This window comes from Christiangramia forsetii KT0803 (assembly GCF_000060345.1).
GTDB classification, from domain to species: domain Bacteria; phylum Bacteroidota; class Bacteroidia; order Flavobacteriales; family Flavobacteriaceae; genus Christiangramia; species Christiangramia forsetii.
Genome location: NC_008571.1, coordinates 1325812 through 1556497, shown reverse-complemented (window position 1 = coordinate 1556497; position 230686 = coordinate 1325812). Strand labels below are relative to the sequence as shown.

Annotated in this window: 226 protein-coding genes, 1 tRNA gene and 2 pseudogenes (2 of these 229 running past the window's edge); 111 read left to right on the top strand and 118 right to left on the bottom strand. The window is 36.6% G+C overall.

Annotated elements, in window-relative coordinates:
* A protein-coding gene (gene gyrA / locus GFO_RS07050; protein WP_011709389.1) for a DNA gyrase subunit A crosses the window boundary here: on the bottom strand, window positions 1–714 show its start. 1818 nt of this gene lie to the left of the window's left edge; only the first 714 of its 2532 coding nucleotides appear in the window; it begins with the start codon at window positions 712–714; its stop codon lies beyond the left edge, outside the window.
* A gap of 246 nt (window positions 715–960) precedes the next feature.
* On the opposite strand from gyrA, the gene GFO_RS07045 reads away from it, so the two are divergent.
* Both GFO_RS07045 and GFO_RS07040 read left to right on the top strand, forming a co-directional pair.
* Window positions 961–3513: an ATP-dependent Clp protease ATP-binding subunit gene (locus tag GFO_RS07045; RefSeq protein WP_011709387.1), complete on the top strand. Its 2553-nt coding sequence runs from the start codon at window positions 961–963 to the stop codon at window positions 3511–3513.
* 161 nt (window positions 3514–3674) lie between these two features.
* Window positions 3675–4049: a hypothetical protein gene (locus tag GFO_RS07040; protein WP_011709386.1), complete on the top strand. Its 375-nt coding sequence runs from the start codon at window positions 3675–3677 to the stop codon at window positions 4047–4049.
* Here GFO_RS07040 and hutH read toward each other — a convergent pair.
* Together hutH and GFO_RS07030 are read right to left on the bottom strand one after the other, a co-directional pair.
* Window positions 4046–5551 (bottom strand): histidine ammonia-lyase, encoded by a 1506-nt coding sequence (gene hutH / locus GFO_RS07035; RefSeq protein ID WP_011709385.1) that lies wholly within the window; start codon window positions 5549–5551, stop codon window positions 4046–4048. The two genes, GFO_RS07040 and hutH, sit on opposite strands and share 4 nt — an antisense overlap.
* Before the next feature lie 95 nt (window positions 5552–5646).
* Window positions 5647–7182 carry a bifunctional ADP-dependent NAD(P)H-hydrate dehydratase/NAD(P)H-hydrate epimerase gene (locus tag GFO_RS07030; RefSeq protein WP_011709384.1) on the bottom strand — a complete coding sequence of 512 codons (1536 nt, stop codon included), beginning with the start codon at window positions 7180–7182 and terminating at the stop codon, window positions 5647–5649.
* Window positions 7183–7312: 130 nt separating this feature from the next.
* Between GFO_RS07030 and gcvT the strand changes: the two genes are divergently transcribed.
* From gcvT to GFO_RS07010, 4 genes are all read left to right on the top strand, one after another.
* Window positions 7313–8395 (top strand): glycine cleavage system aminomethyltransferase GcvT, encoded by a 1083-nt coding sequence (gene gcvT, locus GFO_RS07025; protein WP_011709383.1) that lies wholly within the window; start codon window positions 7313–7315, stop codon window positions 8393–8395.
* A gap of 5 nt (window positions 8396–8400) precedes the next feature.
* Window positions 8401–9216 carry a sugar nucleotide-binding protein gene (locus tag GFO_RS07020; RefSeq protein WP_011709382.1) on the top strand — a complete coding sequence of 272 codons (816 nt, stop codon included), beginning with the start codon at window positions 8401–8403 and terminating at the stop codon, window positions 9214–9216.
* An 87-nt stretch (window positions 9217–9303) separates the two neighbouring features.
* The gene (locus tag GFO_RS07015; protein ID WP_041250046.1) at window positions 9304–9594 is read left to right on the top strand and encodes a 4a-hydroxytetrahydrobiopterin dehydratase; all 291 of its coding nucleotides are present in this window, start codon (window positions 9304–9306) and stop codon (window positions 9592–9594) included.
* A gap of 95 nt (window positions 9595–9689) precedes the next feature.
* A complete protein-coding gene (locus tag GFO_RS07010; protein ID WP_041250286.1) occupies window positions 9690–10418 on the top strand; it encodes a YebC/PmpR family DNA-binding transcriptional regulator in 729 nt (242 codons plus the stop codon).
* On the opposite strand, the gene GFO_RS07005 is transcribed toward GFO_RS07010, so the two are convergent.
* Together GFO_RS07005 and GFO_RS07000 are read right to left on the bottom strand one after the other, a co-directional pair.
* The gene (locus GFO_RS07005) at window positions 10419–10958 is read right to left on the bottom strand and encodes a 1-acyl-sn-glycerol-3-phosphate acyltransferase (protein ID WP_011709379.1); all 540 of its coding nucleotides are present in this window, start codon (window positions 10956–10958) and stop codon (window positions 10419–10421) included.
* 3 nt (window positions 10959–10961) lie between these two features.
* On the bottom strand, window positions 10962–12161 hold the full coding sequence (locus GFO_RS07000; protein ID WP_011709378.1) for a proline dehydrogenase family protein: 1200 nt from the start codon (window positions 12159–12161) through the stop codon (window positions 10962–10964).
* Between the two features lie 88 nt (window positions 12162–12249).
* Between GFO_RS07000 and aroB the strand changes: the two genes are divergently transcribed.
* Window positions 12250–13320, top strand: coding sequence for a 3-dehydroquinate synthase (gene aroB / locus GFO_RS06995; RefSeq protein ID WP_011709377.1), 1071 nt, complete (start codon window positions 12250–12252; stop codon window positions 13318–13320).
* Window positions 13321–13410: 90 nt separating this feature from the next.
* On the top strand, window positions 13411–13713 hold the full coding sequence (locus GFO_RS06990) for a hypothetical protein (RefSeq protein WP_011709376.1): 303 nt from the start codon (window positions 13411–13413) through the stop codon (window positions 13711–13713).
* Window positions 13714–13867: 154 nt separating this feature from the next.
* On the opposite strand, the gene GFO_RS06985 is transcribed toward GFO_RS06990, so the two are convergent.
* The 6 genes from GFO_RS06985 to GFO_RS06960 form a co-directional block, all read right to left on the bottom strand.
* Window positions 13868–14416 carry a type 1 glutamine amidotransferase domain-containing protein gene (locus GFO_RS06985; RefSeq protein WP_011709375.1) on the bottom strand — a complete coding sequence of 183 codons (549 nt, stop codon included), beginning with the start codon at window positions 14414–14416 and terminating at the stop codon, window positions 13868–13870.
* Window positions 14417–14513: 97 nt separating this feature from the next.
* Entirely contained in the window at window positions 14514–15524 is a 1011-nt protein-coding gene (locus tag GFO_RS06980; protein WP_011709374.1) for a YihY/virulence factor BrkB family protein, read from the bottom strand.
* Entirely contained in the window at window positions 15524–16042 is a 519-nt protein-coding gene (locus GFO_RS06975; RefSeq protein ID WP_011709373.1) for a DinB family protein, read from the bottom strand. The genes GFO_RS06980 and GFO_RS06975 overlap by 1 nt, the downstream gene beginning before the upstream one ends.
* Complete coding sequence (locus GFO_RS06970) at window positions 16043–18616, bottom strand: phosphoenolpyruvate carboxylase (RefSeq protein ID WP_011709372.1); 2574 nt, start codon at window positions 18614–18616, stop codon at window positions 16043–16045.
* Window positions 18617–18705: 89 nt separating this feature from the next.
* Entirely contained in the window at window positions 18706–19185 is a 480-nt protein-coding gene (locus tag GFO_RS06965; RefSeq protein WP_011709371.1) for an Lrp/AsnC family transcriptional regulator, read from the bottom strand.
* A gap of 78 nt (window positions 19186–19263) precedes the next feature.
* Complete coding sequence (locus GFO_RS06960; RefSeq protein WP_011709370.1) at window positions 19264–20517, bottom strand: M14 family zinc carboxypeptidase; 1254 nt, start codon at window positions 20515–20517, stop codon at window positions 19264–19266.
* Window positions 20518–20704: 187 nt separating this feature from the next.
* Between GFO_RS06960 and GFO_RS06955 the strand changes: the two genes are divergently transcribed.
* Together GFO_RS06955 and GFO_RS06950 are read left to right on the top strand one after the other, a co-directional pair.
* Window positions 20705–21127 (top strand): helix-turn-helix domain-containing protein, encoded by a 423-nt coding sequence (locus tag GFO_RS06955; protein ID WP_011709369.1) that lies wholly within the window; start codon window positions 20705–20707, stop codon window positions 21125–21127.
* Window positions 21128–21158: 31 nt separating this feature from the next.
* Entirely contained in the window at window positions 21159–21536 is a 378-nt protein-coding gene (locus GFO_RS06950) for a hypothetical protein (protein ID WP_011709368.1), read from the top strand.
* Here the strand turns inward: GFO_RS06950 and mscL are convergent.
* From mscL to ychF, 5 genes are all read right to left on the bottom strand, one after another.
* Window positions 21533–21979: a large conductance mechanosensitive channel protein MscL gene (gene mscL, locus GFO_RS06945; RefSeq protein ID WP_011709367.1), complete on the bottom strand. Its 447-nt coding sequence runs from the start codon at window positions 21977–21979 to the stop codon at window positions 21533–21535. The genes GFO_RS06950 and mscL overlap by 4 nt on opposite strands.
* Window positions 21979–24621 (bottom strand): DNA gyrase/topoisomerase IV subunit A, encoded by a 2643-nt coding sequence (locus tag GFO_RS06940; protein ID WP_011709366.1) that lies wholly within the window; start codon window positions 24619–24621, stop codon window positions 21979–21981. The genes mscL and GFO_RS06940 overlap by 1 nt, the downstream gene beginning before the upstream one ends.
* On the bottom strand, window positions 24621–25112 hold the full coding sequence (locus GFO_RS06935) for a hypothetical protein (RefSeq protein WP_011709365.1): 492 nt from the start codon (window positions 25110–25112) through the stop codon (window positions 24621–24623). Before GFO_RS06935 ends, GFO_RS06940 begins: the two co-directional genes overlap by 1 nt.
* Window positions 25109–26971, bottom strand: a complete 1863-nt coding sequence (locus GFO_RS06930; protein ID WP_011709364.1) for a DNA topoisomerase IV subunit B — start codon at window positions 26969–26971, stop codon at window positions 25109–25111. Before GFO_RS06930 ends, GFO_RS06935 begins: the two co-directional genes overlap by 4 nt.
* Before the next feature lie 201 nt (window positions 26972–27172).
* Complete coding sequence (gene ychF / locus GFO_RS06925; RefSeq protein WP_011709363.1) at window positions 27173–28267, bottom strand: redox-regulated ATPase YchF; 1095 nt, start codon at window positions 28265–28267, stop codon at window positions 27173–27175.
* A 239-nt stretch (window positions 28268–28506) separates the two neighbouring features.
* On the opposite strand from ychF, the gene GFO_RS06920 reads away from it, so the two are divergent.
* Complete coding sequence (locus GFO_RS06920) at window positions 28507–31176, top strand: TonB-dependent receptor (protein WP_011709362.1); 2670 nt, start codon at window positions 28507–28509, stop codon at window positions 31174–31176.
* A 141-nt stretch (window positions 31177–31317) separates the two neighbouring features.
* Here the strand turns inward: GFO_RS06920 and GFO_RS06915 are convergent, their stop codons facing one another.
* From GFO_RS06915 to GFO_RS06905, 3 genes are all read right to left on the bottom strand, one after another.
* Window positions 31318–31857: a GNAT family N-acetyltransferase gene (locus tag GFO_RS06915; RefSeq protein ID WP_011709361.1), complete on the bottom strand. Its 540-nt coding sequence runs from the start codon at window positions 31855–31857 to the stop codon at window positions 31318–31320.
* 113 nt (window positions 31858–31970) lie between these two features.
* Entirely contained in the window at window positions 31971–33167 is a 1197-nt protein-coding gene (locus GFO_RS06910) for a hypothetical protein (protein ID WP_011709360.1), read from the bottom strand.
* 121 nt (window positions 33168–33288) lie between these two features.
* Window positions 33289–34029, bottom strand: coding sequence for a class I SAM-dependent methyltransferase (locus tag GFO_RS06905; protein ID WP_011709359.1), 741 nt, complete (start codon window positions 34027–34029; stop codon window positions 33289–33291).
* A 194-nt stretch (window positions 34030–34223) separates the two neighbouring features.
* Between GFO_RS06905 and GFO_RS06900 the strand changes: the two genes are divergently transcribed.
* On the top strand, window positions 34224–35504 hold the full coding sequence (locus GFO_RS06900) for a carboxypeptidase-like regulatory domain-containing protein (RefSeq protein WP_011709358.1): 1281 nt from the start codon (window positions 34224–34226) through the stop codon (window positions 35502–35504).
* A 69-nt stretch (window positions 35505–35573) separates the two neighbouring features.
* Here the strand turns inward: GFO_RS06900 and GFO_RS06895 are convergent, their stop codons facing one another.
* Window positions 35574–35927 (bottom strand): 4Fe-4S dicluster domain-containing protein, encoded by a 354-nt coding sequence (locus GFO_RS06895; RefSeq protein ID WP_011709357.1) that lies wholly within the window; start codon window positions 35925–35927, stop codon window positions 35574–35576.
* Between the two features lie 141 nt (window positions 35928–36068).
* Between GFO_RS06895 and GFO_RS06890 the strand changes: the two genes are divergently transcribed.
* The 8 genes from GFO_RS06890 to GFO_RS06855 all read left to right on the top strand — a co-directional run bounded on the left by GFO_RS06890 (window position 36069) and on the right by GFO_RS06855 (window position 43361).
* Window positions 36069–37127 carry an acyl-CoA reductase gene (locus GFO_RS06890; protein WP_011709356.1) on the top strand — a complete coding sequence of 353 codons (1059 nt, stop codon included), beginning with the start codon at window positions 36069–36071 and terminating at the stop codon, window positions 37125–37127.
* A 69-nt stretch (window positions 37128–37196) separates the two neighbouring features.
* Window positions 37197–38261, top strand: a complete 1065-nt coding sequence (serC, locus tag GFO_RS06885; protein WP_011709355.1) for a 3-phosphoserine/phosphohydroxythreonine transaminase — start codon at window positions 37197–37199, stop codon at window positions 38259–38261.
* Between the two features lie 24 nt (window positions 38262–38285).
* Window positions 38286–39254 carry a D-2-hydroxyacid dehydrogenase gene (locus GFO_RS06880; protein ID WP_011709354.1) on the top strand — a complete coding sequence of 323 codons (969 nt, stop codon included), beginning with the start codon at window positions 38286–38288 and terminating at the stop codon, window positions 39252–39254.
* A gap of 63 nt (window positions 39255–39317) precedes the next feature.
* A complete protein-coding gene (locus GFO_RS06875; RefSeq protein ID WP_011709353.1) occupies window positions 39318–39941 on the top strand; it encodes a DUF937 domain-containing protein in 624 nt (207 codons plus the stop codon).
* A 38-nt stretch (window positions 39942–39979) separates the two neighbouring features.
* Complete coding sequence (locus tag GFO_RS06870) at window positions 39980–40405, top strand: DUF6146 family protein (protein ID WP_011709352.1); 426 nt, start codon at window positions 39980–39982, stop codon at window positions 40403–40405.
* Between the two features lie 29 nt (window positions 40406–40434).
* The gene (locus GFO_RS06865) at window positions 40435–40740 is read left to right on the top strand and encodes a DUF6787 family protein (protein WP_011709351.1); all 306 of its coding nucleotides are present in this window, start codon (window positions 40435–40437) and stop codon (window positions 40738–40740) included.
* Window positions 40741–41058: a hypothetical protein gene (locus tag GFO_RS06860; protein ID WP_011709350.1), complete on the top strand. Its 318-nt coding sequence runs from the start codon at window positions 40741–40743 to the stop codon at window positions 41056–41058.
* 44 nt (window positions 41059–41102) lie between these two features.
* Entirely contained in the window at window positions 41103–43361 is a 2259-nt protein-coding gene (locus GFO_RS06855; RefSeq protein WP_011709349.1) for a TonB-dependent receptor, read from the top strand.
* A gap of 57 nt (window positions 43362–43418) precedes the next feature.
* Here GFO_RS06855 and GFO_RS06850 read toward each other — a convergent pair whose 3' ends face one another.
* The 3 genes from GFO_RS06850 to msrA are packed head-to-tail and all read right to left on the bottom strand — an operon-like array spanning window position 43419 to window position 44909.
* Entirely contained in the window at window positions 43419–43721 is a 303-nt protein-coding gene (locus GFO_RS06850) for a hypothetical protein (RefSeq protein WP_011709348.1), read from the bottom strand.
* 47 nt (window positions 43722–43768) lie between these two features.
* Window positions 43769–44365 (bottom strand): GTP cyclohydrolase I FolE, encoded by a 597-nt coding sequence (folE, locus tag GFO_RS06845; protein WP_011709347.1) that lies wholly within the window; start codon window positions 44363–44365, stop codon window positions 43769–43771.
* A gap of 1 nt (window position 44366) precedes the next feature.
* Window positions 44367–44909: a peptide-methionine (S)-S-oxide reductase MsrA gene (gene msrA, locus GFO_RS06840; protein ID WP_011709346.1), complete on the bottom strand. Its 543-nt coding sequence runs from the start codon at window positions 44907–44909 to the stop codon at window positions 44367–44369.
* Window positions 44910–45054: 145 nt separating this feature from the next.
* On the opposite strand from msrA, the gene GFO_RS06835 reads away from it, so the two are divergent.
* The 9 genes from GFO_RS06835 (at window position 45055) to GFO_RS06795 (ending at window position 55741) form a co-directional block, all read left to right on the top strand.
* Window positions 45055–47493 carry a DUF5916 domain-containing protein gene (locus tag GFO_RS06835; protein WP_011709345.1) on the top strand — a complete coding sequence of 813 codons (2439 nt, stop codon included), beginning with the start codon at window positions 45055–45057 and terminating at the stop codon, window positions 47491–47493.
* A 51-nt stretch (window positions 47494–47544) separates the two neighbouring features.
* A complete protein-coding gene (locus GFO_RS06830; protein WP_011709344.1) occupies window positions 47545–48204 on the top strand; it encodes an ABC transporter ATP-binding protein in 660 nt (219 codons plus the stop codon).
* Between the two features lie 20 nt (window positions 48205–48224).
* Window positions 48225–48995, top strand: a complete 771-nt coding sequence (locus GFO_RS06825; protein WP_011709343.1) for a TIGR02757 family protein — start codon at window positions 48225–48227, stop codon at window positions 48993–48995.
* 56 nt (window positions 48996–49051) lie between these two features.
* Window positions 49052–50269, top strand: coding sequence for a GAF domain-containing sensor histidine kinase (locus GFO_RS06820; RefSeq protein ID WP_011709342.1), 1218 nt, complete (start codon window positions 49052–49054; stop codon window positions 50267–50269).
* A 62-nt stretch (window positions 50270–50331) separates the two neighbouring features.
* Entirely contained in the window at window positions 50332–51534 is a 1203-nt protein-coding gene (locus tag GFO_RS06815) for a sensor histidine kinase (RefSeq protein ID WP_011709341.1), read from the top strand.
* 49 nt (window positions 51535–51583) lie between these two features.
* Window positions 51584–53503, top strand: a complete 1920-nt coding sequence (locus tag GFO_RS06810; RefSeq protein ID WP_011709340.1) for a BatA domain-containing protein — start codon at window positions 51584–51586, stop codon at window positions 53501–53503.
* Complete coding sequence (locus GFO_RS06805) at window positions 53500–54750, top strand: dihydroorotase (protein WP_041250044.1); 1251 nt, start codon at window positions 53500–53502, stop codon at window positions 54748–54750. The genes GFO_RS06810 and GFO_RS06805 overlap by 4 nt, the downstream gene beginning before the upstream one ends.
* Window positions 54751–54761: 11 nt before the next feature.
* Window positions 54762–55085 (top strand): magnetosome magnetite crystal formation protein family, encoded by a 324-nt coding sequence (locus GFO_RS06800; RefSeq protein WP_011709338.1) that lies wholly within the window; start codon window positions 54762–54764, stop codon window positions 55083–55085.
* Window positions 55085–55741, top strand: coding sequence for an alpha/beta hydrolase (locus GFO_RS06795; protein WP_011709337.1), 657 nt, complete (start codon window positions 55085–55087; stop codon window positions 55739–55741). Before GFO_RS06800 ends, GFO_RS06795 begins: the two co-directional genes overlap by 1 nt.
* Here GFO_RS06795 and GFO_RS06790 read toward each other — a convergent pair.
* Entirely contained in the window at window positions 55738–56235 is a 498-nt protein-coding gene (locus GFO_RS06790) for a hypothetical protein (protein ID WP_011709336.1), read from the bottom strand. The genes GFO_RS06795 and GFO_RS06790 overlap by 4 nt on opposite strands.
* Window position 56236: 1 nt before the next feature.
* A complete protein-coding gene (locus GFO_RS06785) occupies window positions 56237–56998 on the bottom strand; it encodes an MBL fold metallo-hydrolase (protein WP_011709335.1) in 762 nt (253 codons plus the stop codon).
* Between the two features lie 104 nt (window positions 56999–57102).
* Between GFO_RS06785 and GFO_RS06780 the strand changes: the two genes are divergently transcribed.
* Window positions 57103–58566, top strand: a complete 1464-nt coding sequence (locus GFO_RS06780) for a hypothetical protein (RefSeq protein WP_041250285.1) — start codon at window positions 57103–57105, stop codon at window positions 58564–58566.
* 75 nt (window positions 58567–58641) lie between these two features.
* Here the strand turns inward: GFO_RS06780 and murA are convergent, their stop codons facing one another.
* The 3 genes from murA to GFO_RS06765 all read right to left on the bottom strand — a co-directional run bounded on the left by murA (window position 58642) and on the right by GFO_RS06765 (window position 61010).
* Window positions 58642–59955, bottom strand: a complete 1314-nt coding sequence (gene murA, locus GFO_RS06775) for a UDP-N-acetylglucosamine 1-carboxyvinyltransferase (protein ID WP_011709333.1) — start codon at window positions 59953–59955, stop codon at window positions 58642–58644.
* A 15-nt stretch (window positions 59956–59970) separates the two neighbouring features.
* Window positions 59971–60612, bottom strand: coding sequence for a DUF4290 domain-containing protein (locus tag GFO_RS06770; RefSeq protein WP_011709332.1), 642 nt, complete (start codon window positions 60610–60612; stop codon window positions 59971–59973).
* 104 nt (window positions 60613–60716) lie between these two features.
* A complete protein-coding gene (locus tag GFO_RS06765) occupies window positions 60717–61010 on the bottom strand; it encodes a DUF493 family protein (protein ID WP_041250043.1) in 294 nt (97 codons plus the stop codon).
* A gap of 82 nt (window positions 61011–61092) precedes the next feature.
* Between GFO_RS06765 and GFO_RS06760 the strand changes: the two genes are divergently transcribed.
* The 5 genes from GFO_RS06760 (at window position 61093) to GFO_RS06740 (ending at window position 65617) form a co-directional block, all read left to right on the top strand.
* Complete coding sequence (locus GFO_RS06760) at window positions 61093–61626, top strand: AAA family ATPase (RefSeq protein ID WP_011709331.1); 534 nt, start codon at window positions 61093–61095, stop codon at window positions 61624–61626.
* A gap of 6 nt (window positions 61627–61632) precedes the next feature.
* A complete protein-coding gene (locus GFO_RS06755; RefSeq protein WP_011709330.1) occupies window positions 61633–63534 on the top strand; it encodes a RecQ family ATP-dependent DNA helicase in 1902 nt (633 codons plus the stop codon).
* Window positions 63531–64478 carry a methionyl-tRNA formyltransferase gene (gene fmt / locus GFO_RS06750; RefSeq protein ID WP_011709329.1) on the top strand — a complete coding sequence of 316 codons (948 nt, stop codon included), beginning with the start codon at window positions 63531–63533 and terminating at the stop codon, window positions 64476–64478. Before GFO_RS06755 ends, fmt begins: the two co-directional genes overlap by 4 nt.
* A gap of 185 nt (window positions 64479–64663) precedes the next feature.
* A complete protein-coding gene (locus tag GFO_RS06745; protein WP_006990442.1) occupies window positions 64664–64936 on the top strand; it encodes an HU family DNA-binding protein in 273 nt (90 codons plus the stop codon).
* A gap of 120 nt (window positions 64937–65056) precedes the next feature.
* Entirely contained in the window at window positions 65057–65617 is a 561-nt protein-coding gene (locus GFO_RS06740; protein WP_011709328.1) for a YqgE/AlgH family protein, read from the top strand.
* Here GFO_RS06740 and GFO_RS06735 read toward each other — a convergent pair.
* Together GFO_RS06735 and GFO_RS06730 are read right to left on the bottom strand one after the other, a co-directional pair.
* The gene (locus GFO_RS06735) at window positions 65614–66459 is read right to left on the bottom strand and encodes an aminotransferase class IV (protein ID WP_011709327.1); all 846 of its coding nucleotides are present in this window, start codon (window positions 66457–66459) and stop codon (window positions 65614–65616) included. The genes GFO_RS06740 and GFO_RS06735 overlap by 4 nt on opposite strands.
* A 51-nt stretch (window positions 66460–66510) precedes the next feature.
* Window positions 66511–66897: an START-like domain-containing protein gene (locus GFO_RS06730; protein ID WP_011709326.1), complete on the bottom strand. Its 387-nt coding sequence runs from the start codon at window positions 66895–66897 to the stop codon at window positions 66511–66513.
* Between the two features lie 190 nt (window positions 66898–67087).
* On the opposite strand from GFO_RS06730, the gene GFO_RS06725 reads away from it, so the two are divergent.
* Window positions 67088–67161: transfer RNA gene (locus GFO_RS06725), tRNA-Met, on the top strand.
* Window positions 67162–67443: 282 nt separating this feature from the next.
* Here GFO_RS06725 and GFO_RS17795 read toward each other — a convergent pair.
* The 11 genes from GFO_RS17795 to GFO_RS06675 form a co-directional block, all read right to left on the bottom strand.
* Window positions 67444–67581, bottom strand: coding sequence for a hypothetical protein (locus GFO_RS17795; protein WP_173362635.1), 138 nt, complete (start codon window positions 67579–67581; stop codon window positions 67444–67446).
* 10 nt (window positions 67582–67591) lie between these two features.
* Entirely contained in the window at window positions 67592–68314 is a 723-nt protein-coding gene (locus GFO_RS06720; protein WP_011709325.1) for a sulfite exporter TauE/SafE family protein, read from the bottom strand.
* On the bottom strand, window positions 68315–68764 hold the full coding sequence (locus GFO_RS06715; RefSeq protein ID WP_011709324.1) for a FixH family protein: 450 nt from the start codon (window positions 68762–68764) through the stop codon (window positions 68315–68317). It lies immediately after the preceding gene.
* 199 nt (window positions 68765–68963) lie between these two features.
* Window positions 68964–70385 (bottom strand): cytochrome c oxidase accessory protein CcoG, encoded by a 1422-nt coding sequence (gene ccoG / locus GFO_RS06710; protein ID WP_011709323.1) that lies wholly within the window; start codon window positions 70383–70385, stop codon window positions 68964–68966.
* Window positions 70386–70390: 5 nt separating this feature from the next.
* Window positions 70391–71353 (bottom strand): cbb3-type cytochrome c oxidase N-terminal domain-containing protein, encoded by a 963-nt coding sequence (locus GFO_RS06705; RefSeq protein WP_011709322.1) that lies wholly within the window; start codon window positions 71351–71353, stop codon window positions 70391–70393.
* A complete protein-coding gene (locus tag GFO_RS06700; RefSeq protein ID WP_011709321.1) occupies window positions 71350–71562 on the bottom strand; it encodes a hypothetical protein in 213 nt (70 codons plus the stop codon). Before GFO_RS06700 ends, GFO_RS06705 begins: the two co-directional genes overlap by 4 nt.
* Window positions 71563–71573: 11 nt before the next feature.
* Window positions 71574–73769 carry a cytochrome-c oxidase, cbb3-type subunit I gene (ccoN, locus tag GFO_RS06695; RefSeq protein ID WP_011709320.1) on the bottom strand — a complete coding sequence of 732 codons (2196 nt, stop codon included), beginning with the start codon at window positions 73767–73769 and terminating at the stop codon, window positions 71574–71576.
* A 2-nt stretch (window positions 73770–73771) separates the two neighbouring features.
* Window positions 73772–73966: a cbb3-type cytochrome oxidase assembly protein CcoS gene (gene ccoS / locus GFO_RS06690; protein WP_011709319.1), complete on the bottom strand. Its 195-nt coding sequence runs from the start codon at window positions 73964–73966 to the stop codon at window positions 73772–73774.
* A 63-nt stretch (window positions 73967–74029) separates the two neighbouring features.
* The gene (locus tag GFO_RS06685) at window positions 74030–76447 is read right to left on the bottom strand and encodes a heavy metal translocating P-type ATPase (RefSeq protein ID WP_011709318.1); all 2418 of its coding nucleotides are present in this window, start codon (window positions 76445–76447) and stop codon (window positions 74030–74032) included.
* A gap of 284 nt (window positions 76448–76731) precedes the next feature.
* The gene (locus tag GFO_RS06680) at window positions 76732–77340 is read right to left on the bottom strand and encodes a hypothetical protein (RefSeq protein WP_011709317.1); all 609 of its coding nucleotides are present in this window, start codon (window positions 77338–77340) and stop codon (window positions 76732–76734) included.
* A 4-nt stretch (window positions 77341–77344) separates the two neighbouring features.
* Complete coding sequence (locus GFO_RS06675; RefSeq protein WP_011709316.1) at window positions 77345–78199, bottom strand: universal stress protein; 855 nt, start codon at window positions 78197–78199, stop codon at window positions 77345–77347.
* A 351-nt stretch (window positions 78200–78550) separates the two neighbouring features.
* Here GFO_RS06675 and GFO_RS06665 point away from each other — a divergent pair, with 351 nt between their 5' ends.
* The 6 genes from GFO_RS06665 (at window position 78551) to GFO_RS06640 (ending at window position 83329) form a co-directional block, all read left to right on the top strand.
* Window positions 78551–79129, top strand: coding sequence for a YceI family protein (locus tag GFO_RS06665; RefSeq protein WP_011709314.1), 579 nt, complete (start codon window positions 78551–78553; stop codon window positions 79127–79129).
* A 24-nt stretch (window positions 79130–79153) separates the two neighbouring features.
* On the top strand, window positions 79154–80452 hold the full coding sequence (locus GFO_RS06660) for a hypothetical protein (protein ID WP_011709313.1): 1299 nt from the start codon (window positions 79154–79156) through the stop codon (window positions 80450–80452).
* A 94-nt stretch (window positions 80453–80546) separates the two neighbouring features.
* Window positions 80547–81113, top strand: a complete 567-nt coding sequence (locus GFO_RS06655) for a YceI family protein (protein WP_011709312.1) — start codon at window positions 80547–80549, stop codon at window positions 81111–81113.
* Between the two features lie 46 nt (window positions 81114–81159).
* Complete coding sequence (locus GFO_RS06650; RefSeq protein WP_011709311.1) at window positions 81160–82437, top strand: acetyl-CoA hydrolase/transferase family protein; 1278 nt, start codon at window positions 81160–81162, stop codon at window positions 82435–82437.
* Between the two features lie 214 nt (window positions 82438–82651).
* Window positions 82652–82933, top strand: coding sequence for a hypothetical protein (locus GFO_RS06645; protein ID WP_011709310.1), 282 nt, complete (start codon window positions 82652–82654; stop codon window positions 82931–82933).
* A gap of 3 nt (window positions 82934–82936) precedes the next feature.
* The gene (locus tag GFO_RS06640; protein WP_011709309.1) at window positions 82937–83329 is read left to right on the top strand and encodes a group III truncated hemoglobin; all 393 of its coding nucleotides are present in this window, start codon (window positions 82937–82939) and stop codon (window positions 83327–83329) included.
* Between the two features lie 245 nt (window positions 83330–83574).
* On the opposite strand, the gene GFO_RS06635 is transcribed toward GFO_RS06640, so the two are convergent.
* The 4 genes from GFO_RS06635 to GFO_RS06620 form a co-directional block, all read right to left on the bottom strand.
* Window positions 83575–84342, bottom strand: coding sequence for a universal stress protein (locus GFO_RS06635; protein ID WP_011709308.1), 768 nt, complete (start codon window positions 84340–84342; stop codon window positions 83575–83577).
* Between the two features lie 90 nt (window positions 84343–84432).
* Window positions 84433–85476, bottom strand: a complete 1044-nt coding sequence (locus tag GFO_RS06630; protein ID WP_011709307.1) for a response regulator — start codon at window positions 85474–85476, stop codon at window positions 84433–84435.
* Window positions 85477–85491: 15 nt separating this feature from the next.
* Entirely contained in the window at window positions 85492–86754 is a 1263-nt protein-coding gene (locus GFO_RS06625; RefSeq protein ID WP_011709306.1) for a PAS domain-containing sensor histidine kinase, read from the bottom strand.
* A gap of 67 nt (window positions 86755–86821) precedes the next feature.
* Entirely contained in the window at window positions 86822–87046 is a 225-nt protein-coding gene (locus GFO_RS06620) for a hypothetical protein (RefSeq protein WP_011709305.1), read from the bottom strand.
* A gap of 144 nt (window positions 87047–87190) precedes the next feature.
* On the opposite strand from GFO_RS06620, the gene GFO_RS06615 reads away from it, so the two are divergent.
* Window positions 87191–88024, top strand: coding sequence for a universal stress protein (locus GFO_RS06615; RefSeq protein ID WP_011709304.1), 834 nt, complete (start codon window positions 87191–87193; stop codon window positions 88022–88024).
* Between the two features lie 165 nt (window positions 88025–88189).
* Here the strand turns inward: GFO_RS06615 and deoD are convergent, their stop codons facing one another.
* From deoD to hemN, 3 genes are read right to left on the bottom strand one after another with little or no spacing between them, the layout of a single operon-like run.
* Window positions 88190–88888 carry a purine-nucleoside phosphorylase gene (gene deoD / locus GFO_RS06610; RefSeq protein WP_011709303.1) on the bottom strand — a complete coding sequence of 233 codons (699 nt, stop codon included), beginning with the start codon at window positions 88886–88888 and terminating at the stop codon, window positions 88190–88192.
* Window positions 88889–88898: 10 nt separating this feature from the next.
* Window positions 88899–89537, bottom strand: a complete 639-nt coding sequence (deoC, locus tag GFO_RS06605; RefSeq protein WP_011709302.1) for a deoxyribose-phosphate aldolase — start codon at window positions 89535–89537, stop codon at window positions 88899–88901.
* Between the two features lie 44 nt (window positions 89538–89581).
* Window positions 89582–90946: an oxygen-independent coproporphyrinogen III oxidase gene (hemN, locus tag GFO_RS06600; RefSeq protein ID WP_011709301.1), complete on the bottom strand. Its 1365-nt coding sequence runs from the start codon at window positions 90944–90946 to the stop codon at window positions 89582–89584.
* A 198-nt stretch (window positions 90947–91144) separates the two neighbouring features.
* Here hemN and GFO_RS06595 point away from each other — a divergent pair, with 198 nt between their 5' ends.
* The 25 genes from GFO_RS06595 to GFO_RS06475 all read left to right on the top strand — a co-directional run bounded on the left by GFO_RS06595 (window position 91145) and on the right by GFO_RS06475 (window position 113862).
* Window positions 91145–91645: a c-type cytochrome gene (locus GFO_RS06595; protein ID WP_011709300.1), complete on the top strand. Its 501-nt coding sequence runs from the start codon at window positions 91145–91147 to the stop codon at window positions 91643–91645.
* A 31-nt stretch (window positions 91646–91676) separates the two neighbouring features.
* A complete protein-coding gene (locus GFO_RS06590; protein WP_011709299.1) occupies window positions 91677–92264 on the top strand; it encodes a fasciclin domain-containing protein in 588 nt (195 codons plus the stop codon).
* Window positions 92265–92276: 12 nt separating this feature from the next.
* Window positions 92277–94241 (top strand): Sec-dependent nitrous-oxide reductase, encoded by a 1965-nt coding sequence (gene nosZ, locus GFO_RS06585; RefSeq protein WP_011709298.1) that lies wholly within the window; start codon window positions 92277–92279, stop codon window positions 94239–94241.
* A gap of 144 nt (window positions 94242–94385) precedes the next feature.
* Window positions 94386–95009 (top strand): hypothetical protein, encoded by a 624-nt coding sequence (locus tag GFO_RS06580; protein WP_011709297.1) that lies wholly within the window; start codon window positions 94386–94388, stop codon window positions 95007–95009.
* Window positions 95006–95437, top strand: a complete 432-nt coding sequence (locus GFO_RS06575; RefSeq protein WP_011709296.1) for a nitrous oxide reductase accessory protein NosL — start codon at window positions 95006–95008, stop codon at window positions 95435–95437. Before GFO_RS06580 ends, GFO_RS06575 begins: the two co-directional genes overlap by 4 nt.
* 265 nt (window positions 95438–95702) lie before the next feature.
* Entirely contained in the window at window positions 95703–96953 is a 1251-nt protein-coding gene (locus tag GFO_RS06570; protein WP_041250041.1) for a nitrous oxide reductase family maturation protein NosD, read from the top strand.
* A complete protein-coding gene (locus GFO_RS06565; protein WP_011709294.1) occupies window positions 96940–97650 on the top strand; it encodes an ABC transporter ATP-binding protein in 711 nt (236 codons plus the stop codon). The genes GFO_RS06570 and GFO_RS06565 overlap by 14 nt, the downstream gene beginning before the upstream one ends.
* A complete protein-coding gene (locus tag GFO_RS06560) occupies window positions 97643–98425 on the top strand; it encodes an ABC transporter permease (protein ID WP_011709293.1) in 783 nt (260 codons plus the stop codon). The genes GFO_RS06565 and GFO_RS06560 overlap by 8 nt, the downstream gene beginning before the upstream one ends.
* Window positions 98426–98625: 200 nt before the next feature.
* On the top strand, window positions 98626–100440 hold the full coding sequence (locus tag GFO_RS06555; RefSeq protein WP_011709292.1) for a hypothetical protein: 1815 nt from the start codon (window positions 98626–98628) through the stop codon (window positions 100438–100440).
* Between the two features lie 35 nt (window positions 100441–100475).
* The gene (locus tag GFO_RS06550) at window positions 100476–101087 is read left to right on the top strand and encodes a thioredoxin family protein (protein ID WP_011709291.1); all 612 of its coding nucleotides are present in this window, start codon (window positions 100476–100478) and stop codon (window positions 101085–101087) included.
* 79 nt (window positions 101088–101166) lie between these two features.
* Window positions 101167–101595: an RrF2 family transcriptional regulator gene (locus tag GFO_RS06545; protein WP_011709290.1), complete on the top strand. Its 429-nt coding sequence runs from the start codon at window positions 101167–101169 to the stop codon at window positions 101593–101595.
* 9 nt (window positions 101596–101604) lie between these two features.
* A complete protein-coding gene (locus tag GFO_RS06540) occupies window positions 101605–102075 on the top strand; it encodes a hemerythrin domain-containing protein (RefSeq protein ID WP_011709289.1) in 471 nt (156 codons plus the stop codon).
* Between the two features lie 121 nt (window positions 102076–102196).
* Window positions 102197–102928 carry an iron-sulfur cluster repair di-iron protein gene (gene ric / locus GFO_RS06535; RefSeq protein WP_011709288.1) on the top strand — a complete coding sequence of 244 codons (732 nt, stop codon included), beginning with the start codon at window positions 102197–102199 and terminating at the stop codon, window positions 102926–102928.
* A gap of 184 nt (window positions 102929–103112) precedes the next feature.
* The gene (locus GFO_RS06530; protein WP_011709287.1) at window positions 103113–104324 is read left to right on the top strand and encodes a hypothetical protein; all 1212 of its coding nucleotides are present in this window, start codon (window positions 103113–103115) and stop codon (window positions 104322–104324) included.
* Window positions 104325–104450: 126 nt separating this feature from the next.
* Window positions 104451–104885: an RrF2 family transcriptional regulator gene (locus GFO_RS06525; protein WP_011709286.1), complete on the top strand. Its 435-nt coding sequence runs from the start codon at window positions 104451–104453 to the stop codon at window positions 104883–104885.
* Window positions 104886–104929: 44 nt separating this feature from the next.
* On the top strand, window positions 104930–106738 hold the full coding sequence (locus tag GFO_RS06520; RefSeq protein WP_011709285.1) for a cbb3-type cytochrome c oxidase subunit I: 1809 nt from the start codon (window positions 104930–104932) through the stop codon (window positions 106736–106738).
* Window positions 106739–106752: 14 nt separating this feature from the next.
* Window positions 106753–107757 (top strand): cbb3-type cytochrome c oxidase subunit II, encoded by a 1005-nt coding sequence (locus GFO_RS06515; protein WP_011709284.1) that lies wholly within the window; start codon window positions 106753–106755, stop codon window positions 107755–107757.
* A gap of 3 nt (window positions 107758–107760) precedes the next feature.
* A complete protein-coding gene (locus GFO_RS06510) occupies window positions 107761–108030 on the top strand; it encodes a hypothetical protein (protein ID WP_011709283.1) in 270 nt (89 codons plus the stop codon).
* Window positions 108031–108032: 2 nt separating this feature from the next.
* Window positions 108033–108455, top strand: a complete 423-nt coding sequence (locus GFO_RS06505; RefSeq protein WP_011709282.1) for a hypothetical protein — start codon at window positions 108033–108035, stop codon at window positions 108453–108455.
* Window positions 108456–108508: 53 nt separating this feature from the next.
* Entirely contained in the window at window positions 108509–108898 is a 390-nt protein-coding gene (locus GFO_RS06500; RefSeq protein WP_011709281.1) for a group III truncated hemoglobin, read from the top strand.
* Window positions 108899–108963: 65 nt separating this feature from the next.
* Window positions 108964–109872 (top strand): tryptophan 2,3-dioxygenase family protein, encoded by a 909-nt coding sequence (locus tag GFO_RS06495; RefSeq protein ID WP_011709280.1) that lies wholly within the window; start codon window positions 108964–108966, stop codon window positions 109870–109872.
* A gap of 2 nt (window positions 109873–109874) precedes the next feature.
* Complete coding sequence (locus tag GFO_RS06490; RefSeq protein WP_011709279.1) at window positions 109875–110171, top strand: cupin domain-containing protein; 297 nt, start codon at window positions 109875–109877, stop codon at window positions 110169–110171.
* Between the two features lie 71 nt (window positions 110172–110242).
* Window positions 110243–110602 carry a DUF488 domain-containing protein gene (locus GFO_RS06485; protein ID WP_011709278.1) on the top strand — a complete coding sequence of 120 codons (360 nt, stop codon included), beginning with the start codon at window positions 110243–110245 and terminating at the stop codon, window positions 110600–110602.
* A gap of 60 nt (window positions 110603–110662) precedes the next feature.
* Window positions 110663–113452 (top strand): aconitate hydratase AcnA, encoded by a 2790-nt coding sequence (gene acnA / locus GFO_RS06480; RefSeq protein WP_011709277.1) that lies wholly within the window; start codon window positions 110663–110665, stop codon window positions 113450–113452.
* 62 nt (window positions 113453–113514) lie between these two features.
* Entirely contained in the window at window positions 113515–113862 is a 348-nt protein-coding gene (locus tag GFO_RS06475) for a cupin domain-containing protein (RefSeq protein ID WP_011709276.1), read from the top strand.
* A 500-nt stretch (window positions 113863–114362) separates the two neighbouring features.
* On the opposite strand, the gene GFO_RS06470 is transcribed toward GFO_RS06475, so the two are convergent.
* Window positions 114363–115211 carry an IS3 family transposase gene (locus tag GFO_RS06470; RefSeq protein WP_041250040.1) on the bottom strand — a complete coding sequence of 283 codons (849 nt, stop codon included), beginning with the start codon at window positions 115209–115211 and terminating at the stop codon, window positions 114363–114365.
* Window positions 115212–115213: 2 nt separating this feature from the next.
* A complete protein-coding gene (locus GFO_RS06465; protein WP_011709274.1) occupies window positions 115214–115585 on the bottom strand; it encodes a transposase in 372 nt (123 codons plus the stop codon).
* A 275-nt stretch (window positions 115586–115860) separates the two neighbouring features.
* Here GFO_RS06465 and GFO_RS06460 point away from each other — a divergent pair, with 275 nt between their 5' ends.
* The gene (locus tag GFO_RS06460) at window positions 115861–116832 is read left to right on the top strand and encodes a hypothetical protein (protein ID WP_011709273.1); all 972 of its coding nucleotides are present in this window, start codon (window positions 115861–115863) and stop codon (window positions 116830–116832) included.
* Window positions 116833–117258: 426 nt separating this feature from the next.
* On the opposite strand, the gene GFO_RS06455 is transcribed toward GFO_RS06460, so the two are convergent.
* Window positions 117259–117612 carry a helix-turn-helix domain-containing protein gene (locus GFO_RS06455; RefSeq protein ID WP_011709272.1) on the bottom strand — a complete coding sequence of 118 codons (354 nt, stop codon included), beginning with the start codon at window positions 117610–117612 and terminating at the stop codon, window positions 117259–117261.
* Window positions 117613–118718: 1106 nt separating this feature from the next.
* Between GFO_RS06455 and GFO_RS06450 the strand changes: the two genes are divergently transcribed.
* From GFO_RS06450 to GFO_RS06440, 3 genes are read left to right on the top strand one after another with little or no spacing between them, the layout of a single operon-like run.
* Window positions 118719–121703, top strand: a complete 2985-nt coding sequence (locus GFO_RS06450; RefSeq protein ID WP_011709269.1) for a SusC/RagA family TonB-linked outer membrane protein — start codon at window positions 118719–118721, stop codon at window positions 121701–121703.
* A gap of 10 nt (window positions 121704–121713) precedes the next feature.
* A complete protein-coding gene (locus GFO_RS06445; RefSeq protein ID WP_011709268.1) occupies window positions 121714–123117 on the top strand; it encodes a RagB/SusD family nutrient uptake outer membrane protein in 1404 nt (467 codons plus the stop codon).
* A complete protein-coding gene (locus GFO_RS06440) occupies window positions 123104–125926 on the top strand; it encodes a M16 family metallopeptidase (RefSeq protein WP_011709267.1) in 2823 nt (940 codons plus the stop codon). The genes GFO_RS06445 and GFO_RS06440 overlap by 14 nt, the downstream gene beginning before the upstream one ends.
* A 76-nt stretch (window positions 125927–126002) precedes the next feature.
* On the opposite strand, the gene GFO_RS06435 is transcribed toward GFO_RS06440, so the two are convergent.
* The 3 genes from GFO_RS06435 to GFO_RS06425 form a co-directional block, all read right to left on the bottom strand.
* Complete coding sequence (locus GFO_RS06435) at window positions 126003–126293, bottom strand: DUF6520 family protein (RefSeq protein ID WP_011709266.1); 291 nt, start codon at window positions 126291–126293, stop codon at window positions 126003–126005.
* 231 nt (window positions 126294–126524) lie between these two features.
* A complete protein-coding gene (locus tag GFO_RS06430; RefSeq protein ID WP_011709265.1) occupies window positions 126525–127448 on the bottom strand; it encodes a helix-turn-helix domain-containing protein in 924 nt (307 codons plus the stop codon).
* 19 nt (window positions 127449–127467) lie between these two features.
* On the bottom strand, window positions 127468–127890 hold the full coding sequence (locus GFO_RS06425; protein ID WP_011709264.1) for a DUF7793 family protein: 423 nt from the start codon (window positions 127888–127890) through the stop codon (window positions 127468–127470).
* Window positions 127891–128064: 174 nt separating this feature from the next.
* Here GFO_RS06425 and GFO_RS06420 point away from each other — a divergent pair, with 174 nt between their 5' ends.
* From GFO_RS06420 to GFO_RS06385, 8 genes are all read left to right on the top strand, one after another.
* The gene (locus GFO_RS06420; RefSeq protein WP_011709263.1) at window positions 128065–130473 is read left to right on the top strand and encodes an aminotransferase class I/II-fold pyridoxal phosphate-dependent enzyme; all 2409 of its coding nucleotides are present in this window, start codon (window positions 128065–128067) and stop codon (window positions 130471–130473) included.
* A gap of 49 nt (window positions 130474–130522) precedes the next feature.
* Window positions 130523–131404, top strand: a complete 882-nt coding sequence (locus tag GFO_RS06415) for an RteC domain-containing protein (RefSeq protein ID WP_011709262.1) — start codon at window positions 130523–130525, stop codon at window positions 131402–131404.
* Between the two features lie 285 nt (window positions 131405–131689).
* Entirely contained in the window at window positions 131690–131974 is a 285-nt protein-coding gene (locus tag GFO_RS06410; protein WP_011709261.1) for a helix-turn-helix domain-containing protein, read from the top strand.
* 3 nt (window positions 131975–131977) lie between these two features.
* Window positions 131978–132730 (top strand): hypothetical protein, encoded by a 753-nt coding sequence (locus tag GFO_RS06405; RefSeq protein ID WP_011709260.1) that lies wholly within the window; start codon window positions 131978–131980, stop codon window positions 132728–132730.
* A complete protein-coding gene (locus GFO_RS06400) occupies window positions 132714–133370 on the top strand; it encodes a P-loop NTPase family protein (RefSeq protein ID WP_011709259.1) in 657 nt (218 codons plus the stop codon). Before GFO_RS06405 ends, GFO_RS06400 begins: the two co-directional genes overlap by 17 nt.
* 123 nt (window positions 133371–133493) lie before the next feature.
* Window positions 133494–136469, top strand: a complete 2976-nt coding sequence (locus GFO_RS06395) for an HsdM family class I SAM-dependent methyltransferase (RefSeq protein WP_011709258.1) — start codon at window positions 133494–133496, stop codon at window positions 136467–136469.
* Between the two features lie 2 nt (window positions 136470–136471).
* On the top strand, window positions 136472–137152 hold the full coding sequence (locus tag GFO_RS06390; protein ID WP_011709257.1) for a hypothetical protein: 681 nt from the start codon (window positions 136472–136474) through the stop codon (window positions 137150–137152).
* A gap of 11 nt (window positions 137153–137163) precedes the next feature.
* The gene (locus GFO_RS06385) at window positions 137164–138333 is read left to right on the top strand and encodes a HEPN-associated N-terminal domain-containing protein (RefSeq protein ID WP_011709256.1); all 1170 of its coding nucleotides are present in this window, start codon (window positions 137164–137166) and stop codon (window positions 138331–138333) included.
* Window positions 138334–138395: 62 nt separating this feature from the next.
* On the opposite strand, the gene GFO_RS06380 is transcribed toward GFO_RS06385, so the two are convergent.
* Complete coding sequence (locus tag GFO_RS06380) at window positions 138396–139028, bottom strand: N-acetylmuramoyl-L-alanine amidase family protein (protein WP_011709255.1); 633 nt, start codon at window positions 139026–139028, stop codon at window positions 138396–138398.
* Between the two features lie 190 nt (window positions 139029–139218).
* Between GFO_RS06380 and GFO_RS06375 the strand changes: the two genes are divergently transcribed.
* From GFO_RS06375 to GFO_RS06335, 9 genes are read left to right on the top strand one after another with little or no spacing between them, the layout of a single operon-like run.
* Window positions 139219–139506 carry a hypothetical protein gene (locus tag GFO_RS06375; RefSeq protein WP_011709254.1) on the top strand — a complete coding sequence of 96 codons (288 nt, stop codon included), beginning with the start codon at window positions 139219–139221 and terminating at the stop codon, window positions 139504–139506.
* Window positions 139507–139535: 29 nt separating this feature from the next.
* A complete protein-coding gene (locus GFO_RS06370) occupies window positions 139536–139820 on the top strand; it encodes a hypothetical protein (RefSeq protein ID WP_011709253.1) in 285 nt (94 codons plus the stop codon).
* The gene (locus GFO_RS06365; protein WP_011709252.1) at window positions 139807–142221 is read left to right on the top strand and encodes a TraG family conjugative transposon ATPase; all 2415 of its coding nucleotides are present in this window, start codon (window positions 139807–139809) and stop codon (window positions 142219–142221) included. The genes GFO_RS06370 and GFO_RS06365 overlap by 14 nt, the downstream gene beginning before the upstream one ends.
* Entirely contained in the window at window positions 142218–142799 is a 582-nt protein-coding gene (locus GFO_RS06360; protein ID WP_011709251.1) for a TrbJ/VirB5 family protein, read from the top strand. Before GFO_RS06365 ends, GFO_RS06360 begins: the two co-directional genes overlap by 4 nt.
* Window positions 142800–142807: 8 nt before the next feature.
* Complete coding sequence (locus tag GFO_RS06355; RefSeq protein WP_011709250.1) at window positions 142808–143644, top strand: hypothetical protein; 837 nt, start codon at window positions 142808–142810, stop codon at window positions 143642–143644.
* 19 nt (window positions 143645–143663) lie between these two features.
* Window positions 143664–144278, top strand: coding sequence for a conjugal transfer protein TraK (locus GFO_RS06350; RefSeq protein ID WP_011709249.1), 615 nt, complete (start codon window positions 143664–143666; stop codon window positions 144276–144278).
* Window positions 144268–145200 carry a conjugative transposon protein TraM gene (traM, locus tag GFO_RS06345; protein ID WP_011709248.1) on the top strand — a complete coding sequence of 311 codons (933 nt, stop codon included), beginning with the start codon at window positions 144268–144270 and terminating at the stop codon, window positions 145198–145200. Before GFO_RS06350 ends, traM begins: the two co-directional genes overlap by 11 nt.
* Window positions 145201–145211: 11 nt before the next feature.
* Window positions 145212–146072: a DUF4138 domain-containing protein gene (locus tag GFO_RS06340; RefSeq protein WP_011709247.1), complete on the top strand. Its 861-nt coding sequence runs from the start codon at window positions 145212–145214 to the stop codon at window positions 146070–146072.
* Between the two features lie 8 nt (window positions 146073–146080).
* Entirely contained in the window at window positions 146081–146446 is a 366-nt protein-coding gene (locus tag GFO_RS06335) for a hypothetical protein (protein WP_041250039.1), read from the top strand.
* 4 nt (window positions 146447–146450) lie between these two features.
* Here the strand turns inward: GFO_RS06335 and GFO_RS06330 are convergent, their stop codons facing one another.
* The 6 genes and pseudogenes from GFO_RS06330 to GFO_RS17450 all read right to left on the bottom strand — a co-directional run.
* On the bottom strand, window positions 146451–147239 hold the full coding sequence (locus tag GFO_RS06330) for a nucleotidyl transferase AbiEii/AbiGii toxin family protein (RefSeq protein ID WP_011709245.1): 789 nt from the start codon (window positions 147237–147239) through the stop codon (window positions 146451–146453).
* The gene (locus tag GFO_RS06325) at window positions 147236–148027 is read right to left on the bottom strand and encodes a type IV toxin-antitoxin system AbiEi family antitoxin domain-containing protein (protein ID WP_011709244.1); all 792 of its coding nucleotides are present in this window, start codon (window positions 148025–148027) and stop codon (window positions 147236–147238) included. The genes GFO_RS06330 and GFO_RS06325 overlap by 4 nt, the downstream gene beginning before the upstream one ends.
* A gap of 70 nt (window positions 148028–148097) precedes the next feature.
* Window positions 148098–149681 (bottom strand): type IV secretory system conjugative DNA transfer family protein, encoded by a 1584-nt coding sequence (locus tag GFO_RS06320; protein WP_011709243.1) that lies wholly within the window; start codon window positions 149679–149681, stop codon window positions 148098–148100.
* 10 nt (window positions 149682–149691) lie between these two features.
* The gene (mobB, locus tag GFO_RS06315) at window positions 149692–150723 is read right to left on the bottom strand and encodes a MobB family relaxase (protein ID WP_011709242.1); all 1032 of its coding nucleotides are present in this window, start codon (window positions 150721–150723) and stop codon (window positions 149692–149694) included.
* Between the two features lie 10 nt (window positions 150724–150733).
* Window positions 150734–151123, bottom strand: coding sequence for a BfmA/BtgA family mobilization protein (locus GFO_RS06310; RefSeq protein WP_011709241.1), 390 nt, complete (start codon window positions 151121–151123; stop codon window positions 150734–150736).
* Between the two features lie 544 nt (window positions 151124–151667).
* Window positions 151668–151835: pseudogene (locus GFO_RS17450) on the bottom strand (JAB domain-containing protein); the annotation flags it as partial.
* Between the two features lie 184 nt (window positions 151836–152019).
* Here GFO_RS17450 and GFO_RS06305 point away from each other — a divergent pair.
* From GFO_RS06305 to GFO_RS06295, 3 genes are read left to right on the top strand one after another with little or no spacing between them, the layout of a single operon-like run.
* Complete coding sequence (locus GFO_RS06305; RefSeq protein ID WP_011709119.1) at window positions 152020–153297, top strand: tyrosine-type recombinase/integrase; 1278 nt, start codon at window positions 152020–152022, stop codon at window positions 153295–153297.
* Window positions 153266–154258, top strand: a complete 993-nt coding sequence (locus GFO_RS06300; protein WP_011709120.1) for a tyrosine-type recombinase/integrase — start codon at window positions 153266–153268, stop codon at window positions 154256–154258. The genes GFO_RS06305 and GFO_RS06300 overlap by 32 nt, the downstream gene beginning before the upstream one ends.
* Window positions 154206–155258: a site-specific integrase gene (locus tag GFO_RS06295; protein WP_232501936.1), complete on the top strand. Its 1053-nt coding sequence runs from the start codon at window positions 154206–154208 to the stop codon at window positions 155256–155258. Before GFO_RS06300 ends, GFO_RS06295 begins: the two co-directional genes overlap by 53 nt.
* A 74-nt stretch (window positions 155259–155332) precedes the next feature.
* Here GFO_RS06295 and GFO_RS06290 read toward each other — a convergent pair whose 3' ends face one another.
* Entirely contained in the window at window positions 155333–155635 is a 303-nt protein-coding gene (locus GFO_RS06290; RefSeq protein ID WP_041250281.1) for a JAB domain-containing protein, read from the bottom strand.
* A gap of 73 nt (window positions 155636–155708) precedes the next feature.
* Entirely contained in the window at window positions 155709–156068 is a 360-nt protein-coding gene (locus GFO_RS06285; protein ID WP_011709239.1) for a single-stranded DNA-binding protein, read from the bottom strand.
* Window positions 156069–156958: 890 nt separating this feature from the next.
* Here GFO_RS06285 and GFO_RS06280 point away from each other — a divergent pair.
* Window positions 156959–158371 carry an MBL fold metallo-hydrolase gene (locus tag GFO_RS06280; protein WP_041250038.1) on the top strand — a complete coding sequence of 471 codons (1413 nt, stop codon included), beginning with the start codon at window positions 156959–156961 and terminating at the stop codon, window positions 158369–158371.
* A 6-nt stretch (window positions 158372–158377) separates the two neighbouring features.
* Window positions 158378–158824, top strand: coding sequence for a protein tyrosine phosphatase family protein (locus GFO_RS06275; protein WP_011709236.1), 447 nt, complete (start codon window positions 158378–158380; stop codon window positions 158822–158824).
* A gap of 356 nt (window positions 158825–159180) precedes the next feature.
* On the opposite strand, the gene GFO_RS06270 is transcribed toward GFO_RS06275, so the two are convergent.
* From GFO_RS06270 to GFO_RS06190, 17 genes are all read right to left on the bottom strand, one after another.
* Complete coding sequence (locus GFO_RS06270; protein WP_011709235.1) at window positions 159181–160665, bottom strand: PH domain-containing protein; 1485 nt, start codon at window positions 160663–160665, stop codon at window positions 159181–159183.
* The gene (locus tag GFO_RS06265; RefSeq protein WP_011709234.1) at window positions 160658–161188 is read right to left on the bottom strand and encodes a PH domain-containing protein; all 531 of its coding nucleotides are present in this window, start codon (window positions 161186–161188) and stop codon (window positions 160658–160660) included. The genes GFO_RS06270 and GFO_RS06265 overlap by 8 nt, the downstream gene beginning before the upstream one ends.
* A gap of 272 nt (window positions 161189–161460) precedes the next feature.
* Window positions 161461–162015: a DUF3347 domain-containing protein gene (locus GFO_RS06260; RefSeq protein WP_011709233.1), complete on the bottom strand. Its 555-nt coding sequence runs from the start codon at window positions 162013–162015 to the stop codon at window positions 161461–161463.
* Window positions 162016–162246: 231 nt separating this feature from the next.
* On the bottom strand, window positions 162247–164751 hold the full coding sequence (locus GFO_RS06255; protein WP_011709232.1) for a heavy metal translocating P-type ATPase: 2505 nt from the start codon (window positions 164749–164751) through the stop codon (window positions 162247–162249).
* Window positions 164752–164842: 91 nt separating this feature from the next.
* Window positions 164843–165442, bottom strand: coding sequence for an SCO family protein (locus GFO_RS06250; protein ID WP_148264600.1), 600 nt, complete (start codon window positions 165440–165442; stop codon window positions 164843–164845).
* Between the two features lie 530 nt (window positions 165443–165972).
* Window positions 165973–166503: a hypothetical protein gene (locus tag GFO_RS06245; RefSeq protein WP_011709229.1), complete on the bottom strand. Its 531-nt coding sequence runs from the start codon at window positions 166501–166503 to the stop codon at window positions 165973–165975.
* 141 nt (window positions 166504–166644) lie between these two features.
* Entirely contained in the window at window positions 166645–168252 is a 1608-nt protein-coding gene (locus tag GFO_RS06240) for a multicopper oxidase family protein (protein ID WP_011709228.1), read from the bottom strand.
* Window positions 168253–168277: 25 nt separating this feature from the next.
* Window positions 168278–169792, bottom strand: coding sequence for a vitamin K epoxide reductase family protein (locus GFO_RS06235; RefSeq protein WP_011709227.1), 1515 nt, complete (start codon window positions 169790–169792; stop codon window positions 168278–168280).
* Window positions 169793–169820: 28 nt separating this feature from the next.
* Entirely contained in the window at window positions 169821–170897 is a 1077-nt protein-coding gene (locus GFO_RS06230; protein ID WP_011709226.1) for an NAD-dependent epimerase/dehydratase family protein, read from the bottom strand.
* Between the two features lie 11 nt (window positions 170898–170908).
* The gene (locus tag GFO_RS06225) at window positions 170909–171244 is read right to left on the bottom strand and encodes a P-II family nitrogen regulator (protein WP_011709225.1); all 336 of its coding nucleotides are present in this window, start codon (window positions 171242–171244) and stop codon (window positions 170909–170911) included.
* Window positions 171245–171426: 182 nt separating this feature from the next.
* Window positions 171427–171894: a hypothetical protein gene (locus tag GFO_RS06220; RefSeq protein WP_011709223.1), complete on the bottom strand. Its 468-nt coding sequence runs from the start codon at window positions 171892–171894 to the stop codon at window positions 171427–171429.
* A gap of 107 nt (window positions 171895–172001) precedes the next feature.
* The gene (locus GFO_RS06215) at window positions 172002–172553 is read right to left on the bottom strand and encodes a DUF3347 domain-containing protein (protein ID WP_011709222.1); all 552 of its coding nucleotides are present in this window, start codon (window positions 172551–172553) and stop codon (window positions 172002–172004) included.
* A gap of 73 nt (window positions 172554–172626) precedes the next feature.
* Window positions 172627–173202, bottom strand: coding sequence for a helix-turn-helix domain-containing protein (locus GFO_RS06210; RefSeq protein WP_011709221.1), 576 nt, complete (start codon window positions 173200–173202; stop codon window positions 172627–172629).
* A 16-nt stretch (window positions 173203–173218) separates the two neighbouring features.
* Window positions 173219–175069 carry an efflux RND transporter periplasmic adaptor subunit gene (locus GFO_RS06205; protein ID WP_011709220.1) on the bottom strand — a complete coding sequence of 617 codons (1851 nt, stop codon included), beginning with the start codon at window positions 175067–175069 and terminating at the stop codon, window positions 173219–173221.
* A 25-nt stretch (window positions 175070–175094) separates the two neighbouring features.
* Window positions 175095–176312: a TolC family protein gene (locus tag GFO_RS06200; protein WP_011709219.1), complete on the bottom strand. Its 1218-nt coding sequence runs from the start codon at window positions 176310–176312 to the stop codon at window positions 175095–175097.
* Window positions 176309–180049, bottom strand: coding sequence for an efflux RND transporter permease subunit (locus GFO_RS06195; RefSeq protein ID WP_011709218.1), 3741 nt, complete (start codon window positions 180047–180049; stop codon window positions 176309–176311). The genes GFO_RS06200 and GFO_RS06195 overlap by 4 nt, the downstream gene beginning before the upstream one ends.
* Before the next feature lie 103 nt (window positions 180050–180152).
* Window positions 180153–180572 carry an HYC_CC_PP family protein gene (locus GFO_RS06190; RefSeq protein ID WP_041250037.1) on the bottom strand — a complete coding sequence of 140 codons (420 nt, stop codon included), beginning with the start codon at window positions 180570–180572 and terminating at the stop codon, window positions 180153–180155.
* Window positions 180573–180736: 164 nt separating this feature from the next.
* Between GFO_RS06190 and GFO_RS06185 the strand changes: the two genes are divergently transcribed.
* From GFO_RS06185 to GFO_RS06135, 12 genes are all read left to right on the top strand, one after another.
* Window positions 180737–182002: a thiolase family protein gene (locus tag GFO_RS06185; protein ID WP_011709216.1), complete on the top strand. Its 1266-nt coding sequence runs from the start codon at window positions 180737–180739 to the stop codon at window positions 182000–182002.
* Window positions 182003–182481: 479 nt separating this feature from the next.
* Window positions 182482–182853 carry an ArsR/SmtB family transcription factor gene (locus tag GFO_RS06180; protein WP_011709215.1) on the top strand — a complete coding sequence of 124 codons (372 nt, stop codon included), beginning with the start codon at window positions 182482–182484 and terminating at the stop codon, window positions 182851–182853.
* A gap of 1 nt (window position 182854) precedes the next feature.
* Window positions 182855–183478: a mercuric transport protein MerTP gene (merTP, locus tag GFO_RS06175; RefSeq protein WP_011709214.1), complete on the top strand. Its 624-nt coding sequence runs from the start codon at window positions 182855–182857 to the stop codon at window positions 183476–183478.
* Window positions 183479–184825: a dihydrolipoyl dehydrogenase family protein gene (locus tag GFO_RS06170; RefSeq protein WP_011709213.1), complete on the top strand. Its 1347-nt coding sequence runs from the start codon at window positions 183479–183481 to the stop codon at window positions 184823–184825. It begins immediately after the preceding gene.
* A 13-nt stretch (window positions 184826–184838) separates the two neighbouring features.
* Window positions 184839–185045, top strand: coding sequence for a GDCCVxC domain-containing (seleno)protein (locus GFO_RS17445; RefSeq protein WP_011709212.1), 207 nt, complete (start codon window positions 184839–184841; stop codon window positions 185043–185045).
* Window positions 185046–185107: 62 nt separating this feature from the next.
* On the top strand, window positions 185108–185482 hold the full coding sequence (locus tag GFO_RS06165) for a metal-sensitive transcriptional regulator (RefSeq protein WP_011709211.1): 375 nt from the start codon (window positions 185108–185110) through the stop codon (window positions 185480–185482).
* Window positions 185483–185639: 157 nt separating this feature from the next.
* On the top strand, window positions 185640–185912 hold the full coding sequence (locus GFO_RS06160) for a thioredoxin family protein (RefSeq protein WP_011709210.1): 273 nt from the start codon (window positions 185640–185642) through the stop codon (window positions 185910–185912).
* Window positions 185913–186122: 210 nt separating this feature from the next.
* Window positions 186123–186449 (top strand): four-helix bundle copper-binding protein, encoded by a 327-nt coding sequence (locus tag GFO_RS18145; RefSeq protein WP_083830807.1) that lies wholly within the window; start codon window positions 186123–186125, stop codon window positions 186447–186449.
* Window positions 186450–186638: 189 nt separating this feature from the next.
* Window positions 186639–187037: a hypothetical protein gene (locus tag GFO_RS06150; protein WP_011709208.1), complete on the top strand. Its 399-nt coding sequence runs from the start codon at window positions 186639–186641 to the stop codon at window positions 187035–187037.
* A 10-nt stretch (window positions 187038–187047) separates the two neighbouring features.
* Window positions 187048–187887, top strand: coding sequence for a hypothetical protein (locus GFO_RS06145; RefSeq protein WP_011709207.1), 840 nt, complete (start codon window positions 187048–187050; stop codon window positions 187885–187887).
* 41 nt (window positions 187888–187928) lie between these two features.
* Window positions 187929–188402, top strand: coding sequence for a heavy-metal-associated domain-containing protein (locus GFO_RS06140; protein WP_011709206.1), 474 nt, complete (start codon window positions 187929–187931; stop codon window positions 188400–188402).
* A 315-nt stretch (window positions 188403–188717) separates the two neighbouring features.
* The gene (locus GFO_RS06135; protein ID WP_011709205.1) at window positions 188718–189167 is read left to right on the top strand and encodes a hypothetical protein; all 450 of its coding nucleotides are present in this window, start codon (window positions 188718–188720) and stop codon (window positions 189165–189167) included.
* A gap of 76 nt (window positions 189168–189243) precedes the next feature.
* On the opposite strand, the gene GFO_RS06130 is transcribed toward GFO_RS06135, so the two are convergent.
* The 7 genes from GFO_RS06130 to GFO_RS06100 form a co-directional block, all read right to left on the bottom strand.
* Window positions 189244–189519 carry a tyrosine-type recombinase/integrase gene (locus tag GFO_RS06130; protein WP_373284031.1) on the bottom strand — a complete coding sequence of 92 codons (276 nt, stop codon included), beginning with the start codon at window positions 189517–189519 and terminating at the stop codon, window positions 189244–189246.
* Between the two features lie 143 nt (window positions 189520–189662).
* Window positions 189663–190730 (bottom strand): PepSY-associated TM helix domain-containing protein, encoded by a 1068-nt coding sequence (locus tag GFO_RS06125; protein WP_049792096.1) that lies wholly within the window; start codon window positions 190728–190730, stop codon window positions 189663–189665.
* Window positions 190731–190802: 72 nt separating this feature from the next.
* Complete coding sequence (locus GFO_RS06120; protein ID WP_011709201.1) at window positions 190803–193187, bottom strand: TonB-dependent receptor; 2385 nt, start codon at window positions 193185–193187, stop codon at window positions 190803–190805.
* A gap of 331 nt (window positions 193188–193518) precedes the next feature.
* The gene (locus tag GFO_RS06115; protein WP_011709200.1) at window positions 193519–194043 is read right to left on the bottom strand and encodes a sigma-70 family RNA polymerase sigma factor; all 525 of its coding nucleotides are present in this window, start codon (window positions 194041–194043) and stop codon (window positions 193519–193521) included.
* Between the two features lie 486 nt (window positions 194044–194529).
* On the bottom strand, window positions 194530–195732 hold the full coding sequence (locus GFO_RS06110; protein WP_229664779.1) for a hypothetical protein: 1203 nt from the start codon (window positions 195730–195732) through the stop codon (window positions 194530–194532).
* A gap of 22 nt (window positions 195733–195754) precedes the next feature.
* Window positions 195755–196189 carry a QcrA and Rieske domain-containing protein gene (locus tag GFO_RS06105; protein ID WP_229664778.1) on the bottom strand — a complete coding sequence of 145 codons (435 nt, stop codon included), beginning with the start codon at window positions 196187–196189 and terminating at the stop codon, window positions 195755–195757.
* Entirely contained in the window at window positions 196189–197397 is a 1209-nt protein-coding gene (locus GFO_RS06100) for a di-heme oxidoredictase family protein (protein ID WP_011709197.1), read from the bottom strand. Before GFO_RS06100 ends, GFO_RS06105 begins: the two co-directional genes overlap by 1 nt.
* 96 nt (window positions 197398–197493) lie before the next feature.
* Here GFO_RS06100 and GFO_RS18045 point away from each other — a divergent pair.
* A pseudogene (locus GFO_RS18045) lies at window positions 197494–197666 on the top strand (GDCCVxC domain-containing (seleno)protein).
* A gap of 40 nt (window positions 197667–197706) precedes the next feature.
* Here GFO_RS18045 and GFO_RS06095 read toward each other — a convergent pair.
* The 16 genes from GFO_RS06095 to GFO_RS06015 all read right to left on the bottom strand — a co-directional run bounded on the left by GFO_RS06095 (window position 197707) and on the right by GFO_RS06015 (window position 215729).
* Window positions 197707–200805 carry an efflux RND transporter permease subunit gene (locus GFO_RS06095; protein WP_011709196.1) on the bottom strand — a complete coding sequence of 1033 codons (3099 nt, stop codon included), beginning with the start codon at window positions 200803–200805 and terminating at the stop codon, window positions 197707–197709.
* 18 nt (window positions 200806–200823) lie between these two features.
* Entirely contained in the window at window positions 200824–202320 is a 1497-nt protein-coding gene (locus GFO_RS06090) for an efflux RND transporter periplasmic adaptor subunit (RefSeq protein ID WP_011709195.1), read from the bottom strand.
* 15 nt (window positions 202321–202335) lie between these two features.
* Entirely contained in the window at window positions 202336–202617 is a 282-nt protein-coding gene (locus tag GFO_RS06085; RefSeq protein WP_011709194.1) for a hypothetical protein, read from the bottom strand.
* A 9-nt stretch (window positions 202618–202626) separates the two neighbouring features.
* On the bottom strand, window positions 202627–203811 hold the full coding sequence (locus GFO_RS06080; protein WP_011709193.1) for a TolC family protein: 1185 nt from the start codon (window positions 203809–203811) through the stop codon (window positions 202627–202629).
* Window positions 203812–203882: 71 nt separating this feature from the next.
* Window positions 203883–204317 carry a hypothetical protein gene (locus tag GFO_RS06075; RefSeq protein ID WP_011709192.1) on the bottom strand — a complete coding sequence of 145 codons (435 nt, stop codon included), beginning with the start codon at window positions 204315–204317 and terminating at the stop codon, window positions 203883–203885.
* Between the two features lie 527 nt (window positions 204318–204844).
* Complete coding sequence (locus GFO_RS06065) at window positions 204845–205477, bottom strand: hypothetical protein (RefSeq protein WP_011709190.1); 633 nt, start codon at window positions 205475–205477, stop codon at window positions 204845–204847.
* A gap of 11 nt (window positions 205478–205488) precedes the next feature.
* On the bottom strand, window positions 205489–206178 hold the full coding sequence (locus GFO_RS06060; RefSeq protein ID WP_037314357.1) for a HupE/UreJ family protein: 690 nt from the start codon (window positions 206176–206178) through the stop codon (window positions 205489–205491).
* Window positions 206179–206231: 53 nt separating this feature from the next.
* The gene (locus GFO_RS06055) at window positions 206232–206486 is read right to left on the bottom strand and encodes a hypothetical protein (RefSeq protein WP_011709188.1); all 255 of its coding nucleotides are present in this window, start codon (window positions 206484–206486) and stop codon (window positions 206232–206234) included.
* Window positions 206487–206513: 27 nt separating this feature from the next.
* Window positions 206514–206762 carry a (2Fe-2S) ferredoxin domain-containing protein gene (locus tag GFO_RS17960; RefSeq protein WP_148264598.1) on the bottom strand — a complete coding sequence of 83 codons (249 nt, stop codon included), beginning with the start codon at window positions 206760–206762 and terminating at the stop codon, window positions 206514–206516.
* Window positions 206763–206786: 24 nt separating this feature from the next.
* Window positions 206787–208055, bottom strand: coding sequence for an MFS transporter (locus GFO_RS06045; RefSeq protein ID WP_011709186.1), 1269 nt, complete (start codon window positions 208053–208055; stop codon window positions 206787–206789).
* A 36-nt stretch (window positions 208056–208091) separates the two neighbouring features.
* A complete protein-coding gene (locus GFO_RS06040; RefSeq protein WP_011709185.1) occupies window positions 208092–209288 on the bottom strand; it encodes an efflux RND transporter periplasmic adaptor subunit in 1197 nt (398 codons plus the stop codon).
* A 32-nt stretch (window positions 209289–209320) separates the two neighbouring features.
* Window positions 209321–213721 (bottom strand): CusA/CzcA family heavy metal efflux RND transporter, encoded by a 4401-nt coding sequence (locus GFO_RS06035; protein ID WP_011709184.1) that lies wholly within the window; start codon window positions 213719–213721, stop codon window positions 209321–209323.
* A gap of 215 nt (window positions 213722–213936) precedes the next feature.
* Window positions 213937–214338, bottom strand: a complete 402-nt coding sequence (locus GFO_RS06030; protein WP_011709183.1) for a hypothetical protein — start codon at window positions 214336–214338, stop codon at window positions 213937–213939.
* Between the two features lie 169 nt (window positions 214339–214507).
* Window positions 214508–214930, bottom strand: a complete 423-nt coding sequence (locus GFO_RS06025; protein WP_011709182.1) for a sulfur reduction protein DsrE — start codon at window positions 214928–214930, stop codon at window positions 214508–214510.
* 2 nt (window positions 214931–214932) lie between these two features.
* Entirely contained in the window at window positions 214933–215334 is a 402-nt protein-coding gene (locus GFO_RS06020; RefSeq protein WP_041250275.1) for a DoxX family protein, read from the bottom strand.
* Window positions 215335–215399: 65 nt separating this feature from the next.
* Window positions 215400–215729 (bottom strand): hypothetical protein, encoded by a 330-nt coding sequence (locus GFO_RS06015; protein WP_041250034.1) that lies wholly within the window; start codon window positions 215727–215729, stop codon window positions 215400–215402.
* A 175-nt stretch (window positions 215730–215904) separates the two neighbouring features.
* On the opposite strand from GFO_RS06015, the gene GFO_RS06010 reads away from it, so the two are divergent.
* Window positions 215905–216291: a DUF302 domain-containing protein gene (locus tag GFO_RS06010; protein ID WP_041250033.1), complete on the top strand. Its 387-nt coding sequence runs from the start codon at window positions 215905–215907 to the stop codon at window positions 216289–216291.
* Window positions 216292–216309: 18 nt separating this feature from the next.
* Entirely contained in the window at window positions 216310–216777 is a 468-nt protein-coding gene (locus GFO_RS17240) for a DUF302 domain-containing protein (protein WP_011709178.1), read from the top strand.
* A gap of 66 nt (window positions 216778–216843) precedes the next feature.
* On the opposite strand, the gene GFO_RS06000 is transcribed toward GFO_RS17240, so the two are convergent.
* The 5 genes from GFO_RS06000 to GFO_RS17850 form a co-directional block, all read right to left on the bottom strand.
* Entirely contained in the window at window positions 216844–217137 is a 294-nt protein-coding gene (locus tag GFO_RS06000) for a hypothetical protein (protein WP_011709177.1), read from the bottom strand.
* A 2-nt stretch (window positions 217138–217139) separates the two neighbouring features.
* On the bottom strand, window positions 217140–217658 hold the full coding sequence (locus tag GFO_RS05995; protein ID WP_011709176.1) for a hypothetical protein: 519 nt from the start codon (window positions 217656–217658) through the stop codon (window positions 217140–217142).
* Between the two features lie 122 nt (window positions 217659–217780).
* Window positions 217781–218074: a hypothetical protein gene (locus GFO_RS05990; protein ID WP_041250032.1), complete on the bottom strand. Its 294-nt coding sequence runs from the start codon at window positions 218072–218074 to the stop codon at window positions 217781–217783.
* Window positions 218061–218624, bottom strand: a complete 564-nt coding sequence (locus GFO_RS17855) for a c-type cytochrome (protein WP_188619038.1) — start codon at window positions 218622–218624, stop codon at window positions 218061–218063. The genes GFO_RS05990 and GFO_RS17855 overlap by 14 nt, the downstream gene beginning before the upstream one ends.
* Complete coding sequence (locus GFO_RS17850) at window positions 218567–219040, bottom strand: c-type cytochrome (RefSeq protein ID WP_011709174.1); 474 nt, start codon at window positions 219038–219040, stop codon at window positions 218567–218569. Before GFO_RS17850 ends, GFO_RS17855 begins: the two co-directional genes overlap by 58 nt.
* A 343-nt stretch (window positions 219041–219383) precedes the next feature.
* Between GFO_RS17850 and GFO_RS05980 the strand changes: the two genes are divergently transcribed.
* A complete protein-coding gene (locus GFO_RS05980) occupies window positions 219384–220994 on the top strand; it encodes a bifunctional metallophosphatase/5'-nucleotidase (RefSeq protein ID WP_158308617.1) in 1611 nt (536 codons plus the stop codon).
* A 23-nt stretch (window positions 220995–221017) separates the two neighbouring features.
* The gene (locus tag GFO_RS05975; protein WP_011709171.1) at window positions 221018–221545 is read left to right on the top strand and encodes a DsrE family protein; all 528 of its coding nucleotides are present in this window, start codon (window positions 221018–221020) and stop codon (window positions 221543–221545) included.
* Between the two features lie 46 nt (window positions 221546–221591).
* On the opposite strand, the gene GFO_RS05970 is transcribed toward GFO_RS05975, so the two are convergent.
* The 10 genes from GFO_RS05970 to GFO_RS05920 all read right to left on the bottom strand — a co-directional run.
* Window positions 221592–222296 carry a DUF2490 domain-containing protein gene (locus tag GFO_RS05970; RefSeq protein WP_041250272.1) on the bottom strand — a complete coding sequence of 235 codons (705 nt, stop codon included), beginning with the start codon at window positions 222294–222296 and terminating at the stop codon, window positions 221592–221594.
* A 109-nt stretch (window positions 222297–222405) separates the two neighbouring features.
* A complete protein-coding gene (locus GFO_RS05965) occupies window positions 222406–223833 on the bottom strand; it encodes a bifunctional metallophosphatase/5'-nucleotidase (RefSeq protein ID WP_011709169.1) in 1428 nt (475 codons plus the stop codon).
* Between the two features lie 63 nt (window positions 223834–223896).
* Complete coding sequence (locus tag GFO_RS05960; protein WP_158308616.1) at window positions 223897–225945, bottom strand: protein-disulfide reductase DsbD family protein; 2049 nt, start codon at window positions 225943–225945, stop codon at window positions 223897–223899.
* Window positions 225946–225974: 29 nt separating this feature from the next.
* A complete protein-coding gene (locus GFO_RS05955) occupies window positions 225975–226607 on the bottom strand; it encodes a TlpA family protein disulfide reductase (protein ID WP_011709167.1) in 633 nt (210 codons plus the stop codon).
* Window positions 226608–226615: 8 nt separating this feature from the next.
* Window positions 226616–228271, bottom strand: coding sequence for a bifunctional metallophosphatase/5'-nucleotidase (locus tag GFO_RS05950; protein ID WP_011709166.1), 1656 nt, complete (start codon window positions 228269–228271; stop codon window positions 226616–226618).
* A 2-nt stretch (window positions 228272–228273) separates the two neighbouring features.
* Window positions 228274–228690 (bottom strand): DsrE family protein, encoded by a 417-nt coding sequence (locus tag GFO_RS05945; protein ID WP_041250031.1) that lies wholly within the window; start codon window positions 228688–228690, stop codon window positions 228274–228276.
* Window position 228691: 1 nt separating this feature from the next.
* On the bottom strand, window positions 228692–229096 hold the full coding sequence (locus GFO_RS05940; RefSeq protein ID WP_011709164.1) for a DoxX family protein: 405 nt from the start codon (window positions 229094–229096) through the stop codon (window positions 228692–228694).
* A gap of 497 nt (window positions 229097–229593) precedes the next feature.
* Window positions 229594–230226 (bottom strand): Crp/Fnr family transcriptional regulator, encoded by a 633-nt coding sequence (locus tag GFO_RS05930; protein ID WP_011709162.1) that lies wholly within the window; start codon window positions 230224–230226, stop codon window positions 229594–229596.
* A gap of 14 nt (window positions 230227–230240) precedes the next feature.
* The gene (locus GFO_RS05925; RefSeq protein WP_041250270.1) at window positions 230241–230654 is read right to left on the bottom strand and encodes a DUF6691 family protein; all 414 of its coding nucleotides are present in this window, start codon (window positions 230652–230654) and stop codon (window positions 230241–230243) included.
* Between the two features lie 4 nt (window positions 230655–230658).
* Window positions 230659–230686, bottom strand: partial view of a YeeE/YedE family protein gene (locus GFO_RS05920; RefSeq protein WP_011709160.1) — the 3' end only. 530 nt of this gene lie beyond the right edge of the window; only the last 28 of its 558 coding nucleotides appear in the window; its start codon lies beyond the right edge, outside the window — the gene reads right to left on this strand; it ends in the stop codon at window positions 230659–230661.

The following is a 230686-nucleotide window of genomic DNA, read 5'->3' as shown; positions in this document are numbered from 1 at the left end:
GCGACCTCGCCCGGTTTTGAAAGCTTCTCTTACACCATCATATCCATAAATAATACCACCTGTTGGAAAATCTGGAGCTTTGATATATTGAATAAGCTCATCAATATCGATATCATGATTTTCGATATAAGCGATAGTACCATCAATCACCTCTGTTAGATTGTGAGGCGGCATATTGGTTGCCATACCCACAGCAATACCACTTGCTCCATTAACCAAAAGGTTAGGAACTCTTGTAGGCATTACAACAGGTTCGCTTAATGAATCATCAAAGTTTAATTGGGTATCAACGGTTTCTTTATCTAAATCAGCAAGCATATCTTCACTGATTTTACGCATACGTGCTTCTGTATAACGCATGGCAGCGGGACTATCTCCATCTACAGATCCAAAGTTACCCTGACCGTCCACGAGCATATATCTCATGCTCCAGTGTTGTGCCATCCTTACCATGGTATCGTAAACAGATGAATCACCGTGTGGATGAAACTTACCTAATACCTCTCCTACAATTCTTGCAGATTTTTTATAGGCTCTGTTTGAAAGAACTCCAAGCTCGTACATACCGTACAATACTCTTCTGTGCACTGGTTTTAATCCATCCCGCACATCTGGTAGAGCACGTGACACAATGACCGACATCGAATAATCGATGTAGGCCGACTTCATTTCATCTTCAATGTTGATAGGAATAAGCTTTTCTCCTTCAGCCATATTTAAAAATTTAATTTATCTCAAAAAATCTAAGGGGCAATTTACATATTTTATCAATTTTTATGGGCATTGAAGACTAGGATAGACTTCTTTTTATTAACAAATTTTTATCGTGATATAGTTAATAAGTTCATTATTTTTCACTTTGAAAATTGAAAGTAATTTTGTCAATTAGCTACTAACTCCCTATTAGGTACAGTTTTTGACCAAATTCGAGTGAAATAAATTTTGAGAAAGGAAGATAAAATGGATGATAATTTTTCACCAAGAGTAAAAGATGTTATTGCTTACAGTAAAGAGGAAGCACTAAGACTTGGCCACGATTTTATCGGGACAGAGCATCTTATGCTTGGTTTACTGAGAGATGGAGATGGTAAAGCTATAGAAATACTAAGTGCACTTGATATAGACTTAAGTCATTTAAGACGTAAAGTAGAAATTCTAAGCCCTGCTAATCCCAATACCGTTACTATAAATAACGAGAAGAAAAACCTGCATTTAACAAGACAGGCTGAACGTGCTTTAAAAACAACATTTCTGGAAGCTAAACTTTTCCAGAGTTCGTCAATAAATACCGCTCACCTTTTGTTGTGCATTTTAAGAAATGAAAATGACCCGACAACTAAACTCCTGAATAAATTGAAAATAGACTACGACGGTGTAAAAGATCAATTTAAATACATGATCGCAAGTGATGAAGGTGATTTTACTGATAGCCCTTCTGCGGAATCATTTTCAGATGATGATGGTGACGAAACAACTAGAGAAAACCCCTTTAGTGGTGGTGGAACTACTGGTAAACCTTCTAAAAAATCCAAAACTCCTGTTTTAGATAATTTTGGTAGAGATCTTACTGCACTAGCCGAAGCCGATAAACTGGATCCTGTAGTTGGAAGAGAAAAAGAAATTGAACGGGTTTCGCAAATATTAAGTAGAAGAAAAAAGAATAACCCTCTTTTAATTGGAGAGCCGGGAGTTGGTAAATCTGCAATAGCAGAAGGACTTGCGCTTAGAATTGTAAAACGTAAAGTCTCCAGGATCCTATTCGACAAAAGAGTTGTTACTCTTGATTTGGCAAGCCTTGTTGCAGGTACCAAATATCGAGGTCAATTTGAAGAACGTATAAAGGCTGTTATGAATGAGCTTGAAAAGAATGATGATATCATCCTTTTTATAGACGAAATTCATACAATTGTAGGTGCAGGTGGCGCTACAGGAAGTCTTGATGCCAGCAACATGTTTAAACCGGCTTTAGCAAGGGGTGAGATTCAATGTATAGGAGCTACTACTCTGGATGAGTATAGACAATACATAGAAAAAGATGGTGCGTTAGAAAGAAGGTTCCAGAAAGTTATCGTGGAGCCTACCACTGTAGAAGAAACTATTGAGATTCTTAACAATATTAAGGATAAATATGAAGAACATCATAACGTATCTTATACAGATGAAGCGATTCAGGCCTGTGTAAAACTTACTAACAGATACATGACAGATAGATTTCTTCCAGATAAAGCTATTGATGCCTTAGATGAAGCGGGATCTAGAGTTCATATCATAAACATTGATGTTCCAAAACAAATTCTTGAACTAGAAAGGAAACTTGAAGAAGTTCGGGATAGTAAGAATTCAGTGGTCAAGAAGCAGAAATATGAAGAGGCTGCAAAGCTGAGAGATGATGAAAAGAACCTTGAAAAAGAACTTAGCATTGCTCAGGAAAAATGGGAAGAAGAAACAAAGAAGCATAAAGAAACAGTTTCAGAAGAAAGTGTAGCTGATGTGGTTTCCATGATGACAGGAATTCCTGTTAATAGAATCGCCCAAACTGAAAGTAACAAACTGGTGAAGCTTCCTACAAAGATCAAAGGAAAAGTGATTGGTCAGGATGAAGCCGTTGGGAAAGTTGTAAAGGCTATTCAACGTAATCGTGCAGGACTAAAAGATCCAAACAAGCCGATTGGTTCCTTTATTTTCCTCGGTCAAACCGGTGTTGGAAAAACCCAGTTAGCTAAAGTTTTAGCCAGGGAATTATTTGATAATGATGATGCGCTTATTCGTATAGACATGAGTGAGTATATGGAGAAATTTGCAATCTCCAGGTTAATTGGTGCTCCTCCGGGATATGTTGGATACGAAGAAGGTGGTCAACTTACTGAAAAAGTTAGAAGGAAGCCTTATGCCGTTGTTCTTTTAGATGAAGTTGAAAAAGCACACCCTGATGTTTTTAATATGCTACTTCAGGTACTTGATGATGGATATTTAACTGACAGTCTAGGAAGAAAGATTGACTTTAGAAATACTATAATTATCATGACCTCTAATATCGGAGCCAGAAAATTAAAAGATTTTGGACAGGGTGTTGGATTTGGTACAGCTTCTCAAAAATCACAGGTAGATAATAATGCTAGAAGTGTAATTGAAAATGCATTGAAAAAAGCGTTCGCTCCAGAATTTTTAAACCGTATTGACGATGTAGTCATCTTTAATAGCCTGGAAAGGGAAGATATTCATAAGATCATAGATATTGAACTGGAAAAACTGTTTGATAGAATTCATGGTCTTGGTTACGATTTAACTCTTTCAGATAAGGCTAAAGATTTTATTGCTGAAAAAGGTTTCGATAAACAGTATGGTGCACGTCCTTTAAATCGTGCGATACAGAAGTATATTGAAGATGCCTTAGCTGAAGAAATTATCACCTCTAAATTGAAAGAAGGCGATAAGATTCAAATGGATCTGGATGAAGAAAAGAATGAATTAACAATTGATATTCAAAAATCTGTAAAAGAAACCGAATCTTAATTATGTGAAATTAAAATTCTATAGATTTCATATGAATTGAATATCAGAAAGGTACATGAAACACTAATAAAAGCCGCTTTTAACCAAGCGGCTTTTTTATTGAAATGCTTTCAACGCTAATCCAAAAATCCTAAATTAGCACAAAACAGCCCCTACCAATAATGCTAACAAAAGAAATTGAATTAGACTTTGGAAAACTATATGTCCACGAAAATATATTAATTGCTAAACTGGATGAAGGCATCCTTTTAAACGTACAATCAAATAAAAGACTGCTGAAACTTGGTGCAGAAATTTTCAAAAATAAAGACTACGGATATATTTCTCATAGAGTCAATTCTTATGCGGTAGATCCTATGGTGTATATAGATTCTGCAAAAACCTCAAGCTTAAAAGCAATTGCCGTAGTTAGTGAAAATGAAATGACTCGGAAGAATGCTGAGGGAGTTGAAAAAAAATTCTATAAAGACAATAATTGCTTTAGTGTTTTTCGGACACTCGAAGAAGCTGTAGTTTGGATTAAAACAAGAATTTAATCAAGAAATTCTTCCACTTCAAAATCATCTACAAAAACTTTAGATTTTTTAATAAAAGGAGCCATTGTCCTATCTTCAGTGAGTACCGGAACAGATTTTCTAAAACTCTGTATCACCTTGTCTAATTTTTCAGAAGTCTTTGCCGGTTCCCTAAAGTGAATCGCCTGAGAAGCATTGAACAATTCTATTGCCAGTACTGAATTAAGATTCTCGACAACTTTAAGTAATTTGGTAGCACTATTTGCTCCCATACTCACATGATCTTCCTGCCCATTCGAAGAAACAATCGAATCTACTGATGCCGGTGTAGAAAGCTGTTTATTCTGGCTTACAATACTGGCGGCTGTATATTGAGGAATCATAAATCCACTATTTAAACCTGGGTTTTCCACTAGAAAGTTAGGCAACCCTCTTAGTCCGGAAACTAACTGATAGATTCTACGTTCAGAAATATTCGCTAGTTCAGAAAGAGCTATGGCAAGATAATCGAGCCCTAGAGCCAAAGGTTGCCCGTGAAAATTTCCTCCTGAGATGATCTTATCTTCCTCGATAAAAATATTAGGATTATCGGTTACAGAGTTTATCTCCGTTTTTATAGTTTTTCGTACAAAAGACAATGTGTCTTTTGAGGCTCCATGTACCTGCGGTATACACCTAAAAGAGTAAGGATCCTGAACACTGGCTTTTTCAGATTCTGCTATTTCGCTTCCTTTTAAAAATTGTCTAATCCTCTCTGCCGTTTTAACCTGTCCGCGATGTGGTCTTACCATATGAACCAGCTCATCATAAGGGGATAGATTGCAATCAAATGCATCTACGGAAATCGCGCCTATAAGATCTGCCATATATGAAAGTTTGTAAGCTTTCAATAGAGCGTAAACGCCATGAGCACTCATAAATTGAGTTCCGTTGAGTAAAGCCAGACCTTCTTTACTCTGTAGCTTCACCGGATTCCAGTTCATCTTTTCCAACAATTCAGCTCCTGAAATCACTGAATCTTCAAAATGAACTTCCCCATCTCCAATCAAGGGCAATGCTAAATGTGCTAATGGAGCAAGATCTCCGGAAGCTCCTAAAGAACCCTGTTCGTAAATAACAGGAAGAAAGTCATTGTTATAAAGATCTATAAGTCTTTCAACTGTTTCTAAAGCAACACCCGAGTTCCCATAGCTAAGTGACTGAATTTTGAGCAATAACATCAATTTAATAACAGGTTTAGAAACGCTGTCCCCGGTACCACAGGCATGGGATCTAACCAGGTTTTCCTGTAATTCCGTTAATTTTTCAGGAGTGATTTTAACATTGCAGAGAGCTCCAAAACCCGTATTAATACCATAAACCGGAGCATCGCTAGCTTTTATCTTGTTATTTAAATAAGTTCGGGATTTTTCAATATTTACTCTGGATTCATCACTTAGAGCCAGTTTTTTTCGATTCTTAAGAATATCATGAATCACTTCCAGATCTAAAACTGCTGAACTTATATAATGATGATCTTGCATATTTCTCCTTAGTTTTTAATAGCCTGCTAAAATCTTACTTCGTAAATAAGATTCCAAATAATTAGGAAGCAATATCAGTTAATTTTAAACAATTCTTAATTTATGTCACTTTCGGTTGCATCTTTTTCAAAAATTTTGCTCAGGGCCTTACCAATATTTTTAGCAATATCCCCCGCTAATACTCCTTCATAACCAAGCTCTTCAGCCGAAATATCACCAGAAAGTCCATGGAGATAAATACCAAGCACCGTAGCATTCACAGGTTCATATCCTTGCCCGATAAGTGATGTTATAACTCCAGAAAGCACATCTCCACTTCCTGCTGTAGCCATTCCGGGGTTTCCTGTATTATTAACATATACATTATCCCTATCTATAGTTAAAGAATGAGCCCCCTTTATAACCACGATTACCTTATATTTTGAGCTGAATTCTTTTACCAAATCAAGTTTGTGAAAATCGTCTTTCCACGCTCCTACCAGTCTTTTTAATTCTCCGGGATGCGGGGTTAAAACTGAATTTTCAGGAAGTAATTTTAAAAGATCATTATTTTCTGAAAGTATATTAAGCCCATCCGCATCAATAACCACTGGCTTATCCATCAATTCCAATAATTCTTTTAAAGCTTTTACAGTATTAAAACTTGTGCCAGCTCCCATTCCGAAGCAAACAACATCAGCCTTAAAATCTTTGGGATATGTAGTTAATATTTCATGGTCAGGATCTGTTACAACCATAGCTTCCGGTAATCCTGTCTGGATAATATTATAGCCACATTTGGGAATATATAAACTACACAAACCTGTTCCCGACCTTAAGGCGGCGGTAGCAGTTAGAAGCACACTTCCAATCTTTCCGTAACTTCCACCTGCGATCAATACACTTCCGTAATCCCCTTTATGGCTGTTCTTTTTTCTGGGCAGATATAAACTCAATGCCTGCTGCTTTCCAATTAAGAAAGTTTTTGATTTAATCCTGCCTATAAATTCTCTGTCCAGACCAATATCAAGCACCTGCAGATCACCAACATAATCCATAGTTTCTGGGAGAAAAAACACTAGTTTCGGAGATTGAAAACTTAAGGTATAATTCGCTTCTATTATTGCCGAATTTTTCTCCGAAGCCTTATCAGCGAATAATCCACTGGGCATATCAACAGCTAATGTAAAGGCCTTTGAATGGTTGATCTCCTCTACAAGTTTTGCTACCCAGCCCTCAATAGGTCTATTTAGTCCAATTCCAAAAATGGCATCAATTACAAAATCTCCAATGTTTATTTCAGGGAAATCGTCCTCCTTTTTAATAACCTGTGGCCAGTTATTGGTGATCTCTTTCAGTTTTTCATAATTAGCCAGAAAATCCTCAGACCTTTTATCACTATAATTCACTACATATACGGTAACATTGTACCCATGCTGAATTAAATGCCTGGCGACTACAAGGCCATCACCCCCATTATTACCTATCCCGCAGAAAATCTTAATGGGAATGGGAGCTCCTCTTAATCGATTATTAATTTCATTAAAAACCAAAGTTGCAGCGCGCTCCATTAGTTCTTCTGAAGATATATTTTGCTTTTTGATCGTTTCCTTATCAGCTTCTGAAAGTTGTTCAGCAGAAAGTATTTTCATAAAGTTTAATTTCCTTATTAGTTCTTAAATATAAAGTAAAGGAAGTATAATTAATATAAAATCATAAAAAGCCCAAATAAATATTGTATTCCTGCTGAATTCAATAAATTTGCGCAAATTTTTGAAAATAATGAAAGAAATAGCCCTGTCTGAAAAGCATAGAGAATTGAACGCCAAAATGGTCCCTTTTGCCGGTTATAACATGCCTGTATCTTACGAAGGAGTAAATATTGAGCATGAAACTGTTAGAAAAAAATTGGGAGTCTTTGACGTTTCTCATATGGGTGAATTTCTAATTTCTGGAGAAAATGCCCTGAAATTAATTCAGAAAATAAGTTCAAATGATGCTTCAAAACTTGTAGACGGGAAAGCTCAATATTCATGCATGCCCAATCATGAGGGTGGAATTGTGGACGATCTTATTATATATAGAATTGATGCTGAAAAATACTTATTGGTGGTAAATGCTTCCAATATAGAAAAAGACTGGAATTGGATCGCACAGCATAATACCATGGATGCAACGGTACGCGATATGAGTGATGAAATGTCACTACTTGCGATTCAGGGACCAAAAGCAGCAGAAGCGATGCAATCTATCACTGATGTTGACCTCGAGAATATGAAGTTCTACACTTTCCAGGTGGATAAATTTGCTGATGTGGAAAAAGTAATCATTTCGGCAACAGGTTATACCGGAAGTGGTGGCTTTGAAATCTATTTCAGAAATGAAGATGCTGCACAGGTTTGGAATGCTGTAATGGAAGCAGGTAAAGAATATGGAATCAAACCAATTGGTTTGGCGGCGAGAGATACACTTCGACTGGAAATGGGTTACTCCCTTTATGGAAATGATATTAATGATACCACTTCTCCTATCGAAGCTGGTTTAGGCTGGATCACGAAATTTTCAAAAGATTTCATCAATAGCGAAGAACTTAAAGCACAGAAAGAGAATGGTCCGGAACGTAAGCTTGTGGCTTTTGAAATGGATGAAAGAGGCATTCCTCGCCAGGGATATGATATTGTTGACGAAAATGGTAAGAAAATTGGAGAAGTAACTTCGGGCACCATGTCTCCATCCCTAGAAAAAGGTATAGGTTTAGGATATGTACCGGCTGAGCTTGCAGGTATTGGAAATAAAATTTCAATCCAGATTCGCAAAAAAGTTGTTTCTGCAACTCAGGTGAAATTGCCCTTTTATAAAGGTTAATTTATTTGAAACGAATACTCATATTAGGAGCTAGCGGATTTATAGGCAACGCCTTGTATAAAGAGCTATGCTCCTATTTTGATACCCATGGAACCTACCATACTGAAAATGACTTTTTCAGCGAGAATCATCAGTTTCACCATTTTGATATGGAAACTGAGAATATCGACATTCTACTTGAAAACCTTCGTCCAGATGTGATCATTTCCTCCTTAAGAGGTGATTTTGACTCACAAATCTCAGTACATTTTTCAATAATTAATCATATTCTGAAGTATGACAGCAGGTTGATCTTTATAAGTTCTGCCAATGTTTTTGACGCTTTTACGAACTTTCCGTCTTATGAGTATGACAAGACTTTGAGTCAGAGTATATACGGCCGCTTTAAGATAAAGATTGAAAACGCGCTGCTAAGATTGCCTAATCATAATTATAATATCGTAAGACTACCAATGGTTTTTGGTAATGCATCTCCCAGAATAAAACAGATGAAAACCATTTTAGATCTGGGAGAACCCCTGGAAGTTTTTCCTAATGTGGTTATTAATGCAACAGAAATACTAAAAGTAACCCAGCAAATACATTATATCATAAATAGAAACAAGCAGGGTGTTTTCCATTTAGGAAGTACAGATCTTACACATCAAAAAGATTTTATCGAAGAGCTTTGCGAAGCTTTAGGTTATGATAATCCGCTTTTTAAGAATGTGTATGATTCCAATTATGATAGATTTCTGGCAGTTTTGCCAAAAGACAACAAATTACCGGCAAATCTAAAGGTAAATATCCATCATGTCATTGAAGCCTCTACAAAACGATAGCTGTTAATCTTATACTAAACCAATCTATTCCCATTATATTTCTCTGCTTAATTTCTAACTTTAAAAGAAACCAAAAAAGTTAAAGTGATGAATAAATTAAGTGAGGAAGAGATTCAGGATAAACTAAAAAAGTTTGATGGTTGGACGTATGCCAAAAAATCAATTCATACTTCATTTCAATTTGAGAACTTCAAAGAAGCATTTACAGTAATGACACGCATTGCTTTTGAAGCGGAAGCACAACAACATCACCCAAATTGGGGAAATGTCTTTAACGAGCTGGAGATCTCACTTTCCACTCATGATGCCGATGGTGTTACTGAAAAAGATTTTAAATTGGCAAGAGCCATTGAAGATATAGTTGAGTCTACGAATTAAAGGTAAAAGATAGTAGAATTAACAGCTCCTTAATTTTCCAACGAAAATTAGGGGCTTTTTTTATATTTTTGCCCGAATCTAATTTTTATTCTAGCATGGGAAGAGCATTTGAATTCCGAAAAGCACGAAAAATGAAACGTTGGTCTGCAATGTCCAAAGCATTTACCAGGATTGGTAAGGATATAGTGATGGCTGTAAAAGAAGGTGGCCCAGATCCAGATACCAACGCTAAATTACGAGCGGTAATTCAAAATGCGAAGAGTGTTAACATGCCTAAAGACAATGTTGAACGTGCCATAAAACGTGCTTCAGACAAATCTCAGGGCGATTACAAAATTGTTCTTTTTGAAGGCTATGCACCTCACGGGATCGCTGTTTTAGTTGAAACTGCTACAGATAATAATAACCGAACCGTTGCTAATATTCGGTCCCATTTTAATAAGTGTGACGGAAACCTTGGAACCTCAGGTTCTGTAGAATTCATGTTTGATCATACCTGTAATTTCAGGATTCCTTCAGAAGGACTGGATCCGGAAGAAATGGAGCTGGAGTTGATAGACTTTGGCGCTGAAGAAGTTTTTGAAGATGAAGAAGGCATTCATATTTATGCCCCATTTGAATATTTTGGAGCGATACAAAAAGAACTTGAAAATCGTGAGATTGAGATCGTTTCTTCAGGCTTTGAAAGAATTCCCCAGGTAACAAAAAGTTTGAATGAAGAGCAAACCGCAGAGGTTGAAAAATTACTAGAAAAACTGGAAGAAGATGATGACGTTCAAAACGTTTATCATACCATGGAAACTTCAGAAGAAACCGAAGATTAATTAGAAGTTTTCACGAATTTTACCTTCCACTCCATCATAATAACTGAAAATTTCAGTATAATCTTTTTGAAAATCTCCGGTAGGCCAATAAGGCTCGGAGATTTTCACTTTTTTAACTCCATAGTCAAAAGAAACCCGGATTATTGGAACTTCAGCTTTTATCGCTATATAATAAAAACCCGTTTTCCACTGTTCCGTTTTTTCTCTAGTTCCTTCCGGGGACATGGCTAATCTAAATATTTCTTTTTCCTGAAATATTTTTGCAATGGCATCTACTTTTTTCAACTTTCCCGTTCTATCTATCGGTGAACCACCCACCGCTCTAAAATACCAACCGAGTGGAGGCTTGAAAAGTTCCTTCTTTCCAACAAAATTAATTTTAGTTCTCATTATTTTCCTAACCAGAATTCCAATAAGAAAATCGTAGGAACTGGTATGTGGAGCAACGATAACAACACATTTCTTTATTTCAGGATTGAAATTGTTTTCTAATTTCCATCCTAAAATCTTAAAAAAAACAAGCTTTGCCAGCCAGTGCATATATTATTCTCTATGGCTTTTAGTAGATTCGTCTCCCTTACGCCTTTTTCTTTCTTCTCGTAATAAAGAAAGTTCTCTACCCGTTTGTCCTTTTACTGAAGTATTTTCCTGTGCACGACGCAAAAGATATGGCACTACGTCTCTTACAGGTCCAAAAGGAACTAGTTTTACGGCGTTGTACCCTTTCTTAGCAAGATTATAACTAATATGATCACTCATGCCGTATAACTGACTAAACCATATCCTTTTATCATCCAGAGAAAGTCCTTTATCTTCTATGATCTGAAGAGCTAAATAACTGCTTACCTCGTTATGGGTACCGATAAATACTGAAATATCATCTAAGTTCTTTAAACAGTAAGACAGGGTACTATTAAAGTTTACATCTGTTGCCTCTTTGCTTTCACAGATGGGAGAAGCATAACCTAACTTCTTAGCCCTTGCATTCTCTTTTTCCATATAGGCACCACGAACTATTTTAGCTCCTATCTTAAAACCTTCCTTTTCAGCCTTTTCGTGGAGACCTTTTAAATAATCTAATCGATCCCAGCGATAACACTGGAGAGTATTGAAAATAAGAACTTCTTCTTTATTATATTTTCGCATCATCTCCTCCATCAAATCATCTGCGGCTGTTTGCATCCAGGTTTCCTCCCCATCAGCATATAACCTTACTTTTAATTCGTGAGCTTTGCTACAAAGAGTATCAACTCTTTTCTTAACTCTTTTCCATTCTTCTTTTTCATCGTCAGAAAGACTAAGCTTTTCACTTACTTTTTCCCAGATCTCAAACCTACCTATACCTGTAGGTTTAAACATAGCAAACGATATTTCTTTTTTTCCGTTAGCATATTCAATAAGGCTAAGCTTTTTCTCCATCGCCGCGTCAAACTCCTCCTCAGTCTTCTTGCCTTCTACAGAATAATCCAGAATACTATGAAGGTTCTCATCATACATCTCATTGGTAACCGGCTTACAGTCTTCTTCTGTAACTCCGCCACAAAACTGCTCAAAAATGGTTTTTTTAATCAGAGTTTCTACGGGCAAATGTAGTTTCAAGGAAAACTTAGTTAATGCAGAACCTGCTTTAACCAGAGTTGGCCTATTCATCATACTGAACAAAAATATCGCTCTATCAAGTTCTGTATTAGACTTTAATTTAAAAGCCGACTTAGTATTATTGAATATCTTTTTATTTATCATTTTAAGCTATTAATCGGGCAAATATAATTATTGAAGTCGAGTTAATTCATAATTTCTATTTAATTTCGACCGTAGAAATCTTAATAAAATGAATGATTTACAGGCATCTTTGAATTCTGTTTTTTACGCTGAAAACGGATATTACAAATTAAATGATTTTTTAAAAAAATATGACCCATCCAGGGTTTTCATCCTGGTGGATAATAACACACATGAACACTGTCTTTCAAAATTCCTTCAGAAGATCAAAAATGAAATACAAACTGAAGTTATTGAGATTGAAGCTGGAGAAGAATTTAAGCATCTTCAAACTTGTGAAGGTGTCTGGAATGCACTTTCTGAACTGGAAGCCGATAGAAAGAGTCTTGTTATTAATCTTGGCGGCGGCGTAGTTACAGATCTGGGAGGATTTGTTGCCTCTACTTTTAAACGCGGAATAAAATTCATCAATATTCCTACTACCTTACTTTCTATGGTAGATGCTTCTGTTGGCGGAAAAACAGGAGTCGACTTAGGAAACCTTAAGAATCAAATTGGAGTAATTAATCAACCTGAAATGGTGCTCATTGATGCTACTTATCTCACCACACTTTCCTCTCAGGAAATGAGAAGTGGTCTTGCAGAGATTTTAAAGCATGGATTAATTGCTGACGAATCTTACTGGAAGAAAGTTTCTAATCTTAAAGAATTAGATTATTCAGATCTTGATAAGATAATTGAAGAATCGGTTAGTATTAAAGGTGCTATTGTTGATAAGGATCCTTTTGAGCAAAATCTACGTAAAACATTAAATTACGGTCATACCCTGGGGCATGCCATAGAATCGTATTGTCTTACGCATCCAGAAAAGAAAAAACTATTACATGGGGAGGCTATAGCAGCCGGGATGATCCTGGAAACTTATTTATCTGTTCAATTAAAAGATTTTCCGAACGAAAAACTTCAACAAATAACCGAAGTGATAAAAAGTATGTATGGAATTGAAGAATTTTCAAATGATGATATTAAGCAGATTAAAGAGCTTATGAAATTTGATAAAAAAAATGAAAGGGGAAATATTAATTTTGTGCTACTGGAAGATATCGGAAAACCCGTTTATGATGTCCTTGTACCAGATGAACTTATCCAAAAAGCATTTGATTTTTATTTAAATTACTGATTTATATATAATTAAAAATTCAGATAATATCTATATAAGTCTTGTATCCGACTTATTTTTTTATTTATACTTGCATAAACCAATGAAACTATGAAAAGGATAATCGTAGATTATAAAAAACTTACTCCTGAAATTTTAGGACTGCTCGTAGAAAAATATCCTGATGGATACGATGATGATCAGGTCATCTCATTCAAGAACGCAAAAAATGAAACAGTAGACGCTGTCGAAGTGCGAACTGAAGACACTATCTACCTTGTAAAGGTAAGTACTCGTTTAGAAAGTACGATGGCTAATTTTGATGAAGAAGACTACGATGATTCAGAATTCAATGACCCAATTGTTGATATTCCTGAAAAAGAAGAGGATTCAGAAGAAGATGAAGATAAATAACATTTTCCTGAGAAAGTCCACAAGGGATTTTTAGTAAATAGATTTTGAAACTCTGCGCCAAATTCTAACAAGAAAAATTTCGGAATATTCTCATAAAATAAAAAAAAGGAACGTTTGAACGTTCCTTTTTTTTATAGCAATCTTTTTTTAAATTTTAAGCGTGTTGCAGATCATGCTTACCTTCTTTGATCTCTTCAATAACTTTCGCATTGAAAGCAGGAAGATCATCTGGATTTCTACTGGTAACCAATGCTTCATCTACAACAACTTCTTCATCTACCCAAAGAGCACCTGCATTTTCCAGGTCTTTTTTAATAGAATTAAAAGAAGTCATGGTTCTACCTTCCACAACGTCTGCACTAATTAATGTCCAGGCAGCATGACATATAGCTGCTACCGGCTTACTTTGTTTAAAAAAGTCTCTAACAAAAATTAAAGCACTTTCTTCTCTACGAAGTTTGTCTGGATTAATAACTCCTCCCGGTAGTACCAGGGCATTATAATCTTTAGCAGAAACCTCGTCCAATGTTTTATCAACATTATATTCTTTTCCCCAGTTATCTTTATCCCAGGATTTAATTTTTCCTTTTTCAAGGCTTACTATTTCTACTTTAAATCCTTCTTTCTCCATTGCTTCTTTTGGAGATGCCAGCTCGCTTTCTTCAAATCCATGAGTGGCCAAAATTGCAATTCTCTTTTCCATAATAAAGTTTTTTTTAGTTTATACGAAGATAAAAACTAGCTTAAGGAAAGTATATTAAGGCTCTACTAAAAATGAGTTGCTTTAAGTTAAAGCTTTATTAAGTCTCTGAAGAATCGTTTTCTTTAGCTTTTTCATCTTCAATATCCAGATAAGATTTTAAACGATCTACAATATATTTTTCTTCTTTTAACTGAACACGCCTTTGCTCCAGTTTTTTCATTTCCTGATAAATTGCCGGCTCTCCATAGCGATTTGGTTCTACCTTTTCTTTCTTCACCAGGGCATATTGCACAGTAAATTCTGCACCAAAAAAGAGAATTAAACAGGTGTAATACACCCATAACAAAATTAAAACCACAGAAGAAGCTGCTCCATAGACCGAAGCAGGTTCACTTTGTCCAAAGTAAAAACTAATCAGGAACTTACCTATGAGAAATAATATCGCCGTTAGAGCTGCACCGGTATAAGTTGTCTTAAGTTTAATTCTAATATCTGGAAGTAATTTAAATATCAGGGCAAAAAGTGTAGTGATAAATAAAAATGACAGGACAGAATTAGAGATATCTACAGCCGATTCGGTAATGTTAGGAAATAATTCTCCTACTTCATCAGCAATTATTTGCAATAACGTTGAAACCACCAGGGTGATAAGAAGAAGTAGCCCTATAACGAAGATCATCCCTAAGGAGATCATACGGTCTACCACCATCTTAAAAAAGTTTGTTTTCCTCGCAGCAACATTCCAGATATTGTTCATCGCTACTTTCAGCTGAAAAAAAACTCCGGTGGCACCAAAGATCAGCATCGCGAATCCGAACGCAACAGCCAGGATAGAATCCTGGGACAAAGCTGCACTCTCGATCATATTTTCGATTGCAGTAGCAGCATCTAAACCAATAAAATCTACTATTTGCCCTGTAATTCTTCCTTGCACAGCTTCTCTTCCGTAAAAGTAACCTGCAATACTTACTACGATAATTAATAATGAGGGTAGAGAGAACAATGCGTAGTAAGCAATAGTGGCACTACGGGCATAGGGTTCATTCTTATCCCAACTTATATAAGTGTTTTTAAGAAGCTTTAGAAAAATTTTGAGCGAGTTGAACATTAAAGATATTTATTGCTAATAATTTCTTTGTGATGTAATGCATGCCCGGCCATTATAAAACCAATGGCCCGGGGCGTAGCATTCATATCATTCATATTTCCAATAATCTGAAGTCTCTCGTCTGAAAAACTCTTATAAAGAAATAGACAGGATTCTCTAACACACTTAAACTCCTCAATAAGATCTGCGGGTTTACGTTTTTCAGCATCAGAGTTCAACACATAAACATCATGGTCAAAACCAGGTAATGAACCATTCTCATTCCTCGCAAAACATAAGGCCCTGTATTGAAAAATACGCTCTGTATCAATAATGTGCTGGATCATTTCCAGAATACTCCATTTCTCGGGAGAATAACGATAATCCCATTTATCTTTCGGAATAGACTCTAAAAATTCACTGAATTCTTTAGTGTTATCCTTCAAAGTTTCAATAAGGTCGGCATCATCATTAATTCGATTTATGTAACCCCAATAAAAATCCCCAATTTCACCTTGTTTCAATTCTGATTTTATCATTTATGCTGAATTTCTACTTGCATTAATATTCCCATAAAGCGAGCGAGTTACCATCTTTTCAAAAGTTTCCAGCTCTTTTCCTGCGTTTTCAGGATTTTTACTTAATTCCTGCACCTGTCTTAACGCATGCTGCTGAATGGTAAGTAAAGGCAGAACAATTCTCTCACGAGCCTGGATAGATGCCCTTCCCGCAGGTTGGTTTTGCATTAAAACATTATATCCCGTCACCTTCAATAGCATTTTCTTAGTACGTTCAAACTCTTCATGGATCAATTGCCAGAATTCTCCAAATTCTTCATCATTCTTCATATAAGCCGTTAAAGGAAAGAATGATTTGGTAAGGCTCATCATACTATTTTCCAGCAGAGTTCTAAAAAATTCTGAATTGTCGTAAAGCTGTTTCACCTTAGCAAACTCACCATTTTTCTCCAGTTTTTCCATGGCAGTTCCCACACCAAAAAATCCGGGAACATTTTGTTTTAACTGGCTCCAACTACCCACAAATGGTATTGCTCGAAGATCTGAAAGATTTAATTCTGCAGATTGGTTACGCTTTGAAGGCCTACTCCCAATATTAGTTTTGGCATAATACTTCAAAGTACTCATCTTCTCAAGATAAGGTATAAACCTGGGATGTTTCTTAAAGTTTGTATAAGTTTCATAGCTTATTTCGGCAAGTTCTGTCATCGTCTTCCTGTCATCATCTTTCAGAACATTCTTGCCATTGCTGAAAATTTCATTAGAAACACCAGAACTTAATAACTGCTCAAGGTTATAAGTACATGAATCTTTAGTTCCAAAATTTGAACTAATCGTTTGCCCCTGAACTGTTAGGTGAATTTCCTCATTTTCTATGGTTGGACCTAGAGAAGCATAGAACTGATGCGTTTTACCGCCACCTCTTGCCGGTGGTCCTCCTCTACCATCAAAGAAAACTACTTTAATCCCATATTCCCGTGAAATTTTAGTCAGAGATTCTTTCGCTTTATAAATACTCCAGTTTGCCATCAAATAACCACCATCTTTAGTTCCGTCACTAAACCCAAGCATGATCGTTTGTTTGTTACCTCTTCTTTTCAAATGATCTTTATACACGGGATTTGTATAAAGCTTCTCCATCACATTATGCGCATCCTGAAGATCGGGTACGGTTTCAAATAGAGGAACTACGTCTACACTTGGTTTCTCCCATCCAGTCATTTTTAAAAATGCAAATGGCTGAAGCACTCCCTGAACACTTCCACAGTTACTAATAATATAACGATTAGCGCCAAGTTCTCCACTTTTCTCCTGAATCTCCTGCATGGCAAACATTGAAGAAATTGTTGCTTTCATCATTCCTTCTTCCATTTCTTCAGGATCAAGCTTCCCCTTAACATTGCTAAGAATCTTTATTTGCTCATCATCATTTAGATCGTTGTAATTTGAAGGAATAAGTTCAGGATTTAGCTTACTGATTTCAGCTAAAACTTCTTCATGAATACTGGAATCCTGACGGATATCTAAAGTTGCAAAATGATACCCAAACAAATGTACTTTATTAAGCATATCATCTACTTCCTCAATAAATAAAGACTGATGCTTTTCTATAAGTATACTTTTGATCTTAAGAAGTTTAGATTTAAAGTCTTCAAGCGTAAGTTTAATACTTCCAGATTTAGAGATCGCTGAATCATAAAGTCCCTTTTCGATTTCAGTCATTAACTCATGAACCTCTCTAAAAGTGAGTCTCCTTTTTAATTTTCGAATATCACGATAGTAATTAAGCAGAATAGTTCTTCTCAATCTTTTAGCAACTCTCAGGGTTATTTCAGTAGTCACAAAAGGATTCCCGTCACGGTCACCTCCGGGCCAGAACCCTAGATTTACAACTTGATTCCCTATATCTTCTCCGTCAAAAATATTCTGTTGAATATAATTATGAATCTTACTGGCACTTTGATAGAATACGTTTTCAAAATACCAGATAAGGTTAACTGCCTCGTCATAAGGAGTTGGTTTTTCCTTTTTAAAAAATGGCGTTTTACCCAATTGAGCTAGCAGCTGCCTAATTTTGACAAGATCATTCTTTTGAATCGCCTTATCTAAATCTGTAATAATACCTAGTACCGTTCCTGGATAAAATTGTGTTGGATGTGCCGTAAGCGTTGGTCTAACATTAAACCTTTTCAGATAATCTTTCAACTCACCTACTTTCTGTTTCGCTTCAGCCTCTTCTTTAACACTTCGAAGTGTACCACGCCCATCCATATTATTAACTATAGAAAATGAAGCGTCTTCTATCGCATCAAACAATACAACCTGTCTTTCTATATACTGAATAAATCTAAAAAGGAGATCTACTTTCTCTTCTTCTGAAGGATTTTCACCGTACTTTTCGAAAAAGAGATCTACGATTTGTGAAGGATTTTCATTATTATTAAAGCCGGTTTCACAAATTTCCTGAAATAACGGCAAAAGTGCACCCGTCTTTCTAATATCACTATATGGCAGGGTTAAAAATATACTATTATAAACCTGGTATTTTGCGAGCACGTTATCATTAAATCTATCTAATCTTGGTTCTCTGTGCATAATTAATTTTTTGGATGGTAATAAATATTATAAAAAAAACCCCTTAAACAATGCAGTCTAAAGGGTCTTGAAATAAGTTTTTAGACTGCTTACATTTCTTTAAAAATCGAATGCATCAATCTTTTTTTATCGTTAATACTTTCCTCAAGAGAGATCATAGTTTCTGTTCTATAAACGCCCTCAATATCATCTAATAAAAAGATAATTTCTTTCGCATGTTGCGTATTTTTCGCACGAATTTTACAGAAAACATTAAATTTTCCGGTTGTAACGTGAGCTACGGTTACAAACGGAATTTCATTTATTCTCTCCAGCACAAATTTCGTTTGGGAAGTATTTTTAAGAAATACACCAACATAAGCAATAAAAGCATATCCAAGTTTCTTATAATCAAGAGTTAAAGAGGATCCAATGATAATCCCCGCCTCTTCCATTTTCTTTACTCTTACATGAACTGTTCCTGCAGAAATAAGAAGTTTCTTAGCAATATCGGTAAATGGAGTCCGTGTATTCTCGATAAGCATATCAAGAATCTGGTGGTCTGTTTCGTCTAATTTAAACTTAGCCATTTTAAAGTTCTTTTTTTAATGAACTTCAAAATTAATACAAAATCATTGAATTATTGACAAGTAATTGGACAAATACCCTTATTTAACCTCCAATTCTTCATTATTTATGACAATTTTATTAACTATAACGTTTTCGATGATTTCTGAGTTATCTAGAAGTTTTGTTTCATTTTTCTCAGCATCAATCTCTTTATGCCCATAATTTGAAATTTGAGTAGCTACTTTGCTAATAATTGGTAGAAAATTGATCTTATTATTTTTCAGGACTTCTTTAAACTGAATACTTATATCTTTCACTTCGCCATTTATTAAAGCTCGTCTTATAATGATATCGCTAAAAAGCTTTTCGTTCTCCGGAATCTGAAAATATTCTTCATAATCAGAATATTCTAACTTACCCTTGGAAATTTGATGCAAACAGGAAATTATAGCTCTATAAATATGCTTCCTGGTCTCTTCCCTCTCATAATCGTCCGGAAAATGACCAGCTTCAAATAATACTGTAGGAGTTGAAAGATTTTGAAAGGTATCGCCGGCACAATTAATATTAAAGCCATCATCATATCTTCCTATTGCACCTGGCAAATACTCATTAAGATCTGCAGTCATCCCAGCAATCAAGCTCATACTTCGCTTTCTATACTTATCAATAGTTCGTTCCTCATCTTTAGAGGGTGTAAGAAAGGACAAAGTTGCCGGTCTGGAGTTATTCCCTGCACTAAAAATAGTACGCTGATCGTGTAGATTCAAGCAGAAATCAGGTTTAAACTCATTATAGATGTCTTTGAGCAACCTACTCTCCGGCTGACTAAGATCCTGAAGGTCTCTATTTAAATCTATCAGTTTTGCATTTACCCGGGTGTAAGCTTCAGCTCCATCAGGATTAAGAATAGGAATAATACAAAGACTACAGTTCTCAAGTATATTTGAAATTACTTCATCTTCTGAATTCAGTTTAAAAGAATTTAAAAGATCAAATACAGCCTTTGTGGTAGTTGACTCATTCCCGTGCATCTGAGACCAGGCTAAAATTTTGATTTTTCCAGATCCTATTTTAAAGCTATATATCGATTTGCCCTGAACAGATTTTCCCGACTCATGAATTTTGAAATTATTTTTAAATCTTTTTCTAACAATTTCAAGACTTGAATTGGTAACGTACCTGCCCGCAATTTCACTAAACTTAATACTGTAATAAGACTCTTCCTTGAATAGATTTCTTAGCATTTCATTCTTCATGTTTACAAATCTAAACAATGTATATTTTACATATGTAAACACCCTAATTAAACGGTATCGTATACATATGTAAACAAGTGTATATGATTCCATATACAATGCTTTGGAAAATATCCTAGAATTATATATTTTATATCTAAATAATTTATTTTTAGTTATTTAAGCCAATTTATCTAAACTAAATATTCATATTGTATTCAATTGTTTACATATGTAACATTGTAGTTTTGCAAATATTATTTACATTTGTAAATGAACAGTTCACATTATTCCTGTTACAATGGTAAACACTGAAAAATTCTCTTCAAGGCTAAATAAAATCCTGGAATACTATGATATTTCAGCCGCATCTTTCGCTGATAAAATTGAAGTTGGGCGCTCCTCTATTTCGCATATTCTATCAGGCAGAAATAAACCAAGTCTCGATTTTGTGATGAAGGTGGTAAAGAATTTTCCTGAAGTTGAATTGTATTGGTTACTGAATGGAAAAGGAAAATTCCCTTCTACTCCAGAATCTAAATCCAAAACTCAATCAGAAAATAGAGAGCAGGAAAAAACTAGCTCTGTTCCTACCAGGGAAAATCAAATTTCAGAAACCATAAAAGAGGTACCTACTTCTTTTCCTCCCAATAGGTCTGGAAAGCAAATTCAGAAAATCGTGATTTTTTATACAGATGGTAGTTTTGAGGCCTTCGAAAATTGATAATCCCGTTTAATTTGAATTATTTTGCAGTATGAAAAGAATTCTGCCTCTTTTAGCTGTATTACTATTAAGCTCCTGTTATAACGCCCAGAGAAAATGTGAAGATTTTCGTACCGGTACTTTTGAGTTTGAAACCTATATAAATGGGGAATTACAGACTTCTCGCTTTATAAGAAATGATAGTATAGAAATTGAGAAATATCAGGGAAAAACGGATACTTCTTCTGTTAGATGGGTAAATGACTGTGAGTATATACTAAAAAATACAAATCCGCAGGGAATGGCTGAGGAGAAACCAATCCATATTAAAATACTTACTACTACAAAAAATGGCTATAAATTTGAATACGGCCAGGTAGGTGATCCTAAAAAAGCCCGGGGAGAAGTACGCAAAGTTTCAGATAACTAATTTTGTCTTTCACGTAGCAGCTTATTCTGCTCTTCCATTTTATCGTTCAAACTGGAAAGTAATTCTATATCTTTGGGTGTAACAACCTCCGTGTTCTTTGGATCCTGAGCCTTATTCCTAAACCGGTTCATAAATTTAACTACCAGGAACACCACAAAACCAATGACTATAAAATCTATAAGCGTTTCTATAAGCAGTCCATATCCAATAGAAATTTCTTCAATATAGTTTACGTCACCTTCTGCCCCAATACCATCGCGTAAAACGAATTTTCTATTGGCATAACTAATACCATCGGTCAACATGCTTAAGGGCGGCATAATGATCTGTTTTACCAGAACATCTACAACTTTATTGAAGGCTGTACCAATAATGATACCTACCGCCATGTCTATCATGTTGCCTTTTACAGCAAATTCTTTGAACTCTTTAAATATTCCCATTATTCGTCAAATAAGGAAGGTTGATCGTCTGTATTTGATTTTTTATCAGGAGTTTTGATCATTCCGGTTTTAATATCTTCTCCGGAAATCTCTTGGTTTGAATCTTCCTGGCTATCCTTTTCAGCTTCTTTTTCTTCCTGTTCATATGGCATTGGATCCAGAAGATTTATCTGGTTAACTTTTTCAGAAGTTAGCTGGTTTCCCAATGCCTTAATTCCTTTGATAGAAATAAATTCTTCCAGATTTACATCTTCATTCTCCCGGCGTTCTCTTCCTTTAGATTTGGTATAAACAATTTCGGCAATAGGATAATAATCTGTAGAAACAAGTTCTAAAAATGAGTCTTCGTGATCTGAAATAAATTTTTCTTCCTTGTCCGGATGCTCTATAATAAAGCGTTTTACATAGAAGCGTTCTTTTTCGGGCTCCCAGTAAATCGCGGAAACAGGCTTATCTTTTACCCATTTTTCCAATACGATGATCTCTTCATCAAACCTGGTAGTCAATTCTGGCTTGATCGTTTTTACAATTCCGTCCTGAGTAATAATAAGCAACCTATCTTCTCCTCTAAATTCACCCAGCAATTCACCACGCTCATCAACATTCAGTCTTTTTACCGTTTCATCAAACCAGATTCGTCGGGGTTTTAAAGTAGAAACTCCCTCCTCTTTCATTTCAATTCTTTTTACGGAATATTTAGAAACGATATTACCTTTTACTTTCCGACCTTTAATAAGAATATCGGCAAAATCGAGATCAAATTTTACTTTTCTTATACTGCCTACCTGACGTAATAGAACGGTAATTACTTCTGCCTCTCCATTTGGATTTGCAGAAAAATATAGAACTTTGGAATCTTTTTTACCCTGACCAAGACTATATTCGCGATCTCTTGTTACCGAAGTTACTGAAAAACGTTTCACATAGGTGTTCCCGGCTTTCCCATCACGATATACCATATTATAAATGGTTCGCTTGTCTTTTTTCTTAAAGATCGCGACATGAATAATATCCTTCCCTATAAAAGTTTTGGTATCCACCTTTGTTACCATCATTTTACCATCTGCGGTAAAACATATTACATCGTCAATATCTGAACATTCGGTTACATACTCATCCTTTTTTAGAGAAGTACCTACAAAACCTTCTGCCCTGTTCACATAGAGTTTCGTGTTTCTAATTACAACCTTGGTTGCTTCGATATCTTCAAAAAGCCTTAGTTCCGTTTTTCTTTCTTTTCCGGTACCATAGTCCTTTTTAAGTTTCTTAAAATAGTCTATCGCAAAATCAATAAGATTATCCAGGTGATGCTTTACCTGGGCAATATCAGCTTCTAAAGCGTCGATTTTTTGCTGCGCTTTATCTATATCGAATTTTGAAATTCTTTTAATTCGAATTTCCGTTAACCGAACAATATCTTCTTCGGTTACCGCTCTTTTTAGATGTTTTGTATGTGGTTTTAATCCCTTATCTATCGCCTGAATAACGCCTTGCCAGGTTTCTTCCTCTTCAATATCACGATAAATACGATTTTCGATAAAAATCCTTTCCAAAGATGCAAAATGCCATTGCTCTTCAAGTTCATCCAGCTTAATCTCTAATTCACGTTTAAGCAAATGTAACGTGTGATCTGTAGATCTTCTTAAAACCTCTGAGACTCCCAGGAATATTGGTTTGTGGTCTATAATTACACAACCTAAAGGCGCCAATGAATTCTCACACTGGGTAAAGGCATATAAAGCATCTATAGTCCTATCTGGAGACATATTATTTGGAAGATGAATAAGAATTTCAACTTCAGCTGCGGTATTATCTTCGATCTTCTTGATCTTGATCTTACCCTTATCGTTCGCCTTTAAAATAGAATCGATAAGGCTTGAAGTATTGGTTCCATAAGGAATCTCATTAATCACCAGCGTATTTTTATCTAACTGGTTGATCTTAGCCCTTATCCTTACTCTACCTCCACGCTTACCATCACTATAATTAGAAACATCTGCGATTCCTCCTGTTGGAAAATCGGGAAATATTTTAAAAGTTTTTCCTTTTAAATGTAGAATGGAAGCATCTATAAGTTCATTGAAATTATGCGGTAAAAACCTTGTGCTTAAACCAACTGCAATACCTTCAGCTCCCTGCGCCAATAGCATTGGAAACTTTACCGGAAGGTTTACCGGTTCCTGCTTTCTCCCATCATAAGAAAGTTGCCATTCGGTTAATTTTGGACTGTAAAGAACTTCAAGAGCGAATTTAGAAAGCCTGGCCTCAATATAACGCGGAGCCGCTGCACGGTCACCGGTTAAAATATTTCCCCAGTTTCCCTGAGTATCTATAAGGATATCTTTTTGACCAATTTGAACCATGGCATCACCAATACTCGCATCACCATGGGGGTGATACTGCATCGTGTGTCCAACAATATTAGCAACCTTATTGTAACGGCCGTCATCAAGATCTTTCATAGAGTGCATGATACGGCGCTGTACAGGTTTAAATCCGTCTTCTATTGCAGGTACCGCCCGTTCCAGGATCACGTATGAAGCATAATCCAGGAACCAGTCTTTATACATGCCGGTAACCTTTATAAGTTCTTCTTTACTCTCAAACTGCTCGTCCTGAGCTCCTTCTTGGTTTTCTTCCATTAGGCAGTAACTTTAGGAGTGGTTTCTAATACCTTGTTTAAGGAATCTACCATTCCCCTTTTCTTTTTTCGGGTTAAAAATGTAGTATTAAATGTATATTTTCTATATCCTTTCTTTCTTCTAGACCTTATATAAATAGTCAAAGCAGAATAGATTCCGAAGTCTACAAACTTAAATTTTCCAAGTTTTCGTTTCGGGAATTCAGCCTTCTTTACGCGATATTCCATGAATTTTGAAAGAAAGACTCCGTTATTCTTAAAATTTAGTGTTTCTCCGTCACTATCAAAATCAAAGGCCTGACCAATTCTATGAACATATAAACCAAGCAATAAAGTAACGATATTAGGAATAAAATGACTGAAGCTTATCTCCTGCTCTGTATCTGAAGCCATTATTTCAATATTCACAAATATATTAGTCACGAATACCGCAACCAGCACGATATAGATGGACGGTATTATCTTAACCTCATTTTTATTGGTAAACCTCATAATTTTAGATCTTCAACAAGGTCAAGTTCAAATTTGAGATTATCAATAATAAACTCCTGTCGATCTGGGGTGTTTTTGCCCATATAGAAACTCAACATCTCTTCAATAGATTTGTCTTTATCCAGCATCACAGGATCTAGACGAATATTATCTCCTATAAAATGAACAAATTCATCAGGCGAAATCTCCCCTAAACCTTTAAAACGTGTGATCTCAGGTTTCCCGGAAAGTTTTTCCATAGCCTGCCTACGCTCCATTTCACTATAGCAATAGATCGTTTCTTTTTTATTACGCACTCTGAATAGTGGCGTTTGCAGAATATATAAATGATTTTCCTTGATCAATTCTGGAAAGAATTGAAGGAAAAAAGTGATCAATAATAACCGGATATGCATTCCATCCACATCAGCATCTGTCGCAATCACAATATTATGATACCTAAGATCTTCCAGGGATTCCTCTATATTCAAAGCTGCCTGAAGCAAGTTGAATTCTTCATTTTCATAAACGATCTTTTTGGAAAGACCATAACTATTAAGAGGCTTTCCTTTTAAGCTGAAAACAGCCTGGGTTACCACGTCTCTACTTTTGGTGATAGATCCACTTGCAGAATCTCCCTCGGTAATAAACAAAGTGGTTTCAAGGCAACGTTCGTGTTTACTATCTCCAAGATGCACCCTGCAATCTCTTAATTTCTTGTTGTGAAGACTGGCCTTTTTAGCCCTGTCTTTAGCGAGCTTTCTAATTCCGGAAAGATCTTTTCGTTCTCTCTCTGCCTGAAGTATTTTTCGCTGAAGACTTTCAGCAGTTTCAGAATTTTTATGCAGGTAGTTATCTAGATTTCTTTTTACAAAATCGTTAATATGAGTTCTTACCGTTGGCAATTTTCCACCCATATCTGTAGAGCCCAATTTAGTCTTTGTCTGACTTTCAAAAACCGGTTCCATTACCTTAATACTTATGGCCGCCACAATGGATTTTCTTATATCACTGGCTTCATAATTCTTTCCATAATACTCCCGAATGGTTTTTACTACAGATTCTCTGAAGGCAGCCAAGTGTGTCCCACCCTGCGAAGTATTTTGTCCGTTTACAAATGAATGATATTCTTCACTATACTGCGATCTACTATGTGTAATCGCAACTTCAATATCTTCACCTTTCAAATGGAGTATTGGATATAGCATATCATCCTCATGGATACTATCTCCTAAAAGATCTTTTAATCCGTTTTCAGAATAAAATTTTTCTCCGTTGAAAACTATGGTCAATCCCGGGTTGAGATACACATAGTTTTTAAGCATTTTCTCTATATATTCATTTCTGAATTTATATTTTTTGAAAATGACCTCATCTGGAATAAAAGTGATCTTGGTTCCTCTTCTACGCGAAGTTTCATCAAGATGTTCTTCTTCCATAAGATTTCCCTGCTCGAATTCTGCTGCGTGACTTTTAGTGTCCCGGGAAGATTCTACACGAAAATAAGAGGAAAGTGCATTTACTGCTTTTGTACCAACCCCGTTTAAACCTACAGATTTTTTAAAGGCGCGTGTATCGTACTTACCACCGGTATTCATCTTTGAAACTACATCAACAACCTTCCCCAAAGGAATCCCTCTACCAAAATCACGAACGATTACCCGTTGATTCTGCACAGAAATCTCAATGGTTTTTCCTGCGCCCATCACGAACTCATCAATACTATTATCTATAACTTCTTTTAATAGTATATATATCCCATCATCCTGACTGGATCCATCTCCCAGTTTCCCGATATACATCCCGGGACGCATGCGAATATGTTCTTTCCAGTCTAACGACCGAATATTATCTTCGGTATATTTAGTATTCTCGCTCATAGGTAGTAATGGAGTTACGGCCTAAATATAAGGCAATAGCTAAAAAACTGAAATAGTTCCGCGCTAAAGTAATTAACAAAGATTTAGAAGAAATGTTAATTAGATTTGAGATGTTAGATTTTAGAAGTGAGAGTACTTAGGAAAGAATTTCATCATTTTACAGATTTTTTCTAAAATCTCATATCTCATTTCTGAATTCTCTTACACGTTGAAGCGGAAATGCATCACATCGCCATCTTTAACGATATACTCTTTTCCTTCAACTCTCATTTTACCGGCTTCCTTTACTTTTGCCTCGCTACCAAAACTCACATAGTCATCATAGCCAATTACCTCAGCTCTAATAAAACCTTTTTCAAAATCGGTATGAATTACGCCGGCTGCCTGAGGAGCAGAAGAACCAACTGGGATAGTCCAGGCTCTAACCTCTTTTACGCCTGCAGTAAAATATGTTTGAAGATCCAGAAGTTCATAGGCTCCACGAATTAGTTTTGCAGACCCCGGTTCCTCTAAACCAATATCCTGAAGAAATAGTTGTCTTTCTTCAAAATCATCTAATTCGGTAATATCAGCTTCAGTTCCAACCGCAAGTACTAAAACTTCTGCATTTTCATCTTTCACAGCTTCCCTTACTTTATCAACATGAGCATTGCCATTTACCGCGGCTCCTTCATCTACATTGCAAACGTACATTACCGGTTTATCGGTAATAAATTGTAATGGTGCTATAAATTCCTTTCTTTCATCATCTGCAAGATCGATAGCACGAACAGATTTTCCGGCTTCCAGGCCTTGTTTTACTTTTAACAAAGCAGCTTCTTCTTTCTGCGCTTCCTTATTACCTGTTTTAGCGGCTCTCTTAACTTTTTCAAGTTTCTTTTCAGCAGTTTCAAGATCTTTTAGCTGAAGCTCCATGTCTATGGTTTCTTTATCTCTTATAGGATCTATAGAACCATCTACATGAACAATATTATCATCTTCAAAACATCTAAGAACATGAAGAATCGCATCTGTTTCTCTAATATTTCCTAGAAACTGATTTCCTAAACCTTCCCCTTTACTGGCTCCTTTTACCAATCCCGCAATATCAACGATCTCTACGGTTGCTGGCATCACCCTTTCCGGATTTACCAGTTCTTCAAGTTTTAGCAATCTTTGATCTGGAACGTTTACCACACCTATATTGGGTTCAATCGTACAGAAAGGAAAATTTGCACTTTGCGCCTTGGCATTACTTAAACAATTAAAGAGTGTCGATTTTCCAACGTTAGGGAGTCCTACAATTCCAGCTTTCATATAAAATAATTTAGATGCTTTGTTTTTGCGGCTGCAAAGATAGGTATTATCTAAGAGTATTACACATATACTTGTCGTCTTTAAATTAAACACTCTTTAGTCAAGTATTTACTGATTCTGCTGTTCTATTGGATTTGTAGAATGTTTAAAACATCTTAATAAATGAATTTAACAACAACCTCAACTAAAGTCTATTTTAACTAAATTACCGTTAGTTTTTAACTAAAAAATTAAATAATATGAATAAAATTTTACTTTTTATCGCATTGTTGATGGTGCCAATTACTATGATGACTCAGGAAGTCAAAGGAATTGTAACCGATAACGCAGGAACTCCCCTCCCCGGAGTAAATGTTTATGAAAAAGGAACTGAAAAAGGAACTTCAACAGATTTTGATGGCCGCTACACTATTGAAGTTGCCGGAGAAGCGACACTTGTTTTTAGTTTTGTTGGGTTTGAAGAACAGGAAGTAGCCGTGAATGGCCGTTCCCAGGTAGATGTGACCCTTGCAGACGGAGTGTCCTTAGGTGAGGTACAATTAGTAGGATCCAGAAGTCCCAGGCGTACCGCTACAGATACGCCGGTGGCGGTGGATGTAATCGACGTGAGCGAAGTAAATACTCAGACAGGTAAAATTGAAGTAAATGAATTATTGCAATATGCCGCGCCTTCGTTTAATGCCAATAAGCAATCTGGATCAGATGGCGCAGACCATATAGATCCCGCTTCCCTAAGAGGATTAGGCCCGGATCAAACACTGGTACTCGTTAACGGAAAGAGAAGACATCAATCCTCCCTTATCAATGTTTTTGGAACACGCGGAAGAGGAAATACCGGTACAGATCTTAACGCAATCCCCGCTGCTTCCATTAAAAGAATTGAAATTCTTAGAGATGGAGCTTCAGCCCAATATGGGTCTGATGCGATTGCAGGTGTAATCAATATCGTCCTTAAAGATGCTGTAGAAAAGTTTAGCGGAAGTGTAAATTATGGATTTTATAGTACAAATGCTGATGGAGATTTTCCTGATGGCACTCCAAATACCGACGGCAATAGATTAGATACCGATAGGGATGGAAATGCTATTGGGGATGATCAAAATTTTGATGGAGGCTCAGTAAAAGTAGCAGCTAATTATGGGTTTGAAATTGCCGATGAAGGTTATGCTAATTTTACAATGGAGTATTTGAATAAAAATAAAACCTTAAGACCAGGCTTCGATTTTCGAAGAGGCTTTGGTGAAGCTTCCATAGAAGGTGTAAATTTTATGGGGAATTTAGCGATCCCAATTTCTGAAAACTCAGAGTTTTATGCGTTCGGAGGAAGAAATTATCGGGATACTGACGCTTTTGCTTTTACGAGGAACAATCCTACCGCCAGAAATGTCGTGGATATTTACCCGAATGGTTTTACTCCCAGGATTACCTCAATTATTACTGATAATTCTGTTGCGGCAGGTTTCAGAACAAAAACTGAAAGCGGATGGAATATTGATATAAGCAATACCTGGGGAAAAAACCTTTTCCACTATTATATTAAAGGTACACTCAATGCTTCCCTCGGCGAGAACTCTCCTACAGATTTTGATGCCGGTGGCCATAATTTGAGTCAGAATGTAATCAACCTGGATTTTTCCAAATATTACGAAGATATGCTCGAAGGTGTAAATTTTGCATTTGGAGCTGAATACAGAACGGAAAACTTTGAGATTTTTGCCGGAGAAGAAGGATCTTACGCGACCTACGATGAAGATGGTCGTCCTATTATTAATCCGGATATTCAGCAACAACCTATAGATCCAATGACGGGTGATCCAAGACCAGGAGGTTCCCAGGGATTCCCCGGTTATGGTCCGGCCAATGAGGTAGACCGAAGCAGATCTAATGTATCTCTATATGCCGATGCTGAATTTGAATTTACCGAAGCATTTTTACTGGCAGCTGCAGCAAGGTTTGAAAATTACAGTGATTTTGGAAGTACTATTAATGGTAAACTGGCAGCAAGATTAAAAGCTACAGACGATATTAATATTAGAGGTTCTGTAAGTACAGGTTTTAGAGCTCCATCTTTGGCTCAGATCTATTACAACCTAAAGTTTACCAACTTTGTTGGAGGTGATGCTTTAGAATCCCTGTTATCTCCTAATAATAGCCCGGTTACTGCCTCTTTTGGAATTGGAGCGTTACAGGAAGAAACTGCTTTAAACGCCTCACTAGGTTTTACGGCTAATTTTGGAAAATTCACTGCAACGGTAGATGGGTACTATATCAATGTTCAGGATCGTATTGTGCTGACCGGGAATTTTGACGCGCCACAAATAGATAATGTGGAAGCTGCTCAGTTCTTCGCTAATGGGGCTGATACTGAAACTGTAGGTTTGGATATTGTATTATCTAATGAGTTTGAGATTGGCGAAGGAAAGCTTACTACCAGCTTTATAGGTAACTTCAACAATATGGAGATTACCGAGGTGAAAAATGGCAATTTAAATGAACAAACCTTTTTTGGGGAACGGGATAAGTCTTTCTTGCTTGCCTCTGCACCAGATAGCAAATTAACCCTGAACCTCATTTATGATATAGAATGGTTTGATGCTGCCCTGGGACTTACAAGGTTTAGTGATGTGACCTTGCTCGATTTCCAGATGTTAGAACCCGTTGAGGATTATGGTAGTTTAGCTAATCAGGTAGACGCAGCTTCAGATGTATATGATTCTAAAATAGTAACCGATCTTAATCTCGGGTTTAAATTGAATGATGTCTTAAAGCTTAATGTAGGTAGCAATAATTTATTCAATGTATATCCAGATCAGCAGGATGACTGGACAGAAGCTGGAGGATATTGGGATGCTGTTCAAATGGGATTTGGTGGAGCTTACTATTATGCTAAACTGAATATCAGGCTTTAAATCAGTTTTATTTTGATATTTAGGAAGCTGTCCTAAAAGTATATTTTTCGTCAAACTGAAATTATTTACAAATGACGAGTCTTAAACTTTTGAGACAGCTTTTTTTATGCGCTAATTTTACGCTTTGTTTAATCTTGAATTCTAGCCTTGAACCATTGCCGGCCGATCTACCTCAAAAATTATAATTTCTAGGTTATCTTTATCTATCCTGCCCTCTTTAAGTCGGAATTTATTCCTCCTTAAGAGTTTTATGGAGTTATCATTTTTGCTATGTGTAAAAGCTTCGACCTTTTTAAGGCCTAAGTGACTGAAACCAAAGCTCAACACTACTTTCATACTTTCATCCATGATTCCGTTATTCTGAAAATCAGGGTCTAAATCATAACCTATTTCAGCAGTTTTTCTATCTTCAGAAAAATTCCAAAGACAAATAGAACCAATCATTCTTTGCTCATTTTCCAATGAAATACACCAATAAAGTATTTGATTGCTTTTAAATTTTAAATTGATATTTTCAATAAACTGAATTGCTTTCTCTTTCGTATCTGCATTGGGACGCTGTACAAAATGGTTTACGGTTTTATCTGAACGTAAGAATGAGACGCATTCCCAATCAGACTCCTCTAACTTTCTTAAACATAACCTTGATGTTGTTAATTGAGGAAATTCTTTAAAATTCATTTTGTAATTCTTGTTGCATACTTGCAAGACTCTTATTTATCAAGGTTTTTCAATAATATTAAGTCACAATACCGAAGCTTTCAGTATCTAGAAACAAAACAATATTATTAAATTTACTCCACTATATACATCTCATTAGACGCCTTTATATATTCCTGCGGATTAAAAGTAGATTCAAAACTATTTCTTACCAAATCCAATTTAAGTTTCAGATTCCTCATTTCATCCTTTAAAAATGGATCATTTTGATATTTCTGAATTAATTTTTCATACTTATCCAAATTCTCAAGTATTCTAAACGTGAGCATCCCAAACCTGATCTTTAGGTTTTGCACTGAAAGCATCTGGTCATGATACTCCTGCTTCCAGTTTTCAGGATTCTTTTTACGCTCCTCCACGATTTTATTTTCAGCTATTTTTGAAATATCTAAAATATACTGTGTACGCTTTTTAGCATCGGTCTCATTTGTGAAATTTTCAGAAAAACTATTCTTTTTAATTTCAAGAATTTCGACCAAATTGTCCTCCATTGCTTCATTTTGAAGTTCCTTCAACTCATTCAAACTTTTATTGATCGCCTCCCATTCGGTTTCAATAAGGTCTTTATCATGAGTGAATTGTGAAATAGAGGTGGTTAACTTCAACATTTTCATGCTCTGCTCTCTAAGCTCCTTATCCCTTCGATTTAATGAACCAATAAACTGGCTTATTCCATCAATTAAACTACCAGCAAACATCCCGGTAAAGGGAGTCCCTTTTGCCAAATCTCCTGTAACGTTTAACATATGGTTTAATGCTTCTAAACGAGCATTATCCTCTTTTTCCTCGGCCATATAGTTTTTAAATTTCCCAAACCATTCCTGATAGCCTTCATAGTTCATAGGGTTTCCCACGGCGTCCAACGTCGTATAAAATTCACGGGAAGTATTAAATAGATTGAGGGGCTTTATTTCCCGCTCCATCGAAGCAAGATTTAAAACCGCAGAGCTATAATTATATTTATACACGCTAATGGTGTTCTTATCTATCTCCTCCTGTCTCTCTTCTAGATATCTCACTCTTTCCAGAAGTTTCTCCACTTTTTCTGAAGCGGAATTCGTATTCTTAATACTTTCATCCAGATTTGTGATCTTAGAATCTATCTCTTTAATGCGAAATTCCAGATTCTGACTTAAAAGCGAACGTTCGCGATTTAACTCTTTTAGAACCTGCTCGGTTACCGAAGCACTTTGATTATCAGCATATATCTGGGCGTTAGCACCATTAATACTGAATAACACCATCGAAAAAACGAAGATTAACTTCTTCATACAATATTGGTTTTAGTCGTTGTATTTAACGTAAGCCCATTTTGCATATTTCATGCCATTGAATTATTTCTGTAAAATAGGTACTCAGCTAAAAATCAGGATGCCTGGAATTGTGGAATTATTAATCATAAACTTCAATTTTCCCCAATCTAAGCAAGATTGGAAATACAATCTTATTCTTTTTCCCAAAAGTATTACGAAGACGATCTTCAATTAATGAAACCGGATTCCTGTCATTCTTTTTTTCATAATGATTTACCGCAGACCAGGTTCTTAGATATCCCAATAAATGTTCTATATCCCATTCACAAACCCGGAAAAAAGGAGGAGCCTTGATATCTTTGAATGGAAAAGGAATTGTATGATAGTGTTCATCTAGATATTTGCGTTCAGGATCCCAGTATGCACCGATTGTATTATCATAAAAATCAGCGATAAGTTCATTTGTTGCTGGGTTACTAGTAAAAAGTCCATATCCCATTAAAACCACCAATCCGTCGGGTTTCAAACATCTTTTCACTTCAGAGTAGAACTTATCAAACTCAAACCAATGCGCTGCCTGAGCGCTGATAATAAGATCAAATTGTTCATTTTTAAAAGTTGTTTTTTCAGCGGGTTGAATTGAATATTTAATATTAGACTTCTTAACCGCATTCTTAATTTGATTCTCACTAATATCTGTAGCCGCTACATTAGTAAAAAAATCGGCAATTACTCCGGCAACCTGACCATTTCCTGTTCCGCAATCCCATGCATTATCAAAACCATTTATTTTCGATCTTATAAAATCATAAATTTCATCGGGGTAATCTGGCCTAAACTTCTTATAATCTGCTGATTTGGTAGAAAAATTATCTTTCAAAATTTAAAATAAATTAGAAAAAATGATCTTTAAAACTATAGAATCCCCATAATATAATGCTACATTTTCAATATTTAAAGGTTTTATCTGATAATACGCTATTCATTTATATCAAATATTAGTCGTTTCACATCATAACAAGTTTAGAATTCATTATATTGTATAAGTTTATTCTGAATTTAATTCTAATAATTATGAAAAATCCTGATAATATTTCCAGTAGCGGCATACATTCTATAGTTTTCATGCTCTGTACGCTCTTTATATCATTACAAAGTTTTGCTTTTCAGCCTTCAGAAATTGAATATGTTGAGTATAAAGGGGAAGTTGTAAACGCAAATAACGGAAGGGGTATTTCTTCTGCTTACCTCTCCCTCAATAATAGTAATATATCGACGATCACTAATGCCGACGGTAAATTCTCCCTTAAAGTACCGGAGGATCTTATAGAAGCAACTGTAACTATCTCTGTTCTTGGATTCCAAAGTAAAACACTGCCATTGGATTATTTTAAACCAGAAGAGACAGTAATTGAATTGGAAGAGACCGTAGAGGAACTTACAGAAGTTAGTCTCTATAAGGCAACCAATGCAAGCTTACTGGTTAAAGAAATGCTCGCAAAGAAAGATGACAATTACCTTTCAGATCAAAGTTTAATGACCTCATTTTACAGAGAGACGATTAAAAAGGGCTGGAATAATGTGAGTCTTTCAGAAGCCGTGGTTAAGATCTTCAAAAGTCCCTATAACTCTAACAAAAAGGATTTAGTATCATTATATAAAGCACGCAAAAGTACCGATTATGATAAATTAGATACACTTGCCCTGAAATTACGCGGAGGGCCATTTAATACATTATATCTGGATATGATGAAGTATACTGAATATGTGTTGAGACCTGAAATGATGAATAGCTATGATTTTAAATTTGATGATGCTACAAAGATCAATGATCGTTATACTTATGTAGTGGATTTTAGAGAAATGGATCAATCTGATCCATGGTATTTTGGAAAATTATTTATCGATGCGGAAACATCCACCCTTGTAAAAGCCGAATATAGCCTGAATGTTGATGACAGGGATGCAGCTGCTGCAATGTTCGTTAAAAAGAAACCCAACGGCTCAAAAGTATATCCAACCGAATTAAACTACCAGGTAGACTATGCTCAAAACAACGGAAAATGGCATTATGCGTATGGTAAAGCACAAATGGACTATGTTGTAAATTGGAAAAGAAAGATCTTTAATTCAAAATATAAGATCAACACTGAAATGGTGGTAACAGATTGGCAGGCCTATGCCGGAAATGACTGGAAAAAATCAGTTGACCTGATCAATCCAAATATTGTGATGGTAGATGATGTCTCCGGCTTCTATGATTCTGAATTCTGGGGAAGTAATAATATTATTGAACCTGAAAAATCCATTCAAAATGCAATTGATAAAATCAAACGCAAAATGAATGATGAATAAAAGGAAGTCATTAATCGAAAATAAAAAATCCCGTCTAAGCGGGATTTTTTATTTTATCTCCTAAACTTATTACTCATCATGATGCATAAAGCGCTGTTTAGCCAGTAACTCCTCTTCGCTCTCCACATGCTCGTCATCCGGTACACAACAATCTACCGGACATACCGCTGCACACTGTGGCTCTTCATGAAAACCCTGACACTCTGTACATTTATCTGGAACTATATAGTATAATTCATCACTAATAGGTTCCTGTGCTTCATTTGCATCGGCCTCTTTACCGCCGGGAAGTACTACATCTCCTTCAAGATCTGTTCCGTCGGCATACCTCCAGTCATCGGCTCCTTCATAAATTGCGGTATTAGGACATTCCGGCTCACAAGCCCCGCAGTTTATACATTCATCGGTTATAACAATTGCCATAGCTCTTCTTTTATTTGTAAATTTAAAAACTGAACGAAAAAAGACCGTTAGCTTTTTATAAATTTTATGGTTTTAAGCTACGGAAACTTTAATTTCGCTCCACAAATTTAACATAGGACACTCTCTTAACCAAATAAGACGATGACAATTGATGACCATAAATCACATCTAATCACTTTAGGTAAATTTCTGAAGCAATTTCAGGTCTCCAATTCAGCTCAGGACAAGGATCTCCCGGGGAATGATAAATTCTTTGCTGAAATGGATCAAAAAATAGATGCTGCAATTCATTACAATGGATGGTTTAATCGAGAAAATATCATCTTTTCCCTTCAGCAATGGGGTGAGGCGCTAACTCCCCGGAATTTAAAATTATGGCTGGGAGAATATGATCTTTCTCAAAGCGGAGAAAAAACCGTGGGTATCGTCATGGCTGGAAATATTCCATTAGTGGGCTTTCATGATTTTCTTTCTGTACTAGTTTCAGGTCATAAAGTTTTAGTGAAATTATCTGGCAATGACAAGCAATTGCTCCCGGTGATCGCTTCATACCTTATGATTTTGGATAGCAGGTATGAAAACCGAATTAAATTTACAGAAGATAAATTAGAGAATTTTGATGCGGTAATCGCCACCGGAAGTAATAATACTGCAAGGTATTTTGAATACTATTTCAAGAACAAACCAAGCATTATTAGGAAAAATAGAAATTCAGTCGCGGTTATTAACGGGAACGAAACAAAAGAGGAACTGGAAAAACTTGGCGAAGATATTTTTAGATATTATGGCCTTGGTTGCAGAAACGTTTCCAAGCTATTTGTACCGAAAGATTATGATTTTGACTCATTCTTTAAAGCTATGTACAAATGGAATCCTTTAATCAATCAGGATAAATATGCTAATAATTACGATTATAATAAAGCGGTTTATTTAATGAGCGAATTTAAATTGCTGGATAATGGATTTTTAATGCTGAAGGAAGACGAGAGTTTTGGTTCTCCTATATCAACGCTATTCTATGAAAAGTATAAAAATGAGGAAGCATTAAATAATATTTTAAAAGAAAACGAAGAGAAAATTCAGTGTGTCGTGAAGAACAATGCCGGTAAAGAAGAAGTTGGATTTGGACAAACTCAAAAACCGCAACTTTGGGATTATGCAGATAATATAGATACAATAGACTTTCTCTCTAAACTTTAATCTTATAGTTTCCATAACAGCTTGTCCATTCAATTTTTGGCATCTTTGCTATAATCAACAATAACACTTATGAAAAAGCATAATTTTAGCGCAGGCCCATGCATCTTACCACAAGAGGTGTTTAAGGAAGCTTCCCAGGCTATTTTAGATTTTAATAATTCAGGATTATCTATTTTAGAAATATCTCATCGTAGTGCAGACTTTGTTGCGGTAATGGAAGAAGCCCAAACTTTGTCGCTTGAGTTATTGGGCTTAAAAGATAAAGGATATAAGGCCCTGTTTCTTCAGGGAGGCGCCAGCACGCAATTTTTAATGGTTGCTTACAATCTTCTGAAAAAAAAAGCCGCTTACCTCAATACAGGTACATGGTCTTCAAAAGCTATCAAAGAAGCCAAGTTATTTGGGGATATTAAAGAAGTGGCTTCATCAAAAGATAAAAATTTCAATTATATTCCTAAGTCTTATTCTATACCTGATGATATTGATTACTTCCACTGTACAAGTAATAATACTATTTTTGGAACACAGATGAAAGAATTTCCTGCTACTTCACAACCGCTGATTTGCGATATGAGTAGTGATATTTTTTCAAGAGAGTTAGATTTCTCTAAATTCGATCTCATCTATGCCGGTGCACAAAAAAATATGGGTCCTGCTGGAACAACCCTGGTGATCATTAAAGAAGACATTCTGGGCAAAGTATCCCGCGAAATCCCTTCAATGATGAATTACGCTACTCATATTGGTAAAGACAGTATGTTTAATACACCCGCGGTTTATGCTGTGTATGTTTCAATGTTAACTTTAAGATGGATTAAATCTAAAGGGGGTATTAAGGCAATGGAAGAACTTAATAACAAAAAGGCAGATTTACTTTATAATGAAATAGACCGAAATCCATTGTTCAAAGGATTTGCGGCAAAAGAAGATCGGTCTCCCATGAATGCTACCTTTAACCTGGTAGATGATTCCCATAAAGAAACATTTGATAAAATGTGGAAAGATGCTGGTATTAATGGATTGAATGGCCACCGAAGTGTGGGCGGTTACAGAGCTTCCATGTATAACGCATTACCCCTGGAAAGTGTACAGGTCGTGATAGATCTAATGAAAGATCTGGAAAAGAAAATATAAAACTAATTATAGATCATTTTAAGAATGAAAGTATTAGCAAACGATGGTATTTCACAAAGTGGAGTAGAAACCCTTAAAAATGCCGGTTTTGAAGTTATTGTAAAAAAAGTAGCACAGGAGCAACTTAAGGATTATTTAAATGAAAATGCCATTAGTGTGCTGCTTGTAAGAAGTGCCACGAAAGTAAGAAAAGACATTATCGACAATTGTATCCACCTAAAAGTTATAGGTCGTGGTGGCGTAGGAATGGATAATATTGATGTTGAATATGCAAGAAGTAAAGGTGTTTCTGTAATCAATACCCCGGCTGCTTCTTCAAGCTCGGTTGCCGAACTGGTCTTTGCACATCTTTTTGGAGGAGTTCGAAAATTATATGATTCTAATCGAAATATGCCTCTTGAAGGAGATTCAAAATTTAAGGATCTTAAAAAGGCTTATGCCGGCGGAGTCGAACTTAGAGGGAAAACCCTTGGTATTGTAGGTTTTGGAAGGATTGGTCGTGAGGTTGCTAAAATTGCTCTTGGAATTGGGATGAAGGTGATAGCAAGTGACAAGAATGTAGGCGAATCTGAGATAACCCTTAAATTCTATGATGATCAAAGTATAAAAATACCTGTAAAAACTGAACCTGTTGAAACGCTCATTACGAAATCAGATTTTATTACCCTGCATGTTCCGGCTCAGGCTAAACCTGTTATTGGAGCCAGAGAGATCGCTAAAATGAAAGATGGCGTTGGAATCATCAATGCTGCCCGTGGTGGCGTTTTAGATGAGGAAGCTTTACTAGCTGCTATAGAATCTGGAAAGGTTTCCTTTGCGGCTTTAGATACTTATGAGAATGAACCTACACCCGCAATCAAGCTCTTAATGAACGAAAGTATTTCGTTGAGTCCGCATATAGGTGCTGCAACAAATGAAGCACAGGAAAGAATTGGAATTGAACTTGCAGAACAGATCATCTCGATATTAAAGAAAGAAAAAAAGAGTATGTAGAATGCTTAAAGGCCTATTCTTTTCGTAAATTCTATAGATTTTCTCATCTAAAAACACACTATCATGGCATCAATTCTTGATATTCTAAACACACCGGCTGGAGAAGCCCTTATTAACAAGGCAAGCAGCAAAACTTCAGAAGAAAAAGATAAAGTAACCTCTGCGCTTGGAATGGCGTTACCACTTCTTTTGGGAGCCATGAAAAACAATACAAAATCAAATGAAGGTGCTGTTAGTTTAGATAAGGCTTTGAGTAGTGATAAACATAATGGTTCTTTACTTGATCAATTAGAAAATCTGAATTCTGATGATCTTCATTCTGAAGGTGGTAAAATTGTAAATCATATTCTGGGTGATAAAGAAGAGAAGATTTCTTCAAGTCTTGGATCTGCATTAAATATGGATAAGAATAGCTTAAACGCTATCATTAAAATGGCTGCCCCTGTACTTCTAAGCCTTTTAGGTAGTCAAAAAAGAAAAGATAATGTAGACCAGGATGGATTAGGAGGCTTGCTGGGATCTGTTTTAGGTAATAGTTCAAAACACGATGCGTCATTTCTGGAAACTCTGCTGGACAGAGATGGTGATGGTAGTGTTATTGACGATATAGGAGGAATGATCCTGGGAGGTGGAAAATCTAATAAATCTGGTGGAAGTATCCTGGGAGGATTTACCGGAGGGAAATAACAGGTATAATTTTTGAACCTATCCTGATAAAATAAATTATGAAGAATTTTATATATATCGGCTTACTTGCGTTGTTTATATACAGTTGCGGCTCTTCAGGCGGGAAAAATTTCCCTTCAGATGTAGCGGGGGCTGAAAATGATACTGTAAGGATTGCCAACGACAGTCTTGAGTACGAGATTATTATTATTGAACCTGGATTTAATCTTTTTATAAATTCTTACGCCAAGCCAAGAGGATATCATTCTCAAAGTTACCTTGAGAATAAAAATCAGTTTCTGGTTTCAGAATATAATCAAAGAGTAGGTCAGCCATTGACATACAATCCAGATCTTTATATAAATCATATCAATTATGATCGTAATATAGATTATGGCTACGAAGTAAATTATTTACTCTATAATTACTTTGTTTTCTTCAGCAGGCATTACAATCAAAGATTTAGTGTCCCTACCAGGATTTGATTCTTTAGTCAATTCAGTATATTTGCAACATGAAAAAATTGAAAGATCGCTGGGGAATAGATTCCAATTGGCAGTTATTTATCATTTTTCTGGTATTCGCAATTACCGGGTCTTCTGCGGCTAAATTAGCCAGCCCTGTTTGTGAACTTGTGGGTATTACTCAGCAGAACAGTCATTGGAGCATCTATTGGACCTTCAGAATCTTACTGATATTTCCAATTTATCAGGTTCTTTTGGTTAGTTTTGGATGGATCTTTGGTCAGTTTGAATTTTTCTGGGCATTTGAAAAGAAAATGCTGAGCAGACTTGGACTGGCGAAAATTTTTAAATTTTAGGTGAAAATATTTAAAGACATATTTCTAATTGTTACAGCGGTACTTATTTTACTACCGTCTACAGTTAGTTTTTCACATATATTTACTTCTCATGATCATACACTTTGCGATAATTATGCTGAAAAGCATTACCATGCAAAGTCTATAGATTGCGATCTTCACAAATTTCATAAAAATCCTGCTTTAACTATAGAATTACCTACTTATACTCTGGTAATTGAAAGCCCAATACAGGAAGGAATATTTGACTACTATCAATTTTTAAATGAATATGAACCCCTACATTTTGATCTTCGGGGTCCTCCACATTTTGCTTAACAACTTCTTATAAAGCAAAATTAAAAATCATTTAAAATTTACCAATGCGAAATACATTGTTAATTACACTGCTATTGGCAGTGAACACTATTATTTATAGTCAAAATCAATTATCAGGCACCATTAAAAACACTGATTCTCAGGAATCAATTATCAGTGCAAACGTCTACCTGCCTCAGTTAGAGAAAGGCACTATAAGTGACTTCAATGGAGCGTTTACACTTAAAAATATTCCTGATGGCACTTATAAGTTAATCGTTTCTTCCGTAGGATTTGCAACATTAAACCTTGAAATAAGCGTTCCTTCAGAAGAGATAAATATTAAATTAAAACCATCTGCCATAGAGATGGAAGAAGTGATTGTTTCTACTCCTTTTCATCAACTTCAAAGCGAGAATGTGATGAAGGTAGAACGAAAAAGCATTTCTGAATTAAATAAGAAAGGTGCTGTAAATCTTTCTGACGGAATTACTCAGATCGCCGGAGTTGAAAGCCTTACTACCGGAGTAGGGATAGGAAAACCAGTTATACGTGGCTTAAGTTCTAACAGAGTTTTAGTTTATACTCAGGGAGTTCGGCTGGAAAATCAGCAGTATGGCGATGAACATGGCCTTGGAATAAGTTCAAAAGGAATTGGAAGTGTTGAAGTCATAAAAGGTCCAGCTTCTTTACTCTATGGAAGCGATGCCATTGGAGGTGTTCTTTATTTAAATCCTGAAAGCTACGCTAATTCCGGAAAGACCAATGCCGCCTTAGAAAGCGATTATTTTAGTAACACACTTGGATATCAAACCAGTTTAATGGCAAAAACCTCTGGAGAAAAATTAAAGTTTCTGGCCAGGGGAAGTTATGCAAGCCATAGTGATTACGAAGATGGAAATGAAACACGTGTTACCAATACAAGGTTCAATGAAAAAGATGTCAAGGCAGGAATAGGATTTCAGGATAAGAACTATAAAGCCGACTTACGATATAATTTCAACAGAAGCGAAATAGGAATACCAGAAGAAATTGGTGTCCAATCTAAAGATAAAGAACCGCTCCTACCCTTTCAAAAAATAGATAATCATGTGCTTAGTCTGGATAATCGCTTTTATTTTCAGAATTCCAGTCTGGATTTTAAATTAGGTTATCAATATAATAATAGAAAGGAATTCGAGGAACATCATCATGAAGAAGAGGAAACCGAAGAAGAACATTCTGAAGAAGAGGAAGAAGCTTCCGGAGAGCCAGCCTTGGAAATGCATTTGGAAACCATCAATTATAATTTAAAGTACAATCTTCCAAAATTTGGGAATTTTGAAACTATTGTTGGCGTTCAGGGAATGTACCAGACTAATACAAATTTTGGAGAAGAGATTTTAATTCCTGATGCTGAAACATTCGACTTCGGAATCTTTGCAACTACTCACTATCACCTTGAGAATTGGGATTTCCAGGGAGGATTAAGGTTTGACAACAGAACTCTTGAAAGTATAGCTTACCAGGCTGAAAATGACGACGTAGTTGAAGGAATAGACAGATCTTTTAATAGCTTCAATGCTGCTCTGGGTGCTAAATACCAGTTTGATCAAAAATTTATAGCAAGGCTTAATCTTGCCAGTGGTTTTCGTGCACCAAATCTTTCAGAGTTAACTTCAAATGGAGATCATAACGGAGCGAACAGGTATGAGATTGGAAATTCCGATCTAGAGAATGAGCAAAATTTTCAAGTAGATCTTGCCCTGGAATGGAGAAATAAGCATTTTGAAGCTTATATAAATGCATTTAACAATCATGTTAGCAATTATATCTTCATCAGTCCAACTGCTGAAATTATTGAAGAAGAGCCTGTTTTTAGATATGAGCAGGCAAATGCAAATCTATACGGTGGTGAAATAGGAATTCATATTCACCCCCACCCCTTAGATTGGTTGCACCTCGAAAGTAGTTTTGAAACAGTAACAGGTAAACTTAGTGAGGGTGGCTACTTACCTCTGATTCCGGCAAATTCTATAACTAACACCTTAAGAATAGAATTTGAAGGAAGTAATACATTCTCAGAAAAGTATAGCTTTATTAGATTGAAGAATGTATTTGATCAAAACAATCCCGGACAATTTGAAACGGAAACAAAAGGCTACGGTTTGTTAGGAGCCGGTTTAGGCGGAACCATTCAATTTAAAGAGTTCAGTTTAGAACTAAGTGCCAGTGGAAATAACTTATTAAATAAAAAGTACTTTTCCCATCTTTCTCGCTTAAAACCGGATGGTATATTCAACATTGGAAGAAATCTTATGCTTTCGGCCAGTTTCAGCATTTAAAATAAAAAGAGGCTGTCAATAATTTGACAGCCTCTTTTTTAACTAATTAAGCAAACACTAGTAACTTTCAACTTCAATAATCTGAACTTTTGAAGGTTCTTTTTTCCATACGTACGTATAAAGGTACATCAAAGTAAAAGTTGGAATAATATCTGTCCCCGGTAGAATCTCCTCAATAAAAACTAATACTGAAGCTAGTTTACCTTTTCTTCCCGGATACATTTCTCTCATCTTTTTTGCGGCATAAGGAGCCCAAATTAGATCTAAAAATGGACCTACCAACGGAATTGCTATGGTAGCCATACCGGCCAAATCGTAAGCAAGTCCTTTTATAAAGGTTTTATCTCTAAATAATTTCATTTTTTTTTGAATTTTCTTAGAATAAATCAAAAAAAGTGCCAAATAAATTATCTAAGGTCTGAGCTAATCAATTTCAAAAATTCGTTTCTAGTTTCAATTTCTTTGAATTGCCCGCGAAAACCTGATGTAGTGGTCGCACTATTTTGCTTTTGAACTCCACGCATCATCATACACATATGCACTGCTTCAATAACCACAGCTACACCTTGCGGTTGCAAGGTTTCATTCAAACATTCCAAAATATCATGGGTTAATCTTTCCTGAACCTGTAACCTACGTGCAAAAACGTCAACCACTCTTGGCAATTTACTTAAACCAATTATTTTCCCATTCGGAATATAGGCGATGTGTGCCTTCCCGAAAAATGGAAGCATATGATGTTCGCAAAGGGAGTACAGTTCTATGTCCTTTACAACCACCATCTCATCGTAACTTTCTTCAAAAACAGCCTTTTTAAGAATCTCTTCGGCATCCATAGAATAACCCTGCGTAAGAAATTGCATAGCTTTCGCAGCTCGTTCGGGAGTTTTTACTATTCCTTCTCTATCTGGATTTTCTCCAACACCTTTGATGATCTCCTGAAAATTGTTCTTCATATTTTCGGTGATCTCTTCATTATACTCTTCAAAGTATTTATAAGACATATTATTTCAGTTTATCAGAAAATAATTTATTCAGCTTCTTTATTTTTGGATCAATTATAAATTGACAATAAGGTTGTTGCCTGTGTTGATTATAGAAATCCTGATGTTCTGCCTCAGCAACATAAAATTCTGAAGCTTCACTAACCTCGGTAACGATAGGATTCTCAAACATACCTTCTTTTTCCAGTAAAGCGATAACCTCTTCGGCTTTTATTTTTTGATCTTCATCATGATAAAAAACAGCACTTCTATATTGGGTTCCAACATCATTTTGCTGTTTATTTAAAGTAGTTGGATCATGTGTAGCAAAGAAAACTAAAAGCAATTCTTCAAAACTAATTTTTTCAGGATTAAATTGAATTTCTATTGCTTCTGCATGACCGGTTCTTCCTGTTATTATTTCACGATATGCGGGATTTTTGATTTCCCCACCGGTAAATCCAGAGCTCACTTCCTCTACTCCTTCCAATCTTTGAAAAACAGCCTCTGTACACCAGAAACATCCTCCAGCCAATGTGGCTTTTTTCAATTTCAACTCTTTCATAAAAGAAATTTCTTTTTTGTTTAGCAAATTTAATTTTTAAATAAACAAAACAAAGTCTGTTTAACTTGATTTTATAGAAATGTTTTGTCCATTATTAATAACAATAATACATTTGGTCGGTTAAAAAATAACAATCCAACAATCAATGCCCTTAAATCGAATATTATTTATAATTCTTTTTCTTACCAGCCTATATTCCTATTCCCAGAATATTGAATCAGACAGAAAAATATATAAAACCCGGAGAATTGATAATCCACCCAAAATTGATGGTTTACCAGACGAAAAAATCTGGCAAAATGTTGCTGAAGCTGATAATTTTGTGATGCTAGAACCCGGTGACGGGGATCCCATACCAGCATCGCATAAAACCATTGTCAAAATTCTATATGATGATGAAGCAATATATGTTGCTGCGATCATGAGAGAAAATGATCCTGAAAAAACAATGCGACAGTTTACTCAAAGGGATAATTTAAATCAATCTGAATTTTTCCTGATGGATATCAACACCTATGATGATGGTGAAAATCAAACGAGGTTTATAGTTACTACGGCGGGAACACAGGCCGATGCAAGGATGACCGGTGACAATGAAGATTTTGCTTATAACGTAGTATGGGAATCTGCCGTTTCAAATGATGAAAACGGATGGTATCTTGAAATGAAAATTCCTTATTCGGCACTTAGGTTTCCCGAGAAACCTGCGCAATTATGGGGAGTTCAGTTCGCGCGAGAGATCACACATCTAAATGCTACGTATGTTTGGAACTATGTAGATAAGTCTGTTGGCCAATTTAGTCAGTATACCGGACTTTTGAACGGCATCACAAATATTGACCCACCGGTGCGTCTTAGCCTGTATCCTTTCACTTCTTTGGCCGTTGATCAATTTGATGGAAATACAGATTTTAATTTTAATGCAGGGATGGATCTAAAATACGGAATCAACGATTCGTTTACCCTAGATATGACCCTGATCCCTGATTTTGGACAAACTGCTTTTGATAAAGTAGAGTTAAACCTTGGACCTTTTGAGCAGGTTTTTGGTGAGAACAGGGCTTTTTTTACTGAAGGCACCGAATTATTCAATAAAGGAGACCTGTTTTATTCCCGAAGAGTTGGCAGCACCCCGATCGGTTTTAATGATGCCCAAACAGAAGCCCTGGAAAATGAAGAAATCCTGGAAAATCCTGATAAAGCAGAACTTATAAATGCCTTAAAAGTTTCCGGAAGAACAGACAGAGGTTTAGGCATTGGGTTTTTCAATGCTATCACTAACAAGCAGGAAGCCATTTTCCGTGATACCATTACCGGGAACACCCGTAGAAAAACAACCGAATCTTTTGCTAATTACAATATCCTGGTATTGGATCAGCGCTTCAACAAAAACTCATCTATCACCCTAATAAATACAAATGTTACCCGAGATGGTCATTTTAGAGATGGAAATGTTACAGGATTTTTGTTTGACATATATAACAAGCAGAACTCATTCAATTTTGAAGGACAGGCGAAAATGAGTAATGTCAACTTACCCGGACAGAACAAGACCGGATTTGCCTCTTTTCTTTCAGTAGAACGAACAAAGGGAAATATTCGTTACAGCCTGGCTAATGAATTCGCTAATGAAACCTACGATATCAATGATCTTGGGATAAATTTCATCAATAATTATAACAACTTTTCCTGGAACGCTTCTTATCAGATTTTTGAACCGAAAGGAAGTTATAATACTTATAGAATTGGTTTATACGGTCAGCACCTTCGAAGATACAAGCCAGACGTTCCTGTTAATACAGGTATGGGAGGGGAGTTTTTTGCCATGACCAGAGACAGGTTCGCTTTTGGAGGGTCTATGGATATAAATTCTGAATTCAGGGACTATTTTGAACCGAGAGCTGATGATACTTATATTCTTTATAAACCTTTTGGATCCATGAGTGCGTTTGTTTCTACAGATTACAGAAAGACTTTTGCTTATGATGTAAGAGTTTATTTTGAAGAATATTATAAATCCTCCCGGAGTGATTTTAGTCTTAGCATAGAACCGAGATATCGTTTTAGCGATAAATTTAATTTGATTTATGAATTTGAATATTCTTATCAAAATGATCGGCCTAGTTATGTAGACCAGGTAAACGATCAGATAATTTTTGGGGTTAGAGATCAAAAAAGTATTGAAAACTCTTTAAATGGAAGTTATAATTTCAATACGAAACAAGGTTTGAATTTGAGTTTCAGGAACTTTTGGTCCACGGCTAGTTTTGCAGAAAACAGTTACTCCCAACTATTGGAACAAGGCTCATTAAATTCTTTAGATTACAACGTAACAGATGCAAATAATCCTGATGCTAATTTTAATATCTGGAACCTTGATCTAAGTTATAGATGGCAGTTTGCTCCGGGCAGTGAAGCTATTCTATTATATAGAAATGCGATCTTCAATGAAGATAAACTTAGTTATCTTGGTTTTAATGATAGTTTAGATAATCTTTTTGCTCAACCAGCACGACATAATATAAGCCTGCGTGTGGTATATTTTATTGACTATAACAAAGTGAAAAACTTATTCCGGGGTTAAACTTGGGGAATCTGCTTAATTTGGCTAATTTCGGTGTCTTATTTTTCGTAGATGATTATTGCTAAAAACATTCATAAATATTACGGGGATCTGCATGTTTTAAAATCAGTAGACCTTCATATTAAAAAAAGTGAAATTGTATCTATTGTAGGAGCTTCCGGAGCAGGAAAAACTACACTTCTTCAAATAATGGGTACGTTAGATAAGCCTTCGAAAAAGAAAAATTCTGAGTTATTGATTAACAGCACTAATATTTATGGGTTAAAATCCAGAGATCTCTCTAAATTCAGAAATAAGCATATTGGATTTATCTTTCAGTTTCATCAGTTATTACCCGAGTTCACGGCTTTAGAAAACATATGTATTCCAGCATTTATACATAAAACCCCTCGAAAGGAGGCTGAAAAAAGAGCGATGGAACTTTTAAGTTTTCTTGGTCTTGAAAATAGAGCATCTCATAAACCTGGAGAACTTAGTGGTGGAGAACAGCAAAGAATAGCAGTTGCCAGAAGCTTGATAAATAATCCTGCGGTGATTTTTGCTGATGAACCTTCGGGAAATCTTGATAGCGAATCTGCTGAAAATCTACATAAATTATTTTTCCAACTTAGAGACGAATTTGAACAGACGTTCGTTATTGTGACGCATAACGAAGAACTCGCAGACATGGCCGACAGGAAACTTACCATGGTGGACGGCGAAATTGTTTAACTCATTAATCCAGGATCTTTTTGAATAAATCTGAACTTAAATCTTTTCTCGATTTTAAAGTCGAACAATATAATACCCCTGAATTTATTGAATCTGATCCTATTAAGATTCCACATTTATTTCACAGAAAAGAAGACATTGAAATCTCAGGTTTTCTGACCGCTACTATTGCATGGGGTAATAGAAAGAGTATTTTAAAAAATTCAGAAAAACTTATGCAGCTCATGGATATGAGTCCTTATGAGTTCATTTTAAATCATGAGGAAAAAGACCTCAATAATCTCGAAGGTTTTGTACATAGAACATTTAATTCTGAAGATTTAAAATATTTTATCAAAGCATTAAATAATATCTATTCAAGACATGGAGGCTTAGAGAAAGTTTTTTATGAGAATGCTTTGGAAAACACTTTGCAGCCCGCCATCCATCAATTTAAAAATATCTTTTTTGAATTACCACACCAGAAAAGAACAGAGAAACACGTAAGCGATCCTTTTAAAAAATCTGCCGCCAAACGTATTAATATGTTCCTAAGATGGATGGTAAGAAATGATGGAAAAGGAGTAGATTTTGGGTTATGGAATAGCTTAGCATCTTCACAACTTTCCTGCCCCCTCGATGTACATTCAGGAAACGTGGCAAGAAAATTGGGACTGCTGAAGCGAAAAATGAACGATTCAAAAGCTTTAACCGAATTAGATGAGAATTTACGACTCATGGATTCCAATGATCCGGTAAAATATGATTTTGCTCTTTTTGGACTGGGCGTTTTTGAGAAAGGCCAATTTTAACACTTGTCATTCTCATTAATTTTAGTTTTATTTAACGTTTGAAAATTTTTTGATAAATGATTAATCCTGCAGTACCAATTAATGAATTAAAGAGACTTGATTCTCTTAAGGAATTGGATATTATTGATAGTCTGCCGGAAGAAGCATATGACAGCATCACAAAACTTGCTAGTTATATTTGTCATACTCCTATTGCCGCAGTGAATATGATAGATTCAGAACGCAACTGGTTTAAATCAAAAGTAGGAACAGAGCTTTCAGGATCCACCAGAGAAGATTCATTTTGTGGACATACAATTTTAGAACCGGGTACACTTTTAGAAATACCAAATGCTTCAAAAGATGAACGCTTTAAAGACAATCCGTTTGTTGTTAGCGAAACAGCCATAAAATATTACGCAGGAGTCTCTCTACTGGATAGTAATGGTTATCCCATGGGAACACTTTGTGTTTATGATTCTAAAGAACACCATTTAGATGAAAATCAGAAGGTGGCCTTAAAGGCTCTTGGAAAACAGGTGGAAATGCTTTTTGAATCCAGGAGAAAAAACAAGATTCTGGAGAATTTAAAGGTTGAATTGGATGAAAATAATAAAATCCTTACGGAGTTTGCAAGCACAGTTTCCCACGACTTAAAAATGCCACTGGCCAATATGATCATAACAGCAGATATGCTGAAGGTTAAGTATGGCGAAATTCTGGATGTTAAGGGCAAGGAATATTTGGATTATTTAAAGCAATCGGGCCTTACCCTTAGCGATTATATTAGCGGACTTCTGGATCATTATTCCAGTAGCAGAAATAGTGTAAAGGCTATGGAAGAATTCTTTCTAAACGATCTTCTTGAAGATATTATAGACTTGCTACAGATTGCCGAAAATTGCGAAATAAACCTGCCAGATAATAACCTTAAGCTTTATGGTAACAGTGCTGCGCTTGGTCAAATCTTTATGAACCTCATAAGTAACAGTTTAAAATACAACAATAAGGATAAGATCATTATTGAAATAGATTGCACTGAAAACCGTGAGTTCTTCAACTTTAGCATTAGTGATAATGGGATTGGCATCCCAGTGGAAAAACAGGAAATGGTATTTAATCTTTTTACAACTGCAGTAGATAAAGACAGAAGCGGTAAAAAAGGACACGGGATTGGTCTTTCAACAGTTAAAAAGTTAATTGAAAGCCTTGGAGGAAATATTAAAATGACTTCAGATGAGAATCAGGGCACACTCTTCGAGTTCAATATAAAACGGCATAACACAGTAGATTAGGATTTTTTTAGGGAAAAGTTATTTATTTTTAGATAACTTTAAAATCTTATTCTGATGGGGCAATGCAACATAAACTAATTCCTTTCAATGAGAAGCTCAGAAGAGCTGCATTGAAAGAGTATAATATTCTTAATTCCGGGCCAGACGAAGATTATGACAATCTTACGTTTCTAGCTGCTGCTATATGCGAGGTGCCAGTTTCGAAAATTAGTATTGTGGATGAGCAAAGAATCTGGAATAAGTCCGTTTATGGTGCTGAAATACAAGAAATAGAGCGTCAAAATTCATTTTGTGACAGGGCCATTCATAGTGACAGTCCTCTCCTTATACTTAACCGATCTGAATCTCCCGAAATATTCGAAATGGCAAAAGGTATCTACGATCGTGAATTTTCCTTTTATGCCGGCGTTCCGTTACATAATCCACAGGGACATACTATCGCTGTTTTCTGCATTTTTGATACTGAAGAGAAAAATTTATCTGAAAAACAAAAGCGTGCTTTAAAGGCTTTAGCACAGCAGACCTTAAAACTTTTTGAATTCAGAAAACAAAAGAACAAACTCTATCAGGTTCAAATAAAGCTTAAAGAGAAATACCGTGAATTAGAAAAATTTGCCAGCCTTGTATCTCATGACCTGAAATCTCCCCTGGCTAATATTATCTCACTAAGTGAACTTTTGAAAGATGAAAACGAGGGTAAATTTAATGAGGACACCGAGCAATATATAGAGTATTTAGTGGAGTCCTCCTACTCTCTTCGTAATTATATAGATGGAATTCTTGGTTTTTACCGTAGCGATCATGTATTGGAAAAAGATTACACAAATGTTGATCTTCGAAAATTACTAAAAGGCATTACAGATCTTTATCAGGTGTCTGATGATATCGAAATTGCTTATCCCGATGATGTAATGCTCCACAACGTAAATAAAGCCGCGTTAACGCAGGTTTTTATGAATCTTATAAGTAATTCCTTAAAATACAATGATAAAGACCTTAGAAAGGTTGATATAGGATTCTCAAAAAATGAAGAATATTATTTTTTCGAAGTAAAAGATAATGGAAAAGGTATTCCAGAAGAAAAATTCAAAGATATTTTCGATTTGTTCACTACCCTGGAAACAGCAGATCGCGAAGGAAATCATGGGAGTGGTATTGGCCTGGCAACGGTTAAGAAACTAATTGAATCTATGGGTGGAACCATTTCTATAGAATCTGAACCCGAGAAAGGAAGTAATTTTAAATTTCAGGTTAAAAGGTTTTAACCCTCAATCCTTTTTCATTTTCTATATTTGAGAAACTTTATTCCTGAATATGCAGTTTCAACATCCGGAATTACTATATGCGCTGTTTCTTCTATTAATTCCGCTGATTGTTCATTTATTCCGTTTAAGAAAATTCCAAAGAGAAGATTTCACCAATGTGAAATTTTTAAAAAAAGTAATTCAGGAAACACGTCAAAGCTCTAGATTAAAAAAATTTTTAATCCTTATTACACGTCTTTTATTAGTAGGATGTTTAGTGCTGGCGTTTGCTCAACCTTTTATTCCTGCAAGCGACAAAGCACTCCAGGATTCACACACTTTAATTTATCTGGACAATTCTTTTAGCATGCAGGCCTCCAAGCGACAATCAAGCTTACTGCAGAGTTCCGTAAACGAATTATTGGAAAATCTAAAAGATGAGAACCAATATGGATTTTTCACAAATGATTCAGATCTCTTCAATCGTTCTACTATTGAACTTAAAAAAGAACTTCAGGAAATTGAATTTATTGACAAACAGCTTGATTTTAGAGAAATTAATTTAAAAGCAGAAAATTATTTCAAAAAGTACTCCGGCACAAATAAAAATCTTGTTATAATTTCCGATTTCCAACATTCTCTAAATATTCCTTCCACGATTGATAATAAAAGTTTCAATTATAATTTCGTAAAAAAAGAGGTTCAGGCACTGGAAAATATAAGTCTGGATAGCGTATTTATAGAAGATTCTAATCCTGAAAGCCTCTCTCTAAACATTCAGTTAAAAACCAATATAGAAATAAAAGAGCCCGTAACGATCTCGATTTTTAATAATGAGAAACTACTTGGCCGCAATACCATTCAAAATTTTGAAGATGGACTGGCAACTATAAATTTCAGGCTTCAAAATGAAAAGATTTCTAATGGTAGAATAGAGATTGAAGATTCAGGACTTTGGTACGATAATGAACTATTTTTTAACATCAATGAAAAACAGCCTATAAAAGTGGTTATTATTTCTGGTTCTGATTTTGATTTTCTAAATAGGATCTACACCATCCCTGAATTTGAAACTTCTAATTTCACTCCAAACCAGATTGATTTTAATCAATTAAATACTGCTAATTTGATCGTATTAAATGAGGTGGATCAAATTTCTTCATCCCTTTTAAATAATCTTAGTAATATTCAGAATAATGGTGCAAGCCTCATTATAATTCCGCCAGAAGAAACTATTAATTACTCTCCAATCTTAAATAAACTTGGACTTCCATCTCTGGGAGAAAAGCTGGAAGATGAAAGATTGATCACCCGTATAGAATATGATCACCCACTATTTCAGAGCGTTTTTGAAAAACGAACAGAAAATTTTGAGTATCCAAAAGTTCTCTCCTATTTTAATGCGGCTTCAACAAACCCAATTTTGAAATATGAGGATGGGCAATCTTTCCTTTTAGAATCAAATTCTGTCTACCTCTTTACAGCTCCAATTAATACAAAGAATTCAAATTTCACCAATTCCCCGCTCATTGTTCCTGTCTTTTATCAGATTGGTCTCAATGCTTTAAAAAGAAACCAGCTTTATTTTGAAACAGGAAAGGAAAATAAGGTCGACATCCCCGTAGAACTAGGAAAGGATCAGGTTCTACATATCAAAAATGGAGATATAGACATCATTCCACAGCAACAGAATTTTAGCAATCGGGTAGAAATTAATACCAGTACGGTTGCTTTAGAAGCCGGAAATTATGAGATTTCTAATACCTCTACCAATATTGGTAATATTAGTTTTAATTATGATAGAAGTGAAAGTAATCTCACCTATACAGATATATCAGCGATAAATAATCTTAAGATCTACGGTACTGTAGAGGAATATTTTTCTGAATTAAATGCAGCTTCACAAATTACTGCACTTTGGAAATGGTTTGTTATTTTTGCGCTGATCTTTTTGCTGATCGAAATGCTACTTATAAAATTCTTCAAATGAAGTTACTATTAAAATCAGTTACTATTCTGGATGAAAAATCTACTCATCACACTAAGAAACTTGATATTTTCATTGATAAGGGAATCATTAAAAAAATAGGAAAAAACTTAAAGGAGAAGGCAGATAAGGTAATAGAGATAAAAAATCTTCACGTTTCTAAAGGTTGGTTTGATAGTAGCGTGAATTTTGGAGAACCGGGGTATGAAGAAAGGGAGACTATCGCTAACGGACTTGATGTCGCAGGAAAATCAGGATTTTCTTCAGTAGCTTTAAACCCTTATACAAATCCAATTTTAGATCATAGTGGCAGTATTGCAGCTGTAAAGGCAAAAGCATTAAATCACCCTGTTTATTTACATCCTATTGGTGCATTAACTAAAAATAGTGAAGGAGTAGATCTCGCGGAATTACTGGATATGAAGGAGGCCGGAGCTATTAGTTTTGGTGATTATAAAGCACCTCTTCGCAATCCAAATCTATTAAAGATCGCTTTGCAGTATGCTCAAAATTTTGATGCTCTTGTTCAAAGTTTTCCGCAGGAAAATAGAATCGCCGGCAATGGTTTAGTAAATGAAAATAAAAACAGTACTTCACTCGGGCTTAAGGGAATTCCCAACCTGGCCGAAGAATTACAAATTACCAGGGATCTTTATTTACTGGAATATACCGGTGGCAAACTGCATATCCCCACAATTTCAACTGAAAAATCTGTTCAATTAATTAAGGAAGCAAAGAAAAAAGGTTTGGATGTTAGTTGTAGCGTGGCTATTCATAATCTCATCCTAGACGATGATGAATTAAAGGAATTTGATGGTAATTCTAAAGTTTTACCCCCATTAAGAACTAAAAAAGATAAAAAAGCTCTTATAAAAGGCATTAAAGACGGAACTATAGATATGGTTACTTCAGATCATAACCCAATTGATATTGAGCATAAAAAAGTAGAATTTGACAATGCACTGAATGGCAGTATTGGCCTGGAATCAGCTTTTGGAGCGCTATGTACATTATTCGATACTGAAAAAGCCATTCAATTACTTACCAATGGAAAAAAACGTTTTAATATCCCAGAATATGGTATCAAAGAAGGTGAAACTGTAGAATTAAGTTTATTTGTCCCTGGCGAAACTTATAATTTCACTCAAAACGATATAATTTCATCTTCAAAAAATAGTATTTTCCTTAATAAAAAATTAAAAGGAAAACCAGTTGGAGTGATTACTCAAAAAGGTTTTATCCTTAAATAAAATTAGAGCATATGGAAATTACAGGTCAGGCAAAAACCACTGCCATAGTAGCCTACATCACGATATTAGGCACGATCATAGCCTATTTTATGAATCTGGACCCTAAAGATAAATTTGCCAGTTTTCATATAAGACAGGCGTTTGGAATTAATATCACCTTTTACCTGATTGGTGCTTTAATGGGTATGTTTAATGAGGGATTGATCATTGGTGCTTTTTATCTATTCTTTATTGTATTATGGGGATACGGTATTTTTATGGCAATAAAAGGAGAAACACGGGAGGTTCCATTACTTGGACCTTTATTTCAAAAATTATTTAGTACAATTTCATAATGACAACAGAATTTTCACTTCAACATATAATTAGAGAACCGAAAACCGAAAACAAAAAAGCTCCGGTTTTAATACTGCTTCACGGCTATGGAAGCGATGAAAATGATCTTTTCTCTTTTGCTGAAGAATTACCAGATGATCTTTTTATTATCTCAGCTAAAGCACCGTACACCATGCAGCCTTATGGAAATGCCTGGTATGCGATTCACTGGGATAATAATGACGGTAAATTTAGTGATGACCTACAGGCAATCACTTCCCGAGATACAATTAGGGATTTTATTGATGAAGTTATCGAGAAGTACCCTATAGATCCTAATAATATTAACCTACTTGGTTTTAGCCAGGGAAGTATTCTTAGCTACGCGGTAGCACTTTCCTATCCAGAAAAAATTAAAAGTGTAATCGCCCTAAGCGGATATGTAAATAAGGGAATTATAACAAAAGACTTCGAAAACAACGATTTTTCAAATTTGAAATTTTATTGTTCACATGGTTCTGCAGATCAGGTGATTCCTGTAGATTGGGCAAGAAAAACCAAACCTTTTTTAGATGAATTAGGAATAGAAAACTCTTATTCTGAATTTCCTGTGGGTCACGGAGTCGCTCCGCAAAATTTCTTTGAACTTAAAGATTGGTTGGTAAAACGGCTTTAGTATTGTGGGTAGATAAATGATTTTTCTGAAAAGAATTCAATCGCTCCATCTTCTGATACTTGATAACTAAGAAAGACCTCGCCCCAATAGGTGCCATCGGTGAAATCTGCAATAATCCACTTGTGGTTTAATACCTTAATTTTATTGATCCTCATATTCCCTTCCATTCCGTCCATAGGAACTAAAGGATTGTCTTCTCCTGCTTTATTATTACTTATAATCTCGTCTTCAATCCTTAAGATTAGCTCTTCTGAATTGATGCCTTTATTTTCGAAATAAGTGATGGCATCCTCATTATTCTTCAGGCTAAAATAATCCTCATTATCATCGGTAAGCTTAGCATTTTCAACTTCAGCCTCCACTTCTGAAAGTTTATTTTCAAGATTTTCTATCCTTTCTTCTTTTGAATCCAATATTCGTTTATCATTCATATAAATAAAAATGGTAAACAAGAGAGAGAAGATAAACAGGTACATTAATATTTTATTCCACATTCTAAACCGTAATTTTTAAATTATCATAAGCGAGATGAACATTCGCAGGAAGGTCTTTTTCAACCTCCTCGTGAAACCCGAGCATGTGGCTAATATGGGTGAGATAAGCCTTTTCCGGCTGCACCTTTTCAATAAACTCCAGGGCCTCTTCCAGATTAAAGTGAGAATGGTGCGGCTCTATTCTAAGCGCGCTAACCACCAACACTTTTAAATCTCTTAGCTTTTCTATTTCCTGCTCCTCTATCGTTTTTAGATCGGTTAAATAGGCAAAGTCTTCCACTCTAAAGCCAAAAACCTGTAATCTATTATGCATAAATTCAACCGGAGTAACCGTTAGCCCATGAAAACTGAAAGGTTTATTTTCTATTATATGTTCTGTAACTCCAGGTGCTCCAGGATACTTATTTTCCGTAGTAAAGATATAATCGAACCTCTTTCTAAGTGCAGTTAACACCCTTTGATGTGCAAAAACCGGGATATCACCCTGTCTAAAGAAAAACGGCCTTATATCGTCAAGTCCTGCTGTATGGTCATTATGCTCATGAGTATAGAAGATAGCATCCAGCTTCTGTACATTATTGGCAAGCATTTGTTGTCTAAAATCCGGACCGCAATCAATAAGAATATTTAGATCGTTCCAGGTAATGAGAATAGAAACACGTAATCTTTTATCTTTTGAATCATTACTAAGACATACGGGATGCTCACTTCCAATTATTGGGATCCCCTGCGATGTTCCTGTTCCTAAAAATGTTACGTCCAAGCCGTGTTATTTTTAGCACAAAAGTAAATATATTTTTTTGTATGGCTACCGCTTTTAGTACTTTTGAAGAACACAAACGAAATTGTTTATTTAAAAGGAAAAATATGCCAATTACTATAATGGGCGACAAGGAATTTGAAAATGTTCCTTCAATAAATAGCAAAGCCCTTCGTATCAATTTAAATGAAAATATCTACGGAACATTTTCTGAAATTGGTGCTGGTCAGGAAACAGTGCGTAACTTTTTCCGGGCAGGAGGTGCATCTGGTACGATTGCGAAAGCAATGAGTGCTTACGATAAAGATTTTAGTGACGCGATTTATGGAGTTGAAAATGACCGCCGATATGTTACTGAAGCAAGACTTAAAAAAATGCTGGCTCATGAGACTGGCCTTATAGAAGAAAGAATATCTCGCGAGAAACACCCTAATAAATTATTCTTCACCTATGCAAATACCGTAGCAACTATAGATTTTGCTAAAAAATACAAGGGTCACGGTTGGGTAGGAATTAGATATCAGGTGGAACCGGGAGAAGATTACAATGAAATCCTTTTACATATTAGATTTCATGAAAATGATGCGAGGCACCAACAAAATACTCTGGGAATTCTCGGGGTGAACCTTATTTACGGTGCCTATTATAAGTATGATAATCCTAAGAAATTACTGAGATATTTATATGATCATATAGATAAAGACCAAATTGAAATTGATACGATCAACTTTTCAGGTCCGAGATTTGAAAATGTAGATAACAGATTAATGAGTCTCCAGCTTGTTAAAAATGGAATGACAGATGCCGTGATGTTTGGTCCTGATGGTAATAATGTTCTTCCAGCGAAGATCCTTTATAAGAAGAATATTCTGGCGCTTAGAGGTAGCTTTAGACCTGTTACCAAAGTGAACATGGATATGTATGAACGTTCTAAAGAAATGTTCTTAAATGAAAGTAAAGTCTCTGAAGAAAATACAGAAATTATTTTCGAGATCACCTTATCAAATCTTAGAGCTGAAGGAGAGATTGATGAAAGAGATTTCATGGATCGTGCAGAGTTGTTATGTTCTCTTGGACAAACAGTTATGATATCGAATTTCCAGGAGTACTTTAAGGTGGTAGAATACTTTTCAAGATATTCAAAACAACGAATGGGACTTACTATGGGAGTGCAAAATCTCATAGATGTATTTGACGAAAAATACTATCGTCACCTAAGCGGCGGAATTCTGGAAGCCTTTGGTAAATTATTCTTTAAAGATCTTAAGGTTTACCTGTATCCTCTTAAAGATCCTGAAACCGGAGAGATTACAAATAGTGATAGCGTAAAAGTGCACCCAAGAATGAAGGAATTATATAAATTCTTTAAATATAATGGCCGGGTAGAAGATATTAAGAATTATAAACCTGAAATTCTTGATGTTTACTCCAGAGAGGTTTTAAAAATGATTTCTGAAGGAGAAGAAGGTTGGGAAGATATGCTACCGGAAAAGACAACAGCAATGATCAAGGAAAAAAATCTTTTTCATTATAAGGAAAATAAGAAAAAAGCCAAGACTGAAGAAGTTTAGTTTTATCTTAAAGAACAAGCATAAAAAAAAGCTGCTCTATTTGAGCAGCTTTTTCTTTTTAATTTAAATATGAAATTATTCTAGTCTTGTAATTTTTGCTCCTATACCTTTTAATCGCTTCACGACATGCTCGTACCCTCTATCTATCTGTTCGATATTATGAATAGTAGATGTTCCTTTAGCGGAAAGCGCAGCAATCAATAGTGAGATACCAGCTCTAATATCAGGAGAAGTCATAGTGGTAGCTTTTAACTGAGATTTAAAATCATGTCCTATAACCGTGGCGCGATGCGGATCACAAAGAATAATCTTTGCTCCCATATCTATCAGCTTATCTACAAAGAACAGCCTACTCTCAAACATTTTTTGATGAATAAGCACACTTCCTCTCGCCTGCGTTGCCACTACAAGAATTATACTCAAAAGATCGGGAGTAAATCCAGGCCACGGCGCATCACTTATATTCATAATAGAACCATCAATAAAGCTTTGCACTTCATAACCATCTTCATGGGCAGGAATGTAAATATCATCACCCCTCTTTTCTACCGTAATCCCTAATTTTCTGAAAGTTGTTGGGATAATACCCAGCATACCCCAATTCACATTTTTTATTGTAATCTCGCTTTTAGTCATAGCTGCCAAACCTATCCAGGACCCAATTTCAACCATATCTGGCAGAATCCTGTGCTCGCAACCTACAAGCTTTTCCACTCCTTCTATGCTAAGTAAGTTCGAACCTACCCCGCTAATTTTAGCGCCCATAGAATTCAACATATTACACAACTGCTGAAGATATGGTTCACAAGCAGCATTATAAATTGTAGTTGTACCTTCAGCCAAAACAGCAGCCATCACAATATTGGCCGTTCCGGTAACAGAGGCTTCCTCCAGAAGCATAAAATCTCCTTTCAAACCGTTAGGTGCTTCTACCCCATAAAATCTCTCTTCTTTATTATATCTAAAATCCGCTCCCAGTTTCATAAAACCTTCGAAATGCGTATCCAGTCTTCTACGTCCAATCTTGTCACCTCCGGGTTTGGGGATAAATCCTTTCCCGAACCTTCCCAGCATAGGCCCAACGATCATAATAGAACCTCTAAGACCTCCTCCATCTATTTTGAACTGTTCACTATTAAGATAGTTCATATCAAGCTCGTCGCTCTTAAAAGTATAACTACCTTTTCCTATATGCTCAATCTTTACTCCAAGATTGCGAAGCAGATTAATAAGCTTATTTACATCAAGAATATCTGGGATATTGTTTATCGTAACTGTTTCTTCAGTTAACAATACCGCACATAAAATTTGCAGTGCTTCGTTTTTGGCTCCCTGGGGTTGAATTTCCCCGCTCAAACGATGACCGCCTTCAATTTGAAAAGTTCCCATTAAAAGTTGTTAGGTTTAGTGGCGTTTACGACTTGGCTTACGGCCGGATTTTTTATGATTTTTAGTGTATTTCTTCTTAGTTCCTCCACTTCTTACAAGATCTGAAGCCTGACTAAGATCTTCATCAATGTTCTTAGGGTTTATTTTACCATTACTAAGCTCATTAAGATGGTTAAAAATAACTTCATCATCAACAGAGTCCCTATTCCAGTTTAGGTAAGACTTTTTCATATGATTAGCTATGGTAAGAACCAGCGCCTCTTTAAAGTCACCCTCTTCATAATCTTTAGCTGCATCAATCATTCGCTTGATATTATTCCCGTAAAACCTGTATTTAGGATTATTCTCGGGATATTCAAGCATTTCTGGCCTTTCGGCAAGCATTTCTCTTGTAGGCTTCGGAAAAGGTGAATCTACATTAAGTTTAAAATCACTGATTATGAATAACTGATCCCAAAGTTTATGCTGAAAATCTGGAACATCGCGTAAATGAGGGTTCATGTTTCCCATCACAGCAATTATCGAGTTTGCAACCTTATTTCTTTCCTGATCATCTTCAATCTCAACGGTATGTTCTACCATTTTCTGAAGATGTCTTCCATATTCGGGAATTATCAGCTTACTCCTTTCAGAGTTATATTCTAATGCGTTTGTCAAAATTGAAGTTTAATTAGGTGATTTTAATTGAAGTTTACTCCTGCGTGCAAAATACTAAATATTACGAAAAGAAGCACAACAAAAATTTGCTTTTATATATAAGTTTAAAGAGATATCACCCCTTCTACTTTATCGGCTACTTCCTTGTATTTATCAATCACCGTATCAGGATTTTTCATCCTCACATTAATTGAAACACTGGTGTAAGTACCTTTTTTAGATTGTTTTGTTTGAATTACTGCTCCCATATCATTAAAAATAGATTCCACTTCGTCTATTTTATCTCCTTTAGTAGGAACGATAAATTTATATAAATATTCTGATGGCCACATCGCCGTATCCTGAAGTTGCTTTTTAAGATTTGCATAAAATTCTTCGGGATTGTTTTCTTTACTCATAGTTTTTATCCTTCGATTCTTTGCAAAGATACAAGGAATGATGCCATTTTTATAATCAAATTCAATTGTCGAAATTTGCGCTGTGAAAAATAGAAAGATTGTTATTACCGGAGGCCCTGGAACGGGAAAATCATCCATCATTCATAAACTGGAGGAAAATGGAGAAAAATGTCTTCATGAAATATCCCGGCAAGTTACACTTGAAGCCCAAAGTTCAGGGATAGATCAGTTATTCCTTACGCAACCCTTACTTTTTAGTGAAAAGCTTTTAGATGGCAGGTTGAAACAATATATCGAAGCTTCTGGATTCAAATCAGATCATATCTTTATAGATCGTGGTTTACCCGATGTGGTGGCATATATGGATTATTTTGAAACAGAATATCCTGAAGTATTCAACAAAACCTGTGAGAATAATCGTTATGATCAAATCTTTATTCTTCCTCCCTGGAAAGATATTTACACAAGTGACAACGAACGTTACGAGAGTTTTGATGAAGCCTTAAAAATTTCGTCTTATCTTTATTCTACCTACAAAAGGTACGGTTACAAACCAATTGAAGTTCCAAAATTGAGTGTAGAAGACCGTACTAATTTCATTTTAGATAAGATATAAGCAAATTTGCAGAAGGAAGCTTTAAAAATATTAGAAAAATACTGGGGTTTTCAGGGGTTTAGATCTCAACAACTGAAAGTTATAGAGTCTATCCTGCAAGAAAGAGACACTCTTACTCTTTTTCCTACAGGGGGTGGGAAGTCTATTTGCTTTCAGGTGCCATCTTTACTCCAGGAGGGGATTTGTGTTGTAGTTTCCCCATTAATCTCTTTAATGGAAGATCAGGTAAATGCACTTCAGCAAAAGAATATCAAAGCTATGGCCATTACCGGAGGGATTTCCTATGCCGATCTTGATAGAAATCTGGATAATTGCATCTTCGGAAATTACAAATTTCTTTATCTCTCCCCGGAAAGATTACAACAGGAACTGGTTCGTGAGCGACTAAAGCAGATGAACATTAATTTAATCGCTGTAGATGAAGCACACTGTATCTCACAATGGGGACATGATTTTAGACCGGCTTACAGGAATATTGCTGACATAAGGGATTTGTTACCCGAAGTTCAAATTGCTGCTTTTACAGCAACTGCTACAGAAGATGTGGTAAAAGATATATGTGAGCAACTTCATCTAAAGGACCCTGTAATCCATCAAAAATCTTTTGAACGCTCCAATCTTCAGTATGAAGTTATTAAAACCGAAGATAAGTTTTTTCGGCTGACTCAAATTCTGAATCAGAAATCTGCGATAATCTATGTTCGAAGCAGAAATGCCACTCAGGAAATAAGCGGGTTTCTAAATAAAAATGGTATTACAGCCGCTGCTTATCATGGCGGACTTAAAAAAGAAGAAAAGTCGGATAAATTTGAAAAATGGCTTACCAATAAAATAAGTGTCATGGTAGCAACTACAGCTTTCGGAATGGGTATAGATAAACCGGATGTAAGAACGGTAATCCATATAGATCTACCCGAAAGTATGGAAAGTTACTTTCAGGAAGCCGGAAGAGCAGGTAGAGATTCACAGCCGGCAAAAGCGATTATTTTAACTAATGCCGGGGATGTTCCTGTTTTAAAAAATCAGTTTTTAAATAACCTGGCATCTGTTGAGGACATCAAACTGGTTTACCGTAAACTGAATGCCTATTTTAGAATTGCTTTTGGAGAAGGTGAGAATACAGAATATGATTTCAATTTTTCAAGTTTTTGCAATCAATATCATTTCAATTCACACAAAACTTTTAATGCCCTGCAGCTACTTGACAGATGCAGTATTTTAAGATTATCGCAGAACTACCAGAAGAAAACAGAAATACGAATCTTAATTTCCGGGAATCATTTAGACAACTATCTGGATGAAAATCCACGATATGCGAATATCATGCGAACGATTCTAAGAAATTACGGCGGTGTGTTCGAAAATTTAATTCCTTTTAATTTAGCTTCCGTAAGTGAAAAATCAAATATTTCAGAAAAAGAATGCATCAAAATATTTGATGAGTTAGATGAAAAAAAGATTATCGAATTTAATTTATCAAAGCATGATGCTAGCATCACCTATCTTCAGCCAAGAGAAGACGATGCAACTATAAATCCTGTTTCGGGTTTTATCAATGAATATAACAGCACTAAGAAAGCTAAAATTGAAGCAGTTCTTGATTTTGTACAAAATGATCAGGTTTGCAGGCAAATTCAATTATTGAAGTATTTTGGTGAAAAATCTCCCAAACCTTGCGGAAAATGTTCTGTATGTAATAAAAAAGATGAGAAATTATCCAGGGATGATATGAATGAAATCTATTTGAGTATTCTTCGGTTTTTAAAGAATGGTCCAAGAAATTCAAGGGAAATAGTAGAGCACTTAAAATACTCTGAAAACGCTATTATAAAAATACTAGGACTGCTTTGCGAGAAAGGCGTTTTAGATCGTACCGTAAATAATAAGTATAAAATATTAAATAAATGAGAGACCTTAGAATAGTCTTTATGGGAACTCCAGAATTTGCAGTAAACAGCCTGGAAGCCATTTTAGATGCAGGATATAATGTAGTTGGTGTAATTACCGCTCCAGATAAACCTGCCGGTAGAGGAAGAAAACTCAGAGAAAGTGCCGTTAAAAGTTACGCTCTTTCAAAAGATCTGAAAGTTTTACAACCAGCAAATTTAAAATCTGAAGAATTTCAGAGTGAACTTATAGAATTAAAACCAAATGTTCAGGTTGTGGTAGCTTTTAGAATGCTTCCAAAATCTGTATGGGATCTTCCAGAATATGGAACATTTAACTTACATGCCTCCCTCCTGCCTCAATATAGAGGAGCCGCTCCTATTAATTGGGCAATCATTAATGGGGAAGAAAAAACCGGAGTTTCCACTTTCTTCCTTGATGAAAAGATTGATACAGGAGCAATGATCTTTCAGGAAGAGATTAGCATTGATGAGACCGAAAATCTAGAATCCCTGCATGATCGCTTAATGAATATGGGCGCTAAACTTATAGTAAGAACCCTTAAGACAATAGCATCTAACACAGTAACCACAGAAGCACAAGAGGATTCTGAAACCTTAAGAGACGCTCCAAAATTATCTAAGGAGAATACCAAAATAGACTGGAATGCCCCAGTAGAAAAAATATACAACCTAATAAGAGGACTTAATCCTTATCCTGCCGCATGGTGCTATCTTGCAAATTCTTCTGAAGAATTAAAAGTGAAAATTTATGATATTGAAAAAGTAAAACAAGAACATCGTTTACCAAATGGCACCATCACTATTAGCGACAACATGATTAAAGTAGCTGCTATCAACGGTTATATTCTTGTTAATGAAATTCAGTTGCCAGGAAAGAGAAAAATGCTTTCTAAAGCACTTTTAAATGGATTTAATTTTGCTCCAGATGCCAAAATGCGCTAAGGCCTTATTAACACTGATTTTGTTGCATTTTAATAAAAAACAATTATCTTTATTAACAAAACAACTAAGTTATCAACAAATACGGGCTTTTCCCTTGTCATTACTTGCGTGAACAAGAAATCCGTATAAATTTGTAAACCAGTTTAACAGAATGTTTAACCAACAATTAATTTAAAATTTAAATTATGAACAAAACAGATTTAATCGATGCAATGGCTGAGAACGCTGGAATTTCTAAAGCAGCAGCAAAAAAAGCATTAGAGTCTTTCCTTGAGAACGTTGAAAAATCACTTAAAAAAGGAGATAGAGTATCATTAGTAGGATTCGGATCTTGGTCTGTATCTAAGAGAGCTGCTCGTGAAGGAAGAAACCCACAAACCGGAAAAACTATTAAGATTGCTGCTAAGAACGTAGTGAAATTTAAAGCCGGAGCAGATTTACAAAAAGCTGTGAACTAATAATTTGTATTAGTAAAATCTTAAAGCCTTCCCTAAGGAAGGCTTTTTTTGTTAAAAATTTTAAGCTATCTATTGCATTTATTATAATAAATAATTAGTTTAGATAAAAAGACTGCTACAATGATCGCGTTAAAACCAACCAAGGGGCATCTATTAGTCGCAGAACCATCTATTATTGGAGATGTCTCTTTTAATCGTTCTGTCGTCCTTCTTGCTGACCATTCTGATAGTGGATCGGTTGGATTTATATTGAATAAGATTCTCGATTTCACATTAAAAGATCTAATTCCTGAAGTAAAAGGTGATTTTAAGGTTTATAATGGTGGCCCGGTAGAACAGGACAATTTATACTTTATACATACAATCCCAGATTTAATTCCAGATAGCATTGAAATTGCGCATGGAATCTATTGGGGCGGTAACTTTGAGGTGGTGATGAATTTGATTGCAAAAGAATCTATTGATGATAAACAGATAAAGTTTTTCCTTGGTTATTCTGGATGGGATGCAAATCAATTAGATGACGAGTTAAATTCTCGTTCCTGGATTATCACAGCAAATGAAAACGACAAAGATTTGCTGGAAAAACCTTACAACTCTTTTTGGAAGGATAAAATGTTAGAATTAGGGGGAGAATATATGCTTTGGTCTAATTCACCAGAAAACCCAACCTACAATTAACCCAGCCTGGCCTTTACATTAAGCTTACTTAAAAGATCTTTAGAAACTTTATGTGCAAATTGCTTTTTACGGTATTTACTTATCGGTTGAATTCCCTGAGCAACATTGGTAATAAAAAGTTCATCAGCTTTCTGTAGTTCAAACGGTGATATAGAGGTTTCCTCTAAAATATAATCTTCTGTTTTCTTCAGAATATTGATAAGCTGTTTTCTAATAATTCCGTTTAATACACCATCACTAATTGGAGGAGTTTTAATAGAAGTGCCTTTTACAAGAAAAATATTTCCATTTAAAGCCTCCACTACACTCTTCTTTTCATTTAGTAAAAGACAATTTTCATATTCATTTTCCCTGGCATAAATGCTACCCAGAACATTGACCGCACGATTATTTGATTTGATTGTAGAGAGCAGTCCGCTATTTACATAATGATCCTTAAAAAGTTCAATCTCATAATCACTGCTATTAAAAAGGTAAAAAGAGCTCTCCATTTCTTCCGCAGTAATTACGTAGCCTATATCCCTGGTTGCGGGAGTGTAATACCCACCCTGAAGTCTGTAAACTGCAAACCTTATTCTGGCAGGCGAAGTAGAAAGATCATTGGCCTCTATAATATTCTTAATTTCCTCCTCTAAAAATTCAGGAGAGAAACTTGAAGGAATTTCCATTCGCATAATTCGCATAGAAGCCATTAACCGAAAATAATGATCTTCCCAGAACATTATTTTCCCGCTAATAACGCGAATAGTTTCAAACACTGAATCTCCGTAAGCAAAACCACGATTTAAAACCGATAGATTCGCATTATCCTTCTTTACAATTTTTCCGTCTAAATTGATCATAAAAAAACCCCGTTTAAAAACGGGGCAAAGTTACTATTTATAATGAGATTTCTAAGCCGATCCCAGAATCTGTTTTAAATCTGAAACCATATTTTCCCAAAGCATTTTACCTTCATCCACTTCATCATCTTCAGCAAAATCAGTAATCATAAGAGAAACATCCTTGGTTATATCATCTACCTGTATACGTAATTCGAAAAAATAAGGAGTATCTTCATCATCAGTCCATTTAAATTTAATTCGTTCATCACTTTTCTTACTCACAAGTTTTGCTTTTTCCTCACTACCTTCCCATATAAAAGTAAAAAACTCCCCACGGGAATTCACATTATCGGCATACCACTCACTTAAACCTGAGGGAGTTGAAATGTATTGGTATAGTAATGAAGGAGAAGCTTGAATAGGAAACTCCATTTCGTATTTTATCTTTTCTTCCATTCTTGATTAATTAGTTTCGGGCAATATAGATATTAATTAGAAAGATAAAAAGAAATCAAAATAAATATTTTAGAAAATAAAGTTTGTGTCAAAACAAATTGTTTTTATATTTGCACCCGCAATAAAGAAATCCTGCGAGGCCTTTTGTCATAAGGCATTTAAAAGAATTTCAGTTTTGCAGAATTACTACGGCGAGGTAGCTCAGTTGGTTAGAGCGTCGGATTCATAACCCGGAGGTCCCGAGTTCAAATCTCGGTCTCGCTACAAGTAAAATCAAGGCTTCACAGAAATGTGAAGCTTTTTGTTTTTATACCTAGTACAGAATAAGTACAGAATAGTGATTTTTTCAAGCCTTTATTATATATAGATTTATTTGATAGCATTTTATTCCAATAAAAATTGAAATAAAAACATTACTGTGACATTTTTATAAAGTCGGTATTTTTTTATAAAAAATCTTTAGAAATAACTTCCCTTTATTTAAATAACGATTTTAATAATTGCCTATACATAAAAGCAACCACTGCGAAAATTGCAGGAATTTTTCTATTTATTTTTCCCTTTACCACTATTTATCATAGTAACGACTAAAATTACCAGTACCACACAAACAATCCCGAAAACGGCGATTATAGCGGTACCTAATCCCCAATTTACCAAAGGAACAATTACTTGTAAATTCATAATTATTATTTTAATTAGCCTTGTCAACAAGACTATGACATTCATATTTTGTTGTTGCCTGCTCTGTAATTTGTTTTGGAGAAACGTACGGAATTCCCAACCCCATTCCTCTAAGTATGAATAAGACAGCCACAATTCCTACAAAAACAGGTATAAATCTGCGTATATATTTTCTGCTTTTTACAGATATTATATTGCTAAGCCAAATCGCACTTGTCATTAATGGAACCGTGCCCAAACCAAAAAGCACCATATAAAGACTGCCTTCTAACGCATTCCCTCCAGCAATTGCGCCCAAAACAGCCATATAGACCAATCCGCACGGAAGAAAACCGTTTAAAAATCCAACGGTAAAAAATGTATCAGGCCGTTTCTTTCTAAGCTCTTGTCCTAGATGATTTTTAAGTTTTTTTACAAATTTAAAACCTGCATTTTGAGGATTCAATTTTCCCAGTTTTCGCTTCGGAATCAATACCAATAACAACATTATTACACCAATGATGATAGACAATTGTTGTTGTAAACCAAAAAGCGAAAGGCTCTTTCCTACCAATCCAAAAGCCAATCCAATAATCGCATAAGAAAATATCCTACCGGAATGATACAAAAAGATCTGCACCAATTTATTAAAGTTATTATTCCTATCCAGAGGTAGCAAAAATGCTATGGGCCCGCACATTCCAATACAGTGGAAACTTCCCAATAATCCGAATATGAGCGCTGAAATTAGCATTTAGTATAAAATTTCTTTTTTGAATAAAAATTCCTTATCATTTTGCAGCCAGCTAATTTTTATATTCCATCGGCCTTTTATCAATTGCGTTTCTGGTACTATAAAACCCAGCTCTTCCATCTTTTTAAAAGGAATACTAAAATCCAGTTCTTTGTTAGATGTTCTGTAGAAATTAACGCTTCCTTCAATTTCACTAATATTCATGTGCTCAGGAAATTTCAGCTTTAGTTCAGATCCATTTCTTTCAAGTTGAATATGTTCTTTTAATGCTAGTGCATTTTCTTCAGCATCAATTTCCTGCTGGTAGTGTAACTCGGCTTTATAGTAATCTTCCACCACCAAATCATGATCAAATTCTGAACTGCTCAGCATGGTTATCACAAAATACATGATGAAGCTAATAAATAGCACCATTCCTATTACGATTCCTGTTCCCCAATTAATCTTCATAATTTATTACTTTACACTTGTTAATCTAACTTGAAGCCTGTCTTAGCAGTGTCTTCCACTGCGCTCAGACTGACATTAAATAATTATTAAACTGCCACTAATGCACGATCTTTCAAAATTTAGTCTGTAAACAATCTGTCCTTAGGCATAAAACCTTCTCACTTCTAAATACTCATATCTTACTTCTAAACAACCACTTCTAATTATAGCTCCTTGGACCCAAAAAGGTGGTTGCTATAGTTTCTATAAGTTGATCGCCGTTATAAACTGCGATTCGAATTTTATCCTTTTCCTGTTCCAGCACCGCCCTGTTTATTTCAATAAATAGTGTGCCTTCAGCTAAACCATTGGCAGGAACAAGAATTGAACTTCCCTTCACGGTATTAATACTTCCGTCATGTGAAATCAGTTTAAACTGAACATTCTCATAATCTTTGGAAGTTTTATTAATGAGCTTATAGGTATACACATTACTAATGATATTATCTTCCTTATGCTCGTAAAGCTGCCCCGGAAGTCTTAGAATATTAGCTTCTACATCACTTCTTAAAAAAAGCACTCCGGTTAAAATCGAAACCAGTATAAATAATACCGCTGCATAACCTTTGATACGCGGAGTGAACTTAAATTTCTTATTTTTTTCAATATTCTCCTCACTGGCGTATCGTATTAAACCTTGCGGAAGATCTACTGCATCCATCATATGGTTACAGGCATCAATACAAGCGGTACAATTCACACATTCTAGCTGTGTTCCATTCCTGATATCTATACCGGTAGGACACACCTGTACACATTGAAAACAGTCTATACAGTCTCCTTTTCCGCTTGCTTCTCTATCTTCAGACTTTTTGAATTTCGCCCTTCCTTTCTCTTTTTCTCCTCTTTTGTGATCGTAGGCAACAACGATAGATTTATTATCTAGCAAAACACCCTGTAAACGACCATACGGGCAGGCGATAATGCATACCTGTTCCCGAAACCAAGCAAAGACAAAATAAAATACACCGGTAAAAATAAGCAGTGAGATTAGGGTACTAATATGGGCCAACGGTCCTTCCAGCACATATAAAAGTAAGCGATCACTTCCTATAAGATAAGCCAGGAATACATTTGCAATTAGAAAAGAGATCACAAAAAATATAAACCATTTTATTCCCTTTTTCCTTATCTTCTCAGCATTCCACTTCTGCTTGTCTAACCGAATCTGTTTTCCCCTGTCCCCTTCTATCCAGTATTCAATTCTTCGGAAAACCATTTCCATAAAAATAGTCTGCGGACAAATCCATCCGCAAAATATTCTTCCAAAGGCTACAGTGAACAATAAAATGAACACTACGCCTATTAGCATCATCAAAACAAAGAGGTAAAAGTCCTGGGGCCAGAAAATTTCTCCAAAAATATTGAACCTACGTTCCAGCACATTGAACATGAGAAACTGGTTCCCGTTGATTTTTATAAAAGGAGCCGCAATAAGTATTACCAGCAAAATATAACTTACCCATTTGCGGTATTTGTATAATCTCCCATCTGGCTTTTTAGGATATACCCAGGATCGTTTCCCCTCAGAGGTCATTGTTCCTAAACTATCCCTAAATCTTTCGTGCTCTTCTTTATCCAAAATCCTTATTCTTCTGTTTCGTCGTAACCCATTTCTATTTCTACGGAAGTTGAATCCTTCATTTCCACTTCAACCTCATCTACCCTGGCATCTGGGTCTATCCAAATTTCTCCTTCAGGATCTTTAGCTTCGGCTGGTGTTGTACCATGCAGACTTAAAACATAACTGGCAACCTGAGCCATTTCTTCGGGTTTAAGATCTGTCTTCCAGGAAACCATACCTTTACCGGCACGACCACCTTCAGAAATTGTATTAAAAACATTCTTGATCCCTCCACCCAGAATCCAGTAAGAATCGGTAAGATTGGGTCCAATTCCACCTCCCCCGTCTATTTTATGACAGGCAGCACAATTCCCACTGAAAATCGCTTTTCCTGAGTTGATATCTTCAGTACCTGTTAGCAATTCTACGGTATTGGCATCTATCAAACCTTTAGCGTTCTTTTTATATTCCTCCACCGCCGCTTTAGCTTCGGCAACCTCCGCTAAATACTCTTCTTTTTGAGTAACTCCGTCGAAAATATGATATCTCGCCATATAGATTCCGGCAAAAATGATACTCGCATAGAATCCATAGAGCCACCATGGTGGAAGGTTGTTATCCAATTCCTGAATGCCATCATAATTATGGTCCAGTATAATTTCCTCTTCATTTTCAACGGGTTTTTTATCCAGTAGCTTATCGTAGGTTTCCTTAAACCAGGCAAAGCGTTTCTGCTTTTTCACCGCTAATGAATGTTCATAAGCTGCTCGATCGTCTGGTTTTAAAGACATAAATAAAGTCCTATCCAAAGCTGCTACAGATACCTCTATCGCAATAGCAATTACCAGGATTACTCCCAGGATTAACCAGAACATTGGATAAATTTCAAATATGGATTGATCTCCCGTTTCTGTAGTTATTTCTGCCAGAATGATCGCCAGGGCAAGCAGACCGATGATTCTTAATACTGAAAATAAAGTTTTCATGATCTGTTTTGTTTTTGATTGATTTCCAATGAGTTTTCATCTTCTAAGTCCAGCGGTATATCGCTGACCTTTTTTATATAATCCTTCTTAGCTGTAAATACCCACCAGAAAAGCGCAGTGAAAAAAATGAAGAATATTAATAGGGAGATAATTGGAAATATGGATACCCCATCGATACTTTCTAATGGTCCTTTTACGAATTTCAACATGATCTTATAGTTTAATTGGTGGATGCTTGTTTTAAATCTTCCGCTTTAATATCTGTTCCCAGCCTTTGCAGATATGCTATAAGAGCTACGATTTCCCGATCACGCATTTCGGTAAATTCCTGCCCGTTTTCCTGAGCATACTTTTTATCTGCCTCATAACTGGTTGCAAAATCTGGATCTGAATAAAGATTCTGTTCAATTTGAGTTCCTTGCTCTGTCATCCATCTCTGTGCTTTTTCGATCTCCTCATCGGTATAAGGAACACCTAGCGTCTGCATTACCCGCATTTTATCTTCAGTATCAGATTTGTCAAGGGCATCCTGAATAAGCCAAGTATAAGATGGCATTATAGATCCCGAAGAAGTACTTTGCGGATCGTACATATGATTTAAATGCCAGTTATCGGAATATTTCTGTCCCACTCTATGCAGATCGGGTCCGGTTCTTTTACTTCCCCATAAGAATGGGAAATCATACCTATATTCACCTGCTTTAGAATATTCTCCGTAACGCTCTACTTCACTTCTAAAAGGTCTTACCATTTGTGAGTGACAGGAAACACAACCTTCCCGTATATAAAGATCCCTGCCCTCCAGTTCTAAAGGTGTATATGGTTTCACACTGGAGATCACTGGCACATAATCATCTACCATTAATGAAGGAACAATTTGTACAATACCTCCAATTAAGATGGCGATGGTAGCGAAAATGGTCAGTTTAACCGGCCTTCTTTCCAACCAACTGTGATACGCTTCACCTGTAGTTCTTTTCTTTGTTACGGGTTGTAATGCAGCGGCTTCAGCTAGCTCATCTTCTACGCCACTACCCTGGCGAACAGTTCTTACAATATTATAGAGCATTACAAAAGCTCCAAGAATATATAAACTACCACCTATAGCTCTCATCCAGTACATCGGAATGATCTGGGTGACAGTTTCCAGGAAGTTTCCGTAAGTAAGCGTTCCGTCTGGATTGAATTGCTTCCACATGGAAGCCTGCACAAATCCCGCAACATACATAGGCAGCGTATAGATAATTATACCTAGTGTACCAATCCAGAAGTGCGTATTAGCCAGTTTTATAGACCATAAATTAGTTTTGAATAATCTCGGCACCATCCAGTAGATCATACCAAAGGTTAAAAATCCGTTCCAGGCCAATGCGCCAACATGCACGTGTGCGATGATCCAGTCACTAAAGTGCGCTATAGCATTTACATTTTTAAGAGAAAGCATTGGGCCTTCAAAAGTTGCCATTCCGTATCCCGTGATAGCCACTACCATGAATTTAAGAACAGGATCTGTTCTTACCTTATCCCATGCTCCACGTAGCGTTAACAGTCCATTGATCATTCCTCCCCATGATGGGAACAATAACATGATAGAGAAAGCAACACCTAGGTTTTGTGCCCAATCTGGTAAGGACGTGTATAGTAAATGGTGAGGTCCCGCCCAGATATAAATAAATATCAAGGACCAGAAGTGGATAATAGAAAGTCGGTAAGAATAAACAGGGCGGTTCGCCGCTTTAGGTACAAAATAATACATCAATCCCAGGAAGGGTGTAGTTAGGAAAAAAGCCACAGCATTATGCCCGTACCACCATTGCACCAATGCATCCTGCACTCCAGAATAAAAAGAATAACTTTTAAAAGCTGATACCGGAATTTCAATATTATTAAAAATATGAAGTACCGCTACGGTTACAAAAGTTGCCAAGTAGAACCAGATAGCTACATACAGGTGACGCTGTCTCCTCTTGATCATGGTGCCAATTAAATTGGCACCAAAAGCAACCCATATAATAGTGATAGCTATATCAAAAGGCCATTCAAGTTCTGCATATTCTTTAGAGGATGTAAAACCCATGGGAAGGGTAATTGCCGCTCCCACAATGATAAGTTGCCAGCCCCAGAAATTGATATTACTAAGCGCATCACTCCACATTCTTGCCTTTAAAAGGCGCTGAGTGGAATAATACACTCCGGCAAAGATCGCATTTCCTACAAATGCGAAGATCACTGCATTGGTATGTAATGGTCTAAGCCTACCAAAGCTAAGCCAGGAAATACCCTCTGTAATATTTGGGAATATAAACATTAAAGCGAGCAATAATCCAACGCTCATACCTATAATGCCCCAAAACATGGTGGCAATAATAAATTTCTTTACGATCTTATTATCGTAATAAAACTGCTGTAGTTCCATAATTAATTTGATTTCACTTTTTTAACGGGTTGATTTTCTTTCGAATCGGGTTTTACCAGTTCATCATCAAACAACATTCTCACAGATGGCGTGTATACATCATCATACTGCCCTTTTTTTACAGAAATTATAAATGCGACAAAAAATATGATGGCTACAACCACACTAATAGCCAGTAACATGTAGATAATGCTCATTATTTTTAAATATGGTGTAAAAGTATTATGAGGGTGTAGCTTAAAAAATGACCATTGTCAGGTTTAGGTTCTTCTCTTAATTTTTAGATCTTTTGTGATTATTTGTGTTACCAATGTAGTGAATACCACAATACTAATAGAACTCAAAGGCATTAGTATCGCTGCAACCACAGGCATAAGATTTCCGGTAACCGCAAAACCAAGTCCTATTAAATTATAAAAGAGAGACAATAAAAAACTTAGCTGTATCACTTTGATAGCCTTGCCAGATAGATCAAAGAAGCTACCCAAATCCTTAAATCGCTTCGCATCTAAAATTCCATCACAAGCGGGTGAAAAAACATTGATATCTTCAGATATTACGATTCCCACATCACTCTGAGCTAATGCACCTGCATCGTTTAATCCATCTCCTACCATCATTACCTTTCGGCCTTGTGACTGAAGGTCTTTTATATACTGGAGTTTATCTCCAGGTTTTTGATTGAAAAACATGTTAGTTCCCTGCGGTACTATTTCCTGTAATCTTGCGCGCTCCCCATCATTATCTCCTGAAAGAATTATAATTTTTCGGTTTACTGAAAGTTCTTTAAATATATCTGAAAGTCCATTCCTGTAAGAATTATGAAAAGTAAAACAGCCTTTGTATTGATTATTAGTGCTGATATAAACTGAAGTTCTCTCAACTTTCTTTTTCTGCTGAAGTTCCGTAAAATGTCTTGCCGCTTGATCCACAAATGCTGGAGATCCAACTTTGAGATGAAGATTCTTATAAGTAGTTTCCAGTCCCTGCCCGGTATGCTCAGTAAAACTCTCTGGTGTTGAAATATTATGCTTATCCAGAATATTATATAATGACCGACTTAAAGGGTGATTAGAAGCTCGAAGACTTCCTCCAAGCAATTGCTTTTCTTCACTGGTTAGCTCTAAGCCTTCATATTCAATACGGCTTCGATCATTCGTAGTAATAGTTCCGGTCTTATCAAAAACCACGGTATCTATTTCAGCGGTTTTTTCAATAATATTGGCATCTTTCAGGTATAAATGATTCTTTCCGAAGATCCTTAACATGTTTCCAAGGGTAAAAGGCGCAGCCAGGGCAATAGCACAGGGACAAGCGATGATGAGCACTGCCGTAAATACATTCCATGCTTTTGACGGGTCATAGAACATCCAAAATGTTGTAGAAAGTATTGCTATGCACAAAACAGCATAGGTAAACCGCTTACTAATCTGGTTGGTTAAATTCTGAAAAACAGAATTTTTGTCTTTACTAAACACCTCATCACTCCAAAGCTCTGTAAGGTAACTTTGCTTTACAGGTCTCAGTGCTTCCAGTTCTATGATCCCTCCCTGCTGTCTCCCGCCAGCGTAAAGTTTATCTCCGCTAATTTTAGAAACCGGCTCTGCTTCACCTGTCACAAAACTATAGTCAATTTTAGCATCGCCTTTTATAAGAATAGCGTCCATTGGGATAAGCTCTTCATTTCGAATAATGATCCTGTCCCCTTTTTCAATCTTATATACCTGGATTTGTTCTTCTAGCTGCTTACCCTCTTTAGAAATAACACGGGTAATGGCGATGGGGAAGTATGATTTATAATCTCTTTCAAAAGAGAGAAAAGAATAGGTTTTTTGCTGAAAAAATTTACCAAGCAAAAGGAAAAATACAAGTCCGCTAAGACTGTCAAAGAATCCTGTTCCCAGGTCCAGAGGTATCTCTACAGTACTTCTAATAAAAAGCACACTTATCCCCAGGGCTATTGGTACATCAATATTTAGAATACCAGATCTTAATCCTTTAAAAGCCGAGATAAAATAATCTCTCCCTGAGTAAAATACTACCGGTAACGAAAAAATAAACATCAACCATCGAAATAGATGTTTGAACTGTTCCAGCCAGAATTCATTGATCTCAAAATATTCAGGAAATGAAAGAAACATAATATTTCCAAAAGCGAAGCCTGCCACTCCAAGTTTATAGATCAAACTTCTATCTACACTTGATTCATTCGCGTCATAATTATCCAGGGAAATATTTGGCTCATAACCTATACGAACCAGTAAAAGCACCAGATTCTTCAGGCTCATTTCTTCCGAAGAAAAGCTTAATCTAATCGTTTTTTTAGGAAAATCTACCTGGGAGCTTTTAATTCCTTTATGCAGTTTATTCAGATTTTCAAGAATCCAGATACAGGAACTACAGTGTATAGAAGGAATGCTAAAGGAAACTATTTGGGTATTATCATGATCAAACTCAAGTAGTCTTTCAATGATCTCAGAGTTTTCCAAATAATCATACTTTCCTTCCCTTATTTTCGGGGAAATACCAGGTGCCTTTTCCAACTCATAATAATAAGAAAGATCGTTGGTATTTAAAATTTCAAAAACAGTCTTACAACCTGAACAACAAAAGGACTTATCATCAAAGGCAATAATTTCCTCCAGACAATCGTCCCCGCAATGAAAGCATGATTCCATATTTTGAAATAGAATTTAAAGCTACAAAACTGATAAAATGGATGCTTTGAAAATATGACCGTGGTCAGAGAATACTTTATTACAATATCTGGATCATATACAATTTTTCTAACGACCATCATTTTTTTTATTATAATGATCTAGAGTATTATGAAATATAATAATTTGAGAAAAAACGGAAAGAATATAACCTATCTATATAAAATACCTAAAAATAAATGTGCATCGTTACCAAGTCTAATTTGATTGAAATCTTTTCCGAAATACATTATTAGGATTTAATGCTATTCAAAGTTTGATAGCTGCTTTTCTATATACTTATTAATCCCCTTAGTTATTTTCTTAGGCTTTCTCATTTCCGCATCCATTTGCCAGATTAATTTATCATCCTTATTGGGACAAATACAGTAAAGGGATGTTCTTATATTATAAATAACTATATCGGGAGGCGAAGTATCTCCTTCAAACAATTTATTATCTGAATTAGGATCATTAATCCCCGCAATATTATCGCTCATTATTTCCATAGATCGCAACCAGGTTAATTTAGTAGAAGATCCAGTAATTTCAGATAATATAACTGCATCAAAGCCATGTGTCTGCATCCATTGCATAAACTCTTTTTCCTTTTTATCTGTGCGCTGCCCCATGACAAACTCTTTATCAAAGAACCTGTAACTGCTAAGCGCTGAAAATCCTTTTTCTTCAAGTGCCTCGCTTAGTTTCTCTTCGAAATATTTTCGTATTTCATTATCGAGGCTGGCCCCTACCACCAAAATTTTTTGTGGTTTAAAACCAGTATTGATTTTTTGCTGGTTAGTCACTTTTACTCCAGAACAGGAAAAAAAGAGAAAACATAATCCTAGTAAGGCTAAGTAAAAGCTAAATCTCATTATTTTATGGTTTTATGTCTATAGACGGGATGATAAGAAAAGGAAAACGCAAATGACGATCTAGTTGCATGATCACTGGTTCCCTGAAAAATTTAAAACTTTCATGCTTATATTTTATCATAACAAGGAGATCCATTTTTTCTTCTTTAACATGCATCGCAATTGCCTTAGAATTTTCCTCTTCAATCTGAAGCCATTTAAAGTTACGATCCTCTTCCTGAAAAAAGGATTTAAGCAGGTTAAAATTTTCCCACTGTTGTTTGGTCATTTCCTCTTCCTTACCAACACATATAAAATGTACCTCAGCACCAAAATTCTTCACACAGGTTTTTAATATTTCAAATTCCGGTTTATGGAACTTTGCCTTATAGTCTGTTGCGAATGCAATTTTCTTTGGTGATTTAAAATCAACTTGTTGCGGCACCATTAAAACTGGAACACTATGCACCTCTTTTAATACATTTAAGCTATTACTTCCAAATAGATATTGCTTTATCCCATCTAAACCATGGTTCCCCAGGACTACAAGATCTACAGACTTTTCAGAAGTTCTATTTAAAATAGCGTTTGTTAGACTTAAATCTGTATTTATAAATTCATAGGTATGTGCCAGGGAATTATTATCCCGTTTAATTGTATGCAAGAGTTCCTCTCCTTTCAAGAGGGAATTTTGTTTTGCATTCAATTTGTCAATGTACCCACCTTCTTGCACTGCAGGATAAGGATATATTTCAAAATCCTCATGATAAGAATGAAGAATAGAAAATTTACAGGATTTATTTTGAAACAAGTTGGTAACATAGTGAAGTGCGCAATAGGCATCTTTCGAAAAATCGGTACAAACAAGAATATTTTTCATAAGAATAAATTTTTAGTAAGATCTACTGGATATTGAATCAATAAAGTCAAAAACATAAATATTTCAAGCTATGATTCTTTATCATCTATAGTATCCAAAATATGCAGTTTTGAAAAAGAGCTGCAACAAATAGTATATCATGCTCAATCTTTAAAACAGCAAAAAATATTAGATACAAATTTTGAAAAATAAATGCCGTAAAAATATGACGAGCGTCAGGGAATGCTTTTTTTCTAAACATAACGTTTTCGGCACTTAACAATATATTCAAATATTCCAAAACCTGATTTTCATCATAATTTACCTCCCATTCCTACTGCATCTTTGTACCGATTTAAAAATGTAATCGATATGAAACCTTACAAAACTCTCGGGATGTTTATAGCAGTTCTACTTCTAAGCTTTGGAGTAAATGCTCAATCCTACAAACTGAACAACGAAGCTTCCAGTCTCCTTATAGATGGTACTTCTAATATTCACGACTGGACAATCGAAGCTAAAAATACCAGTGGTAACCTAACTGCTGAATTTGATGAAGGTAAGTTAGATGAGATAGATAAATTAGAATTTACCGTGATAGTCGAAAGTTTAGTGAGTGGAAAAAGTGGAATGGATAAAAACACTTATAAAGCTTTAAATACAGATAAATATAAAGAGATCACTTATAAACTCAAAAAAGTTGAAAGTATCGAAGAAGTTTCTACAAAGGCTTATAAAGTGACAACTATTGGAAGTCTGGAAATAGCAGGGACAAAGAAGGATATCAAACTCAATTTTAACCTAAAATCAGAATCCAATCATATTATTCTTACAGGCGATTATCAATTCAACATGACAGAATATGGAATAGAAGCCCCTACAGCAATGTTCGGAACTATAAAGACGGGTGAAAAAGTAACCGTAAAATTCGAAACTCAATTTAATAAATAGAAGCAACCATAAAATTTAGAAACCATGAAAAATTCAATCAAATATTTCGTATTGCTGCTCGTAGCCGTTTTTGGCCTCCAGATGCAAGCCCAGGAAGATAGCTTTTTCAAAAGATCCTTATTTGATCGTGACTTTGATAACTTTAGAAATCCTGATCAAACTGGAATTAATGAATTTGAACCTGAAAAAGACAGCCTTACCAATTTTGGTGGTATAAATGTAAGAGTTGGTGGTGCATTCGCGCTGCAGTTTCAGGATATAGACCATGAAAATTCAGGAAATGAATCAACTCCAGTTTTACAGGACATTGGCGGTAATTTTAATCTTGCTACCGCGAATTTAGATTTCCAGGTGATGTTATATGATGGTGTTCAGTTACACCTTAGAACATATTTATCTTCTCAACACCATACCGAAACTTACGTAAAAGGAGGTTATCTTCAAATAGACAAATTAGACTTTATTAGTGAAGGTTTTGCTGAAGATCTTATGAAACATATGAGAATCAAAATAGGCCACATGGAGAATAACTATGGTGATGCCCACTTTAGAAGATCTGATAACGCAATGGCTCTCTATAATCCATTTGTCGGTAACTATTTAATGGACAGTTTTACCACAGAAGTTGGAGCTGAAGTTTATTATTTCAATAAAGGATTCCTGGCTATGGTAGGTGCAACGAATGGTAAATTGAATCAGTCTGTTACCAATCCTAAAAACACCAGCCCTTCCCTACTCGCAAAAGTTGGATACGATGATTATCTAAATGAGGATCTAAGATTCAGATTAACAGGTTCTGTGTATCATACTAACCAGACTGCCAGCGCTTATTTATATAGTGGTGACCGTGCAGGATCCCGTTATTACAATTTATTTACTGATATAGACGGCGGAGGTGATGGTTTTAGATCTGCAAGGGTAAACCCGAATCTTAGAAACGAATTAACTTCTATTATGGTAAACCCTTTCGTGAAATATGGCGGACTTGAATTCTTCGGAATCTACGAAAGAGCTTCTGGGAAAGCAGCAGCAGAAAGTGATACAAGGGATTGGAACCAGTACGCAGGGGAACTTATCTACAGGTTTGGAACAGATGAAAAACTATATGTAGGAGGACGTTATAACTACGTAGATGGAGAGCTGGCCACTGGTGAAGAGGTAAGTGTGGATAGATTTAATATTGGCGCTGGCTGGTTTATGACCAAAAATATCCTGGCAAAGATTGAATATATGAATCAGAGTTATTCTGATTATCCGCTTACCGATGTTCATAACGATGGTGATGCTGATGGAATTGTGTTTGAAGCCGTGATAAGTTTCTAAATTTTGAATGCTGATTTTTGAGTGGAGTTGCTTGATCACCCATTTTAAGTAGCTCTGCTCAAAATTCTTTCTTATAATCTCAAATTTCTTAATCATGAAACGTTTTTTAATTTGTGCAGGATTTTTGCTTTTTTCAGTGCTTCTTACTGCTCAGCAAGATTTTAAAAATGAAATTATCAAAATTCTAAAAAGCAGTGAATTAGTAATCGCTGGTAGCACAAACGTTAACAAATTCAACTGTGAATTTGATATTAACAAAATCAGCGGTGAACGAACTGTTCAAATTTCAGAAAAAGATAACACGTTATATTTCAAAGATTTTGAACTTCATCTGGAAATTGACGCTTTCGACTGCGGAAATAAACGAATGAATTCAGATTTTCAGGATCTGTTAGTTTCAGAAGAATTTCCTGAGATCGTAATTTTCTTGAATAATGCTGAATTAATTTCCGAAGAGTATGCAAAAGCGATGATAAGCCTGGAAATTGCAGGACATAAAAGACATTATGAACTACCTGTCCATCTTGATAAGAACAGGTTCCAGGGAACTTTAAAAATAAATATCACAGACTTTCAATTAGAGCCCCCAAAAAAAGCCTTAGGTCTTATAGAAGTTGATGAAATGATAGAAGTACAATTCAATCTAGTAGTGAAAAATTGATATAAGTGCCGCAAATCTATTAAATTATAAAAAAGCTAAAATCACCATGAAAAGTCTAAATATCGTCAGTGTTCAGGACGCAGTAAAGGAAATAAAATCTAATCAGCGTGTGTTTGTACAGGGAGCCGCTATGACCCCAAATGTATTAGTAGATGCTTTGTGCCAAAGATATAGCGATCTAAAAAATGTAGAGATCATACAAATTCATACTGAAGGGAAAGCGCTCTATACTGAACCTCCTTATCAAGATTCCTTCAAAACGAACAGCTGTTTTGTAGGCGGAAATGTGAGAAAAGCCGTGAATTCAGATTATGGTGCCTATATTCCTATTTTCTTAAGTGATATACATTTACTCTTCCGAAGAAATATTTTACCTCTGGATTTTGCCTTTATTCAGGTCTCTCCGCCAGACAAGCACGGATATTGTTCTTTAGGCGTTTCAGTAGACATTACGCTACCGGCCATACAGAACGCGAAAAAAGTAATTGCGCAAATTAATCCAAACGTTCCCAGAACCCATGGTGATGGAATTATCCATATTAGCCAGATAGACGCCGCAATAGAAATAGATCAGCCAATTCATTCTGCCCATTTATCTGAACCTACCGAAATCGAAAAACAGATAGGAAAACATGTAGCCGAACTTGTTGAAGATGGAGCTACTTTACAAATGGGCATTGGTGGAATCCCGAATGTAGTACTGAATAATCTCACGAATCATAAACGTTTGGGAATTCATACGGAAATGTTTTCAGACGGAATCCTGCCATTGATCGAAAAAGGAGTGATTACCGGAGAGGAAAAACAGGTCAAAACCGGAAAGCTGGTTACCTGCTTTGCCGTAGGTTCTCCAAAGCTTTATGATTTTGTAGATGATAATCCCTTAGTACATTTTAAGGAAGCTGCTTATACCAACGATACAGCCATTATTCGAAGAAATCCCAAGGTAACTGCCATTAACTCGGCTATTGAAATAGATCTTACCGGACAGGTTTGTGCAGATACCATTGGTAAAATTCAATATTCCGGGGTTGGTGGACAAATGGATTTTATAAGAGGTGCGGCACTTTCTGAAGGAGGAAAAGCTATTATCGCCATGCCTTCCGTTACAAAAAATGGAGTTTCTAAAATTGTTCCGTACCTGAAGGAAGGAGCCGGAGTAACTACAACGCGCGCACACGTGCATTATATTGCTACGGAATACGGAGTGGTAGACTTATTCGGTAAAAATCTGAAACAACGTGCCAAAGCACTTATTTCTATTTCACATCCAGATCACAGGGAAGAACTTTCAAAACAGGCATTCGAGAGATTGAACGCATAATTTTAGCTAATTCTTTTAGCAAGTGAAATGAAGCGAGGTGATTTCGTCATAGAAATTGCTTCGCTTCATTGCGTTGTGCTTGCAGTTACATCTATTACTTCATTCCATAAGTTGAATTTCCATATTTTAGGATATTTCCCATTTCCTGACTCCCGTCATATTTTAAAACTACCACCTTGTATAATTTTACAGTAGAAATAAAAAATTAGAAATCATGACTTTTTATCAAAAACAACTTTCAGAATTCACTAGAGATTTTTATGCCGGAGCAACTACAGGTATCATAGTTTCCAGCTGTTTGGGGTCTATCGCAGCCATGCTTGTACTAATGAATGGACATGGATTAGTAGACATGATTCAACTTGGACTTATCGTTGTAGTTTGTATGTGGTTTAATGCATCTGTGCTTGCGCAGCTAAAATCTAAATTTGTATTCAATTCTTTAATTATAAGTCTTTTGGTAAGCACTACTTTTATTCTTATCAATATACTCTAGTCTATGAAAGAAGATTTAAAAGAACGTGCCGATATTAATAAACTGGTTGTAACTTTTTACAGCAAGGTTAGAAAGAATGAAGAAATAGGTTACTTTTTCAACAATACTATTGAAGATTGGGATGAGCATTTGGAAAAGCTTACCGATTTTTGGGAAAGTAACCTGTTCTTTACTGGCAGTTTCCGAGGAAATCCTGCCATGGCACACGTAAAAGTAGACATGGAACATAACAATAGTATCACAGAATATCATTTTGGGATCTGGCTCAACCTTTGGTTTCAAACTATAGACGAGCTATTTGAAGGAGAAATGGCTCAGCGATTGAAGAATAATGCCCGCAAAATGTCTACACATCTTTTCCTAAGAATCTACCAGGGACGCCAGGCTAAATTATAATTACTGCTACCATCCATCTTCGTAACATAGAATAGAGAAAGTTTTTAAAAATTACTACTTAGAAAATACATCATGCTGAAGTTCTTTCAGCATCTATTTTACGTTATATATTACTTAAATTTTATTTACTGCCGAAAAATACTTAGCCTAATAAAAAGACTCTGAAAACGATTCAGGGTGACGTTATTAATTGTAATGCTAAAACTATCAGTTCAGAATAAACTATTTAATATTACGAGAAAAAGTTATCCATGGTACACAAATATGGGAATTTCAATATCCATATTTGCTGTAAATCCATACTCGGTATGCAAGAGCCTGTCGCATATATTTAGATTCTTCCCGAAAATAAAAATGATATCAAATTCTTTCTGAATATTCTTAAACAGGTTCCTGGTAAAAAAAACAGGTGCTTTAAAAGGAATGCTATCTTTAGTATTTTCTGAATATTCCTTATCTACATCTTTTATTTCTAACAAGGTAAATTCTGAAGTATTCAGATAGGCAAGATTATCAAAAATCTTTTGTTGTTCAAGAGTAGACAAAATAGTACGGTCTACCGGAAAAACTGCTTTTCTGGGATTTTCAAAGTTACATCCTGCAGGAACTGCTATAATATTGCACTTGATCTTGCGTACCACATCATAGGCATGATCTCCCAGAATGGGATGGGCATGTTCTTCCTGGCTCACGGCTCCTATAAAAATAAGGTCGATTTTCTTTTCCAGCATTGCCTTTCTAACTGCACTGATAAGATTTTCAGAAGAAAGTATGGTATTAAATTTATGTTGCTTGTTCTTCGTATAATATTCCAGAATTTTCACTCCCAATTCCAGGTTATGTAAAGTACCAACTAACTCTTTATCCAAAAGTTTATGAGCAGATCTATCAAAATTGAAATTATGGATATTCAGTAAATAGAAATTTGCTGCAGTCTTCTGGAGAAAATCTACGGCGTATCTACCCGCATTATCGGAGGTATCTGAAAAATCGGTAAGAATTAAAACATTCATGGATTATCACTTAATACAGCGAAATTAAGTGAAGTCCTCAACCAAAAAAATGATGAAAATCAGTTATTATTCATTAAATAAAAGACCTTCTTATTTGACCATTTTTAAAGCTTCAGAATTAAGCAATTTGATGTTACGTCCTTCGATCTCTATAAGCCCTTCTTTTTTGAATTCTGAAAGCGTTCTAATCAAGCTTTCTGGTGCCATACCGGCTACTCCGGCAAGATCTGCCCTGGATATGCGAATACTTTTTAGTGGATGTTTTTTAATTCTTTCTGCAAACATCATAATGGTTTTGGCTGTTTTCTTTCTAACAGATCCGTAAGCCATATCCATTAATTGCTGCTTCAATTCAGAAAGGTTATTACTTAGTACCTCCACAAGCTGCATGGAAATTTTTGGATTTTCAGAAAGTATTTTATGAAACTCTTCTCTGGAAAGAGCGTACAACTGCGTGTCTTCCATAGCCGTTGCATAGTCTTCATAAGATGATTGAGGATCATCTGCGTGATTCCCAAAAAAATCATCTTCCTTATAAAGTTCAGTGATCAGTTCTTTTCCCTGGTTGTCTATACGATGAACCTTAACTACGCCCCTTTTCAGCAGGTAAAAGAAATTGGCATGCTTATCTTTTTCGTAAACGCTTTCTCCTTTTTTAATAAACTGTAAATCCTGTTGTTGAAAAATTGTTCTTAAATCGTCCAGCGTTTTAAGTTTTTCATCATTTCTTGCAACAGGATTTCCATTTCTATTGGCATTGAGAATTGCCACTTTGGCCAGCCTACTTTCAATAGCACTTACTAACTCTTCTTCTTCAAAAGGTTTGGTCAAGTAATCATCAGCCCCAAGATCCATTCCTTTTCTAATATCTTTATGCTCTGTCTTTGCTGAAAGGAAAATAAATGGAATATTGAGCGTATTAGGATTTTTGCCCAGTGCCTCCAGCACTCCATATCCGTCAATTTCCGGCATCATGATATCACACACGATAATATCGGGAAGGTTTTGTTCCGCTTTTTCGATACCTAGCATCCCGTTACTCGCTGTAATTACATCATAATTAGAGAGTTCGAGAAGTTCTGCCGTATTCTCTCTTACAGTCACATCATCTTCAATTAGCAATAATTTTTTCATATTGTTTCTCTAAACTTAGTTTTCTGTATATGAATTATTCATAGGAATCTTCACCTTAAATGTGGTTCCTTTGTTTTCTACACTCTTAAATTCAATGGTACCTCCCAGATTCTCAAGATGTGTTTTGGCAATATTCAACCCAATACCGGTTCCTTGATCCAGCAACGCATTCTCAGCTCTAAAATACCTTTCAAAAATATGCTTCTGATCTTTCTCCGGAATTCCCCGTCCCTGATCTTCAATTTTAAAAATAATTGACTCTCTTTCAAATTCTACCATAAATTTAATGAGCGTGTTCTCCGGAGAATATTTTATGGCATTGCCCAGCAGGTTAGAAAGGATCAATTCTAATATCTTTTCGTCCATATAGAGCTCTACATCTTCTATGTCTTTGGGATAATTGATTTCCTGCCCGTCTTTTAAGGTAATATTCGCATTATATATCACCTCGTTAATCAGTCGCTTTAAACCGAATTTTGAAAATTTATATTGTCCCCGGCCACTATCCAATCGCTCTATTGATAGAAAATCATTAAGGATATTATTTAGATAATGCACCTTATTTCTAATCGTTAATAAGTGCTTTTCCCTTTTCTCCTGCTGTTCTTCCTTTATATATTTTTCTGCCAGGGTTGCCGAAGTAAGAATTCCGCTTAATGGGGTTTTAAATTCATGAGATACCAGAGAAAGGAATTTTGTTTTTAGATCACTCAGTTCTTTCTCTTTTTGAAGCGCATCCTTGATCTTTTTTTCAGCTTCTTTTCGCCGATTTATTTCCTCTTCGAGATCCAGATTTAAGTCCTTTAAATCATCTACACTTTCGCGTAATTCCAGGGTTCTTATTTTTATCTTTTCTTCAAGTTCACTGTTTAGTTCCTTTATTTGCCTTTGTGTCTCTTTTCTAACGCTAATATCTATCACAAGCGACATTACATAATCTTCGCCGTTCATCTTAAATGGATTTAGACCGGCTTCTACAGGAAATAATGTACCGTCTTTTTTTGCTCCATACAGATCCCTGCCATGCCCCATCTGACGCTTTTCACTATTATCAAGGAATTTATTAAAATGATTATGGTGCCGGTGATGATATTTCTTAGGAATTAGGATGTCCAGATGTTGGTTAATAATCTGCCCCTTTTTGTATCCAAACATTTCTTCTGCCGCGGTATTAGCTACGACGACGATTTGTTTAGAATTGACCACGATAATACCTTCAGAAGCTGCCTCAAAAAGAAGGTTAAATAGGTTTTTATTATCAAGAAAAGTATCCTGCAAATTAAGTTCTTTTTAATGAACCTTAAAGGTAAAATCTTTTTTTAAAAATAACAGAGGTATGATAAGATTAGTCTTTTAAAGTTGGTGAGTAATCCTCGTAAAGATCATCAAAGGTTTTTTTAGTAGAGTATTTATCGGTAAGTACCTTATAGACTGTAAATAAAAGAAAGAGCTGACCAAAACACATAAGATAAAAAAGGACACTAAATGAGAAATCCAGCATAGATAAAATGCTTAGAAGCACCAAAATCAAGGTGGTAATGATCAGAAAAAACATACCAGTAACTCTCATTTTTTTATATATAATTTACTGAATTTCAACCCCATTTACTCCTAATAATTCGCTAAAAATTGAAATAATTTCTTCAAAATGTTGACGTGTGTCATATTTTCCACTAGAAGAATTAATTAGATTTGATTATAAAATTTTCAAACCATGAAAACTATACTCGTACCCGTAGATTTTTCAGAATATTCAGAATATGCTCTGGAAGTTGCTGCCAGTATTGCAAAAAAACAAAATGCTGAAATTATTGTGCTCCATATGATGGGCCTCTCGGAATCTTTTCTTACCAAAGATGAAAAACAAGAGGTATTTAATGCCATCTATTATATGAAACTTACCAGGAAGGGTTTTCAGAAATTGCTGGATAAAGACTATCTAAATGGATTAGATATTCAAGAAGTGGTCACCACCAATAAGGTCTTTGCTGAAGTTAATGAGTTAGCATCAGAATATAAAGCCGATCTAATTGTAATGGGTTCCCAAGGATCAACCGGCATGAAGGAAGTTTTTATTGGTTCTAATACTGAAAAAGTAGTACGTACTTCAGATATTCCAGTACTGGTTATAAAAGAAAGAACTTCTAACTTTAATATTGAAAATGCAGTTTTTGTAACCGATTTTGAACCTGACACTCTAAATTCATTTATAAGGGTAAGAAAATTCTTTAAAGTTTTTAACGTGGAACCCAAAATACTGTTCATTAATATCCCTGAAAAATTTATGAGTTCCAGTGAAATGAATCTAAAAGCCCATAATTTTTTAATCGATGTGGGAGTGGATAATAAGGAGATTAAAGATGAAATTATATTCTATGATGATTACACCGCAGAAAAAGGAATCTTTAATTACTGCAATGAATTGAAAATTGATGCCATCGCTATTCCCACACATGGTCGACAAGGTTTAAGCCATTTCTTTTATGGCAGCGTAGGAGAAGATGTTGCAAATCATGCCAATATTCCGGTAATTACTTTTAAGATTTAAACTGCTAATTTTTTTAGCAGTAAGTAAAATTTATGTAAAAATCCTGATGATTTAATCTCAGGATTTTTATTCGTTTGGTAAGTAATAAACCGAATTTAAAGCTATTGATAATTTGAAATAGAATCAAAGATGACAAATATCTTCAGCGAGAACTTACCACTAAGTTTAGAAAATATTCAGTGCGATTTTTACCATCTGGCTCAGTTTGTTTTCCCTTACTTCAGAAGAAACTTCTTCTCCATTTACCAGTGAATCTGAAATGGTAAGAATAGACAGGGCTTTTACTCCAAATTTTGCGGCCAGCGTATATATTCCTGCCGTTTCCATTTCAGCACAAAGAACTCCGTAGGAAGCCCATTTTTTATAATAATCGGGATCATCGTCATAAAAAATATCTGAAGAAAGCACATTTCCGGCTTTAAAATGTATATGTTCTTTTTCGGCATAATTTACTGCCTGCATCAAAAGATCAAAATTTGCCGTTGGGGCATAGTCGCCGCCATTAAAAGTCTGGCTATTCATAGACGAATTAGTTGAAGCAGACATGGCAATAACAATATCCATTAAATTCAGGTCTCGTTGAAATGCCCCGGCACTGCCTACTCTAATTAAGTTTTTAACGTCATATTCTTTTATGAGTTCGTTACAATAGATCAAGGTAGATGGGATGCCCATCCCCGTTCCCTGTACAGAAACCTTCCTGCCTTGGTAATTACCTGTAAAACCAAGCATTCCGCGAATATTATTATAACAAATGCTATCTTTAAGAAAGGTTTCCGCGATCCATTTAGCACGTAACGGATCTCCGGGAAGCAAAACGGTTTCTGCTATCTCTCCTTTTTTAGCTTCAATATGTATGCTCATTGTTTATTAGTTATGAAACGATCTTTATTCCCGAAGAGGTTCCTATTCTAGCTACTCCCAGCTTAATATATTTTCTGGCGGTTTCAGCATCCCGAATTCCACCGGAGGCTTTGATTTTTACCTGATCTCCAACCATTTCTTTCATGATCTTTACATCCTTAAGGCTGGCACCCCTGCTTCCAAAACCAGTCGAGGTTTTTACAAAATCTGCGCCGGCTCGCATTACCAGGTTGCTGGCAAACCTAATTTCGTCTTCAGAAAGGTAACAGGTCTCTATGATCACTTTCAAAATCTTATCGCCAATGGCCATTTTTATTTTTTCAATTTCAGCTTGTACAAGATCTGATTTTCCATCTTTTAAAAAACCAATATTCATAACCATATCAATTTCATCTGCACCATGAGCAATAGCGGTTTCAGCTTCCTTAGTTTTAGATGCTGTAGAAGATGCGCCCAGAGGAAAACCAATGGTCACCGCAAGTTGAACTTTAGAACCTTCCAGAATTTCTTTTGCATTTTTCACACGACTACTATTAACACAAACTGCATAAAATTTATGTTCTATGGCTTCTCTACAAAGCTTTTTAATTTCTAAAGTAGTTGCGTGGGCTGCTAATAAAGTATGGTCTATATAGTGGTTTAGTTGCATTGTAGTTTTTATTTAAAACCTCAATTTATTTATTTTTATCTAAATTAAATGGTCATGGAAAATAATTGGTTTTCTGGTTTTTGTCTTTGTAGGCGCATATCAAAGGCCATACATACATTGCGAACAAAGGGTCTCCCTTTTTCGGTTACTTTCAGGAAATTGGTGTCAATTTCAAGGAGTCCGTCCTTTTGCATTTCCTTTAAACTGAAAAGTGTTTGTGGTAATGCCTTAAAAAATTGATTGCCGGTATACCACGAAGTTTGCAATTTGCACATCAGGTTAAGAATGTGTTTCCTAATGATAAGATCTTCCTCATTCAAAATATGACCTCGATAAATTGGTAAAATATTATTTTCTACCAGGTTTTGATATTCTTCAACATTTTTCACATTTTGGGCAAAACCATACCAGCTATCACTAATGGCTGAAACTCCCAACCCAATCATAGTTTTTGTTTTAGAAGCAGTATAACCCATAAAATTCCTATGAATTCTTTTATTTTCTAAGGCTTCAAAAAGGCTGTCTGAAGGTAACGCAAAATGATCCATTCCAATTTCTACATAACCGGCCTCCAGTAGCATTTTTTTTCCTGTTTCATATTGTTCCCGTTTGCCATCGGCGCTGGGAAGATCTTCATCTTTAAAACCTCTTTGACCATTTCCTTTAATCCAGGGTACATGGGCGTAACTGTAAAATGCGATTCGATCTGGCATTAATTCTTTGGTACGCTCAATAGTATGTATAATATGCTCTTTGGTTTGAAACGGTAAACCGAATATAATGTCATGTCCAACCGAAGTGAAACCATTGGTACGCGCTTCTTCAGTAACTCTTTTTACATTCTCAAAAGGCTGGACTCGGTGTATCGCTTTCTGAACCTGCTCATTGTAATCCTGTACACCATAGCTTACCCGGGTAAAACCAAAAGAGGAAAAAAGGCTTAGATGTTCAAAACTGGTATTATTGGGATGGCCTTCAAAACTCAATTCGGCATCTTCCGCTTTAAGGGATTTCTTAAAAATACCGCTTAGCAATAATTTCAGATTTTCTGCGGAAAAAAAAGTGGGCGTTCCTCCGCCAAGATGAAGCTCTTTTATAATTGGTATTTCATCAAAAAGATTGCAATACATTCCCCATTCTTTTAAAACAGATTCCAGATAGGGAACTTCTACCGAATGATTTTTGGTGATCCGCTTATTGCAACCGCAAAAAGTGCATAAACTTTCGCAAAATGGTAAGTGTATATAAATACTAATACCTTCAGAATGATTGCTTTCCTGGAAACTTTTCTGCAGGCTCCTCTTCCACTCCTTATCGTTAAAACTGGTTTCATCCCAATAAGGTACTGTTGGATAACTGGTATAGCGCGGTCCTGCTACATTGTATTTAGAAATTAAATTCCCTTCCATTTTATTAGATATTAAAGGCCAAAATTAATGGTTAGCATAGGCCTAAAACATGATGCTCATCATCAAATTCCATTTTCAAAGAATAAATCAAAAAGAGAAACATATTAAAAAAAGACAATTTTATCCTTAATATGATTTTGGTCATATTTTTTGAGGTGCTTTACCTCTAATTTTGACTTATAATTAATCTCTATCAATATGAAAAATGTAATAAAAAGCCTCTTTTTATTTGGATTCGCACTACTTATAAGTTGTGGTGGGAAAGAGGATAAAAAAGACAAAGAAGAAATCCAGCTAGGAAATTACGAGAAAAAAGAAGTCCAAAAAGCAAAACCGGCCTCTTCTGAAGTTAACATGATAGATATGGATAACAAAGGAATTGGGCCTGTAAAAAATCTTGAATTACCAGATGAAATAGATCAGGCTATGGCGGCTAAGGGAAAAGTAATTTTTGATTCCAAATGTCTTGCCTGTCACAAACCTACCAAGAAATTTATTGGTCCTGCACCAATTGGTGTTTTAGAAAGAAGATCTCCGGAATGGGTGATGAACATGATACTCAATCCAAATGAAATGGTAATTAAAGATCCTATTGCTAAGCAACTACTCATAGATCATAATGGTAGTCCTATGGCTAATCAGGGATTAACCGAGGAGGAAGCCCGTCAGATCCTGGAATATTTCAGGACCTTGAAATAATCAATTCATAGCTCAACCAAAACCAATAGATATGAAAGCTATACTTCAAACTTTATTTCTCCTTTTCGCCGGACTAATTATTTCCGGCTGCGGAGAAAATCAGAAGGCCAATATCGAGACCGACCTTTCAAATTCTGAAGAGTCTACTATAAATTCTTCAGAAAGACAGGGCCAGGCATTTATTAAAGATGATGAATCTGAACCTACCGTTCTAGACATTGCTATAAATAGTGAAAATCATACTACTCTAGTGGCAGCAGTGCAAGCAGCTGAACTGGAAAATGTTCTAGTAAACGCAGGTCCGTTGATGGTTTTTGCACCTACCAATGCAGCTTTTGAAAAACTTCCCGATGGAACCGTGGAAGAATTGCTAAAACCTGAAAATAAAGAAAAACTGGCATTTATACTGAAGCATCACGTAACCCCCGGAAATTATGATAAAGAATTTCTGAAAAAGTTTAAAAAGCTGGGACAGGCAAGTGATGAAAGTATAACGGTAGAAGTAAAAGGTGATGATGTGTATGTTGGTGGTGCAAAAATTATTGCAAGCATTCCAGCTGGTAACGGAATTGTTCATGTAGTAGATCAAGTAATTCTTCCTGAAAATCAAACTAATTAAACTTTATTAATCATGAAAAAATCTATAAAAATAATCGCATCACTCCTGCTGGCAACTGGTATATTTAGTTGTAATAACAGCGAGCAAAACAAAGAAGGAGATCGTGGTGCATTGGCATCAAACGCGGCAGAAAAGGTGTATGTGGCTCCCGGAGAGCATGATGATTTCTACGCATTTATTTCGGGTGGATATAGTGGAAACCTTACAGTATACGGCCTACCTTCGGGAAGAATGTTTAAAGAGATCCCGGTTTTCTCACAATTTCCTACCAGCGGATATGGTTATTCTGAAGAAACAAAACCGATGCTAAATACTTCTCACGGATTTATACCCTGGGATGATTCCCACCACCCCGATATTTCACAAACTAATGGAAAACTGGACGGTAGATGGATTTTTATAAATGGAAATAATACGCCTCGAATTGCTAAAATCGATTTAAAGACATTTGAAACTACCGAAATTATTGAAGTACCAAACTCGGCGGGAAACCACAGTTCATCTTTCGTAACCGAAAATACCGAATATGTAGTTGCAGGAACCCGGTTCTCTGTACCAATTCCTCAAAGGGATATGCCCATCAATGAATATAAGGGAAATTTTAAAGGTTCTCTCTCTTTTATAAGCGTTGCGCCAGAAACCGGCCGGATGAATATCAAATTTCAGTTAATTATGCCGGGATTCGATTATGATCTTTCTCACCCTGGTCGTGGAAAATCACATGGTTGGTTCTTCTTTACCACTTATAATACCGAAGAAGCAAATACACTTTTAGAAGTTAATGCTTCTCAAAATGATAAAGATTTTATCGCTGCGGTAAACTGGAAAAAAATTGAAGAATATGTGAACAATGGAGGCGGTAAAACCATGCCGGCTAATTATGCTCATAATGTGTATGATGATCATACTCATACCGCCACTTCTACCATGAAAAAGGAAGTGTTAGTTGTAGATCCATTGGAAGTTCCTGGAGCTGTTTTCCTATTGCCTACTCCAAAGTCCCCACACGGTGTTGATGTAGATCCATCGGGCGAATATATTATTGGAAATGGTAAACTTTCTGCAGATTTGACAGTGCATTCCTTTACTAAAATGATAGATGCCATAGAAAATGAAAAATTTGATAGCGATGCGTACGGTATTCCCATTCTTAATTTTGAAGATGTATTAGCAGGAACCGTGAAACAAGCCGGTTTAGGACCACTTCATACGGAATTTGATGGTAAGGGTAATGGATATACCACCTTCTTTATTTCTTCAGAACTCGTAAAATGGAATCTGGAAACCCGTGAGGTAATAGACCGCAAACCAAATTATTACTCGGTAGGTCACGTAATGATTCCGGGTGGAAACTCTAGGGAACCATTCGGAAAATATGCCGTATCTATGAACAAGATTACCAAAGATCGTTACCTGCCAACAGGTCCAGAACTGGAACATTCTGCTCAGTTATTTGATATTTCAGGAGAAAAAATGGAATTGCTGTTAGATTTTCCTACCCATGGTGAGCCTCACTATGCTGCCGGGATTCCTGCAGAATTAATTAAAGATAATTCTCAAAAGATCTATAAACTGGCCGAAAACAAGCACGAATATGCTGCCCTTTCTCCTGCAGATGCTCGCGTTGAGCGTAAAGGTAATGAGGTGCATATTTACATGACCATGATTCGCAGTCACTTTACACCAGATAATATTGAAGGAATAAAAGTGGGGGATAAAGTGTATTTCCATATTACTAACCACGAGCAGGATTTTGATGTACCGCACGGTTTCGCTATGATTGGCGCGAATAACGCCGAGTTACTAATTATGCCCGGGCAAACCAAAACACTTACCTGGGAACCTAAAAAAGTCGGGGTATGGCCATTCTACTGTACAGATTTCTGTTCAGCTTTACACCAGGAGATGCAGGGTTACATAAGGGTGTCTCCAAAAAACTCCGATATAGAGCTTAGCTGGTCCCTTGGAGAAGATTAAGTTTAATTAGTTGAAATCCAACTGAATTATCCCCGAAATATTCAGTTGGTTCCAAAGACAGGGGCTTTCGTGATTGCCCCTGTCTTTTTAAAAACATTAAATATAATTATAGACAGTTCACCGATAAGGTTCAAAACTTAAAACATGAAAAAAGCAGGTATCATAATGATCATTGGTTCTTTACTGTTATTGGGCCTTTTCAAATTTCCTTTATGGAATATTATGTTAGGGGCACCACAATATCCCGATCCTTTAGGAATGGACATTTATATTTCGGGTATTCAGGGTGTACAGGAATTCGATATTCAGAATATAGATGGGGTTAATCATTATATTGGAATGCAGAAAATTCCAAAACCCGAAGAAATGTGGGAGTTTAATATTTTTCCCTTGGTGATTGGGAGCATGGCGGCACTGGGAGTTATACTAGGAATTTTGGGTTCTTTCGGAAAAATAAATTACTGGTGGTTTTTAGGCTGGCTTATCTTAATGTCGATTCTCGGGGTACTAGGTATGTACGATTTTAATGCCTGGCTTACCGATTACGGGACCAATTTAGATCCTCACGCGATCATGAAAATGACCAATCCAGATGGTTCTCCCATGAGTTATAAACCGCCGCTATTCGGACACCAGAAAATGCTGAATTTTGATGTGGATTCTTTTCCAGCTTTGGGCGGCTACCTCCTTTTCGCGGGAATGCTACTTACGTTAATTGCATTTTTTGTTGGAAAGTTTGAGTGGAACAAAAAACACAAACTATCATGAAAAAGCTATTCTTCTTGCTAATTATCACCCTGATTTTTAGTGCCTGCGAAATAAGTCCGCAAGCAATAAATTACGGGAATGAAGCCTGTGAATATTGCAACATGACTATTGTAGATCAGCAATATGCGAGTCAGTTAGTGAATAAAAATGGGAAAGCTTATAATTTCGATGCTATAGAGTGTATGATCCATTATTCCGAAGATATCAAAGAGAAAGAATACCAATTATATCTTATAAATGACTTTAAAAATCCCGGCACTTTAATAGACGCTAAAACAGCATACTATTTAATTAGTCCGGAAATATCAAGTCCTATGGGTGCCAATCTTTCCGGCTTTGCTTCCGAAGAAGATGCGAAAAAAGCTGAAAGCAACTATGATGGCCAACTTTATAACTGGGCTAATATTACTAAAGAGATTAGTAAATAACTAGTGCTATTACAAACGAATTCAATTAATCTCTCTGCTGGCTTTTTGGAATTTGTAGATTGCTTTGAGCTTTAAAATGAGATTATCAAATTAAACTCTTAATCTTTCTGTATTGAGTGTTTAAGTATTCGTTAATCTTATTATTCCCGAAACCTCCCAGGTTTTATAAAAATTCAATCAATATAAGATGATTGGATCCAAATGAACGAAAACCTGTCTTTCGTCATAGGTTTGAAATATGTCTCCATGTAATTTAGTCTATATAATGAAGAAGTTTTTTTACATATCACTCATTTTTCTGAAGTTTTCAGCTTACACACTTGCTGCGCAAAACATAGAGGTTTGCGCTTCCTGTGAAATTAAAACCCTTACAGAAGCAGTAGAAAATGCCCGGGATTTCGATACTATTTTTGTAAAAAAAGGGATCTACAAAGAATATAACATTGGCATAACCAAACCGCTCACTATTATTGGAGAAGAGAACGCAATGATAGATGGTGAAAACAATGGGGAGATCATTACCATTCAGGCAGATAATGTCACTATAGACGGACTTAAGATTGTAAATGTAGGCACCAGTTATACCACAGATTATGCTGCGGTACGCGTAGTGAAAAGTGAAAACTTCCTGCTTCGGAATTTAAAACTTGAGCAGCTTTTCTTCGGATTATACCTTGAAAAAGCTAAAAATGGCAAAATATTTAATAATACCATCATTGGAGATGCAAAGGAAGAATTCAGTTCCGGAAACGGTATTCAACTTTGGTATTGCCAGAATGTGGAAGTTGCCGGAAATAAGGTGCAGGGCGTTCGGGACGGTATTTACCTGGAATTTTCCGATGAGATCACGATTAGTGATAATATTAGTTCTAACAATCTTCGCTATGGCCTGCATTTCATGTTTTCAAACCACGATACCTACGTAAATAATCTTTTCGAGAACAATGGCGCCGGAGTGGCGGTGATGTTTTCCAAATTTATTACCATGAAAGGCAATACTTTTAGAAAGAATTGGGGTACTGCCTCTTTTGGTTTGCTATTGAAAGAAATAAACGATTCTGAAATTCTCAATAACAACTTTGAAGAAAATACAGTGGGCATTAATATTGAAGGTTCCAACCGAGTGAACTATATCCACAATGATTTTAAGAATAATGGCTGGGCAGTAAAAGTACGTGGCGCTTGTTACAACAATATTTTTGAAAGCAACAATTTCCTATATAATTCATTTGATGTATCCTATAACAGCCGGCTTAACGAAAATAATTTTGACCGGAATTACTGGAGCAATTACACCGGTTACGATTTAGACCGAAATGGGATTGGCGATGTACCCTACCGGCCGGTGAAACTATTTTCGTATATCGTAAACCGTACTCCGGAGACCATCATTCTCTTGCGCAGCTTGTTTATCGATATCATCGATTTTTCTGAAAAAGTCTCGCCCATTTTCACACCCGATAATCTTATTGATGAACATCCATTGCTAAAACCTGTACGTCATGATTCAAATTGAATATTTACATAAAAAGTTTGGTACCAACCAGGTGCTCAAAGGCATCGACCTGGAAATAGAACAGGGTGGCATATTTGCCGTTTTAGGGCCTAATGGTTCGGGAAAAACCACGCTTATCAAAAGTATTTTGGGCATGGTGATCCCAGACTCTGGAAATATAAAAATTGGTGAGAAGATGGTGAGAAACCAGTGGAAATATAGAAATGAGATCAATTACCTTCCACAAATTGCCAATTTCCCAGGTAACTTAAAAGTCAAGGAACTTATAAGTATGATCAAGGATTTGCGTACCGGAAAAACAGCCGAAGATGATCATCTAATAGAACTTTTCAGGTTACAGTCTTTTTTGGATAAGAAATTGAGCAATCTTTCAGGAGGGACCAAGCAGAAAGTAAATCTGGTACTCACATTCATGTTCAATTCACCGCTTATTATCCTGGATGAGCCAACCACCGGTTTGGATCCTATCTCACATCTTCGTTTAAAAGAACTTATAAAAGTCGAAAAAGCAAAAGGAAAGACCATTTTAATAACCTCCCATATTATGAGTTTTGTTGAAGAAATTGCCGATGAGATCGTGTTTCTTCTGGAAGGGAAAATCTATTTTAAAGGGAATATTACTAAGCTAAAAGCTAAAACCGAACAGCCGGACTTTGAACATGCTATTGCCTCCATTTTAACTACAAGTGATGCTTAAAATATTAAAATACAGTTTTTTCGACCTGATGCGAAGCCGTTGGAGCTACGTCTATTTCCTTTTTTATTTATTACTCGGGATCGTGCTTTTATTTCTAAACAACGACCTTTCCAAGGCGGTCATCACTTTAATGAATGTGATCATTGTATTAGTGCCGCTAATCGGGACTATTTTCGGGGTGATGTATTATTATAATTCGCGGGAATTTACCGAACTACTCCTGGCTCAGCCCGTAAAAAGAAGTTCTATTTTTTTAGGACAGTATTTTGGAGTTGCTTGTTCCCTGGCCATGAGCCTAGTGATTGGTTTAGGATTGCCATTTGTCTTCTACGGAATATTTAATAGCAATGCCATTTGGGATTTTTCATTATTACTGGTTACTGGTGCATTCTTAACACTCATCTTTACTGCGCTGGCTTTTGTGATCGCGCTAGCCAATGAAAATAAGATCAAAGGTTTTGGGTACGCCATTCTATTGTGGTTATTTATGGCAGTGATCTATGACGGACTTTTCCTTATGTCCCTGGTCTATTTTGAAGATTATCCGCTGGATAAGTTTTCCCTAGCCGCCACCATGCTGAATCCTGTAGACCTTTCGCGAGTACTTATTCTCCTAAAATTAGATATTTCAGCATTATTGGGATATACCGGTGCGGTATTTCAGCAATTCTTTGGCACCAATTTCGGTTTGATCATTTCAGTAATCATGCTGGCACTTTGGGTGTTGATCCCTACCGGAATTATTTATAGAATGGCAAAGCGTAAAGATTTTTAAAATACAAAAAATCTTAAAATTTTTTGTTTCCCCTCACCCGGAACTGAAAAACAGTTCCGACCTCCCCGAGGGTGAGGTAAAAACATCCACCTTATATGCTCAAAGCAAAAGCATTTAAAATTTTTTAATATCAAATTATATGATTTCTGTCATATTTAAAAAATTCCAGGAGTCCCATCTTTGAGTTTCAAAAAATTAAAATGCAAACACTTTCACCACACAGTTTTCATATTCCAGTTATGGGACTGGCGTTTTCTATAGATTCGCCAATTAAAGTAGCCTGCTACGGGATTAGTTCTACCATGTCTATTATTGAAGACAACCTGATAGAGACGATGCGCAAGCATTATTACCGTGAAAACAACGAGGAATATATTCCAATTACCACTAAAGAACCCGATTATAGAGCCAGGCGAATAAGCGATTATTTGAATTTGGTTCAGCGTATCGTTAGTTCTAAGATTGAAAAATTGAAGAATTCTGCGATAGAAGCAGGATCTGAGCTTTCTAAATATTTTGAAATGTTGCCAGATGACAGCATTTTAAAAGAAAAATATCTGAATCTTCTTTCTTCGGAAGATGAACAGGAACAGGAACAACTTCTATCCAGTTTAAAGAAAAATATTGTTCCCGGCGCCATTGAGGTAAATGTGATGACCAAAGTTGATAAAGATAATACAGACAGCGAGGGATTACCTATTGAGAACGGCTCTGATGCGCTAATTTCTTTAAAGGCATATGCTGAAAGTGAGCTGGATAATTCGGCCATTATCTTTTCTGCCGGAATGAACCCAAGGCTATATAATTACCTGGAAAATTTCAGCGAATTTGATGCTTCAGGCTGGGGAGAATTTAAAAAAAGAGTCATCATAAAGGTGAGCGACTACCGTTCAGCGCTCATCCAGGGAAAATACCTGGCCAAAAAAGGAATCTGGGTAAGTGAATTCAGGATAGAATCTGGTCTTAATTGCGGCGGACATGTTTTTGCCACCCAGGGATTGTTATTGGGACCTATTTTGAAGGAATTTAATGAAAACAGAGAAGAGCTGAGCGAAAGTCTGTTCAGTTTGTACTCCGCAGCGCTCGAACAAAAAGACAAACCGGGATTTTTGAGTCCGCACCCCATAAGAATTACCGTTCAGGGCGGGATTGGCACTTTTGAAGAAGATGCCTTACTGCGTGAACATTATGGAATGGACGGCACCGGCTGGGGCACTCCATTCCTACTGTGCCCGGAGGCAACTACGGTAGATGACCAGACGATGGAGATACTGCTGGCTTCTGGCGAAAAAGATGTGATACGGAGTAAATCTTCACCTTTGGGAGTAGGTTTCAATTATCTGAAAGAAACTACAGGCGAAATTGAACGTTTAAAACGAATAGAGAATAAAGTTCCTGGAAGTCCCTGTACTGAAAAGTTCCTGGTTTCGAATACCGAATTTACCAAAACTCCTATCTGCACGGCTTCGCGGAAATATCAGAAAAAGAAAATAGCTCAGCTATCTGATTTAAATCTTTCTGAAGCTGAATATAATCGCCAAATGGATGAAGTATTGAGCAAAGAATGTCTTTGTGTGGGTTTAAGCAATTCGGCTTCCTTAAAATATCAGGCTCCATTTCTTAAAAAACAGCATGCGGTGACCATTTGTCCCGGTCCAAACATCGTTAATTTTAATAAAAAAGTAAGTCTGAAAGAAATGACCGACCACATATACGGGCGAACTACGCTCTTAGCAACGAAAGATAGGCCACATTTTTTTATGAAAGAACTTCAGCTATATCTCGACTTTTTTAAAGAACAACTGGAAGAAGTGACAACACCCGATAAAAGAAAAATACGGGAATGGAACAATTTTTTAAAAAATTTAAAGAACGGAATCGCGTATTATCATAGCTTGGTGAAAGAAAAAGTGGTTTCTAATGAAAACAATTTTAGAAAAACCCTGAAACTGGCAGAAGTTGAAATACACAGAATGCAGGAACAAATCCAACGCTGTTCTTTGCAACTAACCTAAGGTAATAATATAGAATTTTTAAAGATTGATACTTTATGAAAGAGATTATAGAAAATAGCCTGAAAAATGCAATGGAATATTCTCAATATCAGCTTTTATTTAAACAGCTGGTAGAAAAAGGACGAACTACCGGTGAAGAAACTGACGAAAAGATCAATTATACTAAACTAAATTTTAGCAGAAGTAAACGTCTTGACAAAACGATTAAGCTTTCAGAAAAAGAAAAGCAATGTTTTAAAAATATCCGTGAAAACCAGACCTGGCTGGTCATTACCGAGCCCTGGTGTGGAGATGCAGCTCAAAGTTTGCCATTTTTCAATAAGATTGCCCAAATTTCAGAAAAAATCGCGCTGAAAATAGTTTTGCGAGACGAAAATCCAAACCTGATGGACGCATTTTTGACCAAAGGCTCCCGTTCTATTCCCAAACTTATTATTTTAAATAAAGAAAAGGAAATCTTGAATGTTTGGGGTCCACGCTCTTCAGCCGCCACGAAACTGGTTCAGGATTATCTTGAAGAACATGGGAAAATAGACGATATCGTAAAAACCAATTTACAGCTTTGGTATAATCAGGATAAAGGGAAGGCTATACTAACAGAACTACAGGAGCTGGCACTTTATGAAAAACGTACAGCAAGTATCTAGAAAAAGATAAACTTTGAGTTTTATTTAAGGATAAAAATGTCCTTAATTCTGATAGAATCTTATCTTTATAAAAAAGGAAATGTTCTCAAAAGCCTGCGAATATGGAATTCGCGCAACTTTATATATCGCCCATCAGTCACAAAACGGAATGAGGTCTAATCTTGGAGAAATTGCACGGGCTGTGAATTCTCCCGAAGCATTCACTGCCAAGATCATGCAGAAATTGTCTAAAAATGAGATTGTAGCATCCAGAAAAGGGCCATCTGGTGGTTTTTTTATTGACCCTTCCAGCAAAACAAAACTTATAGCGATTGTTCAGGCGATAGATGGAGACCTCATCTATAATGGCTGCGGACTCGGTTTGCAGGAATGTTCAGAATCCTTGCCCTGCCCTCTTCACGACCAGTTTATAGCCATTCGCGGAGATTTAAAAAAAATGCTGGAACATACAGAAATTATGAGCCTGGCAGGAAAACTAGAATCTAATAAAACATTTTTAAAGCTTTAAATAGAATTTATGGAAAATAATAAGCCAATCAAACGCCACGAAGCACTAAAGCCACTTAGCCGCCAGCATCATTTTGGATTGTTATTCTCATGGAAACTTCGAAAAGGATTTTCTGAAAATGTTTCTGTGGAACGATTGAAAAACTATGCTGATTGGTTTTTTGAACATGAAATTGCCCCCCATTTCAAACTAGAAGAAAAGTATATTTTTAGTATTCTGGAAAAAGAGCATGAATTGATAAAACGAGCTTTAAAAGAGCACCGTCGTATTAAAAGATTGTTCAATGATACCAAAAATCCTGAAAAATCACTTAGTCTACTGGAGGAAGAACTACAGGCACATATTCGGTTTGAAGAGCGTGTTTTATTTAATGAAATTCAGAAATTGGCTACTACAGAAGAGTTTCAGAAAATTGAACAAATACATCTGGAGATCAATTCAAAAGAAGAATATCAGGATCCTTTCTGGGAAAAAATTTAGCTAAAAAAAAATTTAAATTTATTTCGGATAAAATTATCCTTTTTTATGATGAGAATCATATTATAGATTCCTAAATAAGGTGAAATTTGAAGAAAATCATTAAAAATCAGAAACCTGTATTATGGAAAATTTAATAGAAAAGCCAATAGGACAAATAGTTGCAGAAGACTACCGCACCGCACAAATATTTAAGAATCACAAAATCGATTTTTGTTGTCAGGGAAACCGAAGCATTCAGGATGCCGCAGAAAAAAGTAAAATAGATGCTCAGTTGGTTATTGATGAAATTAATGCCGTGCAGCAAGCCGAACAGGAAGGTACTATCGATTTTAAATCCTGGCCTTTAGACCTGCTTGCCGATTATATTGAAAAAACACACCATCGCTATGTGGAAGAAAAGATCTCTGTTTTAAAACCCTATCTTGAGAAATTATGCCGGGTACATGGCGAACGGCATCCAGAATTATTTGAAATTACCGAGCATTTTAATAAATCTGCCGGTGAACTTGCATCCCATATGAAAAAGGAAGAAATTATTCTTTTCCCAGCCGTTCGTAAAATGGTGCAGGCCAAACAAACCGGAATTAAATTGGAGAAACCTCATTTTGGGACAGTAGAAAATCCTATTCAAATGATGATGATGGAACATGAAACCGAAGGTGAACGTTTCAGACTTATTGAAAAGCTGAGCAATAACTACACACCACCTCAGGATGCCTGTAATACTTACCGGGTTACTTTTGCCCTTCTTCAGGAATTTGAAAATGACCTGCACCGCCATATTCATTTAGAGAATAACATTCTGTTTCCAAAGTCGGCTGAATTGGAGAAGGAACTCAACGGGCAAGTTTAAAATTCATTTATAAAAAATGTAGAAGCTGTCTTAAAAGTTTATTTTCATTAAAGTGAAGTTGTTTTCATGATTTTGAAATATTCGAGTTACGTAGCTCTATTCTTCAATAAATTCAGAATGATAGCGTATCGTAATTTTAAGACAGCTTCTTTTTACATTTGGGTAGCATTAAAAATTCCGCTAATTGCAGTTAATTAAAAAACATTCCAACTTGGGGCTTGCTTATTTTCTTCTGGTGGGCACGATGGGCGTTTTTTTAAGACTATTTTATATTTTCCCAGTTCCTGCAACTTATAAGTTCGTGGTTCATGCACATTCCCATGTTGCTTTACTGGGCTGGGTTTATATCGCTTTGATCACTCTTATTTACTGCTTACATTTTTTTGAAGTAAAAAAAAGCGCACTTTACAAACGTATCATTTGGTTTACAAATATCTGTATTATGGGAATGCTGCTTAGTTTTCCTGTACAGGGGTACGCTCTGTTTTCCATAATCTTTTCCACGCTTTTTTTAATTGCTTCCTATTTTCTGACCTGGTTCTTCTTTAAGAATATTCCTGAAAAACGTAAGAAAATGCTCTCCTGGAGGTGTATCAAAGCTTCGTTATGGTATATGATCTTTTCGAGTATTGGCCCCTGGGCAGTTGGTGGTATTATGGCTACACTGGGAAAGGCTACGGTTTGGTATAAGATCGCTATTTATTTTTATCTGCATTTTCAGTATAATGCCTGGTTTATCATGGCTTTAATTGGAATATTATTTTTTATAGTTGAAAAATCTGGTCTAACCATAGACCGAAAAAAGTTTAAAATGTTTTTTCTACTACTGAATCTGGGAGTCATTCTCAGCTTCTTTCTTTCGGTGCTTTGGATTAAGCCACCGGTAATTTATTATATTTTGGCAGGTACAGGAGCTATTTTACAATTGGTGGCATTTTTATATTTTTTCAGAATAATCCAAAAAATATGGCCAGATCTTAAAATGATATTTTCTCCAATTGTTCAATATCTCTCAAAGCTATGCGGAATATTATTAATAGTTAAAATCGGGTTTCAACTGATTAGTGCACTCCCCTATTTTGCCAACCTTGCTTTTCTTTATCAGGATTTTGTGATTGGCTATCTACATTGGACATTTTTGGGGGTAGTAAGCTTGAGTCTTTTGGCTTTTTTGGAACATTTTAAACTGATAAAACTTAATTGGCTAATATTGACCTTATATCATATCGGGTTTATCTTTTCTGAAATTCTAATCTTTTACAAGGGAATGAGCCTTTGGCTGAGATGGCCTAGATTTGCTGAACAGCCTTTACTTTTAGTATTTATAAGTGCATTGGTCCCTTTAGCGGTAGGTATTTTACTAATAAGAAATTATTACCCAAAAAGTAAAGTTTGAATTAGCTTTATCCTCATATTCTTATTTCTGAAAAGGAGCAAAAAATTTATGAATATCTTATTTATGATAATTTTGTCCGAAATAAGAAAATAATATACCTTTGAAGTAATTTCTAATCTTATAAGAATGTTTTCAAAAGCTTGTGAATATGGTATTAAGGCCAGTACATATATAGCCTTACAATCGTTGGAAGGACAACGTGTGAGCCTTAAGGAGATTGCAGGTGAAATTGATTCCCCCATAGCTTTTACCGCTAAAATATTGCACCAATTGGCCAAGAATGATATTTTGGTATCGGTTAAAGGGCCCTATGGTGGATTTTATATACCTAAAGAAAAGATTGACGTGATTAAGCTGGCTGCTATTGTTTATGCAATAGATGGTGATTCAGTCTATACTGGATGTGCTTTAGGATTCAATGAATGTAATGCCAGTAAACCATGTCTCCTGCATGATAAATTTGTTGGTATTAGGGATGAACTTAGAGAAATGTTACAAAACACAAGTCTTTATGAATTAACGGCTGGATTGGAAACTAGCCTCACCTACTTAAAAAGATAAAAATTTATGTTTAAATATGATAAAAAGGTCTTAATATCTATTTTATGAAAATATTTCATCTTCTAACTTTAATTTTTACGCTGGTACAACCGGATACAATCTATGCTCAAGTTAAGAATGTTTCTACAGAAAGCTGGATAACCAGTCCGGGGATTTTAGGCACTATAGTACTTATAACCATTGTTCTGGTGGTTGCCATCATTATTTTCTTAAGCCGAATCAATTCCTATGTGGATTCCTTGAAAAAGAAACAAATGGCTAAAACCCGGTTAGCTTTTGATGATGAGCTTGTTGCAATGGAGAGTGATGAAATTGATACTATTCTTGAGAAGAGAAAAGCAGCACTTCACTATAAATTAAAGGGAAATGAGCTAAGCGGAGAAAATGAAGTATTCGATAAAAAGGGATTGATCCAAAAAATAACGAACGATCCTAATAATGCCTATTTTGATGAAAAAAAGAAAACTTCTCTTAGTCTGGAAACTCCGGAACCCCTTAAGAAGATTGTGATTTACTACATCGGTGCAGCCATTGTTTGGTTGGTATTGGGAACCTTAATAGGACAATATTTGGGAATGAAATTTATCTGGCCCGAGATGGACAACCAGTCCTGGCTTTCTTTTGGAAGATTACGCCCCGTACATACTAACATGGTATTTTGGGGTTGGTCTTCCCTGGCTATGATTGGTTTGGGCTATTTTGTAATTGCCCGGACATCCAATACTATAATCCACAGTTATAAATGGGCATGGCGGGCCTGGGTATTTATTAATTCTTCTGTAATACTAGGTAGTATTTTTTTGATGGCCGGGATTAATAATGGCGGCGGTGAATATCGTGAATATATATGGCCGGTAATGCTGCTCTTCGCGATCGCCCTGGTGATCACTTTTTTTAATTTTTACAAAACAGTTGCCAACAGAAAAATTTCAGAAATATACATCTCCAACTGGTTCATTCTTGCTTCTTTAATCTGGACTATTGTTCTGGCAGTTATAGGCTATTTGCCTTTTTATCAGGATGGTTTGGGAGAAACCGTAATTCAAGGGTATTATATGCACCAGGGCGTGGGGATGTGGTTTATGACCTTCACCTTAGGCCTGGTGTATTATTACTTACCCTCTGCATTAAACAAACCTATTTATTCGTATTCACTGGGAGTGCTGGCTTTTTGGACCCAGATGCTTTTTTACACGATGATAGGAACCCACCATTTTGTATTTAGTCCCCTACCCTGGTGGCTCCAAACAACTGCCATTGTATTTAGTGCCGGTATGTTTATCCCTGTAGTGGCGGGTACCACTAATTTTTTAATGACGATGAAGGGGAGCTGGAGCCATATCTCAAAAAGTTATGTGTTGCCTTTTTTTCTGGTTGGGACCCTATTTTATTTTGTAGGCTCTACCCAGGGAAGCTTTCAGGCATTTCGCTTTACCAATTACGTTTGGCATTTCACAGATTTCAATGTGGCCCACTCCCATATGACGATGTATGGGATAATAGCATTTTTTTTATGGGCCGCAATCTATGCCATACTACCAAAATTAACAGGGAAAGAACCACCGCAGGTATTGGTGGGAGCCCATTTTTGGATGGCATTCATAGGCCTTTTTGCCTATATGGTTTCCTTGATGGTAGGTGGTACCTATAAGGGATTAAGTTGGATTGAAGGAAATGCTTTTATTGAGTCTGTAATATTAATGAAACCCTATTGGGTGTGGCGGGCTATTGGAGGTTCCCTGATGTTTACATCCCATCTCATTTTTGCGTATAATTTCTATTACATCGTTAAAAACCGGAAAAAGGTTCTGATATCCGAAGCCACAAAACCTGTAGAAGAGATTACTGTTTAATATAATTTTTAATAATGCTCAATTTTCATAAAGAACATAAAAACCTGGTGCTTGCAGCCCTTCTCATATTTGTGGCTTTAAGCATTCTTGTGGCAATCGTTCCTGCGTATCAGATGCAGGCCACGATCCCAATACCATCGCAAGAACCATTGACAAGTCAGGAAGAAAAAGGATTGCATGTTTATGTTTCTGAAAACTGTGTTGCCTGCCATACACAACAGGTTCGTGGTATCGAAATGGATAATATGTGGGGTGACAGGCCTTCCCTCCCATCAGATTATTATTACAGTAAACAGCGCCTGGATGTATGGAGACAATCCCCATCAGTTTTGGGAAGTGAACGCACAGGCCCAGATTTAACAACTATTGGCGCTCGTCAACCCAGTGAAGATTGGCATTTGATGCATCTGTATAATCCGCGTTTGGTAGTTTCAGAATCCATCATGCCATCCTATTCCTGGCTGTTCAAAGAAGTAGATAGTTCTGCAGTAACCGAAAAAGATGTGGAACTCTCTATTCCTGAAGAATTTTTCAATAAACCTGGTAAAAAAATCATTGCATCGCAGGAAGCTTTAGACCTGGTAGCTTATTTAAAATCTTTAAAACAAACAGAGTTACAAGATGGAAGTATTCCAGAATTTATCCCGGCTTTAAAAGAAATACAAACGGGAAATATGAATAATAAGACTGGTCTTAATGGCTCAAGAATTTATAATACTAATTGTGTTGCCTGCCACCAGGCAAATGGGAAAGGTATTCCTGGAGCTTTTCCTCCACTAGCTGGAAGCGGATTTGTGAACGATGAAAATCCAGAGATGCTTATTAAAATCATACTTCAGGGATATGATGCAAGAAGTGAATTTGGAGTGATGCCCCCATTTGCCGATCAGCTTTCCAATGCCGAAGTTGCCGCTGTTGCGACCCACGAACGGAGTAGCTGGGGAAATGATGCCCCTGCTGTTACAGAAGAAGATGTGAAGCAAATAAGGGATTACATCAACAATGAATTAAACCAATAATAAATGAAAAAGATCACTATTCTATTATCAGCAGTGTTTTTATTGAATTCTGATTATGTCATTGCATGTGAGCTATGTAAAAAAAATCAGCCTAAAGGTTTTGAAAATATTACCCATGGTTTTGGCCCATCCGGAACATTGGATTACATAATTATTTGGTCTGCAATTATCATTGTTGGAATAACCTTGTTTCTAAGCGTCAAATATCTCATAAAACCAAAAGAGAACAACCCGGGACATATCAAAAATATTGTAAAAAATGAAGGATTTTAAAAATGGAAGACCATAGGATCATAAAAGTATTTCTGGATGATGACCCAAAGCCATTTGCCGCTTTTGCGCCACCAGTAAAATTTATATTTGATAGTACTAAAATACCCGATGGAAAGCACAAGTTAAAAATTGTGGCAAAATCCTCCAATGGAGTTGAAGGGATTAGGGAAATTCCATTTGTTGTGCGAAATGGCCCGGCAATTTCGGTTGTTGGTTTAAATGAAAATGAAATAATAGATACTCAAATCCCTATTACTATCAATGCCTATGGGAGTGAGACCAATGATTTTTTTGTGATTAGGGGCTCTGAAACACCAAAAGCAATTCCTGCCTGGGTGTGGGCACTGCTAATTATATTTCTGGCTTTCGGACTATTCTATATAATCATGTATTGGAGCCCGGAGCTCTATAAATCATTTTTTTAGCTATGCAGACTTAAAAAAGAAACACCTCTATATGAGGAACATAATTTAAATCGATGCAAAAAGATATTTCAAATATTGACGATATTAAGCAACTGGTAGACACCTTCTATGCTAAAATACAACAGGATGAACTCTTGGCAGGAATTTTTAATAAGGTGATCCAAAACAATTGGCCAAAACATTTAGAGAAAATGTACGCTTTTTGGCAAACGGTTCTTTTGGAGGAACATACCTATTACGGAGCGCCATTTATGCCCCATGCCAACCTTCCGGTTAGCAAAAAACATTTTGACCGGTGGCTGATTTTGTTCTACAAAACGCTGGATGAACTATTTGATGGCGAAAAGGCGAATGAAGCCCGTTGGCGGGCAACCAAAATGGCCGAAATGTTCCAGCTTAAAATTGCCCATTATCAACAAACCAATTCGAAACCTTTGATATAATTCTTATAAAACTACGATAGTCAAGATTTCTCTTTCCTCGAAAACAAACTTTTTAAAATTTAAATATGTCGCGTATAAATCAGAAAATAGCACAAAAATATAGCGAATTAGGCGAGAATCCTGAAAGCTATTTAGAAGGGCTATTGCATTCCAAACCTATCAATTATTGGGATTATATTGGGGTGGAAACACTTTTATCCCTGCAAAGGCCCCGTACCAATTTTAAAGATGAAGAAATCTTTATTATGTACCATCAAATGACCGAGCTTCTGTTAAAAATGCTGCTTCACGAAATCAAACAACTGGTTGAAACCGATAGTTTTTCCGAAGAAATATGGCTGGATAAAATTAACAGGATGAACCGCTATGTAAGCATGCTCATCAACTCCTTTGATATTATGAAAGATGGGATGGATTATGAGGATTATAACCGCTTTAGAACTGCCTTGGCGCCCGCAAGCGGGTTCCAAAGTGTGCAATTTAGATATATTGAAATTTATTGTACCAAACTGGAAAACCTGGTAAAACAGGAAGAAAAAAAACAGTTGCCTGGCTCCCCTTCCACAGAAGATTATTTTGAAAATATTTATTGGAAGAAAGCTGGTATCAACAAAAAAACAGGTGACAAAACCCTGACTATGCTTCAGTTTGAAGAAAAATATCTCGACAGCTTAATTACACTAGCCAAGAAAGTAAAAGGTCAAAGCCTGGAAGAACAATTTCTGATGCTTAAAAAGCCTTCCGAAGCATTACAAAAAAAGTTATTGGAGTTCGATAAACTTTACAACATAGAATGGCCCCTTGTTCACCTTAATACCGCGCAACATTATCTTGACAAAAAAGGGGAAAATAAAGCGGCCACCGGAGGTTCAGAGTGGAAAAAATATCTGCACCCTAAATTTCAGCAGCGAAAATTCTTCCCTTCCTTATGGACAAAAGAAGATTCGTTAGTGGAAGATAAAATAAAGATATAAATATGGAACCAATACAAAAACCCGAATTAACGCCCCTGGATAAAGGAAGTTCTTTAAAAACATTACAGGTTACTGCTTTAACGGGATGGAGCATGCCACCGCACCATACCACAAAAGAAGCTGTAATTGTTGTTCAGGAGGGCGAGGCCCTGTTAAAAATGCCAAATGTAGACCATAGGCTAAAGCAGGGGGCTGTATTTATTATCCCGGCCGGAGTGGAACACAGCCTGGAGATTATACAGGATTTTAAAGCCATTGCTATTATGGCAACAGATTCTGAAATAAATTTTAAGCAATAAATAATGCACAAAATATTCTGAAAAATTGATGTATCCATTCCTGAAAATCTTACAAATTTAAAAACCGAATCATGAGCCAGAAATTAAAAATCAAGACAAAGCGGGTTTATGACGATGTAGCGAACAACGATGGTTATAGGTTACTCGTTGATAGAATCTGGCCGCGAGCTGTGTCAAAGGAAGATGCGCAATTAGATGAATGGAATAAAGATCTGGCACCTTCAGATGAACTTCGAAAATGGTTTGATCACGACCCGGACAAATTTGATGAATTTACAAAGCGCTATAAAAAAGAGCTAAAAAACAAACAAGAAGATTTGGAGCGCATTAAAGAAATGGCGCAAGATAAACGGGTATGTCTTTTATACGGGGCCAAAGATAAAGAACACAACCAGGCGGTGGTTTTAAAAGAGGTATTGAACGCCTTATAAAATCGTCATAATGTAAAAAATAGAGAACAGCTTCTGATAGCAACCTAAAAATTAACAACTATGTCCAACGATCCATTCCAAACCCGGAAATCATTTAAATTAAAAGGGGGAAATATAACTTATTTCAGCCTTCAAGAATTGGAGAAGCAAGGACATAAAATAAAGTCACTTCCCTTCTCAATTCGCATATTATTAGAAAATGCCCTGCGTAACTTCGATGGTTTCTCGGTAACCAAAGAACATATAGAAATCCTCCTGAACTGGAAGCCGCAAGCATCAGAACAGGATATTCCTTTTAAACCTGCACGTGTGCTTATGCAGGATTTTACCGGGGTACCTGCAGTGGTTGACCTTGCCGCCTTAAGAGCAGAAGTTGCAAGAAAAGGTAAAAATGCAGATCGTATTAACCCTCTCATCCCCGTGGATTTGATAGTAGATCACTCGGTGCAAGTAGATTATTTCGGGACAAATTATTCCTATAAACGGAATATGGAAGAAGAATACAAACGCAACCAGGAGCGATACCAGTTTCTAAAATGGGCGCAGCAAAATTTTGATAATTTCAGTGTAGTGCCTCCGGGAATGGGAATTTGCCATCAGGTAAACCTCGAACATCTTGCGCAGGGAGTGGTAAAAAGGGATGGAAAAGTTTTTCCGGATACGTTGGTAGGCACAGATAGCCATACCCCGATGGTAAATGGTATTGGAGTTGTTGGCTGGGGAGTTGGCGGAATTGAAGCTGAAGCCGCTATTTTAGGTCAACCCATTTATTTTATAATGCCCGAAGTGGTAGGCCTTAAACTCACCGGGAAATTACCTTTGGGCTCTACCTCTCCCGATTTGGTTCTGAATATTGCCAATTTACTTCGAAAACACGGGGTTGTGGGCAAATTTGTGGAAGTTTTTGGTCCAGGACTGGATCATCTTTCCGTTCCCGATCGAGCTACCATTGGAAATATGTCCCCCGAGTTTGGCTGCACCATTACCTACTTTCCTATTGGTAATAAAACCCTGGATTACATGCGCCAGACGAATCGAAAGGAAGAACAGGTGAAATTAGTTGAAGAGTATTGCAAAATCAATATGCTATGGCGTGAAAATGAAGAAGAGATCGAATATTCGACAGTGGTAGAACTCGATGTTTCTACTATTGAACCAACCGTTGCCGGCCCTAAGCGGCCCCAGGACAAAATTCTTCTGAAGGATTTCAAAAATAAATTTATTGATCTACTCCACACTTCTTTTGGAAGGAAATATGTCCATCCTAAAAATAGGGAACTGGAAGATTCTATTGGTAGGTGGAAATCTGAAGGTGGAAATCAACCTGTTCCTCAACCTCCTTCTGCAAGGCCCGATACCAAAGTAGAAGCTGATAAAAATGCTCTTAAAACTGTTTGGATTACCCGCGGACAGGATAAATTCATGCTTTCGGACGGTTCGGTAGTTATCGCAGCAATCACTTCCTGTACCAACACCTCGAATCCGTTTGTGATGGTAGGTGCCGGTTTGGTAGCCCGAAAAGCCCGGGAATTGGGAATCGACGTTAAGCCCTGGGTAAAAACTTCCCTGGCACCGGGTTCTAAAGTGGTTACCGATTACCTGGAAAAAGCCGATTTAATGAAGGATCTGGAAGCACTTCAATTTCATTTGGTGGGTTATGGCTGTACTTCCTGTATAGGCAATTCCGGGCCCTTGCCACCGCAAATATCAAATGCTGTAGATGAGTATGACTTAGTTGTGGCCTCGGTGCTTTCAGGGAACCGTAATTTTGAAGCCCGCGTACACCCACAGGTAAAAATGAATTTTTTAATGTCACCTATGCTGGTTGTGGCCTACGCCATCGCCGGAAGGGTAGATATCGATATGCTGAAAGATCCTATCAGTTACGATAAAAATCAGCAAGCCGTTTATCTTAAAGACATCTGGCCCACCAACGATGAGATTAATGAAATTTTAAGGAACGTGCTTTCCCCCGGTGATTTTGAAAAAAATTATGGGGAGATATTCGCCGGAAATGAAATATGGAGAAGCCTTCAGGTGCCAGAAGATAAGGTGTACAAGTGGGATAAAAATTCCACTTATATCAAAGAAATTCCGATTTTCAGAAATATTTCAGAAAAACCGGAAGCTCTTCAGGATATTAAAAAGGCCAAGGCATTGTTGGTACTGGGCGACAGCATTACCACCGACCATATTTCCCCTGCAGGAGCTTTCAGTAAAAGTTCGGCAGCGGGAAAATATTTGTTAGAAAACGGCGTCGAGGAAAAAGCTTTTAACTCTTACGGCTCTCGTCGTGGAAATGATGAAGTTATGGTACGTGGCACCTTTGCCAATGTGCGAATCAAAAACCAACTGGCTGAAAAAGAAGGTGGCTATACCCGCTATTTTCCTTCAGGTGAAGAAATGACAGTTTTCGACGCCGCCGAAAAATATAAAGAAAACAAAACCCCGCTAATTGTAATGGCTGGAAAAGAATATGGCAGTGGTTCCTCGCGCGATTGGGCCGCAAAAGGAACCTTTCTATTAGGCATAAAATGTGTTTTGGCCGAAAGTTATGAACGCATCCACCGCAGTAACCTTGTGGGAATGGGTGTGCTTCCACTTCAGTATAAGGATGGCAAAAATGCAAAAAACTTAGGTGTTTCCGGGGAAGAGAGCTTCACGATTTTAGGCATTTCAGAAGGATTAGAACCGCGAAAAGAATTGCAGGTAACCGTTGAAAATAAAGAAGGTCAAAAAATTGAATTTTTGGCTATTGCCAGATTAGATTCTAACATCGAAATAGAGTACTATCAAAACGGTGGGATTTTACAATACGTTTTACGCCAGTTTTTAGGTAAAGAAAATTAAACCTGTTTTCTAAAAGCAGGGAAGAATTCACAGAAATAATTTAAATAAGAAAAACCAGATTTATGAAAACAGCATCTTTAACAAACAATCTTGAATATAATGAAAAACATCCTGTTATCAACGTATTACTGGATACCCACACCGGTAAAGAAATAAGGATTGTCTTTAAAAAAGGTCAGGTCATGAAAAAGCACCATACGCCGTTTCCCATAGTGGTGGAAATATTTGAAGGCAGCATTGATTTTGGTGTTAACGGGGAAGTTTATACTGTAAATAAAGGTGATTTACTCGCTTTAGAAGCCAATGTGTCTCACGATCTTACGGCCTTAATAGATAGTATTGTAAGGTTAAGTCTAAATAAAGCTGATACCGCAAAGCGTGTAGAAGATGTTGCGAAAAGTTCATCATAAATAATCATTGTAGGATTGGAATACTTTACGAATCTTAGACGTCGCCGAAAGACATCTGATAAAATAAAAAATCAGAGTTTTAAAAATCCATACGGAAATATTTAAAAATATACTGTTTTATGAATCGCTGATGTTTTTTTAGTTCCATACAGCAAATCTAAAGTTATGATTTGTTGCGTTAAGTTATTGAACTCAGGTCAATTTAATTAATTTATTTCTAACGCTGCCGTCTATTTACGATGAATCTTTGTTGTGAGCTGTTTTTAAGATTAATCTACTTCTATCGTCAGCTTGGTTAAAATTTTATAATCATTTGGACGTGCTCCATCCGAGCCATATGAAGAAATTAATTCTACGTAATCAGATCCTGAAAATGTTGATACAGGTTTATAACGATATTTCACCTTGAAAGAATCACTTTCATCATAGTAAAGCTCACTTATTTCAAAATGTAACGGTTGTGTCTTGTCCTGAAATATGGCTACAGGTTAAAATTGATTTTACGCTGTTAATTTATATACCATATTAGGTGTTTGATAGTCTAAAGATAAATGTAATCTTATTTCATTATATAATTTAATGGCATTTTTTGCTGCTCTTTTCGCATGTTCCTTGTTTGTGAAGACCTGATCGAGATAGAATTCATCTTTTAGGATCCCGTTTACACGTTCAGCCATAGCGTTTTCGTAGCAATGGTTTTCTTCAGTCATACTAATGCCTATCTTTTTTCTTTTAAGGATTTGCGTATACACATTGCTGCAATACTGTATTCCTCTGTCTGAATGGTGTATGAGCCCCTTGATGTTTTTGGCTTGATAAATCGCCTTGTTAAGGGCTCTCACACATCCTTTAAGTTCCAAGCTATCACTAAGGTCATAACCTACAATTTTTCTTGAATGCATATCTGTAATGAGTGCTAGATAACAAAACCCTTTTACAGTTCTGATATACGTTATATCCGATACCCATACTTGATTAGGCCTAGTCACTTTTAAATCTTTTATAATGTTATTGTACTTATAAAACCTGTGATACGAATTGGTTGTCCTTGCACTGTACTTCTTTCTCAATGTCAACATTTTATGTTCTCTAAGTACATTAAACAATGTATCTCGACCCACTTTTACTTGCTGATTTTCAAAGTCCTGGCTTAAGGATTTCATAAGTTTGCGTACACCTTCTCGCGGAAGGGATTTGCGTCTTTTCCTAACGATAGCAACTATACGTTGTTCGATCTCTTTTCGTTTATCAGCTCTGTCTTTGTACTTATAGTAAGCATCTCGCTTTAGATCAAAACAATCACAGATCTTGGTTAACGAAGCAAATCCCTTAGCTTTTTTCTTTGCTATGATTAAGGCTTGATATTTAGTTTTTTTTTAAGTTCCAAGACACTTTTATAGCCTAGTTTTTGGGCAGCTACTTCCAAGTATGCATCATCGACCAGTTGATCCATATCCTTTTTAAGGAGCAATTTTTTAAGCTGCTCAATTTCTTTTTGGAGTGCTTTGATCCGTGTTATTTCATCTTTTGTTTCTATCATAACCCTTGTGTTCATAAGGTCTTTACGCTCATACTTCCTGATCCATTCATTAATGGTGGAACAGGCAATCCCGTAGAGTTTACCTAATTCATACTTAGAATATTTTCCAGTACTAAGTTCTGATAAAATTTTTAATTTGAATGGTTCGCTGTACCGTCTTGTTACTCTGTCATTTTTATACATAACTGTTTAGAATTATGTAGCCTTTATTCAGGACGAGTCAAAATTATCTACAACGGTTTGCGGTTATGACAAGTTGCGGGAGTAGGAACGTGGATTTGTCGGATTAATTCTTATCTTTTTTGATTTCTAAATTTACACTTTTTCTGCAATACCCGTAATTTGTTATGAACCGCTGTTACATATAGTGCCGAATATCTAAATTATATTTTTAGTTTTCATTAACATTACTCTATATTTGCCACTTTCAACTAACGTTAACAAGTAAAATAAATAATTTGAAAAAATTTTTACAAAAATTATTTGAAGGAATCTATAATAATATATTGTATGTTGCCTTAATTGTAGGTGGTTTTTTCTTAATGTTTGCCTTTACCAATCTTATATTCGAAACTGGTGAAAATGGTGGATGGAGAGAATTTTTTAAAGTTGCCGGAACTACAATTCTTTCTAGTGGTGTCTTTATGGCAATTGCTAAATCTCATCAATTTACTAACATATTTAAGGATGAACTAAGGAGTGTTATTTATTCATCTGAACATTTAGAGAATAGAAATGATTTAGATGATATTTGGATTAGAGTTTCGGAGGCATTATGTAAACAAAAATTTCATACTATCAACAAGAAAGTTTTTAATACTATAAAAAAGTATTATTTGCCTTTTGATCAAGAGTATTTCTATAAAAGATTTGATATGGATGCTACGTATGAATTTATCGATGAGTATCCAGATTATATAAAAGCAGAAATTGAATTAGACACCGATATTGTTGTTGATGATCCTGATGGATTTAAATATTATTTCAGTTCAATTATTCCTCTTCCTCCAAATGATAATGGTAGAACCCAATATAATTTGGAAGAAATTAAAATTAATGATGAAGTTCTAGAAGACGTTAAAGAAAAGGGATTTTTGAAGACAACTAGAACTGAGAAAGCTTTATCGATTGATTTTAAATATCATATTCCAACGTCAAATGATGAAATTAAAATTACTAGAAAAGACACCACAATTTATAATCTAGATAGCAATCCATTTAGTTCTCACTCTGCATCTTGGTTATATAAAATGTTTAATGTACGAATTACCTATCCTAAAAATTTGCATATTGATTGGGTCGATTTTGGTGTATTAGGTAAATGGACTCATAATTTAAAATCCACAAACTCGCATAATGTATTGAAGGCGAACTATAACGGCTTAATTTTTAAAAATCAAGGGTTTATGATTTTATTTAGAAAATTATAATTGAATTTTATTATATTTAAATATAAATAGCACGTTATTTGCAACCTATATATCAACTATTAAATATTAAAATTATGAAAAGGAATATCAATTCACCTATTAACGTAGGATAGTATTTAGGAAGATTTAAAATGATATATTAACTTGACTATAGATTGGATTCTATAGTCTTTTTTTTTGAGGCATTGTATGTAACCCGTTATATTCTTAGTGATTTACCTTTTAAAGGTAAATATTCCGGATAAACGCAGTTTTAAAAAATATTAAAATCAAAGGAAGTTACAGAAAAACGTTAAAGGAACAGAAAATATAATAGTATAACCTGAAGAGCTTGGAAAATTGAGCTAAATCAGATTTTCCAATTGAATCAGAATACAAAGGCAAAAGAAACACCTATTTCCCTAGGTCTTGAAAAAGAATGGATTATCAGATAGAGTGTATTTTTATTATTCTTTCTTCTAATTGCTTACTTTCATTCCCATCCTTATTTTTCTTTGGGATTTTTTGATATTTTATCTCAATAATATCTTCTTTTGGAATGAACTTTGGCAAAAGTTGGTATAAAGATTTCAGTTTTAAGGCTTTTGCAATTAAAGCTAAATGTCTTATACTGTATTTGTCGGGTTGTCCTAAAGCCTCAACTTTTCCCACAAAGCTTTTACTTAAATTCATAAGTTCACTTAACTCACGTTGAGAAATACCCTTTTTCTCACGTAATTTTCGAACCCGATTTATTATCTCGTAGTCAAGTCTGGATATTTTAACTGAAAAATTTTGCATAAATATGCTCCGATTATTTGGAGCGTTTAATTTTTGTTATTATCTTTGTTTCAGTTATATAAGCGACAATTAACAGAAAGAGTTTTCAACTCTCTCTTAATACGATGTCACTCATAAACGAAAACCGTCAATTTTCCCTATGAGTAGACCGTGAGCTCGCTATCTATTGGATTTTGTATCTTCGTGATATAAACCAATATGGCGTGTCTCATGTAAGTCTTTGGGGAACCAAGTTTCAGCTTGGAGGTTCTTGACGGTACCACGTTCAAAGCATTGAGGCTCGCTTTATTGGTTTTTCTACCAATAAACGTCCTTTTTAAGCTTCTTGAGTACACATCGTTTACATAATTTCGAAAACTATGAAAACGATAAGAACAGACCAATTAGAGCACTTCTACGGTAGTATACCGGCAAAAGGTTTTGCCTCGTACCATAGTCTTAAGTTCCAACCCCGATCTTTACAACCTATATCAAAAAACATCAAATGCGCCCCAGAATAATGAGGGCTTAACCGGCAGCAAAAAGCCATGCCCTTTGCCTGGTTATACCGGTCCGCTACCTGTGCAAAATAAACAGGCATTGCTAGAAGGGTTAAGACACTACATTATACGGTTATTCGCAATGCTATAAATGTAATAGGTTTTCCTTATTCGTGCAAATCAAAATTTGCGTTCTTAGATTAGCAGGGCCGGTTTTTGATACTTAATAAACTAACCCACACTATAATTTATTTCAGGCCAAAGCGGTCAACGGTTGCAATATCGCAGCTGTATTCACTAATTCCTAGCTTGCGGGAGCAGGAAAAATCTCTTAAACAATCCCGTGGGTTGCCGCGGTATCCCTATTACTAAACGGCAAGTTGGGCTGGGAGCCTCCTCATACCTTAGGGAGAAGGGGGCTGGGAACTTCATATTTAGGGAAAGGATGCCTTTTTTGCTCCAATTTAATAGTTTGTTTAGCCAATTAAAAAATTGCATATGGAAAAAAGAAAAGTGAACACTCGTTTTGACGGGTAAAAGCAAGGAAGCCTTCCCTTAAGATTGGCGTCTGGAGGGGAAGGCCTAAGCTTTAATAAAACAAATGTTTCATTTAACTAATGTAAAATTATGAAAAATTTTTACAAGAGGAGCATGCTTATTATCATGTTTCTACTAGCCATCGCCCTATTGGTGCTTTTGGCGATGGGTGAGGCTAAGGCTGCAACACCCTCCTCTCCTACTTACTTTTATCAACAGGAAATTACTGGAAAGGTGTCTGGACCTGAAGGCGAGCCATTAGAAGGAGTAACCGTTTTTATTAAAAATAAACGTTTTGGTGAGGTTACCACATCAGAAGGAACTTATGCGATAAAGGCAAACCCTGAGGATACACTTATATTTTCATTTATAGGTTTTAAATCTCGTGAGATTGCCGTGGGTAATCAATCTAGCATAAATGTTGTTTTAAAAGAAGATATCGCCTCTTTGAATGAAGTTCTTATCAATGCCGGGTACTATACCGTAAAACGCCGAGAACGTACAGGTAATATCTCAAGGGTTACGGCTGAGGAAATAGAGAATCAACCTGTAGTAAGTCCTCTTCAGGCTTTACAGGGTAGGATGGCCGGAGTCGAAATTACTTCCGGGGGTATAAATCCTGGTACTGCCTCAAGTATAAGGATAAGAGGCAGGAATAGCTTGCGAGATGAAGGAAATTTTCCTTTATATATTATAGACGGTGTACCTATTAGTTCAGTACCAACAGAAAGCAATTCATTGGTAGGTTCTGCCGGGATAGATCCTTTAAATAATCTGAATCCTAACAATATCAAAAGCATTGAAGTATTAAAAGATGCTGACGCTACGGCAATTTATGGTTCCAGGGGTGCAAATGGTGTAGTACTTATTACTACTAAAACAGGTAAAAAAACGGGTACAAACTTAGAGGCAAGGTTTTATACCGGAGTTTCAACTGTTCCCCGCAGACTTGATCTTTTAAATACCGCTGAATATTTAGAAGTAAGGAGACAGGCATTCCAGAACGATGAGGCAGAGCCTACTGAAAATAATGCCTATGACCTAATTTTATGGGATCAAGAGAGAAATACTGACTGGCAGGACTTCCTATTCGGCGGGCAGGCAAAAACCACCAGTGCCAATCTTTATTTTACGGGCGGAAGTGACCTTACTTCTTTTAGAATGGGCGGTTCCTATTTTAAGCAGGGTACTGTTTATCCTACTGATTACAATTATCACAAAATTACCGGTAATTTTAGTTTGAATCATTATTCAGATAATAGAAAGTTTAAATTAGGAGCTTCCATAAACTATGGTCTGGATAAAAATGAACTTGCAGGTAACATAAGCCTGGGACCATCTGTTTATCTACTACCCCCAAACGCGCCCACTATATTTAATCCTGATGGTTCATTGAATTGGGAAGACTGGAGTAATGCAGGTATTGACAATCCTTTAGAAGGATATTTCAATTTCAGTGATATCCAAACCAAAAGTTTGATAGCCAATATTAATCTTTCCTATGAAGTTTTAAAGGGTCTTCATCTTAAAACCAGTTTGGGTTTTACCAACTATCTCACTGACGAATCTCGAAAGTTACCTTCAAGATCCTATAACCCTGCAGAAAATACAATAAACAGATCTGCCGACCTTGCCACACAGAGAAACTCCTGGATTATTGAGCCTCAACTTAATTACACCACAAATCTGGGAAAACTTGAAACCAATTTTATACTTGGTGGGACACTACAGACAGAAAACTTCACCAGACAGAGTCTGGAGGGTATTGGTTATGCTTCAGAAGCTCTAATAGGTAATCTCGCTGCTGCCGAGAGTATCGTTAACGCACAGACTTCAAATACCGAATACCGTTATGCTGCTTTATTTTCCAGACTTGGTTTAAACTGGGATGCTAAGTATTATCTCAATCTTACCGGTAGAAGAGATGGCTCAAGTCGCTTTGGTCCCAATAATCGTTTCGCAAATTTTGGAGCTATAGGGACAGCGTGGATATTTTCTGAAGAAAGCTTTGTACAGGGTTTCCTCCCCTTTTTATCTTTTGGAAAATTAAGAGGGAGCTACGGTACTACCGGGAATGATCAAATTGGAGATTACGGATATTTAGATGCCTATGAAGCTACCCGTGGGCCCGGAGGTTTATACCCAACCTCTCTGGCTAATCCGGATTATTCCTGGGAAGTAAATAAAAAGCTGGAAGCAGGACTTGAACTAGGTTTTTTGGATGATCGTTTAAATCTTGGATTGAGTTGGTATCGCAATCGTTCTTCCAATCAGCTTGTTGGCTATCCCCTTCCTGTCACTACAGGATTCGGAGTTGTTCAGGCAAATCTCCCGGCCACAGTTGAAAATAGAGGCTTTGAAATAGAGTTGACTTCCTACAACATCAATTCAGATAGTTTTAGTTGGAATACTTCCTTCAACCTTAGTATTCCTAAAAATGAGTTGATTCGTTATCCTGATATAGATCAGTCTTCCTACGCCAATGTTTATAAAGTGGGCTACCCTTTAAATATCACTTTTAATTATAATTATACAGGGCTTGATCCTGAAAGTGGTTTATATACATTTCAGGACGTAAATGAAGATGGAAGATTAAATATAGAAGACAAAACGCTTCTCGAAGACCGTAATAGAACATTCTATGGAGGACTTAGAAATGATTTTACTTATAAAGGTTTAAACCTACAATTTTTACTGGAATTTGTAAAACAACCTGGAAGGCTATCCTTCTTAAACGCAGGAAGACCTAGAAATATTCTTACATCTTATTTGAATAACAGTAATTACCAAAGGCCCACTCAATCTAACGAAGGTAGCCTGGCTTATAGCAATGCTATTAATAGTTCTGTTTTTAATCAGGATGCTTCATTTATACGTCTAAAAACAATCTCAGCTTCTTATAATCTGAAAAATTTGGCTAGTAAACTGAAATTAGAACAGTTCCAACTTTTTCTAAATGGTCAGAATCTTTTTACCCTAACCTCTTATGAAGGTTTAGACCCGGAGTCTCCGTTTGGAGGTGCTTCTATAAATAATCTTAGGACAATCTCAGGAGGATTACAGTTAAATTTTTAAAATCAATAAAATGAAATCTTATAAAATAATTACAAAAATAATCTTGGCTCTGGCTATAGGATTTAATATTTCCTGTGAAGAGCTGGTATCTATAGATGAGCCGACGGATAAACTTGTCCGAAGTCAGGTTTTCAATAGTGAGCAAACGATAATAAGCGCAATGACGGGTATTTATAATGAGCTGTATCAATCCTCTTTTTCCAATGGCTCGCGAAACAGTATCACAGTACTGTCAGGCTTATCCTCTGATAATATTAGGAACATAAATACTTCCAATTTGGAACGGATGGAATTCGAAGAACACCAAATCAATCCTGAGAATTCCTACAATCTGGAGTTATGGACAAGCGCATATAATATGATCTATATGACCAATTCATTTCTAGAAGGACTGGAAAGCGCAGAAAATATAGATGGAGAATTACTTTTACAACTAGAAGGAGAAGCACGTTTTGTAAGAGCTTTTACCTATTTCAACCTAGTAAACCTATTTGGATCAGTGCCTCTAATTCTCACTACCGACTATGAGGAAAATGCACTTACCGAAAAATCAAATATTGAAACCGTATACCAACAGGTAATTGAAGATCTTGAATTATCTGCTGAAATTTTACAATCTTCATATCGTACTGGTGAACGAACGACTGTCAATAAATCTGCGGCTAAAGCACTTTTGGCAAGGGTTTATTTATATCTGGAAGACTGGCAAACGGCAGAAAGGTTTAGTACTGAGGTCATCAATGAATCTTCCACCTATAAAATACTGGATAGTCTTAATACAGTTTTCCTGGCTAATAGCGACGAAGCAATATGGCAGATCTCTCCCATAGGGGGCGGAGGTATTGCAACTAATACCAATGATGGAAGTATATTCGTTATTGATCCTTTCTTTTCATTTTTTGCCAGTATCCAACTCAGGGATGATTTCGTACAAACTTTTCAGCAAGGAGATAAACGCCTTGAAGACTGGATTGGTTTTAATCAATCAAAGAACGCCTATTTCGCTCATAAATATAAAATAACAGCAAGTTCCGAATTTCCAATTGTTGAGTATTCGATGGTTTTACGCTTAGCAGAACAATATTTAATAAGAGCTGAAGCGAGAACCAAACAGGGAAATCTATCAGAAGCCTTAAATGATTTAAATATAATTCGTTCGCGAGCTAACTTGGAAGATTTTCAAATGCTACAACCCAGTATCACTGAGGAGGGGTTACTTAACGAAATATTCTTGCAAAGAAGGAAAGAACTATTTACAGAATGGGGCCACCGATGGCTAGACCTTAAAAGAAGCGAAAGAATCCAAAACATTTTTGGAACCAGCCAGAACTGGGAGCCTACTGATATTTTTTATCCAATCCCATCACAGGAGCTTATTAAAAACCCAAATTTAACTCAGAATGATGGATATTAATAAATTTAAATATCTGCTAATCTTCGGATTACTTTCATTCAATATTTATAATGTTGACGCCCAAACATTTTTGCATGATTTATCTGATAATCCTATTCCATTAGACACTACCGTTAGGTATGGAAAACTGAAAAATGGCTTCACTTATTATATAAAGAAAAGCCAGCATCAAGATAAAGAGGTTTATATGAAGCTTGCCGTAAAGGCAGGATCTTTTTTCGAGAAACGATCTCAGGAAGGTTACGCCCATCTGCTTGAACATGTGGTTTTATTCAACAGGAATCCAAAAGATTTCGAAGCTATGATAGAAAGTGTCGGCATGAATTCTCGAGGCCAAACAGGACAAATTGTAACGAAATATCAGATAATAATTCCCGATGCTAATAAGGAAAAATTAGGATTGGGAATGGATGCCCTAAAATCCTGGAGCAGCCAATTAAAGTTTGACTCGCACCAGGTTGGAATACAACGCGGTGCGGTTCTAGGTGAAATGAGAAGCAAAGATCCGTATAGGGATTGGTTGAATAAAAGATATAGAAAAATCATGTTGCAGAATGCTAATCTTCCTATGTATTCTGAAGAAAGAATAGCAAAGAATATTACCCGTTTTAATATGGACTTATTAAAAGAGTTCTATAAAGATTGGTATCGGCCAGATATGCAAGCCGCGATTATCGTTGGAGATATTGATCCAGACAGTATTCAGGCTCTGGTTGAGAAAAATTTCTCTGGAATAAAGAAACTGGATGGAGACAAGAATTATGAGAATATTCTAAAAAGATTTCATATTCAGCTGGAAGGTGAAAACCAATATGATTCATTTCAGGACAGTATTGATGACGGGAGCAGGCTAATTATGTTTACTAAAGAGAAAAATCATGACTACAACAAAATATCAGAAAGGGATTTTCACCAATCGTTTTTGCAAAAAATTGTCAATCATATAACGCTAAAGCGGTCACAGAATATTCAAACCCAGTATTATCCTCCATTCTCAAATTATACGAATACACATACGGTTTCTAACTCTTATTATAATCAAATATTGGTATCTTCCCTACAGGTGAATTTAAATGAGAATCCTGAGGAAATAGATAAAAAGATAAGTTCTGCCCTAACTGCATTTAAATCATTATTTTCAAAGATAACAGAACAGGAAATAAAGGATGCCAGGAGCGTCTTAGAATCAGAATTTATTCAGACGTACGAAAAGAACTTTGGCTTGGCTGAGGCTTACCTTGATAATTTTATTAGAGGATCGGCGGCACCTTCTCCTACTAGACAAGCAAAACTTCAAAATATTTTAACCAATATAAAAGTAAATGAGGTACAGCATTTTGCTAACCAGAAGGCCAATCTCCTCAAAGACAAAGACTTTGTTTTTATAAATATGCCAAAAGGATATTTAACGGGTAGGAAGAAGATAATTGATATAATCCGAAGCATTTCCGATAAGCCAATCTCTTTCAATCCCCCAATATTAAAAATGGATCTGGCAGATAGTATTGACCTTAAATATGTGAATAGTACTACAAATAAACCATCAACAAATCTAATTGGGGTAACCCGGGTAAAGCTAAACAATGGTATTGATGTTTGGCTAAAACCAACCAAACCAAGATCAGATGAATTTAAAAACCAAATTGAAGTTTTGGGTTTTCAACCACTAAACACAGGTAAAAAGAAAAATGATGTAATACCGAAAATAGTGGCTCATTCCTATGCCTCTTACGCCGGGACCGCAGAATTTAATAAGTTTCAGGTGGATCATTATTTACAAAAACGTAATATGAAACTTCAATTTCGGACTGAAGACAATGATTTTCTTATAGAAGGAAAATTTCAAAAAGAGAATTTAGATGATTTTTTTAAATTATTGTTTTTAAAAATACAGGAACCTGATAAGGATACGGCTGCTTTTTCTTTCTGGAAAAGGAAAGAAAAATCTAAAAATGCAGTTAGAGGAAGTTCAGATTTTTTTCGAAGTGAAATTGAAAAAATTTGGCACCCTAATTACCCCTTCAATGAACAAGAAATTTTAGATACTTTAAGCAGAGATCTTATACTTCGTGAATATATAAATCACTTTTCCGATTTTAAGAATTATTCTTTCATCCTAACGGGAGACTTTAATTCTGAAACTTTGCTTAAGCAAATAAGTAAGTATCTTGAGACATTACCAGTTTCCGGAAATGAAGATAATCCACAGCAGGTTTCTAAAAAGTTCAGTATAAGAAAGAGGAATGATACGATTAGATTAAAAAACCTGGATCAGGCTTTGGCAGAAATTTATTATCCAATAAAGGTTCCGGTAGATATTAAAACACAAGCTATTTTGGAAGTTATTAAGCACGCTCTTAATGAGAGGGTTTTTAAAAGATTGAGAATAGGTTCTTATTCTCCCGGAGCAAGCGGATTCTGGATAGACAAGAAGAATGGGATATATACGTTTCTAATAGATTTTGATAGCGAATTGGGGTACGAACAAAATATGCTTGGATATGCGGAGGATGAATTTTTAAAATTACGGGAAACCGGAGTAGACCAAGAATGGTTAGATACCAAAATAAAATTACAAATAAATAAGCATCAACAGGTAATCAATAGTTTTGGATATTTCAATTTTTGGCCTGAGTACCTGAAAGAATCGATTAAAAACAAAGAAGATCCGGAAGACTGGATATTGCAGTATCCTTCTCTTTTACAAAATTTCATATCCTTGGAGGAGGTTAATGAGGCTATTAGAAATTACCTCAGTGTAACGAATCAACAAACATTTTTGGTTCTTCCTGAGGAAAAGATTTATTAGTGTTACTTATGATTTTATTTAAAAAAGCACATTGGTAAAAAATCACCAATGTGCTCTCATACAATTTAAACAACTATTAAAGTTGAATTATAATTGGCTCTCCATCAACACTACTTTCTTTCAGAGAGTTCAGGCTCATTTCGTCATATAAATCATATACAGGACCGTCCTGCCCAAATTGAACCTTACAGGTCTCAGTACCACCGGTACATTGCTGTTCCGGAATGGCTCGCCAATTACCATTATCATATACGTAATCATTAGCAACTATTTCAGGTTGCTCTTCAATTTCGCTTCCCAAGTTTGTAAAGGACATGCCTAATACAACCAGAAGTGCCATAATCGGAATTAAAAATAACTTTTTCATAATATAAAATTTAAAATTAATACCTACTCTTTATAGGATTTTCGGCTTCTCCTACTTTCTGCGCAAAAAGATTTTTTAATTTCTTTTAAAGGGGTTCCAGTGTCTAACTTAAAAGTAAAAGCAGTAAAAAAACCTTGGTATTTCAAGTTCTACAACTCTGCCATTTTACAATAGTAAAGTTCATCAAATACCTTCAAATAAAATGGTTGCTAAAGCCGTAAAACTATTCTATTATGAAATTGACCTATGATTTTCCCTTCGATACTGAGAAGGGGACTTTCCGAATTGAACACGAAAATTCTTAGAGAAATGAGAGTGATCTTTAAAACCACATTTTTGGGTAATTATCGAAATGGGTAGTTCTGTATTGCGAATTAAAAGAGCTCCTTTTTCGAGTCTTTTTTTCATATGGAACCGGTGAATGGTAGTCCCATAGATTTTTTTAAACCCTTCTTTGAGTTTCGTTTTATTGGTGCGATGAATAAGGCCTAATTCTCTAAGGGATGGTAGATCTGTATGAAGATTTCTGAGGACATACAGGCGTACTTTTTTTAAAAGAATTTTTGTCGCTGCACTTTCCTTTTTTTCTGGGTTTAAAGATTCATCTATATGAGTTATTTTCTTCTCCGATTCATTTCCATTTGAAAAACGAAAAGCTGTAATTGCATAAGCGCAGGTCGAGTCTACCCCCACCATCCTTTGGATAGTGCAGGGAGATCTATAAAAGCTGTTATTTTCTGTTTTAAAGTCAATAGGTATAAAATGCTGATAAACTCTTTCTCTGTCTGAATCAAGTTCTTCCAACAAAGTTTTAATCGAATTTTTTGAAACAATTTCAGAAACCGGGCAGTCAAATTTGTCCTGTTTCCATTTTAAAATTTCAGAAGTATCTGAAGAATATGAGGTAATATGAAAATTTTTGTCTAAAAATATGTAGAATTGAATTTCCGGTTGCTCTTCCTGTTTCTGTGCTTCGAAACAAAAATTATAGATTTCCTCTGACATCATATTCAATAGAACAGCAATTGTATCAATTGGATCCCTGCGACCGGATGGTTCCTGGCGAAACATAAAATTTCCGCAGGCAATTTCGATGATTTGTTGATACAGAGAATTAAATCTCATTTTTTCCTCGTTGCTAATTTCTTTCTTCATAACTCTTAAATCAATGTTACTATTTATATTCTTGCAAGAACAAAAGTGCCTTCCTCTTATCAATAAATACCCGGGTAGGATAAGCCGGGCTACTTGTTTTTATATATAATTGAGTAATGGCCATGGCATGCTCATCTTCTACCAGCAAAGCGAGGGCTGTTGTCATATATGCGCCTTCGATCGCCAGATAATCTCTGGCTTGCTTTTGTGCATTGGTAATTGCTCTTAAATCACAAAATATCGGATATGAATTTTCATTTTGGAGCTGCAAACGTTGACTGACAATTTCTCTGGCCATACTCCTATTGATCTCATAAATCTCTTTATAGACAAAGAACAAAATCCCCTCGGAGATCCACATTTTCGCATAAGTACCATCCACCACCATTCCGCTAAAGTTTTGGATATCACTAATATATACAATAAAATTATTTAAAAGCATATCAGAACACCTCAAAAGGTTTCATATACTATTCGTTAAAGTTATTTCCATAGTATTTACCGGCATTTGGATGAAAAGACGTATGACTGTTCTGAAAAGACTTTTACCAATAACGGTTAGATTTATAATAAATTTTTGTCATAGTTTAATATCAGAATTTTCAAATCTATAGTTATGGCTAAAATAAAACACAACAATTTTCTTGATACCGTAGATGAAGTAATCACCAATGCAACAAATGCAGGAGTCTTACACTTGCATGCTGAAGGTCCGGGCTTAAATGGACGCAAAATAAAAGTTAATGGAATAGAATCCTTTCATTTTGGAACGACTGGCTACCTGGGTCTTGAACAGGATCAGCGCCTTAAAAAGGCTGCTATAGATGCCATTCAAAAATATGGTACTCAGTTTCCACTTTCAAAGACTTATATCTCTCATCCATTGTATGCGAGGTTAGAAGAAAAAATAGAAGCCATCTACAACAATCCAATTCTTATAACCAAGAACAGTACGCTAGGTCATATCGCGGTTATACCAACTGCGGTAAGGGATGAGGATGCGGTAATCTTAGATCACCAGGTGCACTGGAGTGTTCAAAACGCGGCCCAATTCCTTAAAATTAGAGGTATACCTGTAAGCCTAATTCGCCATAATTCCATGGACATGCTGGAAGACCGAATAAAGAGATTATCCGGGAAGGTTAAAAAAATATGGTATATGGCAGATGGGGTTTATTCCATGTATGGTGATTATGCCCCCATAGAAGATCTTATCTCCCTTTGTGAAAAATATCCTCAGCTGCACTTGTATTTTGATGATGTGCATGGAATGAGCTGGAAGGGTCATAACGGTAGTGGCTATGTAATGGAAGTCCTAAAAGGACTACCGGAAAATATTTTACTATTTGGCACTTTAAGCAAAACCTTTGGAGCCTCAGGAGCGGTACTGGTCTGTCCAGATCGAAAACTCTTTAGAAAAATTAAAAATTTTGGTGGCCCCCTCACCTTCTCTGCCCAACTTGAACCCAGCGCTGTTGCTGCGGCAAGTGCTTCGGCAGACATTCATCTTTCTTCGGAGATTTATTCACTACAAAAGGCACTACAGCTCCGGATAAATTATTTTAATGATCTTCTTGCAAAAACCAACCTACCCTTAATTTCAAAGAACGACTCCCCGGTTTTTTATATTGGTACGGGCTTACCCGCCACCGGCTATAATTTTGTAAAACGAATGCTGGATGATGGATTCTTTGTAAATCTGGGATTATTTCCAGCGGTTCCTGTGAAAAATACTGGAGTAAGAATTACAATTTCCTGCCACAATGAATTAGAAGATATAAAAGCCCTGGTGGATGCCATGGAGTTTCATTATGAAAAAGCATTGAAAGCAACGAATAACACTTTGGAAAGGGTTGGCAAAGCTTTTAATATAAACGTGAAGCCTACTACAATAAAAGAAAAATCAGATTCAAATATATCAGTGACTTATGCCGAAAGTATTGAGAACATAGATACAGATTTATGGAATAAACTTCTTGGAAGTCAAAATATGCTTAATAAAAATGGTCTTCAATTTCTGGAAAAATGTTTTTCCAATAATGAACAGAAAGAGCATAACTGGAAGTTCCATTATTTCATAATTAAAGATCAGAAGGATGATCCAGTTTTAGCTACATTTTTAACAAGTGGCTTATGGAAGAATGATATGCTTGCCCCTGAATCGGTATCTAAAGCCATAGAGCAAGATAGGAAATCCAATCCCTATGCGATGACCACTAAAGTACTGTCTATGGGATGTCTCTTTACCGAAGGCAGTCATTTGTATGTAGACCACAAGCATTCACAATCTGAGGAAGCTATCAAAGAACTCTTATTAAGGATCGAGACACTGGGAGAAAAACTGGGAACCGGAATGTCCGTACTGCGTGATTTTTCAAAATCTACAGCCTTAGCAGAACTGTTCCAAAAGGAGGGTTATATTCCCGTATCCATGCCAGATTCCTGTGTAATTAATAATTTGGATTGGAACAATGAAGAAGAATTTATTGAAACATTAAGCTCCAGGTCTCGAAAACATTTCAGAAAAGAGGTGCTGCCGTTTGAGGATAAGTTCCATATATCAATTTTAAATTCCCCTACTCCTGAAAAAGTTGACATCTATCATGAACTCTATAAAAATGTGAAATCAAAAAATTTCGGATTAAACACCTTTACCTATCCGAAGAAAGTATTTCAAAATATGGCATCCGATTCAAGCTGGGAGTTCATCGAATTAAAGCTTAAGAAGGAAAAGCAGATAGCCGGTGTAATGTTCTGTTACAAAAATAAAGAAGGTATATACGTCCCCAATTTAATCGGAATGGATTATGACTATGCCAGGGAGTATCAGGTCTATCGTCAATTATTACATCAGACCATAAAAAGGGCTAAGAACTTAAACTTTCAGAATATAGATTTAGGTTTCAGCGCCTCCTTTGAAAAACGAAAATTTGGTGCAACCATAATTGAAAAACAGACATTTATTCAAACTTCCGATAATTTTCTGTTAGAACAATTGGATATGATGAGAAATGAAATTTCATAATTGATATTGTAATCGCGGTCCTTACCTAGTCTTTATAAAACCAAACGATTTGAAGATCCCGTTACCACACTATTTTTTAATGATTCAAGGTAATAATAAGATGTTTGATGACGTAATACATGAGTTTCACAATAGTTTAAATACTACGGTGGTTCCAATTCCTCATCCCTTAAAAAAAGCGGATAAAGGGATTGATATTTCAAATCACACCCTCTCTAAATTAAAAGAAATAGTAGAAAAAGAGGATTTTGAAAATACCCCGGAAGAGATCGAATTCTTTAAAAAAATCAAACCCTGCCCCATGAGTTATCTCATCTATTTCTCAGAGGTGCGATCCTGTGAGACCCGAAAGCCTAAAGCAGGCAAAAACTTTCAGTTTAGATTTTTTGAAAAGGAACTACGTAAGATCAATAAGTTCTTTTATAAGAACAATGATTTTGTTCAATATATGGAACAAGGGCATGAATACCTGGATCACCAGCTTTTTACCAGGAACCATCGTAAGAACTATCCTTTCACTCCCATGATCAATTACTACCAGTATCCGGAATTTTCAAGCTCTCATGATATGCTATGGGCAAAGATCCAGGCTATGTATCGGCTCATCCATTTCATTAGAGAAGCAATGGAAACTCTACGACCGGGAAAACAAAGTGGTTTGATGGATAAAAAACATAAGGTCATGCTGTGGTCAGGTTCAAAAACTTCACTGGTAGAACTTATCTATGCCTTATACGCCAATGGAGATCTTAACCATGGTACTGTAGATATCAGCACAATCACTTCTTCTTTTGAGGATTTCTTCAATATCAAACTGGAGAATATCTACAAAACCTATTCTGAAATTAAATCTCGCAAAGGCACCAGAGCAAAATATCTTCATAATCTTATTCTGCGCTTGGAAGCTAAGATGAACCAGGATGATGAATAATGAACTTTTCGTAGTTACGAGTTACTACGAAAATTCGAAGAATTGCCGTACAAAATCAATTTTCTTTTAGTTTGGTTTATAATTCTAAGCAATACTTCCCCAAAAAAGACCAAAATACAGCAATAGATATTAAATGTTAAATTTTCTCGTAACTACGAAACCCATAGGGAAAAATATCCATCAAACAGTACCAATTTAGTAGAACGAAAGTCAAACCATGATAGGGGCTATCAATTAAAAAGCTTAAACCATTTGGTAGTCCCTTTCTATTAAAAATGTTCTATTATGCCAACAAGTATTATTACCACAGACGATCTTCGAGAATTCAAAATGGAATTGCTCGAAGAATTAAAAAGTATACTCTCCAAACAATCCTCCGGGACACTCAAGCGCTATCTGAAATCTTCCGAAGTTATGGACCTGCTTCAAATCAGTCCGGGTACTTTACAAAATCTTCGAATAAATGGTACCCTGCCCTATACCAAGGTAGGTGGGATTATTTACTATGATGTCCAGGAGATCCACCGGGTCATGGATGAAAACAGAGTTAAACACAATTTTGATCTATAAAGGATGAATTATATTAAGCAACTCAACGCGGCTTTTGAAAAATTCTTTTTCGACGAGCGCCTAAACCCAACGCATATTAGTTTATATATGGCTCTATTTCAGGAATGGAATAGTAATCGGTTTGCAGATATATTTTTTGTCAACCGTAGGGAACTGATGCGTGTAGCCAAGATAGGTTCAAAATCTACCTATCATCGCTGTATAACAGATCTTGACTCTTGGAACTATCTCTCGTATTTTCCATCCAACAATCCTTACAAGGGAAGTAAAATTAAGATGTCCATTATCGGGACAACTGATGAACCGGTTACGGGAGACTACGATCCCATATTGGAACAGCTTGCGGAACAGTACTGTCCCAAAGATAAACCAGTTGTGTACCAGCACCATCCCGTCAATGGACAAGCTGTGGACCCGCACCGTCCCGCCAGTGGACAGGCATTGGTACCTTATATAAACAATACTAAACAAATAAACATTCATAAACAGCCAAAGGGCAGGCAGGCCGTTTTAATTTTTTTTGAAGAAAAAGGATTTAATGCTGATGAAGGAAAAAAATTCTTTGATCATTACCACTCCAATAATTGGAAAACAAGTGATGGAAACGAAGTAAGGGACTGGCAAGCCCTAGCGATCCACTGGATGGATAGAACCGAATTATTCAACGAAGAAAACAAAGAAATCAAAAAGGAAGCATTCCATAATCAGGACAACCTCAAAACCACTAAAACCAAGGATTATGCACAACCCCTCTAAAATAATCGAAGGTGGAAAAGAATATTCTTTAGGCAGGTTTGATGGCAAATCCGTGCAGTATGATTTTCCTAAAATCCTGGTATATTTAGAAGCCAAAGGCAAACTCCTCTTTGGAGATAAGTTCAAAATTTATAAAAAGGATAGGGAAATCTTATTAAAGCTGTGTTCTTATTTTATCAGAGACAAAGAAAATTGCAAAAAATTTGATATTGACATAGATAAGGGACTCTTACTTACCGGTCCCGTGGGATGTGGTAAAACAAGTCTTATGAAACTCTTACATTTTTTAGTGCCACACCAACGAAAATATGTATTAATGCCCTGTCGCAATATTGTTTTTGCCTTCAATCATATAGGATATAAAACCATAGAAGATTATGGAGAAAGTAGTTTCTTCTGTTTCGATGATATTGGTGTAGAACCTATGGGACGCCATTATGGTAAAGACTGCAATGTAATAGGGGAAATCCTGCTCTCTCGTTATGATCTTTTTCTTGAAACTAATCTAAAAACCCATGCTACTACTAATTTAAATGCAGAGGAGTTGGAAGAACGCTATGGAAATAGAGTACGCAGCAGGATGCGGGAATTGTTTAATTTGATTGCTTTCGATGAGAAGGATAGGGATAAGAGGAAGTAACTCCACTAAGTCACTATCAAAAACGGAAATGGCCGTAAAGGTTGTATTTTAATTGAAATAGGACCAGTAAAATATCAAAATTGTAGCTGTAAATTTTATCTTTGTACAAAAAATTTAACATTTTTGCAACTATCTCAAGCTTTTAAGGACGGACTAGGCTCTCTTGGTTTATATCAAGAAAGCGATGACTGCCTTTTCCTAACAAAAGACTATAAGAATACTTCTGACTTATCTATGAAGTTGCAGCTTGAAAAAGCACAAAAATTTGAAGCTACAGCAGTTTTTTTTCGGAATGAAATTAATCGGCCAAAGGCACAGATTTACATTTATGATCACACCCATTTAGAAAGTTCTGAAAATAGACTCAGTGAAATTCAAAAAATGGTATGGAGTAATGGTGCTGTTCCAATAGTTTGCGTCTTTTATAAAACTGAAATCAAAATATTAGATTGTACGCAACACATAAAAGACGACAACAAACCAGTTTATCTAGCAACCTTAGAGCATCTAGCTACTGCTCACGAACTTTATAACCAAAATTTTGCAATTAAAATAAAGACAGGCACTTTCTGGGAAGAACAAGATGTTAAAAAGAAATTCAAATTCAATGCGTCGTCCTACGACATATTGATTCGTTGGATTAGAGAAATTGCAAGACAAATCGGATTCTCAAATTCCGATGCGGATGAGCGGGTAATCAAAAAAATCATTATTCAGGCAATAATGATTAAATACTTAGAAGAAAGAAAAGACTCAGACGGCAACAGTTCTTTTAACCAAAAATATTTTCGAAAATATGGGAACTGCAAAGAGTTTGTTGATGTACTATCTAGAGGTAGTTTCGTCGCACTTCTCGATGATTTGCAACACGATTTGAATGGAAATCTATTTGATTGGAAACCTCAAGAAAAAGAATTAATTCCATCCTTAGATTTATCTGGGCTTGTAGAAGCATTGAAGGCTTATAAAACACCAGAAGATAGTCATAATGAAATTCTAGAGTTGATTAGATACTACGAATTCAGTTATATTCCTGTAGAGCTAATCAGCCGTATTTATGAGGAATTCTTGGCTGGAGGTGATGATGCTCTATTTAGCCAAAAGGAAAAAAAGCAGAAAGATGGAATTTTTTACACACCTTCACATCTTGCTCAGCTATTGGTAGACGAGATTATGCCACTGCATCAATTTAAAGACATCGATATCAAAGGATTCAAGATACTGGATCCAGCGTGTGGTTCTGGAATTTTCCTTGTTTTAGCCTTTAAAAGATTGGTACAATGGTGGCGTTTGCAAAACGATCTTAAAAAACCAGATATTCAAACGTTAAAGGATATTTTGGATTGTATTTATGGAATAGATAAAGAGTTCGAAGCTACCAAATTAGCAGCATTCAGTCTTTGTCTTGCACTTTGTGATGAACTTTCGCCAAAACAAATTATTAATGAACTTAAATTCAGTGATCTTACTGATAATCAAATATTACATTCAGATTTTTTCATAGAACATTTGCTGTCGCTTCCTGGTGGCGATAATGATCTAAAAAAACAGCAATCAAATTTTAAGAAATTAAAAGGGATTAAATTTTCACGGATTATAGGTAATCCACCGTTTGATCGTGGCGCACTAAATTTGTACAAAAGAAGATGGGAAGAAGAAGGCATTGATATTCCCCAGGGCCAGATAGCTTTAAAGTTCCTTTCCGAATGCTTGGCTCTTTTGGAACCTAATGGTCTTCAATGTCTTATCATCAAATCGTCGAGCCTACTTTATAACTCAAGTTCTATTGAGTACAAAGAAAGGCTGTTCAGAAATTATAACGTACTTCAGATCTTGGATTTTACACCTTTAGGTCGTAATAATAGTCTATGGGATGGCGCTGATGTTGCAAGCGCAGCAATTTTTCTGCGTAATGAGAAACCCGACTTTGGCAAGAATATTTTACACTTGATTTTTAGAAGGACCAAGGCAGTAAAAGAACGGCTCGTGTTTGAGGTAGATGAATATGATTTTCACTTTGTCAAAAGAAGCGATGCCATAAACAATCCCTTTATTTGGAAAATAAATCTATTAGGTGGTGGCAGAATTGGCAGTTTGATAGCTAAGTCTAGAGCTCTAAATACGTTTCAGACTTATCTTGATTCTCATAATTGTGTCTCAATGGAGGGATATAGAACTGGACTTAAAGGCAAGAAACGTCCAGAGTATATGTACAGCCTGAAAAGTTTACCAACTTCTGCTCTGAAATCAAGGGATATTGACTTCGAACAGCTAGAAATAATATCCCAAGATGTTTCATTTGTTAAAGTTCCCGAACAATTTTTTTTTGAAAGCCCTAATGTACTTCTTTATGAAAATTTAGGTACTGACAATTTACCCGTTTTTCTTAATACAAATAGGTCATTTTCTTTTAAAGCCAATATAATATCTGTCAAATCTTTGTCGGATGATGTAGAAGTTCTAAAAAGTATTGTTAATAATTTCGAAATCAATTCAGATTTTTATCTATTCTTTATATTCTGCACGAGTAGCCAAGTTCTCATTAATCTAAATTCAGCATTACTGAAAAAAGATTATATGACTTTGCCATACGTAGAGAACAGAAAAGAATTTTTTAGTGAAATTGACATTAACATCATCAATGACGTAAATACGAGCTATCAAAGCTTTTTGCGCCACGGGGAACATTCAGAAATTCTTAGTAAAATAGATGATGACAACCTTAAGAGCAAGATTCAATTATATGGCTCACAATTTTGTAAACTTCTCAATGAGATCAAAGGAGACCAGAGAAAATCATTCAGAATCGATGAAGTCTGCAAATTATATGGCGACTCTTATATTTGTGTAGTTTTCAAATATGAAAAATCTAATTACGATAAAGAAATTGTCTGGCGAAAAGATAACGGAAAGAGCATAAGTTCCCTTTTAAATTTTGAAATATCGAGTAGACTAAATTCAAAACGTATTTTAAGATATTACCATTCGGATAATACCATATTTTTAGTTAAACCAAATCAAAAGCGGTACTGGCTTTCGCATATAGCTTATAGAGATGCCGACAAGACAATTTTTGATTTAGTAAGAAAACGAGATTGAGGATGGTGGTTGATGAATTTTCCGAAGACAACAACGGTACCTCTTTTGAATTAGATATATCAAAGGATAGCCTTCGTCAAATAATTTTACAGAGTATTTCAAATACAGCGAGACCATTTACAATCGCAGTACAAAACCACGAAAATCAGGATTGGAACGAAGATAGTCTTACTCAGGTTTTTATAGGACAAAATACTGTACAACTTCAAAAAACCGGTTTGCCTTTGATGGTTGCGGTGCAATATAGAGATATATACCATAAAACAAAGGGCATACCAGATGTTTTCTATTCATTGATTGAGGAAGGTAAAGATCATAAGCCGGAATTCTTAATGGAAGCCAAAAGATTACCTGCACCCACTCTAAAAAGAGAAAAAGAATATGTAGTTGGCACAACGCCATCTGGTAATCCCAATGGTGGGATTGAGCGATTTAAGTTAGGGAGGCACGGTGCAGGACATCCCCACTGCGGTATGCTGGCTTTTGTCGAAGACAGCGAATTTGAAGATTGGTTCAATTCCGTTAATCGTTGGATTAGCGAACTAATCCCATCGTGGTCTAAAAACGAGCTTCTAGAACTTCAAGAAGTCAAACCCTTTTGCAATCATTATAAATCCAAAGCTGAAAGAGAAGACAATGAGCTGCACATAGATCATTTTTGGATTAAAATTTTTAATAATTAAAGTTCAACCATATGGCTTGGACTAAACGATTTCGCAAACCCGGTGACCCAGAGGAAGGATATTATTTCGATGTAGGCACCTTCGTTTGTAGAAATCATTTTGAGGATTCATTTTTGAATAACCATATTAAGTCTGAAGGCCAAAGAGGTTTATGCTCATATTGTGATAGAAGAAGTATTGTAATAGAATTGGAGTTTGTTCTGGAAATTATTGCATTGGGAATAGAATTCGTTTACGAAGACCCCGCGAACAGTAGATATTATAACAAGGATACAACATATGGTTATGATGGTAATATTATGCCATTTAGTGAAATGTGGTGGGATGATCCATTTGACTTACGAATTGAAGATGATAAATTATTGGAAGATGTTTTTAACCAACTTGGAACCGACCAGCTTTATTGCTTGAAAGACGAATTTGGTTCACACGAAGATTTTCTTCACGATTTATGGAATCATTTTAAGTCTGTTTTGAAGCATAGGGCAAGATTTGCATTTCACTTCTCAAATATATTTAAACAATGGAATCTTTCCAATCCTGCCGATATTTTACATCAGGTGGAATATGCGATTCTGAGAAATAATATGATAACCGAGCTATCCGAAGGCTCAAAGCTATACAGGACAAGACAGCACAAAAGGAAAGATGAAATACAGAATGCAGACCAAATGGCGTCTTTACCCAACTTTCTAAACAGAACAGCAGGAAGAATGAATGCCGCAGGAATTTCGCTTTTCTATTGTTGTCGGAATAGGAAATTGACCATTGATGAAGTTGTTAGCAAAAAGCGAAGTTCTAAACCATATTACACCACATCAATTTTTTACAACAAAGAGCAACTGAGATTGGTAGATTTAACAAAACTTCCCGACATTCCGTCCATTTTTGATACTGAAAACAATCATTTCAGGGATATCATTTTCTTCCTGAAAACATTTATGACAGAAATTAGCCAACCCATAAAAGTAAAAGATTCTATTCTTGAATATCTTCCAACGCAGGTTATTACGGAATACTTAAGATATAATACAGAGCTAAACGTGCAAGGAATTATTTATTGGTCATCTAAGAATATAAAAGAAAAGAATATTGTGCTCTTTTTTGATCACGAAGAATCTTTAGATAATCTCAACTTTGACTTGAAAAGCCTACGAACTTACTTAGTTAAATCCCTATAGATTTTTTGAAGAATAGCTTTTATGCTCTTTATGACTTCAATCCCCAACTCTCTCATAACAATTTAATTATTGATTAAACTTTCCCATATGACTAAAGCTAAAGCCTTAATCGACTCCTGCTTTTCGTAATACTTGCTCTCATCCCCATTACTCAAAAACCCCAATTCCAATAGAACAGAGGTGCAATAGCCTATTGTTTCCAGCAGCACCTGAAAATTTCCAAACTTCACTCCCCTACTTTCAAAACCCAGCTTCTTATTTAGGTCATCTTGCAACTGAAAAGCAAACCAAGTCGAATCATCAGAATGGTTGGAAGGCTTATTGGCCACATAAATTTCAATACCTCTGGCGTTTGGATTGTACGAATGATTACAATGCAGCGAAATAAACAGATCAGCCTGCAGGGTTCTTGTCAGTTTAGTTCTATCCGATAATGAAATCAAGGTATCATTATATCGGGTTAAATAAATATCGAAAGGATCATCTAGATTTTCGTTAAGCCTCAAAGTTTCCTTCGCAATATTCAACACCACATCTTTTTCCTGAATCCTATTTATTCCGATTGCACCAGAGTCTTTTCCTCCGTGTCCGGGATCAATGACTATTATTTTTTCATTCGGCTTTCCCTGCCCGAAAATGAGGCACATTTTCAAGAGCAAAAAGACAAAACCGACGTTTCTGAGTGTTTTTTTCATTTTCAGTTTTCGGGTTATCAACAACTTACCTATTGAAATTCATAGAATTTGATGTCAAATAATAACAATGAAATTCAAATAAAACTAAATAATATTTTATTCACAATTATCTGATTTTCAATTATTTGAACCTAAATATATGTAATTTTTCTTTAACGAAAACAACATCAAAAATCTAAACTTTTCCGTTATGAAAAAATCATTCTATTTGGCAACTTTTGTTTCACTGCTTTCAACATCTCTCTTTGCACAGATTGGGGGAATTGAAGATTCCGTAAATGATGTTTCTGATACTATTAGGAGCATCTTCCCTATTATACTTGGGGTCATCTTCCTTATTGGTTTCCTGTTCAACGCAGGACATTTCTTTGGAGAAAATTCCGATCTCAAAAAAGGAATCACCAGGGTACTGGTTTTTGTCCTCATTGCCGGTGCTGTCGTAGGCATTTTTTCCTATCTGATCACCATTGTAGTATAAGACCCTGAAGTAATATTGAACTAAACGCTATGAAAAAATTTGAGATCTATAGAAATATGAGAAAAACGGCAATCATTTTTGGATTGCCCTTGTCCCTGTTCGCAATGATGATGGTTTCCGTAATAGCCTCATTACTGGTCATCATCTTTTCTTTTGGTTTTGGGATTATTAGTGGGGTATTTATTTTCAATTCGGCCTTATACATCGCCTTAATCAGGTCAGTAAATAATCCTCAGGTATTTCATGTGGCAAAAGTATTCCCAACAATCATTAGTAATAAAAAAAATTCCGGATTCGACTATGAAAAAGATTAACCTATCGGCCCATCATCCAATTGCAGATATTCTAGACAATATCATTTTTGCCAACAATGGTAATGTAGTTTTGTGTTATGAAGTGATCTTACCAGAGATATATTCCCTATCAGAAAAAGATTTTGAGGATATTCACGGAGCATGGTTTCAGGCACTTAAATCACTACCGGTAGGAACTGTTGTCCATAAGCAGGATATTTATTTAAAGACAGCCTATTCGTGCGAGAAACTACCACGCGAATCCTTTTTAGAAAAAGCCACCCATGATCATTTCAAAGGAAGAGGATTTATGCAGCATCGCAGTTTTCTCTTTTTTATCCTGCCCAAAAATAAAGCCCTTAATAACTCCAAATATGTCAATCCGTTTAGAAATATCTCAAAGGGTATTGTCAGGGAATTAGATGAAAATGTACACAGCTTTATAGGTGCAGTTAGCGATTCGGTTTCTTTCATTAATAACAGTCGTAAAATAGATCTCTTCCCGCTTGAAAGGAAAGGTATAGAGCGCTTGACTAACTGCTATTTCAATGGTTTCAATAAAGGTTTTGATACCGATATTCTATTAGAAAAAGGGAACATAAATATTGGTGAAAATTATTTTGACACCCTGGCCATCAACAGCGAATTATGTTTTGGCGAAAGTGTTCAAAGCAGCAAAACCAACGAAAAATTTACTTCAGACGATTTTGTATTCCATCAGGGATTTATCGATGGTTTAGGACTCACCCTGAATGAAAATCATATGGTAAACCAGATCATTTACCTGGATGATAAACATAAATGGCGTAAGCTGCTGGATAAAAAAGTTGAGGAATTAAAAAAGAGTTCCAATTTCGGCTCTCAAAACAAAATAGTACTTGGTAAAATCCAGCATATTTTGGATCAGATCAATGCGGACGACAATTCTCGAATTATACGCGGTCATCTAAACATCATCTATTGGGATCGAGAAGCTAAAAATCTAAATAGGATTGCTTCCAAAATAAAGACCGAATTCAAAGAGCTGGACATTCTACCCTACTATCCAGGGGGCGAAGAACGTAAAAATTATATACTAAACAGTTATTACTGTTTTTCGTCAAATTTTTCGAATGAAGATTTATATGTAACCGATCTAAAACATGCACTATGCCTGTTTATTAACAATACAAATTACAAGTCTGATTCGACTGGCATCATCTTTAATGACCGGGAACACAATATCCCTGTGCTCAAGGATGTCTGGGACGAGAAAAAGAAACGGATCAAGGCCCGAAATTTTGCCATTTTTGCTCCAACGGGTGAAGGCAAATCCTTTTTGGCCAACAACATCCTGAGGCAATATTTTGAAAGTGGAGTTCGCCTGGTCATTATTGACCTAGGAGGATCATACACCAAATTCGCTAAACTATATCCCGGACAATATACTGTGCTTCGCTATGAAAGCGGAAAGAGTTTAGGCATCAATCCTTTCTACATCAATAATATAAATGATCTAAGTCCAGAACGACTGGAAGATTTATCGGTGTTCTTATTCGAACTATTCGCCTCTGACCTGAAAGTAACCAAGGCTCAGTCCGTATCAATTAAAAAGATTTTACGCCACTATTATTTAAACACACCTCATAATCATTCTATGGATAGCTTTTATCAATTCATAGAAAGCAACCAAAAAGAATTGTTGAGCAAACTCAAAATCCATCCCGACTACTTCAACATTACGAACTTCTTACATATCATGTCGGAGTATGTTGGCGATGGTCTATATAGTTTCCTGTTTGAAATGAGCGAAGATCAGACTTATAAAATTGAGGATAAACGTCTGATCGTTTTTGAACTGGATGAAGTAAAGGATAACAAGGAAATCCTTTCGGTGATGTTGAAGCTGATCAAGTCGGCCATTCAAAGAACCATTTGGAAAAACCGTTCGGAAAAAGGAATTATCCTTTTTGATGAATTCGCCAAGCAACTGAAATTTGAAAACGTACTGGAGAGCGTAGAATTTTATTACCAGGCTATCCGTAAACAGAACGGTGCTATCGGTATTATCCTCCAATCCATCAATCAACTACCTAACAATTCCACATCAGCTAGTATTCTGGAGAACACACAGGTGATTTACAGCCTTCATAACGAAAAAGGATATGAAGAGCTGGTACGACGTCTAAGTCTTTCTAAACATGATCTTAACCAGTTAAAATCTATCAAGAACAACCTTACCGGATCCAGAAAATACACAGAGATTTTTATAAAGATCGGAAAGCAAAGCAATGTATTCCGTCTTGAGGTACCTATGGAAGTTTACGCGGCGTACCAGACGGACGGCTCAGAGAATGATCACATAATGGCCCTTTATGATCAACATAAATCCATGGAAAAAGCAATTACAGAATTTATTAATCCAAAAAACAGGAAATCATGAAAAACAAGATTAAAATTTTAATAATGGCAATAGCCCTTGCCATATTAATGCCAGGCCGTGCCACGGCCCAGGGAATGCCGGTTTATGACAACACCAATTTTATTAGTCTGGCTAAGTCACTGATCGAATCGGCAAAGCAAACCTCACAGTTACTTCAGACTGTTGAATTTCTCAAACAGCAGAAAGAAAATCTGGAAAAGGTAAACAATGTGGTCAAGCAACTGAAAGCGGTTCGTGAAATTGCGGCCAACAATGAGCGACTTTTTGATATAGTTCGCGACGACTTAAAAGAGATCCTGAATTCACCGTATATCAAACCCGAGGAGGTTACCCGTATTTCCGATTCTTTCAATGCCATTATAGAAAGCTCCCTGGAAGATCTGGACTTTATAGAGCAGATCTTATCCAGCGATTATCTGAAAATGACCGATGCGGAACGGGCGGCTATCCTAAAAGAAAAGGAGCTTCAATCTAAAGAAATGGTCTCAGAAATAAGATTGAAAACCAAACGCTATCGCGACATCATTTCCTTTAGAGAAATGCAGGACAAAATTAATAATCGCGAAACTGACTATTAAAATTGGCCATGGGGATATTTTTAGGGATAGGATTAGAATATGTCGATGCTGTTTTTCAGGTTATTAAAGACAGTGAATTTTCGCAATACACCATTGCAGGAATGAAAACCCTGGCTGTGCTTTTTTTTCTGGTCAATATTCTTAAAAAGTACAATGAAGGAATTGCGGATAAGGATGGATATACCTGGGGGCTTAGTCCCGGGGAACTGGCAAGGAATTTTGCGGTTGTACTCTTGGTTATATTTTCAACTCAGGTTCTCAGCTTTTTTGATAGTATTTTGGTAGCTATAGAATCCCAGTATAAGGACACGGCACCAGCCCTTATTCCACTTCAACTTCAGGATATAGACCTGGAAACGGAGGTTGGAGCCTGGGATGCAGCCACTAAAGCAATGTCTTTGCTCTATGATGCCCTGGTAACTCCCTTGTATCCCGTAAAGGTAATTTCCTTTGTGATAGGTTTGTTCTTATGGGTACTGGATCTATTTATATATCCGCTCTTTTTGGCCGAACGTTATTTCTTGCTAGGGATCATGCAGGCATTTTTCCCGCTGGTCATCAGCCTGGCAGTATTTGAAAAATTTAGGGATATGGCGTATAATTTTTTCAGGCTCTATGCCGCAGTTTATATGCTGGTACCCGCATTCTTCCTGGTCAACATTTTTGTAAATAACCTCTATGCAGAAATCAACACGAATTTTTGGGCAAATCTATTAGGGAACGCTACCGATAATAATATCATTAAAATCATAGTAGAGGCAGGATCTATCGGTTTCATTGTCTTTCTGAAATTTAAACTATACCGACGCGCCACCACATTCACTTTTAAACTTTTCACTTCGTAAATCAGATAAATTAAAAATCATGAAAACAGCATACCGAAATATCTATTCTGTCTTAAAAATTAACCGGTTTATCGTATTGACTGTGGTGCTTTTGGCTTTATTATCAAGTGGATTTTCAGGATTGATCGTCTATAAAATATATCAGAAATCTCTGAATAGCTCTTTTGCGATCAGTACCGATGGATCCGTGATTCCGCTGAAATGGATTTCTCAAAAGGAGAATTTTCAGGTTGAAGCCCTGGCTCATCTGGAGCTATTTCACACCTACTTCTATAATATAGATGCCAGCAATTATGAGAAGAATTTAGAAAAAGCCTTATGGCTCGGCAATAGTTCGGTGGATAACCTATATCGTCAAAAGAAAGCTGACGGGGTCTATAACCGGCTGATTCAATATTCCCTGGTTCAAAAAGTCTTGAGTACTGAATCAGAAATTGATTTAGAAAACGAGCCCTATCAATTCACAACCACTACTATTTTTGAGATTAATCGCGGTACGATCACAGATACCTATGAACTGGTATCCACAGGAAACCTAATTATAGTAGATCGCAATTATCCAAACAACACCCATGGCCTCCTCATCACTAATTATTTTGAAAACTCCTTAAAAAAACTCAATAATGAAAATTGAAAAAAACAAAATCGTATTTGCTTCCGTACTGGCTGTGGTGGTACTATTTATTGTGGCTTATTCATATATGATAATGTCCGATGATGATAATGAAGGTGAAAATTTAAAGCAAACTACCGTTCCTGAAATTGGTAATGAGCATGAGGAGTATGCCTCAAAACTGGATGCTATTAATGCCCTGAAAGAAGTAAAGGAAACCAATGCTCCCAGCATCTATAATGAAAGCCTGATAGACTCCGCCGGATTTTACGATCCTGACTTGATAGATAAAGAAAAACAAAGAATTGTAGATAGTATTTACAATTCCGGGCGTATCCAATATTCAAACACACCATATCGAAGGGATACTTCAGTAATCGTAAAAAAAGATAGCGCAAAAATTGATTCCATTTTACCCAATACCAATATGGTAATTTCTACTAAGGAAATCGGTTTGGAACACCAGCTCTTTTTTAGTTCAAATCCTTCCGGAAATTCAGATTTAGAGACCTATGAAAAAAGTAATATGATCTACGCTGAAGTAGCCGGAACACAGGTGGTTAAAAAGAGTTCAAGATTGCGTATGCGGCTTAGTGAAGATGCCGAAATCAATGGGAAGCTTTTTCCTAAAAACACTCCCATATTTGGTTTTATAAGTTTCCAGCCCAACAGGGCTCTAATAGAGATTGAAAATATAAACCACCAGCCGGTAAAACTAAAAGCATACGATCTTCTTGACGGTAGTGAGGGAATCTACATTGAAAACAGCCTGAGAGCCGATGCTAGTCGGGAAGTGGTCGATGATATCATCCAGGACATTAATATTAGTGGTGTTCCGCAGATTAGTGGAATCAAAAAAGTCTTTCAACGCGATAACCGAAATATAAAGGTAACGGTTTCTAATTCTTATAAACTTATTTTAAAAGCGCCAAGGGGGCATTAATTCTCATCATTATGAAAAATCTATTCATTGCTTTAAACCTTATCAGTGTTATTACTTATGGAAGGCTGTATGCTCAGGAAGAAATATCTCTGCCTGAAAAGACCATTATTTTGGATACAATCTATGCAAACGATACAAAGAATGTAGCCCTGTTCTTTCCTGATCCTATTAGACAGGGAATCACCGGTTCAGAAAATTTTATTTTCACCTATAACAGAGATAAAGGACAATATTTCGGATTATTGCAGGCCACACCGGGAGAGGATAGTAATTTACTCATAATCAGCATGAACGGTTCAATTTATTCGTATATTGTAAAGTATAAAGAACAGCTTTCTAAATTAAACTATTTTGTTCCGCGGACTAAAAGTATTGGGAATGAAAAACCTGTTGTAAAAAATACTGAACCAAACGACAGTGTAGGTTATAAAAATGTAAGTAGAACTGTCTACTATAAAAAGTTCAGCAATTTCCTGCTCGCAAGAACACAGAAAATTGGTAAGATAAAAAAACGTTCTGATGGTATTGTTTTAAGAGTAGAGAATATTGTTTTCGATAGGTCATCATTATATTTCGTTATCGAAATTGAAAATTCTTCTTCTCTGGATTACGATCTTAATTTTCTAAAATTTTATACGGAAACAAAGAAACAGGGGAAAAGGAAATCCATTCAAAAATTGGAAAAACAACCAGTTTATACTCATCAGCTACCATTCAAGATTACGGGAAAGGAAATGAAAAGAATGGTCTTTGTACTTCCAAAGTTTTCTTTGGCTGATGGTAAAAGATTGGTCATTGAACTCAATGAACAAAACGGAGAACGTAATATAAACCTAAATGTAAAAAAGCGATTTATTAATAACCCTAATTGATCAAAAAAATGAGAAAGCTGATTTATATATTTATCCTAATATCTGGAATTGCATGTTCAGAAGGCGCCCAAATATCTCACACAGAAACCGCTAAATTAGTTGCGGAAAGCTTCATACATAAGGACAATAGTACTTTGGAAAAATACACTACTCCCCAACGTTATCGGTCTCTGGTTTCGGTTCAGGATATGGTCACTTCTTCATATTCCGGAGATACTAATTTTAAAGTGGTGCGGGATACAGTTTACAGCGATACTGCCTGGGTGAAATTTACAACTTCCCACGAACAAAAACCGGAGACTTTCAAATTGATAAAAAAAGATGACCAATGGAAAGTGACTGAAACCGGATTAAGAGAACGCAGTCCATTTTAGTAGATCACATTCTTGAAATGATACTTTCTTTTAACCACTGAAAAGCAGCTTTCTGGTCATAGGCTATTTCCGACCTCAATAAACCTTCCATATCCCCGGTAAAACCCGGATCAGTTTCTTTGGCTTCTATATTTTGCAAAAACTCTTTTTGTGAAGGTGTTTTTCCTACTGAAAACTTCATATAAGTATTAAAACATTTGATTATTTGATCTACATCAAGATCCATATTTCTCCGAGAATAATCCAAATCGAATAAATCCCTTCCTTTGCTTCGCTGATACAAGGCTCTTAGTTTTGTTCCTAAAAGTTCATTGATGCTGTAGGTGGTAATAGCGCATTTTCCTTTAAACCAGGAATTATTGATCTCAAATGGAAATTTAACCCATTCAAGAACATTAAAATGTTCCTTGCAATTAATCTCCAGTTTAAGCCTACGACGCTCTTCCTCATATTCAGAAGTAAATCGATATAAAGCCTTAGCTCCGTGTCCTCTGAGCTGAGTGCGCCTGTCTTCTTCAAAAAAAGTGATGACCTCCCCTATCCGCTTCATAATAGGTTTAATAGGTCCTTCTTTGATTTGCACCAGGTCAATATCCTCGGAGTATCTTGGTGCCGGGTCCAGATATAATTTATGTAAAGCAGTACCTCCTCTAAAAGCCAAGTTCTCACGTAGGAAATCATCAGAGAAAATTTCTACCAGAGCCCTACTAATAATCAAGTCCTGTTCAACCTGTCCAAATTCTTTCCATGGAGCATTTTCCTGCCATTGCGCTATAAAAGGTTTGGGGATCATAAATCACTTTCTAATTGTAGGTTAACATCCACTTTCCATTTATTGTCCACTGCGCCAGGCTTTTGTTTAGTATCGGGCTGCAATAAAATAGGATAAAACTTTTGTCTGTTCAGGTGTTCAAAAATAAGGTTTCCGAGGCTATTATTTAGGTATATTTCCGAAATTAAAAAACCTATACGCTGCAAGGTTGCTTTGTGATCAAACCATTCGAGCAGATCTTGCAGGTCATCTTGAGAAACTTCTTCCAATAACTCTTCTATCGTCGAAAGCATCCGATTGAGACCACCTAGTTTGTTTTGATAACGTATCAAATCTGCCAGTGTAAGTGCCGGACTCGAAATATGATAGATCCCGGCATCAGATTTTTTAGAAATGATATTATTCTTGGGCCAAACCGAAGTTGTGAAAAACCGAATATCGATGGCCGACTTCCGAATATCCAAAAGTTTAGGCGTCTGGGACATCACATAATCACGTTGTGTCTGCTGATGACTAGCACCATATATTTTAGCTGCGCTATAAAAACCCAGATAGTATTTGCGTTCTAAATAATCAAACAGTTTATGTATATAAAGGCTTATAGGCAACTTTCCAAATTTAGCGTATCTTGGCGTGAGTATTAAATAAAAACCCTGCCTAAGGTTAATGACTTCACCCTTTTCAATTAAACGGTCAAGTTCTCTTATAATTGCGGTTCTGCCTTTACCGGTCTCCTTTAAAAGCTCAGCCAGCGAAAAGGAATATTCCTCGACACTTAATAGTTTATTAATATATTCGGATACTGACATTTTAGTATTTATTCGATAAAAATACCTAAGTTAGGTATATAACTAAAATAATTACTAATATTATTGTGGATTAATTTTCAAATATTGATCTCGCTTCCTCATAAATCTTATTAAAATTAGCTTCTAAAGCAGCATGAGAAAATTCCTGAATTTCTTCAGGAAGCTCTCTTAAAATCCTTTGCAATTTAAACTGTATCTTTTTGTCTTTCCCATCTGCATAGGTAATAAACTCACCCTGCTTCAATCTAAAAAATACATCGGCCCTAATTTTAGGAATTTCATTTTCCCCGGTAATGACTCGTGTATCAAAATTTAGATTATGGCCGCTGCTCACGCTCTTGGTTGGATCTTTAATAATCTCAAAAAAGCGTTCGTAATACTTTGCGGTATCCGGGTCATTTACTTTCCCAAAGAACTGATAAGACAGATTGCTTAGTATTGCTTTACTTGCTTTATCGCCATACATCATATCGTTCTGGATCTTATCCTGCATCACATAAATGGTGGCAATATCATAACTTCTTAAAGTAGCCGGAATACGGTGCATATTTAATAAGCGTATGGTGGGTGCTTCTTCCATCAATAGAAATGAAGGATTGGAATTTCGTACACTCATTTGCTTGGTAATGGTATGGATTATGGCTGCTATTACCGGAGAATACGAAGATTCAAATTTCGGATTGTTCACAATGGAAATTACTGCAGGATTTTCAGGATTATTAATATTTAAAGGCACATCGTCTGCTGATAGTGCCATAAATATGCTTTGGGTACTGATACGTTTTAAAGCATTGGCCAGGGTACTTTTCACTCCTGCAGTTTGTCTTTCCGAATCTTTACCACTAATAAAGGCATCTGCCATCGCCCTGGAAGTCCTGTTGGAGTCCAGGAAAGCTATAAGACTCTCTGTGTCCAGAAATTGATAGATAGCTATTAAATGGGGTAAGGTGCAGTATTGCGGATAAGATGTTTTCAATTTCCAGATCATCCCTCCTATTAAACCTTCTGCAGCATCATTAAAGAATTTTGTGGTTCCGCTGGTGCCTGTTTCTTTTTGCTCTAATAAATTTTCAATGAGGACTCTGGAAATTTCATTGACGCTCTCTTCATTTTCCATATAGCGAGGAGCAATTGGATTGACGCGGTGGATGATCTTATCAAAGGAGATTATTTTAAAAGGAATATCCGAATTCCTAAAAAGCGGATAGGCCATCTCGGTAAGCTCAAAATCCTTATAATCATGGATCACCCCACAGAAATTGTACTGTTGAAAATGTTTTAAAAAACCATAGACCACACTTTCCGTTTTCCCACTACCGGCAGAACCGATGATGGAAGCACCGCGTTTGATATTCCCAATTTTAAAATCTTTACCCCTGGTTTTAAAATTTACCTGGTACATCTTGGCAATCTTATCTTTATTTTCAGTGGAATGGCAAAAAACATAGAAAACCGTATTGATTAATAATAACGGACAGCCTATATATAGTACTTTTTCAATTAGCTGTTCCGGGTAAAAGAAATAGACCAGAAACCCTGAAAGCAGTAAAGTATTGATCCAAAAGGCATATCTGGATACCATATATAATCCATAGAAAAGCAAACTGCTTGAGGCGATTATTGATACGATTTTTATGATGCTGAATTCTTCCATACCTTTTTATTTAAATTCCAATAGAGCTTGATTTAATTGCTATATCCACTCCCCTTCTTAATCGGTTAAATACTTTAAGTGCCAACTGGGCTTTATTTGTTGGAATGTTTGGCATTAAGGGCATTCCCGATTCCTTTAATATTTTCATGGCAATGGCTTTTTCATTGGTAGGGAGTTTCATCAATGTTGAAAAATAGCTATTAGGATTTCGGATAAACTCTTTCCGGGCGGTATAGGTTTCCACAAAATTCCGTTGGTACCCAAAGTTTTTATCGAATGTTTTTTCTGCCTTCCCGAAGAACTTATCACGGTCAAAACCCCGTTTGACTATTTTCCCATTTAGCTCAACCTTCGATGCTTTGTATTTGCTACCGGGAGATAAGCTGTATTTATTTGAAGCATCCTTACGGCTCACTATAATATGAATATGGCTTTGGTTCCCTTCTTTCGCCATTCCCTGTACGATTCGTTGCCCCTCTTGTTTATGGGGAGCTGCTTTTTCCAGTTTAGAGATTTCCCGTTTCATCTGGGCAATATTTCCGGGTTGTTCTCCACGCTCGACTTTTTTAATATCACTTTTAAGCTGTAGTATTTTGGCAGCAAAGGGCTGATTTTCCTGTACCTGTTTATCGGTGCCTTTAAAAAAGCGTTGATGTTCAATTTTGGCGTAGTATTTTATATCATCAATATTGACAGGTCGGCCATTGAGTTCACGATTAAAAGAAGCCGCATAATCTTTCATCACTGCACGAGTATATTTTTTTAGATCTTCGCTGTTGTTTTTCAACCTGTTCAACTCGTATTTTGAAGGGCTTATCGTAATAGAATAAAACCTTGGTTCCGTTTTTTCCAGTTTAGCGGTATTGGCATCAATTTCCCGGACTACTTCCTCCGCTGAAACTTGGTCCTCATATTGATTAAAGAAGTATTCCCTATCCTCCTGATCCAGTCCCTGGTTTTCCTTTTCCAGATAGTCCACAAAGTCGGCTGAACCCTGAGAATAATTCCCTCCTAATTTTTGTGCTGTGATGGTGATATACATCTTTAATAATTTATAAGTCTTGTTGATTTCGTTCTTGATATTTGGGTTGTTTTTCTTCCGTATTTTTCTTCTCCAGGATCAGGGGTTGTTTTTTAGGTTCAGCTTCCTGGAACAAAGATTGCATCATGGCTACCGTTGGTTTGGTTTGTCCTTTCTCAATATCTTTTAAGATAGCGATGACTCCATTGATCCTTTTCTTGATCAGGTTTTCCAGGGTTTGCATTTTTGGACCCATAGATTCCGTTGGAGAAATTCCATTATCTTCAAAAAACTCCAGCATTAAAAGCAAGGTCATGGATTTTGACATAGAAAGTTTTTTGCAATAGCTGTTGAATTTCTTTGCAACGGAAGCCTTCAGACTTATGCTTTTAAATACTTCTTTTTCATATCCTTTATCCATTTTTCCGTGAAAATTTTGTTGATTTTACTGGGCTGTGAAGTTTTTTCCGTGAAAAAATGACTTCAAAAAGCTCTTAATCGAAATTCATTTAATTTTAATTAATTGATTATCAATTAATTAGTGTTTACAACCAGATATATAACGTGGCTTTGCCCGTTACCCTCTTGCTATTCCTTTTCGTCCCGCCAGGCGGGACAAAAATCTCATACAAATTGGACCAATGTCCAGTTGCATTTTGAGGAATAAAATTCCATTATGTAAAAAATTATGATTGGTAAGGATATCAGCGAAAGTCGAAAATTGGGATACCTTACATAAAATTATGTGCTGAAGTTCAGCTCATTAAATATAGCATATTTTTTTTCAAAAGGAAATTAATATGCTATAGAATGATGAAAATTTTAATTTTATTAATCATTTATTTCCATATTTGGAAAGTAAAAAGGAAGGTTGACTACTGGTAGCCAATAAAAACTCCAGAGATTCGAATAAAAAAATACCCCTAAAGTTTTTAGAGGTATTTTATAAGGAATTAAAAAATAGTTTACAGGATACCTTCATCCGCAAAGCTTACATAATCACCATCTGGTGTCAGTATTAAATGATCCAGGACTTTAATATCTAACAGTTCCGCTGCTTTGGTAATTTTTTGTGTCAGGCGTTTATCTGCTTCGCTCGGTTTTAAAGTCCCTGACGGATGATTATGACAATTATGTAAAGCTTTGCATAAAGCGCATTATGTAAAGTAAATTATTATGTAAAGTGAAGCTGCTAAACCCCCATTATTGTTAGAAAGTATTTAAAATTACTTTACATAATAATATCTCATTTTCAGTTTAAATTCATTGTGCAATCATTTATTTAGTGAAATTATTCACATTCAAGATAATTGTATTATGAACAAACAAATCAAAGAATTCCATGAGTTAATGTCTAAAGCGGGTGATTATCTCGAGTCCGAACTATCTTATTCATTAAGTACTATAGCCAGATATAGGTGGGGCTGGAAAGAGATCAAGAATTACATGGTTTTAAACGATATTGAACGTTATGACCAAAAGGTAGAGAATTCATTACTCCAGAATAAGCTCGGTGGACGCAGTATCCCAAAACTGTCAGAGAATGAAAGATATATCTATCATGGAGCCAGGATGTTGACTGAATTCAAGAATACAGGTATTATAACCGCACCTGCTCGGAGTCAGCGCAAAGAAGACCCAATCGTTTTTGGTGGAGCAATCGGAAGAGCAATTACCGGATTTTTGGAGCATAAAAGACTAAAAGAAAGATTGACCGTATCAACTTTATATGGTTATAGGAAAAACCTTTTCCCCTTCCTGCAATATTGCAATAAAAATAGCATTGGTTCCATGGGGGATATCGATCAAGCTTTTATCCTCGGATATCTAAATCAACTGGATTGTCGAAAAAAGACCGTGGTACAAGTTACTATTCTAGCACTCCGCAGTTTTATGAAATATGCTTATCAGCAGAAGTTGTTGGCTATTGATTATTCCAGTAAGATACCCAGATACAGGGCTGTCGATCAACCTAAGTTACCTTCGACATATTCTAAAGAGGAAATTGAAAAGCTGATTGTATCTGTCGATAGATCTAACCCACAGGGAAAACGCAATTATGCTATTATTCTTTTTGCAGCTAGATTGGGGCTTCGAGCATCTGATATCTCAAGATTGAAGTTCACGGAACTACATTGGGATACCAGTACTATAGAAATAAAACAAGTCAAGACAGGGAAAGAATTGGTGCTCCCGATATTGCCTGATGTTGGTAATGCCTTGATTGATTATCTGAAATATGGCAGACCAAAATCTGAGAGCCCGTTTGTATTCTTGATAGCAAAGGCACCTTATGCCCAATTCCATACTAGCCAAGTAGTTACCCATGTTGTGCAAAGAGCTTATAGAAAAGCAGGAATCGATATTAAAGGCAGGAAGTTTGGACCTCATTCCCTGCGCCATAGTCTGGGCTTCAGAATGCTGGAAGAAAGTACTGCCCTTCCCATTATCTCAGAAGTTTTTGGCCATAAAAGCACAGAATCCACCAGGTACTATCTCCGGATCGATCTTAAATCGATGAGGCAATGTATGCTCGATGTACCTCCTGTACCTACCAATTTTTATGAGCAGAAAGGAGGGGTTTTTTATGAATAAGCTATACAATAGTAAATATGGCCCTTATATAGGACAGTACATCGATCTGAAGAGAAAACTAGGGTTTAAGTATACAACAGGTGAATTCATTTTATCCAAAATCGATACTTTGGCCGACCAAAGGGAGGAAACCACATCGGGAATCACAAAAGATTTTACAAGGTTATGGAGTGAAAGGCGCCCCAACGAATCCGAGTTTTATCGCTATACAAGAATAAGCCATCTTGTACAGTTCTCCTCTTACCTATGTGATCTGGGAATACCATCATATGTTCCTAGATTACCGCGCTTCCCAAAAAATACATTTATCCCCTACATCTATTCGCAGAAAGAGATTCATCTACTGTTCAAGGTCTGTGATGAATTAAGAATAGGCATGCTAAATAAGAATTCCTGTATGATTTGTATGCCCACGCTGATTAGGCTACTTTACTGTACTGGAATCCGTATGGGAGAGGCCATTGCTCTAAAAGATGAAGATGTCAATCTGGAAGAAGGTTATTTATTGGTGAGGGATTCTAAGAACGGAAAACAAAGGATCATACCTATCTCACAATCCCTGGTATCTGTTTGCCGGGAATATCTAGAATATAGGAATCTACTTCCTTCTAGAAAAACAAGTTCCGGCTACTTCTTTGTCAAGGTCAATGGGCACAAGTGTGGTCAATCCGTAAGGGCATGGTTCAAAAAATGTCTTGACAGAGCAGGGATACCGGGCAGCGCACGCCTACATGATCTCAGGCACACCTTCGCCGTCACCTCGCTTGCTCAAATGGCAGAATCGGGTATCGATCTTTATGCCTCACTGCCGATACTCTCGAACTATCTGGGACACCAGTCCATCGGTGCGACCAACCATTATGTTAGATTAACCAGTAATATGTATCCAAACCTGATCAATGATATAGATGCAATATGTTTGGACGTATTCCCTAAATTCAAGAATTATGAAGCCAACTGATTTTTCAAAGTATATATCCGATTTTATTATAAGGTATCTTCCTGACGAAAGAGGTGCAAGTGTTAATACCATTACTGCTTACAGGGATACATTCGTCTTGCTGCTAGATTTTATTGAAAAAGAGAAGCTCTTGAAGGTAGAAAAACTGACCCTTGCAAAGATCAAAAAGGAAACGATCATAGAATTCCTTGATTGGATACAAAAAGAACGGAAATGTAGCGATTCGACTCGAAATATGCGTTTGGCAGCGATCCATTCCTTTTATAGATACTTGCAGTACGAAAACCTGGACAATCTCCACGAATGCCAAAAGGTTCTGTCCATCAGGTCCAAGAAAACCCGAAAGGAAAGCATAACCTATCTTTCAATCGAAGGGATAAGGTTACTTCTGCAACAGCCCGATACAACAACCACTAGAGGAAGGCGTGATCTGGCTTTGCTGTCCCTGACCTATGATACCGGTGCGAGAGTTCAGGAAATCATAGATCTGACGCCTTCTAGGTTAAGACTGGGAAAGCCTCCTGTAATCAAGATCATCGGTAAGGGGAACCGGGTACGGCTTGTTCCAATGTTAGACGCGCAGATCATACACCTTAAAAATTATATGGAAGAACATCGATTGGACCAGCCCACCGCCAATATACATCCTCTTTTCTTTAATAGCAGAAAGGAAAAATTTACGCGTGCCGGAATCAACCATATCCTCCATAAATATATGGATATGGCCAGAAAAGCAGACAACACATTGATCCCCGACAAGGCTAGTTGCCATTCTTTTAGACATTCCAAGGCCATGCACTTGTTGCAGGCTGGTGTGAATCTCGTATATATCCGAGATATTTTGGGGCATGTATCCGTTCAGACCACAGAGATTTATGCCAGGGCCGATTCCAGACAAAAGCGCAAAGCCTTGGAAAATGCATACGTGGATATCAATCCAGATGAGGAACCTGTATGGACAAAAAATGAGAATTTGATTAGTTGGCTGAAAAGATTCTAATATTATTATGTAAAGTAATTTTATAAATACTTCAATATTTATGGGGTACTCAAAGGATTACTTTACATAATAATTTACTTTACATAATGAGCAAGGATCACAGAACAGCTAAGGCTCTTGAGAATAACCGCAAACAAGATTCGTAAGTCTACGAGGGTCCCCGTAATTCCACCGGTGGAAACTTCAAAAATGCCTTTCACTTTATTTGCGTTATTAAGCAGTACTACTTTAAAAGTTTCCTGCAGGCCGATCTGGTCTTTGTTCCAGGTATTATATAATAGTTCAGCAGCATTAACAGATGAACTTATTTTAGGCGCCTGAGAGATCTTAAAATTCCCCTGATATTTTATCGATATTTCATTAACTTTCGTTTTCATTTTAATCTGATTTAAGGTTAAAATTGAAAAAGAGGGCGTTACCGTGAGCAAGTACCCGCCCTCTTTTAATTAACTACTGCTGGCTTTCTGTCTTAGCAGTTCCATTGCCTAAAAGAAGAATTTCACTGGCTATCACTTCAGTAACATATCGCTTCTCTCCTTCTTTGGACTCATAGGATCGATTGGTCAATTTACCTTCAATGGCAATTTCTTTTCCGGTGCCCACATAATTCTCTACGATTTCAGCGGTTTTCCCCCATGCCACAACATTGTGCCATTGAGTATCCTGTACTTTTTCTCCTTTTGAATTTTTATAAAATTCATTGGTTGCAATTGAAAAGCTGGCTACTTTTTTGCCCCTTTCAAGATTTTTGATTTCCGGGGTTTGTCCCACATTTCCGATTAACTGAACTTTGTTTCTAAGCGTACTCATAATTAAAAGATTTAAAAATTAATAATTGATTTACTTATTATATCCGGGGCGTTTTCCTGTTTTTGATTTTTTTTACTTCGCTTCCGGGTATGTTGTTTTGAAATGATTTCATGAGATTTTTATTTGATTTACTTCTTATAGAGCCGTGTGCTGTTACCTTTTTTGATGCTGATACATTTTCAAGAATTAGAATTAGGGAAGACTTATAAAAAGGAGTATGCGACTAGCTTATGCAGTCTGGACTAACTTCTAAATATTGGTATTTTGCATTACAAAAAAGGTAGTGACAGCAACGGCCGGGAAGGAAATGGAAATGCTGAAATTAAAAAACAACCGGAAGTGAAGTAAATGAATAAATGGAATTCCTATTAAGCGGGCGTCCTTTGTTACTTAGTTTATAGAATAAGGCTATAAGATTAGCACAACTTATTATTTATCGAATACATCAAGAGAAAAAATGAAAAGGATGCTCAAGATATTCTTAAGAAAGCTCTTTACCCAAAATGGAGTATTTAGCGAAATGAAGCGGTAATGTGCTGACTGCTATACAACTTATAGAATCATTGAAATTAATGGTCGCAATCTCTGGCTTTTTTCTGTTTCTACAGGTAAAGCTACTTGAATCAAATTTTTCCAAAAATTCTCTTTAGTAGAAAAGTAGGGCTAATTATGACCACTTATTTATATAATAGTTGTATCTCACTTTATTTTTGATTATCAATTATCAAATCGTAAAAGCACGGTGTCAAAAACAAATATTCTAAAACCATTAACAACTAACAATGAATGTGGTAATCTCTTGTTATACCTATAAACCTTTCATTTTTCTTAACCTTATTTATCTTTATAACTCTTAATTTAGATAGTCAAACTTGTATTTTATACATTCTATGGCTTTTAGATTTGAACCCATATTAGCAGAAGGTATCGCTCAGGTTTCATATTTTATATGTGATGAAAGTGCTGGGGGCGCTGCAATTATAGATCCCCGGCCCGATGCCGATATTTACCTTCAAAAAGCACGGCAATATGGAGTAACTTTTACACATGTTTTTGAAACCCACATCCATGCAGATTTTATGAGTGGGGCTCGTCAGTTGAAAGCCCGATGCAAAGGAAGCGCTAAAATTTTTGTGAGCATTGAAGGTGATGCCACATATGATTTTGCATATGAACCTGTTCGGGAAGGAGATGAGTTTGAATTCGGTCAAGTTAAAATGATGGCTAAGCATACTCCTGGTCATACACCCGAACATTTATCCTATTTATTATACGAATCGCACAAAGAAGATCCCTGGGGCATTGTAACTGGGGATTCACTGTTCGTTGATTCTTTAGGACGACCAGATTTATTGGGTGATGAGAAGACAGATGAATTGACCCAGGCCCTTTTTAACACCATGCGGGAAGTTTTCTGCAAACTGAGAGATGAAGTGATTGTTTATCCATGCCATGCAGCAGGCTCGGCCTGTGGTCCTGATATAGGTAACCGACTGCATACTACCATTGGATACGAGAAGAAGCATAATCCTTTCATGCAGATGGAGACTATTGAGGAATTTAAAAAAGCTGTTCAGGATAGTGCGCCTCCAGTACCTACTCATTATCCAAAGATGAAAAAACTGAACGCAAAGGGACCAAAAACTTTCGGCCATTTACCACCAGTAAGGTCTTTAAGCGTAGAAGATTTTGAAAAAGAAATGAAGAACCCTGATACGATCATTATAGATACCCGCGATATGCTGGCTTTTGGAGGCGGGCATATAGAAGGGGCTTTCAACATAGGACAACGTCCCATTCTGTCGGTTTGGGCCGGTTGGTTGATAGATACAGAAGCTCCTATTCTACTGGTCTTGCCTGAAGATAAAGATCTAGAGCAGGTCGTAACGCTGCTCTGGCGCACCGGACATACCAATTTTAAGGGTTATCTGGCAGGGAACATGCGTAGTTGGCAGGAATCGGGTAAACGAATTAAAAAATTGCCTCAACTCAGTGTACATGAACTCAGTCAAAATAATGGGCAATATCAGCCATTGGATGTACGCAGGGATAAGGAATGGCAAAATGGATACATACCTGATGCCAGGCATATTTTTCTTGGCGAACTCTCTGATAAGATAAGTACCTTAAATAAAAAACAAAAATTTGCCGTGTATTGCGCCAGCGGCTATAGAGCCAGCATTGCGGCCAGTCTTTTACAAAAAAATGGATTTCAGAATGTGAATAGCATTCCGGGTAGTTTTAAGGCATGGAAGGCTGCGGACTTATCAATTGAAAATAAATCACAATATCAAAAAAAGTAAGAAATTATGGAAAATGAAATCAAAAAAGTAAATGATGAAATTTCGGTGGCAGCATATGATCCGAATGAAAACAGCTTTAAAACTTTTGCTGATAAGGGTTTTAAGTCGGTTATTAATTTGCAGACCGATGAAGAAGAGCAAAATGTTTCCCAAGAGAAAGAAAAAGAGCTGGCTAAGAAGCTTAACCTTGAATACAAACATATTGGTATATCTAAGGATAACTTATCAGAAGCAATCGTTAATAATTTCCGACAGGAGCTTGAATCTCTTCCAAAACCAATCTTGGTTCATTGCAAATCAGGAAAACGTTCAGGCGCCTTTGTAATGATGCATATTGGGTGCCAGAAGGATATGTCCGGGGAAGAAGTGATTAAACAGGCTGAAGAAATGGGTTTTGAATGTGATGTACCGGAATTGGAGCAGTTTCTCAAGAAATATGTAAACGATCATTAACAAAGGTATATACAAAGAATCTATTTGTGATATAAGGACTGATACATCATAGATATAGTAACAAAGGAATGGCGCTACGATTTTTTTGACATTTGTACAGGAATTTTATACCTGAAAATAATTCCATGCAAAATAAATGGTATGATTTTTATTGATGCCTAATTAATTAGCGATTCGACATAGCTATCTATTGAAAAGACGTGTATCGGTTTTTAATATAGTCCAATTAAGATCAATATCCCTTAATCCCAGAAATACTAAATCACTGCTACCATTTCTAAAAGGTTTTTCTTCATACGATAATATAATCTCTCATCCTGTCCATATTCCTCTAAATTATATTTCCTGGTTTGACACTACATCCATCCTTTGGAGGTACTTTCAATTTTATAGAGTACGTAATCCATTAAGGATTCTGCTTTATTTCGGTCTATCAGCTCGAAGCGAACATCTCCTCCCGCTGAATGGAAGATGAGATTTACCAGATTTTTCTTTCTATACCAGAGTGGTTGCGACATTGAAACAGCTTGTAATTTCCAAATTTCCAGGTACTGCTGTTTTTTTTCCCATACACCTGAATTTTTCAAAATAAATTCCTCCGAAAAACTTAGGCGCAAAGATCTATAATATAGAAGTTGATATCCGAAGAGAATAACTGAATAAATTGATATAGTGATGATCACCCATTTTAAAGATAAATCGAGATTGTAAAATTTTGATATAATAGGAATAAGGAGCAAGGGTAAAAATCCTACACTGATCTTTTTAAAAATAAGTAACTTATTAGGAATGATTTGAGTAAGCTGTTTCTTTATTGGATTAACATGCATATACCCAAGGACCTTTGACAAAAGTTCTTGGGAAATACCGGGAATGGTAATAATACTTTTCTCAGGATCATTCGGGCTGCTTGCCAAGAAAAATTTGACCTTTTGGAGATCAAGCTTTTGTTGAAAAGGATTGTTCAAAATTTCAATAGTCTGTACCCTTTTTGCTTTTAAGCTCACCTTTTTATTTTTCCGAAGCCCCATTTCTATCTGTAGCCCTGAATTTGATTTTTTAAGACGAAGGCCGTAATATTTAATGAAGGTGTCCGCTACAGTGACTGTAATTATCGCCAATAACAGCAGTATAATTTTCCAGACGCTTAAAGGAGAGTCTAAACTTGGTTCCATCATGAATTCGGGAGGGATGAATTTATTTAAGAAAAACTGATCTTTAAGAGTTATGTAGAATGTGATCAGCAGTAGTAGGCCGCGTATATAATTGCTAATTAACCCGAGCTTTAGAAGCTGGAAAGTGTTCAAAGAAAAATGCCAGTCTATAGCTGCTTTTCCTTCTATTTCTACTTCCTTTATGTTTTCTTCCAGCCGGGAATAACTTATAAGAAGTTCTGCAAGTTGCTCGGCCTTTATCCTGGATAAAGCCTTTATTTCCACCTCTTTTTCTTTGCTCCCGGCAGTATCGATTAAAACACTATAGACACCTATTAATCGTTGCACAAGATTTCTCTTAAGATTGACCTGCTGGATTTTATGAAAAGGGAGGCTTATAGTTTTCGAATTGATAACCCCTTTTTGAAGTACAAATTCCTCAGTCTTAGGATCAATATAGAAAACAAACCTCCAAAAATAAAGGATACTATAAGCAAAAGCCAAAATAAAAATTATGGTAGCCCCAATAGTAGAATTGATGATTGTTTGAGAATCTAATTCGTTCATAAAAAAATAGATCACCAAAAACCATAAATTCTTTAAAAGATGATATAGGCTGTTCCCAAAAACAAGTATCACTCCTATTTTAGATTGCCTCTGTGGCTCATGGAAGTTACTGCTATTCATTAGAAGACACCCTTTTTGAGATAGCTTCTTTTAGTACTTCCGCATTTCTCGCAAGAAGTCCGGAAATAGTAACGTCACTGGCTGAACCTCCTGCAGAAAAAATTGTCAAAGATGAAATTCCCAAGAATTTATCCAATAAATCTTTTCTAGCCGAAACATGTTGCACCCTATTGAATGGTACAATTGTTATTTTCTCATGGAGAAAACCTCTTTTAAAAATTATATCTCTTTCTCTTATAGCATATCCATTTCTTTTCTGTAGCTCAAAATTACGATAGATTAACCATAAGAAAAGCGGTAAGAAAAGAATTGCAGACCAAAGGATTAAAATTTTGTATTCTTTCATAAGAAAGTACCCCACAATTAAAGCTCCCACAACTATTAATGCTCCAATACCAGACAGAATATTTAACTTAATAAGATACTTAGTATCGAGGGGATAGAATTCCACTTCAGTAAATCGAGGTAAGGAATTTATATCCAGTTGTTTATTTTCAAATTCTGCCTGATTAAGAGAAGCCATTGCATTTTGAATTTATTTCGGTTTCCATTTAATATTTTCCAGATTATTAAGTGCTTAACAATATAGCAGTAAAAGCAACAGATTTACTTACTTCCTGCTATTTTACTGTTTAGCGCATTAAGGTGTTTCAACTGCATCCCATTCGGTCCAAAAAAACTGAATGCCTTAAAAAATCTTTATAACAGATTGCCTTCTGGGTTATGGATTTACAATAATTACCCTTTATCCTACTACCAAGAGGGCGAAGAAAATCTCATTCTCTTGGCAGTCCTTTACCTCATTAGTTTTTCAAGTGCAGTGCCGCAGGAAGGCATACGCTGTCCCATAAAAGGATTTTTCACCTGTTCTTCCAGGCTAATCCAATTTCCTCCCCTGCCGCCGAGGGCCATAGGGCAATTCTGCCAAAAGAGCGCTTCGCTCCCAAAGTCTATAGCCGGGAGTATTTGATATAGTTGTTCAGAAAGTACGGCAAATGCAATTCGCTGGTCGTTAATATCACCTGCAAGGATCAATTCTTTTATTGTTGCCCTTAATTGTACCTGTTCCTTCTCTTTCAAATTACTGTTCTCCAGGTTTTTTTCCATTCCGGCAGCGGCATTTTTGGCCTGTACATAATGATCTTCAATGAGGGCGTTTTTTATTTCAATATAACTCCCTAAAAAAGCGGGCAGAACTGATAAGGCTTTTCCGGTAGGACTAAAAGGACCACTTAGTCCTTTCGTCTGTATATATCCGTAATTCAACTCATGTCCTTGTATATCGCAAGGGTAAACCGATCGGGATAGAATTAAGAGTATTACTACTAAAATCCATTTTTGAAAATTCATCTTTACTACTATTTTATAATTAAACTTACTTATTTTTAAATCTCCCTCCTCTCTCTAAAAGAATGCCTGGTCTCAGGAATAAAGGATTACTGTTTTCTATTGTATCACTTACCAAAAAAGCGAAGGATCGCATTGGGTCATGTTCCGGCGCAGCAAAGGTCATTTTTTCATTTCTTACAATTGCACAGGAATAACTTAAAGGCTTGTATATATATATATATATTAATTTATTTATTCTATTTTTTTTGTTCGCAATCTTAATGCGTTGGCAATTACTGAAACTGAGCTCAAGCTCATAGCTGCAGCGGCAATCATAGGAGATAATAATATACCGAAAAAGGGAAATAAAATTCCGGCTGCAACAGGAACACCAATGGTATTATAGATAAAAGCAAAAAACAGGTTCTGTTTGATATTTTTCATAACGGCATCACTCAAATGACGGGCTTTCACGATTCCCTGTAAATCCCCTTTTACCAAAGTAATGGCTGCACTTTCAATGGCCACATCAGTACCCGTACCCATTGCAATCCCTACATCACTTTTTGCCAATGCCGGGGCATCATTAATGCCATCACCTGCCATAGCCACCACTTTACCCTGATTCTGTAGTTTTTCTACTTCCTGTAACTTATTTTCAGGGAGCATACTGGCTTTAAAATCTGCAAGGTTTAGCTCGCCGGCCACGGCTTGTGCCGTGTCGTGGTTATCACCTGTAAGCATTATCACAGCTATGCCTTTATCCTGAAGTTCTTTGATGGCATTGGCACTTGTTTTTTTAATTTTATCACCTATAACAACATAACCGGCAACCTTTCCAGCAACGCTGAGATATGAAACCGTCTTCCCCTCTTTTTGAAAGGATTGAGCTTCTTCTATCATTTCTTCGGAAAGTGCAGCATCAGCCTTCTCCATCATTTTTACGTTGCCCAATGCCAACTTTTTACCGTTTACTTTACCTTCAACCCCTTTTCCGGTAACCGCATTGAAGCCATCGGCCTTTAAAAATTCTGCTTTTTGTTCTTTACCATATTTTACTGTTGCTTCTGCGAGAGGATGTTCACTTAAATTATTGAGAGAAACAATGTATTGCAATACTTCTTTTTCATTGAGCCCTCCTTTAAAAGCCCCTACAGTTTCTACGGTAGGTTTTCCCTCGGTAATGGTTCCCGTCTTATCGACGATGAGGGTATCTACTTTGTCCATTTTTTCTAAGGCTTCCGCATTTTTTACCAGCACACCGTTCTGCGCTCCCTTACCCACACCTACCATAATAGACATAGGGGTAGCAAGACCAAGTGCACAGGGACAGGCAATAATCAGTACTGCAATGGCATTTACCAATGCATATACATAGGCAGGCTCTGGCCCCCAAATTGCCCAAATCGCAAAAGTAATCACCGCAATAATAACAACTACAGGTACAAAATAGCCAGAGACCGTATCGGCCAGTTTTTGGATGGGCGCCTTGCTTCGACTCGCATCATTAACCATTTTTATTATTTGGGATAATAAGGTATCAGATCCTACTTTTTCTGCTTTCATCAAAAATGACTGGTTGCCGTTTATTGTACCGCTACTAACCTTATTATCCATGGTTTTACTTACGGGTATAGGCTCACCGGTTATCATGGACTCATCTACAGAGGTTTCCCCTTCGGTAATTACGCCATCCACCGGTATTTTGTCCCCCGGTTTTACCCGAAGCGTATCGCCTATTTCAATACTATCGATAGATACTTCTATATCCTGCCCATCAACGACTTTAATTGCCTTGTTAGGTGCTAATTTCAACAATTCCTTTACTGCTGAATTAGTTTTGCTATGTGCCCTGGCCTCCAATACCTGTCCTAACATTACCAGGGCCAAGATAACCGTGGCAACTTCATAGTAAACAAAAACGGTTCCTGCCTCGGTTTTAAACTGAGCCGGGAAAAAGTCGGGAAACAACATCCCAAAAACACTAAATAACCAGGCTACGCCGGTGCCGATCCCAATAAGGGTAAACATATTAAGGTTCCAGGTTTTTATGGAATGCCACGCACGTTCAAAAAACATCCAGGTTGCATAAAAAACCACCGGCAGGGATAAAGCGAGTTGAATCCAGTTCCAAACTTCCACCTCCAAAAGCCCTTCCAGAGGATTATTCTGGAGCAATTCAGACATTGCAATAATTAATATGGGGACTGTAAACAGCACTGCAATCCAAAACTTTTTTAGTAGCTTTTTATAATTTTTTTCCTCTGTAGATATATCCGGTTCCATGGGCACCAGGTCCATTCCGCAAATGGGACAATCTCCCGGTTCGTCCTTTACAATTTCGGGGTGCATCGGGCAGGTATATTGTGTTGAAGAATTGGCAGAAAGGCTTTGTTCCTCTACCAGATCCATTCCGCATACAGGACAATCACCTGGTTGGTCGTAGGTTTTGTCTCCCTCGCAATGCATCGGGCAATAATAAATTCCTGTCTTTTCCCCCTTGGGTTTTTCGGCGCTCTTCATTTCTTCAGTATGATGGTGTTCCCCATTTTGGTGAATGCTGTATTGCCCACCATCACGTTTAAGTGCCTTCTGAAACTTACTAATGGGAATATGAGATTCCATTTCGATAGATGCCTCTCCTTTTTCTAAATCTACAGAAGCATTGGTAACCCCTTCAACTTTTGAAAGGGTATTTTCAACGTGGGTTCTACAACCGTCGCAGGTCATCCCGTGGATATGGTAAGTATGTTTCATATTATTTTTATTTAAAATGCCTGAAAAGGAAATTTTTAACTAACTAACAGCTCAATGAAAAGCTTTTCCTTCCCTCCCCAGGACTTTAAAGTTAATTATGCTGTAGCAGTATGGAAATATCAGAAATCAATTTATCTACTTCTTTTTTACTTGTACCGTCATAATACCCTCTTATCCGTTTTTGGCTATCTACCAGAATAAAAGCACCGCTATGAAGCACCCCGTCGGGAAGCGTTGAATCTCTCATAGCACTGATCATATAGTGATTTTGAGCCATATTGAAAATAGCCTCTTGTTCCCCTGTTACAAAATGCCATTGGTGGTTATCTACACCTAAATCTTCTGAATATTCTTTTAGTACCGGTACACTATCATGTGCAGGATCTATACTATGTGATAGAAAGGCAATTTTTTCATTTCCTTTATATTTTTCATATAGCCTTTGCATTTCTTTCCCCATAACCGGACAGATAGTAGTACAGGAGGTAAAAAAGAAATCTGCTACATATATCTTATTTTCAAAGGTTTTCGCAGTAATAGTTTTCCCATTTTGATCGGTAAAACTAAAATCCGGTATTTTATGATAAATTGTATCTTTTCCATTATTAATAGGTTCTGTGCTCCCAAGAATTGGTAATTTTTCCTCTTTGCTTTTACAAGAGATAAGACCTCCTCCTAAGAAAACTAACATGAGAAAAATTTTAAAGTGCTTTTTCAATTTCATATTGTTTATGAATATTTCGCCTGAACCTGTGATAACATATTATGAGTCATTTTTTTTCTTCTGAATAAAGGCTTTCGCGTTTTCGGTGGATTTAAAATAATATATTTTGGAATCATCAATCTTTAGTAAAATGATTGAGCGCGATATATCTAATCCTGTGTCTACCACTGATTTGAATCATAGAACTACTTATATATTAATAATAGATGTGTACAGCTTTTCAAACTTCCGTTGAATGAAAAATTTTTAATTTACATTGAAGAAAAATCTTTCTAACTATTATCCTAATCACTTTCTGGGGATAGGTATCGGGTTATTAATCACCCATAAATAGCATCTGAAGTGCAAGATAAGCTGCAGTCAAAAAAATTCCGAAAAAAGCTAATAATGCTATTAGTTTGTCCTTTTGCGTTATCTTATTCTTTTGAGTTTTTTTTTGTTTTTTTAATTTTCTTTTATATGTCCGTTTTCCCTTCATCTCAATTAATTTCTGATTTCTATAATTTTTGTATTGAGAGTGCTTTTCCAATTATGAAAATGATGATAGGAAGGATTGTAAATTGCAATAAGGGAGTAAGCCCCACTTCCACAAACGGCACCATTGGCATTGCTGCAGCATATTCCCATTGTCCGGTGGCGATATGCCAACGCTCCAGAAGAGTTGTTCCAGTACCTCCCGTTATCACAATCAACAGGATCTTATCAAAACTCAGATTTTGTGCCCAATAAATGTTTTTATAGAACAACCCAAATCCAAACAGCATAATCAGAAGGGTCAACATATCTGTAACCGATGCTACTAAACACATCCTGATGTGTGGCCAATCATACTGATATCCTTCATATAAAGGCCCGTGCAATAGCTCCCAAACTAAATTTAAAAAGAAAGCCGTAAGTGCAATGGTCCATATGTAGTACCTGTAAGCAACTTTATCCTTTACCGTATTTTTAAAATAGAAATACAATAAAATGACCCCTAACAATGAAACCCCGGGCAAAATTAAAACCGCCCATTTAAAACCTTCCATATTAGGAATTCCTGTTTTTCCTGATAAGCTTAATTAGAAGATAGATAATCAGGGCCGCTAAAATGATTCCTCCTATCCAAACTGCGGCACACATCCAACAAAACCCATCCATTTCCATATTTCCCATATTTCTCAATTTATTTATTCAATTTTATAATTACGCATCATCCCCATATCTTCATGCTCCAAATTATGACAGTGATACAGGAACAAACCTTTAAAGTTCTTGAAACGCATAATGATTTTAATTTTCATTCCGGGCATTAGTAATACCGTATCCTGCCAACCATCATCTATTAACCCATCCTTTACGGAATTCCAGACATCTTCGTCCATTTCAGAAGGGTCCCGTTCCAAAATATTAAATTGTACCTGATGTATATGAATGGGATGAGGCATTTGCATCATTCCCCCACCCATCATTCCTTTTCCTTTCATCATTCCTCCATCACTCATCATACCTCCACCAGTATTTACTAAATTCCAGATTTCCGTCGTATTGAGTTTTACAGTTTCTTCTTCAGTAACCCCGGTTGTTTCCCAGGTTCTTCCATCGATGGTCCATTCCATGCGTTGCATAAAGAATTTGAAGGTTCTTGGGTTATCCCTATTAATGGCTTCCGAAGGATTAATTTTGTTAAAAACAGCCAATTTGTCCGGCAGCTCATTTGTATTGCTTCCCTGTTCATCTACATTGATATTGAGAACAGAATACTCACTGCCCAGGGGTAGATCGCTAGCCATGCCTCCCATCATTCCCATATTCATCATTCCCGCAGAAAAGGGAAGGCTTTTTAAGGTAAAGCGGGTACCTACAGGTATATTCTTTAAATCCAGCCAAATATCGGCACGCTTTGCCACACCCAACATTATGTATGGCATTGATCTTGGTCGTTCTAAAAGGCTACCATCGATACCAATAACCATTAGGGGGCTTCCATCTTCCCAACCCAATTTGTAAAAGCGGGAATTAGAAGCATTTAAAAAACGCAATCGATAGGTACAACCTGATTTTAAGGGTAATTCTTTATCTGGCTTTCCATTGATAAAAATCCGGTTACCAAGGAAACCCATCATCTGGTCCATTCTACCCCTGTCTAAATAAACCAACTGGTTGTTTTCGTCAAACTTCCTATCCTGAATTATAACCGGAACATCAAATTCTCCTTTTGGCAAGTCCAGTTTTTCCTCTTCTTCATCTGTAACAAGGAGCATCCCGGCCAGTCCGTTATATACCTGTGGGCCAGTTCGGCCGTGGGGATGGGGGTGGAACCAGTAGGTGCCAGCACGGTTCATAATTTCAAATTCGTAAACATAGGTTTCCCCGTTATTTATAACATCCTTGGGGTGTCCATCAAATTTTTCCGGTACGTGCATCCCGTGCCAATGGACAATGCTTTCTTCTGGCAGTTGATTTTTAAACCGGATCCTAACTTTTTGGCCTTTACGTACAAGTAGTATAGGGCCCAAATAATTATTTTGATCTTCTTGCAGTGCCGCTGAATCTCCTTTATTTAATTTCCCCTCGAATTTCCAGACCCTTGTGGGGTTGCCCTCAAGAATAGGAATTTCTACCTCTTTTGCCGTAAGATCAATATCCAGGTCCGGTTCAAAATCAGCACTTATATCGTTATTATTTTCGGCTGAAGAATCCTTGCAGGCATTCAGAAAAGGAAAGGAAATAAGGACGGCTGCTCCCGTACTTCCTAATTTTAAAAATTTTCTTCTATCCAGTTCCTTAGCCTCCATGTCAGATATTTTAAAAGTTGTCCATCTATTTTATATACTTATCCCATAACCCATAATTTTCCCTGATAGCTCCTCTATGAAAGGAAAGCATTATTACTATAAAACCGGTCAGGCTTGTAAGCATGCTAAGCGTGATATTTGTATCGGAAATTGTCCAGGGCATAATAAGTAATGCTAGGCCTATTCCTATATTGAGGTAACGGAAGGTCCTTAACACCTCTGCCATGGCCACTACCGCCACAACCACTACCAATGCACCTCCCAAATGATTTAGATCGGCCATCGGGGATTCTATATCAACACCAAATGCGGTAGGATAAAACATCAATCCTAAACCAAGAATAGTAGATAGCGTTAACTTCCACGGCGCACTCATTCCCCATATAGATGCTTTGAATACCTTCCACGGCTTTTCTGCAAATTCTGCAAGTTCCGGGGAGCGTTCGTCTGATTTTTGTGTTATTGCCTCTCCACCTTTCCAAAAAACCTTCCATAGTGAATCTCCCTTCTTCTTTCGTTGGACCATATGTTGCCCCATGGCAATTACTTCATCAATTTGTAATGGGATCATAGGCAGCATCACTATTGCCGTAAATAAACAAAGGGCACACCAGGCGCCCACGGTAAGGGGCTGAGATACCACTAAAAATATACTAACGAAGCCTAATGGAATTACCAAAATTCCAAAAAAGGTCACCATCCAGGGCATTGTTCGCCACCGGGAAGTGGCCCCCATAAAGCCCATCAAAAATTCCAGGGTATAAGCAAACGTTCCCAGCGCAGCATCTGAAACCGGCCAGGAATGTGACATATCGGAATTTAGCACTTCCAGGGTTCCATCTCCAAAAAACGGATCCCAGGCATAATCAACATATCCTAACTGAAAAGCGCCTAAATAGCGAGAAGCCACCCAACCCACAAATGCCAGCGCAATCATAATCCACCGCTGTGGCCAACTTGATGGATTGTAAGACCAACCGGGCGGCAAATCGCCACCCATATGCATATACTTTATCATATTGGGCATCCCGGGGATAAGGATCGTCAGGGCAATAATCAGGGCACCTACCATGGTGCCGTTATAATAAGCTACTGCCGTGGGGGCCCAAAATATAAGTGGCGCCATACTAATCCATATCCCTATGAAACAGGCCATCCAAACACTATATGGCCTATTTGGTCTGAGGGCACGCCATCCGAAGAAAATCAACAAAACCCCACTAATTATATCACTCCATCGCATAGCGGTAATCCTATCGGCAAGGGATAACCAAACATCCCTGCCACCGCTGGGTTCCACTATATTTTTCCCATAATCAAAAGTAAGTGGGGAAGCAATCATCCAAACGCCAAGCAAGATTAGGGACCAATAAACCCAAAGGGTCTGCTTATGATGCATTTTGAGCATTTTGTCCCGCTGGGAATCATCCATCTTGTTATGCTGATTTTCATGCCCATTAGAAGAATTCATATCCATTTGGGCCATAGGTCGTGAAACTCCGCGTTTTCCCATTTTTCCTGATTCCTGGTCGTTAGTCATATGGTTAGTTGTTTAGCGTGGATGGAATTTATTTTTCTTTAAGTTTTGATGGTAATTTGAGATCATTTCCTTTATACCATTTTACAGGATGATCCTTTAAATTCTCAATAATCTTAGGCAGGCTATTCTTTAGTCTATGTTTTGGCTCCCAATCCAGCAATTTATTGGCCCGGCTTATATCCAGTTGCATATGCTCATCTGTTAAATCGACCATCCAGGGTTTAATAAAGGAATCCCCAAAAAGATCCTGTACCCAGGCTCCGGTTTTTGCTACGAAATTTGGGATCTTATAAGTTTTCCATTCTTTATTAAAAAGTAAACATGCAATTTCATTTTGTAGCTCAATAAAGCTCATTGTTTCGGGCTCGCCCAGGTTAATGGTGGTCATCCCTGAGAATTCTTTCCTTTTTTCTATTGCTTTAATTAAACCTGTAATAAGATCCTCCAGGTGAACATAGGGGTTTCCGCGGTCAAATTTACCGGGGTAAAAATGACTGGTCAACTGGTTTTCGTATATACGCTGAATTTGGTTGGTAATAGGGATTGAGTCACCCTCATCGCTGTAAACTCCGGCTATCCTCAAATTCATGACCGGAATATCACCTCTTTTAGAACGGAGTATTTTTTCGGTATCAACTTTGGATTGAGGATAATCCCATTTTGGGTTCACCGGGGATTCTTCTGTTATGTCAATGCCGGGTTTAGTTGAATCATACACCAGCAAGCTACTGGAAAAGACAAATTGCTCAACTTCAAACCCCTGTAGAACCTTTAAGAGGCGTTCTGTACCTTCCACCGTGATTTTTTGATAGAGGGGACTGGGTTCCCCTGAAAAATCATAGTACGCAGCAAGATGTATTACTGAGGCAATTTTATTTCCGTAGGCAAAACGTATTCGTTCAAAAGCATTTTCCATACTTTCATCAGAAGTGATATCGATACATACACATTCTGCTGTAATGGGCGGAAAAGGATATCCTATATTGTCCAGCCCGATTATAAGGTATTTTTCTGCCAGTTTGTTGATGAGAGTTGTACCAATAAGGCCACTACTGCCACTTACTACAATTATTTCCTTGTCTGTTTTTATTGCCGGTTGGTCCATATTTGATTATTCTATATATCCTCTTTGCTTAATTCTCCAGTTCTTACCTTATAAATTTCAAGTACTTCAGACACGTAAATGAGCCCTTCCCCTTTTTCACCCTTACCGCCGTTCTGATGGATCACCTGCACGATCTTTGGCACATCTTCTTTCCTGCAGACAATTTCCAACTTAGACATTTTGCTATGGGCAAGAGGAAACCTAAGGGATGGAGAATCTTTTCTTTGAGTATATCTTCCGGTACCTTCAGCCTCAGAAACCGTTAGGCTTTCAAAACCTTCAGTACGCAATGCCTGCATCACCTCATTGGCTCTTTTTTCTCGGATAAACGCTTTAACTTCCCTCATTTTTCTTGTTTTTTTTCATCAATAACATAGGCAGCTGACAAGACAGGAAAATTAGGCCAAAGAAAAGCCACCTGCCATAGTCCTGAATACCTAGAAATGGCCAGATAAAGGAGGTTATGACTATCAACAGACATCCTGTTATCATCCATTTCATCATATCCCCCTGTACTTACCTGTACTTATTAGTTATTTTTATGCATCTGTGAATTGTGTTCTTCCTGATTGGAGGCACCCATTTTATCCTTGGAATCCATAGATTTCCCATCCTTCTCCTTCATATTATCCATCATCTTCATCATCTTGCCATCCTTCATCATCATCATACACATCTTCTTGCACATCCCATCATCTTTCGAGGCGCCATCCATCATTTTTCCCATCATCATATCCTGCATATGGCCATCCTTCATCATCATATTGCCCATCATTTTGCAGGAGGTAGAGTCTTTTTTAGCCTCCTTCATCATACGCTGCATCATTTCCTTTTTCATTTCCGAATCATCCAATATAGCGCTGTAAATCTGTTCTTTTTTTTGATCATCCTGCAACATCTTTTTCATTGCAGTGTCATTTTTTTCCTGGGCCTGGATCGTAATGGCTCCAATCATAAATACACCTGTTAACAGTGCAGTTCTTAATACCTTTTTCATAACTTTTATATTTTTGAATTTAACTAATTTCTTGTGCCCACATAAAGAGCTGAAAGAATGCTAACCATATCATCTTTACAGCTCTTTTGCAGGACTTTTTTAAAATATTAATTGGTGATTGTTTCCTGAACAGAACCACAACCGGGCATTTTTTGCCCCATATAAGGATTTTGTATTTTTTCGTTTTGACTTAACCAGTTTGCGCCCTGACCGTTTAATGCCATTGGACAGTGGTTCCAGTAAACTGAACCATCTATATCATTATTTTTTGCCATTTGATATAAAACTGTGGACATTTCACTAAAATATTCCCTTTGTTTCTCGATATTATCAGTCTCTGCGATAGCCTTGGCTGATCTTTCTAAACCTGGACTCTTTTTGACCAATTTTTCGGCTTCTTCTTGTGCCCTGCTCGCATCATCTGCAATTAAGGCATATTTAATAGCGATATAGGAAGACATAATTGATGCAAATTCTGAATCCTGAACTCCATCTGAATTAGATGTATTATCATTTCCCATCATTCCACTGTTTTCCTGCAACAGCATATTTTCCATCATTTCCATCTCCTGATTGCCTTTATTATCATCACAAGAAGTTGTAAAACTTAATAACGAGAATGACATTAATGCTAGCATGCTTATTTTTACTATTTTCATAATTTTATTAATTCATTATATTACTAAATTACTGATATTTAAACTTTTGTATTTCTAAAATCTTGGGAGATGTTTATAAAATTCGGTTTAAGGAACTCCTAATTTCTGCCCCTACCTCTTTATACTGAGATAGGCTCATCCCGGTTTCAGTTTTAAACTGTGTACTAAGATGTCCAAGACTGCTATAGCCTAACATTTGTGATATTTCAGTAAAATTATGTTCCTGAGAATGTATCAACTCTTTTACTTTTTCCACTTTTAATTTTATATAATATTTTTCTATTGTTATCTGCTGATTATAAGAAAAGATTTTACTTATAGTCGTATAATCCTGATGTAACTTTTTCTGTAGGTAAACAGACAGTTTTGTTTCTAAACGAGCAGGTATCGAATTTACAAGATCGATAAGCTTTACTTTTATTTGTTCTACAAGCTTATCTTCGGGTGTATCTATAATATCAAAATCATTAGCTCTAAGTATTTCTGTTAATTGCTCTTTAATCACAGAAACCTTATCTGTTTCAATCACCAATCGGCCCAGTTCAATTTCAATAACCTTAATCTTTTTATTTTCAAGGGCATTTTTAATTACGGTTGCGCAACTGCGACAAACCATATTTTTTATGTGAAATTCAGCATTCATTTTCATTTGGCATTATTAATGATTATTTATTGGGTACTATTTCCTGTTTTACTTCCCCACAGCTGCGCATTCCTTCATTCATAAACGGATTCTGAATATTCTTACTTGCACTTAGCCAAAAAGCTCCTTTATTGTTATTGGCCATAGGGCAAAAATCTATATAGAGAGTTTCATCACCGGGGCCGTAGACTTCCACTACTTTTATAAGCGGCTGCGACAGGTAGATAAAATTTTCCCGTTTTCCTGCTATAGTTGAAGCTTCTTTGCAGAGTTTTGCATGTTTCATTAAAAAGTTTTTTTTCTCCTCCCAAAAGGCTTTTGCTTTACCTTTTAAAACACTCCCGTCTATATCCTGCAGTGCTTCATATAACTGGGTGCTGTATTTAAAGGTGGCCTTCTCATCAGCTTCAACTAAACCATCCTTCAGGGACAGGTAGGCGTGGATCACTGCATCAAGTTGTTTCCTGAAGGAATCTGGTGTTTCCACCCTAAAATCATAAGCCTGGCCTTCCAGGAATTTCTCGGTACTTACCTGGCCCTTAACCTGGCTATTATTTTCTTTCGCCGCATTATTGCCCATATCCATCCCGGGCATTGATCCTCCGGCGGTTCCCCCTTCTGGGCTCATCATAGATTTCTTTCCTTTTAATTGCGCTGCTGCATCTACGGTAAATGTTCCGTTGGTAACAACCTGTTCGCCGTTTTGCAAACCGGAAAGGACCTCATATTGATCACCCCTCATATTGCCCAGCTTTATTTCCCTAAGTTCAAAAACAGGTTCCTCATTGTTGGCTTTTACATAAACCACCGAACGTTCCCCAGTCCAGAGCACAGCACTTTGTGGAATCGCAACCATCTCGTTTGTAGGGCTGCTTATGCCTTTTACTTTCCCCTGGACGAACATCCCCGGTTTCAACAATCCATTCTTATTGTTAAGCTCTGTACGTATCATGACAGTTCGTGTGCCGGTATTTAAAACGGGATCTATAAATGAAATTTTCGCGTTAAATTCTTTATCCGGGTAAGAATTGGTGGTAATCTGAATTTCTTGGCCTTTATCTAAGCCGGAAATTTGATTTTCGTACGCATCGAACATAGCCCATACAGAGCTTAAGTTCGCTATTTTATATAAAGGCTGTCCCTGTTTGATATAATCCCCTTCCTGCGCCATTTTTTCTGTTACCGTTCCTGAAACCGTTGCATATACCGGGAAATTTTCTATAACACTTCCCGCTTCTTCAATACTATTAATCTGTTTATCGGATAGCTTCCAAAGCTTGAGCTTATTCCTTACCGCTTTATAAAGTTCAGGTTGGGATTCCCGCAAAGAAGCCGCCGTAAGCAATTCCTGTTGTGCGGAAACCAGTTCCGGGGAATAAATGGTGGCCAGCAACTGTCCTCTGTTTACCTGTTCCCCAGTAAAATTCACATAGAGTTTTTCTATCCTTCCCGCAAAGTAAGATACCTGTACGGCGTTTAATTCTTCGTTTTCCATAATCTTACCTGAAAGCACCAGCGTATTATTTTCAATCCTGGCACCCCCAACCTGTGTGGTTTGGATATTGGCCAATGCCAGGGCATTTTCGGTCATGGTGAACTGATCTGTGGTCAAGCCACCGGCACCTTCTTCCGCAGGGATCAAATCCATCCCGCAAATTGGGCAGTCCCCTGGTTCAGGCAACATAATTTGGGGGTGCATAGAGCAGGTCCACATCTGTGTTTCTCCATTTTCATCTTCATGGTCATGTCCTTCCGAACCTTCCAACACTTTGGTGCTTTCCAAATTTGTGTCTGATGAGCCATTACTGAATATTAAATATCCCAATACCAGCCCACCAATCAATATTCCTATGTATATACTATATTTTTTCATCTTTATATTTTTTTATATTTCTAGATTAATTATTGTTCAGATAATTAATAATGGCCATTTGTACATAATAATTCTTAGTTGCTTCAATCAATCCTATTTGAAATTTTAGCTGTAATTCTTGAATGTCCAGCACATCATTAAAATCAATAGTGCCGGTTTCATAACTTCTAATCAGAACCTCCTCGGCGTCCCTGGCCTGTTCCAGATTATTTAATTGAGTGTTATAGGTGATGCGGGAAGCTTCCCGGTTGCTACGGGCCCTTTCCAGCGTTGTTTCCAGTTGGTTTCGGCGCTCATCCTTTTGCGCGTCCAATTCTAATTGCCGGAGTTCATTTTGCCTTGATATCGATTTATATTTGTTATTAAAAATAGGGATCGATAGCGAGACCATTGGCATAAAAATATCCTTGCCATTATCATTAAAGTCCATGTCCGGCCGTTCGGTCACTGCAACATAATCTGCCCCAAAACCCAGGTCAGGCAACGATTCTTTCTGATTTAGGACTTCGGCCAGCTCTACCGATTCATAAAGTTCATCATATTTCAACAATTCTGGGTGGTTGTTTAAATTATCTACAGATATTATAAAATCTTCTGAGGGCAATGGTACAGAATCATATACCACTACCTGCTCCCCTTCCTCCCGGTTCAGACGATTATTGAACTCGCTTTGTTCTGCCAAGAAATCCTGTTCCAGTACTTCCTTTTTTTCCACCAGTTCGTTTTGTCTTATTTGCAAGCGTAAAACGTCTACCGCAGAAGCATTTCCGACTTCAAGGGAGGTAAGTGCCAGCCTCTCGTAAGTATCCAGAAGTTCGATATTCTCCTCTAAAACACGTTGTTTGGCTTCAATCGCATACAACCGGTAATAGGACTGGGAGACAGCGAGTTTTAATTTTCGCTTTGCAATGGCGACTTCAATATATTCAGCATCTGCCAGTGCGGACGCATAATTTTCCCTTGCCGTAATAGTCCCAAACCAGGGAATCATCTGCCTGGCCGAAAATCTTACGGATTGTGCCCCCGTCCGGGTTTCAGGTTCACTTACAAAATACCCCCCGCTTACCTCTGTATTGGGCAGGGTATTCACTTCATTGACCTTTTCTTCAGCAATATCATAGCGAAGTTCAAAGGCCTGGATCTCCGGATTGTTTATTTCCGCCTCCTGAAGGTATGACTGTAAATCCTGCCCCCGGGACTGCGTGAAAATCAACAAGGTGATTATTACAATTATATATCTCATTTGTTCTTTCTTTTAAGTGCAAATTCTTTTTTCCAACTAAACAATACAGGTACCACGAAGAGTGTCATAAGGGCGATGAGCATCCCGCCAAAGCTGGGTATTGCCATAGGTATCATGATATCACTACCCCGCCCTGTTGATGTTAATATGGGCAATAAGGCTAGAATGGTTGTTGCCGTGGTCATTAGACAAGGTCGAATCCTTTTCTCACCCGCCTCAACAATAGAATCCCTTATCTCGTCCTTATTTTCTGGATCATTTCTATCAAAGGTTTGTGTTAGGTAGGTGGCCATAACTACCCCGTCATCGGTGGCGATTCCAAAAAGGGCTATAAAACCAACCCATACGGCCACACTTAGGTTAATAGGGTGTATCTGGAACAGGTTCCGTAGATTTTCACCAAAAAAGTTGAAATCTAAGAACCAATCCTGGCCATAAAACCAGATCATCAGAAACCCTCCGGCAAAAGCTACCGCGATACCGGTAAAGACCATTAATGAAGTAGAAACAGATTTAAACTGAAAATACAGGATCAGGAAAATGATAACCAGTGCCAGAGGCACAACTATAGACAAGGTTTTCTCTGCACGGAGCTGATTTTCATAGGTACCGGTAAATCGATAAGTAATCCCCTTAGGCACCACAAGTTCACCAGAATCTATTTTCTCCTGGATTACTGCCTGAGCATTTTCTACGACGTTTACCTCTGCAAACCCATCTAATTTATCAAATAATACATAGCCGATTAAAAAAGTATCTTCACTTTTAATAACCTGGGGACCCTGTTCATAGCGTACGTCTACCAGTTCTCCCAAAGGAACAGGACTGCCATTTTGCACCGGCACATAAATATCCTTTATATCCTGGGGGTTTTCCCGTAATTCGCGGGGATACCTTACCCTAACACCATAACGTTCACGCCCTTCAACAGTCTCTGTAATTTGCATTCCCCCAATGGCAACCTGGAGGGTACGCTGGACATCTTCTATCGCAATTCCGTACCTGGCTAAACGTTCCCTATTTATATCAATAAGTAGATAGGGCTTTCCTACAATACGGTCAGCAAAAACAGCTTCATCTTTAACACCCTCCGCTTCTTTTATGATCTCTTCAAGTTTCAACCCAAAGGCTTCAATTTCCCTAAGGTCCTGCCCTTTCACTTTAATACCCATAGGAGCACGCATTCCTGTTTGCAGCATTACGAGTCTTGTTTCAATAGGTTGAAGCTTAGGGGCCGAAGTAATACCTGGAAGTTTGGTAACCCTTACAATCTCATTCCATATATCGTCAGCCGATTTTATTTCCGGGCGCCATGTTCTAAAATACTCCCCATCTTCATCCGGGATCAGGTCTTCTCTTTTTAGAGAAAACGGATCCCTGAGTTTATCCTGGGCATATCCATCTGCATCTTCATCTATCTCTAAATTGGGATTGATACTTAATTTTCCATCATCAAGTATAAAAAGGCCATCCTCGTTTACCCTGTAGCGTTGGCGTTCCCCCTCTTCATTGCGCATATATTCAGATTTATACTGAATAATATTCTCGTACATAGACAGTGGCGCTGGATCTAAAGCTGATTCTGTACGTCCGGCTTTACCAACTACCGTTTTTACTTCAGGAATATTGGCCACGGCCATATCCAGTTGCCTTAAAATCCGCTTGTTCTCTTCTACCCCTGCGTGTGGCATGGAAGTAGGCATCAATAGAAAGGAACCTTCGTTAAGGGAAGGCATAAATTCCTTACCCGTATTTTGCATTATCACCACCCCAAAAATTACAATAGCCGTAGGAATGGATAAAAACAATATTTTATTTCTTAAGGTCCATCTTAGGATCCTGGTATAATATCTTCTGAAAACGGCGAATGTTCCCAGCAGTCCGAAAGCAATTAAACTCACAAATATGAGGTTCATAAATATACTTCGGTCAAAACCAAGCGGTCTCCAGTAAGCTGCGAGAAGATAAACTATGGTAAAACTTGAAATAATAATATTAATCAAATTGGATCGTTTTGGCGAAATCTTCTTTTTAAGAAGAAGAATTCCGGTGATTCCAAATGCCACCAGTACCAGGCCTAATACATGTCCAAAAATAAGCGCGGTAATCCCCAGGGCAATTACGATAGCGTTAACCGTATAACCGGCCACTGTCTTAATATTTCTTTTTTTGAAAAATATTGCCGCGAAAGGTGGGATTAAAAATAAGGCCACAACGAGCGATGCTGTCAAAGCCATTGTTTTGGTAAAAGCAAGTGGCCGGAACAATTTTCCTTCTGCACCAACCATGGTGAAAACGGGAAGGAAGCTGATAATTGTAGTCAGAACCGCTGTTAAAATAGCCCCTGAGACCTCTGCCGTAGCATTATAAACTATTTCATTAATGGATAACCGGTCCTTATCCTCATCCAGATGCCTGATAATATTTTCTGAAAGTATTACCCCGACATCTACCATAGTACCAATGGCAATTGCTATTCCAGATAGTGCCACTATATTGGCGGGTACTCCAAAGAGTTTCATAGATATGAATACCATTAAGACTGCGACTGGCAACAATCCGGAGATGAGAATGGAGGCTCTAAGATTGAAGACCATTATGATAATCACCAGGACGGTAATAAGGATTTCAAGGGTTAGCGCTTCATTTAATGTCCCCAGTGTTTCCTGGATAAGCTCGGTACGATCATAAAACGGAACTATGGTAACCTGGGATGTCCTTCCGTCACTCAATTCTTTTGAAGGTAATCCTGCACTTATTTCATTTATCTTGTCTTTAACATTATTAATTACTTCTAGTGGGTTCGCCCCGTAGCGGGCAACCACAACACCACCTACCACTTCAGCTCCTTCTTTATCCAGGAGACCACGGCGGGTCTTGGGGCCTAAGGTAACCTTAGCGATATCTTTTATCCGAATAGAGGCAAATTCTTCAGATGTTACAACAGCATTTTGTATATCTTCTATAGATTCAATATATCCCAGGCCACGAACAAGATATTCTGCTTTATTAATTTCTAGGGTCTGGGCTCCAATATCCCGGTTACTTTTCCGTGTCGCTTCTACAACTTTTTGTAGGCCTATATTATATTGGCGCATTAATTCCGGATCTACATCTATTTGATACTCCTGAACAAAACCACCTATCGAAGCAACCTCTGACACACCGCTAGCACCAGATAAAGCGTATTTTACATAAAAATCCTGAATACTCCTTAATTCATGTAAATCCCATCCCCCGGTTACATTTCCATCTTTATCCCTGCCTTCAAGTGTGTACCAGAATATTTGCCCTAAGCCAGTGGCATCTGGTCCTAATGAAGGATTAACATCTTCTGGAAGCAATCCAGAGGGCAGGGAATTTAATTTTTCCAGGATACGGCTACGGCTCCAATAAAATTCTATGTCTTCTTCAAAAATGATATAAATTGCGGAGAAGCCGAACATTGATGAACTTCGGATAGTCTTTACTCCCGGGATACCTAGTAAAGAAGTAGTAAGTGGATAGGTAATTTGATCTTCTATATCCTGAGGGGATCTTCCATCCCATTTTGTATATACAATTTGTTGATTTTCACCTATATCAGGAATAGCATCAACGGCTACCGGATCACTTGGTAAAATCCCGGTTCCCCAATCGAACGGGGCGTTAACCACTCCCCAACCGACAAATAGTACTAATAGCAATATAGCTACCAGCTTGTTTTCTATTAAAAATTTTATACTTTTATTTAGCATATATTTGATTATTAAGTAATTATAAATACTTCTTAAAAAGAAATAAGCATAGAAAAGCCTGCATCAGAAATACCGATGGGCTAATTTTATAATACTTAAAAAATCAAATAAGGAAAGTCTGATCTAAAATTAGAATATCCCGTACCAGGAGTGGTGGAATATAGGAGGCAAAAGGTACAACATTTCTCTCCAATCCTTCAAATAGATTAATAAAAGAATAACCAAATGAGGTTAAGAAAAGTTGCTGATTATAGGTGAGATCTTCAAAATTAGATTTCACCAAAGTATCCTGACCCTCAATTACAACTTGTTCGCTATTGCAACAAGGTACTTCTGAGACCGCACAAATTTCTATTAATTCTTCATTACTGTCTAATTCTGCGCAATTAGAAGAATTGTTGAAAAAGGAAAAATCTACTAAATTTTCAGCACAAAAATGCATTTCCACCGCATAAGTAATTGAGGTGCCAAACACGAGTAGTGCCAGGGTCATTGATAGTATTTTATTAAATCCTTTCTTCATTATTAACCGCAAAGATAAGAAAATTAATTCAACTTTTTACTCTATCAAAAAATTGATCGAATTAGTTCTAATTACTTCAACTTATTGAAAACAGATCAATTATATTTTTAAACCATTAGATACACAATTTTATTTAGTTTGTATATTACATAAATATAATTAATATGAAAACAACAGTTGATACCGTTTGGCTAATAGCCGGAGTGAGAACCTCTTTTGCGAAGGTTGATAAAGAATTAAAGGATCTGGATGTAATAAATTTATCCCTCCCGGTGGTTAAAGCAATGATAGAAAATAAAAAATTGAATCCCGATTTATTAATATGGGGCTCTGTCGCACCTAATCTTGGGTACAGTAATTTAGCCCGTGAAATTATAATGGATGCCGGGCTGGATCAAACCATTCCCGCTTTTACCACTATCATGGCCTGTAGTACCAGTATGATGGCTGCGATTGAAGCTGCTTCCCTAATAAATGAGGATCAAATTGCATTGGCTGGTGGAACGGAAAGTATGAGTAGGATTCAGTTGGGATTAAACCAGGATTTTTCAGATTGGTTAAGAAGACTTTTTCAAGCAAAAAGTTTCAAGGAAAAAATAGGGAAACTTAAAGATTTGAAATTTGGAAATATTCGCTTGTTTATTCCCAGTGTTTCTAATAGAAGTACAGGCTTGAGTATGGGAGAACATTCAGAAATTACTACCAAGCGGCTTGATATAAAAAGAAAACCACAGGACGAAATAGCTCTTAAAAGCCATCAAAATTATATTAAAGCCCGCAAAGATGGGTTTTTCGCTGATCTCATCACCCCGGTTAAAGGATTAGATCGTGATACCATACCACGGGAGGATACTAACCTGGAAAAACTAAGTTCTTTAAATCCCGTTTTTGATAAAGAATCCGGGAATGGCACCCTTACCGCAGGGAACTCTTCATTACTTACTGATGGTGCCGCGGGATTATGGGTATGTAAGGAAAAAGGAAAAGAAAAGTTCCCAAAGGATTCATATGCCGTAAAACTTATCGATTGGGAAATTGCTGCTGTAAATATTGAGGAAGATGGGCTGTTAATGGCGACAACCTATGCCATACCCAGGTTATTGGAACGACATAAACTTAGCTATAATGAAATTGACCTATGGGAAATTCACGAAGCATTTGGAGCTCAGGTTGTTGCAAACATTCAATTACTTGAGGATAAGGAGCATTTGAAAAAAGTGGGCACTTCGTTCGATTTCGGTGAGTTTCCCCGGAAAAATATAAATCCGAATGGTGGCAGCATAGCCATAGGCCATCCTTTTGCCGCAACCGGCGCCAGAATTATTAACCAGGCGATCAAAGAGCTGGCAAAAAGAGGGACGGGAAAAAGAGCTATTGTAAGTGTATGTGCTGATGGCGGACTTGGTACAGTAATGCTGTTAGAATCTTAACCAAGATGGGAATTCTAAAGACAAGAGTGGTACCTTAAATTGACGGATCCACAAAGGAGCATTCACCTAGAATTTATGAATTAAGTGGTTTTAGTAAATATACTTTGGGATAATTGATATTATCCCAAAGTATATTTACCAATGCTTCATTTAAATTAGGATACCGGTGTTTTGGTAGCCGTATCTGCAAAAATTGCTTTCATGAATTGATATTTCGAAACAACATTCTCCCCTGTGGTAAAGAAAAACAGTAACTTCCTCTAAATTGAAGTACCAATATTTCCTCTCATGATGGTTTGAAATTTATTTCAGTATAAATAAATTATTTTTAAATATTTTCTGCGAGTAATTGTCAATTTAGAGTCCCTCCCACTTTCTTATAGGATTTACATATGAATCAAATATACGGTTTCCAAGATTATATTTAAGCATTTGCTTAAATACTTATTTTATTATAACTTTGAAGTCTAAATCAAAGATTGACCATGGAAATTTCGTGTACAAGAGCCCAAGCTGATCATCAACAACTTCTTAATTGTAAAAACACTTTGGAAAGAATGGATGATAATTTTAAAGATATGACCAAACTACTATCGATTGCTGGTAGCGAGGTACGCTTAAAAATTTTATTCCTCTTGAACATGGAAGACGAATTATGTCCTTGTGATATTGCTGATATTTTAGAAATGAGTGTACCGGCAATATCCCAACACATCCGCAAAATTAAAGATGCAGGTTTTATCTCCTCAAGACGAGAGGGGCAAACTTTGTACTATTCATTAGTGAAGGATAAAACAGCTCTACTTAATGCTGTTTTCACTACAATCAAAATGGTAAAAAAAACTGCGTAAAATGAAATCTTCCAATAAGTCAAATAGCACAGCTTTTGTTAGCATGCTTACTGCAGTAACTGCTTCCGTATGTTGTATTACTCCCCTCCTGGCAATTTTAGCAGGTAGTAGTGGACTTGTCACCACATTTTCCTGGATAGAACCTTTTCGTCCTTATTTGATTGCGCTTACTATAGGAATTCTTGGTTTGGCCTGGTATTTAAAATTGAAACCTAAAACACAAGAAGAAATAGATTGTGCCTGTGATGAGGAAGAAAAACCATCTTTTTGGCAGTCCAAAAATTTTCTGTTCATGGTAACAGTATTTGCCGGATTGATGCTGGCTTTCCCTTATTATTCCAATATATTTTATTCACAGCCCAGTAAAGATATAGTGTATGTTTCTCAATCAAACATAATAAAGCACACCTTTGAAGTTGAGGGAATGACCTGCGCAGGCTGTGAAGCCCACGTAGAAAGTGAGGTAAATAATCTGGATGGTATTTTATCAGTCAAGGCGAGTTACGCAAATAGTAATACCGTGGTAGAATATGATAAAACTAAAGTCGATTTAACCGCAATCAGAAAAGCAATAAATACAACTGGTTATAAAGTAATCGATACAGAAAATAAAAAAGAGAAGTAGATGAAAAAATATGATGTATTTGTAATAGGTTCCGGGATGTCGGGTATGACTGTTGCTAATAAATGTGCCTCCAAAGGCCTAAAGGTGGGCATTACTGATGAACTTCCCTACGGTGGAACCTGTGCCCTAAGAGGCTGTGATCCTAAAAAGGTGATTATAGGAGCAACTGAAGTACGTGATTTTGCGCAAAGGCTTAAAGGAAATGGAATAGATACCGTACCAGAAGTCAATTGGGAAGATATTATGGCTTTTAAAGAATCTTTTGTCGATGCCATGCCTCCTAAAATTGAAAAAGGATATAAGAATAAAGACATAGATACCTATCACACTTCAGCTAAATTTTTATCTGATAACACCTTACAGGTAGGTGATGAAGTTATTGAAGCTGATAAATTCGTAATCGCAACAGGTGCAAAACCCCGGGTACTGGATTTTGAAGGTGGAAATTTGGCACTTTCAAGTACAGATTTCCTTAACCTAAAAAAGCTACCTAAATCACTTTTATTTATTGGAGGTGGCTACATTGCCTTTGAATTTGCTCATATCGCTGCACGGGCTGGTGCCGATGTAACTATATTACATCGTGGAGAATTTCCATTGGAAAACTTTGATCGTGACATTGTACAACATCTTGTGGACGCAACCCGAAAGCTAGGAATTAAACTGGTTTTGGAAACCGAAGTCTCTAAAATTGAAAAGAAAGAAGACCATTATGTAGTAACTGGAAAATCAAATGGAAAAGAGACCACGTATAAAACAGCATCAGTCTTTAACTCAGCCGGTCGTCCTCCCGCTATCTTTGATTTAGATTTGGAAAAAGCTGGCATCTCTTTTTCAAAAAAAGGAATCACAGTCAACGAATACCTTCAAAGTACCTCTAACCCTAATATTTATGCAGCGGGAGATTCGGCAGATTCAAGAGGATTACCCCTTACACCTGTTGCAGTAATGGAAGGGCATATTGTGGCATCAAATATCATCAAAGGGAACAAGAAAAAAGTCAATTATCCCCCAATGCCTTCTGTAGTTTTTACTTTGCCTATCCTGGCATCAGTAGGATTAACCGAAGCAGAAGCCAAATCAAAACAGATAGAATATCAGGTCAATTATAACCATGCGGAAAGCTGGTTCAATGCAAAAAGACTGAATGTTAAGGAATATGCCTATAAAACCATCATTAATAAAGAAAATCAGACTATTCTTGGCGCACATCTAATAGGCCCTAACGCGGAAGAAACCATCAATTTATTCGCCATGGCGATAAAGACCAAAATGAAAATTAATGAGTTAAGGACGATGATATTTACGTATCCAACTCTGTCATCAGATATCCCTCATATGCTTTAAAAACAAATAGATTATGGAAATAGAACTAGTTTCTACCATTAAATGTCCTGGTTGCGGACACACAAAAGAAGAGGAAATGCCCACAACAGCCTGTCAGTTTTTTTACCAATGTGATAATTGTAAGCATTTATTAAAACCAAAAGAAGGTGATTGCTGTGTTTATTGTTCTTATGGTAATGTTGCCTGTCCACCCATTCAGGAAGGAACAAATTGCTGCTAAAAATTTAAAATATTTTTGGTGACCTCCCCCACTCCAGATGTATCTTGCTGAAAATTAAAAGTATGATTCCTAGAGATCTAAGTAAAGATATAAAAACTCGCTTGCAGAGCATCAGCGGCCAGCTTAACGGACTTATAAAAATGCTGGATGAAAATAAAGATCCAGAAAAGATTCTGATCCAGTTCAAAGCGGCGCAAAAAGGACTTGATAAGGCGCATTTTCTTCTTTTAGATGAAGTGTACCGCAAAGCGCTGGCGATCACAATTTCAGAAACTGTGGAAGCCTGTCCCGGTAATTGCGGTAATGAAGAGCGAATTGAATTTATTCGCAAACAATTTCCCGACCTTGAGCTTAACAGCCTTACCGATAAAATGAAGGAGATTGATGAACTTAAACGAAGGCTGGAATCTTACATTTCCGAAAATAGATCAGAGTAAAACATTCAAAAATTTTCCATTTAATTTTAATACTAATAAAAATCTGTCGTAAAAAAGCAGGTTTTTTATTTGGAGACCACCCCGGTTCCGCTCTTATCTTTGGATTGTTCTTTAATAAGAAGGATAAAACTGATTGTTAATTTAAATTCAAAAAAAAATGAAAAGACAAATAGAAATATTTACGGCAAATTGTCCGGTTTGTGATCCGGTTGTAAAAATGGTGAAAGAGATGTCCTGCGATAGTTGCGAGATTACCACCTATAACCTGGTGGAACAATGTGAGGATAAAACCTGTATAGACAAAGTGCAGGAGTACGGTGTAAAGAGAATTCCCTCGGTGGCGGTTGATGGAAAATTGCTTGAGTGCTGTACAAACAATGGTATAAGCAAAGAAAAACTTATCGAAGCAGGAATAGGAAAAGCCAGTTAGCAAAACCATCGTACTGAAATTAAAATCTGAAACTTTTTATGGCAGCCATTTTTGGCTGCCTTTTTTTTAATCAAATTAAAATGTTAAATCTTTATTAATCGGCTTGCCTGCCCCCCGGGCTATGAGTCGATATTTGAAAAGAGGTTCGGCTCTTAATCTTTTATTTCTGATTTCCGAGCAAATCAGAAAGTAACTAAAACCATTTAAATTATGAAACCATTAAGTTCAGAAATGCAAAAATGTATCGATGATTGCAACGCCTGCATTACTGCGGCGAGAATTTGCCTTGACCAACATTTGGGGGAACCCGACATGAAACAATGCCACAAATTTTGTCTGGATTGTATTGCTTTATGCAGTGCGTGCGTCCAGCTATTAGCCAGCCAGTCTGATTACTCAAAACGTGTTTGCGGAATTTGTGCCGACTTATGTAAAGCCTGTGCTGATGAATGTGCAAAGTTTGACAGTGAAGTTTGCCAGCAATGCGCAGAAAAATGTCGAACCTGTGCCGAAAGCTGTAAAGAAATGGCAGCTTAAAAAAAATGTGAAATTTTTTTTAAAAGGAGCGGCTAAAAAGTTGCTCCTTTTTTATAAACGGGATTATAAAGTAGGGAAAAATACTATCCAATCTCTCATCCACAACCACCTAAAAAAAAAAGCCTCTAGAAGTTTGGATACCACCCGGGCTTCCGGTGTACATTTAATCCCTTGTTTAAAAAAATAAAGATGTTTGCCAAAATAAAAGAAGATTTTGTAAGTATAGGATCGCTATTCACCTCCGTTTCCACACTCTTATGTTGCGCGTTACCATCATTATTGGTAGCTCTAGGAATGGGAGCTGTGGTGGCCGGCCTGGCTTCAGATATTCCCTGGTTGTTTAGCCTGAGCCGCTATAAAAGCTGGACTTTTTTGATTGCCGGGATTATGATAGGCTTTAACTTCTGGTTGTTCTACGGAAGAAAACGGCAGCAGAGCTGTGAAATAGATGAAGACGGAAATGAAACGGCCTGTGATACAGCAGCTAAATGGAGCAAAGGGATCTTATGGTTTTCCTTTGTGTTATATCTTTTTGGACTTTTTGCAGCCTATTTACTTTTTCCCATTCAAAAATTTTTAGAATTATAATATAATTAAAATGAAAAAATATTTTTTGATCCTGGGTATAGGATTATTGACACTGTATCAAGTAAAAGCCCAGGGACATGGCCCTATTTATGGTTTGCAGACGCCCACCCTGGCGAAAGGCGGTATAAACATGAACGCTGCCGGAATGAGCATAGCGACCGAAGACGAAGCCTCTTATATGCTTCGGTATACATTTTTCTATGGCATTACGGAAGATTTACAGGTTACTTTTACCACTCCTACTGTGATTGAGCGTCTGGAAAATGCTCCACGAACGCGTGGAAATAGTATGATGCCTTCCAATGGAGATATCGAGGCTGCTTTGTGGTATCGTTTTTTTTCAAATGCTTTTGGGGTAGGAAAGAGGTTTGAATCCACAGCAATTTTAGGGGTATCTGCCCCTACTGAGGATGTTCGCGGACAGGTAAATGTAGGGAACTCTATTCATGGCGCCATTTCTACGGGATATGCCTCACGTACGTGGTACGCCTGGTTAGGTGGCGGTTACCAATATTATTTTGAAAAGGACAACCAGCAATTAGGCGATTTACCCTATGCAAGCATGGTGATAGGTTATCGTCCCAATATCTTTATGGGGGATTACCCTAAACCTGACTGGCGGATATTTGTAGAATCATTGGCCGAATTTCCCGGAGATAATAAAGTTAACGGACAATTTTTTTCTACGGATGAACGAAGTAAAAAAGTATTGGTTGGTCCTTCTATTTTAGGACTTGCCGGGCCCTGGGGAATTTCCTTCGGGGCATTGTTCCCGGTGGTTCAGGATCTAATACCGAATACGCCCCGTGAAAAGTACCGGGTATCATTGAACATAAGTTATTGGCTATAACGGATATTAAAGGAGAATTTTAAACATAAAAAAAGAGTAAAATGAAAAGAATAGCATTAATTATGGTAGTGGCAGTGTTTGGGACCATAAGTTCCGATGCCCAAATCACCAAAGTAGATCAGGAAGTTTTTGGAATGGATTGTGCACCTTGTGCCTATGGCCTTGAACGCGGGCTTAAAAAAATGGATGGGCTGGAAAAGGTAAGGGTGAGTTTAAATGATGGTAAAGCTTATCTTGAACTTTCGGAAAATAATAGTTTAAGTCTTAAACAAATCCAGGAGGAAGTCAAGAAAAATGGTTTTTCCGCCAAAAAAGCTGAAGTAGTCATAGAGGGAAAATTAATTGAGAAGAATAATAATTTTCAACTCCATACTGAAACTGAAACTTACAGTCTTTCTGGCGATCTGGTATCAGAACTAAAACCTGGAAAGATGAAACTTAAAGGAATTGTTCAGGACGAGGAAGATGACGATTTACCCAGTCATTGGAAAATAAATATCATCTGGATTTTTTAGCAATTTATAGCTAACCTATAGAAATATAATTAATGGTAGACTCTTTTTACAGCCCCTACATTTTTTAGGTATAGAAGAAGAAGAAGAAGAAGATTCCTTCAAGGCAACCATCACATGCACACAAGAAATTTTACAAACTCACTTTATAAAGCGCTGTTTGATATATGATCATGAAAACTTTTAAATAGCGATTTTTTAAAATTACTCCTCTAGAATTTACATAAAGAACTGGATTTTAATATCGTCTATAAACTTTGCTAGGATGAAATTACAAAATTCCTGTATTTTTGAAGGGAACCTAATAAATCCAATCCCATGAAATCAATGAAATTTGTAATTCCTATTCTATTTTTAACAACCCTTTTTATTGGTTGTTCAAATAATGATGACCAGGAAGATCTGGTAGTCGCTGAAGTTAGTGTCAACAATTCTGTATTATTTGATGACACCAGTGATTTTGATGGTGACATTGATGGAGATTTTACCGGCAATGGAGGATCTACTACCAGAACCTTTACCTGGAATAATTCTGAACCTACGGCAGATTATAATGCCGATATCACCGCTACTGCCAATGGTTCTTTTAGAATGGTTGTTAGGGACGCCAACAATAATTCTGTTCTTGACCGGTCTTTGTCGGGTGCATCTGAGCCAGATTCATTTACAGGTGTTACTCAAACTGGAACACCAGGAATATGGTCTGTAACTATCACGTTAACCAATTTTAAAGGTGATGGAAGCTTTTCTTTGAGTGAAGGAAATTAATTTGCTTTTTTAAACAGATCTCTTGAAACTTCAAGAGGTCTTTTTGGTTATAATTGTGAGCAACCATATATTTCTTTTAATCATTCAACCTTTGCTTCAAATTATCAATATCTGAGGATATTTTGGAATCAATTACCTGGGCATAAATCTGGGTAGTGGAAATTTTATGAGGTCCTAGCAACTTGGAAACTGTTTCTATAGGTACGCCATTGGCCAAGGTTACTGTAGCACCAAAAGTATCTCTAGCAGTATGAAAGCCTAAATTGTTTCTGATTTTTACTTCTTTAGCGATTTCCTTTAAATAAATAGGCAAGCCCGGTATAACAGGCAAAACAAATATATAGCCATTCAATTGCAAGTTTGGCTTTTTCAGTTCGTAGTTTAATTCTTAGGGTTCCCTATTTTAGAACCTTACTCATTTTAATATGATCTTTAAATCAAAATTTATTCGAAAATAAAGAGTTTAAAAAAAATCAAACTAAACACTTTTCGACGTTATCTTACCGTTCTAAAATAATAAAATCTGAGACCAGTAATAAATAATATTAAGGGAACAAACCCGGAAATAAAAACAAAAATTCTCCCCAGCATGCCTGCCATTTCTCCAATATGGATCAGATAAAATTGTGCTGCTATTTTTTCACTAATGGGATCACTGTCAAAAGAGGTTACATAATTAACTTTACCATTTTGATTTACTTTTAATTCCTTGGTTTTTCTAAGACCCGGTTTTATAAATCGGTTTTTAATATATCTAAATCGATACTCTTCATTTCCGTCTTGTGGAAAATAAATTGCCCGGAGTGCATATTGGTTGTCTGGAGTCTTCAATAAATGTAATATATTAAACTTGGTATCTACTAGGATCTCTTTTTTAGGTTCTATATTACCCATAAAACTATCCATTAACTTTAAACCGTCCTTATAGTAGCTGTGGTAAGTAAAATATCCACCAGAAAGAGCCATTACAACCAAAGGAAGGAAAAAAATTATTCCAAGTGACTTATGTACATCGTAGTTAAATCTTTTTTTATTTCGTTTCCATTTAATTTTGACTCCCTTTTTAAAATTTGATTTATACTTTTTCCACCATAGAAATAAACCGGAGGTAAGAAGAAATAAGCAAAATATAATGGCACTACCACCCACAATGTATTTGCCAATCTTTGGAATTCCAAGAGTTCGATGGATCTTCAGTAAATCTTCAAAAAATTTTATGGAAGCTGATTTTTTTCCTAAAGGTACTCCCGTCTCCGGATGATAATAAAGGGTTTGACCATTCTTATAAAGAATGGAAACCGTCTCCTGCTCTCGATAAGGTAGGAGTATCTTTGCTATAGTATCTTTCTGACTCCTATAAAGTTCTGAGGTAGTTTTTAATAATGTCTTTTCCGAAAGAGTATTAGTGGATTCCGTTTGTAGTAAGCGTTGATTTAAGGCCGACGTTATTTCCGGCTGCCATACATACATGGAACCAGTAAGACCTGAAATGGATGCCAAAACCCCACATGTTATTCCTAAAAAAAGATGTACTTTCTTAACTATGTTTGAAAATGCTTTCAAGCAATAAATTTTAGTGTAAAATGGTAGTCGTTACTTCTGAATATCAATTCTTAATAACGACTACCACCCCTTTTAAAAATTATAAGTTACACCAAGACGGGCATTCGCTCCCTCCCCAGCTGTAGTAAAAGACCTTAATGGCGCCGCCCATTGAGATCTTGCCGGTAAATAATACTCGTTAAGAAGGTTATTGATACCCAAGAAAACATCAATATTACTCTTAATTTGGTAGGTGGCCGTTAGATTTACCAGGGTATATCCATTTACAGGAAATTCCGTATGCCTAAAAGCATAATTTCCTTCCCCATCCTGAAAAGGAGAAAACCTGTTTCGATCTCCTAAACTCATAACATTCAATGAAGTATTAAACTGTTCTGTTGGCTTCCAGGTAACATAGGCCGTTAATTTTGGAGCAGAAATGACATCACCACCAACATAACTTAAATTATTTTCATCATCGTTTGGGTTTTTAAGCCCTTCCACATACGAATAAGAAGTCCCAATAAGTAGTTTATTGCTTGGGAGAGCATAATCTATTGCTACCTCTCCACCGAATATTTTCTGAGGTTGTTCAGAAGGTATAAACGAGTTTAGTTCATCACTAAATACAACACCAGTACCTAAATTAGAGGTGCTGTAATATCCTACCGCCTCTAAACGAAGATTATTAAATTTTGAAATAAACCCGAATTCATAGTTATTGGTAACCGCGGGCTCCAGTTGAATGTTGTCTATACTTTCAGCTCTTGCAGATCTTAAAATGGAACCTAAATCAGCTATGGAGAAACCCTGGGAATAGCTAATGTAGGGAATGAATTCCTGATGTTCAATATACCGGACTCCCATATTAAATGCCAGATTATCGAACGCTAGCTCTCCGCCCTGAACGGAGACCGAAGGATTAAAGTTACCATCTCCTTTAGGTGAATAGGGAAGTGTATTATAATTGGCAATATCCATTTTCAAATCATCGTATCGTAATCCAGCTTTAAGCGTCCATTTTTTATCTAGTTTTAAAGTGGTTTGTAAATACGGTGCTACACCCATAAGTTCAATATTTGGAACCCAGAGCCTTCCATCCAACAGCCCCTGATTAGTCTTATCTCGTAAAAGATCCAGTCCATAGATCAGAGATATATTCATATCGCCAGACGGGCTGAACTGAGTATTAAAATTAGGTCTTAAGCCATACTTTTCTGAATTGATCACGGATTGCCCTCCTCCTTCGAATTTATCGGAATAAAAGAAAATACTTTTGGCTTTGGAATAATATAGATCAGTTTCAAAATCTGTAGTACCGGAGAAAATATTATTTAGATTATATTTTAACCTCCCATTTACCAATTCGGAACCAGTTGGCTTCTGTCCAGGAATTGATCCTTCGATACCATGACCGGGTTCCAACGAGTAGTCTCCTTCTTCATTAAACACCTGAATATTTGCAAGAACTGGAATAAAGGGAGAATCCTGAAGGGATTTATAAAGATTCCCGTTAAGAGTTATTTTTTGATTAGAAGAAAGGAGATATTCCAGTTTACCATACGTACTGTAAATATCGGTATTATCAAACCCATAGGTGGGTAGTAATGGTGTGCCCTCCGCATCGTATTTATTCCCGGTATGTTCTATACTTCCGCTTACATAGTAACTAAGCTTATTAAGTTGTCCGGAAAATGATTGGTATACTCCGTATCCCAGAGCATCTTCGGTACTTGAAAGTTGGGATGTTCCCCAAATATTAGTAGTGCCACTCAAATTTTCTGAAGTGGTAGGATTCTTAGTGATGTAATTGATAAAGCCGCCATTCCCGCCATTTCCAAATATTGAAGTGGCTCCTTTGATTACTTCGACTCTGCTTATATCGTTAGGATTAATACTTTTAATTCCCAATTGTCCGTTTCGTAGCGGTGTTGATTGAGGGATTCCATCAACCATAACCAGTAATGATCTACCCCTTAATGTTTGTCCCCAATTCGAAAATGTTCCTGTACTTACAGCAAGACCGGGCACAGTATATGCTAGAATCTCATTAATATTGGAGGATATTTTAGTGAATTCCCGAAGCTTTTCTGAGTTCACCACCGTAACAGAAGCTGGGATTTCTGAAAGATATTCCGGGTTCCGGCTCGCAGAAATTACCACTTCATCCAAACTGCCGTATGTTTCCTGCAGGTTTACATTATAGGTTGTTAAGGAATCTGGTTTAACTTCTATCATTTGCTCTATAGTTTGGTACCCCAACATTTTGACCGCTACCCTCCAGTTTCCAGGGGGAATCTCTTGGAGTTTATATAACCCGTCAAAATTTGTAGTAGTTCCTTTTTGTAATTCCTCGATATAAACGGAGGCACCTGCCATAGGTCCATTTGTTTCATTTTTAATTTCACCTTTTAATCCAGATTGGGAGAAAGCAGAGAGGCTAAAGGCCATTAAAGCCAGAAAAGTAAAGTATTTCATTATTCTTATTTAGATTTATTAAAAATAACTACAAATATAGAAGCCCCTTTTAATTACACAAAGAAAATTTGATTTTTTTAAATGGCGTGGAGTGGAGTGATCACAGCCCTCTTAAAGATAATTAATAGATTATTTTTTGATTTAATCTGATGTTAAAAGCAATTTTTTATTCAAAAAAAGATTGCTTTAAAAAATATGATGCTAAGAAACAACTAAAGTTAACATTCTATCCCTTTGTCAGTTTTTAATCGTTTCATTATGAAATGCTAAAATCCTATTATTTAACAATACCTGTTATCTGCGATGGATTTGTGGGCGGATGTATTTTTAATTATGATTTACAAATAGAGCAATTGGATTCACCAATTAATTTGCCATCTTTATCAAACTCGTATTTACAACATTCATTGAATTTTTGTTTTAAAATATCTTTAGCTCTTCGTATTCTAGCCTTGACATTTGTAAGACTTATTTCTAACATTTCAGCCGCTTCCTTTTGCTTTAGTCCTTTGATATAAATCAATTCAATTATCTTTTTATAAATATCTGGTAGTTCATATACGAATTTATCAAAACAGCATATTGACTGATATTTTTCTAAAGCAGTTTCATTCTGTAAATTAGCACTCGGTAAATAAACAGATTCTTTATTGAAGTAGTTTGCTATCTCGTTTCGAGCAATTTGAAAAATCCAGGCTCTTACTTTTTCATCATTCTCAAGTTGATGTAATTTTTTATGGATTTTTAAAAATGTATTTTGAAAAATATCATTTGTAGCACTTTCATTTTTAACTTTTTTGAGAATAAAGAAGAATAACTCTTCATTGAAATTGTTCCAAACTTTTTGAGTCTCCATAGTTCAAAAATAAATAAAGGTTAGCTTTTAAACCAACCTTTATTTAATTCAGCAACAATCGCACTTACCACATTCACAGCTTGTACAAGGGCAATTGTTTTCTAAACAATTTCTGCAATTACATTTAGTGCAATCACAATTAGTGCATTTACAATCATTCATACTTATAAATTTTATACTTTACTAAGGAGACCTTTAAATCTCTAAAAAGATACATTTAAATTGAATTTTCTTTTAAAATATGACCGCAGACTCATTTTACCCATGATATTTTTCCACAAATCAAGAATGAAGGAAAAGAAATACAATACGTAATAAGAAGCATTTTATTGATCAAGCTTTGCACCTGGAAACATTTTCTCAACTTGTCTAAAAACTGAGATAATTTTAAGCCTTCTGTTTAGAAATATTGTAATTAGCAGTAAGATAAAACTAATCATGCCACCCCAAGCAGCCCATTCCATTAGTTAAAACTGCATATCATTCTTAAAAATAGGTACTAAAACCCAGGTACCAGGTAGCCGTTTTTGTGGCTGGATTATTTAAAATGTCATTCTGCCACTGATAACGATAATTCAACCTTAAAACCGTTGCAGGAGACGGTCTAAAACTAATAGAAGGGGTAACCGCAATTAAATCATCCCCTATATTTGTATTAGTTTGAGTGAAGTTACCAATATTAAAATCTACATAATCTGTCCTTGCGGAGACGTTTAAGGATGCATTTTCCCAACCGAACATTTTCTTTTGCAACACTGGTTGAACTACATCCAGAAAAAATCCTGCTTGTTTATCTCCAAACTGTTGCGTAAATGTTTTTGGCACATCCACCCACACATAAGCGCCTTCTCCAACAATATAAGTGCCGGTTGATTCAATAGTAGTGCTAAGATCAATAGCGAAGACATCCACCCTCCTATTCTTTTCATCTATCTGTAGTCCATCTTCCATTACACGATTGTATGTACCGCCCATATAAGAAAAACCAACCTCACCTATATTTCTATTTCCTATAGCGAGTTTTGTAGTAATTAAAGGGTCACCGCTGAAATTTTCTTCAAAACGCTCTTCATTTTCTTTAACGGATGAAAGAGAGGTTCGATCTTTTGAATTATTAATTATACTATTGTCAAATCCATTTGAGAGGTATGCTTCATATCCGATAATCCAATCTCCAGTATTTGTTTTACCATACATTCCAAAACCTGCATTAGAAAAAGTGGCGGGTAGTAATTTTACTGCCACATCAGGTCTTTCTACAAACTCCCATTTAGGACCATCGTGATTTTGATTAAAAGCACCGATTGGATTCAAGATTATTCCACCTCGTAAATTGAGAAGAGGATCAAAGGAGATATCCATAGCAGCAAATTCTATGGCAATCTCTTTACCTCCCTCTTCAAACTCTACTTCCGTTAAAAATTTAATTCTTTTGTTAATTGAGGCAGACAGAAATAATGTTAAACGTCGTGCTTGAAAAGACAATCCTTCTGTCAATCCATCTTCCACTGCATATATCGAATTGGCTTCAAGATATCCCCCAATAGATACCGGAGCTTTATTTATTGTTAGAGCTGGTCGGTTGTATACCGCATCCATGTTAAGTTGAGTATCTGTTGTATCTGACTTCGTTCTTTTAAGTATATCATCCTCGTTTTGGGCTATTAAATTTCCACTGAGGGTGAACAATATTAAGGTAATGATCAAATAATTAGGAGAATAAAATATAGATGTTTTCATCGTCTGTTTTCGTTGGAAATGTTTTTAGTTTTTGTTCAGCAGGTCCTTGTAATACGGTTCCTTCATTGGAAAATTGGCTTCCATGGCAAGGACAACTATAGATACCCCCACCAACATTAAGCTCGCACCCTCGATGAGTGCATTTTAGTAAGGAAGCTATATAGTCTTCACCAACTTTATATAGACAAATAGGGAATCTGTATTTGTTATTTTGTATAAGGACAAACTCTCTTTTAGACACCTTGTTATTTTTTTCAAGAATAAACTCATGCTTCGCTATGGTTATCTTATCTACCTCTTCCTTTGCTGTAGCATAGTAAATTCCACTGCATGAATGTAAAAAACCTAAACTTGGTATTGTTATAGCAACAGAGGAAAGGGTTTGGATAAATTTTTTTCTTTTCATCATAATGAATTTATAAATTCAAGTAGTTGCTTTTTTTCCTGATCCGATAGGGCATTGAACTCATCCCTTGAATTTTTGGCTTCACCGCCATGCATCAAAATGGCTTCCTCAATACTTCTTGCCCTGCCATCATGTAAAAGAAACAAACCTCCTCCTTGTGAGTTTTCAGAAAGGCCAATTCCCCATAGCGGAGGGGTTCTCCATTCGGATGTTTCAGCAAAACCTTCGGTATATCCATCGTCCAGACCAGGACCCATATCATGAAGTAGTAAATCTGTATAGGGATGAAATTCTTTATTAGATAGTGCTTCGATAGGCGTATATCCCGTTTTCATGCTTGGGGTATGGCAGGCAGCACATTGAATTCGGGAAAAAATTTGTTTGCCAGATACAACATCAGGATCATTTTGATTTCGAGGTATCGGAGCTTTTAAGGTTTTTAAATAAAAAACCACCTCGTTAACTACCTGAGTACTGATTTCCGGGTCCTCTTCCAGCCCGCTATAAGGATCTATAGGTTCAAATAATGATGTAATACCTATATCTTGATTATACGCACCTACTGTTTGATGCAATAAGTCATAACTAATTGCCTTTTTACCAAACCTAAAAATATATTTACCTCCACGTGAAATACTATTTGGCCGAATTTGAACATATTCAGGAGGATATGCGAAATGAGCTCTACCACTTATTCCGTCGCCATTCTCATCATAAGGATCGGCTAGAGAAAGTATACTTTCATCTGGAACAGCATCCAAAAAACCTAATCCTGTGACCGCAGGCGCAACCAAGGTGGTGAAGGGTGCTCCTGGAGGTAGCTTTTCAGGCTGAAACCCCTGAATTGCTTTATTCTGTAATTGATTTTTACCATCCCCAAAGTCTGCAAAAGGATTTCCTAAAGTATCACTTTGACCGAATCTTATAAATTGATTAAACGGGTGACCTTTACCATCCCCAGAATGACAACTAACACAGCTAGTACCTACGAAAACGGGGCCGAGTCCAGTTTCTGCAGTAAATACTTCATCATTGAACGCTATATCCCCATTCAAGAACTGAATCTGTTCTTCGATTGATAATCCTTCTACAGGCCCATCAAGAAGTTCATTTTCCTTTGGAGGAACAGGACCATATTCATCAGCCAATTTATCGCAGGATGTAAAAAAAACGATAGAAATAATCAGACAAAACCATTGTATTTTCATTACCTAAAATATTATTTAGGCAAATCTAAAATATATTTTTAACATATACTATATTAACCACAGGTTAATCTAAAAATAATTTTGATACTGTTATAAATAATCTTATTAAGAAAAGGAGAAGAAGAAATGTCCACAACAGCCTGTCAGTTTTTTTACCAATGCGAAAACTGCAGTCAATTATTGAAACCAAAGGAAGGTGATTGCTGCTTTATTGTTCTTATGGTACTGTTGCCTGTCCACCCATTCAGGAAGGAAACAATTGCTGCTAAAAATGAAAAGCGGACTCTACATCGAGTCCGCCATATTTTTTTAAATTTTAGAAGTGGAATATTCTTTCCTCGTAACTAATTCATATACGCAAGGTATCACAACCAGGTTCAGTACCGTTGCTGAAAGCAATCCTCCAAGAATTACAACAGCCATTGGACTCTGGATCTCACTTCCCGGTTCGCCTCCTTTTAAAGCTAATGGAATAAGTGCCAACCCTGTGGTAAAGGCTGTCATCAGAATTGGATTTAACCTGTCGAGCGCACCAGATTTAATGAGCTCATATCCCCTAAGGCCTTCCTTTCGTAGATCTTCATATCTCGATACCAGTAAGATCCCGTTCCGGGTTGCTATTCCAAAGAGACTTATAAAACCAATAGTAGAAGCGATACTTACAATACCGGAAGTGAAGTAAACAATGAGGATTCCACCGATAAGTGCCAGCGGCAAATTGATGAGAACCACAAATGCCAGTTTTACATTATTGAATTCAAAATAAAGCAACAAAAAGATCACAAATATGGCTATCACCGCAGTAATCAAAAGCATTTGCGAAGCTCTGGACTCACTTTCAAACTGGCCCCCATATTGTACTCTGTAACCTTCGGGAATAGTCACCGAAGAATTCACAGTTTGCTGAATCTCTTCTACCGCACTTCTCAAATCACGGCCCTGCACATTGGCCGCCACAACTATTTTACGCTGTACATCTTCCCTGCTAATGGTATTAGGACTGCTTACAGAAGAAACACTAGCGAGCTGTTCCAATGGAACCTGTGAACCATTTGGCAATCCTATCAAGGCAGTTTTGATCTTCTCAATGCTGTTTCTAACATCCTCCTTATAACGCACCACCAGGTCAAAATACTTCTGACCTTCATAAATCTCACCAACTTCGTGACCGGCAAAGGCGATATCTACCTGCTCCATTAACTGTCCTACGGTCATTCCATAAGCTGAAAGGATCTGGCGTTTTGGGCTTATCTTGATCTGTGGTACTTCGATCTGCTGATCAACAACTACATCGGCAAGCCCATCGATAGGAGTAATATTCTCCTCCACGTTTTTACCTATTTCATATAGCTGTTGTAAATCGGGTCCAAAGATCTTGATCGCGATATTGGCTCTCGTACCTGAAAGCATATGGTCGATACGGTGGGCAATTGGCTGTCCCAGCGTAATATTAACCCCCGGAACGATACTTAATTTTCCCCGTACCTCTTCAAAAAACTCCTCCTTCGATTTATCTTCCAGGGTGAATGGTACATCGATCTCGGCGGCATTTACTCCCTGGGCATGCTCGTCCAGTTCAGCTCTACCGGTCCTTCTGGTAACCACATCCACTTCAGGCATTTCAAGCAATAATTGCTCTACCTGGTTTCCAGTCTTATTACTTTCTTCTAGCGACATGGATGGAGGCCCCACCACACTTATCACTAGTGATCCCTCGTTGAATTCAGGGAGGAAACTTCTTCCTAATTGCGTAAATAACGCAATACTCAGTAAAAAAGCAACCACTGTTACCGCGATCACGGTTTTAGGGATCTTTAAGGCTCGATTTAGAATATCGGCGTAGGCCTTCTGTAACCATCTTTCCACTTTTGTTCCTTCGGACTGCTTTTTCAGCATTTTCTCCTTTTTCAGAAGATAACTACACAGCACCGGAGTAACTGTTACCGCTACAATCAGCGATGTCAATACAGAAGTAATAAAAGCAATTCCCAGGGGTTTCAGCAATCGGCCTTCCATTCCGCCAAGGAAAAACAGCGGCACAAAAGAGACAATAATGATAAGGGTTGCTATGATGATGGAACTTCTAATTTCCACCGATGCATCCCTTACCACGGTGATCACCGACTGCCTTTCAGCTTTTGGTTTTCGAATATTTTCGCGCAGGCGTTTATAAACATTCTCCACATCAATAATAGCATCATCTACCAGTGCTCCAATTGCAATTGCCATTCCACCCAAACTCATGGTATTGATGGTATAGCCTAGCATTTTTAATACGATGATCGATACCAGTAATGAAATTGGGATCGCCAGTAGTGAAATTAGGGTGGTACGCCAGTTCATCAGGAATATGAATAACACGATGACCACGAAAAAGGCACCTTCCAGCAGAGTCATATTCAGATTGCTGATGGAAGCATCAATAAAGTCTGCCTGTCGGAAGATCTGACTTTTGATCTCCACGCTTTCAGGGAGACTTGTTTCCAGTTCGGCAATGGCCTCGTCCAGTCTTTCGGTAAGTTCCAGGGTATTCACATCGGGCTGCTTAGAAATTGTCAAAATAACTGCCGGCTCTGCATTCAGGGAGCCATCACCGATCTTATCGGCAGCGCCTATCTGTACTTCCGCAATATCCTTTATTTTAATACTCTGGCCGTTTACCTGTTTTACCACAGCTTCTTCCAGATCATCTATCACATAAGCCCTACCACTACCTTTGATGATGTATTGATTTCCATATTGATTCAGAAAACCACCGGGAGCATTCGTATTCGCCTCTTTAACCTTCTCGGTTAGTTCCTCAAGACTTACATCGTAATATTTCATTTTTCCGGGATCGGCAAAAACCTGGTATTGTTTATAATCTCCTCCAATCACCACCACGTTTGCAATCCCTCCGATGGCCTTGATCCGTGGACGGATCTGCCAGTCAGAAAGGGTTCTTAATTCCATAGGGCTAAGACTATCTGAAGTGACTCCCAATAGCATAACTTCCCCCATAATTGAGGAAATGGGTGCCATGGTAGGCGCTCCTATTCCTGTGGGTAGGTTTTCACGAATCATTGGAATACGTTCACTTACGATCTGTCTTGCCTTGTAAATATCAGTACCCCAGTCGAATTCAACCCAAACGATGGAGATCCCCGCGGCTGAGGAAGAACGAATCCTTCTTACATTCGGCGAACCGTTCATCGCGGTTTCGAGCTGGTAAGTTACTAGTTTCTCTACCTCTTCACTCTCCATTCCGTGAGCTTCCGTAAGTATGGTCACGGTAGGCGCGGTAAGGTCTGGGAATACATCCACGTTCATAGTACGTGCGAGGTAAAACCCGGTGACGCTCAGTACCACAGCCGCCAGAAGGACCAGAAGCCTGTTTTTAAGTGAAATTGATAATATTTTATTTAACATCTAATTTCTATTTCAATATTAATGATCATGCCCATGAGCAGGTGTTTGTCCGGACATTGAAGCCATCTTAACCTGGTAATTTCCGGTGGTCACGACAACGTCTCTGGCCTCAAGTCCGCTAAGTACCTGTGCATTCTTTCCGTTTCGTTTCCCGATCTTTACAGGTCTTCTTTCAAAACTTTCTCCGCCGGTTTGTACGATCACAGAAAAATTACCGTAATCTTCGAGTAATGCAGCTTCAGGCACCACAATTCCGGTTTCAGCCTCTCCAAGAGCGATCTGTACTTCAGTAAAACTGCCTTCTGGCATTTCAACTACATCGTTTACTTTAATAAAGACAGGGATCATTGGTTTGCGATCTTCCACTTCCTTCCCTACGGAAACAATCGATCCATCTTCTACTTCACTCCAGATGCCTTCATCATTTCTGTACCATACACTCGCAATAGCTTCTTTACTTGGATTATGAGAGGCACTTAATTGCGTTTTAAGCAAACGTGATTTGTCAGTTCCAATGCTAACAAGATTAGCTCCCTGTTCTACGTAATCCCCGTTTGACGTGCTGATGGATTTTATAAATCCGTCAAATGGAGCCCTGATTTGCTTCCCGCCAGCTCCGTAATTGGAGGCAAGTGCACGGTAATTAGATTCGGCTACCCGAAAGTCGCTTTCCACCCTTTCAAATTCCGCTTTGGGCACAATTTTATCCTCATAAAGTTCCTTTTTTCGTTCATATTCAGCTTTCGCTTGATCGTACCTGGCTTTGGCCTGAGCGATTTCTGCCTGGATATTATTGGAAGAAAGTCCTTCGCTGCTCAAAGTCATCAACAGCTGACCTTTTTTCACCTCGGTTCCTTCCGTTAGGTTATCTAAAGCAAAATTTACCATTCCATTAGCTCCTGCTGCAAGGGACTTATATGTTCCCGGAGCGGCTTGCCATACTCCTGATGTATGCACAATGTCATAAACTTCACCATCTGTAACAGGCTCTGTTTGAAAATCGATCTTCCAGGCCTGCTCCTTTAAAAAGCTAATGCCGGCATCTTCAGCTTCCGTTATATTTTCTGAAGCTTCCGCAGCCGAGGCATACACCTGAACATCTTCAATTACGATCCTGTCTGAATACTCAGGAGTTTTCAGATCAAAAACCAGGTCGTAAGTCCCCGGTTCTTTTGGCTGTAAAGCGGGTGAAAAAATTCCGGGTGAAGACGGCGATTCCACCTTATGCCGAATTCCGCTATCTCCTTGAATAAGGCTCACTGTAACCGAGCCCTTTCGAATCGGCTGGTGTTTATCCAGAACAGTAAAATGAGCTGCAAATTTGCTGGTTTTTCCTTCCACTAAAGCCGGAAATTCAACGAAAAGCTCCGTCTGGTCTGTCCAGATGGTTTTACTGATCGCGGGAACTTCTGAGCCTACGTGATTTCCTTCTGCATCGTGCGCATGGCCTTCCTCCTCGTTATTTCCGCAGGAAAATAGGAAAAGCGAGATGCATACTATATAAATATATTTCATGTCTACTATTGATTTTTAATGATCCTCATGCTCCGTTCCGTCATCATGCGTATGGTGGTCAGAATCCTCATGCATATCGAGTGAATCTTCACCAACTTTGAATTCTTCCTGTTCCATATGATCTTCGTCCATATGACTACCATCTTCATTATGTGGATGACCATGCTCTTCCTCCTCCGGGGCATGAGCTCCAGTTCCTTCTGCATGTTCATGTCCATGATCTTCTTTTGCTGTATCTCTACAAGCTGAAAAACCAAATACTAATATTGCTGCGAAAAATAAATTCTTGAAATTCATATTATTTAATTATAATTGATGTTTTAAAAGTGTTGCTTTAAGCTGAAGGAGTTCTTTTTCCATCTCCAGCATATTGTTAAAAGCCTGCCGGTAGAACTCCACTTCCCGGTAATAATCCAGAAATGAAAATTCCCCAAGTTCGTAAGCTTTAAATAAAAGTTCTTCGGAATTCAGATCCTGAAAGGTTTGCTGATATTCCTCGTATTTTCTCTTTAATAATTGATATTGCTGATAGTCTTCCTGAAAACGAGTGTATAATTCAGCAGTTTCAGCACCGGTATTGTCTTGGGTATATTCCAAATTTGCCTCAGCAGCTTTTACCTTATTTTTGCTGTTCCAGAGCGGGATGGATAGTCCTCCTAAGAAACCGGAATAATTACTGGAATTCACTCCCTGGTAATTATAACCAATGCTTAGGTCTGGAAGAATTTTATTCTTTTCCAGTTTTACCTGCTGTTGGGCAAGATTCTCACGAGCTTTTAACTGCTGAATTTCGGCATCTTCGGAAAGTTTTTCTTCCCAAAGCGTCTGCATTTCGGCCAATTCAGGATCTGCGAAAAATTCTACCTCTTCAGCCTCAATTGTATTTCCACCGTTCAATTTCTGAAGTTCCAGCAATGTGCTCCTAATCCTAATGTTGACCTGATCCAGTTCAAACTGCTCCTGTAACCAGGCTACTTTGGCTTTATTCAATTCCAGGATACCAATCTGTTCTGCATTGAATAAACGCTGAATTTGATCATACACCTGTTTGGCCTGCTCTACTCTTTTTTCCTCCAGCTCTTTTCGTTTCTGCAGGGTCTGCAATTCCAAAAGCTGTTTCTTGGCATTCAGTAATACCTCTTCACGTAGCGTTTCATACTCTAGTTCCAGCAATTCCTTTTGCTTTTCAATACGCTTGCTGCGTGCTCCATAAACTGTAGGAAACTCAAATTGCTGAGAAACCAGATATTCAGTATAATCACCGGTTTGATGTTCCCCGAACGGAAGATAAAAGGCTGAAACCTCGGGATCCTGCAGGTTGTTCTCCGTTTTATTAGCAAGATTCTGACTAGCCATATAAGACTGATATGCCTTGAGTTGCCTGTTATTCTGGCTAATCTGCTCCAAAATGCCGTTCATACCGGTATCCTGGGCGAATGAGCCCATAAAGATTAGTATTCCGCATACAGCGGAAACTATATTTCTGTACATAAATTTTGATTTTAGTTTAATCTATACGATAAGGTCAGCCAGCTATTTTAAGTAGTGGCCTGACTAGCTGATCAAACTAAGTCGGGAGGTCCCCGAAGTGAGAGTAAAGATAAATAGGGATTAAAATAATCGTTGGGAGGCTGATAAATTTCAAAATTTTCTGAATCCTGATCAGCTAAAACCCAATTACCTAAATAGTATTTATTTGAAGCTTTCTTTTTAGCTTCGGTATTTTGAACCCTGACGTCCTCGGAATATTCCTTAATAACCGGAATTTCATTGGAAGCACTCGTATGAGAATGAATAGCCAGCAAATAAGACAAGAATCCGCCTCGCTTATCTTCCTTTTTCTTTTCGTGGTGATGATCTTCACCGGAATGCTGGTGTGCAACCTCGTTCTTCTCCTCCTCATGTTCATGATGTGCATGAGGTATTACCTGATGAAAAGACATCAGCATAAATACACCTAGAAGGAATAAGGCTTTTATTTGATTTTGTATTTGCACTGATTACAAAAGTAATAATTTATCACAGAGATTTAGGGGAAAATAAAATAAACCATAAGAATCTTAGCTCCTATGGTTTATACTTCAACTAATAAAATCTCTATGCTGTAAAGACCTGTCTTAAATGTAGAACTATGTACACCTAAATATCGTAAAACACTTTAAATCAAACCGATAAACTTTTAAAACAACAGTGTTAAATGCTGGTAGATATATAAAATTATCCCTAAAACGACTATAAAAATAAAAATTAGGGAAAGAAGATCCGAAATACTCCATTTGCCCCCTTTCTCCTTAGATCCTGCTCTAAAACCTGCTCTTTTGAAGGTTCCGGAATTAGCACTTTTTTTTCCTTTGTTCCTGCTTTTCATGGATGTTAACTGAACTATGTTTGAAATATGTAATTTTAAAATTCAAAGTAGTTTTAGAGGCTTCTCCTATTATGGCTTCTTGTTTTTCTCTGGTTCAATAGTATTTTAGGAAATTCTAAATAGGCAGAAATTCACCTTCCATTGCAGGACTTAAAATTATAATGAATACTGACCTTTAAGTCTCAAAGTTACCGTGACATCCTCATTACCGGTGTTTCTGAAAAACCAACCATGTTTCCCGTCATATGGGGCCAATAAGGTTCCCACCATATTATTGGAGCTGGAAATAGTATAACTCTCGAAGTAAACCTCTTTAACTTTTTTTTCCTGTTTTACTTCTCCGTGAAAATCAAAATAAAGAACCTCACCGTTAGCGGTAGTCCATTCATATTTCATTTTTCCATATTTGAGCATATCTATTTTGAACTCAATTCCTTTTCCTGCCGGAACCACCACTTTAGTTTCATCCTCACGTGATTTTAATTGCGTAGTTGGAGGTGGATTATCGGCCTCAGCAGGTCTTTCCACATTTGGCCCTGAACCTGCCTTTTCTAATTTAATGAGAGGAGTGGTTGAGTTTGTTGCCATTACTCCTAAACTATTTGTTCCGGATTCTTCTGGAACGTATAGTTTGCTAAATCCTATCAGTTTCCCCACACCTGTAGGATCCATTCCATATTCGGCTGGCAAAACAGCTATCACTAGTAATAATGCTCCTACGATAAGTGAAATAAGAGTTGCTTTTATAATTTTATTTTTTTCCAATAATGGAGGTTTCATTTCTGACATAATTATATTTTTTAAGATGTAAAGTAGCCTGTTAATTGAAAGCCGAGCAATAAAAAACCTGCGGCCATTAAAGCTGTATTTGTAATTGTTGAAAATTTCATAAAGCTGCGATGTCTTCTCCAAACCGTGATAAGAATCAATACTACTGCTAAAGCAATAAATTGCCCTATTTCTACTCCAATATTGAAACCAATTAGATTAGTCAAGAGACCCTCACGGTCGAATTTAAATTCTTGTAACTTACTTGCAAGACCAAAACCGTGAAACAACCCGAATATCAAAACCGCCGCCTGGGTATTCGGCTGTTTACCAAAGAAGCGCTTAAAGCCGCCTAAATTATCAAAGCCTTTATATACGATAGATAAGGCGATAATAGCATCGATTAAGTACGCATTAATATTGATATCGGCTAAAACACCTAATAACAAAGTGGTGCTATGGCCAATGGTAAAGAAACTAACATATAAGAGTACTTGTTTCGGTTTATACAGAAAGAAAATAACACCGACCAAAAATAGTAAGTGATCATAGCCGGTAATCATATGTTTAGCTCCTATGTATAAAAATGGGCCAAATGCCACGCCACTATTTCCCAATAGAAACGTTTGTGTGTTTTCATCTACTCCGTGAGCATATGCCAGAGAGCCGAATGCTCCGCATAGAAAAAGAAAGAGAAAGGCATATATTTTTTTAATTTTCATAATAAAATTGTTTAAGTCCCATTGCACATCGCAGTACATTGGCACTTCGATTATTAATGGGCATGCCCATGTGATTTAACCTGCTCTAAACTATCCATTGTTTTTTCGCGGGTCATTTGGATGCTATCTTCGATCCTAACCATTTCTGCATTATTATCCTTTTTCGCATTGGGACCAGTTTCTTCCTTCTTAGTTTCTTTACACGATACTAATAGGGCCAAAACAACTGTTGTGATAAAAAATACTTTTTTCATAATTTTTTTATTTTGAGATTTATTGCTTTTTAATTTTTGAGATACTCTTCCCATAATTGACTTAGATACAGCCTAGTTGGATTATTTATTCAAAATATATCTTTTAATAACTGTTCCTAAATCTTTCTCCGAAAACCAAATATCGTCTGGATGAAGATGGAGAACAGGGGCTTGTTGACATCTATTGTTACAATCTATTATATCAACTTCAATTTTGTTTTTCAGTTTATATTTCTTCATATAATAATGTAAAAGCTTGCCTTTTTTCTTTCGGCAGTTTACTCCATTACACTGATAAATAACGGTCTTATTGTTTTTATGATCTTCCATAATATTCATACTCTTAGTTAATGCCTAACCTACTTTCCGCGATTTTAAATGTTTTGATTTTCTAACACTATCCTTTGGCCTGAGAAACAGAAAAACAATCGTCAACAATGTCAAAGTGATAATTCCACCATAGAGAAATTCCCTATCTGGGAAATTAGTCCCAAGGTATCCTGCTATTGGATAAGAAATCGCCCACCATAGATGGGAAAAAGCGAAATGGGAACCATATACTTTTCCCTGTTCACTATCTGATATATTTTCCCCAATAAGGGTTTCTGAAGGAATTTCTGCAAGACTTTGTCCCAACCCTGCAAAGATCCAGAACACAAAAAGCAAAGAAAAATTAAGATAGTTTGCGGCACTAATTGACAGTCCCAATACTAATGCTCCCAATAATAAGGAAACTTGTCTCGATTTAGATTTATCAATAGCTCCTGAAACAAAAGCAGCCACTGTTGCACCAATACCAAAGGCCGCCATAATCAAACCATAATCCTTATCAGTTAACTCTAAACCACCTTTAACCAGTATTATAGTATTAACCAGGATAAATGCTCCTGCCATAGCCGATACCAGTTCTATGAAAAGTGCAAAACGGATATACTTATTTTGAAACAAGAGCCTGGCTCCTTTAGTAACATCCTGCCAGGTGGTTGGGTGTTTACTGGGAACTTCTTCCTTAGTTGCATTTAAAAAGGTTTTAGGGAGTGTTAAAAGTAAAATCCCTGCGATAATAAATGTTCCCGCATCAACCAGGAATATCTCCCTGGCTCCCATCCAGACTGCAAGTATTCCCGCTAAACCCGGACCTAAAACCCCTAATAACTGATACGTGGCAGCCGATAACCCAATAGCTTGCCGATATAATCTTTTATCCACAATCTGAGGGATAACAGATCTATAAGTAGGGCTAAAAAAAGCATTGAAAACATTCATAAGAAATACGATTGCATAAATTTGCCATTCGGCCGTAATGAACGGCAGTAAGGCAACCAGACCCATCCTAATAAAATGCGTCGTATACAAAATCTTTTTTCGATCCATACGATCTGCAAGTACACCGGCAAATGGCGAAAAGATGATAAAAGCAGTGACCCTCAATGTAAGCGCGGCAGCCAATATTATAGCAGCCCTTTCTTCCCCAAATTGATAGGCAAGCAAGGCAAGACCAACCCAGGTAAAAGCATCCCCCAGCAGGCTAATAGTCTGTGCCAGATATACTTTCGCGAACAGCCTATTTTGCAGCGCCTGAAAAGGTTCTGTTAATTTGAATATCACCTTGCCTATTTTCATCCTAATATTTTGAAATTAGTTTCCAAATACCTTTTATTATTCTTCTTCAGAATTTCTTAATGCAGATAAAATGGAATAAGCATTCTTTACCACGGGCTTTAGATTGTTAATATCAGTATTTTCAGCAAAGCTTATGGCCGTATATCCTTCCTGCTCAAGGCCTTTTTTAACCTGCTCTAACCTAAAAGTATAAGCATTCGCCGTCTCCCGGGTTTGTAGAACAACAAAGTCTTTCCCCTGATATTGGACAATTGCTTCAGAGAGTACCGCATTTTGTTGCTCCGTACCAGTTTCTACCCAGGCTTTTACATACATACCAGGTAAAAGACCTTTTTCGTCTTCCTCTGAAATGTGGGAATGAACGGGGGTTATCCTATTCTCTCCTGTAGCTTTTCCTATCAGGAACACCTCTGCAGTACGGTCATAAGTATTGTCATTAGAAAGGGAAAATTTCACGGTTTGGCCAATCTCTATTTTTTCCAGATCTTTTTCAAATGCATTGAGTGCGATATGAACATCATCAGTATTTACAATTTCAAATAACACTTCTTCAGGGGAAATGAAATCACCTATGTTAACGTTGCTCTCTTTTATAAAACCTGTTATAGGGGCGTATAAATTCGCAGTTCGAGCTATATTACCATTTTGAACATTCCTTCTACTAATACCCGCAAGGGCAAGTTGCTGTTCGTATGCCTTAACCCGTCCTTGTGTAATTTTATAGTCGGAAGAAACCTGTTGAAAGGTTTTTGCCGAATTGATATCCTCTTCCCTTAACTGTTTTTGCCGGTTATATTCTTCTTCAAGGAATTGTAGCCTGCTCAAACTTTCCAAATAGTCCTGTTGTATCTGGATAAATTCGGGATTTTCGATTGTAGCCAGGACTTGCCCTTTTTTGACCTCTTCCCCAGGTAATCTCCCGGCAGTTTTTATATACCCCCCTAATGGCGCAGATACAGAAGCCATGCTTTCAGGTTCCACATCAATAACCCCATTTAATTTAATGATGTTGCTAAGATTTCTCATTTCAACTTCCCCGGTTTCTATTCCGGCGAGATTATATTGATCCTTTGTAAAAGTGACCTGTTTGGCCCCGTTAGCAACAGGCGTTTCTTTTGTCGTAGAAGATTCTGCGGAAGTTTCGGTCTTTTCAGAATCATTATTGCCACACGCCACTACCAAAAGGGTGGATAAAATGAGTAGCGAAATTTTTGTATTGAATTTAATTTTCATCTTTTATATTTTTAATGTGATATCATTAGGTTTTACAGTCCCAGCAGGGCTTCAATAACTATAATGGATTGATTGTATTGATAAAGGGTGTTTAAGTACTCTGTCTGAATACTATTCGCTAAAGTGAGGTTCTGCAGGTATTGGGCATAAGAAACATTTCCGCTTCGAAAACTTTTTTCGGAGTTATCAATAATCAGTTCTGCTTGTGGCAGGGCCTCATTTTGATAGTAATTGAGAGTTCCTTGTAACTTGTAATATTCCTGTAGTAAATTCTGAAGTTCTCCCTCTAACTGGGTTTGGTTCAGTTCTATTTGAGATTGTGCAATATTCTCTTCAATTTTAGCTGCCTTTATCCTGGAACGATGCCCCCCCGGGAATATGGGGATAGCCACACCAACCTGAAAAAAGGAAAATCGATCACCGTTATCATATTTAATATCCTGGCCATCTATAAATTGATCCCCAATAAAAGTTTGACTGTTATACCCGAACATTAGGTCAGGTAAAACTTTATTTCTTTCCACGTTGGTCTCCCGTTTCTTTAACTCCAATTGTTGTTGAAAATAGAGGTATAAAGGACTTTGTTTCACCGATTGGCTTTCCATAGTAAAATCTAACTCCATAGGAGTAAGTTCTGTATTCGTAACACTTATATTATCATTGGTGTTAAGCACCACCTGTAGTTGTTTTTTAGCGATCCTTAAATCGGCTTCATTTTGCTGAAGCCTGTTCCTTATTTGCATCGATTGCGTTGCCGAGGTCACACTTTCCAGTTTCGTGGATTCACCTGTTTTGTAGCGCATCGAGCTTGATCTGTTAAGATTGCTGTACAGACTATCCTGGTGCTGTAACAAATGTTCATTTTCCTTTAAATACAGGTATCTCAAATAGGCAGATTTAACATCTGCAACCAGTTCGTTTTCGGCTATAACCTTGAGTTGTTCACTATTTTTGACTCTGGCTTTAGCCAGCTTGAACTGACTGGTATAAACCGTGGGGAAATTGATCCGCTGTGTAACTCCATACAAATTATCCTTTATTGTTGGGGTATTGAATTCGCCGTTACTATAGGAGAACTCTGTTTTAGGGATGGTAATCGCTCCATATTTTCCTGTTTTTTCAACATCTATTTCATATTGGGCAATCTTAATGCGGTTATTATTTTCAATTGCCATTTCAATAGCTTGTTCTAAGGAAATTTCTCGTTCCTGAACCGGGTCTATTTCCTGTGCTTGCAATTGCATGGCCGGAAAGAATATTCCCCCAATCACGAGTAAAGTGGTGGCTATTTTTCTTTTTCTGAAATTGAATTTGACTTTCCCTTCAGTAAAATATATATACAGGACCGGAAGCACGATTAGGGTTAAGGCCGTAGCCGTAATTAACCCACCTATTACTACAGTGGCCAATGGCCGTTGTACTTCTGCACCTGATGTATTAGAAAGCGCCATAGGAAGGAAACCAAGAGAAGCAACTGTAGCCGTCATTAATACCGGCCTTAAACGTACCCTGGTACCCTGAAGGACCCGCTCATATATATCACTAACGCCTTCTTTGTCGAGCCTGTTAAATTCTGCAATGAGTACAATACCATTCAATACGGCTACACCAAACAGAGCGATAAAACCAACTCCCGCCGATATGCTAAAAGGCATTCCCCTAAGTAGTAAGGCAAAAACACCACCGATGGCAGATAAAGGTATAGCTGTAAAAATCAGCAGACTTTGCTTTATAGAGCCAAATGTAAAATATAATAAAATCAAAATAAGCAGCAGGGCTATTGGTAATGCTATTAATAGGCGTTGATTGGCTTCTTTTAAATTTTGGAATTGCCCCCCGTAGGTTACATAATAACCAGCAGGAAGATCAATATTATCGCCAATGATAGATTTTATATCGTCAACAATACTTTGAACATCCCTGTTCCTTACATTAAATCCAATAGTTACCCTTCTTTTTGCATTGTCCCTTTGGATTTGCACCGGGCCCGGTTGAAACGAAATATTAGCTAATTCGCTGAGAGGGATCTGTTGTCCTGCGGGAGTGCCTATAAATAAATTTTCCACATCCCTGATATCACCACGACTTGCCTCTTCTAATCGTACCACCAAATCGAAACGTCTTTCCCCCTCGAATACCATTCCGGCAGCTTTACCTGCAAAACCGGTCTCTATGGCATTATTTATCGTTTCTACATTAAGTCCATATTGTGCTATTTTATCCCTGTCCAACTGTATTTGAATTTGAGGAAGCCCCGTAATTTCCTCCACGTATAGATCTTCAACACCTTCTACAGATTGAATTTTTCTCCCGACATTTCCTGCTAAATCAGAAAGAGTATTAAGATCTTCCCCATATATTTTAATAACCACATCCTGCTTTGCACCAGTTAATAATTCATTAAAACGCATTTGAATAGGCTGTTGAAAACTAAATGTAGCATTGGGGATCACCGATAATGATGCCTGCATTTCTTCTATTAAGCCTTCTCGATCTTCCGCACTGGTCCATTCGTCCTTAGGGCTCAAAATCACCATCATATCACCAGCCTCAATGGGCATAGGATCTGTAGGGATTTCCCCGGAACCTATTTTATTGACCACCTGGGTTACCTCATCTGGATACTGACTCAATAATATGGTTTGTGCTTTTTGAGATACATCTATCATTTGATCTATAGAACTCCCCACAGGAACCCGTGTTTCAACGGCAAAATCCCCTTCATCCAACTGTGGGATAAACTCCCCTCCCATTCGGAAAAAAGCAATTAAAGCCATGGCAAATAGTCCCACCGCAATTCCAACAACCAATAATTTTGTATGGATGGCTTTTTCAATAATTGGTTGATATCCTCGTTGGAAAAAATCCATCATTTTATCGGAAAAGTTTCTTTTATGTTCTGTTTTTTTACTTAAAACCAAGGCAGACATCATAGGAACATAAGTAAGTGAAAGGATAAAAGCTCCTAAGATGGCAAAAGAAACGGTTTGGGCCATAGGATGGAACATTTTACCTGCAACACCTGTTAATGCCAGTATTGGCAGATAGACAATTAATATTATTATTTCTCCAAATGCAGCTGATGTTCTAATTTTACTGGCAGAATCAAATACTTCTGCATCCATTTGAGCTTGAGAAAGTTTTAGTACTCCCGGATATTTGCGTTTAGCTTTATTGATACCATGCATTACCGCTTCAACAATGATCACGGCACCATCCACAATAATTCCAAAATCTATTGCTCCAAGACTCATTAAATTACCCGATACCCCAAAAATGTTCATCATTGATATAGCGAACAGCATGGCTAGAGGGATAACAGACGCAACTACCAATCCTCCCCTTAAATTCCCAAGAAAAAGAACTAATACAAAAATTACTATAAGTGCCCCTTCGGTAAGGTTCGTTGTTACCGTACTAATAGCACGGTCTACTAATTTCTTTCTATCCAGGTAGGGTTCAATAGTGACTCCTTCGGGCAGGGTTTCTTTAATTTGTTCAATTTTATCTTTTACATTATTGATTACCGCAGAAGAATTTGCCCCTTTAAGCATCATTACAATACCGGTTACTACTTCACCTTCGCCATTTCGTGTTGCAGCCCCATATCGCACCCCGTGCCCAAATTGTACTTTGGCCACATCCCTAACCAGTATCGGGGTTCCACTACTTTCTTTAATTACTATTTTCTCAAGTTCTTGCAGGTTATTAACCAGACCTTCACTTCTGATAAAGAATGCATTTGGTCCTTTATCGATATAAGCCCCACCGGTATTCTGGTTGTTTTTTTCAAGAGCGGTAAAAATTTCTTCAATAGTAATATCCATACTTTGAAGTTTATCGGGATCAATAGCTATTTCATATTGTTTAACAAACCCCCCAAAACCACTAACCTCTGCTACACCAGGGGTTCCTAAAAGTTGACGCTTGATAATCCAATCTTGAATTGTTCTCAATTCAGTTGCATCATATTCGTCTTCATAACCTTCTTCTGGATGCACCACATATTGATAGATTTCCCCTAATCCAGTGGTTACGGGTGCCATCTCAGGTTTTCCAACACCCTGGGGTATCTCGTCTGCCGCAGCAGATAATCTTTCCTGAACCTGCTGTCTTGCCCAATAGAGGTCAGTATCTTCCTCAAATACTATAGTTACTATTGAAAGCCCAAATCGCGAGAAAGATCGCATTTCTTTTATTTCAGGTATACTTACCATAGTTTGTTCAACAGGAAAAGTTACCAGTTGCTCTACCTCCTGGGCTGCAAGGGTAGGAGAAACTGTAATGACCATTACCTGGTTATCTGTAATATCGGGTACAGCATCTATAGGTAACCTGGTAAGTGAATATGTTCCCCAGCCTATAAGGAACAGGGTTAGTATTCCGATAACCAGCTTGTTATTTATCGAAAACTGAATAATTTTATCTAACATTATATACTACTATTTTAAAAGCTCGAGTTAAAATTGAAAACATGAATACGCCCCTCCGCTGCTCAGAAAAAGAACATGAGTTAAAAATTAATTTATTGAAGGGTATTCAAATGGAGGGTTATTCCGGGATTAGACGGAAAATCCTGGTAACAAAACTTTATTCAATGGGTTTGATCCATTTGATATAAAGGTTTTATTAAAGTGAAAGGTGTTAACTACGAGATAGGAGGGCCCCGAAGGGTATGAGATGATAATGTAGAAAAATATGGAATTAAAGGATAATCCCGAAAACGTTGCTTTTCAAAATTGCTATACCAAATGAATTGATCATCTATATCAATTATCGCAGCAGAATTTTGAAGTAGTTGAATTTTGACATTCAGGTTTTTTTCGATCCCATTTGCATATTCAAAAGCTCTTTCATTTGAAGAATGCTGAAAATGCTCAAAAATGTGACCTAATTCTGAATGTTTTTGATCTATATGTTGAGAAGCTATTATTGATTCCTGCGAAATAGCATTTTCTTTATTTTCTGCAAGATCATTATGGGGCACAATATCGTGGCCTACCATGATGATGGCAGCAGTAAAGAACAATATATTTCTAATTAGTTTCAAATATATAGAGTCGAAATTTTATTGACAATGCGAAAGTAATAATTATTTTTATTCTTTTTTAAGTTTGCACTGTAATTTCCTGAAATTCTATTCAGATAGAAAAATAAAATAAACCATAAGAACCTTAGCTCCTATGGTTTATACTTCAACTAATTAACTTACTGAATATTTAGAGTTCTATACTCAAATAACCTTTCTTTTGCAGTTGAAAATCATGCAGAATACCATTGTCCACCACTTCAAGTACCTCTGGAATGTCTTCTTTATTCACTTTGAACTTTTTTAAGGAGAACCCACATACCACAATTTTCACGTGAGCTTTTTCAGCTTTTTCAATAAAGTCCATCATCACTTCTTTGTTTGTAAGTTCCTCTACGGTTTTTCCACAGATAATCGCTTGGAAATCCCCGAAACTCTTCCCATCTTCTTCCGCCAGCGCTTCAGCGGTTAAAATAATTGGCTGAAGTTGGGGGATCTTTTTCGTAAGCACCACATAATTATGTGAATGATCCTCTTGTTTGGATGTTTGTGCGTTTAGAGTATTCGAAAATGTGAGTGTTAAAAGAAATACTCCTAGAATTAGCTTTTTCATAATTATTGTTTTTTAAATGTTTGAATATCGTTTAATATAAAAAATAGAAGTCCTCCTAATATGGCTATATTTTTAAAAAGAGGACCTAAAGTGTGAATTTGTCCTACCTGGACAGTTAAAGTAATTGGTATTATCACTGACGCCAGAGCTATTGCCGCCAATCGGGTTTTATAGCCGATAAGTAGACAAAATCCGGCGATCATCATAACAATTCCCGATATGATCACTAAATATTCAGGATTACCAAAGAAATAGGCAATGCCTTTAAACCTCGCCTGGTCAATTCGATTTAGCGTTTTTTCCAGATTCAAAATATGGTTAAAACTCGCCACTAAAAATATTCCGCTAAGTAAAATGCGAAATAGCTGTACCGATCTATAGGATACAGGAATAGTTGCTTTCATATAATTCAATAAAATTTGTGAATAATTAAGGCTGAAAAACATAATTTTCCAAACCATTTTAAATCCTATGAGATTAATGAATATTTGGGAGGCGGATATAATTTTCTGGGATGAACGCCTAAAATTAATGGCCTTACATAAAAAAATTTCCTAAGATTCTGATCTCGAATTTCAGGGATTTTAATTTCTTCTGTAAACTGATAATTATTTGAATAGATCCTGGCTAGTTTCGATAATTGTATTGGAGAAGAGGTTCCAAAATGGTCTCCGTTTTCCTTAAGATTATTATTTTTTCTTTCACAGAAAGGATTTAGCAGGATTACCTGATTAGTATCCAGTATAAAACTGAAAATATCAGAATCTACCGTGATAAGTTTTCCTGAAAAAATTATCATCAGTAAAATTGCTATAGATTGTTTTATTATCATAGATTATTCAAATGTATGAGAATTAAATACCACTCCATGTAACCTTTGTTACACTGGAAAATTCCTCAATTTTATGTAACAATCGTTACGTTAAGAGTTTTTATATCTTCTTATCTTTATGAGGAATAAAAAAATATCAGTTATGGAATATTATTTTAACAAGACTATTACGGGAGAATTTGAAGAAGTAATTGAAAAAGTTACAGATGAACTGGAAAAGGAAGGTTTTGGGGTACTAACTGAAATAAATGTCACCGAAACCCTTAAGAAAAAACTGGATATCGATTTTAAAAAGTATCGTATTCTGGGAGCCTGCAATGCCCCTTATGCTCACAAAGCATTGAAAGCAGAAGATAAGATTGGCACCATGTTACCTTGTAATGTTATTGTCCAGGAAATGGGAAATGGAAAAATTGAAGTCGCTGCGGTAAATCCAATGGCATCTATGCAGGCGGTAAAAAACAAAGACTTGGAACAGGTCGCCACAGAAATCGGAGATAAGTTAAAGCAAGTAATAGCCAGGCTATAATTTTTCAATTATATAAAGATGGAGAGAAAAAATCCAGCCAGAAAGAAAGGGATGAAAAACCAGAATTATACTGAAAGTCAACATACCGCTTATTGTATAAGTCAGCGGTATGGTTCTCAGCCATTTGCTGAAATTTTAGATAACGTAAAGGGAGCATTAAAAAGAAGGGAATTTGATATTCTTTTTGAATTAAACCTAAAAGATTATTTAAAAGACCACTTAAAAGATATGCCCTCACAGGTTATACTATCGGTTTGTAATCCGGAGACGGCTTCCAGTGCAATTTCAAAAGATCCACAAACCGGTATTTTTCTGCCTTGTTCTGTAACTGTAAAAGAAGTTGAACAGGGAAATATAGAAGTTTCCATTGAAGATACCGGTGTCACCTGGTCTCCTTCTAAAGAACTTACCCAATTGTCAAAAAAAATTACTGAAACCTTAAAGGGGATTTTATCCGAGGCTGAACAGCCCGGAATGAAATTATGAATTATTACTCTGATTTAATAAATTTTAAGTATTGTGAAAGTTTAATTTCTGTATTCAGTAGATGTTTTAAAAGTTATAGTTCAATATAAAATCTACATGAAATAAATCTGTTTTATTCAGGTAAAAATTAGGATTGTTAGGAAAATCCCCATTTGCAAATTTGGTCACAAACAAGAGTTCCGGTTTTAAGTTTTTCAATTGCTTAACTAAGAAAAATAAATCAAGATTTATCTGGGTATAATCAGGTACCGCATATTTGTTTGCTTCAGTATCCAGAACAGATAGCTTCCACTGATGGCCTATACTAAGGATTGTTTGACTTGTAGATCCATGATCCCTTAAAATATCTACTGAATACATAATTAAGGCATGATTGTCTGCAGAGCAGAGCCTTCACTAAGCTCCCTCTTCGGAAAACTGAATAAAAATTCCCTTCCACATTCCCGTGGGAAAATAAACTGTCCATGAGGGAAAATCCTGTCATAACCCATGGAAATTGAAGATTTATCTGCTAAAATATATGTTGTTTTTGCTCCCAGAATATCTGATGAATTCGCTTTAAAATATCGCAAAGAATCTATCGGGTTTCCGCCTTCACCAATTTTGTTCTGGTGCAACCATTCCATTTCAAGATTAACATTTTCATTTATATCGATTCTTGGCTTTAAATAGAAAGAGTTAAATACATTTTCTACAAAGTAATTCCTGGTTTCAATACTTGTGTTTTCTGTTATTTTAAAGTTTGCATTAGCAATAAAAAGAAAATCTGATTCAGTATTGCCGGCGTATTGAGCCGGATTTCCACTCCAGTCCCTGCCCACGGCATACGTACCTATACTTTCTCCAATCCCATAAAATTCCCCCGTAGACCTGAGCGCCACCGCATTAAATAATCCTGCTTAGAAATGGGTGGTGTTACCGGTTTTATATTGATAATCTAGCCCTTGAAAAATACTTGGTATCATTCTCCCATCTTTGGAGTTTGCCTATGGGGATTTTATCTTCATTCTTCCCAGCCTAAATTCGTCTGCTGAATTTTATAATTAGCATAGAGCTCGCCAATTAAAAATATTGCCTTATTATCTAAATTTAACCGGTTAAAAAGGCCTTCTTCATATCTACTTAATTTTCGCATTTCCATATCAGGAATTGTCAAATCCTGTATTCCAAGATTTGTAGAATTATAAACCGTAATTCCCAACTCTAAATTTTCATTCGGGATGTACTGATATTTTAACTTTCCTCCTATGGCTAATGCTGTATAATCCCTTAAAGAACCTTTATTAAAGGTGTTCATATAATAGGATCGTAACTGACCTGAGAGAAAACTGCGCTTTTTTTCTTCTATAACTTCCTGGAAAATCAAATTGTGAGTCAGGAATAAGGCTATAATAATAAAAGAAAAAAAGGAATCTAATCATTTGTTTTTTTGTTATTCCGTACTCCCTTTGGTAATAATCCATAATAGGTGGATATGGACCATATTTATGTTGAGTGGCGGAGAAATGATCTGCCCAGGGGCCGTACGGGTTTGAAACTGGTTTTAATTTTAGATCTGGGTAATCTTTTTCTAAACTTCTTTTCTCAGGCCGCTCAAAACTGTTGATATATCCAGCCAAATGATAGGCCTCTTCATAGGTTAATTTTGGATTATCCCATGTTGCCTGTCCGAATGGCATATTTCCCTTGATAAATTGGGCGGCGGTGATTACCCGATGCATCCCTGCTCCATTATTATAACTGTCTGGTCCCCAAAGTGGAGGATATTGATAACCTTCTGCCGAATTCGCTAATCGTTGCCCCTTTCCATTTTCGCAAGGGCAAACGCTACATTCTTTAATAAACAATGCTTTTCTTTTTCCAGATCAACCGCAACTTCAGGAATGGAAATTTTAGGAAAATCTTTAAATTCTTTTTCTCTTTCCTTTGGCAAACCTTCACCCAGCCATTCCATATAAGCTACAATCGATTTCATTTCCCTAGATAAAACAGGGCGTTTATCCCCATCCATACTACGTTGCATGCAGCCGTTGATCCTGTCTTCAATGGTTCCTTCACTATTTGATCTTCCCCGAAATTGTGGAAAACGATCCGTAACGCTTATCCATGATGCTGCTCCCACCTGTGTACCTGCTTTCAAATGGCAATTTACACAAGCCAGGTTATTTCCTGCATAACGCATATCAGGATCTTCGGCCATAGGCTCCATGTACTTCGGTGATTTTGCAATAAGTTGATAGCCGTATTTTACATCCGAAGGCATAAAACTTGAGGCTAATTCTGCTTCTGTATCTTTGGGTTTCCAGTCTTTCGCAGAAATTTCAGTTTTAACAAATAAAGAAGGATTAAATTCAAATAGTAATACGCCCGAGAAAAATACAACTATAAGTACAATTAAGGAACAAAAAAATAAGCAATGGATTTTATTAAAGATCTAAAATCCTTCATATTGAGATATTTAAATCACTCAATTTAAATTACTTTTGAGAATATTATGGTTTTCAAACATATAGTATACCATTAAAAACCTACGTAACAAATGTTGCATAAGTTTAGTCAAAGAGGTTTTATATTTGATAGTTTTAAGGAAATTTCAAATGAATAAAATGTCACAACTTAAGTTATCTGTTCTTCTATTAATATCATTTCCCCTTTTCTTTAATAGTTGTAAAACAACTAATGATACAAGTACGATGAATGCTGAAAAGCCGGATATAAACAAACGTATCTCAGTATTGCATACTAATGATATGCATGGCTCTTATATGTCTTTTCAATCTACTTTGGATAACGCTACGGCACAAACCGGCGATTCCATAGACAACCTCACAAGGTTTGATAAAATAGGTGATATCGGGGGAATGGCTTGGATGACAACCGCCGTAAAATCGATTAGACAGGAAAAAGGGACGCAAAATGTAATTCTGCTGGATGGTGGGGATACATTCAGTGATGACCAGTTGGGTAATTTGACTAAAGGTGAAGCGATGATTCGTATCATGAACGAATTGGATTATGACCTGATGGTTTTGGGAAATCATGACTTTGACTACAGCCTGAAAAGAACCCGTGAGTTAGAGAAAATGGCTAATTTCCCAATGCTTGCAGCAAATGTAATAGATCAGGAGACAGGTAATCCTATTTTTAAAGAACCTTACATATTGTTTAATAGAGATGCCTTAAATATAGGAGTCCTTCCAGTAGGATATCGAAATACTCCTTTAACAGGAAATCCAAAAAATATCCAAGGTCTGAAATTTACCAGCGGCCTGGAAGCCATTGAAAAATATCTCTCCGAATTAAAATCAAAAGCCGATATCATTATTTTACTTTCTCACGAAGGTATGGCTGTAGATAAAATTATTGCTGAAAAAATAAATGGGATAGATTTAATTATTGGAGCTCACAGTCATGATATTATTGAACCACCTATAAAGATAAATCAGACTTACATAGTTCAGGCTTTATCTGATGCAGCTGTATTGGGAGAAACCGAGTTACTTATTTCAAATAAAAAATTAACGGGTATCAATACACAATATCATTATTTATGGCATGATAAATACACCGCAGATCAGAATTCAGATCAATTGATTCAGAAACTACGAACAGCTTATTTAACGAAGCTGGAAGAAAATATTACTCGAACTGATACAGTGATAGGAAGACAATACAAATCTGAAAGCCCATTTGACAGAGTGGTAACTAATATGATGAGAGAAAAGTATAATACAGATGTGGCTTTTCTTCCTGGAGTTGGATATGGTATTTCTCTAAAAGAAAATATAACAAGTGAAGACATTTACAAGCTTCTCCCTCACCCTGCAAAGATTGTTACTCTTGAATTGACTGGGTCGCAGATTCAGAATACTTTAGAACAAACTGCAACGAATTTAAAGCCGAAGAATAAAATGGAGATAGTTGGAGGCCTCCTACAGTCGTCAGGAATACATTATCATATTGATTTATCTAAACCAATAGGAGAACGGGTAATGGATATAAAAATTAAAAATCTGTCTCTTGTAGATAGCGAGATATACAAGGTGTCCACACATTCCGGTATGTTGAACGGAATTCATAATTATGTTGAATTTGCCAAGGGGACGAATATTCAGAAAACTAATATTGTCCTTACTGAATTTATAATAGATGAATTCAGAAAGATGACTAAAATCGATATTCCCAAAAATATGGGAGAAGTTACTATCATAAAATAATCACTTTTGCAAAAACTACTTTGATGAAAAATCTATTAAAATATTTACTCATACTTACAATCAGTTTTCAAATGAATGCTCAAGAATGGCAAACACCAACTATAGATGGCTACGGAAAAATAAAATATTTTGACGATACCGCTGAACTACCGGATACCTCCCTCACTTATAAAATGATTTTTAATATTGATAGTGAAAAAGAGAAAGAAGGTGTGAATGCAGGATTATGGAAAATCGCGCGAACGCTCAATTTATTAAAAGCCGGAAATGTAGCTAATGAAAAGATAGATATTGTGGCAATATTACATGGAGAGGCGACTTATGCTATCCTATCCCATGAAGAATACAAAAAGCAATTTAAAACACAGAACCCTAATATGGAATTATTGAAGCTTTTGAAAGAAAACGGGGTAACAGTTTTTGTTTGTGGCCAGGCCATGGCTTCAAGAAAGATAAAAAAAGAAGATATGAATGCATATACTGAAATGGCACTATCCGCTTTAACTGTATTGCCTCATTATCAATTGAAAGGTTATGCACTCATCCCTTAATTCCATAGAATCTTAACCAAGCAAGATTATTTATTTTTTTTTCCTTTTATAAGGTGAATTTCAGGGTAGTCTCTAAAATATTATTAGAAGTTTGAGAATCTTTTAGACTATCAAAACTATAACTGTACAAATACCCGGAGGATAAAGTCATTTTTTCGGATATTTGAATATCATAACCCAGAAACAGGCGGTTTTCATCTAAAGTTTTTGGAACAAAACTTTTATTGATATTCATCAAAATTTCTTCCTTAAATCGCAATGCTATATATTCAAATATTTTTTTGTTTCCCACAGGGATTTTAATTGTAAACCGATATCTAAGGCGGTTTTTGTAATTATACCCCTTCACCTGATGACTTCCCCCATCTTCAATAATATTTTCCTTAAACCGTTCTTCCAACCTAAACCGGTGAAAAATCATAAAATTTTCGAATCTCTGCTTAAATAGGATTTGCTGCCATATATTTTTCTCTGAATTATCTATAGGAATATCTAATTCAAATGATTGATAATTTTTACTGTAGGTTACTCCCAACCCAAGCTGAATATCAGGCTTAATACTATATAATATTGCTGGGCGGATAAGAAATTGTTGCCAGGTTTCTATAAAATTCGTTCTACGAAATTTAATTTCGTTTTTTAGAGATAAATTCTTCTCTAGTTCTAGATTTAAATTAATATTATTCCATGAACTGAAATGAACTTTATTTTCTTGTGCAGCTAAAAGGTTTGAGAATAAGCAAAATTTCAAAAAAATTAAAAGATATATCGCTTCATTAAAAGTTGATTTGTGAAAGAAAAAAGAAAAGGTCATTAAAATAAAATTGGTATTGTAAAGGTGTTTGACGGGTAACTATTGTTTATATTAATCTGTAGTTTCCATCATTACTTGGTGTGAAATTTGGATTCTTCTTTAAATAGTCCTTCATCGCCTCCACAGCATTTTTATCGTACTTTTTGCGATTCTTACCATACTTACTAGCTACACCCTGAGTTGTAACGAAACTGACCTTATATGTTTTTTCAAAATCAATATGTCTTCCTTTATAGTATATTTCCTGTATACGATGTCCTTTAGGATTTTCAATTCGAAGATTTATTTGTAACCCTGAACAACGTTTTACATATCCTCCCATTTGACCTAAGGGATTACAGGAAAAGCTACGTTCCAGATTTTCTTCTAACATCTCTTTTATTTCTCCTCCTGTAAGTTCTACAGTTGAAACAGGAGGGTTCATTGGGGCAATATTATATAGGTGATCCTCAGTAATGTTTCCTTTTGGAATAGGGGCTCCATAACGCCAGCCATTAGAAAATGCAATTTCAGTATCTGTACTACTGGCAATTGCCCTGAGGAGTAATTCATCCATGGTAGAGTTTGTAGTGCTGTATCTATGTAAAATCTTGCTGGTAGTACCAATAGGAACTGTCCGCATCTTGGTGTATGGTTTCAAAATATCCTGAACCATTGCATCCATCTCTGGATTTATTGGTAAAGAAGCATTAACCCTAACCAACTCATAATCATAATATTTAATTTCTTTATCCTCAACTTCGATGGTGAAATTACCTATAAATGCACCATGACATCCGCACTGTACTATTCTTGCACCATTGATCTCAATTGGTGTGTAAATTCTGTTATGGGTATGGGCACTCAAACAGATATCTATACCTTCTACTTTTTGCAATAGTTCCACATCCTGTGGAAATCCATTATGGGAAAGCAGAATAATCATATCAGATCCTTTGGCTTTTAAATCTTTTATATGTTCTGGTATTTCATCCAAACCAGAAGTAAACTTCAGGCCTTTACTCATCTCAGTAGGCATTACTTTATCTACAATCATTGAACAAATACCAATCACTCCAATTTTGAAATTTTCTTTCTCAAACAAGGCTGTGGGTTGCATGAAATTTGAGCCATCTTCAGAAAATACATTACAGCCCAAGACAGGAAAATTTAACTGACTATCTATTTCTTTTAAGACATCTGGGCCATAGGCAAAGTCCCAATGTCCGACAAGTGCATCAAGTTTTAAAGCGTTTAAAATGGGAACCATCACTTTGCCGCCGGAATCTACCACTGGTTTTGTACCGTGTAGGGAATCTCCGCCATCGAAGAACAATGTATTTGGATTTTCTTTACGCACTTGCTCAACAAAGCCGGCAATATGGGCATAGCCTCCAGCAGTTTCTACAACCTCTCCGGATTCATTATAAAACAGCTCAGGATGTGGAGCGATGTAACCATGTACATCGTTTATAAATAAAATATTTAATTTCATGTTATTCACTTTTTAAAGAATCCAATATTTACGGATATAATAGGTTGTTCAATATTTAAAGTTCTATTCATTCTGTCTCTGGATTATCCTGGAAGAAGCCATATTATTTCCTTGTCTTCCCTGGAATTCCTGTATACCATTGTCCAAAAATTCAACAAAATTTTCAACATTCAGATCATAACCTTTTGGTGCGCTTAATAAAGATCCTTTATTATCTACCAGTGTATAATATGGTTGGGCATTGGCATTGAGCTTTTGGATCATAAAATCCAAATTTTGTTTACCAATGGTTTTTTTAACTTTTTGATCATGTGCAGATACATACCACTCAGATTCCGGTAATTCTGTTTTCTCATCTACATACAAGGCCACTACTACATAATCATTCTTTAACCGTTTTAGTACTCTGGGATCGCTCCAAACAGTGGCTTCCATTTCACGACAGTTCACGCAACCATGTCCTGTAAAGTCAATAAATAAAGGTTTATTCTGTTTTTGAGCACATTCTAAAGCCTGTTCATAATCAAAATATCCCTGGATATTATGAGGTAATTCTAAAAGCTCATCATATTTAGGAGTTCCGCAATTTGCGATACTGTTATCACTTACATTCCCTATTTGGGAAACTGAAGCCTGCATTTCAAAATTCTGGCTGCTCATAGGTGGCAAGTATCCTGCTAATGGTTTTAATGGTGCTCCAAACAACCCGGGAATCAGGTAAACCACGAAGGTGAAAACCAAAATGGCTGAAATGACCCTGTATACCGACGTATTTTCGGTTTTCTTTTCATGTGGAAATTTAATTTTACCTAATAAATAAAATCCGAGGAATGCGAAAATAACGATCCAAAGGGCTAAGTATATATCACGGTCAAGCAAATTCCAGTGATAAACCTGATCTACGATACTTAAAAACTTAAGAGCCAGGGCTAATTCTATAAAACCAAGTATCACCTTAACAGTATTAAGCCAGCCTCCACTTTTCGGCAATGATTTTAACCAATGGGGAAATATTGCGAATAATGTAAATGGAAGTGCAAATGCTAATGAGAAGCCTAGCATCCCAATAAGAGGTTTAAGCGTTTCCCCATTTGCAGCCTGCAAAAGAATGGTGCCCGCAATTGGGCCTGTGCAGCTAAAACCAACCAACACCAGAGTAAAAGCCATAAAGAAAATACCCAAAACACCCCCCTTATTAGAGTGAGCATCCATTTTATTTACAAATGAATTGGGTAATCGAATCTCAAACAAGCCGAAAAAAGATAGCGCAAACAGCAGGAAGATAAAAAAGAAAAACAGATTAGGAAACCAGTGAGTACTTAAAAAATTTGCAAAATCGGCTCCAAACAACAGAGAGAAAACGGTCCCTATCAAGGTATAAATTAGGATAATTGAAAAACCGTATAGCAAAGCCTGGTTTATTCCATTGGCCCGGCTTGCATTGGATTTTGTAAAATACGTAACCGTCATTGGGATCATGGGAAATACACAAGGAGTCAGTAAAGCTGCCAGCCCCGCACCAAAAGAAATAAAAAAGAATACTAATAAAAACGAAAAACCTTCTTCAGATTTGGTGTTAGATTGAAATTCATTCTGAAAAGCTTCCATTTTAAATACCTCTCCATCGTTATTTTTTTCGGAAGGGGATTCTTTAAAACTCGTCACAGAAATCTCACTGGTAAATGGTATACATTGCCCATTTACATCAGAACATATCTGGTAAGAAGCTTCAGCTTTTATAACCGGGTCAACTTTCTTAATCAGGATTCTCTGATCAAAAACAGCTTCATGGGTGAAATACGTGTATTCTCCTTCATAAAGCTCATCATACTTCCTTTTCGCTCCTACGGGATTAACTTCACCTACCACCTTAAATTCAGGCTTGTCTTCAAAATGAAACTCGGTGACAGTTGGCCCAAGGTTCTTACTAAAATCACTGGAATACATATACCAGTTTTCCGCTATTTTAGCCGTGAATCTGGCGGTGACGGTGTCACCTGGAATATAAGTATCTTCTAAAATCTCTGCATTCCACTCTGGCGCTTCCATAAGCTGACCATAGGTATTTGTACCCACAGCCAGCATTATAAAAGCTATTATAAATCTAAACATCGTCATGACCTCTTAATTACCTTCTGAATTTATTTTAAACTATTCAGAAATTTTTTGAATTCATCAGTATTATAATCGGCCATTCCTTTATGCGTAAGTGCCAAATTTCCTTCAGCATCGATTACAAAGGTTGTTGGCAAGGCTGAAGATTGATACATAGTTGGCAACGGCCCTGCCAGTTCGTAAATTGGCAGCCCGTAATCCTTTTTTTCTTTGAATGCCACCGCGGTATCGAAATTCTGATCCCTAGACAGCATAACGAAGGCCACTTCATCTCCCATTTCTTCGTATAATTTATCAATGGCGGGCATTTCTGCTACACAAGGTGGGCACCAAGTAGCCCAAAAATTCATAAAAATCACTTTCCCTTTAAATTCAGATAAAGAAACTATATTTCCTTCCGGATCACGAAGTTGAACATTCATGTTTGCTTTCGGATCTTCGCTAATTTTTTCCATAGATTCGGGTCCAGATGTACTCGCTTGTGCCATTTCTCTTGTTTCCGTAACATCAGGATTCATCAATCCTGTTTCAAGTAAGCCTCTCTGCGCAAACCCGATAACCTCAGTATGTAAACCGGTGGCATATAATACAAGGGCTATAGCACCAAAAATGAGATACTCCAGCCATTTTTTATTTCTTTTATTTTTTGTCTTATTCATAATACTATTTAATTAAATTTATATTCTGTACCTGGTACCGTGGAAAAAGAATATTTTCCTAAATATTCACAGTAAGCTCTTCCTTCCAAGCCAGGAGAAACAGGGGAATTTTCCTTTAGGTATTCCTCAACCACGTCATGAATGGTATAATCCATTATTTCAACATCTTTTACATTAGGCATTCGGCATAAATTATTCAATGGATCTCCCGGTCTCACACAGGCCGAAATCGTATAAAGTTTTTCATCCTGAATTGGTTCTCCATTAACAGTTATCGTTTGAATTCTTTCTCCCTTATTGTTCTGGCTATTAAATTCTACCTTCATTCCTGAAAATCTTACCAGCCAGCCTCCGAAACGTTCGGTAGGATTCTGTGAAAAAGCATTATGTATTTCAGTTTCCAGCCAGTTTTTTATCTGTTTACCAGAAGCTTTCCCTGTTTTTACTTTTTCGTTTACGGGGAGTAGATTCCAAAGATTTGCCCGGGTAATTGGAGCTGGCTCTCCGTTTTCAGGTACGATGGGATTCCCGAAACGGAAGCCATTGGAAATGGCTATATCTACCCCGGTTTTCCACCTGGCTGCATCTGTTATCATATTATCCATAGGATTCTCAACGGTTAAGTACCTGTACAATGGTTCAGTAGTGTATCCTATTACGGTTTCCAGATGTTCCCTGTAAGGTTCCTTTGCTTGATCCACCAGAGATTGTATCCTTTCATCTGCCGGAAATTTTTCAGGATCCACTTCTATAAGTTCGTACGAATCACTGACAAGCTTGTTATCAACAAAATTTAACTGTAGTTTACCCACAAAAGAGCCGAAAGCTCCCGGCTCCGTAACCTTAGCATATTTACCCTGAATGAGTTCCTGAACTCGCTCGTGAGTGTCATTCCCCAGAATATAATCTACAGGCTCTGCCAATGGATTATTTGCAAGTTCTACCTGCTTAAAAATCCCAATATGAGTTATAAGGAAAAGAACATCTACCTCTTTATCCTGTTTTAATTTTTCAAGAGTATTTGAAAATTTCTCATCCATTCCGCTAAACTCAATCCCTTGACTAAAGATGGGATTTTGTCTTACCGGAACATCTGGATCGTTAAGTCCTACAAAACCAATTCTAACACCTTCGATTTCTTTTATCCAATAAGGAGGAAATAGATCCTTCCCGGTTTCCTCGTGATGCATGTTATGTGCAATAACTTTTGTATCATAGTTTTTCATGACATCCAACATGACTTTTTTGCCATAGACCACCTCCCAGTTACCCGGAATAATTACATCATAGCCCATATTTTTAATAATATCGGGGATTGCTTTACCTTCTGATAAAGCCGCATAACCACTTCCCTGAATAAGGTCTCCCCCATCCACGATAAGTGTTTTACCCGGATTCATTTTACGTTCTCTTTCAAAAAGAGTCTTTATATTGGCCAGGCCACCTCTATTCTTAAAAACAATTTTCTCATTTTCCCAGAACAATTCAGGATGAGTATCCAATTGCCCGTGTATATCGGCTGTTTGTAACACCGTAATACTTAAGGTGTCCTTGACCGTTTGATTACTGCTTTTATGGGTTTTTTCGGTTTTAAAGGATATGATAATAATAAAGGTTCCTATTAAACCAAAAGTAATCAGTAATTTACTTCTGAATTTTTTCATACTTAGAGACTTAAACTTTTATATCCTTTTTTTTGAAGTTGGAAATTGTACAGAATTCCGTTCTCCACAATTTTCATCTCCTTGGGGACGGTCTCTTTATTCACCTTGAACTTATTCAACGAAAAGCCACAGGCTACAAGTTCAACCCCCAGATTTTCAGCTCTGGCTATAAATTCTTCTATTTTAGCAGGGTCGGTTATATCACCTATTTCATTTCCACAGATGATCACTTCAAATTTTCCAAAGTGTTCTCCATCTTCTTTTTTTAGATTTTCAGCCGTAATAAGTATGGGCTGTAGCTGCGGTACTTTTTTTGTGAGTACCACATAGTTATGTTTCATGTCCTGCTGTGCATTTACCTCAGTTCCTGCAAATAATGTAAGCATCAGTAAGATGCTGCTAAAAAATATCGTTTTCATATTATTTCGTTTTAAAAAGTTTATCTGTATCATTTATTATAAAAAACAGAAGGCCACCCAGTATTGCTATGTTTTTAAAAAGAGGCCCCAGTGTGTTTATTTGTCCTACCTGTACCGATAGGGTTATGGGTAGTAATACAAGTATTAATACTATTGCCGCCCATCGCGTCCTATATCCAATAAGGAATAAGAAACCTGCTGCCAGCATTACGATTCCGGAAAGAATTACAAGCCATTCTGGTTCGCCAAAAAAGTAAGCGATACCCTTGAAGCTGGCCTGTTCAAGCCGGCGGACCGTTTTCTCAGTGTTGAGCAGATGATTGCTGCCTGCCACCAGAAAAATGCCACTAACCAATATTCGTAATAACTGAATGGAACGACGACTTATAAAAATTTTGTTCGTCATTATGTATGTTATTGTAATTGATAATCTGGTCTGAAATGGTATAACTTACCATTGCAAAAAACTAAAATCTCAACTACACTAACTTTGGAGGTGGTGAATGACTATCCAGATACAGATAGCTTAATTTTGAAGAATAAATGGTATTTTTCTCGAGGAAAACCTCCGCTAAACTAGGCGTCCAAGAAAAAATATTAAAATTGAATTGGGGAGTACAAAAACTGCTTACTTCAATCATCAGATTCTGGTTTTCTACATTTTGAACGAACTCATACGTCTTCTCTTGATCCGAATTCAAATCTTTTTTTTCGCAGTAAGGATTTACCAAAGAAATTGTCCCCATGGACAGCAGGTTGATAAGACTTGCATCTACAATCAATAACTTCCCTAAAAATAGAGGGATCAGAAATAATGATATGAGAGCTTTTGTACTCATTGAAACAAACTTACAAATTGCTTTGGATTTAAAAGGTAACAAATGTTACACATAGAAAAGATAATTATAAATCTAGTACCACTAAACTGTTTCTACGTAATGAAATTTTGCCATCCATTTCTAGGGTTTTAAGCAGTCTTGAAATCACCACTCGAGAAGTATGAAGATCGTAAGCGATCTCCTGATGAGTTACTTGTAAGGTTTCATTTTGATTGATCTTAGCCTTATCCTGGAGGTACTGCAATAATCTTTTATCCATCCTAAAGAATGCTACTGAATCTATAGCATCCAACATTTCCTTAAGTCTTAAATTATAACTTTGAAAAATAAATGTCCGCCAGGATTTATACTTTATAATCCATTCCTCCATTTTTTCAACAGGAATCATAACTAATCTGGTTTCCTTCTCAGTAACTGCTTTTATTTCACTTTTACTTCTTTCCAGACAACAGGTGAGAGTGACTGCACAGGTATCTCCTCGTTCAAGAAAATAGAGTAATAATTCATCCCCATCATTATCAACACGGGAAATTTTTATAGCTCCGTCTAATAATAAAGGGATGGAGGTAACATATTCTTCAACGTTTAGAATAGTTTCTCCTGCAGGTATAAATTTATTTGTCCCTACTTCAAAAATTTCATTCAACAATTCCTCTTCAAAAATAAAGGAATAAGCATCATACAGTTTTTCTTTCATGATAGATGCTCTTTTTAATGAGGAAGCCTATTCCGAAGCAGACCATACATAAACGTACCTAGTAATGCAGCTGCAATGACAATTAAAATCGATATATATCCAGATCCGGCAAGTACATACATGGGGCCAGGACAGGCGCCGGCCAAAGCCCAACCTAATCCGAAAATGATACCACCAATCAAATAGCGTGGCACACTCTTATTTTTAGGTTTTAATTGCATTTCTCCGCCTCCCATAGCTTTAATATTATTTCTTTTAATGAATTGCACTCCCAGTATTCCGAGTATTAATGCTGATCCAATAATACCATACATATGGAAAGAACCAAATTCAAACATTTCGTATATCCTAAACCAGGAAGCTGCTTCAGATTTGTACATAATTATTCCAAAAAAGAATCCAATCAGGATGTAAGTAATATATTTCATCATTTTAAAATATTAATGGGTAGAATAAATGT

Bases quoted from the DNA above. Each gene is read 5' to 3' on its own strand.
- GFO_RS06810 (WP_011709340.1), top strand. From the start codon at position 51,584: ATGCAGTTTCAACATCCGGAATTACTATATGCGCTGTTTCTTCTATTA.
- GFO_RS06675 (WP_011709316.1), bottom strand. From the start codon at position 78,199: ATGAAAAATATTCTTGTTTGTACCGATTTTTCGAAAGATGCCTATTGC.
- GFO_RS06645 (WP_011709310.1), top strand. From the start codon at position 82,652: ATGACTTTTTATCAAAAACAACTTTCAGAATTCACTAGAGATTTTTAT.
- GFO_RS06265 (WP_011709234.1), bottom strand. From the start codon at position 161,188: ATGGCTTCTCTTAATCAGGCAGAATTTGAAAATAAACAACTGGATATA.
- GFO_RS07015 (WP_041250046.1), top strand. From the start codon at position 9,304: ATGAATAAATTAAGTGAGGAAGAGATTCAGGATAAACTAAAAAAGTTT.
- GFO_RS06540 (WP_011709289.1), top strand. From the start codon at position 101,605: ATGGAAAATAATAAGCCAATCAAACGCCACGAAGCACTAAAGCCACTT.
- GFO_RS06525 (WP_011709286.1), top strand. From the start codon at position 104,451: ATGTTTTCAAAAGCTTGTGAATATGGTATTAAGGCCAGTACATATATA.
- GFO_RS06515 (WP_011709284.1), top strand. From the start codon at position 106,753: ATGCTCAATTTTCATAAAGAACATAAAAACCTGGTGCTTGCAGCCCTT.
- GFO_RS05950 (WP_011709166.1), bottom strand. From the start codon at position 228,271: ATGAAAAAATTCAGAAGTAAATTACTGATTACTTTTGGTTTAATAGGA.
- GFO_RS05940 (WP_011709164.1), bottom strand. From the start codon at position 229,096: ATGACGAACAAAATTTTTATAAGTCGTCGTTCCATTCAGTTATTACGA.
- GFO_RS06010 (WP_041250033.1), top strand. From the start codon at position 215,905: ATGGAATATTATTTTAACAAGACTATTACGGGAGAATTTGAAGAAGTA.
- GFO_RS06140 (WP_011709206.1), top strand. From the start codon at position 187,929: ATGAAAAGAATAGCATTAATTATGGTAGTGGCAGTGTTTGGGACCATA.
- GFO_RS06730 (WP_011709326.1), bottom strand. From the start codon at position 66,897: ATGGAAGAAAAGATAAAATACGAAATGGAGTTTCCTATTCAAGCTTCT.
- GFO_RS06855 (WP_011709349.1), top strand. From the start codon at position 41,103: ATGCGAAATACATTGTTAATTACACTGCTATTGGCAGTGAACACTATT.
- GFO_RS06590 (WP_011709299.1), top strand. From the start codon at position 91,677: ATGAAAGCTATACTTCAAACTTTATTTCTCCTTTTCGCCGGACTAATT.
- GFO_RS06875 (WP_011709353.1), top strand. From the start codon at position 39,318: ATGGCATCAATTCTTGATATTCTAAACACACCGGCTGGAGAAGCCCTT.
- GFO_RS06640 (WP_011709309.1), top strand. From the start codon at position 82,937: ATGAAAGAAGATTTAAAAGAACGTGCCGATATTAATAAACTGGTTGTA.
- GFO_RS06405 (WP_011709260.1), top strand. From the start codon at position 131,978: ATGAATTATATTAAGCAACTCAACGCGGCTTTTGAAAAATTCTTTTTC.
- GFO_RS05945 (WP_041250031.1), bottom strand. From the start codon at position 228,690: ATGAAAACGATATTTTTTAGCAGCATCTTACTGATGCTTACATTATTT.
- GFO_RS06260 (WP_011709233.1), bottom strand. From the start codon at position 162,015: ATGAATTTTCAAAAATGGATTTTAGTAGTAATACTCTTAATTCTATCC.
- GFO_RS06350 (WP_011709249.1), top strand. From the start codon at position 143,664: ATGAAAACAGCATACCGAAATATCTATTCTGTCTTAAAAATTAACCGG.
- GFO_RS06940 (WP_011709366.1), bottom strand. From the start codon at position 24,621: ATGGAAGAAAACCAAGAAGGAGCTCAGGACGAGCAGTTTGAGAGTAAA.
- GFO_RS06510 (WP_011709283.1), top strand. From the start codon at position 107,761: ATGAAAAAGATCACTATTCTATTATCAGCAGTGTTTTTATTGAATTCT.
- GFO_RS07005 (WP_011709379.1), bottom strand. From the start codon at position 10,958: ATGCACTGGCTGGCAAAGCTTGTTTTTTTTAAGATTTTAGGATGGAAA.
- GFO_RS06170 (WP_011709213.1), top strand. From the start codon at position 183,479: ATGAAAAAATATGATGTATTTGTAATAGGTTCCGGGATGTCGGGTATG.
- GFO_RS06505 (WP_011709282.1), top strand. From the start codon at position 108,033: ATGGAAGACCATAGGATCATAAAAGTATTTCTGGATGATGACCCAAAG.
- GFO_RS06120 (WP_011709201.1), bottom strand. From the start codon at position 193,187: ATGAAATACTTTACTTTTCTGGCTTTAATGGCCTTTAGCCTCTCTGCT.
- GFO_RS06200 (WP_011709219.1), bottom strand. From the start codon at position 176,312: ATGAGATATATAATTGTAATAATCACCTTGTTGATTTTCACGCAGTCC.
- GFO_RS06115 (WP_011709200.1), bottom strand. From the start codon at position 194,043: ATGGAGACTCAAAAAGTTTGGAACAATTTCAATGAAGAGTTATTCTTC.
- GFO_RS06235 (WP_011709227.1), bottom strand. From the start codon at position 169,792: ATGACTAACGACCAGGAATCAGGAAAAATGGGAAAACGCGGAGTTTCA.
- GFO_RS06655 (WP_011709312.1), top strand. From the start codon at position 80,547: ATGAAACGTTTTTTAATTTGTGCAGGATTTTTGCTTTTTTCAGTGCTT.
- GFO_RS05980 (WP_158308617.1), top strand. From the start codon at position 219,384: ATGTCACAACTTAAGTTATCTGTTCTTCTATTAATATCATTTCCCCTT.
- msrA (WP_011709346.1), bottom strand. From the start codon at position 44,909: ATGAAAGAGTTGAAATTGAAAAAAGCCACATTGGCTGGAGGATGTTTC.
- GFO_RS06570 (WP_041250041.1), top strand. From the start codon at position 95,703: ATGAAGAAGTTTTTTTACATATCACTCATTTTTCTGAAGTTTTCAGCT.
- GFO_RS06305 (WP_011709119.1), top strand. From the start codon at position 152,020: ATGAACAAACAAATCAAAGAATTCCATGAGTTAATGTCTAAAGCGGGT.
- GFO_RS06560 (WP_011709293.1), top strand. From the start codon at position 97,643: ATGCTTAAAATATTAAAATACAGTTTTTTCGACCTGATGCGAAGCCGT.
- GFO_RS06060 (WP_037314357.1), bottom strand. From the start codon at position 206,178: ATGAAAATTAAAAAAATATATGCCTTTCTCTTTCTTTTTCTATGCGGA.
- GFO_RS06990 (WP_011709376.1), top strand. From the start codon at position 13,411: ATGAAAAGGATAATCGTAGATTATAAAAAACTTACTCCTGAAATTTTA.
- GFO_RS06065 (WP_011709190.1), bottom strand. From the start codon at position 205,477: ATGTCAGAAATGAAACCTCCATTATTGGAAAAAAATAAAATTATAAAA.
- murA (WP_011709333.1), bottom strand. From the start codon at position 59,955: ATGGGAACTTTTCAAATTGAAGGCGGTCATCGTTTGAGCGGGGAAATT.
- GFO_RS06455 (WP_011709272.1), bottom strand. From the start codon at position 117,612: ATGCAAAATTTTTCAGTTAAAATATCCAGACTTGACTACGAGATAATA.
- GFO_RS06495 (WP_011709280.1), top strand. From the start codon at position 108,964: ATGTCGCGTATAAATCAGAAAATAGCACAAAAATATAGCGAATTAGGC.
- GFO_RS06240 (WP_011709228.1), bottom strand. From the start codon at position 168,252: ATGGAGGCTAAGGAACTGGATAGAAGAAAATTTTTAAAATTAGGAAGT.
- GFO_RS05965 (WP_011709169.1), bottom strand. From the start codon at position 223,833: ATGAAATTAAATATTTTATTTATAAACGATGTACATGGTTACATCGCT.
- GFO_RS07030 (WP_011709384.1), bottom strand. From the start codon at position 7,182: ATGAAAATACTTTCTGCTGAACAACTTTCAGAAGCTGATAAGGAAACG.
- GFO_RS06650 (WP_011709311.1), top strand. From the start codon at position 81,160: ATGAAAAGTCTAAATATCGTCAGTGTTCAGGACGCAGTAAAGGAAATA.
- GFO_RS06850 (WP_011709348.1), bottom strand. From the start codon at position 43,721: ATGAAATTATTTAGAGATAAAACCTTTATAAAAGGACTTGCTTACGAT.
- GFO_RS06910 (WP_011709360.1), bottom strand. From the start codon at position 33,167: ATGAAGAAGTTAATCTTCGTTTTTTCGATGGTGTTATTCAGTATTAAT.
- gcvT (WP_011709383.1), top strand. From the start codon at position 7,313: ATGAAAGAAATAGCCCTGTCTGAAAAGCATAGAGAATTGAACGCCAAA.
- traM (WP_011709248.1), top strand. From the start codon at position 144,268: ATGAAAATTGAAAAAAACAAAATCGTATTTGCTTCCGTACTGGCTGTG.
- GFO_RS06375 (WP_011709254.1), top strand. From the start codon at position 139,219: ATGAAAAAATCATTCTATTTGGCAACTTTTGTTTCACTGCTTTCAACA.
- GFO_RS06425 (WP_011709264.1), bottom strand. From the start codon at position 127,890: ATGCTTTTAAATAATTTTATTGTATATATTAGTGATATCCAAAACTTT.
- GFO_RS05975 (WP_011709171.1), top strand. From the start codon at position 221,018: ATGAAAAATCTATTAAAATATTTACTCATACTTACAATCAGTTTTCAA.
- GFO_RS06410 (WP_011709261.1), top strand. From the start codon at position 131,690: ATGCCAACAAGTATTATTACCACAGACGATCTTCGAGAATTCAAAATG.
- mobB (WP_011709242.1), bottom strand. From the start codon at position 150,723: ATGTATATCACCATCACAGCACAAAAATTAGGAGGGAATTATTCTCAG.
- GFO_RS06380 (WP_011709255.1), bottom strand. From the start codon at position 139,028: ATGAAAAAAACACTCAGAAACGTCGGTTTTGTCTTTTTGCTCTTGAAA.
- GFO_RS06780 (WP_041250285.1), top strand. From the start codon at position 57,103: ATGCCAATTACTATAATGGGCGACAAGGAATTTGAAAATGTTCCTTCA.
- GFO_RS06285 (WP_011709239.1), bottom strand. From the start codon at position 156,068: ATGAGTACGCTTAGAAACAAAGTTCAGTTAATCGGAAATGTGGGACAA.
- mscL (WP_011709367.1), bottom strand. From the start codon at position 21,979: ATGGGAATATTTAAAGAGTTCAAAGAATTTGCTGTAAAAGGCAACATG.
- GFO_RS06355 (WP_011709250.1), top strand. From the start codon at position 142,808: ATGGGGATATTTTTAGGGATAGGATTAGAATATGTCGATGCTGTTTTT.
- GFO_RS06665 (WP_011709314.1), top strand. From the start codon at position 78,551: ATGAAACCTTACAAAACTCTCGGGATGTTTATAGCAGTTCTACTTCTA.
- GFO_RS06215 (WP_011709222.1), bottom strand. From the start codon at position 172,553: ATGAAAATAGTAAAAATAAGCATGCTAGCATTAATGTCATTCTCGTTA.
- GFO_RS06595 (WP_011709300.1), top strand. From the start codon at position 91,145: ATGAAAAATGTAATAAAAAGCCTCTTTTTATTTGGATTCGCACTACTT.
- GFO_RS06865 (WP_011709351.1), top strand. From the start codon at position 40,435: ATGAAAAAATTGAAAGATCGCTGGGGAATAGATTCCAATTGGCAGTTA.
- GFO_RS06280 (WP_041250038.1), top strand. From the start codon at position 156,959: ATGGCTTTTAGATTTGAACCCATATTAGCAGAAGGTATCGCTCAGGTT.
- GFO_RS06715 (WP_011709324.1), bottom strand. From the start codon at position 68,764: ATGAAGATTAATTGGGGAACAGGAATCGTAATAGGAATGGTGCTATTT.
- GFO_RS06740 (WP_011709328.1), top strand. From the start codon at position 65,057: ATGATCGCGTTAAAACCAACCAAGGGGCATCTATTAGTCGCAGAACCA.
- GFO_RS06095 (WP_011709196.1), bottom strand. From the start codon at position 200,805: ATGTTAAATAAAATATTATCAATTTCACTTAAAAACAGGCTTCTGGTC.
- GFO_RS06320 (WP_011709243.1), bottom strand. From the start codon at position 149,681: ATGGAAGAATTCAGCATCATAAAAATCGTATCAATAATCGCCTCAAGC.
- GFO_RS06620 (WP_011709305.1), bottom strand. From the start codon at position 87,046: ATGAGAGTTACTGGTATGTTTTTTCTGATCATTACCACCTTGATTTTG.
- ccoS (WP_011709319.1), bottom strand. From the start codon at position 73,966: ATGAGCATTATCTACATGTTACTGGCTATTAGTGTGGTTGTAGCCATC.
- GFO_RS06105 (WP_229664778.1), bottom strand. From the start codon at position 196,189: ATGAAAAGAAAAAAATTTATCCAAACCCTTTCCTCTGTTGCTATAACA.
- GFO_RS06365 (WP_011709252.1), top strand. From the start codon at position 139,807: ATGAAAAAGATTAACCTATCGGCCCATCATCCAATTGCAGATATTCTA.
- GFO_RS05990 (WP_041250032.1), bottom strand. From the start codon at position 218,074: ATGAACACCTTTAATAAAGGTTCTTTAAGGGATTATACAGCATTAGCC.
- GFO_RS06015 (WP_041250034.1), bottom strand. From the start codon at position 215,729: ATGATAATTTTTTCAGGAAAACTTATCACGGTAGATTCTGATATTTTC.
- GFO_RS06880 (WP_011709354.1), top strand. From the start codon at position 38,286: ATGAAAGTATTAGCAAACGATGGTATTTCACAAAGTGGAGTAGAAACC.
- GFO_RS06895 (WP_011709357.1), bottom strand. From the start codon at position 35,927: ATGGCAATTGTTATAACCGATGAATGTATAAACTGCGGGGCTTGTGAG.
- ychF (WP_011709363.1), bottom strand. From the start codon at position 28,267: ATGAAAGCTGGAATTGTAGGACTCCCTAACGTTGGAAAATCGACACTC.
- GFO_RS06955 (WP_011709369.1), top strand. From the start codon at position 20,705: ATGGTAAACACTGAAAAATTCTCTTCAAGGCTAAATAAAATCCTGGAA.
- deoD (WP_011709303.1), bottom strand. From the start codon at position 88,888: ATGAGCATACATATTGAAGCTAAAAAAGGAGAGATAGCAGAAACCGTT.
- GFO_RS17960 (WP_148264598.1), bottom strand. From the start codon at position 206,762: ATGGAAGATCATAAAAACAATAAGACCGTTATTTATCAGTGTAATGGA.
- GFO_RS06545 (WP_011709290.1), top strand. From the start codon at position 101,167: ATGTTCTCAAAAGCCTGCGAATATGGAATTCGCGCAACTTTATATATC.
- GFO_RS06230 (WP_011709226.1), bottom strand. From the start codon at position 170,897: ATGGACCAACCGGCAATAAAAACAGACAAGGAAATAATTGTAGTAAGT.
- GFO_RS06090 (WP_011709195.1), bottom strand. From the start codon at position 202,320: ATGAAATATATTTATATAGTATGCATCTCGCTTTTCCTATTTTCCTGC.
- GFO_RS06085 (WP_011709194.1), bottom strand. From the start codon at position 202,617: ATGAATTTCAAGAATTTATTTTTCGCAGCAATATTAGTATTTGGTTTT.
- GFO_RS05960 (WP_158308616.1), bottom strand. From the start codon at position 225,945: ATGTTTAGATTTATAATAGCTTTTATAATGCTGGCTGTGGGTACAAAT.
- GFO_RS06225 (WP_011709225.1), bottom strand. From the start codon at position 171,244: ATGAGGGAAGTTAAAGCGTTTATCCGAGAAAAAAGAGCCAATGAGGTG.
- GFO_RS06630 (WP_011709307.1), bottom strand. From the start codon at position 85,476: ATGAAAAAATTATTGCTAATTGAAGATGATGTGACTGTAAGAGAGAAT.
- GFO_RS06800 (WP_011709338.1), top strand. From the start codon at position 54,762: ATGGAAATTACAGGTCAGGCAAAAACCACTGCCATAGTAGCCTACATC.
- GFO_RS06615 (WP_011709304.1), top strand. From the start codon at position 87,191: ATGAAAACTATACTCGTACCCGTAGATTTTTCAGAATATTCAGAATAT.
- ric (WP_011709288.1), top strand. From the start codon at position 102,197: ATGGAAAATTTAATAGAAAAGCCAATAGGACAAATAGTTGCAGAAGAC.
- GFO_RS06185 (WP_011709216.1), top strand. From the start codon at position 180,737: ATGAAAACAACAGTTGATACCGTTTGGCTAATAGCCGGAGTGAGAACC.
- nosZ (WP_011709298.1), top strand. From the start codon at position 92,277: ATGAAAAAATCTATAAAAATAATCGCATCACTCCTGCTGGCAACTGGT.
- GFO_RS06160 (WP_011709210.1), top strand. From the start codon at position 185,640: ATGAAAAGACAAATAGAAATATTTACGGCAAATTGTCCGGTTTGTGAT.
- GFO_RS06250 (WP_148264600.1), bottom strand. From the start codon at position 165,442: ATGTTAGTTTTCTTAGGAGGAGGTCTTATCTCTTGTAAAAGCAAAGAG.
- GFO_RS06985 (WP_011709375.1), bottom strand. From the start codon at position 14,416: ATGGAAAAGAGAATTGCAATTTTGGCCACTCATGGATTTGAAGAAAGC.
- GFO_RS06310 (WP_011709241.1), bottom strand. From the start codon at position 151,123: ATGGATAAAGGATATGAAAAAGAAGTATTTAAAAGCATAAGTCTGAAG.
- GFO_RS06135 (WP_011709205.1), top strand. From the start codon at position 188,718: ATGAAATCAATGAAATTTGTAATTCCTATTCTATTTTTAACAACCCTT.
- GFO_RS06890 (WP_011709356.1), top strand. From the start codon at position 36,069: ATGACAATTGATGACCATAAATCACATCTAATCACTTTAGGTAAATTT.
- deoC (WP_011709302.1), bottom strand. From the start codon at position 89,537: ATGCAACTAAACCACTATATAGACCATACTTTATTAGCAGCCCACGCA.
- GFO_RS06270 (WP_011709235.1), bottom strand. From the start codon at position 160,665: ATGAATAGCAGTAACTTCCATGAGCCACAGAGGCAATCTAAAATAGGA.
- GFO_RS06975 (WP_011709373.1), bottom strand. From the start codon at position 16,042: ATGATAAAATCAGAATTGAAACAAGGTGAAATTGGGGATTTTTATTGG.
- GFO_RS06245 (WP_011709229.1), bottom strand. From the start codon at position 166,503: ATGGAAGGTTTTAAATGGGCGGTTTTAATTTTGCCCGGGGTTTCATTG.
- GFO_RS06045 (WP_011709186.1), bottom strand. From the start codon at position 208,055: ATGAAAATAGGCAAGGTGATATTCAAATTAACAGAACCTTTTCAGGCG.
- GFO_RS17850 (WP_011709174.1), bottom strand. From the start codon at position 219,040: ATGCCTTCGGATGTAAAATACGGCTATCAACTTATTGCAAAATCACCG.
- GFO_RS06210 (WP_011709221.1), bottom strand. From the start codon at position 173,202: ATGAAAATGAATGCTGAATTTCACATAAAAAATATGGTTTGTCGCAGT.
- fmt (WP_011709329.1), top strand. From the start codon at position 63,531: ATGAGAGACCTTAGAATAGTCTTTATGGGAACTCCAGAATTTGCAGTA.
- GFO_RS06795 (WP_011709337.1), top strand. From the start codon at position 55,085: ATGACAACAGAATTTTCACTTCAACATATAATTAGAGAACCGAAAACC.
- GFO_RS06025 (WP_011709182.1), bottom strand. From the start codon at position 214,930: ATGAAAAAGCTAATTCTAGGAGTATTTCTTTTAACACTCACATTTTCG.
- GFO_RS06815 (WP_011709341.1), top strand. From the start codon at position 50,332: ATGCAACATAAACTAATTCCTTTCAATGAGAAGCTCAGAAGAGCTGCA.
- GFO_RS17445 (WP_011709212.1), top strand. From the start codon at position 184,839: ATGGAAATAGAACTAGTTTCTACCATTAAATGTCCTGGTTGCGGACAC.
- GFO_RS07045 (WP_011709387.1), top strand. From the start codon at position 961: ATGGATGATAATTTTTCACCAAGAGTAAAAGATGTTATTGCTTACAGT.
- GFO_RS06440 (WP_011709267.1), top strand. From the start codon at position 123,104: ATGATGGATATTAATAAATTTAAATATCTGCTAATCTTCGGATTACTT.
- GFO_RS06430 (WP_011709265.1), bottom strand. From the start codon at position 127,448: ATGAAGAAAGAAATTAGCAACGAGGAAAAAATGAGATTTAATTCTCTG.
- GFO_RS06100 (WP_011709197.1), bottom strand. From the start codon at position 197,397: ATGAAAATACAATGGTTTTGTCTGATTATTTCTATCGTTTTTTTTACA.
- GFO_RS06445 (WP_011709268.1), top strand. From the start codon at position 121,714: ATGAAATCTTATAAAATAATTACAAAAATAATCTTGGCTCTGGCTATA.
- GFO_RS06400 (WP_011709259.1), top strand. From the start codon at position 132,714: ATGCACAACCCCTCTAAAATAATCGAAGGTGGAAAAGAATATTCTTTA.
- GFO_RS06765 (WP_041250043.1), bottom strand. From the start codon at position 61,010: ATGAGTAAAGAAAACAATCCCGAAGAATTTTATGCAAATCTTAAAAAG.
- GFO_RS06055 (WP_011709188.1), bottom strand. From the start codon at position 206,486: ATGGGAAGAGTATCTCAAAAATTAAAAAGCAATAAATCTCAAAATAAA.
- GFO_RS05955 (WP_011709167.1), bottom strand. From the start codon at position 226,607: ATGAATAAGACAAAAAATAAAAGAAATAAAAAATGGCTGGAGTATCTC.
- acnA (WP_011709277.1), top strand. From the start codon at position 110,663: ATGTCCAACGATCCATTCCAAACCCGGAAATCATTTAAATTAAAAGGG.
- GFO_RS06020 (WP_041250275.1), bottom strand. From the start codon at position 215,334: ATGAAAGCAACTATTCCTGTATCCTATAGATCGGTACAGCTATTTCGC.
- GFO_RS06205 (WP_011709220.1), bottom strand. From the start codon at position 175,069: ATGAAAAAATATAGTATATACATAGGAATATTGATTGGTGGGCTGGTA.
- GFO_RS06950 (WP_011709368.1), top strand. From the start codon at position 21,159: ATGAAAAGAATTCTGCCTCTTTTAGCTGTATTACTATTAAGCTCCTGT.
- GFO_RS06680 (WP_011709317.1), bottom strand. From the start codon at position 77,340: ATGAGATTTAGCTTTTACTTAGCCTTACTAGGATTATGTTTTCTCTTT.
- GFO_RS06565 (WP_011709294.1), top strand. From the start codon at position 96,940: ATGATTCAAATTGAATATTTACATAAAAAGTTTGGTACCAACCAGGTG.
- GFO_RS06980 (WP_011709374.1), bottom strand. From the start codon at position 15,524: ATGTTCAACTCGCTCAAAATTTTTCTAAAGCTTCTTAAAAACACTTAT.
- GFO_RS06390 (WP_011709257.1), top strand. From the start codon at position 136,472: ATGGTGGTTGATGAATTTTCCGAAGACAACAACGGTACCTCTTTTGAA.
- GFO_RS06420 (WP_011709263.1), top strand. From the start codon at position 128,065: ATGGCTAAAATAAAACACAACAATTTTCTTGATACCGTAGATGAAGTA.
- GFO_RS06325 (WP_011709244.1), bottom strand. From the start codon at position 148,027: ATGTCAGTATCCGAATATATTAATAAACTATTAAGTGTCGAGGAATAT.
- GFO_RS06550 (WP_011709291.1), top strand. From the start codon at position 100,476: ATGAAAGAGATTATAGAAAATAGCCTGAAAAATGCAATGGAATATTCT.
- GFO_RS06220 (WP_011709223.1), bottom strand. From the start codon at position 171,894: ATGAAAAAGGTATTAAGAACTGCACTGTTAACAGGTGTATTTATGATT.
- GFO_RS06830 (WP_011709344.1), top strand. From the start codon at position 47,545: ATGATTATTGCTAAAAACATTCATAAATATTACGGGGATCTGCATGTT.
- GFO_RS05930 (WP_011709162.1), bottom strand. From the start codon at position 230,226: ATGAAAGAAAAACTGTATGATGCTTATTCCTTTATTTTTGAAGAGGAA.
- GFO_RS17240 (WP_011709178.1), top strand. From the start codon at position 216,310: ATGGAGAGAAAAAATCCAGCCAGAAAGAAAGGGATGAAAAACCAGAAT.
- GFO_RS06835 (WP_011709345.1), top strand. From the start codon at position 45,055: ATGCCCTTAAATCGAATATTATTTATAATTCTTTTTCTTACCAGCCTA.
- GFO_RS06385 (WP_011709256.1), top strand. From the start codon at position 137,164: ATGGCTTGGACTAAACGATTTCGCAAACCCGGTGACCCAGAGGAAGGA.
- hemN (WP_011709301.1), bottom strand. From the start codon at position 90,946: ATGGAAGGGAATTTAATTTCTAAATACAATGTAGCAGGACCGCGCTAT.
- GFO_RS06520 (WP_011709285.1), top strand. From the start codon at position 104,930: ATGAAAATATTTCATCTTCTAACTTTAATTTTTACGCTGGTACAACCG.
- GFO_RS06290 (WP_041250281.1), bottom strand. From the start codon at position 155,635: ATGAAAACGAAAGTTAATGAAATATCGATAAAATATCAGGGGAATTTT.
- GFO_RS06190 (WP_041250037.1), bottom strand. From the start codon at position 180,572: ATGAAGAAAGGATTTAATAAAATACTATCAATGACCCTGGCACTACTC.
- GFO_RS06040 (WP_011709185.1), bottom strand. From the start codon at position 209,288: ATGAAAATTAAATTCAATACAAAAATTTCGCTACTCATTTTATCCACC.
- GFO_RS05925 (WP_041250270.1), bottom strand. From the start codon at position 230,654: ATGAAATATATTACTTACATCCTGATTGGATTCTTTTTTGGAATAATT.
- GFO_RS06335 (WP_041250039.1), top strand. From the start codon at position 146,081: ATGAGAAAGCTGATTTATATATTTATCCTAATATCTGGAATTGCATGT.
- GFO_RS06965 (WP_011709371.1), bottom strand. From the start codon at position 19,185: ATGGCTAAGTTTAAATTAGACGAAACAGACCACCAGATTCTTGATATG.
- serC (WP_011709355.1), top strand. From the start codon at position 37,197: ATGAAAAAGCATAATTTTAGCGCAGGCCCATGCATCTTACCACAAGAG.
- GFO_RS06660 (WP_011709313.1), top strand. From the start codon at position 79,154: ATGAAAAATTCAATCAAATATTTCGTATTGCTGCTCGTAGCCGTTTTT.
- hutH (WP_011709385.1), bottom strand. From the start codon at position 5,551: ATGCAAGATCATCATTATATAAGTTCAGCAGTTTTAGATCTGGAAGTG.
- GFO_RS06465 (WP_011709274.1), bottom strand. From the start codon at position 115,585: ATGTATAAAAATGACAGAGTAACAAGACGGTACAGCGAACCATTCAAA.
- GFO_RS07010 (WP_041250286.1), top strand. From the start codon at position 9,690: ATGGGAAGAGCATTTGAATTCCGAAAAGCACGAAAAATGAAACGTTGG.
- GFO_RS06635 (WP_011709308.1), bottom strand. From the start codon at position 84,342: ATGAATGTTTTAATTCTTACCGATTTTTCAGATACCTCCGATAATGCG.
- GFO_RS06900 (WP_011709358.1), top strand. From the start codon at position 34,224: ATGAAAAATCCTGATAATATTTCCAGTAGCGGCATACATTCTATAGTT.
- GFO_RS06490 (WP_011709279.1), top strand. From the start codon at position 109,875: ATGGAACCAATACAAAAACCCGAATTAACGCCCCTGGATAAAGGAAGT.
- GFO_RS06435 (WP_011709266.1), bottom strand. From the start codon at position 126,293: ATGAAAAAGTTATTTTTAATTCCGATTATGGCACTTCTGGTTGTATTA.
- GFO_RS06145 (WP_011709207.1), top strand. From the start codon at position 187,048: ATGAAAAAATATTTTTTGATCCTGGGTATAGGATTATTGACACTGTAT.
- GFO_RS06685 (WP_011709318.1), bottom strand. From the start codon at position 76,447: ATGGAATCATGCTTTCATTGCGGGGACGATTGTCTGGAGGAAATTATT.
- GFO_RS06930 (WP_011709364.1), bottom strand. From the start codon at position 26,971: ATGAGCGAGAATACTAAATATACCGAAGATAATATTCGGTCGTTAGAC.
- GFO_RS06700 (WP_011709321.1), bottom strand. From the start codon at position 71,562: ATGTTGAAATTCGTAAAAGGACCATTAGAAAGTATCGATGGGGTATCC.
- GFO_RS06195 (WP_011709218.1), bottom strand. From the start codon at position 180,049: ATGCTAAATAAAAGTATAAAATTTTTAATAGAAAACAAGCTGGTAGCT.
- GFO_RS17795 (WP_173362635.1), bottom strand. From the start codon at position 67,581: ATGAATTTACAAGTAATTGTTCCTTTGGTAAATTGGGGATTAGGTACC.
- GFO_RS06920 (WP_011709362.1), top strand. From the start codon at position 28,507: ATGAATAAAATTTTACTTTTTATCGCATTGTTGATGGTGCCAATTACT.
- GFO_RS06555 (WP_011709292.1), top strand. From the start codon at position 98,626: ATGCAAACACTTTCACCACACAGTTTTCATATTCCAGTTATGGGACTG.
- GFO_RS06870 (WP_011709352.1), top strand. From the start codon at position 39,980: ATGAAGAATTTTATATATATCGGCTTACTTGCGTTGTTTATATACAGT.
- GFO_RS06295 (WP_232501936.1), top strand. From the start codon at position 154,206: ATGCAATATGTTTGGACGTATTCCCTAAATTCAAGAATTATGAAGCCA.
- GFO_RS06300 (WP_011709120.1), top strand. From the start codon at position 153,266: ATGAGCAGAAAGGAGGGGTTTTTTATGAATAAGCTATACAATAGTAAA.
- GFO_RS18145 (WP_083830807.1), top strand. From the start codon at position 186,123: ATGAAACCATTAAGTTCAGAAATGCAAAAATGTATCGATGATTGCAAC.
- GFO_RS06150 (WP_011709208.1), top strand. From the start codon at position 186,639: ATGTTTGCCAAAATAAAAGAAGATTTTGTAAGTATAGGATCGCTATTC.
- GFO_RS06720 (WP_011709325.1), bottom strand. From the start codon at position 68,314: ATGCTAATTTCAGCGCTCATATTCGGATTATTGGGAAGTTTCCACTGT.
- GFO_RS06960 (WP_011709370.1), bottom strand. From the start codon at position 20,517: ATGGAATCATATACACTTGTTTACATATGTATACGATACCGTTTAATT.
- aroB (WP_011709377.1), top strand. From the start codon at position 12,250: ATGAATGATTTACAGGCATCTTTGAATTCTGTTTTTTACGCTGAAAAC.
- ccoN (WP_011709320.1), bottom strand. From the start codon at position 73,769: ATGGAACTACAGCAGTTTTATTACGATAATAAGATCGTAAAGAAATTT.
- GFO_RS06035 (WP_011709184.1), bottom strand. From the start codon at position 213,721: ATGTTAGATAAAATTATTCAGTTTTCGATAAATAACAAGCTGGTTATC.
- GFO_RS06575 (WP_011709296.1), top strand. From the start codon at position 95,006: ATGAAAAAGCTATTCTTCTTGCTAATTATCACCCTGATTTTTAGTGCC.
- GFO_RS06255 (WP_011709232.1), bottom strand. From the start codon at position 164,751: ATGAAACATACTTACCATATCCACGGGATGACCTGCGACGGTTGTAGA.
- GFO_RS06485 (WP_011709278.1), top strand. From the start codon at position 110,243: ATGAGCCAGAAATTAAAAATCAAGACAAAGCGGGTTTATGACGATGTA.
- GFO_RS06000 (WP_011709177.1), bottom strand. From the start codon at position 217,137: ATGTATTCAGTAGATATTTTAAGGGATCATGGATCTACAAGTCAAACA.
- GFO_RS06735 (WP_011709327.1), bottom strand. From the start codon at position 66,459: ATGATCAATTTAGACGGAAAAATTGTAAAGAAGGATAATGCGAATCTA.
- GFO_RS06705 (WP_011709322.1), bottom strand. From the start codon at position 71,353: ATGAAAACTTTATTTTCAGTATTAAGAATCATCGGTCTGCTTGCCCTG.
- GFO_RS07040 (WP_011709386.1), top strand. From the start codon at position 3,675: ATGCTAACAAAAGAAATTGAATTAGACTTTGGAAAACTATATGTCCAC.
- GFO_RS06820 (WP_011709342.1), top strand. From the start codon at position 49,052: ATGATTAATCCTGCAGTACCAATTAATGAATTAAAGAGACTTGATTCT.
- GFO_RS06805 (WP_041250044.1), top strand. From the start codon at position 53,500: ATGAAGTTACTATTAAAATCAGTTACTATTCTGGATGAAAAATCTACT.
- GFO_RS06360 (WP_011709251.1), top strand. From the start codon at position 142,218: ATGAAAAACAAGATTAAAATTTTAATAATGGCAATAGCCCTTGCCATA.
- GFO_RS06340 (WP_011709247.1), top strand. From the start codon at position 145,212: ATGAAAAATCTATTCATTGCTTTAAACCTTATCAGTGTTATTACTTAT.
- GFO_RS06475 (WP_011709276.1), top strand. From the start codon at position 113,515: ATGAAAACAGCATCTTTAACAAACAATCTTGAATATAATGAAAAACAT.
- GFO_RS06915 (WP_011709361.1), bottom strand. From the start codon at position 31,857: ATGAATTTTAAAGAATTTCCTCAATTAACAACATCAAGGTTATGTTTA.
- GFO_RS06970 (WP_011709372.1), bottom strand. From the start codon at position 18,616: ATGCACAGAGAACCAAGATTAGATAGATTTAATGATAACGTGCTCGCA.
- GFO_RS06370 (WP_011709253.1), top strand. From the start codon at position 139,536: ATGAAAAAATTTGAGATCTATAGAAATATGAGAAAAACGGCAATCATT.
- GFO_RS07000 (WP_011709378.1), bottom strand. From the start codon at position 12,161: ATGATAAATAAAAAGATATTCAATAATACTAAGTCGGCTTTTAAATTA.
- GFO_RS06165 (WP_011709211.1), top strand. From the start codon at position 185,108: ATGATTCCTAGAGATCTAAGTAAAGATATAAAAACTCGCTTGCAGAGC.
- folE (WP_011709347.1), bottom strand. From the start codon at position 44,365: ATGTCTTATAAATACTTTGAAGAGTATAATGAAGAGATCACCGAAAAT.
- GFO_RS06790 (WP_011709336.1), bottom strand. From the start codon at position 56,235: ATGTGGAATAAAATATTAATGTACCTGTTTATCTTCTCTCTCTTGTTT.
- GFO_RS06935 (WP_011709365.1), bottom strand. From the start codon at position 25,112: ATGAGGTTTACCAATAAAAATGAGGTTAAGATAATACCGTCCATCTAT.
- GFO_RS06450 (WP_011709269.1), top strand. From the start codon at position 118,719: ATGAAAAATTTTTACAAGAGGAGCATGCTTATTATCATGTTTCTACTA.
- GFO_RS06330 (WP_011709245.1), bottom strand. From the start codon at position 147,239: ATGATCCCCAAACCTTTTATAGCGCAATGGCAGGAAAATGCTCCATGG.
- GFO_RS06580 (WP_011709297.1), top strand. From the start codon at position 94,386: ATGAAAAAAGCAGGTATCATAATGATCATTGGTTCTTTACTGTTATTG.
- GFO_RS06500 (WP_011709281.1), top strand. From the start codon at position 108,509: ATGCAAAAAGATATTTCAAATATTGACGATATTAAGCAACTGGTAGAC.
- GFO_RS06080 (WP_011709193.1), bottom strand. From the start codon at position 203,811: ATGTACAGAAATATAGTTTCCGCTGTATGCGGAATACTAATCTTTATG.
- GFO_RS06745 (WP_006990442.1), top strand. From the start codon at position 64,664: ATGAACAAAACAGATTTAATCGATGCAATGGCTGAGAACGCTGGAATT.
- GFO_RS06275 (WP_011709236.1), top strand. From the start codon at position 158,378: ATGGAAAATGAAATCAAAAAAGTAAATGATGAAATTTCGGTGGCAGCA.
- merTP (WP_011709214.1), top strand. From the start codon at position 182,855: ATGAAATCTTCCAATAAGTCAAATAGCACAGCTTTTGTTAGCATGCTT.